Origin of the sequence: Litorihabitans aurantiacus (assembly GCF_030161595.1) — a bacterium.
Classification (GTDB): domain Bacteria; phylum Actinomycetota; class Actinomycetes; order Actinomycetales; family Beutenbergiaceae; genus Litorihabitans; species Litorihabitans aurantiacus.
The window spans coordinates 1,322,561-1,553,246 of the sequence record NZ_BSUM01000001.1 but is presented as its reverse complement, the minus strand read 5'-3'; the positions used below and the strand labels follow the sequence as shown (position 1 = coordinate 1,553,246).

Genomic DNA, 230,686 nt, shown 5'->3' with positions numbered 1-230,686 from the left:
CCGACCCGCCAGGTCAGGTGGTGCGGGTGGTCCGGGGTCACTCCTCCACCGTAGGCACGGCGACGGCGGGTGCCTAGGACGGCGTCGTCGTCCTCGGTCCGGGAACGGACGAGCCCGCCCGGATCAGGACCTCGCGGTCCCGGCCCGGGCGGGCTCGTGGTGGTGACGACTCAGACGTCGTAGTAGAGCTCGAACTCGTGCGGCGTCGGACGCAGCTGCACCGGCTGGACCTCGTTCGTGCGCTTGTAGTCGATCCACGTCTCGATGAGGTCGGGCGTGAACACGTCGCCCTCGGTGAGGTACTCGTGGTCGGCCTCGAGACGGTCGAGGACGGCGGGCAGCGAGGCGGGCACCTGCGCGATGGCGGCGTGCTCCTCGGGCGGCAGCTCATACAGGTCCTTGTCGACCGGCTCCGGCGGCTCGATGCGCTTCTTGATGCCGTCGATACCGGCCATCAGCATCGCGGAGAACGCGAGGTAAGGGTTCGACGACGGGTCCGGCACGCGGAACTCGACGCGCTTCGCCTTCGGCGACGACCCGGTGATCGGGATGCGGATGCAGGCCGAACGGTTGCGCGCCGAGTAGACCAGGTTGACCGGGGCCTCGAAGCCGGGCACCAGGCGACGGTAGGAGTTCACCGACGGGTTCGTGAAGGCGAGCAGCGACGGCGCGTGGTGCAGCAGACCACCGATGTACCAGCGCGCGAGGTCGGACAGGCCGCCGTAGCCGGACTCGTCGTGGAAGAGCGGCTTGCCGTCCTTCCAGAGGCTCTGGTGGGAGTGCATGCCCGAGCCGTTGTCGCCGAACAGCGGCTTCGGCATGAAGGTCGCGGTCTTGCCGGCGTTGTAGGCCACGTTCTTGATGATGTACTTGAACTTCATCAGGTCGTCGGCCGCCGAGCGCAGCGTGTTGAACTTGTAGTTGATCTCCTGCTGACCGGCGGTGCCCACCTCGTGGTGCGCGCGCTCGACCTCGAGGCCGACCTGCTGCAGCAGCGTGACCATCTCGTCGCGCAGGTCCGCGAACTTGTCGCTCGGGGACAGCGGGAAGTAGCCGCCCTTGAACCGCGTCTTGTAGCCGAGGTTGCCGCCCTCCTCCTCGCGCCCGGTGTTCCACGCGGCCTCGACGGAGTCGATGCTGTAGAAGCTGCCCTGGGGAGCGGTGGTGTAGCGGATGTCGTCGAAGAGGTAGAACTCGGCCTCGGGGCCGAAGAACACCGTGTCGGCGATGCCGGTCGACTTGAGGTACGCCTCCGCCTTGCTGGCGATCTGGCGCGGGTCGCGCGAGTACGGCTCGTCGGTGAACGGGTTGACGACCGAGAAGTAGACCACGAGGGTCTTCGCGGCACGGAACGGGTCGATGAACGCGCTCGTGACGTCGGGGATGAGCTTCATGTCCGACTCGTGGATGGCCTGGAAGCCGCGGATCGAGGACCCGTCGAACATCAGGCCCTCGGAGAAGGCGTCGTCGTTGAAGGCCTCGACCGGGATGTTGAAGTGCTGCTGCACACCAGGCAGGTCGATGAAGCGGACGTCGATGAACTTGACGTCCTGCTCCCGCGTGAAGGCGATGGCCTCCTCGGCAGAACTGAACATGGGGCTCCTTCGTGGGTTGGTCCCGGGGTCGTGGAGAACGGTAGGCCGCGGCCGTGACGGCGCCGTGACCCTCGTGTGTCCGTCAGGTTACGCAGGACGCTCCGACGCCGGGTGTGCTTCTCGCCCCGCGAGAAACGCAGCGGCCGCGCCGGTGGTCGTCCACAGGCGAAGGCTCCGGCCTCGCCGCCTACGATCGTGGGGTGAGCAAGGCGCGCGAGACCTCGGACAGCACCCCGTCGACGGGGAGTCTCACCTCGGCCGCCGCCTGCTGGCCCTGGTGGTCGACTGGGCCCTCGCCTCCGCCATCAGCGCCGGCTTCTTCTCCTACGACGCGCTGGCCACCCTCGGTGTCTTCGCCGCGATGACCCTCCTGCTGGTGGTCACCGTGGGTGCGACGATCGGCCACCGCCTGCTGGGCCTGCGGGTCTACCGCATCGTCGACGGCGGAACACCGCCGCGGCCGCTGCAGGCGCTGGTGCGGACGCTGCTGATGTGTCTCGTGCTCCCCGCCGCGGTCTCGGGTTCCGACGGTCGTGGCCTGCACGACATCGCGGCCGGCACCCGGATCGACCGCTGGCGCGCCGCCTGACCGGTGCCGGTGACGAGAACGGGCGCCGACCAGGATCTGGTCGGCGCCCGTTCTCGGTCCGCTCACGGCGGCTCGTCAGCGGCCGCGCATGCCCTTGCGGTCGGGGCGCATGCGGGTCGGGTCGACCCCCTTGGGGATCGGCATCCGCACGCCGCCCAGCGCCTTGAGGCGCTTGGTGATCTCGGCGACCTCGGCCGGGGTCAGGCGGTTCTTGTGCTTCTTGACCGCGGCGGCGACCTTCGGCAGCGGGACCTGACCCTCCTCGCGCCCGGTCTGCATCAGGTGGATCGGGACGTCGGGCACCAGGCGCCCGGCCCGCTTGCGCTCACCCTCGAGCAGCCGCTGCTGGATGCCGCGAGACCCGCCGTCGGCGACGAAGACGACACCCGGGCGGCCGATGGCGCGGAAGACCATGGCCTGCGAGCGGCCGTCGACGGCGACGGGCTGCTCCTCGATGTTCCAGCCGCGGCGGATCGTCCCCAGCGCGGCCGAGACAGCACCGGGCTGACCCTCGAGGCTCGAGTAGGCGGCGCGCTCGGCGCGCCGTGAGAGGAAGATCGTGGCCGCGAGGATGCCGACGGGGACACCCACGAACAGGCCGTACGGACCCTGGTTGAAGATCGCCCCGACGGCGAAGCCCAGGCCCGCGGCGATGACGAGGATCGCCAGCATGATCCACGGGACCGTCGGATCGGCCTTCCGGGTCATCTGGAAGACGTCCCACACCTGGTGGTACCACCGGCGCTTGCGGACCTTGGACTTCTTGGGCTTGGTGGGCTCGGCGGAGCCGGAGGATGAACGGGCCATGATGCGCCGATCCTACCGGGGGCCGCCGACCTGTGGACGACCAGCGGCAGCGGGGCGGATCACGGTGTGATGGTCGGGTGAGAGCTCTCCGACACCGCCTCGCGGATCGTGGCCGGGCCGCACCCGCGCGCCTCGGGCTGCGGACCGGCGGGACCTACCGCGGGCGTACGACGGCGCGCACGGCCGCGGGTGCGCTCGTCGCCGTCCGTCCACTGCCGGAGGGCGCGGGGGACCGGCGCCGCACGGTGCATCGGGTCGAGGCGCTGACCGGCCGGACGCACCCGGGCCTCGAACGCGTCCACGGCCTCCACGACGTCGACGGGAGTGGCGTCGTCGTGACCGACCTCGCCGTCGGGCCCACGCTGGGCGAGCTGGTCCGGAGTGCCGACGGCCTCGACGCCGCGGCCTCGCTGAGGGTCCTGCACGACGTCGCCAGCGCACTCGCGGCCCTGCACCGCTGGGGTGTGGTCCACGGCCGGCTCGACGCCGAGCACGTCGTGCTCCGACCCGACGGCGCGGTCCTCGTCGATCTCGTCGCCACCGACGGCTCCGCCGGCGGATCGCGTACCTGCGCGCCCGAGCGCCGGCGCACGCCCGCACGGGACGAGGTCCGACCGACCGCGGCGAGCGACGTGTGGGAGCTCGCGACCCTGGTGGCCGACGTGATGGCGCACGAATCGGGCGTCGAGGGGTACGAGCTCGCACCCGAGGTCCGCGAGATCCTGGAGGCGGCGTGCCGGTCCGATCCCGCTCGGCGCCCGACGGCGACCAGGCTCGCCGAGGTGGTGGCCGCCTCGCCCGGGAGCCTCGTGTCTCGCGCGTCCGACAACGGGCCGACGTGGGGTACGCCCCCGCGCGACGTGCTCGGGGTGACCGACGCGGTGGCCGACGCCGAGCGCGCCGTCGTCCTCGAGGCGCCGACGGCGGTGCACCGGGCACCCCGGGTCCGACGACGCCGGGCACGGGCACGACGGGCCCTGGCGGTTTCGACGGCGGTCGCCGCGTTGGGTGTCGCCGCGGTGACCACCGTGACCTCGGTAGCTCCACCCGGCGCGCGCGAGCCCGGGGGAACGGCGGTGGCTCCGAGCACCGATCGGTCCGTCGCCGCGGCGTTCGAGCGCCGCGACCGCGCGCTCGAGTCTCGGAGCGTCGCGCTGCTGAGCGCCGCCGTCGTCCCGGGAGGTGCGGCGTGGCGCAGGGACACCGCGCTGCTGCGCGAGCTGGTCCGCGAGGACGTCCGCATCTCGGGTCTGCACACGGGAGTGGAGGTCGTCCGCGAGAACGGAGCGGACGGGACGACCGGGTCGGCGCCGGGGGAGGTCGACGCCGGAGGCGACCTCACGGTGGTCGTCACGCAGGCCGCGCACCGGCGCAGCGGTCCGGGGCTGCACGGTGCCACCGCCGTCGTCGGCCCGCGGCCTCCCGCCTGCCTCCGGGTCGTCGCCGTTCCCGCCGCGGCGACGACCCTGCTGAGGGACTGGGAGGCGTGCGGCTGAGCGCGGTCAGCCGCGCAGGATCTGCTCCGCCGCCGGCGCGAGGCGCGGGTGGTCGAACGCGAAACCGTCGGCCAGCAGCGCCGCGGGCAGCGCACGCTGGGACGCCAGCAGGTCGGAGGAGAACTCGCCGAGCGCGATCCGCAGCGCGAGCGCGGGAACGGGGAGGGTGGCGGGCCGGGACAGCGCCCGCGCGAGCACCCGCACCAGCTCGGCGTTGCGCAGGGGCTCGGGTGCGGTGAGGTTCACGGGACCGGTCAGGTCGCCCTCGACGAGGTGGACGAGCGCCCGGACCTCGTCGGCCAGCGAGATCCACGGCCACCACTGCCGGCCGTGCCCGATCGGGCCGGCGACGCCGAGCTTCAGCAGGGGGAGCAGCCGGGCGAGCGCACCGCCGTCGCGCGACAGGACGATCCCGGTCCGCGCGGTCGCGACGGCGACACCGGCCTCGCGCGCCGGTTCCGCAGCCGCCTCCCAGGCGCGGCAGAGGTCGGCGAGGAAGCCCTCGCCCGGGTCGGAGCCCTCGGTGAGCTCGGCGTCGCCGCGGTCGCCGTAGTAGCCGACGGCCGAGGCCGTCACCAGTCGGGGGACGCCGCCGACCTCGGCCACCCGGCGCGCCAGCAGCGACGTGGTGGCGGTGCGCGAGCGCAGGAGCTCGCGCTTGCGCGCGTCCGTCCACCGCTTGTCACCGACCCCGGCGCCCGAGAGCACGACGGCGACGCCGACGCCGTCCAGCGCCTCGGGCGGAAGGACGCCGTCGGTCGGCGACCAGGTGACCTCGGCGGGACCGGTGGCCTCGCGACGCACGAGGTGGCGCACCGCGTGGCCGCGGGCCGTCAGAGCCGTCGTGAGAGCGGAACCGATCAGCCCGGACCCACCGGCCAGGAGGACGGTGGTTCCGGGCTGATCGTCGCTCATCGCGTCTCTCGTCTCGCCGGGGCGGCGTGCGTCAGAGGCCCAGGTCGGCCTCGAACGCACCCTCCTCGAGGCGGCGCTTGACCGCGCTGAGGTAGCGGCCGGCGTCCGCGCCGTCGACCAGGCGGTGGTCGTAGGAGATCGCCAGGTAGACCATCGAGCGGATCGCGATCGCGTCGCCCTCCGGGCCGGAGACGACCACCGGGCGCTTGACGATCGTGCCGACGCCGAGGATCGCGACGTTCGGCACCGGGACGATCGGGGTGTCGAACAGGGCGCCCGCGCTGCCGGTGTTCGTCAGCGTGAACGTGCCGCCGCTCAGCTCGTCCGGGCCGACCTTGTTGTCGCGCGTGCGCGCGGCGAGGTCGTTGATGCCGCCGGCGAAGCCCGCGATGTCCAGGTCGCCCGCGTCCTTGATGACGGGGGTGAGGAGGCCGCGCGGGGTGTCGACGGCGATCGCCAGGTTCTCCCCGGCGGGGTAGACGATCTGGTCGTCCTCGATGCGCGCGTTCAGCTTCGGGAACTGCTGCAGCGCCTCGACGGCGGCCTTCGCGAAGAACGGCAGGTAGGTCAGCTTCTGACCGGTGGACGCCTGGAACTCGTCCTTCTTCGCCGCGCGGAGCTTCGCGACCTTCGTCACGTCGACCTCGACGACGGTCGTCAGCTGCGCCATCGTCTGCAGCGCCTCGACCATGCGGACCGAGATGACCTTGCGCAGGCGCGACATCTTCTCGGTGGTGCCGCGGAGCTCGGACACCTCGTGCGGGGCCGCCGGGGCGGACTGCTGGGCGGCGGGCTCGGAGGCCGGGGCCGCGGCGGGCTTGGCAGCCTCGAGCACGTCCTGCTTGCGGATCCGGCCGCCGACGCCGGAGCCGGAGACGGACGAGAGGTCCACGGCGTGCTCGGCGGCCAGCTTGCGCACCAGCGGCGTCACGTAGATGCCGGACGTGTCGGGGAGCGAGGCGCTCTCCTCCTTGGGGGCGTCCTCCTTGGGAGCGTCCTCCTTGGGGGCCTCGGCCTTGGGCTCCTCCGCCTTTGGCTCCTCCTTCGGGGCCTCCTGCTTGGGGGCCTCGGTCTTCGGAGCCTCCTCCTGCGCGGGAGCCTCGGGCGCGTCGTCGCTCGAGCCGCCAGCCGCGGCGGCGTCGCCGACGATCGCGACGACGGTGCCGACCTCGACCGTCTCGTCCTCCGCGACCTTGATCTCCAGGACCGTGCCGGCCACGGGGAGGGGACCTCGGTGTCGACCTTGTCGGTGGAGACCTCGAGCAGGGCCTCGTCGACCTCGACCGTGTCACCGACCTCCTTGAGCCAGCGCGTCACGGTGCCCTCGGTCACGCTCTCGCCCAGCGCGGGCAGGGTGATCTCGGTACCCTCGCCGCCGCCGGAGCCGGTACCCGCGGAGGGCTTCTCGGCCAGCGCGGGCTCGGTGTCCTCGGAGCTGTCGGGGTCGGCCTGCTCGGGGTCGGAGTCCGCGCCCGAGGAGGCGGGCTGCGCCTCGTCCGCCTCGATGGAGTCCTTCGCCGCGTCGTCGGAGAACGCCGGGGCGTCGCTGCCGCCGTCCGCGCTGCTGTCGCCGTCGCTGTCGTCGCCACCGCCGGAACCGTCACCGATGACCGCGAGCTCCGCGCCGACCTCGACCGTCTCGTCCTCGTCGACGAGGATCTTCTCGACCACACCGGCGACCGGCGAGGGGACCTCGGTGTCGACCTTGTCGGTGGAGACCTCGAGCAGCGGCTCGTCGACCTCGACGCTCTCGCCCACGGCCTTGAGCCACCGCGTCACGGTGCCCTCCGTGACGCTCTCGCCGAGGGCGGGCATCTTCACTGACTCGGACATGGTGTCTCCTTCATTCGGTTCTGCGCTGGTGCGTCGAGCGGAGTCGGGGGTCAGGGCCCGATCACCGCACGCGCCGGCCAGCGCCGCGCAGCGATGGTCGAGGCTCGCGGTCGAGCACCGGTCGGGTTCTATCTTGTCATCGCCGCGGACCGCGGCGTGAACCGGGAGCGGTCAGCGGACCTCGCCGGTGGCCGCGACGTTCTCGAGGTAGGTCAGCAGCGTGCGCACCCCGGCGCCCGTCCCGCCCTTGCCGGTGTAGCCCCAGGGCTTGCCCTCGTTGAAGGAGGGGCCCGCGATGTCGAGGTGCGCCCACGGCGTCGAGCCCGTGAACTCCTTGAGGAACACCGCGGCGGTGAGCATGCCGCCGAACTTCCCGCCGATGTTGGCGAGATCGGCGATCGGGGAGTCGAGACCCTCGCGCAGCTCCTCCGGGAGCGGCATGGCCCACGAGGCCTCGCCCGCCTCGCCCGCGGCCGCGACGACGGCGTCGCGCACGCCGTCGTCGCCCATGACGCCCGTGGTGCGCGCGCCGAGCGCGACCATCTGCGCACCCGTGAGCGTGGCGATGTCGATGACCGCGTCGGGCTCGAGCGCGACGGCGTCCACCAGCGCGTCCGCCATGACCAGGCGACCCTCGGCGTCCGTGTTGAGGATCTCGACAGTCTTACCGCCGCGCATCGTGACGACGTCGCTGGGGCGCTGAGCCGTCCCCGACGGCATGTTCTCCGCCAGGGCCAGGAAGCCCGTCACCCGCACGGGCAGGCCGAGCTCGGCGACCGCGAGCACCGTGTGCAGCACGGACGCGGCGCCGGCCATGTCGCTCTTCATCGTGATCATCGACGTCGGCGGCTTGAGCGAGAGGCCGCCCGAGTCGAAGGTGATGCCCTTGCCGACCAGCGCCACGTGCGCCTTGGCGCGGGCGGGGGAGTAGGACAGCGTGACGAGCCGGGGCTCGTTCACCGACCCCTGGCCGACGCCGACGATCCCGCCGTAGCCGCCCGCGCGCAGCGCGGCCATGTCGGCCACGCTCACCTTGACCTTCGCGGACCCGACGGCGGTGCGCGCCTCGTCCGCGAAAACGGCCGGGGTGAGGTCGGAGGGCGAGGCGTTGACGAGGTCGCGCACCGACGTGACCGCGCGGGCGACGACGCCCGCACGCTCGAGGCCGGCCCTCACGTCCTTGCTGCGGCTCTTCGACGTGACCACGCTGATGGTCTGCTCCGGCTTCGAGGCCGGACGCTCGCGGTAGCGCGTGAAGGCGTAGGCGCCCAGCAGCGCGCCCTCGTAGGCGGCCGCGACGGCGGTCGCGTCCTCCGACGGCGGCACGACGGCGACACGTGCGTGGCGGGAGGCGGCGCGCACGGCGGCGCCCGCGGCCCGGCGGACGAACTCGGCCGTGGGCTCGTGGTCGGCGTCGCCGCCAACTCCGGTGAGCACGACGGCGGAGGCCCGCAGCAGCGGGGAGGCGGGGATGAGCGTGACCTCGTCGGCGCGGCCGGTGAGCCCGAGCGCGGCGACGGCGTCGAGCAGCTCGTCGGTCAGCGCGTCCGAGGCCTCCGCGAGGATCCGAGCCGTCCCGGGTTCCCCGCCGCCGCCGGCGAGGAAGACGACGAGGGCGTCGGTGTCGATGGTCTCGAGCTGGCGGGAGGCGATCACGGGAGTGGACGGCATACCTCGATGGTAGTCGGGGGGACGCGCCCGGGCGGCAGTATCCTGACGCCGTGGGAGTCGTGCTCGTCGTCGTCGGGGTCCTGGCGACCGCGCTCACGGTCTGCTCGATCGTCCGTGCCGCCCGGAACGCACCGGTCACCGGCGGTCAGATCCCGTGGATGATCGTCGTCGAGGCCGCCCTCGTGGTGCAGGCCGGGGTGATCGGCGTCCTGCAGGCGCGCGGTCACCCGGTGGCCGACGCGGTGCTCCTGTGGGGCTACGTCGTCACATCCCTGCTGATGCTCCCCGTGGCGTTCGGGTGGGCGTTCGTCGAGCGCACGCGCTGGAGCTCCGTGGTGCTGGCGATCGCCGCCGCGGTGGTCGTGGTGCTGCAGGTGAGGCTCTGGCAGCTGTGGCAGTGACCGGGTCCGGTCCGGGACCTGCCCGTCGAGGACGTCGAGGAGACGAATGAACGAGCCCGCACGGCCCGACGTCGAGGGACCGCACGACGGCGCCGACCCCCGCCCCCGCGCCTACGGCGCCGGCCGCGCGCTCGTGGCGGTCTACGGCGTCCTGGCCCTGGCGGCCACGGCGCGCTCGCTCTACCAGCTGGGGACGAAGGCGGGCGAGGCGCCGGTTCCTTATGCGCTCTCGGCCCTCGCGGCGGTCGTCTACGTCGTCGCGACGATCGCCCTCGCGCACAACGGCACCCGCATGCGCAGGGTCGCGTGGGTGTGCGTCGTCGTCGAGCTCGTCGGCGTCGTGTCGGTCGGCCTGTGGTCCTACCTCGAACCCTCCGCCTTCCCCGAGGCCACCGTCTGGTCGCACCTCGGTCAGGGGTACGGCTTCGTCCCCGCGGTTCTGCCCGTCCTGGGTCTCGTGTGGCTGTGGCGCTCGGACCCGGGCCGCCGGGCCAGGGCCGAGATCGGCACCCGGACCGCCCGTAGCGCGTCCTAGCGCCGCCCCGCACCCCACCGTTCCGCCGATCACGAGAAGCGAGTCACCCGTGCCCAGCCAGCACAGCCTCTACGACCTCCTCTACCGGACCGTCCTGGTCCGCACGGACGCCGAGCGCGCGCACCACGCTGCCGCGCTCGCGATCGAGGCGGCCGGCCGGTTCGCGCCGACCCGCGCCCTCCTCGGTGCGACCCTCGGGCGGACGGCCGCCGCGTCCGAGGCGCCCGGGGCCGCTGCACCGCTCACCGTGTTCGGCCGCCACCTCACCGGTCCGCTCGGCACGGCCGCCGGCTTCGACAAGGACGCCCGCATGGTGCTCGGCCTCGTGGCGCTGGGGTTCTCCCACGTCGAGATCGGCACCGTGACGGCGCAGGCGCAGCCGGGCAACGACCGCCCCCGGCTCTTCCGGGTCGTCGCCGAGCGTGCGCTGCGCAACCGCATGGGGTTCAACAACGCCGGGTGCGACGCCGTCGCGCTCCGGCTGGCCCGGCTGCGCCGCACGCGGGCGGGTGCCGCCGCCGTCGTCGGGGTCAACATCGGCAAGACCAAGGTGACGCCGGCGGACGACGCCGCGGCGGACTACGCGCGCAGCGCGCGCACGCTCGCCCCGTACGCCGACTACCTGGTCGTCAACGTCTCCAGCCCGAACACCCCCGGTCTGCGCGACCTGCAGGCGACGTCGGCGCTGCGACCGATCCTCCAGGGCGTGCAGGAGGCGGCGGACGCCGCGTCGCACCGCCGCGTCCCCGTGCTGGTCAAGATCGCGCCGGACCTGTCCGACGACGGCGTGCGCGACGTCGTCGCGCTCGTGACGGAGCTGGACCTCGCCGGCGTGGTCGCGACCAACACCACGATCCGCCACGACCACGGGGACGGCGGGGTCTCCGGGGCGCCGCTGCGAATGCGCGCCCGCGAGGTCGTGGCGCTCGTGCGGGCGGAGCTGGGGCGGGAGAAGGTCGTGATCGGGGTCGGCGGCGTCGAGGACGCGGCCGACGTCGCGGCGATGCGGGCGGCCGGCGCGGACCTGGTGCAGGCCTACAGCGCGTTCGTCTACCGCGGTCCGGCGTGGCCCGGGCGGGTCAACCGTGCCGCGCGAGCGGGGTTCAGCCGGGCAGCTGCCCGCGCTTGACCTGCGGCTTCGGCATCCGCGTCACGCGCATCTGGAACGAGCGGAGCACGGCGTACATGATGCTGCCGCGCTGCACCTTGTCCTCGCCGAAGGACTCGCGAAGGCGCTTGCGCACGCGGCGGGCCATGAGGACGGAGTCGAGCACCGCGACGGCCACCAGGCCGTACAGGCCGAGGATCAGCGGCAGGGCGAACTCGGGGCGCTGACCGACGACGAACGTGGCGACCACGAACACGAACGCGACCGGGAGGAAGAACTCGCCGAGCGACCAGCGCGCGTCGACGTAGTCGCGGATGTAGCGACGCTGCGGGCCCTTGTGCTGCAGGGGAGGTAGCGGTCGTCACCCGTGACCATCGCGGCGTTCATCTGCGCACGCGACTCGGCGTTCTTCCTGCGCTGCTCGCTGCGCGCGACCTTGGGGTCGTTGTGCACGAGCGGACGGCGGTTCCTCGCCTCCGCCTCGCGACGCTTCGGGGTCGGACGACCCTTGCCCGCGGCCGCGTCCATCGCGGCGTCGAGGGAGCCGACCTTGTCGGCTCCGGTGGTGGAACCGGGGGCGGGCTGGGAGTCCTTCTTGCGTCCGAACACCCCTCGAGGATAGTCGAGCGGCCGGTAGGTTCTTGTCCGTGCCTGCCACCGAGATCCAGCCGCTGCCCCTGCCCGACGCGCTCGTCGCCGAGCTCCGCGACGCGACGGCGGCGGCCTTCCCCGCCGTCGTGGCCGACCTGGAGGACCTGGTCCGCATTCCGTCGGTGTCGGCGCCGGCGTTCGACCAGACCCACGTCGAGGCCAGCGCGGCCGCCGTCGCCGACCTCCTGCGCGGTGTCGGGCTCGAGCCCGAGATCCTCCGCGTGCCCGGCGGTGCGCCGGCGGTGGTGGCCCACCACGACGCGGGGGAGGGTGCCGCGCACGTCGTGCTCTACGCGCACCACGACGTGCAGCCGCCGGGCGAGGGCTGGAGCAGCCCCGCGTTCGAACCGACCCGGGTGGGCGAGCGGCTCGTGGGCCGCGGTGCCGCTGACGACAAGGCCGGGGTGATGGCGCACGTCGGTGCGCTGCGCGTGCTGCGCGAGCGGTTCGGGCAGGACCTGCCCGTGAGCGTCACCGTCTTCGTCGAGGGCGAGGAGGAGATCGGCTCCCCGACCTTCGCCCCGTTCCTGGCGGCGCACGGGCACCGCGTCGCCGGCGACGTCATCGTCGTGGCCGACTCCGCGAACTGGAAGGTGGGCACGCCGGCGCTGACGACGTCGCTGCGCGGTCTCGTCGACCTCGTGGTGCGGGTCGACGTGCTCGACCACCCGGTGCACTCGGGCATGTTCGGCGGGCCGGTCCTCGACGCGCTGACGCTGCTCGCGCGCCTGGTCGCGACCCTGCACGACGAGGACGGCGCGGTCGCCGTCGCCGGGCTCACCCACGGCACCGCCGCGGCCCTGGACTACCCCGAGGAGATGTACCGCGCGGAGGCGGGTGTGCTCGACGGCGTCGTGCTCGCCGGGCGCGGCACGGTGCAGGACCGGCTCTGGGCCCAGCCCGCGATCGCCGTGATCGGCATCGACGCGCCGAGCGTCGAGCACGCCTCGAACACGCTCGCGGCGACGGCGTCCGCCAAGATCAGCCTCCGGCTCGCCCCCGGTCAGGACCCGCTGGCGGCGCAGGAGGCGCTCACGCAGCACCTCACCGACCACGCCCCCTTCGGTGCCCGCGTGATCATCGATCCGGGGAGCGCGGTCGCCCGTTCCTCGCGCCGGCCGACAGCCCGGCCATGCGGGCGGCCCGCAGCGCGTTCGCGACGGCGTGGGGCGCCGCCCCCGTCGACGTCGGCATGGGTGGGTCGATCCCCTTCATCGCCGACCTGCTCGAGCTCGCCCCCGCGGCGGAGATCCTCATCACCGGCGTCGAGGACCCCGACTCTCGCGCGCACAGCTCCGACGAGTCGGTCCACCTCGGCGAGCTGGAGAAGGCCGTGCTCGCGGAGGTCCTGCTGCTCGCCTCGTTGCGACGCTGACCCACCCGTGCGCGTCCTGCTGACGGCGGGCCACCTCGGCGAGCTGCCCGGGCACGAGGTCGCCGCGGCGCTCGCGCGCGGCTGGGCAGCCCTCGCCCCCGAGGCCGATCTCGTGCACCTGCCGACCTCCGACGGCGATCGCGGCCTGCTGGACGCGGTGGAGGCCGCGCTCGGCGGGCGTCGCGAGGTCGTGACGGTGCCCGCGGGTGACGGAGCGTCCGGCGCGCGGCAGGTGCCCGCCGTCGTGCTGCACTCCGGGGGTACGGCCTGGATCGCGACGGCTGACGTGCTCGGCCGCGGGCGGGACGCGACGCGGACCTCGGCGCGCTCGGGGTCCTCGGCCGGCGTCGGCGCCCTCGTCGCCGCCGCTCGGGACGCGGGAGCCCGGCGGGTGGTGCTGGGCGCCGGCACACCCGCGACCCTGGACGCGGGGACGGGAATGCTGCGCGCGCTGGCCGGACGTGCCGCTTCGCCGTTCGACCCCGACCAGTCCGCGGAGGGTGTTGCGGCCGTCGTCGAGGAGGCCCGACGGCGGTGCACCGGCCTCGAGATCGTGCTCACCGCACCCGAGCTCGTCGCGGCCCGGGGTCTGCGCGGTGCCGCCGCAGCCCTGACGCCCGTGCTCGGGGCGCAGGAGAGTCAGGCGCTCGACACCCGCATCGCCCCGCTCGTGCGCGCGTTCGAGCGGCTCGTCCCCGTGCGGCGCGACCTGCTGGTGGGCGCCGCCGGAGGCTCGGATGGTGCGGCCGGTGCGCAGGCCGACGCCGCGGCGACCGGCGGCACCGGCGGGGGCCTCGGGCTCGCGGTCCTGGCGCTCGGCGGCCGCGTCCTGCCGGGGCCGGCCCTGCTCGCGGCCGAGACCGGGCTGTCACGTCTTTCCGCGGAGCGCGACCTCGTCGTCGTCGTCACGGAGCGGCTCGACCCGGTCGAGGCCGACCGGGGGATCACCGCCGCCGTCGCCGCGGCGGCCGCCGCGCACGGTGTCGCGGTCCTCGCGCTGGCTCCGCACGTGCAGCTCGAGCGGCGCACGGCGGCGTCGGCGGGCATCAGCGCGACGGCACGGCTCGAGGTGGAGTCCGGCGCCGGGCCCGAGGACGTCGCGCGCGCCGTCGACCGCCACGCGCGCGCCTGGCGGTGGTGAGCGCCCGTTCGTGACGGGGTGCGGTGGTGGAGGAGGCCGTGCGCGGATGGTGAACACCGCACCGGGTGGGGCCGCCGCGTCGCGGCGCGGGCGTACGATCGAACGGTGATGCGCGGCTCGTCGGCCGCGCCCCGCCAGCCGAGGAGACACCATGACCGAGACCGTCGCCACGAGCGCCGCCAAGGGCACCGAGGCCACCACGACCTCGATCGCGCCCGACCCCACGCACGAGGTCGGTCTGACCGACGTCGCCGCCGCCAAGGTCCGTTCGCTGCTGGACCAGGAGGGTCGCGACGACCTGCGCCTGCGCGTGGCCGTGCAGCCCGGTGGCTGCTCCGGCCTCATCTACCAGCTCTACTTCGACGAGCGCCTGCTTGAGGGTGACGCGACGCGGGACTTCGACGGCGTCGAGGTCGTCGTCGACCGCATGAGCGTGCCCTACCTCGCCGGGGCGACGATCGACTTCGCCGACACGATCGCGAAGCAGGGCTTCACCATCGACAACCCCAACGCGGGCGGTTCGTGCGCCTGCGGCGACTCGTTCCACTGAGCCGCGCCGACCGCTCCCGCCCGTGACGTCCAGGTGGCGTCCAGGCGGGAGCGGTAGAGATGTGCCCGCGACCACCCGGTTCGCGACGACCGAGGAGAACACTTGCGCCTGCGTCTGCCAGCCCTGACCGCCACCGCGCTCGCCGCAGCACTGCTGCTGGGAGCGTGCGGATCCGACGACGGAGGCGGCGGTGGTGAGGCGTCCGGCGGGGACTCGGTCGGCTTCACCGCATCCGGTGAGTTCGGCGAGAAGCCGACGCTCGAGTTCACGTCCGACGAGCCCTCCGACGAGCTCGAGGTCGAGGTCGTCTCCGAGGGGGACGGCGCCGAGGTCGCCGGCACCGACACGGTCGAGGCGCACTACCTCGGCCAGGTCTTCGGGACCGAGACGGTTTTCGACAACTCCTACGACCGGGGTGCCCCGACCTCCTTCCCGCTGACCGGTGTGATCCCGGGGTGGACGCAGGGGCTGACGGGCCAGAAGGTCGGCTCGCGCGTGCTGCTCTCGATCCCCAGCGAGCTCGGCTACCCGAACGGCCAGGGCGAGGACATCAAGGCCGGCGACACGATCGTCTTCGTCGTCGACATCGTCGACGCCGACGCGGGTCCGGACCCCGACGGTGTGGGGCAGGCCGACGCCGAGCCGACCGGCGCGGAGGTCCCCGTCACGGTCGAGGGCGACCTCGGCGCCCCGATCACGGGCGTCACCGTGACGGAGGGCGCCACGCCGCCCACGGAGGAGTCGACGACCGTGCTGGCCACCGGGACGGGCGAGCCGCTCGCCGCTGGCGACAGCGTCGACCTCCAGTACTTCCTGACGACCTGGGACAACGCCGAGACGGAGACCACCTGGCCGCCCGACGGCGTCGGCGTCCAGCGCGTCACGCTCGACGAGGCGGCCCCGCCGTTCAACGCCCTCATCGGCACCCCGGCGGGCTCTCGGGTGCTCATCCAGGTCCCGGGTGACGAGGCGATGGGCGCCCCCGCCCTCGCCGTCGTGCTCGACATCGTGGCGGAGTGATCGCACCCCGCCGCAGCACCTCGTTCTGACGACCGCGTCCCCCGGCGTCGCCTCCTGGAGGCGGTGCCGGGGGACGCGCCGCATGATGCCGGTCCGCGGCGGGATCCGGGCCCGCTCCGGGCTAAAGTGACGGGGTGTCGACATCGCCTTCCCCCGCACCAGGAAGCTCGCCGTCACGGCGGCTGCCGTCGTAGCGGCGACCGCGCTCGCGGGCTGCTCCGAGGCCGCCCAGCGCGGTTTCCTCCCCGAACAGGCGCCCGGCGCCACCAACCACACCGACATGATCATCTCGTTGTGGAACAACTCGTGGATCGCGGCGCTCGCCGTCGGCGTCCTCGTGTGGGGTCTGCTCCTGTGGTGCGTCGTGGTCTACCGCCGCCGCAAGAACGACAACGAGCTCCCCGTGCAGCTCCGGTACCACGTGCCGCTCGAGCTCATGTACACGTTCGTGCCGATCGTGATGGTGGGCGTGCTGTTCGCCTACACCTCGCGCTCGATGGGCGAGATCCTCGACACCTCGGCCGAGCCCGACGTGAACATCGAGGTCGTCGGCAAGCGGTGGAGCTGGGACTTCAACTACACCGACAGCGACGTGCACTTCTCCGGCGTGCAGGCCCAGCTCGACGACGGCGCCGAGGGCAAGCCCGAGACGTTCCCGACGCTCTACCTGCCCCAGGGCCAGAACGTCGAGATCTCGCTGCGCACGCGCGACGTCAACCACGCGTTCTGGATCCCCGGCTTCCTCATGAAGCTCGACATGATCAGCGGCCGCACCAACACGTTCCAGATCGTCCCCGAGAAGACCGGCGTCTACGAGGGCAAGTGCGCCGAGCTCTGCGGCGAGTACCACGCCTCCATGCTGTTCAACGTGGAGGTCCTCCCGGTCGAGGAGTACGAGGAGAAGATGGACGAGCTCGCCGAGCAGGGCTTCACCGGCGTGCGCGGTCCCGAGTTCGACGTCCAGCAGTTCACCGGCAACAACGACGGCGAGCAGCACCAGGAAGGCAGCGGCAACTGATGGCCATCGACGAGGTCGTGCAGAACGACTCCGCACCGCGTCAGCCCGAGGACCGCGTCCCGGGCCTCGCCCCCGACGTCAGCGCCGCGGCAACGCGATCGTGAAGTGGATGACGTCCACCGACCACAAGACGATCGGGTACATGTACCTGACCACGTCGTTCCTGTTCTTCTGCATCGGCGGCGTCCTCGCGCTCGCGATCCGTGCCGAGCTGTTCGAGCCGGGGCGTCAGCTGTTCACGAGCGCCGAGCAGTACAACCAGTTCTTCACGATGCACGGCGGCATCATGCTGCTGCTCTTCGCGACACCGCTGTTCGCGGGCTTCGCGAACGTGATGGTCCCGCTGCAGATCGGTGCGCCGGACGTCGCGTTCCCGCGGATGAACATGTTCGCGTACTACCTGTACCTGTTCGGCGGCCTCATCGCCGTCGGTGGGTTCCTGACGCCGGAGGGACCGGCCGGCTTCGGGTGGACGTCCTACGTCCCGCTCGCCTCCGAGACGTTCTCGCCCGGTCTGGGTGCGGACCTCTGGCTCGTCGGGTTCGGCCTGACCGGCTTCTCGACGATCTTCGGTGCCGTCAACTTCATCACCACGATCATCTGCATGCGCGCCCCCGGCATGACGATGTTCCGGATGCCGATCTTCACCTGGAACATCCTCATCACCGCGGTGCTCGCGCTGATGGCGTTCCCGATCCTCACGGCCGCCTACTTCGGCCTCATCGCCGACCGCCGCCTCGACGCGATGATCTTCGACCCGGCACTCGGCGGGCCGATCCTGTGGCAGCACCTGTTCTGGTTCTTCGGCCACCCCGAGGTCTACATCATCGCGCTGCCGTTCTTCGGCATCGTCTCGGAGATCTTCCCGGTCTTCAGCCGCAAGCCGATCTTCGGCTACAAGACGCTCGTGCTGGCGACGCTCTCGATCGCTGCGCTGTCCGTGACCGTGTGGGCGCACCACATGTACACGACCGGCGCCGTCATGCTGTCGTTCTTCGCCCTGATGACGATGCTCATCGCGGTGCCGACAGGCGTGAAGTTCTTCAACTGGATCGGCACGATGTGGCGCGGCAAGCTCACGTTCGAGACGCCGATGCTCTGGTCGATCGGGTTCCTGGCGACCTTCCTGTTCGGCGGTCTCACCGGTGTGATCCTCAGCGTGCCGACGCTGGACTTCCAGCTGCACGACACGTACTTCGTCGTCGCACACTTCCACTACGTCGTCTTCGGCACGGTCGTGTTCGCGATGTTCGCCGGCTTCTACTTCTGGTGGCCGAAGTTCACCGGGAAGATGCTGAACGAGCGTCTCGGCAAGGTCCACTTCTGGTTGACGTTCGTCGGCTTCCACACCACCTTCCTCATCCAGCACTGGATCGGCGCGAAGGTGATGCCGCGGCGCTACATCGACTACCTGCCCGAGGACGGCGTGACGCTCTGGAACCAGATCTCCACCGTCGGCGCGTTCATCCTCGCCGCTGCGACCCTGCCGTTCCTCTGGAACGTCATCCGCACCTGGCGCACCGCGCCCCAGGTCGAGGTCGACGACCCGTGGGGCTACGGCCGCTCGCTCGAGTGGGCCACGTCGTGCCCGCCCCCGCGCCACAACTTCAGCTCCATCCCGCGCATCCGCTCGGAGTCGCCGGCGTTCGACCTGCACCACCCCGAGGTCGCCGCCATGGACCACGTCGAGACCGACAAGGGCTTCCTCGACCAGGTCTACGGCAACGCCGACATGCAGGGCTCCATCCAGGAGCGCACCTCGAAGGAACACTCATGAGCACGCAGCAGACCGCCGGACCGGACCGCACGGTGGAGCCCTCCTCCCGCACGCGCCCGCCGATGTACATCGAGACCGTCGTCTTCGGCGCCGGTGTCCCGGTGTTCCTCGCACTCGCGATCGTGTACGGGTTCCTCACCGAGTTCACGGAGTTCGTCGGCTTCATCGGCCTCCTGCTGCTGGCAGGGCTGGCCGGCCTGGTGGCGTTCTTCCTCTTCATCACCGGGCGCACGATCGACGCGCGCCCCGAGGACGACCCGCTCGGCACCATCGAGTCGGCTGCGGGTGAGTACGGCGAGTTCTCCCCGCACTCCTGGTGGCCCTTCGTGCTCGCGATCGGCGCCGCGATCATCTTCTTCGGCGTCGCCGTGGGCTGGTGGGTGTGCGTCGTCGGTGTGATCGTCGGCAGCATCGGCCTCGTGGGCCTCATCTTCGAGTTCTCGCGGGGGCAGCACGCGCACTGAGCGACGCGTGAGGCCGCTGACGGCTGCGAGTGACGGGCGGGTGCTTCGGCACCCGCCCGTCGTCGTCTCCGGCTGAGCCGGAGGGGAGACGCCGACGGGGGCGCCACGCCGGTGCGTGGCGCCCCCGTCGGGCGTGGGTTGAGCGGTCGCTCAGGCGGGCACGATGAGGCCGCCGGCGCCGGCCGTGGTGGCGCGGGCGAGGCGCGCGGCGACGTCGTTCCAGTTCACGATGTTCCAGAACGCGGCGACGTAGTCGGCGCGCACGTTCAGGTAGTCGAGGTAGTAGGCGTGCTCCCACACGTCGAGCATGAGGAGCGGGACGAGGCCGAGGGCGAGGTTGCCCTGCTGGTCGTACAGCTGCACGACGACGGGGCGGGCACCGATCGTGTCCCAGGCCAGCACGGCCCAGCCGGACCCCTGCACGCCGGCGGCGACGGCCGAGAAGTGCTTCTTGAACGCCTCGACGCCGCCGAAGTGGTCCTCGAGGGCCGCGAGGAGCTCGCCGGCGGGCTCGCCCCCTCGGGGGAGAGGTTCTCCCAGAAGACCGTGTGGTTGACGTGGCCACCGAGGTTGAAGGCCAGGTTCTTGGAGTGGAGGTTCACGGCGGCGAGGTCGCCGGACTCGCGAGCCTCGGCCAGCTTCTCGAGCGCGGTGTTGGCGCCCGTCACGTAGGCCTGGTGGTGCTTGTCGTGGTGGAGCTGCATGATCTTGCCGGAGATGTGGGGCTCCAGCGCCGCGTAGTCGTAGGGCAGCTCGGGGAGTGTGTAGCCGGTCATCGAGATTCCTCTCCATCGTGGCGGCCGCACCCGCGTGGTGCGAACGCTCGTACCTCTATTGCAACAGAAACGGCCCCGCTCGCGTTCCGCGAGCAGGGCCGTTTCCCGGCATCTGGTCCCGGGTCGGTCACCCGGGATCGAGCACGTGCGTCAGCCGCGCGTGCTCGCGTTGGTCAGGAGCGCCTCGTTCGAGTCGCCCTGGGCGATCTCGGCGTGCTCGCCGTGGCCGTGAGCCTCCTCGAGCTCGCTCGGGGTGACGGGCTCGACGCGATCGGCGAAGAAGAAGTTCGACACCTTGGAGCGTCGCACCGCGGCCTTGTACCCGGGGCGGCTGACGCCGCGCCCGTTCTCGGCGGGCCCGACCTCGAGGGGGCGCACCGGCTCGTGGCCCACGAGCAGCCAGCGCTCGTGGTCCGTGAGGGGCTGGTGCACCTCGATGTACTCACCCGAGGCGAACCGGACCACACGGCCCGTCTCGTGACCGTGCAGGACGAGCTCGCGGTCCCGGCGCTGCAGCGCGAGGCACATGCGCTTCGTGACGATGAAGCCGATGACCGGCCCGGCGAAGAACAGGACGCGGAACACCCAGGTGATGGCGTTGATCGAGAGCCCGAAGTGGGTCGCGATGATGTCGTTCGACCCGGCCAGGACCAGGATGATGAACGCGGTCAGGACGGCGACGCCGACACCCGTGCGCGTCGGGACGTTCCGCGGGCGGTCGAGCAGGTGGTGCTCGCGCTTGTCACCGGTGGCCCAGGCCTCGATGAACGGGTAGACCGCGAGGATCGTGAACAGCAGGCCGGGGATCACCACGGCCGGGATGAGGACGTTCAGCGAGATCGTGTACCCGCCCCAGACCCACTCGGTCTGACCCGGCATCAGCCGGAGCGAGCCCTCGAGGAACAGCATGTACCAGTCGGGCTGAGCGCCCGCGCCGACGGGCGAGGGGTCGTAGGGGCCGTAGACCCACACGCTGTTGATCGCGAGCGTGGCGCCCATGATGGCCAGCACGCCGAACACCACGAAGAAGAAGCCGCCGGCCTTGGCCACGTACACGGGGAACAGCGGGTAGCCGACCACGTTGCGGTTCGTGCGGCCCGGGCCGGGGTACTGCGTGTGCTTGTGCGCCACGATCAGCACCAGGTGGACAGCGATGAGCGCCAGGATCAGCGCGGGCACCAGCAGGATGTGCGCCGTGAACAGGCGGGGGATGATCTCGGTGCCGGGGAACTCGCCGCCGAAGATCATGTACGACATGTACGAGCCGATGACCGGGATCGACTTCACCACACCGTCGGTGATGCGCAGGCCGTTGCCCGACAGGACGTCGTCGGGGAGCGAGTAGCCGGTGAAGCCGGCGAGCAGGCCGAGGATCATCAGCGTGAAGCCGACGACCCAGTTGAGCTCGCGGGGCTTACGGAAGGCGCCGGTGAAGAAGACGCGCATCATGTGCGTCACGATCGAGGCCATGAACAGCAGCGCCGCCCAGTGGTGGATCTGCCGCATGAGCAGACCGCCGCGCACGTGGAAGGACATGTTCAGGGTCGAGGCGAACGCCTCCGACATCTCCACGCCGCGCATCGCGACCGGGAAGGCGTCGTCCGGGTAGTGCACCTCGGTCATGCTCGGCACGAAGAACATCGTGAGGAACGTGCCGGTCAGGAGCAGGACGACGAAGCTGTACAGGGCGATCTCACCCAGGAGGAACGACCAGTGGTCGGGGAAGACCTTCCGGGCGAACTCCTTGACCATCTTGCCCGCGCCGACGCGGGAGTCGAAGAAGTCGGCCGTCCCGGCCGCCGCCTTCGTCAGGGGGTGGTGGTGCTCAATGGACCTTCTCCTCGTCGGAGACCGGGAGGTCGCCGTAGCGCTCACGCTCCCAGGTGGAGGGGCCGACCATCTCGTGGAAGTCGCTCTGCGCGACGAGGTAGCCCTCGTCGTCCACGGTGATGGGCAGCTGGGGGAGAGCACGCTTGGCGGGACCGAAGACGACCTTGGCGCCGTCGGAGACGTCGAACGTGGACTGGTGGCACGGGCACAGGATGTGGTGGGTCTGCTGCTCGTACAGCGCCACCGGACAACCGACGTGCGTGCAGACCTTGGAGTAGGCCACGATGCCGTCCCACGACCAGCCGGCCCGATCGGGCGCCTCGGTGAGGTCGCCCGGGGCCATCCGGACCATGAGGACGACGGCCTTGGCCTTCTCCTCCAGCATGTGCTCGGCGTTCATCAGGCCGTCGGGGATGACGTGCCAGACGGAACCGATGGTGACCTGCTCGGGGCGGATCAGCGCGCCGTCGGGGTCGCGCGCCAGGCGGACGCCGGGACCCCAGACGGTGTGACGGAACTTGCTGACGTTCCAGTCGCCGCCGAGGTTGCCCACCATGGGGACCACGAAGGCGAGCGGCGCGACGGCGACGGCGGAGACGAGCGCACCCTTGAGCAGGGGGCGCCGGGCGATGCGCGAGTCGTCGGCACCCGCCTGGAGAGCCTCGACGGCGGCGGCGCGGGTGGCGTCGTCACCGCGCTGCGGGTGGCGCTCGTCGACCTGCTCGACGTCGGACATCAGGGCCTTGGCCCAGTGCACGGCCGCGACGCCGATACCGAGCATGCCGATGCCGAGGCCCAGGCCGATGCTCAGCGTCGAGGCGCGGACGCTGCCGAGCGAGGCACCGACGGGGAAGACGAAGTAGCCGACGATGCCGGCGACCGAGGCGACGAGCGACAGCACGAAGATGAGCGTGACCTGGCGCTCGACTCGCTTGGCGCCGTCCTCGGAGTGGTCCGAGAGGCGGTGCTTGTGCTCGGGGAGGCCGGGGTTGACGAACCGGTCGACCGTGCCCTCGCCGACGGAGAGGGCGTCGTTCTCGTGGACCTCGTCGGGATCGCCGACGTTGTCCCGCTTGCTGACGTCGCTCATGAGGACTTGGCTCCGATCCACACCGAGGCGCCGATCAGGACACCCATGCCGATGATCCACACCCACATGCCCTCGGACACGGGTCCGATCGAGCCGAGGTTGGCGCCACCGGGGGAGGAGTCGCCGGCGCGCTGCTCCATCAGGTAGGCGATCACGTCCCGCTTGGCCTCAGGGGTGATGTTCTCCTCGTTGAACACCGGCATCGACTGCGGGCCGGTCAGCATCGCCTCGTAGATCTCGGTCGGCGTGGAGTTGAACAGCGACGGCGCGTACTTGCCCTCGCTGAGCGCACCGCCGGCGCCGACGGCGTTGTGGCACATCGCGCAGTTGGTGCGGAAGACGAGCATGCCGTTGGCCGCGTCGCCCTGGGCGGGGTCGACCTGCTCGGAGTCGGGGATGGCCGGGCCGGGGCCCAGGGTCGCGACGTAGGCGGCGAGCTGCGCGGTCTGCTCGGCGTCGAACTGGACGCCCTTCTCGGGGGCCTGCGGCGCGTTGGCGGCCATCGGCATGCGGCCGGTGCTCACCTGGAAGTGTACCGAGGCGGCACCGACGCCGATCAGCGAGGGCGACGCCGTCGCGCCCTCGGCCGACGGGCCGTGGCAGCTGGCGCAGTTCGCCGCGAACAGCTTCTCGCCGTTCTCGACGTCGTCGGTGGACGCCGCATCGGCGACCGCGGCCTGCGGGGCGGCGACGGCGTAGAGGCCGCCGACGGCCAGGAGCGCGAGCAGCATCAGGACGACGGGTGCGAACCGGTGGCGTCGCGCGGAGGCGAGGGCCTTCACCACGGGGTGTCCTCGTTTCTGTGTGGGGCGGGCGGTGCGGGGTGGAGCGGTGCGGTGGCCATCGGCGGCTACCGAAGGAAGTAGATGACGAAGAAGAGCGCCACCCAGATCACGTCGACGAAGTGCCAGTAGTACGAGACCACGTGGGCCCGGACCTCCTCGCGGTGACCGAACCGCCCGGCCACGAAGGACGAGCCGAGGACGAAGAGGAAGGCGATGAGACCACCCACCACGTGGAGACCGTGAAAACCGGTGGTGAGGTAGAAGACGCTGCCGAACGAGGACGTCGAGATCATCAGGCCGTGCTCCACGAGCTCGGCGTACTCCGTGACCTGACCGCCGATGAAGACGGCGCCCATGATGAACGTCAGCGTGAACCACTCCTGCAGGCCCCACTGGCGCAGGTTCCACAGGCTGCCGGTGCGCCGGGCCTGGTGCCGCTGCGCCGCGATGACGCCGAACTGGCACGTGAAGGAGCTCAGGATCAGGATCGTGGTGTTGACGGTCGCGAACGGCAGGTTCAGCAGGTCGGTCGACGCCGCCCACTCGCCGGGGTCGGAGACGCTGCGGTGCGTGAAGTAGATCGCGAACAGTCCCGCGAAGAACATGAGCTCGCTCGAGAGCCACACGATCGTGCCGACCTGCGTCAGGTTCGGGCGGTCGACACTCACGTGGGCGCTGGGCGCGGTGGTGGCATGGCTGGACACCCCTCCATTATGACGAACGGTCGGCTCCCCGACCTACTCCGACGCGTCGTGGCGGCGCGATCGTGCGGGAAAGCGCGGGGTGCTCCGGTGCGCGCGGCGTGCCGTGCGCACCTGTTCTGACGGCCCCCCGCCACGTGTAAGAAAACGGCCGCTCCGGGTGCGGCGGGCGGTGCGGTGGGTGGTCCGCCAGGCGGCCAGGTCCGCGCGTGGCGGGCGGTCCCGGGGAGCGGCGCGCGAGCGTGCCGCACTAGCATCGGGGCATGAGCGTCGAGCAGACCGCCCGCAGCGCCCGCGTGGTGCTCTACAGCGACGACGCGGCCACGCGAGCCGCCGTCCGGCGTGCCGTGGGGCGGCGGGCCTCGCGCGACACCCCGACCGTCACGTGGGTGGAGGTGGCCACACCCGACGCCATGACCGCCGAGGTCGCCGCCGGCGGCGTCGACCTGCTCGTGCTCGACGGCGAGACCGCCAAGGTGGGTGGGTTCGGACTCGCTCGCGAGGTCAAGGACAGCCACTACGACGCCCCGCCGGTGCTGCTCCTCGTGGCCCGGCCCCAGGACGCCTGGATCGCCGCGTGGTCGCAGGCGGACGCGACGGTGCCGCACCCGCTGCGACCGATCGAGGTCGCCGAGGCCGTCGCGGCGCTCCTGCGCGCTCGCGTGGCTCCCGCGGCCGCGAGCCCCTCGGCATGACGGCCTGGTCGGAGCTGCTCGGCCGACTCGTCTCCGGCGGCGACCTCAGCGCCGCCCAGGCGCGCGGGGCGATGGAACAGGTCATGGCGGGCGACGTCACGCCGGTCGCCCTGGCCGGTCTGCTGGTCGCGCTGGCGGCCAAGGGCGAGACCGTCGAGGAGCTGGGCGGATTCGCCGACGCCATGGTCTCGGCCGCCGTACCGCTGCCCGTGCAGGGGCGCACGGTCGACATCGTCGGGACCGGTGGCGATCGCCACCGCTCCGTGAACATCTCCACGATGGCCGCTCTCGTGGCCGCCGGCACCGGTCTGCGCGTGGTCAAGCACGGCAACCGCGCGGCGTCGTCCGCCTCGGGTGCGGCCGACGTCCTCGAGGCGCTCGGCGTCCGGCTCGACGCCGCCCCCGCGCGCGTCGCGGACCTCGCGCACGAGGTCGGCATCACGTTCGCGTTCGCCCAGGTGTTCCACCCCTCGATGCGCCACGCCGGTCCGGCGCGGCGTGAGCTCGGCATCCCGACGGTCTTCAACGTCCTGGGGCCGCTCACGAACCCGGCCCGCCCGGCGGCGGGGGCGATCGGCGTCGCGAACGCCCGGATGGCGCCCCTGATGGCCGGAGTCTTCGCCGAGCGAGGCTCGAGCGTGCTGCTCTACCGCTCCGGTGACGGGCTCGACGAGTGGGCGACGACGGCGCCCGCGCGGATCTGGGAGGTCTCGGGCGGGCGCGTGGTCGAGCACGAGATCGACGCGGTGACGGCCTTCGGGATGCCGCGCGCGACGCTCGAGGACCTCCGCGGCGCCGACGCCGCCTTCAACGCGGACGTGGTGCGCCGGGTCCTGGCGGGTGAGCGGGGACCGGTCCGCGACGCCGTCGTGCTCGGCGCGGCCTCCGCCGTCGTCGCCGACGGCACGCGCACGGGCGACGGCGAGCTGGTCGAGCGGATGCGCGAGGGGATCGCGATCGCGCAGGAGTCGATCGACTCCGGTGCCGCGGCGGGGGCGCTCGAGCGGTGGGTCACCGCGAGCGCGGCGTCCCCGGTCGGCTGAGACGACGACCGGGCGGCGACGACCGGGCGGATCAGTCCTCGGCGCCGATCGAGAACGCCTGGGCGAGGTCGTGCTCGGAGTACGTGCGGAACGCGATGTACGTGCGGGTGCCGACGACGCCGGGCACCTTGCCGATCCGGTCGGCGATGACCTCGGCGAGGTCCTCGTGGCGACGGACGCGGACCATCGCGACCAGGTCGGTGTCGCCGGTCACGGAGTAGACCTCCGTGACGCCGTCGATCGCCGCGACCTCCTCGCAGACCTCGGGGATGCGGGCGACGTCGGCGTCGACGAGGGCGATGGCGGTGATCATGCGCCCAGCCTACGCAGCGGCGGACTCGGCGTCTCGGCCGTCGCCGTCCCTGTCGGGGGACGGCGCGGCACCGAGGCGGGCGGCGAGGTCGCTGAGGGCGTGGTCGGCCCCGCGCACGGGCCGAGCCAGCGCCGGACCGTCGGACAGCGCGATCAGGCGCACGCCGGGCTGCTCCCACCAGCGCGCGAGCAGCTCCGTCTCCTCCACGAGCGCGGCGCCCGCCCAGGTCGTGGGCTCGGGGACGTCCTCCGCCGTCGGGATCATCGCCGCGACGAGCGTCAGGACGTCGGCGGCGCGCCGGGTCACCGCGCTGGCGGCGAGCCGCCCGTGACGGGCCACCACGACCTCCCAGCCCGCCGGTGTCGGACGTGCGGCGACGAGCTCGCGCGGGCGTGACGTCCGCAGCCGCTGGGCGCGCTGGGCTCCGCGCAGGAGCGCCTGCACGCGGTCCCGCTCGCGCGCGGCCTCCTCGTAGCGCTGCTGCGCGCTGAGCTCGGCGATGCGGCGGGCCGCGTGGTTCAGGAGGCCGGTGCCGTCGCCGTCGCAGAACGCGGCGAAAGCCGACACGGTGCCGGCGTACGCCTGCGGGGTGGTACCCCCGATGCACGGGGCGGCGCACCGCCCCAGATCGGCCAGCGCGCAGGCCGACGCGCCGGCGGCGGGCCGGGCGGGGAGGCGGGCCGTGCAGGCGCGCAGGCCGAAGGTCCCCTGGATCGCCTCCAGCGCGAGCACCGCCTGGGCGCGGTTGCGGAACGGTCCCAGCACCCCGCTCGTCTGGGTCAGCGGCACGGTGCGGACGATCGAGGCCCGCGGGAAGGCCTCGTCCGTGAGGCGGATCCAGGGCTCGGTCGACGGCGACCGGGAGCGCCGGTTGTACGGGGGCCGGTGCTGGGCGATCAGTCGCAGCTCGCGGATCGACGCCTCCAGCGGCGTCGCGCAGACGATCGGGTGCACGCGGGCGGCGACGGTCACCATCTCCGTCATCCGGCGACGCTTCTCGGAGGCGGTGAAGTAGCTCCGCACGCGGGTGCGCAGGTCCGTGGCCGTCCCGACGTAGAGGATGCGGCCGGCCCCGTCGAGGAACTGGTAGACGCCCGGTGCGCTCGGGAGTCCGTCCGCGAGCGTGACCTTCCGCCGCCGTGCCTCGGGCACGGGGTCGGAGGCCGTGACCAGATCCTCCAGGTGGGTCACGCCCAGGGGTGCGAGCCGTCCGAGCAGCCCGTGCAGCACGTCGACCGTGGCCCGGGCGTCCGTCAGCGCCCGGTGGTCGGGGACCACGCCGGCCGCGAACAGGCGCGCGAGGCTCCCGAGCTTGTGGTTGGGGGCCTCGTCACGTGTCACGACGCGCCGAGCGAGCGCGACCGTGTCGACCACGGGTGGCGCGGGCCAGGTGGCACCCATGCGCTCGAACCCCGCGCGCAGGAACCCGACGTCGAACCGGGCGTTGTGCGCGACGAGGACGGCACCGCGCGCGAACTCGCCGAACGTGACGAGCGCGTCCTCCTGACCGGGGGCGTCCACCACCATGGCGTCGGTGATCCCGGTCAGCACCGTGATCTGCGGCGGGATCGCGCGGCCCGGGTTGACGAGCGTGCCGAGCTCACCCAGGACCACGCCGCCGCGCACCCGCACCGCACCGATCTCGGTGATCCGGTCCGCGTGCGGCGATCCGCCGGTGGTCTCGAGGTCCACCACCACGAACTCGACCTCGTGCAGCGGCAGGCCGTCGGCGAGCAGCGAGGGCTGCAGCGCGAGCTGCGGGGCGGGAGCGGTGGTCACGGGCCGACCCTAGGTCCGGGCACCGACATCGACCCGGCGGCGCTCCGGAGGCCGGACGCTGGACGCCCGTTCACCGACCGGCGCCCGGGACCGGCCGGAACGTGCTCAGGACCGCGAGGCGGCCGCGTCGCGGTACAGCTCCTCCAGCGTGCCGGCGAGGTCGCGCAGGACGGCCGAGCGCTTCACCTTCATCGACGGCGTGAGGTAGTCGTTCGCGATCGTGAAGTCGGTCTCGAGGATGCGGAACTCGCGGATCGACTCCGCACGCGAGACGTGGGAGTTCGCGCGGTCGACGGCGCTGCCGACCGCGGCGCGCACGTCGGGGTCGGTCACGGCCTGGGCCAGGGTCATCTCGTCCTTGCCCTGGGCGGCGAGCCACCCGGGGAGCATCTCGGAGTCGATCGTGACGAGCGCCGCGATGAAGGGGCGGCCCTCACCCACGACGAGGCACTGGCTGACCAGCGGGTGGGCCCGGATCGCGTCCTCGAGCTGCGCCGGGGCGACGTTCTTGCCGCCCGCGGTCACGATGATCTCCTTCTTGCGACCGGTGATGCGGGCGTAGCCGTCCGCGTCGAGCTCGCCGAGGTCGCCCGTGTGGAACCACCCGTCGACCACGGCCTCCGCCGTCGCGGCCTCGTTGTTGTGGTAGCCGCGGAAGACGGCGACACCGCGGGCGAGGATCTCGCCGTCGGGCGCGATCCGCAGCTGGTTGCCGCGCAGCGGCGGGCCCACGGTCCCGATCTTGACCTTCGAGGGCACGTTGACCGAGAGCGGCGCGGTGGTCTCGGTCAGCCCGTAGCCCTCGAGCACGGTGAGGCCGACGCCACGGAAGAAGTGGCCGAGACGCTCGCCGAGCGGACCGCCGCCGGAGACGGCGTACGTGAGCCGGCCACCCATGACGGACTGGATCTTGGAGAGCACGAGCTTGTGGGCGAGCCGGTAGCGCAGGTTCAGCAGGGCGCCCGGTCGTCCGCCGTCGTCCTGCGCCCGCGACCACGCGCCGGCCGTTCCCGCCGCCCACGCGAAGATCTTGCCCTTGCCACCGGCGATCGCCTTCTGCTCGGCCGAGTTGTAGACCTTCTCGAAGACGCGCGGCACCGCGAGGATGAGGGTCGGCCGGTAGGTCCCGAGGTCCGTCACGATGCCGGAGGGGTCGGGGGTGTGACCCAGCGGGATGCGGCCGGCGAGCGCGAGGATCTCCACGAAGCGGGCGAAGACGTGCGCCAGCGGCATGAACAGCAGCGTCGAGGCCCCCTCCTGGTGGACGATCTCGCTGAGGTCCTCCACGGCGCTGCGCGCCAGCAGCACGAAGTTGCCGTGCGTGAGCTCCGCGCCCTTGGGACGGCCGGTGGTGCCCGAGGTGTAGATGATGGTCGCGAGGTCGGCGAGGCCGACGGCGGCCGAGGCGTCGCGGACGCGCTCGGGGTCGACGTCGGTCCCGGAGGCCGTCACGGTCGCGAGGTCACCGGCGTCGATCTGCCACACGACGCGCAGGTCGGGTGCCTCCGCGCGGGCCGCCTCGACCACCTCGGCGTGGGCGGGGGTCTCGACGATCACGGCGACGGCGCCCGAGTCGGAGAGGATCCACGCCGCCTGCGACACGGACGAGGTCTCGTAGACCGGGACCGGGACGGCCCCGGCGTACCAGATGGCGACGTCCGCCAGCGTCCACTCGTAGCGCGTGCGCGACATGATCCCGACGCGCTCGCCGGGGACGACGCCCTGCGCGAGGAGACCGCGCGCGAGGGCGATCGCCTGGTCGCGGAACTCCGCCACGCTCACGCTGCGCCACCCCGCGCCGTCGGGCACGCGGTACAGCTCCGCCGCGGGGGTGCGCTCGTGGTGGTCCTCGAGCAGGTCGGTGATGCTGAACGTCGCGGGGACGTCCGGGGCGGGGGAGAGTCGCGTCGTGTCCATCGTGGCTCCTTTGTCCGATGTAGCAGCATCGAGGCGGTGTCTCACCTTACGCAATCCGCGTGCTCTCGTGCCCGTCGTGCTCCGCCACCGCCGGTCATGGGTCAGGATGGGGCGGGTGGCGCACGACGCCGAGCGCCCCTGGACACGGACGAAGGAGACTGGCCCATGCACGCCGTCGGGATCGACATCGGTGGGACGAAGATCGCGGCGGGGGTGGTGGACGACGCGGGGACGCTGCTCGCCACGACGCGCCGCGACACGAGCCCCGAGGAGCCGCACGCGATCGAGGACGCCGTCGTCGACGCCGTGGCGGAGCTCCGGGCGTCCTTCGAGGTCTCCGCCGTCGGGGTCGCCGCCGCCGGCTTCGTCGACCCCGGCCGGGCGAAGGTGCTGTTCGCCGCCAACCTCGCCTGGCGCGACTACCCGCTGCGGGACGTCCTGCGCGAGCGGCTCGGCCTCGACGTCGTCGTCGAGAACGACGCCAACGCGGCGGGCTGGGCGGAGTTCCGCTTCGGTGCGGGGCGCGACGTGCAGGACATGGTCATGCTGACGGTCGGGACGGGCCTGGGCGGCGCCGTCGTCATCGGTGGCCGGCTGGTGCGCGGTGCGGCGGGTGCGGGCGGCGAGGTCGGCCACATGCGCCTGGTGCCGGCGGGTCGCGCGTGCGGCTGCGGCCACGACGGCTGCTGGGAGACGTACGCCTCGGGCTCCGCCCTCGTGCGCGAGACGCGCGCCGCGCTGGCCACCGACCCCGAGCGCGCGCGCACGCTGCTCGACCTCGCGGGTGGGAAGGCCAAGCACGTCACGGGCCCGCACGTGACGCAGGCGGCGCGCGCGGGCGACCCGCTCGCCGTCGAGATGCTCGCGGACCTCGGGACCTGGCTGGGCAGCGGCATGGCCGCGCTCTCGGCGCTGCTCGATCCCACGACCTACGTGATCGGCGGCGGAGTGGGGGCGGCGGGCGACATGCTGCTCGGACCGGCGCGGGCCACTCTCGAGGAGCAGCTCTTCGCGCGGGCGCAGCGCCCGCTGCCGCAGGTCGTGCTCGCGACCCTGGGCAACGACGCCGGGATCGTCGGCGCGGCCGACCTGGCGCGCGTCGTGCTCGACTGAGGCCGGCCGCTCAGACGGTGGCGCCGTCGCCGTCGTCGTCGTCCCGGTGGCTCGGGAGCCTCGCGAACACGGTGACGCAGCCGGCGAGGAAGATCACCAGGCACGTCGCGACGTACCAGGGGGCGCCTGCCGGAACGCGACGACGGCGAGCACGAGCAGGAGCGGACCCGTCACGATCGCGGTCCACGCCAGCCGGGTGGAGCGCCGCACCGGCGGGTGGTCCGCCTCGGGCGCCTCGAAGGCGTCGTCGTCGTCATCGTCGCTGACGGGGGCGGGGGAGTAGTCACGCGGACCCTGCGCGGCGCCGACGACCGGGGTGTCGGAGACGAGGTAGGTGCGGCGCGGCGGCGTCAGGTCCTGCGTGAGCGTGCGCCACTCGGCGTCCCAGTCGCGCTCCCGCCCCGAGGGCTCCGCGGCTTCGGCCGACCCGTCGTGCGGCCCGTCGTCCGTGGGGCCGTCCGGCTCGTCGCCTCGTCGCTCGCGGTCGGTCATGACACGACTCTAGGCACGTCCGCCCCCTAGAGTGATCCCCGGTGCGTCGAGTCCGGCCGGCACCGCGTGCTGCCCGGGGCGGCCGCGCACGCCGGGGCTCGGACGTGCGCCGCCGCCGTCGACGAAGGGCCTCAGGAGTGTTCTACCGGTTCATGAAGGCCACGCTCGGCACGGTGCTGCGCGTGGCCTACCAGCCCTGGATCCGGGGTTCGGAGAACCTGCCCGCGAGCGGCGGAGCCATCCTGGCCAGCAACCACCTGGCGGTCATCGACTCCTTCTTCCTGCCGCTGATGATGCCGCGCGAGATCGTGTTCCTCGGCAAGTCCGACTACGTCGAGGGCCGGGGCCTGCGCGGACGCTTCGTGGCGTGGTTCATGCGCGGCGTCGGCCTCATCCCGGTGGACCGCGCCGGCGGGCGCGCCAGCGAGGCCGCGCTGAACGCGGGGCTCGCCCGGCTCTCGGACGGCGGCCTGTTCGGCATCTACCCCGAGGGCACCCGCAGCCCCGACGGGCGTCTCTACCGCGGCAAGACCGGGGTCGCGCGCCTGGCGCTGGAGTCGGGTGCGCCCGTGGTCCCGGTCGCGATGATCGGCACCAACATCGCGCAGCCCATCGGCAAGCGGATCCCGCGGCTCAAGCGCATCGGAGTCGTCATGGGGGAGCCCATGGACTTCTCCCGCTACCGCGGCATGGAGAACGACCGGTTCGTGCTGCGTTCCATCACCGACGAGATCATGTACGAGATCATGCGGCTCTCGGGCCAGGAGTACGTCGACATGTACGCCGCGACGGCGAAGGCGCGCATCGCGGCCGGCAAGACGACCGACACCGCGAGCGACGCCCCCGGCGGGCGCGTCGCACCGGAGACCGACGTCCCCAGCGCCCCCGCACCCCCGACCACCGGCGATCCCGGTTCCAGTGACAGCACCCCCACGGAAGGTCCAGCATGACCGTCAAGCGCGTCGCCCTGCTCACCGCGGGCGGCTTCGCCCCCTGCCTCTCCTCCGCCGTCGGCGGCCTCATCGAGCGCTACACCGCGCTCGCGCCCGAGGTGGAGATCATCGCCTACTCCTACGGCTACCACGGCCTCCTCACGGGGACGAAGGTGGTCGTCGACGACGCCGCGCGCGCGAACGCCGGCCTGCTGCACTCGTTCGGCGGCAGCCCCATCGGCAACAGCCGCGTCAAGCTCACCAACGCCAAGAACCTCGTGCAGCGCGGGCTGGTCGCCGAGGGTGAGAACCCCCTGGCCAAGGCCGCTGAGCAGCTCCAGGCCGACGGCGTCGACGTGCTGCACACGATCGGCGGCGACGACACGAACACCACGGCCGCCGACCTCGCGGCCTACCTGCAGGAGCACGACTACGGCCTCACGGTGGTCGGCCTGCCCAAGACGATCGACAACGACATCGTCCCGATCCGGCAGAGCCTCGGCGCCAACACGGCCGCCGAGGAGGCCAGCCGGTTCGCGCAGAACATCATCGGCGAGCACCGCTCCAACCCCCGCATGCTCATCGTCCACGAGGTGATGGGTCGCCACTGCGGCTGGCTCACGGCCGAGGCCGCCCGCCGCTACCACGGCTGGGTCGAGGGCCAGCCGTCGTGGAACCCGAGCATCGGTCTGAGCAAGGAGCGCTGGGACGTCCACGCCGTCTTCCTGCCCGAGCTCGCGATCGACCTCGAGGCCGAGGCCGCGCGCCTCAAGGCGATCATGGACGAGCAGGGCAACGTCAACATCTTCCTCAGCGAGGGTGCCGGCGTGCCCGAGATCATCGCGGAGCTCGAGGGACGAGGTGAGGAGGTCAAGCGCGACCCGTTCGGTCACGTGCAGCTCGACACGATCAACCCGGGTGCCTGGTTCGCCAAGCAGTTCGCCGGCCTCGTCGGCGCCGAGAAGGTCATGGTGCAGAAGAGCGGCTACTTCTCCCGCTCGGCGGCCGCGAGCGAGGAGGACCTCGCGCTCATCGCCTCCATGGTGGAGCTCGCGGTCGACTCGGCTCTCGCCGGCGTCTCCGGCGTGATCGGGCACGACGAGGAGCGCGGCGACGAGCTGCGCGCCGTGGAGTTCCCGCGCATCGGTGGCGGTAAGGCGTTCGACGTCACGGTGCCGTGGTTCGGCGAGCTGATGGCCTCGATCGGGCAGGACGTCGTGGCGGCCCCCGAGGGCGCCGCGCACTGACGCCCGCCCCCACCCCCGCCCGACGGCGGGAGGTCGCCACCGCGGCGACCTCCCGCCGTCGTGCGTCCCGGGCCGCTCCGCGCCGCGTGCGGGCGTCCAGACTCTGGTGCCGCACCCGGGCAGCGGTCACCGGCACCTAGACTCATTCGTCGTGAGCACGACCGCAGACCCCGCCGTCATCGCCGGACTGGACGCCTGGCGCGCCCTCGACGTCGAGCAGCAGCCGACCTGGCCGGACTCTCGCGCGCTGTCCGCCGTCAGCGACCAGCTCGCCGCCGCGCCGCCGCTGGTGTTCGCCGGAGAGGCCGACGCGATGCGCGAGAAGCTGGCGCTCGCCCAGCGCGGCGAGGCCTTCCTGCTCCAGGGCGGCGACTGCGCCGAGTCCTTCGCCGAGGCCGACGCCGACCGCATCCGCAACAAGATCAAGACGATCCTGCAGATGTCGATCGTGCTGACCTACGGCGCCAGCATGCCCGTGGTGAAGATGGGGCGGATCGCCGGGCAGTACGCCAAGCCGCGCAGCAGCGACGTCGAGACGCGCGACGGCGTGACGCTCCCGGCCTACCGCGGCGACATCGTCAACGGCCACGCGTTCACCCCGGAGTCGCGGGTCCCGGACCCGCAGCGACTGATGAAGGCGTACACGACGTCAGCCTCCACGCTCAACCTCACCCGTGCCTTCACGATGGGCGGGTTCGCGGACCTGCGCCGTGTGCACGAGTGGAACCGCGGTTTCACCGTGACGCCCGCCTACCGCTCCTACGAGGGGCTCGCCGGCGAGATCGACCGCGCGATCAAGTTCATGGCCGCCGCCGGCGCCGACTTCGACGCGCTGAGGACCGTCGACTTCTACTCCGGTCACGAGGGTCTGCTGCTCGACTACGAGCGGCCCCTGACGCGGATCGACTCCCGGACCGGCCTGCCCTACGACTGCTCGGCGCACTTCCTGTGGATCGGGGAGCGCACGCGGAAGATCGACGGCGCGCACGTCGAGTTCTTCTCCCGCGTCAGCAACCCCATCGGCGTCAAGCTCGGCCCGAACACCACGGGCGAGGACGCGATCGCGCTGATGGACAAGCTCAATCCCGACGGCGTCCCGGGCCGCCTCACCTTCATCACCCGCATGGGTGCCGGGCGGATCCGCGAGGCGCTGCCCTCGATCGTCGAGAAGGTCACTGCGGACGGCCGTCCCGTGCTGTGGGTCTGCGACCCCATGCACGGCAACACCATCACCGCCTCCAACGGCTACAAGACCCGCCGGTTCGCCGACGTGATCGACGAGGTCCGCGGGTTCTTCGAGGTCCACCAGGCGCTCGGCACGGTCCCGGGAGGGGTCCACGTCGAGCTCACCGGTGACGACGTCACCGAGGTCCTGGGCGGCTCGGAGGAGATCGACGACGTCGGCCTCGAGGCGCGCTACGAGACGCTCGTGGACCCGCGCCTGAACCACGCCCAGTCCCTCGAGATGGCCTTCCTCGTGGCCGAGATGCTGCGGGAGCGGTCGGCGGGCTGAGCCCCCGACGCTCCGAGGCCCCGGGTCGGACGGACGCGCGGTTCAGACGACCGTCAGGGTGATGACGGTGCCGCGGCGGCGCATCTCGCCCGCGGCGACGTCCTGCTGGCGCACCGTCCCGAAGAACCCGCCGAGCACGTTGTTCTCCTCGACGGTGAAGCCCGCGTCCTCGAGGATCCGCGTGGCCTCGCCGATCTGACGGCCCTGCACGTCAGGCACCTCGAACAGCTCAGGGCCGAGCGAGACCTCGAGGGCGGCCGGATCGCCCTGACGCGCCTCCTGCCCGCCCGCGGGCGTGACCGAGACGACCGAGCCCGCCGGGACGTCGTCGGAGTAGACCTCCGTGACGGTGATGGCCTCGAGCGGGATGTCGAGCAGGTTCACGAGGTCGTTCTGCACGACCTCGGCCTGCTTGCCGCCGTAGTTCTCGGGGATGCGCACCACCCGGGGACCGGTCGAGACCGTCAGCCGGACCGGGGTGTCGTGCGCGACCACCTGACCGGAGGCGGGGTCGCTGGCGACCACGACGCCCTCGGGGATCGTGCGGTCCTCCGTCTCCTCGACGTCCGGCGCCGCCGTCAGGCCCGCCTCGGTGATGGCTGCCTCGGCCTCCTCGCGCGTCAGGTCGGTGAACGCGGGGACCTCGAGCATCTCGACCCCGAGCGAGACGACGACGGCGACGTCGCTGCCGCGCGCGAGACTCGTCCCGGCGGCGGGATCGGTCTCCAGGACGGTGCCCGCCGGTGCGTCGTCGTCGAAGCGCTCGGACGTGGTGACCCGCAGCTCCAGGTCCGTCAGGCTGCGTTCAGCCGCGGCGCGCTGCGCGCCCGTGACGTCGGGGACGGTCACCGGGCTCCCCGGGCCGAGCAGGAAGTACCAGGCAGCCGCGCCCCCGGCGAGCAGGAGCACGAGCAGGACGACGAGCCAGCCGAGCCCCCGCCGGCGGCGACGCCGCGGTGCGGGGACGGCCACCGTGTCGGTGGCCTCGCCGTCGGGCACCGGACGGGTGGGGGAGCGGACGGCCCCGACGGGGAGGGCGATCGTGCCGGTCCCCGGGCCTCGGTCCAGCGCGCGGGTCAGCGCGGGGTCGTCACCGTCCGGGGAGCCGGACGCGTCGGCGTCCTGCGGCGCGTCCAGGTCGGCGAGCTCGTGCTCGAGCGCCTCGATGGGCACGAGCAGCTCGGGTCGTCCCTCGACGTCGGCACGCAGCGAGCGGGCGCGGGAGTCGAGACCGGCCAGCGTGCGGCGCACCAGCGTCAGCGCGATCGCCGCGTCCGCCGGACGGCGGGCGGTGTCCCGCGAGGTCAGGGTCGCCACCAGCTCGTCGACCTCCATCGGCAGCCACGGCACGACGTCCGACGGCGGTGGCACGTCCTCGTGCACGTGCCGGTACGCGACCTGGATCGGCGTGGTCCCGGTGAAGGGCGGTACGCCCGTGAGCATCTCGTAGAGCACGACGCCGACCGCGTAGACGTCGGCGGCCGCCGTCGCCTCGCCCGAGCTGACGATCTCGGGGAGAGGTAGGCCACCGTGCCGAGCAGGGTCCCGGTGGTGGCGACCGTCGCCTCGCTGACCGCACGGGCGAGCCCGAAGTCCGCGACCTTGATGCGACCGTCGAGCGCCAGCAGGACGTTCTCGGGCTTGACGTCGCGGTGCACGAGACCGGCGCGGTGCGCGGCGGCGAGCGCGTCGAGGACGGCGATGGTGATCTCGAGCGACCGGCCGAGCCTGAGCGACCCGTGACCGGCGATCTCGGCGCGGAGCGTGTGGCCGGCGACGAACTCCATCGTGAGGTAGTTGGTCTCGCCGTCGACGCCCTGGTCGAGCACGGCGACGATGCCGGGGTGCGCGAGGCGGGCGGCGGCCCGTGCCTCGCGCCGGAAGCGCGCCACGACGTCGGCGCCGTCGGCGAGGTGAGGGTGGACCACCTTCAGCGCGACGTGGCGGTCCAGGCGCCGGTCGCTGGCGAGGTAGACCGTGGCCATCCCGCCCCGGGCGATCCGGCGCAGGACGTCGTAGCGCCCGTCGACCGTGCGGCCGACGAGCGGATCGGAGGTCACGGCGCTCATCGCCGCCAACCTACCCGCGGGCGGTGCCCCGATCGGGGAGCGCCGCGCTGCGGCGTTAGGCTCGTGCGGTGGAACGAGACGCGAGCGCACAGGACTTCGAGGGGCTCGTCCCCGCTTGGCTGCACCTGCCGGACGTGGCGGCGAGGATCGGCGTCGCGGACCGCCAGGTCCGCTCGATGGTCCGCGAGGGCCGGCTGCTCGCCTTCCGCGTGGGCGACAACCGCGCGCTCGCCGTCCCCGCCGACTTCCTCGTGCCGGACCCGGACCGTCCCGGGCTCGACCACGTGCTCCCGGCGCTCCGCGGCAGCCTCACGCAGCTGGCGGACGCGGGCTACGACGACGTCGAGACGCTCCGCTGGTTGTTCACGCCCGAGGAGTCCCTGGAGCAGGCGCCGATCGAGGCGCTGCGCGCCGGGCGCGTGACGACGGTGCGCCGCGCCGCGCAGGGCCTGGCGTTCTGACGAGGTCCTGACGGGGCCGGCGGCTGCGCCGCGGCGGCCGTCCCGGCTCAGGAGGACCGATCGACCGCGGCCGCCAGGAGCGCCCGCAGCACGCCGAGGTCGCCCGCGCCGCTCGGGGGCCGGGCCAGATCGTCCTCGGCCGCGGCCACCAGGTCCGCGATCCGCCGCTCGACCTCGGCCAGCGCCCCGGTGCGCTCGAGGATCCCGCGCAGCGTGGCGATGTCGTCCGGGTCGAGGTCCGTCCTCCCCAGGTTCTCGCGCAGCGTCGCGCGGTCCTGCGGCTGGGCGCGGGCGTCGGCGAGCGCGACGAGGACGGTGCGCTTGCCCTCGCGGAGGTCGTCCCCGGCGGGCTTGCCGGTGACCGCCGGGTCACCGAACACCCCCAGGACGTCGTCGCGCAGCTGGAACGCCGTGCCCACGGCACGACCGATGCGGCCCAGCCAGGCGAGCGCGTCGTCGTCGGCCCCGGCCAGCACGCCGCCGAGGTGCAGCGGCAGCTCCACCGAGTAGCGCGCCGACTTGGCGTGGATCACGCGCTCCGCTCGCTCGAGGTCGACGCCGTCGCCCGGGTCCGTGGGCCACGGCGCGTGCGAGGCGAGCAGGTCGAGGTACTGCCCGACGGCGACCTCGCTCGCCATCGCGGAGTAGGTCGCCAGCGCGGCGCGCGCCGTGTCGCGCTCCAGCGGCAGCACCGCGGCGTGGAGCACCGAGGCGCTCATCGTGAGCAGCAGGTCGCCCACGAGCAGCGCCCCGGACGAGCCGAAGTGCTCCCGGGCGCGGGTGGCGGTGCCGTCCTTCGACGCGGGGAAGTGCTCGGCCTCGAGGAAGCGGTGCGCCGAGGCGGCGCCGCGGCGGGTGTCGGAGGCGTCCATGAGGTCGTCGTGGACGAGCGCCGCGGCCTGGAACAGCTCGAGCGCAGCGGCCGCGCCGAGCACCCCGGGGACGTCGATCGCGCTCGGGCCGTCCGTGGCGTCGCCGGAGCGGGGGGCGAGTGCGGCGGCCGCCGCGAGGCACAGGCGGGCCCGAAGACGCTTCCCACCCGTGGCGGCGCGGCGCGCGACCTCGACGACGGCCGCACCCTCTCCTCCGGCGGCCGCGACCTCCGTCCGCGCCGTCCCGAAGGCGCTCTCGACGGCGTCGTCGACCGCCCGGCGCACGTCGTGCTGGAGATCTGGCGTCGCGGTGGTCGGCGTGCGCGTCATGTCTCGAGCGTAGGTCAGCGGGGTGTTCGCGCCGTCGTGCGCTGTCCCCAGCCGGTCTCGGCGCGGCCGACATCCCCCGGCCCTCCCGCCGGTCCGCGCACGTCAGGGATTCGCGGTGCGATGGGTCGGTGCCGGGGGAACCGGCGCCCCACGGCAACCGGAGGTCCACATGTCAGCGCAACCCGTCCCACCAGCGGCCGCCCCCGAGCCGCCCCTGGTCCGTGTGAGCGAGGGCCGCGAGGTTCTCGCCTACGTGCCGCACGCGCTGGGGTTCACCCCCGAGACCTCGCTCGTGGCCGTGTCGCTGCGCCCACCGCGCGGGCGCATCGGGCTGGTCGCGCGGGTCGATCTGGACGACCTCACCGGACCGCAGGGGCGGTCGGTCGCGCACGGTCTCGCCCGTCACCTGGACGACGACGGCGCCGCGGGGCTCTTCGTCGTCGTGTACGTCCCGGGCTCGCTCGCCCGCGCCCGGCACCTGGCTGCGGTGCGGCGGGCGGTCGACGCCCTCGAGGCCGCGGCCGACGTGCCGGTGCGGGACGCGTTCGTGGTCGCGCAGGACGGCTACGCCTCCCTGCGGTGCCGGGACGAGCGGTGCTGCCCGGCGCGGGGGCGTCCGCTGTCCGACCTCACCGCGACGCAGATCGGCGCGGCGATGATCATGGCGGGGTCGGCGCCCGTCGCCCGGCGGGAGGACCTCCGGATCGGGGTGTCGCAGGACGCGGCGGCCCGCGCCGCTTTCGACCGCGCGGTCCGCGCCGAGCGGGTGCGGCGCGTCCGCGCGCGGGGGACGGCCCGCGAGCCCGGGTGGCGGCGCGACCGCGCGCGCACGTGCCTGGAGGTCCTGGACGCCGGCACCGGTCCCGACCGGGGACCGAGCCCGGAGGAGCTGGGTCGGTTGTCCGAGGCGCTGAGCGACCTGCTGCTGCGCGACCTGGTCGTCGCCGCCGTGCTGACCGGGCACCGGCCCGACCTCAGCGGTGCCTCCACGACCCACCGGGTGCGCGACGACCTCGAGGAGGCGGTCGGCCGCATGTTCGACCCCGGCGGGCCCCCGCCGGACCGTGACCGCACCGACGCCGCCCGCGCCGTCGTCGCGGCCGCCGCACGGCTGGCGAGCGACCGCCCGCGCGCGCGACTGCTGGGCGTGCTCGCGTGGATCTCCTGGTGGTGCGGCGACGGCGCGCAGGCGCAGGTGATGACGCGGGACGCCCTCGCGCTCGACGACTCCGAGCGCCTCGCGCTGCTGACGAGCGCGGCGCTCGAGCGCGGCGTCGCGCCGGCGTGGGTCGGTGGCCGTCCCCAGCCGCGCCGCTGAGCCTCGTCGCGGAGCGGTGCGGGAGCGCCGACCCCTCGCGCCGTCGCCGTCATGCACTAACCTCCAACAGGAACCTGTCCGGCCCGCCGTCGGACCGGACGTCAGCCGAGGAGGCAGCACGTGACGATCGTCGTGGGGTACCTGGCCACCGCCGAGGGGAGGCCGCGCTCGACGCCGCGATGACCGAGGCCACCCGTCGGTCCTCGCGCCTGCTGGTGCTGGTCTCGCAGCGGCGCGGTGAGGACACCGCGGTGCTCGAGGCGAAGCTCGACGGCGTGCGGTCGCGACTGGACGAGGCCGGTCTCGGCTACGAGGTCCGGCAGGTCGACCGCGGTCGCGACGTCGCCGACGACCTCATCGACGCCGCCGAGGCGAGCGACGCCGAGCTGATCGTGATCGGGCTGCGGCGCCGCTCGCCCGTCGGCAAGCTGATCCTGGGCTCGAACGCGCAGCGCATCCTGCTGGACGCGCCCACCCCCGTCCTGGCCGTCAAGTCGGCCTGAGCCACCCGAACCACCCTCGAGGAGAGCACCACCCGTGAGCACGCTTCCCCCGGCCTGTCCTTCACCCGCGAGCACGAGTGGGTGCGTGTCGAGGAGGACGCCGTCGTCGTCGGCATCACGACCTACGCGGCCGAGCAGCTGGGGGACGTCGTCTTCGTGGCGCTCCCCGAGGTCGGTTCCGAGATCGCCGTCGGCGACGTGTGCGGCGAGGTCGAGTCGCACAAGTCGGTCTCCGAGCTCTTCGCCCCCGTGGCCGGTGAGGTCGTTGCCGTCAACGAGACGCTCGAGTCCGAGCCCGACCTGGCGGGCAGCGACCCCTTCGGCGCCGGGTGGCTGTTCCGGGTCCGCACCGACGTCGAGGAGCTCTCGCACCTCCTGGACGGCGAGGACTACCAGGCTCACGTCGACGCGCTGAGCTGAGGCCTCGCGCCGTACGAGCGCCGGTCGACGCCGCCGTGGGAGGGTGGGCGAGCGGGCAGAAAATTTTCCCCCGGGACGGGAACAACCCGGTGGGGAGCTGCGTTGGACGTAGTGGTTGACGGAAGCTGGCCGGTGGTGTGCCCTCACATCGCCGCGAGATCCCGTCAGTCGCACGTCCTCACCGAGGCGACGGACCGCAGCGTCCGCGCCCAGCTTCCTGCCGAAAGGTTCTCCGTGTCGGTCAGCACTCCCACCGCGACCTCTCCGTCCGCCTCGACCACCGCGTCGAAGCCCGCCCGTCGCTCGGGCGGATCGCGCGCCAAGGCAGCGCCGGCCGTCGAGAGCGGTGCGGACGCCGTCGACGAGCAGACGGACGCGCCGGCCGCCCGCAAGCCCGCGCGTCGGACGGCCGCCGCGTCGAAGACCGCGAAGGCGGCGCCCGCGAAGCGTGCGTCAGGCGCCAAGGCACCCGCCAAGGGCGGGTCGCGCGCCAAGGCCGCGGCGAACGTCGTCGACGAGGTCGAGGAGACCGAGGAGTTCGAGGAGACCACGACCGAGGGCGCCGAGTCCGAGGGCGACGCGAAGGCGGAGGGCTCCGGCGAGAAGTCGGACGAGGAGGCCAGCGGCTTCGTCTTCTCCGACGCCGACGACGACGACGCCCCGGCGCAGCAGGTCGTGACGGCCGGCGCCACCGCCGACCCCGTCAAGGACTACCTCAAGCAGATCGGCAAGGTCGCGCTCCTGAACGCCGAGCAGGAGGTCGACCTGGCCAAGCGCATCGAGGCCGGTCTCTTCGCCGACGAGAAGCTCGCCGAGGGCGGGCAGATGGAGTTCAGCGCCCGCCGCGAGCTGGAGTGGATCGCGGGCGACGGTCGTCGCGCGAAGAACCACCTCCTCGAGGCCAACCTGCGTCTCGTCGTCTCCCTCGCCAAGCGGTACACCGGCCGCGGCATGCTGTTCCTGGACCTCATCCAGGAGGGCAACCTCGGACTCATCCGCGCGGTCGAGAAGTTCGACTACACCAAGGGCTACAAGTTCTCGACCTACGCCACGTGGTGGATCCGCCAGGCGATCACGCGCGCCATGGCCGACCAGGCCCGCACGATCCGCATCCCCGTGCACATGGTCGAGGTCATCAACAAGCTCGCGCGCGTCCAGCGCCAGATGCTCCAGGACCTGGGCCGCGAGCCCACGCCCGAGGAGCTCGCCAAGGAGCTGGACATGACGCCCGAGAAGGTCGTCGAGGTCCAGAAGTACGGTCGCGAGCCCATCTCGCTGCACACGCCGCTCGGTGAGGACGGTGACAGCGAGTTCGGTGACCTCATCGAGGACTCCGAGGCCGTCGTGCCCGCCGACGCGGTGAGCTTCACGCTCCTGCAGGAGCAGCTGCACGCCGTCCTGGACACGCTCTCGGAGCGCGAGTCCGGCGTCGTGTCGATGCGGTTCGGCCTCACCGACGGGCAGCCCAAGACGCTCGACGAGATCGGGAAGGTCTACGGCGTCACGCGCGAGCGGATCCGCCAGATCGAGTCCAAGACGATGTCGAAGCTGCGCCACCCCTCGCGCTCGCAGGTGCTGCGCGACTACCTCGACTGACAGCCGGGGCCCGGCACCGGGCCCCGCACCGCACGACCGCCTCGGCGCTCGTCGGGACCGCCGCTCAGCGTCGGCCCCGACGGGCGCCGTCGCCGCGTTGCGACCCGGTGCGCCCACCTGCGCCGCGACGGCGAGCCGCAGCCCCCCGCGTCCCCGCCTTGCCCGATGCCGCCGCGCGGCGGCTCGCGCCGCTGCCTTGGCACGGTCCGTCGGCCGCTCCGGGGGCGCCTCGTCGCGTCGTCCGCGACTCGACGTCGCGCTGCGCCCGCGCACGACACCGATGAGGTCGTCGACGTCGTCGGGAGCCCGGCCGTCCACCGGGATCCACGCCAGGGCGACCCGGGAGCGCGGGACGGTCGACGCGCCGTCGTGCAGGGGCACCGTCACGACATCGCGGCGGTGGTGGAGCCGGGCGATCGACGCCGGGACGACGAGCACACCGGCCTCGGCCGCGACGAGCTCGACCGCGTCGGCGGCCGTCGCCGGCGCGATCCCCGTGAACGACTCGCCCGGGTGGTCGTGCCAGGCCAGCACGTCGTCGTCGGGCACCAGGACGGTGACCTCCGCCAGGTCCTCGGGCGCCAGGTGCTCGGCCAGGCTCAGCTCCGACTCGCGGGACACGACGGCGACCGTCTCCTCCTCCCACAGCGGGATGGTGGCGAGCACGTCCGCCGACGCGCCCGCGAGGGGCAGGCGCAGGAAGGCCGCGTCGCCGTCGCCCGCCACGAGGTCGGCGGCCACGGTGCCGGCGGCCACCACGCGGAGCTCGATCGCCCGTGGGTAGCGCTCCTGCCAGGTGCGCAGCCACCGCCCGGGGCTGACGCCGGGAACGGCCAGGAGACGGAAGGGGTCGGTGGCGCTCACCGCGTCAGCGTAGTTCGCCGCGTCACCTATCGTGGCGGGGTGACCCGTCAGGTGCAGACCATGAAGCCCGCCACCGCCGCCCGCAAGCTGGAGGTGTACCTCCCGGCGACCCCGCCGTCCTTCCAGGAGGGGAGCGTGACCCGGGAGGAGCTCGCCGCGCTGCAGGCCGAGCCGCCGTCGTGGCTGCAGGAGCTGCGCCGGGACGGGCCCCACCCGCGCTCCGTGGTCGCGGCTCGCCTGCGCGTCTCGATCGGCGGCCTGGCGCGAGGTGGTGTGACGGAGGCGCTCACGACGGCGGACATCGCCGCGCTCCAGGACGATCCACCCGCCTGGCTGCGCCAGGAGCGGGCCACGTACGCGGAGGTCCGCCGCGAGGAGGCGCGTCTCGCGCAGGCGCGCGCCGAAGAAGCGGCCGCGGCGGGGGACTGACCACATCCGTCGGACGCACGAACGCCCGGCCACGCGATGCGTGGCCGGGCGTTCGCAGGTCGGGGCGGGTCGCCCTCCGCGTCAGCGGACGTCGGGGGCGGCCGTGTGCAGACGGTCGGACTCGTCGAGGATCTCGAGCGCGATGTCGCTCATGGCCGGGGTCAGCGCCCGGCCGTGGTGGGCGCAGAAGTAGAGCTGACCGGACTCGAGCGTCACGCGGACGTAGGCCTGCGCGCCGCACCGGTCGCACCGGTCGGAGGCGGTGAGCTGGTCGGCAGTCGTGGTAGTCACGCATCCATGTAACCACCCCGGACCCGCGGACACCCGTGCCGGGGTCGTGGGTTCGCTCACCGCGTAGGAGGTCCGGGGCGTCCCGGCCCGTCCTGGCGGGGGATGTCGTACCCCCGACCTAGCATGGGCGGGTGCCAGCCACGACCGAGAACTCCTACACCGCGCGACACCTCTCCGTCCTGGAGGGGCTCGAGGCGGTCCGCAAGCGCCCGGGCATGTACATCGGCTCCACCGACTCGCGCGGTCTCATGCACTGCGTGTGGGAGATCATCGACAACGCGGTCGACGAGGCGCTGGCGGGGCACGGCGATCGCATCGAGGTGGTGCTGCACGCCGACTCCTCGGTCGAGGTGCGCGACCAGGCCCGGGGCATCCCGGTCGACACGGTCGAGAAGCTCGGCCTGTCGGGTGTCGAGGTCGTCTTCACCAAGCTGCACGCCGGCGGCAAGTTCGGCGGCGGGTCCTACGGGTCCTCCGGGGGCCTGCACGGTGTCGGCGCGTCCGTCGTCAACGCGCTCTCCTCGCGCCTCGACGTCGAGGTCGACCGCGGCGGCAGGACGCACCGGATGACCTTCCGCCGGGGTGAGCCCGGCACGTTCGCCGACAGCCCTGACGGGCCGCACCCGGACGCCGACTTCAGCCCGTTCACGGACACCTCCGATCTCGCGGTGGTCGGCAAGGTCGCTCGCGGTCGGACGGGTACGCGCATCCGCTACTGGGCCGACCGCCAGATCTTCCCCAAGACCGCGACCTTCTCCTACGACGAGCTCGTCACGCGCGCGCGGCAGACCTCCTTCCTCGTCCCCGGCCTGACCCTCGTCATCCGCGACGAGCGCGGGCTGCCCGGGACCCCGGGGGCCGACGGTCCCGTGGAGGAGGTCTTCCGGCACGACGGCGGGACCGCCGACTTCGTCGACTTCCTCGGGCAGGACTCACCCGTCACCGACACCTGGCTGCTGCGGGGTAGCGGGGACTTCACCGAGACGATCCAGCAGCTCGACGCCCAGGGGCACCTCGTCCCGGCCGAGGTGACGCGCACCTGCGAGGTCGACGTCGCGCTGCGCTGGGGCATCGGGTACGAGACGGAGATGCGCTCGTTCGTCAACATCATCGCGACGCCGAAGGGTGGCACCCACCTCACCGGTTTCGAGCAGTCGCTGCTCAAGGTCGTGCGCAAGCAGATCGAGGTGAACGCGCGCCGACTCAAGCTGACGGGCAAGAACGGCAAGGAGCGCATCGAGAAGGACGACGTGGTGGCGGGGCTGACCGCCGTCGTGACCGTCAGGCTCCCGGAGCCGCAGTTCGAGGGGCAGACCAAGGAGGTGCTCGGGACGGCCCCGGTGCGCGCCGTCGTCGCGAAGGTGGTGGAGAAGGAGCTCACCGCGATCCTGACGAGCAGCGCGCGCGCCGAGAAGGCCCAGTCCGGCGTGCTGCTGGAGAAGGTCGTCGGCGAGATGCGCGCCCGCGTCTCGGCGCGCACGCAGAAGGAGATCTCCCGCCGCAAGAACGCGCTCGAGTCCTCGTCGCTGCCGGACAAGCTGGCCGACTGCCGCTCGGACGACGTCGGCAGCTCGGAGCTGTTCATCGTCGAGGGTGACAGCGCGCTCGGCACCGCGAAGGCGGCGCGGGACTCCAACTACCAGGCGCTGCTCCCGATCCGCGGCAAGATCCTCAACGTCCAGAAGGCCTCGCTGTCGGACATGCTGGCCAACGCGGAGTGCGCCGCGATCATCCAGGTGATCGGGGCGGGATCGGGGCGGTCCTTCGACCTCGAGGCGGCGCGCTACGGCCGCATCGTGCTGATGACCGACGCCGACGTCGACGGCGCCCACATCCGCACCCTGCTGCTGACACTGTTCTTCCGCTACATGCGGCCGCTGGTGGAGGACGGTCGGGTGTTCGCCGCCGTCCCGCCCCTGCACCGCATCGAGACGCTCGGGTCCGGCGGGAAGCCGGGGCGCTCACCTACACCTACTCCGAGGCGGAGCTCGCCCAGCACCTCAAGCGCCTCGACCGGTCCGGCAAGCGCTACAAGGAGCCCATCCAGCGCTACAAGGGTCTGGGCGAGATGGACGCCGACCAGCTCGCGGAGACGACGATGGACCCGCGCCACCGCACGCTGCGGCGCGTGACCATGGGCGACGCGGCCCGGGCGGAGGAGATCTTCGACCTCCTCATGGGCAACGAGGTCGCCCCGCGCAAGGACTTCATCGTCGCCGGGGCCTCGGAGCTCGACCGCGAGCGGATCGACGCCTGAGCAGGCGTGACGTTCGCCTCGCCGGTCCCGCTGCGTCGTCGGCGCGGCTGCACGCTCGCGTAGGCTCACGCGCATGACGACGCCCGAGTCCGCCCCGCGGACGCTGCTGGAGCGGGTGTCGCCCCCGGAGGTGGCGCAGCGGCCCGCCGCGCGTGACGGCCTCGAGTGGCGCCCCCTCTCGGCCGCCGACCTGCCGGCTCTCGAGCGGCTCGTCGCGGCGTGCGAACGCATCGACGACCCGCCCTACCGCACCACCGCCGCCGAGCTCTCGGAGACGCTGTTCGAGGGCGAATCGCGTGATCCCGGCCGCAACACCATCACCGCGGTGGCGCCGGACGGCAGCCTCGTGGCCTACGGCCGGGTGCGCGTCCTGCCGGGCGACGAGGGCATGGTGCGCGCGTTCCTCGGTGGCGGGGTGCACCCCGACCGTCGTCGGCAGGGCCTGGGCCGCGAGATCCTGCGCTGGCAGACCGACCGCGCCCGTCAGATGCTCGCGGACGCCGGCCGCGACACCCCGCTGCGCATCGCGACGTACGTCGACGACGGCATGACGGACCACGCCCAGCTGCTCGCCGGCGCCGGCTTCGCGCCGCTGCGCTACTACACCGACATGCGCCGTGACCTCGCGCTGCCGGTCCCGGCTCCGACCGCGCTGGAGGGGTCGCTCGTCGTCGAACCCTGGACGGCGGAGCTGGACGAGTCCATCCGCGTGGCGCACAACGAGGCGTTCGCCGACCACTGGGGCTCGGAGCCGCAGACCCCGGAGACCTGGCGGGAGGGGACGCCCACTTCGCTCCGGAGTGGAGCTTCATCGTGATGGACCGCTCGAGCGACCGCGTGCGGATCGCCGGGTACCTGATCTCGGGGCGGTACGAGCAGGACTGGGACGCGCTCGGGTACACGGTCGGGTACACCGACCTCCTCGGCGTACGGAAGGAGTGGCGCGGTCGACGGGTGGCGACGGCGCTGCTCGGCGCGGCGATGAGGGCGTACGCCGCGAGCGGGATCCAGTACGCCGGGCTCGGCGTCGACACGGACAACCCGACGGGTGCGTTCGGGCTGTACGAGCGGCTGGGCTACGAGGCCACGCGGGGCTCGGCCCTCTACACGATCGAGCTCTGACGGGCGAGCGGCACCGCTCGCCGTCGGCGATCCTCTCGGGGAGGGTCGGGAAAACTCTCGTCAGCCGATGCCGAGGATCGGCAGCGGGAGCGCGCGGCCCGAGCCGTCGCGGCGGTCGTCGAGGTCCGGCAGGTCCACCGGGGCGCCGGAGGCGGCCACCGCGCGGGGGGTCCAGGACCCCACCCACGCCAGCGTCAGCGCGTCCTCGCCGCGCACGAACCGCTGCGCCCGCACCCCGCCCGTCGCGCGACCCTTCGCGGGGTAGACGGCGAACGGCGTCACCTTCGCGCTGCCGGTCTCGGTCCCCGGCAGCGCGTCGCGCGAGCCCGCGACCGTCACGACGACCGCGTCCTCCACCCGCCCCGGAGCGATCACGCCGAGGTGGATGACCTCGTCGCCGGTGTCGATGCGCACACCGGCCATCCCGCCCGCCGAGCGTCCCTGCGGGCGCACCGTCGCGGCGGGGAACCGCAGCAGCTGCGCGGCCGACGTGACGAGCACCAGCTCGTCGTCGTCCTGCGCGGGCGCGGCACCCACGACCGTGTCGCCCGGCCGCAGGCTGACGCACTCCCACGCCTCGCCCCGCACCGGGCGGTCCGACGGCGCGACGCGCTTGATCGAGCCCATCGCCGTCGCTATCGCGAGGACCGGGGCGTCGGCGTCGATGGCGGTGACGGCGACGACGCGCTCGTCCCGCTCCAGCACGAGCAGCTCCGAGACCGGCACGCCACCGGCGAGGCTCGGGGCGGCGTCCGTCGCGGGGAGCGTCGGGACGTCGAGCACGGAGAGCTCCACGATGCGACCCGTCGAGGTGACGGCTCCGATCGTGGCGCGCGCCGTCGTCGCCGTGACCGAGCGCAGCGCGTCGTGCGCGGCGCGCGAACCGGTCCGCACCGGTGCGGTCTCGCCGGACGTGCGCGCCAGCAGCCCCGTGACCGAGAGCATCACGTGGCACGGGGTGTCCGGCACCTCGAGCGGGACGGCGGTGCCGCCGACGCGGCGCGAGGCCGGCTGCGCGGAGACCGTGCCGCCGCCCGAGGCCAGCAGCACCGTGCGGCGCGGGGTGCCGTGGGTGGCGGCCACCTGGGCCAGCTCGTCGGAGACGACCTCCCGCAGCACGGAGTCGTCGCCCTCGCCGGTGCCGAGGATGCGCTCGAGCTCGGCGATCTGCTCCAGCAGCGAGGTCCGCTCGCCCTCGAGCTCGATGGTCGAGAACTTCGTCAGGCGCCGCAGCTGCAGCTCGAGGATGTACTCCGCCTGCGGCCGCGAGAGGTCGAAGACCGTCTCGAGCCGGTCGCGCGCCGCCGCGGCGTCGTCGCTGCTGCGGATGACGGCGATGACCTCGTCGATGTCGGCGATCGCGACGAGCAGGCCCTCCACCAGGTGGAGCCGGGCCCGCCGCTTGCCGAGACGGTGCTCGGTGCGCCGGCGCACGACCTGCAGCCGGTGCGCGATGTACACCTGCAGCAGCTCGCGCAGCCCGAGCGTGCGCGGCTGGCCGTCCACGAGCGCGACGTTGTTGATGCCGAAGGAGTCCTCCAGCGGCGTGTAGCGGAACAGCTGCTCGAGCACGGCCTCGGGGTTGAAGCCGGTCTTCACCTCCACGACCAGGCGCGTGCCGTTGTTGCGGTCGGACAGGTCGATGACGTCCGCGACGCCCTGGACCTTCTTGGCCTTGACCGCGTCGACGATCTTCGACTTCGCCTTCTCGGGCCCCACGAGGTAGGGCAGCTCGGTGACGACGATGCCCTTCTTGCGCGCCGTGAGATTCTCGATCCGCGTGGTGGCGCGGGTGCGGAACATCCCGCGGCCCGTGGCGTAGGCCTCCTTGATCCCGTCGAGCCCGATGATCTTGCCGCCCCCGGGCAGGTCGGGGCCGGGGACGAAGCGCATGAGCGTCTCGAGGTCGGCCGCCGGGTCCTCGATGAGGTGCCGCGCGGCCGCGACCACCTCCACGAGGTTGTGCGGCGCCATGTTCGTGGCCATGCCGACGGCGATCCCCGAGGCGCCGTTGACGAGCAGGTTGGGCATCGCGGAGGGCAGCACGGAGGGCTGCTGGAACTGGTTGTCGTAGTTGGGGACCATGTCGACGACGTCCTCGTCGATCCCCGCCGTCATCAGGAGCGCGGGCGGTGCGAGTCGGGCCTCGGTGTACCGCGAGGCGGCGGGGCCGTTGTCCAGCGAGCCGAAGTTGCCGTGACCGTCCACGAGCGGAACGCGCAGCGAGAACGGCTGCGCCATGCGCACCATCGCGTCGTAGATGGGGGAGTCGCCGTGGGGGTGGAGCTTGCCCATCACCTCCCCGACGACGCGGGCGGACTTCACGTGCCCGCGGTCGGGGCGCAGCCCCATCTGGTCCATCTGGAACAGGATCCGTCGCTGCACCGGCTTGAGCCCGTCGCGCGCGTCGGGCAGCGCCCGGGCGTAGATGACCGAGTAGGCGTACTCGAGGAAGGAGTCCTGCATCTCCGTGGTGACGTCGATGTCGACGACGGCGCCGACACCCCCGTCGTCAGCCGGGGTCGCGGAAGCACGTGCCATGGGCCCATCATCCCAGGTCGCGGGGGCGCGGCCCCGACGCCTCGCCGGGCGAGGGGCCGGCGTCGGCCTGGCCTCGCGGGCGGCCGGGCCGGCATCGGGCCGGGCGGCTAGGGTGGCGGCATGGTCGCTCGGCACGGCTCCTACCCGGAGCACTGGGAGGCGGACGTCCTCCTGCGCGACGGCGCGACCGTGCGGGTGCGGCCCATCCGGACGGAGGACGCCGAGGCGCTGCAGGCCTTCCACGTCGCCCAGAGCGAGCAGTCCACCTACTTCCGCTTCTTCGCCCCGCTGCGGCGCCTGTCCGACCGCGACCTCACGCGCCTGGTGACGGTCGACCACAGCGACCGCGTCGCCCTGGTGGTGCTCCAGGGGAGGCGATCGTCGGGGTGGCGCGGTACGACCGCGTCGAGCCCGACCGTGCCGAGGTCGCTTTCAACGTCGCCGACACGCTGCAGGGGCGTGGCCTCGGGTCCGTCCTGCTGGAGCACCTCAGCGCCGCGGCGCGCGAGCGCGGCGTGCGCACGTTCGTCGCCGACGTCCTGCCGGGCAACGCGCGCATGATTCGCGTCTTCACCGACGCCGGCTACGAGGTCGCCCAGCGCTACGAGGACGGCGTCATCAGCCTCGAGTTCCACATCACGGCCACCCAGGCCTCGCGCGACGTGGTCGAGAGCCGCGAGCAGCGCACGGACTCGGACTCGATGCGCAGCCTGCTCTCGCCGGAGGGCGTGGTCGTCGTGGCCGGCGGCGTCGAGGCCGAGCTGGCCCTCGACGTCGCGACCCACCTCACCGTCCCCGACGGCGTCGCGGTCACGCTGGTGGGCGGCGCGCTCGCCGATCTCGGGACGACGGAGGGGACCCTCGCCGTCGCCGACCTCGCCGCGGCACGGGCGGCCGGTGCCCGGGCGCAGCTCGCCGTCGTCTCCGGTGCGCCGGCCGAGGTGATCTCGTGGCTCGACGACCTGGCCGCGCTCGGCGTGCGGGGCGTCGTGGTCCTCTCGGGCCGGTTCGACGACGAGGCGGGCACCAGCCAGCGCGACCTGCTCGCCGCCGTGCGCGAGCGCGGGATGCGACTCGTGGGTCCGCGATCCTTCGGCGTCATGACCGAGGTCGGCGGTCAGCGCCTCGCGGCCCTGCTGTGGCCGCAGGAGGTGCCGCTGGGGCCCACCGCGCTGTTCTGCCAGTCGCCGGCGGCCGCGCAGCAGCTCATGACCCTGGTGCGCGCGAGCGGCGTCGGCGTCGACACGTTCGTGACCGCCGGCCACCGGGCGGACGTCTCGGGCAACGACCTGCTGCAGTACGTCACCGACGACCCCCACGTCCGCGCCGTCGGGATGTACCTGGAGTCGCTCGGCAACCCTCGCAAGTTCGCCCGCGTCGCGCGGCGCGTCTCGGCGCGCATCCCCGTGGTGGCGGTGGTGGGCGCGAGCTACGGCGTCGCCGGTCCCGACGGCGACGCGCTGGGCCGCGCCGTCGTCGAGGAGACCATGCTCGCCGCCGGCGTCCTCGTGGCCGACTCCATGCGGTCGATGCTGGGTGCGACCCAGCTGCTCGCCCACGCCCCGCTGCCGCGCGGCAACCGGATCGCGGTCCTGTCCAGCTCGGTCTCGCTCGCGGACCTCGCGGCCGCGCACGTGCAGGCGATGGACCGCGACCCCGAGGTCCGCATCGCGCCGCGGGCGCCGGACCTCGTGGCGGCGGCCACGGCGCTGGCGGGCGACCCCGGCTGGGACACCGCGCTCGTGCTGTACCAGCCACCCCTGCGTGAGCGCGACCCCGCGGTCATGGCCGCGCTCGCCGCGCTGGCGGACACGGGCCGCACGGTGCTCGCCGTCGTGCTCGGCGTCACCGGGGTGGACCCCGAGCTGACCGCGCCGTCCGGCGCCGTCGTCCCGGCCTACGAGAGCGTGGAGGAGGCCGTCGCGGCGCTCACCCTCGCGGCGACCTACGCACACTGGCGGCGCGCCGACCACGGCGCGCTGGTCAGCCCGGACGACGTCGACCCCCGGCGCGCGCGGACGATCGTCGACGACGTGCTCGGCGCGATCGCGCCCGGCGAGGAGGTCGCGCTGACCGCCGCGCAGGCGCGCGACCTGCTCGGCTGCTTCGGCGTCGAGGTCCTGCCGACCCGCGAGGTGCGCTCGGCCCCGGCCGCGCTCGTCGCCGCGCGCGAGCTCGGGTGGCCCGTCGCGGTCAAGAGCACGGTGGGACGGCTGCGGCACCGCGCCGACCTGGGCGGTGTGCGCCTGGACATCTCGGGCCCGATCGACCTCGTCGAGGCCGTGCGCCAGGTGCGCGGCCGCCAGAGCGAGGACGCCGCCGTCGAGATCCAGCACATGGCGCCCCTCGGGGTCGCGTGCGTGGTGCGCGCGTGGGAGGACACGCTGCTCGGCCCGGTGCTCTCGCTCGGCCTTTCCGGTGACGCCTCGGAGCTGCTCGGGGACGCGACCTACGCCGTCCCGCCCCTGCGCACCGGGGACGTGCACCGCCTCGTCACCTCGCTCCGTGCCGCCCCGCGACTGTTCGCCCCCCAGCAGGACGGACGCGTGCCCGACGTCGCGGCGCTCGAGGACCTCCTGGCCCGCGTCGCGGCCCTGGTCGAGGCGATCCCGTCGCTGCGGCGGCTGGACCTGCTGCCCGTGCTGGTCTCGCCGTCGGGCGCCGTCGCGCTGCGCGCCGAGGTCGTGCTCGCCGCCACCGTCCGGCCGGACGGGTCGCGGCGCGCGCTGCGCGGCTGAGGGTCGGTGGATCGACCTGCGCCACCCGCCCCGGCGGTGGGAGGATGACCGGGTGCGTCAGACCTCACCCCACTCCGACCTGCTCGACGACATCCGCCGCTCCGGCTACTACCCCGAGCTCGTGGCCGACGTCATCGACCTCGCCCTCGCCGGTGAGGAGGTCGTCGCGCACCTGCTCCAGCCCGAGACCACGTTCGACGACGCCGAGGTGCGCCGTCACCTCACGGCGCTCGTGCTCACCCCGCGCCGGCTGCTCGTGGCCCACGTGGACGACCAGGTCGTCGACGGCGCGCTGACGGCCCTCGCGAGCACCGAGGCCGTCCCGCTGCGCGAGCTCCGCTCGGTCGTCCTCACGCAGGGCTTCACCGACCCGGCCGCGCACGGCGGTTCGCGGCGCCGCGACCTCACCATGTCGCTGGGCTGGGGCGCGGTGCAGCGCCTCGATCTCGAGCCCGCGGGCTGCGCCGACCCGAGCTGCGAGGCCGACCACGGCCTCACCGGGGCGGCCACGCCCGACGACCTCGTGGTGCGTGTCAGCGCGGAGGCCGAGGGCGAGGCCGCGCTCGCCGTCGCCGTCACCTTCGCCCGCTCGCTCTCGGCAGCGACGTCGCGCGCGTGAGCGGGGACGGCCGCCTCCCGCAGCCGCCCGCCGACCTGCGCCTGCCGCGCACCGACAGGCGGCTCGCGGGCGTCCTGCCCGACGTGGCGCGCGCGTTCGGTGTCACCGACGTGCCCGACGTCGGCGCCGGCCTGGCGCTGGACGGCGTGGAGCGGGTGTGCGTCCTCCTGGTCGACGGGCTCGGCGACGCCGCCCTGCGCGCCCGCACCGGGCACGCCCCGACCCTGCGCCGGCTCGTGGCCGACTCCGAGCCGGTCGACGCCGGGTACCCCACGACCACCGCCGCGTCCCTGGCCTCCTTCGGCACGGGGCTGGGGCCCGGACGCACGGGGATGCTCGGCTACGCGGTGCGCGACCCCCGCACGAGCCTCGACGCGCCGGGCCTGGTCAACCTCGTCTCGTGGACCGCGCAGCGCGTCGTGGGCGGCGGCCCGGGGCCGGGTCCCGCCGCCGAGCCGCCCGACCCGCGCGCCTGGCAGCCGCACCCCACCGTGTTCGAGCGTCTGGTGGCCGCGGGCCACGAGGTCACGAGCATCGGCCCGACGCGCTTCGCGGGCTCCGGCCTGACCACGGCGGGTCTGCGCGGGGCCACCTACCGCGGCGCCGAGAGCCTCGACGCCCGCGTCGACGCGACCCTGGCGGCGCTGCGCCGACCGGGGGTGGCCTACCTGTACTGGGGCGAGCTGGACAAGGTCGGGCACCACGAGGGCTGGTCGTCCCCGGCGTGGGCGGAGGAGCTCGGGGAGCTCGACCACGCCCTGACCCGGCTCCTGCGGCGCCTGCCGCGCGGGACCGCCGTCGTGGTCACCGCCGACCACGGCATGGTCGACGTCACGGGGCGCACCGACGTCGCGGCCGTCCCGGCCCTGGCGCGCGACGTCGCCCTCGTGGCGGGGGAGCCGCGCGCGTGCCACGTGCACCTGGAGGCGGGGGCGGACGGTGACGCCGCGGCCGCCCGCTGGCGGGACGTCCTCGGGGAGGACGCCTGGGTGCTGCAGCGGGGCGAGGCGCTGGGCCTGGGCCTCTTCGGCGACGTCGAGGACGCGCGCCTGCCGATGATCGGCGACCTGGTGGTCGCGGCGCGCGGCACGCACGCCGTCGTCGACTCCCGGACGCAGTCGGCGGCCTCGATCGCGCTGGTCGGGATGCACGGCTCGCTGACGCCCGCGGAGCTCGAGGTGCCGGCGATCCTCGCGATCGCCTAGGCGGTCCCCGCCCAGGCGCGCGGTGGTGTCAGTCCTGCTTGGCGCCGAACACGATCTCGTCCCACGACGGGATCGACGTCCGCCGGCCGCGGCCGCGCCCGCGGGCCGGTGCGCGTGGGGCAGGGGCGGCCTCGGCGCCGGTTGCGTCGTCGGTGTCCTCGGTGCCGGGCGCGTCGTCCGCGCCGGCCGGCTGCGCCGACTCGTCCTCGGCCTGCTGGCGGAAGCGCAGCACGGGTGCGACGGGGAAGAGCGCGTCGTCCACGACGCCGGAGCGCGACGACGTCCCACCGGCCCCGCTCGCGGCGGCGGGTGCGTCGTCGGTCCGGTCCGCTTCGTCCGCCGGGTCGGAGTCGCCCCCGGGCTCCTGCCGGGTCCGACGGCGCAGGCCGCGGCGGCCGCGCGTGGCGTCGAGCCGGTCGAGGAGCGCCTCGGTCGCGGCGGGGGAGTCCTCGTCGGGAGCGGTGGCGGGGGCCTCGTCGACGTCGGTCTCCTCGGCGGCCTCGGCCGGAGCGTCGGAGTGCGCCGCCTCGGCCGTGCGGTTGCCGTCGGCACCCTCGGAGTCCCGCGGGGCCCGCTCCCCGTCGAGGTCGCGCGAGTCGAGGATGACGACGTCGGGGGCGCGGCGACCGTCGCCCTCGTGCTCGACGTCGAACGGACGACGCTGGGCGGGACGGCGGGACCCGGTCAGCTCGGTCTCCGACAGCCACCGGCTCTCGTCGTCGAGCGCGACCAGCGAGCGCGTGGTGAGGTCGACCTGCCAGCGGGCGACCCTGAGGGCGCCGCCGGCCTCGAAGGCCACGGTCACCTCCCACGCCTCGCCGGGGCTGCGCACCGCGTCCCAGGCGGCCTCCTGCGAGACGCCGCGGGCGGCCAGACGGTCCACGACGAGGTCGCCCAGCGTCGGGGCGCCGACCTCGCGCCCGATGGGCAGCGCGCGCGTCTGCTCGGCGATCCACGACCGCTCGGCCTGCACCGGTCCCTCGTACCGCCGCACGGACTCCAGCGGCAGACCACCCTCGTCGGCGACCTCCTGCACGCTGGCCCCGGCCCGGATGCGTGCCTGGATGTCGCGGGGGCGCAGCGTGGACGTCTCGTGGGCGCGCAGCGCCTCGAGTCGCGGACGATCCCGCCGGACCGCGGAGCGCAGCGACTCGTCGATGACGAGTCGGTAGCGCTCACCGCCGGGTCCGCGCAGGATCAGGTGCTCGCCGTCGGCGTGCAGCGTGTCGAGCTCGAGCTCCACCATGGGTGCCTCCTTCGGGGGCCAGCGTGCCACCGCCCGGGCACGAACCGCCGCATCTGGGTCGGAGTGGCGCTCATCTACGCTGGAGCGTGTGACCTCCACCCCTCCGACCACCGCTCCCGACGTCGCGATCCCCGGTCGGGAGGTCGTCGCGGAGCTCCGTCGCACGTGCGAGGCGCTCGCGCAGCGCGCCGGCGATCTCGTGCTGCAGATGCGCCGCGAGGCGGTCGACGTCGCGGCCACCAAGTCGTCGCTGACCGACGTCGTGACCCGCGCGGACCTCGCGAGCGAGAAGCTGCTCACGGAGCTGATCGAGGAGCTCCGGCCGCAGGACGGCGTCCTGGGGGAGGAGGGGGCGCGCCGGGTAGGGCAGAGCGGGCTGACCTGGGTGCTCGACCCGATCGACGGCACGGTCAACTACCTCTACGGCCGCGCCGACTACGCCGTCAGCGTCGCCGTCGTGGCGGGCGACCCGGCCGACATGACGGCGTGGCGCCCGGTCGCGGGCGCCGTCCACGCCCCGGTCCACCACCGGACCTTCTCCGCCGGCCTCGGCCTCGGCGCCTCCGACGGCGACCGTGAGCTCCGCGTCCCGCCCGCCCCCGAGCTCGCGCAGGCCCTGGTGGGGACGGGCTTCTCCTACGACGCGGCGGTCCGCGCCTGGCAGGGCCGGGTGCTCGCCGACGTCCTGCCCCGGGTCCGCGACGTCCGCCGCGCGGGGGCCGGGGCGCTCGACGCGTGCGCCGTGGCCGCGGGGGAGCTGGACGCGCACGTCGAGCGAGGCCTGCAGCCGTGGGACGTGGCGGCCGCCGAGCTGATCGTGACGGAGGCGGGTGGGGCGGTCCGCCACGACCGCCAGGACGACGGGAGCATCGTGACGGTGATCACATCTCGCGACCTCCTCGGACCGCTCGGCGACCTCTTCGCGCACGCCTCCCGCGACGTCTGACGCGGGGCCGTCCGGCTCCGTGACCGGCGAGTTCGTGATCGGCGTCGCACCGGGAACAAACGGCCCTGGACCATCGTTGTCCGGCGTGGCAGCCCGGTGGGGGAGAGATCCCGTCCGGACGGCCTGCCCACGTGTCCCGACGCCAGGCGTCTGGCGCGTGCATCGCACCGCGTGATGGTGCACAATCAGCGCGCCCGACCGACCGGCACCCTGGTGCCCGACCGGTCGCGGCGTGTTGAGCAGGACGACTGATGCAGCGCTCGGCGGTCCCCCGTCGCCGAGCAGACCGACGGAGTGTGACGCCCGACATGGCGACCGATTACGACGCCCCCCGCAAGACCGAGGAAGAGCTCAAGGAAGACTCGATCGAGGAGCTCAAGGCTCGTCGCAACGAGAAGAGCTCGGGAACCGTTGACGAGGACGAGACCGAAGCGGCGGAAGGGTTCGAGCTGCCCGGTGCCGACCTCTCCGGCGAGGAGTTCACGGTCCGTGTCCTCCCGCGCCAGGCGGACGAGTTCACGTGCACGCGCTGCTTCCTCGTGCACCACCGCAGCCAGCTGGCCATGACCGACGAGGTCGGTCCGGTCTGCTCGGAGTGCGCCGCCTGAGGTGCACCACCGCGCTGCGTGACGTCGGCCCCGTGCCGACACCCTCCACGAGACCCCGTCGGTTCGCCGCCGGGGTCTCGTCGTACCCGGGGTGAGCTCGGGTCAGCTCGGCGGAGGTCGCCGGCGCGACCGGGGGGCTCTCAGGCCGTCGGCGGCCGGACCGAGACGAGCGCGGCCGCCAGCTGCGCGGGTCGCCGGGTCGAGACCAGCCAGTACGGCGTGGGGTCGCCGGGATCGGTGACCTCCACGCGGACCGCGGTCGGGATCCAGCCGCGGTGGGCCAGGTAGGCACGCGCGTCCGAGCGCGGGCCGAGCGCGGCGGCGCTGCCGTCCCGGTCGAGCTCGAGGACCTCGCCGATGTGCCAGGCCTCGAGGAAGGCGCGACCCGCGCGCAGGCCCGGGTCGGCGCCGTCGGTCACGACCACGCGGTCCGCGGTGCGGGCGAGCACGATGGCGATCGTGGAGGTGACGGCCGCGAGCACCGCGAGCGCCGCGACGTCGGACAGCGGGAAGACGGCCGCGCCGGCGAACAGTCCGCCACCGGGGGCCAGGAACCACGCCCCGACCGAGGGCCACTGCCGCTCGAGGAAGACCTCGCGCGAGTCGACGGAGGCGGGCATGGCACTAGCCTGCCACGGTCCCGACGTCGGCCCCGCGCCGGGCCCGACGCGCCGGAGCCGTGGGTAGAGTGCTGGCGTGAGCACTTCCGAGGTCGACGCCGTCACCGCGCGTCCCGCGTCCCTCGGTGCACCCGACGCTCCGGCCGGCCGTGATCCGCGCGCGGACGTGACCCACGTCGACGTCCCGCTGACCCTCCTCGACCCGCGCCTCCCGGTGCCCGCGTACGCCCACGACGGCGACGCCGGTGCGGACCTCAGCGCGCGCGTCGACGTCGAGCTGGGCCCGGGGGAGCGCGCCCTCGTGCCGACCGGTGTCGCGATCGCCCTGCCCCTGGGCTGGGTCGGTCTGGTGCACCCCCGGTCCGGGCTCGCGGCCCGGTCCGGCGTGACGGTGCTGAACGCGCCGGGGACGATCGACGCGGGCTACCGCGGCGAGGTCGCCGTCATCCTGCTCAACACCGATCGGACCCGGTCCGTCACGATCTCGCGCGGTGACCGCATCGCCCAGCTCGTGGTGCAGCGGGTCGCGACCGCACGGTTCGACGTCGTCGACCAGCTGCCGAACGCGGCACGGGGCGATGGCGGCTTCGGTTCCACAGGCGGGCACGCGTCCGCGGGGAAGGACATCTGATGGCATGGTTCGGTCGCCGACGCCGCGACGAGGTCGAGCAGGCGCAGGAGGCGGGTGCCGATCCTGCGGAGACGACGGAGGTCGGTCCCACCGGCGCCGCGGTCGAGTCCGAGGTCGAGCAGCCGGGTGGCGCCGCCGCGACCGCCGAGGCCACGGAGGGCTCTGACGACGCCGTCGCCGCACCCCCGGCGCTCGATCCCGACCGCGGTCCGTGGGACGTCGCTGACGCGGAGGAGCGCCTCGGTCAGGTCGACCTCGGCGCGCTGCGCATCCCGGGGCGCCAGGGCATGGCGCTGCGGATGGAGCTCGACCGCGCCACCCGCCGCGTGATCGCCGCGAACATCACGATCGGTCAGTCCAACCTCCAGGTCCAGGCGTTCTCAGCACCCCGCACGGCGGGGATCTGGGACGACATCCGCGCGCAGATCACCGACTCGATCGGCAAACAGGGTGGCCAGGTCACCGAGACGACGGGGCCGTTCGGGCGCGAGCTGCTCGCCCTGCTCCCGGTCAAGGACGCGCAGGGCAACGTCGGGCGGCGCCCGGCCCGGTTCCTCGGGGTCGACGGTCCCCGGTGGTTCCTGCGGGGAGTCCTGACCGGCGCCGCCGTCGCCGACAAGGCCGCGGCCCGCGACATGGAGCAGTACTTCTCGGAGATCGTGGTCGTGCGCGGGACCGAGGCGCGTCCCCCGAGCGAGCTGCTCGCGCTGACCATGCCGGGCCGCCCGGACGCCGCGCCCCAGCCGCCGGCCGCCCCGAACCTCCTCGAGCGCGGACCCGAGATCTCCGAGGTGCGGTGACCTCCGTGGTCCGCACCCGGCTGCTCGCCACCACGCAGGAGATCCTCGCGGGGGAGCAGCGCGCCTGGGCGGCGCGCTACGACGTCGCCCCGATCTCGTCGCTGGTGCCGCGCTCCCGCGCGCGCGTCGCCGGCGTGCTGCGCAGCGTCACCTACGCCCCGGCCGGTGCGGTGACCGCGCTGCGCGCGGAGCTCTACGACGGGACGGGCAGCATCGACCTCGTCTGGACCGGTCGCCGGGACGTCCCCGGCATCGTCGCCGGCCGCCGCCTCCTGGCGACCGGGACCGTCGCCCGGAGCGAACCCGGCCGCAGCCGGCCCGCGATCCACAACCCCGTCTACGACCTGCTGCCCGCGGGTGAGGAGCACGCGTGACCGACCCCATCCCGCCCGCGCAGCCCGTCCAGCCACGTCCCGCGGACCAGGACCCTCCTCCGGCCGGGTCGACGACGAGCGGTGCCCGCCCCTCGGGCGTCCGCGCGCTCGGCGGTGAGGACTTCTCCGTCGCCGACGCCGTCGGCGGCTGGCGCGGGCTCGTGGAGTCGGTCGCCCCGGGCCTGGTGTTCGTCGTCGTCTTCGTCATCACGAACGAGATCACCCCGCCCGTCGTCGCCTCGCTCGCGGTGGCGGCGATCGCCGTCGTCGCCCGCCTGGTGCGGCGGAGCCCGGTGACGTACGCGCTCGGGGGCGTACTCGGCGTCGTCATCGGCGCGGTGTGGGCCTGGCGCTCGGGCGAGGCGAGCAACTACTACGCGTGGGGGCTGTGGACCAACGGGGCGTTCGCGCTCGCGACCCTCGTCAGCCTGCTGCTGCGCCGCCCCCTCGTGGGGCTCGTGGTGTCCTCGCTGGGGCTGGACCCCGGCCTCGCCAAGCCCGGGGCCGAGGGTCGCGTCCTCGACACGTCCTGGCGGCAGGACCCCGTCCGGATGCGCCGCTACACCTGGGCGACGATGCTGTGGTGCGGTGCGTTCCTCCTGCGGCTCGCCGTCCAGCTCCCGCTCTTCCTGGCCGGGGAGGTGCCGTGGTTGGGCACCGCCCGCCTCGTCATGGGTCTGCCGCTGTGGGCGCTGGTGCTGTGGATCACGTGGCTGCTGGTGCGTCCAGCAGCTCCTGCAGCGCGCGAGCCGGAGACGTCTCCGGGGCGCTGAGCACGCCGTCGTCGGGCGGGGTCGCGATCACGAACACCAGCTGGTCGCCGCCCTCGAGCGTGTCGTCCGGGCTCGGCGGGATCGCCCGACCCGAGCGCAGGATCGTGGCGAGGACGACGTCGGTGGGCCACGGGACCTCCGCGACGCGGGAGCCCACGAGCGGTGCGTCCTGCGCGAGGGTCACCTCGTACATCCCGGCGCCGGACGCCTGCAGCTCGAAGAGCTTCACGACGTCGCCGACGCTGACCGCCTCCTCGACCAGGGCGGTCATGATGCGGGGGTGGAGACCGGGACGTCCACACCCCACGTCTCGTCGAACATCCACTCGTTCTTGGGGTTGTTGACCCTGGCGACGGTGCGCGGGACGGCGAACTCCGTGCGCGCGATGAGCGAGAGCACGAGGTTGACCTTGTCGTCGCCCGTGGCCGCGACCACGACGTCGCACGTCTCGAGGTGGGCCTGCTCGAGGATGCTCATCTCGCACGCGTCGCCCAGCAGCCACTCCGCGTCCGCGACGCTGGCGACGCGCATCGCGGCGGGTGCGCGGTCCACGAGGGTGACCTCGTGCCCGTGCCCGAGCAGCTCGCGCGCGATCGAGCGACCGACGCTCCCGGCGCCGGCGATGACGACCCTCACGACTCCTCCTTGACCGGCGGGGTGGCGAGCACCCGCTGCACCGTGTTGGCGCGCTCGGGCTCGCACAGGACGTGCACGACGTCGTTCTCCTGCACCACGTGGTCGGGGCGGACGAGCTCGCCCGCCCCCCACCGGGTGAGGAATGCGACCCTGGCACCGGCCGCGCGCTCGAGCTGCGCCAGCGGGCGGCCGATCCACGCGCGGTGGACCGTCATCTCCTGGACCGTGACCCTGCCCGAGGCGTCGGTGAACTCGGTGAGCTCGCGCGCCGGGAGCAGCCGACGCATCATCTGGTCGGCCGTCCAGCGCACCGTCGCCACCGTGGGGATGCCGAGGCGGGAGTAGATCGCGGCGCGCCCGGCGTCGTAGATGCGGGCGACGACGTTGTCCACGCCGAACGTCTCGCGCACCACGCGTGCCGCGAGGATGTTGGAGTTGTCACCGTTGGAGACGGCGGCGAACGCGTAGGCCTCCTCGATGCCGGCCTGCGTGAGCGCGTCCCGGTCGAAGCCGAGCCCGGTGACCCGGCGACCGGAGAAGTCCGGCCCGAACCGGCGGAAGGCCTCGGGGTTGGAGTCGATCACCGCGACCGAGTGGCCCTGCTTCTCGAGCGTCTCGGCGAGGGTCACCCCGACCCGTCCGGCGCCCATGATCACGACGTGCACGCGGCTGACGGTACACGCGCCTAGGCTGTGCGCCGTGCCCGGAATCCTGGACGGCGCCAAGCGACTTCTCGTCGGCAAGCCCGTCGCGAGCGACAAGCTCGGCCACACGCTGCTCCCCAAGCGCATCGCGCTGCCCGTCTTCGCCTCCGACGCCCTCTCCTCGGTCGCCTACGCGCCGGACGAGATCCTCCTGACGCTCTCGATCGCGGGGATGGCCTCGTACGCGCTGTCGCCCTGGATCGGGCTCGCCGTCGTCGTCGTGATGCTCACGGTGGTGGCCTCCTACCGCCAGACCGTGCACGCCTACCCCTCGGGCGGTGGCGACTACGAGGTGGCCACCGCCAACCTCGGCCGCAACGCCGGCATCGGCGTTGCCAGCGCGCTCCTGGTCGACTACGTCCTCACGGTCGCGGTGTCGATCTCGACGGCGTCGCAGTACCTCGGCGCGATCGTCCACGCCGCGCGGGGGTACGAGGCCGCGATCGCCGTCGGCGGCATCGCGCTCCTGACGGTGGTGAACCTGCGCGGCGTGCGCGAGTCGGGTACCGCATTCGCGGTACCCGTCTACCTCTTCATGGGGGCCATCGGCCTCATGGCGCTGTTCGGCACGGTGCAGGCGTTCACCGGAACGCTGCAGCCCGCCGAGAGCGCGGCCTTCGAGCTCGTCGCGGAGCCGGGCTTCGAGGAGGGGCTCGTCGGCCTCGGGGGAGCGATGCTGCTGGCCCGGGCCTTCTCCTCGGGGTGCGCGGCGCTGACCGGTGTCGAGGCGATCAGCAACGGGGTGCCCGCGTTCAAGGAGCCGAAGTCGCGCAACGCCGCCACCACGCTGCTGCTGCTCGGCCTCGTGTCGGTGACCATGATCGGCGCGATCCTCTACCTCGCCCGGGCCACCGGCGTGCACTACGCCGAGGACCCCCACGCGCAGATGAGCTACCCGGACGGCACGCCGCTGCCGGTCGGGTACCAGCAGGACCCCGTCATCGGCCAGATCGCGCGCACCGTCTTCGCCGACGTGCCGCCGCTGTTCTACCTGGTCACCGCCGTGACCGGACTGATCCTCGTGCTGGCCGCCAACACCGCCTTCAACGGGTTCCCGGTGCTCGGCTCGATCCTGGCGCGCGACGGTCTGCTCCCGCGCCAGCTGCACACGCGCGGCGACCGGCTCGCGTTCTCCAACGGCATCGTGGCGCTGGCCGTCGCGGCGAGCGTGCTGGTGTGGGCGTTCGACGCGTCCGTCACCCGCCTCATCCAGCTCTACATCGTCGGCGTCTTCATCAGCTTCGTGATGAGCCAGCTCGGCATGGTGCGGCACTGGACCCGCGCGCTGCGGACCGAGGTCGACGCTCGGGCGCGCGCCGCCATGGTGCGCTCGCGCGCCGTCAACGCCTTCGGCCTGGGCCTGACCTCGCTCGTCCTGCTCATCGTGCTCGTCACCAAGTTCACGCGCGGCGCCTGGATCACGCTGCTGCTCATGGCGGTCCTGTTCGTCACGATGCGCAGCATCGCGAAGCACTACGACCGGGTGCGGCGCGAGCTGGCGCTGGAGGACGTCGGCGCGTCGCGCGCGCTGCCCTCCCGCGTGCAGGCCGTGGTGCTCGTCTCCCGGGTGCACAAGCCCACGATGCGTGCGGTCGCCTACGCCCGGGCGACCCGACCGTCCTCGCTCGAGGCGATCACGGTGGGGGTGGAGGCCGAGGAGGTCGAGGCGCTGCGCCGGGACTGGGCCGCGGCCGGTGTGCCCGTCCCGCTGACCGTGATCGACTCCCCGTACCGCGAGATCACCCGACCCGTGGTGGACTACGTGCAGTCGCTGCGCCGCGACTCGCCCCGCGACCTCGTGGTCGTCTACGTGCCCGAGTACGTGGTGGGGCACTGGTGGCAGCAGTTCCTGCACAACCAGAGCGCGCTGCGGCTCAAGAGCCGGCTGCTGTTCTCCCCGGGCGTGGTCGTGGCCTCCGTGCCCTGGCAGCTCGACTCGGCGCAGGGCGGCAGCGGCGTGAGCCGGTGGGACGAACCCGCCGTGCCGTGGACGACGACGAAGGACGACACCGCGTGACCCCCGAGGGACCCCTCAGCAGCACCAGCGCCACCACCGCCTCCGCCGATGCGGGCTCCGCCGGCCCGGGCACCGTGCTGCGCGACGTCGTCGTCGGCGCGCCGGCCCACGGCGGCCACGCCGTCGCGCGCCCGGGTGGCCGCGTCGTCTTCGTGCGGCACGCGGTGCCGGGTGAGGTCGTCGACGTCATGCTGACCGAGGCCGCACCCGGCGCGCGGTTCTGGCGCGGGGACGCCACGCGCGTCGTCGAACGCTCGCCCGACCGCGTGCGCCACGTCTGGCCCGAGGCGGGACCCGGCGGGGTGGGCGGCGGCGAGCTCGGCCACCTCGCGCTGCCCGCGCAGCGTGCCTGGAAGGCCGCGGTCCTTGACGACACGCTGCGACGGATCGGGAAGCTCGACCTGCCCGACGTCGAGGTCGAGGCGGTGCCGGGGGAGAGCGACGGTCTCGGCACCCGCACGCGGATCGAGCTCGTGGCCGATGCGCAGGGTCGCCTCGCGATGCACCCGCACCGCAGCCACGACCTCCTCGCGCTGCGCACCATGCCGCTGGCGGTCCCCGAGATCGCCGAGCACGTGCGTCGCAGCCGCGAGGTCGGCACGCGCCTGCGCCCCGGGGCGCGCGTGGAGCTGGTCCGCTCGGCCAGCGGCCTGCTCGTGCTGGTCGACGGCGAGGCGCTCGGATCGACGCGCAAGCACGTGCGTGAGCGGGTGCTCGTCACGCTGCCGGGCGGGGAGCAGAGGCGGTACGAGTATCGCGTCGCCGGCGGCGGCTTCTGGCAGGTCCACCACGGTGCGGCGCGCCTGCTGGTCGAGCGGGTGCTCGCGGCCGCGCAGGTGCAGCCGGGGGAGACGGTGCTGGAGGCCTACTCCGGCGCGGGGCTCCTGACCCTGCCGCTGGCCGACGCCGTCGGGGAGTCCGGGCGCGTCGTCGCGATCGAGGGTGACGCCGGCGCGGTGCGCAACGCGCGCCGCAACGCGCACGCGCACCCCTGGGTCGAGCTGGTCCAGGGCGACGTCGCCACGCACCTGGGCGCGGCGGCCGAGGGCGGGGCCGACGTCGTCGTGCTCGATCCGCCGCGCGCGGGCGCCGGCGCGGAGGTGCTCGGGGCGGTCGCCGCGGCGCGCCCGCGGCGCGTCGTGCACGTGGCCTGCGACCCGGCCGCGCTGGCGCGCGACCTGGCCCTCCTGGTGGAGCGCGGCTACCGCGTCACGAGCGTGACCGGCTACGACCTCTTCCCGCACACGCACCACGTCGAGGCGATCGCGGTCCTGGAGCCGCGCTAAGATATCTTGACGTCGAGATACCTGCGATCCGTCGCCGTCGCGCGACACGAAGGAGACCCCATGACCACCGTGGACAGTTTTGGAGCCAAGGGGACCCTGGAGGTCGCGGGCTCGTCCTACGAGATCTTCCGCCTGAACGCCGTCGAGGGCGCGTCGAAGCTGCCCTACAGCCTGAAGGTGCTGGCCGAGAACCTGCTGCGCACCGAGGACGGCGCGAACATCACGGCCGATCACATCCGCGCGATCGCGGCCTGGGACCCGGACGCGCAGCCCGACACCGAGATCCAGTTCACGCCCGCCCGCGTGATCATGCAGGACTTCACCGGCGTGCCGTGCGTCGTCGACCTCGCCACGATGCGCGAGGCCGTCGCCGACCTCGGTGGCGACCCCACGCGCATCAACCCGCTCGCGCCGGCCGAGATGGTCATCGACCACTCGGTCCAGATCGACGTCGCGGGCCGCCGGGACGCCGCCGAGCGCAACGTCGAGCTCGAGTACGAGCGCAACCACGAGCGCTACCAGTTCCTGCGCTGGGGCCAGACGGCGTTCGACGACTTCAAGGTCGTCCCGCCCGGCACCGGCATCGTGCACCAGGTCAACATCGAGTACCTGGCGCGCGTGGTCATGACGCGCGAGGTTGACGGCGTGAACCGCGCTTATCCGGACACCTGCGTCGGCACCGACTCGCACACCACGATGGTCAACGGCCTGGGTGTGTTGGGCTGGGGCGTCGGGGGCATCGAGGCCGAGGCCGCGATGCTCGGCCAGCCGGTCTCGATGCTCATCCCGCGCGTGGTCGGCTTCAAGCTGTCCGGCGCGATCCCCTCGGGCGTGACGGCGACCGACGTCGTGCTGACGATCACCGAGATGCTGCGCGCCCACGGCGTGGTCGGCAAGTTCGTCGAGTTCTACGGCGCCGGCGTCGCGGCCGTGCCGCTGGCCAACCGCGCCACCATCGGCAACATGAGCCCCGAGTTCGGCTCGACCGCCGCGATGTTCCCGATCGACGGCGTGACCGTCGACTACCTGCGCCTGACCGGCCGCAGCGAGGAGCAGCTCGCCCTGGTCGAGGCCTACGCCAAGGAGCAGGGCATGTGGCTCGACCCGGAGGCGGCCGACTACGTCGAGCCCGTGTTCTCCGAGTACCTCGAGCTCGACCTGTCCACCGTGGTCCCCTCGATCGCCGGCCCGAAGCGCCCCCAGGACCGCATCGAGCTCAGCCACGCCAAGACGCAGTTCGCGCGCGACCTGCCGACCTACGCGCCCGACGTCGTCAACGCTATCGACCAGGCCGAGATGGAGTCCTTCCCGGCCTCCGACGCCCCGGCGATCGGTGAGCGCACCGTCTCGACCCACCCGGTCACGACGGCGGACGGCGAGCAGTTCGAGCTGTTCCACGGCGCCGTCGCGATCGCCTCGATCACCTCGTGCACGAACACGTCCAACCCGTCGGTGATGCTCGCGGCCGCGCTGCTCGCGAAGAACGCCGTCGAGCGCGGCCTCGAGGCCAAGCCGTGGGTCAAGACGTCGATGGCGCCGGGCTCGCAGGTCGTGACGAACTACTACGAGAAGGCCGGCCTGTGGCCGTTCCTGGAGAAGCTCGGCTTCCACCTCGTGGGCTACGGCTGCGCCACCTGCATCGGCAACTCGGGTCCGCTGGACCCGGCCGTGTCGGAGGTCGTCAACCACGAGGACCTCGCCGTCGTGTCGGTCCTCTCGGGCAACCGGAACTTCGAGGGCCGGATCAACCCCGACATCAAGATGAACTACCTGGCCTCGCCGCCGCTGGTCATCGCGTACGCGCTCGCCGGGACGATGGACTTCGACTTCGAGTCCGAGCCGCTGGGCCGCGACGCGGACGGTCACCCGATCTTCCTGCGCGACATCTGGCCGAGCCCGGAGGACGTGCAGGCGACGATCGACTCCTCGATCAACCGCGAGATGTTCACCTCCGACTACGCCGACGTCTTCACGGGCGACGAGCGCTGGCGCGGACTGGACACGCCCGACGGCGACACGTTCGCGTGGGACGCCGAGTCGACCTACGTGCGCAAGCCCCCGTACTTCGAGGGCATGCCCGCACAGCCGACGCCCGTCACCGACATCTCGGGTGCGCGCGTGCTCGCGACGCTGGGCGACTCGGTCACGACCGACCACATCAGCCCCGCGGGCGCGATCAAGGTCGACAGCCCGGCCGGCCGCTACCTCGCCGAGCACGGCGTCGAGCGCCGTGACTTCAACTCCTACGGCTCGCGCCGCGGGAACCACGAGGTCATGATCCGCGGCACGTTCGCGAACATCCGTCTGCGCAACCAGCTGCTCGCGGACCGCAACGAGGGCCGCGGCGTCGAGGGTGGCTTCACGATCAACCACCTCACGGGCGAGCAGACGTCGATCTACGACGCGTCGGTCGCCTACGCGGAGGCGGGCATCCCGCTCGTCATCCTCGGCGGCAAGGAGTACGGCTCCGGCTCGTCGCGCGACTGGGCGGCCAAGGGCACCGCGTTGCTCGGCGTGCGCGCCGTGATCACGGAGAGCTTCGAGCGCATCCACCGCTCCAACCTCATCGGCATGGGCGTGGTCCCGCTGCAGTTCCCGGCGGGCGAGTCGCGCGAGTCGCTCGGCCTGGACGGTACCGAGACGTTCGACATCGCCGGCATCACGCAGCTGAACGAGGGCACGACGCCGAAGACGCTCGCGGTGACCGCGACGAAGGGTGACGGCACCGTGGTGACGTTCGACGCCGTCGTGCGCATCGACACCCCCGGTGAGGCGGACTACTACCGCAACGGCGGGATCCTGCAGTACGTGCTGCGCTCGCTCGTGGCCGCCTGAGTCCAGCCTGACCACGACGGCGCCCGCCGGTCCCTCGCGGACCGGCGGGCGCCGTCGTTCGTGCACGCCCGCACACCCGGTCCGACCGGTCCACCGGTGCTGATCCTGCTCGGCCCACCCCTCGATACCGAGAATGCACCTCGCTGCTGTATCGCGCGGAAAGAGCAGCGTGACGCATGGTCGATGGAGATCGGCGGCCTCGGCCGCCGCCCATCATGCGTGGTGCTGCGGAATCGCGCCGTTAGAGCGGCCAGGAGCATTCTCGATCCGGCGGTCGGGGCCACGCCTCTTGTCGAGAACGCGCCTGGCTGCTGTTTCGCGCTCGTCGAGCAGCCAGGAGCGTTGTCGATCGGATGAGGGCGCCAAGCGTCTTGCTGAGAACGCCCCTCGCTGCTCAAACCCGCCGGTCGAGCAGCAGGGAGCGTTCTCGAGCTCCGGCGGCGGTCGGTGAGCAGGATGCGCGCGGGTGGGCGGCGTGTGCCAGGGTGTTCCGGTGCCCGCCCTCGCCCCCGCCAGTCCCGTCGCGATCCTCGGGACGGGGGCCCACCGGCCCGGCGTCGTCGTCACCTCCGACGAGCTCGACGCCGCGCACGGCCGCCGGCCCGGTGAGAGCCGGGCGCGCTCCGGCGTCGAGGTCCGGCGCTGGGCCCGTTCCGAGGAGACCTCCTCCTCATGGCGGCCTCGGCGCTCACTAGGGCGCTCGAGGCGGCAGGACTGAACGCCGTCGACCTCGACGCCGTCGTCGTCTGCGCCGTCGCGCCTGAGCAGCCGATGCCCACCACGGCCGTGCTGACGCTCGTGCACCTCGGGATCGACGGCGGGCGGTGCGACGCGTTCGACGTCAACGCCTCGTGCACCGGCTTCCTCACCGGGATGCGGATCGCGCAGGACGCGATCGACGCCGGGCGGTGGGAGCGCGTCGCCGTCGTCGCGAGCGAGATCGCGTCCAAGGGTCTCGACCACGGCCACACCGAGGCGAGCGCGCTGTTCGGTGACGGCGCGGCAGCCGCCGTCCTGGGCCGCAGCGACGGTCACGACGGGTCGGCGATCCTCGCCGCCTGCTCCGCCGTCTGGCCCGCCGCCGCGCAGGCGTGCCGCATCGAGGCGGGCGGGACGCGCTGGAACGCCGCGACGCCGCCCCCGAGCGACCACCCCGGTGCGCACCTGTTCCAGATGGACGGCGCATCGCTGCTGCGCCAGGTCGCGCGCCACCTGCCCGGCTTCCTCCGCGATCTCGAGGCCCGCTCCGGCGTCGCCCTCGCGGACGTCGACGTCGTCGTGCCGCACCAGGCCAGCGGCGTCGGGCTGCGTTACCTGCGCTCGTTCGCGCGCCCCGAGAGCGTCGTCGACATCCTCGCCGAGCACGGCAACCAGGTCTCCGCCTCGATCCCGACGGCGCTCGACGTCGCCATCCGCACCGGGCGCCTGCGGCGCGGCGACACCGCGCTGCTGCTCGGCACGGGTGCGGGCCTCACGCTCGCCGCGACGCTGCTGCGGTACTGACCGTGCGCGTCGACCTCCTGACCTGCGGCTGGACCACCCACCCCGGCGCGGTGGCCCGGCGCGGGGGAGGCCTGCGATCCGTCCGGTTCCCGGCGCTCGTGGCCGCCGTCCACCACCCGACCGGCGTCATCCTGTACGACACGGGCTACGCGCCGCGCGTGCAGCGCGCGGTCGGCCGAGGCGTCGACCGCGTCTACGGCGGCCTGCTGCCGGTGCACGTGACGCCGCAGGAGACCGCGCTCGCCCAGCTCGCGGCGCTCGGCGTGGCGGCGGTCGACGTCACCACCATCGTGCTCTCGCACCTGCACGCCGACCACCTCGGCGGCCTGCACGACTTCCCGGCGGCGCGGATCGTGCTCGACCCGGCGGCGGTGACGGCGATGCGCACCGCGCGAGGCCTGGACCGGCTCAGCCGCGGCTGGCTGCCCGCGCTCCTGCCCGAGGACGTCACCGACCGTGTTCTCGACCCGGCGGATCTCCCGCGGGCCGACGTCGACCTCCGCCCGGTCACCGCGCACGCGCGGGTGCTGACCCCGGAGGCCGACGTCGCCGTCGTGCCGCTGCCCGGGCACAGCGACGAGCACCTCGGCCTGCTCGTGCGCACCGGCGGCACCGACCTGCTGCTGCTCGGCGACGCCGTCTGGCACACCCGCGCGGTGACGCACGGCGAGCTGCCGCACCCGGTCGTCAGCCTCATCACGCGCGACTGGGCGGGCTACCGCCGCACGGTCGCGGACCTCGCGCGGCTGCACCGCGCTCGCCCCGACCTCGTGCTCGTGCCGTCGCACGACACCGACGCGATCGCTGCCGCGCGTGCGAGGCTGGAGGGCGACCCCGCCACCATCGACCCGGGAGACCACCCGTGAGACCCGCCCGCCCCTCACCCGTCCGTGCGCGCGTCGTCGCGGTAGCGATCGCGGGGCTGACGACGACGTCGGTGCTCGCCGCGTGCTCCTCGCCCGACGACCTGGCGCAGGAGTTCTCCGTCGAGGCGGCGCTCGCCCAGGTCCCGGCGGCCACGCCCCGCGAGGGGCTCCTCGTGCGCGCCGCCGACATGCGGGCGGCCTCGGAGGCGGCCGGTGTCGAGCACCCGTCCGACGGCTCGCGGGAGAGCTGGGGCAACTGGTCCATCCGGATGTCCGGGGTGTCGCAGGACGGCGAGGAGGCACCGGTCGTCGTCTCGATGCCGCCCACCCTGAACCTCGACCGCGCCGCGCCCGAGGACTTCGCAGAAGTCCTGGGCTTGTCGATCCAGGATGCCGACCGCGTGGTCGATGCGACCGCCGGCGCGTCGCGATTCGCGGTGCTCGCGGGGGACGTCGTCGCGGACCTGCTCAGCGACGACCTCGTGGAGGTGGCGGACGGTGTGCGCAGCGACCGCGACGCACCCGACCTCCAGGTGGATCTCGCGAACGCGAGCGCCGTGGACCCGACGGGTGCGCCCGTCCGGGTCGCGGCGCAGGACGGTCGCATCGCGATCGGCAGCACGACGGCGCTGCTCTCCGCCTGGCTGGCCGGTGGGGACACGCTGGCCGACGACGACGCGCTCGGCCCGCTGGCCCGCGCGCTCGACGACGCCGACGTGGTCTCGGCGGTGCTGATGCCCGTGACGCCCTCGGACGATCCGGTCGCGGATGCGGCGGGCGCCGGCCGCGTCGCCCCGCCGGACCAGGTCGAGCAGCTGCGTGACCGCCTCGACCCGCTCATCCCGGCCGACCCGTTCCTCGCGGTCGGCGTCGGCTGGTCGGCGCCCGACGGCGAGCCCCGCGTCCACGTCTCCTACGCCTTCGGCGAGGACGCCCACGCCCAGGACGCCGAGGGCGTGCTGCGCGAGGCCTACGGCGACGGCGTCAGCGCTGTCGACGGCCGGCCGTTCAGCGACCGCCTCACGGTCGAGGACGTGACGGTCGACGGCGCCGTCGTGACGCTCGAGCTCACGCCGGAGCCGGGATCCGTCGGGTTCCTCGAGCAGGCCCTGCAGCGTCGCGACGTCCTGTTCGTCTCACGCGCCTGAACCGGCAGGGGCCGAGGCGATCGCGGCCGTGACGATTTCGGCGGTCGCGGCCACAGGGTCGTAGCGCGCGACGGCGGCGGCCAGCTCGCGCAGCCGCGTGCGGTCACCGCCGAGCACGGCGCGCAGCTCCCGCGCCGTCGCGGGGTGGTCCAGCGGGCGCCGCGCCCGCCGGCCCGAACCGGCCGCGACGATGCGCGCCGCCATGTCGAACTGGTCGAAGTCGCGCGGGTGCACGAGCGCCGGGACGCCCGCGCGGATCGCGCTGTAGCTGACTCCGGCGCCCCCGTGGTGCACGACGGCGTCGAACCTCGCCATCACCTCGTCGTAGGGCAGGTGGTCGACGACGACGACGCGGCCCGCGCCGCGACCGTCGCGCTCCTCGTCGTCCGTGGTGGGGCCGACGTCGTCGCCCACGCGCCCCAGCGACACCACGAACGTGTGGCTGGGCACCGCCGCCGCGAGGGCGCGGACCTGGGTGACGAGGTCGCGGCGGGCCCAGTCGAGGTGGGTCCCGACCGTCACCAGCACGAGCGGTCCGTCCGGGAGCAGATGTGGGCGCAGCGCGTCGCCACCCCCGGCCAGCAGCCGCTCCGGCGTCGCCGTCACGGGCCCGATCATCCGGAACGCCGCAGGCCAGTCCCGCGGCAGCTCGAGCTCGAGCGCCCCGAGCCCAAGGATCGCCGTGGGGGAGTACGCGGCCTCGGAGCCGTCGGCGCGGTAGACGCCGGTGCCCGCCCGCGCGAAGGCTCGCCGCAGCGCGAGCTGCATCCCGCGCTTGGCGACGCGCGTGGCCATCCGACCCGCGGCGTCGCGCACGCGGTGCCAGGGCTGCGTGGCGGGGCCCCACCCGCCGCAGTACGACGGCGTCCCGGTGCGCGTCTCGAGCGCGCACGGCGACGGCGTCGTCGTGATCCACGGCAGGCCGGCGGCCTGCGCGGCGTACCCCGCGACCGGCGCCGCGAAGTCGGCCACGACCGCGTCGAACGAGCCGGCGGCGAGGACGGCGTCGAGCTCGGCCCGGGCGCGCGGCAGGAGCGCGAGGTTGGCGCGCAGCTGGCGCGTGAGCAGGAGCGGGTTGCTGCGCACGGGGCCCGGGGTCTGGGCGATCGCGTCGAACGCGTCCGGGTCGTCGGCCAGCAGCGGGTGCGCGCGCAGCCCGAGCCCGCGCACGAGCGGCACCTTGGTCGCGCCCGTGGCCACCTCGACGTCGAACCCGCGCTCGCGCAGGCCGAGGCCGAGCGTCAGCAGCGGGTTGAGGTGGCCGGCGAAGGGCGGTGCGGCCAGCAGGAGGCGGGGGCGCGGCGACGCCGCGCCGGCCGACGTCGACGACGCGTCCGTCACGGGGCACCGCCGGTGGGCGTGGTGGCCGCCGGCCCGACGAGCGCGAGCACGGCCGTGACGGCCGCGGCCGAGGTCGCCGCATCGAGATGCCCGCCGGGCACGAGGGCGTCGGCGCGCGTGCGGTGGCCGAGCGCGCTGATCCGGTCGCGTTCGCCCCGCACCCGGTGCACGTGCCAGGGACCCTCGGTGGGCGGCAGCGCGCCCACCGGCCCGATCCCTACGACGTCGATCCGTAGTCCCGGCGGCACCCGGACCGCCGCCGTCGCGCTCCAGATCATCCGCGCACCCGCACTCGCGCACAGGAGCAGCAGCCGCTCGTCTGTCGTGGTCAGCAGCGGCTGGAGGTGGTGCGCGACGGCGTCGCCGAACCGGCTCCCGGGGCGCGCGGCCAGGCCCTGCACGGTGTTGCGGACCGACGCGGTACCGAGCCGCTCGCCGCGCCATGGCCGCTCCGCCGCCCGCTGCGTCCACGGGAAACCCGCGCGCACCGGGGCGTACCCCTGGGCCGCGAGCGCGTCGAGCACGCGGTGCTGCGCGGGTGAGAGCCGCTGGTGGCGCCACGACGACTGCCCCGTCAGCCACGCCACGCGGGCGGGCACGCGGTCCCGGGCGAGCGTGGGGGAGTCCGCGTGGGGCCGCAGCCACCTCATCGCCCGTGTCCGATGCGTGCCCGGGAGCGGCGGACGGGACCGGCGGCCCGACCCACGCCCACGCGCACGAGGCGCCCGCGCCAGCGCACCGTGCGCACCCCGATCGCGGCGACGGCGTGAGCGGGCGCGAGCAGGAGCGCGAGCGTCTCGAGGACGAGGGTGCGAGCAGGGGAGGTGTGCACCGCGCCGTCGGGCACGAGTCGGCGGCGCAGCGCGCGCGTGCCGGCCGACTGACCACCCAGCAGCGCCAGGACCGCCGCCGGCCACGCGCCCCCGGCGCCGACGGCGGCGGCGAGCGTGATCAGCGGCAGCGCGGCGGGCACCAGGACGAGCAGGACGAAGCGAGGCGAGAGGTCGCGCCGCACGACCTCGTGGGCGAACATCATCCAGCGCCGCATCAGCCGTGCGTAGGCGGCGGCCGAGTCGACCGTCGTGGCGAGGACGACCGGTTCGGCGAGCTGCGCGATCGGCAGTCCGTGGCGCCGGAAGGCGAGCGCGATCGCGTAGTCGTCGCACGTCGCGTCGAGCAGGCGCTCGAGCCCGCCGATCGCGGCCAGGTGACGCCGGCGTGTGGCCAGCACCATCCCGTTGACGCTGATCGGCGGACCGGACGCGGCGAGCGCGAGGTAGGTCGGCAGCGCCGAGGAGTTCACGAAGGCCGCCACGAGCGTCGACCACCGCCCACCCTCGGCGGAGTACACGGGGATCCCCGTCACGAGCGCTGCGCCGTCGCCACCCGCGCCGTCGCCGTCCGCGCCCAGCCCTCCGACGAGCCGCGCGAGCCCGCCCGCGGGGAGCACGGCGTCGTCGTCGAGCATCACCACGACGTCGTCGCTGCCGGCCGCCGCTAGCGCGAGCTTGTGCGTCTTGGGGTTGGTGCCGGGGGCGGGCGGCGGGCAGGCGACGACGGCGACGTGGGCGCGCCCGTCCGCCGCGTGATCGGCGGCGGCGATGCCGGCGGGGTCGTCGTCGTCCACGAGCAGCCGCACGCGCGCGGGGGCGAGCGCCTCGGCCTGCAGCGCCAGGCGCCCGGGCAGGAGCGGGTCGCCCGAGCGCACCGGGACCAGGACGTCGGCGCGTGCGAGGTCGTCGGCGGGAGCCGCCGGTCGCGGTGCGTCCACGAGACGCTGCGCCAGCGCCGTGCGGACGACGGCGAGGACCGCGATCGCGCCCAGCCCGACGAGGGTGCCCGCACGCGCGAGCCCGCGCCTCTCAGGCATTCGTGCCCGCTCGCTGCGCGGACCAGTCGGCCACGAGCCGGTCGACCCCGAGCTCGAGCGGGACGGCGGGGGTTCCGAGGTCGCGCAGCGTCGTGGTCACGTCGAACGTGCGCGAGCGCGACAGCGCGCTGACGCCGAAGGTCGTGAGCGGCGGTTCGCGGTGGTCGAGCAGGTGCGCGCAGACCCACTCGCCGGCGCGCGCGGCGGTGTGCGCGAGCGACGGCGGGACGCGCCGCAGCCGCGGGGTGAGCCCGACGCGCGCGAGCAGCGCCAGGGCGAACGGGTAGAGCTCGACCGGCTGCGCGTTCGTGAGGTTGTAGACCCCGTGCGTGCGGCGCTCGACGGCGCGCACGAGGTACTCCGCGACGGTGCCGACGTCGGTGAGGTCGACGCGCACTCGGGGCCCGTCACGGGGCTCGAGCACCGGGAGCAGCCCCTTGTCGGCGAGCCGCAGGATACGGGGGAGTAGCACGGTGTCGCCCTCGCCGATCACGGCGCGCGGTCGCAGGATTGCCGCCGGGCCGTCGTAGTCCGCCACGAGGCGCTCCGCGACGGCCTTGCTGCGCGAGTAGGCGTTGAGCTGCTGCGCGTCCGGCGTGACGGGGGAGCGCTCGGTGAGGTCGAGCTGGTCGGACTCGCGGTAGAGGACCGAGGTGCTGGAGACGTGGACGACGGGCAGCCGGCCCCGGTCGCGCGCCCAGGCGAGCAGGTGCCGGGTGCCGCGGACGTTCGCCGCCACGAAGTCCCGCGGGCGGGCAAAGGGTGAGGCGAGCGCGGCGGCGTGGATGACGGCGTCGACGTCGCCCGGCACCGCGTCCCGCGCCAGCGGCTGCGCCAGGTCGTGCCGCACGTAGTGCTCGACGGCGCCCGCCGGCCGCGCCGCCCGGCCGAGGCCGACCACCTGCCAGCCGCGCTCGTGGGCGGCGGCGACGGTGCGGAGCCCGACGAACCCGTTGGACCCGGTGATCAGCACGCGCATGCGCTCCACCCTAGGCGGGCTGTCGTCCGGACTCACGGGCCAGCGCCGTGGTGGCCGTTGTGTCGGTAGCCTGACAGCCGTAGCCCGAGCGACGGTGTTCGGGGCGAGGGGGCAGCTATGACAACCGTTGTTCGACGACCCATCCTCGGGGCAACCCGACGGCGACGTCACGCGCTCGTCGAGGCCGATCCCCGTGCCTGAGAACGTGCTGACGCTGAGCGGGATCTCGCACTCCTATCGACGACGTCCGGTCCTAGCCGGCCTTGATCTCGACGTCGGTCCCGGAATCACGGCTCTGCTCGGCGTCAACGGAGCGGGCAAGTCCACCCTGTTCAGGATTGCCGCGGGTGCGCTTCGTCCGGATCAGGGCGAGGTGCGGATCAGCGGGTCGGCGATCAACTCGCGGCGGGAGCGTGGCCGAGCGCTCCGACACCTGGCACTCATGCCGCAGTCCTCGTCGTTCCCGGGTAATCTGACCGCCCGCGAGATCGTGCGGTACGTGGCTTGGATGCGCGGAGCGAAGTCCCGTGACTGCCGCGATCTCGCCGAAGCGGCTCTCCACCGTGTTGGTCTGGCCGAAGAGGCTGACACGCCGTTCCGACGGTTGTCCGGCGGGATGCGGCGGCGCGTGGCGCTGGCTCAGGCGGTCTCGACCTCGCCCGATCTTCTCCTGCTGGACGAGCCCTGCACAGGGCTCGATCCGGCGCAGCGCCACACGATGGTCGATCTGGTTCGCGGCCTGGGTGGGGCGGTGGTCCTCAGCTCGCACGTGATGGAGGACGTCCGCGACCTCGCGGACCGCGTCATCGTCCTGCACGACCGGTTGATCCGGTTCGACGGGAGCGTCGCGGATCTCGAGGCACGCGCGCCACGAGGATCGTCGAGAGCGGCCGAGGCCGGTTTCCTCGGCGTCATCCAGACCGGATCCTCGTGACTGCGCTGGCCATTCGCGCGCGCCGGTCGACGGGCGTCCTGGCGGCCCCCGTCCTCGTCGTGATGGCGCTCGCGGTCGTGTTCAGCCGGGGTGGCTGGTCGTGGGAGAGCGCACGCGCCGTCAACTGGTCCGTCGGGAGTGTCGTTCTCCTCGCCCCGGCCGCTGCAGGTGTCGCCGCATTCCATACCTGGCGTTTCGGCTCGGGGTCCGCGGGAGACCTGGCGGCCACGACAGTCCGAGGGGCTGGGTGGGCCGGGCTCGGGGTCGTGACGGTGTGGCTCTCCGCCTGCGCCGCGTGGGGAGTGGGGGTCGTTGCCGCGCTTGCCGTCACCTCTCGCAACGTCGCACCGCTCAGCATCGACCCGACCATGCTCATGCGGGGACTCACAGTCCTGCTGGCGGCCACCTGGGTCGGTGCCGCAGTCGCCACCCGGTGGCGCTCGGTCGCGGCTGCCCCGGTCGTGGCGCTCGGGATCTACCTGTTACCCATCGTCCTCGGTCCGGTCGGGCTGCGGGACGTCTTCGTCGCAGGGGCGCCACCGGCACGCTCGCGGGAACTGAGCCACGGACCGCCGTCGTCCTCAGCCATGTCGCGGTTCATTTCGCGGTCGCAGCTCTGGGCTGGTGGGTGGTCCGCCTCGGTAGTCGACCACGATCGGCGCCCGCATCCGTCGTCTCCTCGCTCTCGCCCTGGTCGTCGCTGCTGCCATCGGCGCCTATCTCGCGACGTCGCCTGTTCGTGCCCCTCTGACGGTTCTCAACGAACCTCCTGCCTGCCAGACGAGACGAGACGGCGCCGTCACCGTCTGTGGCCCCGACCAGCTCGCCGTGCTCCACCGGATCGCCGCCGATGACCTCGCGGACGGCTCGTCGTTAGTCTCTGAGCGCGGCCCGACGCCATCAGCCCGTTACGAGGACGGTGGTAACGGCCGGCGTGTCGACGAACGCTCGGGCATCCTCGCCATCACCACGGAGCGTATTTCCCGAGGTCATCTCGATAGAAGCGATGTGGTCTCCGCCCTCGTCACGCCGACGGCTTGTGCGCTTCTCTACGACGACGTTCCGCCAGAGCGTTATCTCCTGGGCCAGGCGCATCTTGCCGCCTGGGTTGACGACGTCCTTCAGGGTCTGTCTACCGACGCGTCGGATGACGCGCTCGCAACCTCGACGCTGGACGCACTACGTTCCTGCACGCCCGAGACACTCCCAGCGTGGGACTACGGCGAGCGCTCGTGATCCTCGTTGTCTTGCGCGCGCACCGCGGGCCTGCTTTCGTTCTGACGTGTCTCCTCGCACTGGTGCTCGGCCTGATGCTCGGAGGGCGGACCGCGGCGACCCCCTGACCGAGTTCGAGGTCCCGGTGAACCTCCTGATCGTCGTCGGCCTTGCCACATTCAGCACTCTCCCGCTGCTCGATCCGGTGCCTGATCTCACTCTCTCGCTCGCGAGGGGGCCAGTCACCCGGGTCGCGGTCCTGGCGATCGTCGCTGTGTGCTTCGTCGTCGTCTGGGTGTCGATCGCCGTCCCAGGCCCGTCACTCCGGGCGGAGAGCCTCATCGCGGCCGCACTCCTTGCTTCCGTCGCACCATCCGTGATCGTGATGCGGTCCGCCGGGTGGGTGGGCCCCTTCGCGCTGGGAATCACCCTCGTCTTCGTCGACGGCGCTCCTGACAGTCCCGTCGCCCGTGCCGCGGAGATGTGTGACACCCGACTGGTCGTGGGCGCGTGCGTCGCGATTCTCGTCGCGTCGGGTGTCCTACTCCGTCGTGTCGATCAGTCGCGCGACGACACAGCCGCTTGAGGTGTCGACCCACCATCCGCGAGCTCCGTCAGCGCCTCGTGCGCCCAGCCGGCGTTCGCGTCGTCGTCGCTGGCCATGACCACCACCGCGCTGGCCATCGCGACCGCCCACGCCGCCGCGCGCTCCCACCGCCCGGGATCGGCCGCGGGGCGAAGCGCGTCGTAGGTGTCGGTGAACGCCACGCGCCCGACGGCGTCCAGGTGCAGCCAGGCGGCCGCGAGGTCGCACGAGTGGTCGCCCGCGCTGAGGTCGCCGAAGTCGATGAGCGCCGCGAGCCGGTCGGGCCGCCGTCGCACGAGCACGTTGCCCGGGTGGGGGTCGCCGTGGACCCAGACGGGCGGGCCCGCCCACGCCGGTGCCGCGACGCCCGCGCGCCAGATCTCGCGCACCCGCGCCCACTCGGCACCGGTGAGACGCGGGGCGACGGCGCTGTCGCGGTCCGCCAGCGGCACGGCGCGCACCGGGTTATGCGGCGCGCCGGCGGGGGCCGGGACGTGCAGCGCCGCCAGTGCCGTGGCCAGGTCGGCGGCCCACGCCGTGCGCGAGGCGCGCGGCGCGTCGGCCGCCCGCTCGCCGTCGATCCACGGCACGACGCTCCAGGGCCGCTCGAACGCGGCGCTCGGCGTCCCGGTCCGCACCGGGACCGGCACCGCGACGGGCAGGAGCGGCGCGATCTCGGGCAGCCAGCGCTGCTCGTGCCCCAGCAGCGCGACGGCGACGGCCCGGCGCGGCAGCCGCACGGCGAGCTCGTCGCCCAGGCGCACGGTCACGTTGTCCCAGCCGTCGACGGAGGGTGCCAGCGGCAGCTCGGCCAGGTCCGGGTGCTGCTCGCGCAGCAGGAGACGCACCAGGTCGAGGTCGATCACGACGTCGGCCCCCGGCTTCACAGCTCGACCTCGCGCGACCGGTCCCACGGCACGGTCCACGCGAGCGAGTCCAGCACGGCGTCGAGCACGAACGCGGTGAAGCCCCAGACCAGGCGGTGCTCGACCTGGAAGCCCGGCCCGCGGTGGACGGCGCCCGTGCCGCCCCGCGTGTGCCGGAACGCGACCGTGACGCGTGCGGCCGGGTCGAGCAGGTCGCGGACCGGGACGCGGAACGCCTCGGCGGTCTCGACGCCGTCGGGCACGAGGGGCGACGGCGCGCGCCACCACCCGAGAACGGGCGTCACCACGTTGCCGCTCACCACGACCGGGACGTCGGCCAGCGCGCCGAGCACCTCGACGCCGCCAGGCTCGAGACCCGTCTCCTCGACCGCCTCGCGCACGGCCGCCTGCGCGGGGCTCTCGCCCGGGTCGAGCCCGCCGCCCGGGAAGGCGATCTGACCGGGGTGGTGCCGCAGCGCGTCGCTGCGGCGCGTGAGCAGGAGGTCGACGTCGTCCGGGGCGGGCACCCGCGCGGCGGCCGGGGAGCCCGCGCCGTCAGCGAGACCGAACAGGAGCAGCACCGCCGAGCGCCGCGGTGGGGAGGCGGTCACCGCGGCGCGCCCGAGCGGTGAGCTCCAGGCCCGGCGACCCTGCGCGACGTCGAGCAGGTCGGCCCGCGCGTCGCGCCGCCCGCCGCTCACGCCGCACCCCCGCGGCGCTGCGCGCGCCCGCGCGGTCGCCAGTCCCGCGCCTCCGGCAGCCGCCATCCCAGGCGGTAGGACACGAGGCACAGCGTGCCGCCGACGACGGCGGCGAGCAGCGTCGTCAGCCCCTGGTACTCGCTCGAGGTCATCCAGTCGGCCAGGACGACGACGCCCGCGGCCGCCGTCGCGCACGTGGCGTACAGGGTGTTGCCGCCGAAGACGATCGGGGTGCGGTGCAGGAGCACGTCGCGCACCATCCCGCCGCCGACGGCGGTGATCGTGCCGAGCATGAGCGCCGGCAGCCAGTGCAGCCCGGCGGTGATCGCGCGCTGCGCGCCGACGGCGCCCCACGTGCCGAGCGCGATGGCGTCCAGGACGCGCGCCCCGCGCCGCCACCAGCGGCCCTCGACGTGCACGAGGTAGGCGAGCACCGCCGTCGCGAGCGCGACGCTGAGGTAGGACAGGTCGGTCAGCGCGACGGGTGTGCCCCGCTGCAGCAGCGTGTCGCGGATCATCCCGCCGCCCAGGCCGGCGGCGACGCCGAGCACGAGGAAGCCGACGAGGTCGAACTTCTTCTCGCGCGCCAGGAGCGCGGCGAGCACGACGTTGGCCGCGACGCCCAGCAGGTCGAGCACGCGGACGAGCTCCACGCTCGCGGAGGCGACCGTGGCGCCCCCGCTCGCGAGCAGGTCCGGTGTCACCACCCGGCGGGGAGGGGGCGGCCCTCCTCGTAGCCCGCGGCCGACTGCACACCGACGACGGCGCGCTCGTGCAGCTCCGCCAGGCTGCGCGCCCCGGCGTAGGTGCAGGCCGAGCGCAGCCCGGCGGTGATGGAGTCCAACAGGTCCTCGACCCCGGGCCGCTGCGGGTCCAGGAACATCTTCGAGGAGGAGATGCCCTCCTCGTACAGCGCCTTGCGGGCGCGGTCGAAGGCCGAGCCGCCGCGGGTGCGGGCCGCCACGGCGCGGGCCGAGGCCATGCCGAAGCTCTCCTTGTACAGGCGCCCGTCGCTGCTCGTGTGCAGGTCGCCCGGCGACTCGTGCGTGCCCGCGAACCACGAGCCGACCATCACCTGGGAGGCGCCGGCCGCCAGCGCGAGGGCGACGTCGCGCGGGTGGCGGACCCCGCCGTCGGCCCAGACGTGGGCGCCGAGCTCGCGCGCCCGCGCCGCGCACTCGAGCACCGCCGAGAACTGCGGCCGGCCCACGCCCGTCATCATGCGCGTGGTGCACATCGCGCCCGGACCGACGCCCACCTTGACGATGTCGGCGCCGGCGGCGACGAGGTCGCTCACGCCGTCGGCCGTGACGACGTTCCCGGCCACCACGACGGCGTCGGTCGAGACCTGGCGCACGGCGCGCAGCGCGTCGATCATCTTCGACTGGTGGCCGTGCGCGGTGTCCACCACCAGGACGTCGACGCCCGCGTCCAGCAGGGCGGACGCGTTCGCGCCGACGTCCCCGTTGATGCCGATCGCGGCGGCGACCCGCAGCCGGCCCTCGCCGTCGAGCGCGGGGGTGTAGATGGAGGAGCGCAGCGCCCCGGTCTGCGTCAGGACGCCCAGGAGCGTGCCGTCGGCGCGCACGACGGGGGCGACGCGGCGGCGCGCGTGGTGCAGCGCGTCGAAGGCGGCCACGACGGCGTCCTCACCCGTGAGCGTCTCCTCGCGGATCACGGTGGGCGTGGCCGCCATGACCTCGGTGACGAGGGTGAACTGGTCGACGCCGGCGCAGTCGGCCGGGGTCACGACGCCGACCGGCCGGTCCTCCTCGAGCACGACGGCGATGCCGTGCGCGCGCTTGGCCATGAGAGCGAGCGCGTCGTGCACGGTCGCGTCACCCGTCACGTGGACCGGCGTCTCCACGACGGTGTGGCGGGACTTGACCCACGCCGTCGTCTCCGCGACCAGGGCGGTGGGGGTGTCCTGCGGCAGGACGGCGAGGCCGCCGCGCCGCGCCAGCGTCTCCGCCATCCGGCGCCCGCTGACGGCCGTCATGTTGGCGGCGACGATCGGGAGCGTCGCCCCCGTGCCGTCGGTGGTCGTGAGGTCGACGTCGAAGCGGCTCGCGACGTCGGAGGCGGACGGGACGAGGAACACGTCCCCGTAGGTGAGGTCGGCCGTCGGGCTCTGACCGGGGAGGAAACGCATGCCCTCAGGGTAGGTGAGATACCCCACGCGCGAGGTGTCACCGCGTCATCTAGGTAAGGCTATCCTCGCTGAGGTTCACCTTCCCGAACGGAGACATCATGCGCCTCTCGCGCCCCCTCGCGGCCACCGCCGTCCTCGCGCTGTCCGTCACGCTCGCCGCGTGCTCGACCGACGGCGGCTCCGCCGACAACGCTGCCGAGACCGGGGGCGAGGGCACCTCGGCCGGCCACGCCGGTGCCTTCCCCCTGACGATCGAGCACATGTTCGGCGAGACCGTCATCGAGTCCAAGCCCGAGACCGTCGTCACCGTCGACTGGGCCAACCAGGAGGCCGCGCTCGCGCTCGGCGTCGTGCCGGCCGGCATGCCGAAGGTCACGTGGGGCGACGACGACGAGAACGGGATCCTGCCCTGGGTCGAGGACTCGCTGGCCGACCTGGGCGCCGAGACGCCCGTCCTGTTCGACGAGGCGTCCGGCTACGACTTCGCCGCCATCGAGCAGCTCGACCCCGACGTCATCCTCGCCGCGTACTCCGGCATGGACCAGGAGGACTACGACCTGCTCAGCCAGATCGCGCCCGTCGTCGCCCCGCCCGAGATGGCGTGGGGGACCACGTGGCAGGAGCTGACGATCGTCAACGGCACCGCGCTCGGTCTCCAGACCGAGGCCGAGGACCTCGTCGCGGACCTCGAGGGTCAGCTGGGTGAGGTCACGGCCGAGCACCCGGAGATCGAGGGTCTCGCGACGATCTTCAGCTCGCCCGACCCCAACGACCTCAGCAGCATCGGGTTCTACACGCTGAACGACCCGCGCACGCTCTTCCTCAACGAGCTCGGCTTCAGCGCCGCCGGCGTGGTGGACGAGGCGTCGGCGGGCTCGGAGGAGTTCTGGGCGACGTACAGCTCCGAGGAGGTCGACCGCTTCGCCGACGTCGACGTCATCGTCGGGTACGGCGGTGACACGACCGTCGCCGACCTGCAGGCGGACCCGCTGTGGTCCCGCATCCCCGCCGTCGCCAGCGGCGCCGTCGCGGTCCTGCCGTCCGACGCCCCGCTCGCCGCGGTCGCGAACCCCTCCCCGCTGTCGATCCCCTCGGACTACACCGCCGAGCTCGTCGAGATGCTGTCGCAGGCCGCCCGAGCGGCTGCGTGACCCAGACCGCACCCGTTCCCACCCTCCGACCGGCGCGCCCGTCGCGGGCTCGCCGGTCGGTCGGCGCGCGCCTGCTCTGGCTCGTGGTGGGTGTGGCCGCGCTCGTCCTGGCCGCGCTCGCGTCGGTGACGTTCGGTGCGCTGAACGTGGGGTGGGACGACATCGTCGCCGGTCTGGCAGGGACGACGGACACGACGGCGCAGGCCGCCGTCGCCGCCCGCGTGCCGCGCACGCTGCTCGCCCTGCTCGCCGGGGCCGCGCTCGCCGTCTCCGGCGTCGCGCTCCAGGGCGTGACGCGCAACCCGCTCGCCGACCCGCAGATCCTCGGGCTCAACTCCGGGGCCTCGCTCGCCGTCGTGGTCGGGATCGTGGTCTTCGGCATAACCTCGACGCTCGCCTACATCTGGGTCGCGATGGTCGGGGCCGCGCTGACGGCGCTGTTCGTCTACTCGGTCGGGTCGCTCGGCCGCGGTGGGGCGACGCCGCTCAAGCTCGCCCTCGCGGGCGCCGCGACCGCCGTCGCCCTCTCCTCGCTCGTCAGCGCGCTGCTCCTGCCGCGCGCGCAGGCGCTGGACGTGTTCCGGTTCTGGCAGATCGGGGGCGTGGGCGGCGCGACCTTCCCCAAGCTCAGCCTCGTCGTGCCGTTCATGATCGCCGGGCTGCTCATCGTCTGGTTCTCGGCCCGCGGCCTCAACTCCCTCGCGCTCGGTGACGAGCTCGCCGCCGGCCTCGGGGAGAACGTGCTGCGCTCGCGCCTGGTCGCCGCCGTCGGCGGTGTCGTGCTGTGCGCCGCCGCGACCGCGGTGTGCGGGCCGATCGGATTCGTCGGCCTCGTGGTGCCGCACGCGTGCCGCCTCCTGGTCGGTGTCGACCACCGGTGGCTCGTGCCCGTCAGCGCCGTCGCCGGGGCGCTCCTGCTCACCGTCGCCGACATCCTCGGCCGCATCGTCGCGCGCCCCGAGCAGGTCGACGTCGGCATCGTCACCGCGCTCCTGGGAGCGCCCTTCTTCATCTGGATCGTGCGCCGGCAGCGCGTGAGGGACCTGTGAGCGCTCGTGAGGTCACCGGCGCCGTCGCGCCCGCGGCGGCCTCCGCCCCGTCCGGCGAGGCCCGGCCGAGCGCGGTCGCGCTCGTCGCGGCAGCGCGCCGCGGTCGCGCCCGACGCCGTCGCGCCGTCACCGCCGCGCTGCTGCTGGCGGTCGTGCTCGCCTACGTCGGCGCGCTGACGCTCGGGGAGTCGATCCACAGCCCCGCCGAGGTGGTCCGCGTGGCGCTCGGCATGGACTCCGACGCCTCGTTCACGATCGGCGTGCTGCGCCTCCCGCGCGCCTCGACCGCCGTGCTCACGGGGCTCGCGTTCGGCGCGGCCGGCACGGCGTTCCAGACGCTGCTGCGCAACCCGCTGGCGAGCCCCGACGTCATCGGCATCAGCTCGGGAGCGAGCGCGGCGGCCGTCGTCGGCATCGTGCTGCTCGGGTTCGGCTCGACGGCTGTCTCGGTCGTCGCGATGGTCGCGGCGCTGGTGACGGCGCTGGTCATCTACGCGCTTGCCAACCGCGGGGGCGTGGCGGGGTCGCGGCTGATCCTCATCGGCATCGGCGTGGCCGCGATGCTCAACAGCGTCGTGGCCTACGCGCTCTCGCGCGCCGCCCAGTGGGACCTGCAGATCGCGACGCGGTGGCTCACGGGCAACCTCAACGGCAGCTCGTGGAGCGCGCTGCTGCCGCTCGCCGTCGTCACGCTCGCGGCCCTGCCGCTCCTGCTGTGGTGCGCGCGCGACCTCGAGGCGATGCGGCTGGGGGAGGAGACCGCGACGGCGCTCGGGGTGCGCGTGGGGCGCACGCGGCTCCTGCTGGTGGTCGCCGCCGTCGCGCTCCTGGCGTTCGCGACGGCGGCCGCCGGGCCGATCTCGTTCGTCGCCTTCCTCGCCGGGCCGATCGCGGCCCGCATCCTGGGGCCGGTCGGCTCACCCGTGCTGGCCGGTGGCCTGGTCGGCGCGCTGCTCGTGCTCGTGGCCGACTTCCTCGCCCAGTTCGCGTTCGGCACCCGGTTCCCCGTCGGGGTCGTGACCGGTGTGCTGGGCGCGCCCTACCTGGTCTATCTGCTCGTGCGGACCAACCGCACCGGAGGTTCTCTGTGACGACCGCCCACACCCTCGCCACCACGGAGCTGGGACTCGCCTACGGGGACCGCGACGTCGTCGCCGGCCTCGACCTCGAGGTGCCCGCGGGGCGCATCACGGTCGTCGTCGGGCCGAACGCGTGCGGGAAGTCCACCGTCCTCAAGGCGATGGCGCGACTCCTGCCGCCGCGGCGCGGGGCCGTGCTGCTCGACGGCAGCGCGATCCACCGGCTGCCGACCAAGGCGGTGGCCCGCACGCTCGGGCTGCTGCCGCAGCAGCCGATCGCGCCGGAGGGCATCACCGTCGCGGATCTCGTCGGGCGCGGCCGGCACCCCCACCACGGCGTGCTGACGCGCTGGAGCGCGGACGACGACGTCGCCGTCGCCCACGCGCTCGAGGTGACGGGGACGGCCGAGCTCGCCGACCGCTCGGTCGACGAGCTCTCCGGCGGCCAGCGGCAGCGGGTGTGGATCGCGATGGCGCTGGCGCAGGAGACGGACCTGCTGCTCCTGGACGAGCCGACGACGTTCCTGGACGTCACGCACCAGGTCGAGGTGCTCGACCTGCTGACCGACCTCAACCGCACGCGCGGCACGACAATCGTGATCGTGCTGCACGACCTCAACCTCGCCGCGCGCTACGCCGACCACCTGGTGGCGCTGCGGGACGGGGAGCTGTGCGCCGTCGGGGATCCGGGCGAGGTGCTCACCAGCGAGCTGGTGGAGCGGGTGTTCGGCCTGGCGAACGTGGTGATCCCCGACCCGACGACGGGCAAGCCGATGGTGCTTCCGCTCGGCCGCCACCACGTCACCTCCCCTAGTCCCTACGGGAGGCTGGCGACCCCGCGCTCGTGGAACCGGGCACCCGTGACGCGCTCGGCGTAGCCCGTGCGGTCCAGGTACGGCGTGATCCCCCCAGGTGGAACGGCCACCCGGCACCGAGGATCATCGCCGTGTCGATCTGGCTCGCCGTCTCCACCACGCCCTCGTCGAGCATGAGGCGGATCTCGCGGGTGAGGGCGGTCAGGACGTCGTCCAGCACCCCGGCCTCGTCCAGCGGTGCGTCACCGGCACCCGTGCGCGCGGCGTCGAACACCTCCTGCACCTGCGGCAGCACGCGGCGCGGACGCCCCGGCGCCTCCGGCGGCCCGACCAGCGCGATCGGCTCCGCCACGATCGCCTCGAGCCCGGGGAGTGCGGGAACGCGTCGCCGAGCTCCTCGCGCAGCGAGGTCAGCACGTGCAGCCCGACGGCGGGGCCCACCAGGTCGAAGAGCGCGAACGGCGGCATCGGCAGGCCGAGCACGTCACACGCGCGGTCCGCCACGGCCACCGGCGTGCCCCGCTCGACGGCGCCGACGATCCGGCCCATGAGCAGCACGAGCAGCCGGTTCACCACGAAGCCCGGCCGGTCGGCCGAGGCGACCGCGCTCTTGCCGAGCGCCTTCGTGACCGCGAACCCGGTCGCGTAGGTCGCGTCGTCGGTCCGCTCGGCGCGGATGACCTCCACGAGCGGCATCGCGGCCACCGGGTTGAAGAAGTGCAGGCCGACGACGCGCTCGGGGTGGCGCAGGTCGGCGGCCATCGCCGTCACCGACAGCGCCGAGGTGTTGGTCGCGAGCACGCACTCGTCGCCGACCACGTCCTCCAGCTCGGCGAAGACGCGCTTCTTCAGGTCGAGCCGCTCGGTCACCGCCTCGATCACGAGGTCGCATCCGGCGAGGTCCCCCAGATCGGTCGTCGCGCTGACGCTGCCGATGACGCGCGCCGCGGCGTCGGGCGTCAGCCGCCCGCGCCGCACCGCCTTGTCGACCTCCGCGGCCACGTGCGCGAGCCCCGCGGCGACGCGCTCGTCGTCGAGGTCTCGCATCACGACCGGCACCTTGAGGCGGCGCGCGACGAGCAGCGCGATCTGCGCCGCCATCAGCCCCGCGCCCACGATCCCGACCCGGCGGACCTTGCGCGCCAGCACCGGATCGGGTGCGCCGGCGGGCCGCTTGGCCCCGGTCACGAGCCCGAACGCGTACACGCTCGCGCGCATCTCCTCGCTCATGATCAGGTCGGCCAGCGCCTCGTCCTCAGCCTCGAAGGCATCCTCGCGCGTCGCCGTCCGGGCCTGCGCCATGAGCGCGAGAGCGCGGTGCGGCGCGGGCCGAGAGGTGCCGACGACGGCGTCGAGCTGCTCGCGCGCCGCGCCCACCACAGCGTCCCACTCGGCGGCGGACTCAAGCTCGCGCCGCTCTACGACGACGTCGCCGCGCAGCACGGCGGCCGCCCACGCGATCGACTGCTCGAGGAAGTCGGCGGGATCCAGCACGCGGTCCACGAGGTCGAGCACGGCGGCCTCGTGCGCGCTCAGCGGCTTGTTCGCGGCCGGGCGGCGCAGCACGACGTCGACCGCCGCCTCGATCCCGATGAGGCGCGGGAGCAGATAGGCGCCGCCCCACCCCGGCACGAGGCCGAGCGAGGTCTCGGGCAACCCGAGCGCGTGCACGCTGCCCGAGACGGTCCGGTAGGTGCAGTTCAGCGCGAGCTCGAGGCCGCCCCCGAGCGCGACGCCGTTGACGAACGCGAACGACGGCACGCCGAGGTCGGACAGCAGCGTGTACGCCTCGTGCCCGCCCCGGCCGAGCTCGAGCGCCTGCTCGCGCGTGGCGACGCGGCTCACGCCCTTGAGGTCGGCACCGGCCGCGAGCACATAGGGCTTGCCGGTCACGGCGACGGCGGCGATCTCGCCCGCCGCGGCACGCTCGGCCAGCGCGCGCAGCACCGTGGTCAGCTCGGCGATCGTCTCGCTGCCCAGCGTGCTGGGGACGCGGTGGTCGGCGCCGTTGTCGAGGGTGATCAGCGCGAGCGTGCCGCCACCGCGGTGCGCGGTGGCGCTGGGCAGCTCGACGTCGCGGACCAGGACGCGGGTGGTGCTCATCGGTCGGTCTCCGATCCGGTCGTGTACTGCGCGTGGTGGGGGTTCTCCCAGATCACGGTCCCGCCCTGCCCGAGGCCGACGCACATGGTCGTCATGCCGTAGCGCAGGCCCGGGTCGGCCTCGAAGCGGCGCGCGAGCTGCACCATGAGGCGCACCCCGGACGCGGCCAGCGGGTGGCCCATCGCGATCGCGCCGCCGTCGGGGTTCACGGAGGTCGCGTCGTCGGGGATGCCGAGCTCGTCCAGCAGCGCGAGCACCTGGACGGCGAACGCCTCGTTGACCTCGATCGCGTCGATGTCGCCGATCTCGAGGCCCGCCAGGTGGAGCGCCCGGTGGGTGGCGGGCACCGGGCCCACACCCATGACGGCCGGGTCGACACCGGCATAGGCGTAGCTGACCATCCGCATCCGCGGCGCCAGCCCCAGGGTGGCGGCGACGTCCTCGGCGGCCAGCACGCACGCCGTCGCCCCGTCCGTCAGGGGTGAGGACGTGGCCGCCGTGACCCGCCCGCCGGAGCGGAACGGCGTCGGCAGGTCGGCGATGTCGGCGAGCGTCGTGCCGGGGCGGGGCGGCTCGTCCGCGGTCGCGAGACCCCAGCCGCGCTCGGGGTCGCGCACCGCGACGGGAACGATGTCCGAGTCGATGCGTCCCGCCACGCGGGCGGCCTCGTAGCGCGCCTGGCTCGCGACGCCGTAGGCGTCGGCCCGCTCGCGCGTCAGGGCGGGGAAGCGGTCGTGCAGGTTCTCGGCGGTCGCGCCCATGACGAGCGCGTCGCCGTCGACGATCTTCTCGGCCACGAACCGGGGGTTGGGGTCGGCGCCCGCTCCGAGCGGGTGGCGCCCCATGTGCTCCACGCCGCCGGCGATGGCGACGTCGACCGAGCCGACCGCGATCTGCGAGGCGACCTGCGTGGTGGCGGTCATCGCCCCGGCGCACATGCGGTCGATCGCGTAGCCGGGGACCTGCTGCGGAAGACCGGTGAGCAGCGCGACGGTGCGTCCGAGCGTCAGCCCCTGGTCGCCCACCTGCGAGGTGGCCGCGAGCGCGACCTCGCCCACGAGGTGCGCCGGGAGGTCGGGGTTGCGCCGCAGCAGCTCGCGCACGACGACGACGGCGAGGTCGTCCGCGCGGGTGTGGGCGTACAGCCCGTCGGGCCGGGCGCGGCCGAACGGGGTGCGCGCCCCGTCGAGGAAGACCACGCGGCGGCCGAGCATGCCGCGGGGGTGGGGGAGCGGTGGGTCACGGATACCTCCGGGTGGACCGGCGCGCGCGGCGCGCGGCTCGACGGCTGTGTCGGGTCCGACCCTACCGGACTACCTGAGACTCGGCGTCCCCGGAACTTCGGGTGGCGTCACGGGACGTCGGGCACCGCCGACGGGTCGCTGATCGCCCCCGCGAGCACGGGCGCGACGAGCGCGGCCTGCCAGGGGCGGGCGCCGCCGTCGCGCAGCCGCTGCGCCACCGCGGCGGGAGTCGGCGACGGCGGGTCCCACGCGAGCCGCCGCTGCAGGTCGGGGGCGAGGAGGTTCTCCTGGGGCGTGCTCTGGTCGATCGCCAGCAGCCGCATGGTCGCGCGGACCGCGCGCAGCCGCTCGGCCGCCTCCGGGAAGCGGTCGGACCAGCCGCGCGGCGCGGGCATCGTGTCGCCGCCGGGGGCGCGGCGGGGCGGCAGGTCGCCGTCGGCCATCTCGTGAACGCGCGCGACGGCGCCCCACCACCGGTCGAGACGGCGCCGGGTCCCGCGCCCGCTGAACTCGGGCAGGTCGGACATCGCGCCGCGCGTGCGCGGCAGCGCGAGCGCGGCCGCGACGATCGCGCGGTCGGGCAGCACCCGGCCCGGGGCGATGTCGCGCTCGCGCGCGGTCTCGTCGCGCTCGTGCCACATCTCGCGCACGACGGCGAGGCGCCGCGCGTCCTTCACCGCCGGGATGCCGGTGGTCCGGCGCCAGGGGTCGACGCGCGGCGGCGGGGGCGGTGCCACGCGGACCGCCTCGAACTCCTGCGCGGCCCAGTCGTCCTTGCCCTGGCGGACCAGATCGGCGGCCAGGGCGTCGCGCAGCTCCACCAGCACCTCGACGTCGAGCGCGGCGTAGCGCAGCCACTCCGGGGGCAGGGGGCGCGTGGACCAGTCCGCGGCGGAGTGCTCCTTCGCGAGGCTGTATCCCAGCTCGCTCGCGACGATCGCGCCGAGCCCGACGCGGTCGCGCCCGAGCAGCCGGCCGGCCAGCTCGGTGTCGAACAGCGCGTCGGGTCGCATCCCGACCTCGGCGAGGCACGCGAGGTCCTGGTTCGCGGCGTGCAGCACCCACTCGACACCGCGCAGCGCCGCGTCGACGCCGGAGAGGTCGGGCAGGGCGATCGGGTCGATCAGCGCGGTGCCGGCGCCCTCGCGCCGGACCTGCACGAGGTAGGCCCGCTGGCCGTACCGGAATCCTGAGGCACGCTCGGCGTCGACGGCCACGGGTCCGGTTCCCGCCGCGAGCGCGGCGACGTAGTCGGCCAGGGCCTCCGGCGTCGTGAGGACCTCGGGGACGCCGTCGCGCGGCTCGACGAGGGGGACGGGCTCGGTGACGGGAGCGGATGCGTCGGCTGCATCTCCGGTGGCGGACGGGTGCTGCTCGGGCAAGGGTGGGTTCAGCTCCTCGGGCGGCGCGGGGTCAGCGCCGTGACGTTCTCGGGCAGCGGCGGCAGACCGCCCGCCCAGGCGGTGGCGGCGACCCACGCGCGCAGGTGCGGGCCGAGGTCGCCGGCGGACGGGGTCCAGGACGCGCGGATCTCGATCTCCACCTCGCCGCTGCGGACCTCGAGGCCGCCGAAGGTCTCCGACACCACGCGCGTCACCGTCCCGGACCGGGAGTGGTGCTCGGCGCCGGCGTCGGTCAGGGAGTCGGTCAGCCAGGACCAGCCGACCTCGCCCAGCAGCGGGTCGGCGCCGAGCTCGGGCTCGAGCTGGGCGCGCATGAGGACGACGATCCGGAACGTCCCGTTCCACGCGTCCTGACCCTCGGGGTCGTGCAGCACGACGAAGCGGCCGTTGGCGACCATGTCGTCGGGGTCGCCGGTCGGGTTGACCTCGGCGGTCAGCGCGAGCGCCCACGGGGCGATCCGGGTGGGCGGCGGCACCTCCTCGAGGTGCACCTCCGGGCGGAAGGTGTGCCCGCGCAGGCTCAGGAGCGCCGCCTCGAACTCCTGCGGCATCGGGGGTGTCTCCATCTCCGGCACGGCCCCAGGCTAGGTGCTGCGGTGGGCGGGAGCGCCGAGGCCACGCCGTAAACTCCCGCGGGAGTTCCGAGTCGATATCGAGTGAGAGGTCGTCGCCACCGTGCCCCGACGTCAGCCCGCCCCCGTCCACGCCTCCGGTGGGGGAGCCGACGCTCCCGTGCGTCCGATCGTCCTGGGCGGCGACATCGGCGCCTACGCGACGGCGCGGGCGTTCCACGAGGCCTTCGGCGTCCGGACCGTCGTGGTCGCCGGCGCCGCGACCTGGCCGGTGCGCGACTCGCGCATCGTCGACCTGCGCGTCCACGGCGGCGACGGCGCGATGACGGCGGCGTCGCTGGCGCCGGTGCTGCGCGCGATCGTCGCCGAGGCGCCGGGCCACCGGCACCTCCTCCTGGCGAGTGCCGACTGGCTGGTCGGCGAGGCCGTCGCGCTGCGCGCGGAGCTGCCCGACGTCGTCGTGCCCTACCCGGACACGGCCGTCGTCGAGCGGGTGGGGGACAAGGGTGCGGTTGCGGCGGCGTGCGAGCGCCTGGGTATCCCGCACCCCCGCACCCACGTCGCCCATCTCCGCGGGCGTGGGCAGGCACCCGTGGTCGCCGACCCGCCGCTCCCGGCGGTCGTCAAGTTCGCCTCCACGGCGCAGGCGCACGACGTCGAGTACGCCGGCCGCGCCAAGGTCCACCGCGTGAGCACGCTGCAGGAGCTGGACGACCTGCTCGCCCGTATCGCGGCCACCCCGTTCGAGGGCGACGTGCTGGTCCAGGAGGAGCTGCCGGGCGGCGACACGTCGATGGCCGCGGTCAACGTGATGGTCGACCCCGACGGCGCGGTCACCTTCGCCCAGCTCGGACGCGTGCTGCTGGAGGAGCACACGCCGAGCGCGCTCGGGAACTCCGTCGCGCAGATCACGGCCGACGCGTCGAGGGACGCGGTCGCTCGCGAGGCGATCGACGGGGTGCTGCGGCTCCTGACCGACCTGGAGTGGCGGGGGTTCGCCAACGTCGACCTCATGCGCGGCGCCGACGGGACCTACCGGGTGCTGGAGGTCAATCCCCGGGTCGGTCGCAGCGGGTACGCGCCGACGGCGTCCGGCTACAACGTGGCACGCATGTACGTCGACAGCTGGGTCGAGCGCCTCGCCGCGCCCGCCGACCCGGTCCTGGCGACGCGCGAGCACCTGTTCGTGCTGGTGCCGCTGGCGATCGTGCGCCGCTACGCGCCCGCCGCCCGGGCGCGGATCCGCGAGCTGCGCCGTCGCGGTGCCGTCACGAACCCCCTGCTGTACCGCGCCGAGCGCCACCCGCGGCGCTGGCTGTTCATCGCCGTCGCGATGGTGAACCAGGTGCGCAAGTTCCGCCGGTACCACCCGGGCGCCTGAGTACCCGGGAGGTGGGGTCAGGTGCCGAGCGTCGAGGTGCCCGAGTAGAAGTGGAGCACCGGGACGCCGAGCGTCTCCTGCGCCTTGTCGGCCCAGCTGGTGTGGAACGTGTCCTCCACCGGCCGCGGCTGCGTGACGGCGACGACCTGGACGACCTCGCCCGCGGTCAGCTCGGCCTTCATCGCCTCGATCGGGTCGTCCGCCACCGTGGCCGAGGAGACGACGGCGCCGGCCGCCTCGAGCACGCCGACCGAGGCGCCCAGCGCCTGGGTGGCGTCGGTGCGCGCCGCCCGCTCGTCCTCGCGCCCGCCCGTCAGGTCCTCCCAGGCCTCCTTGAGGTCCAGGAGCCACAGGTTGTTCAGGAACGCCGTCACCACGCCGTGCTCGGCCTCGGTCGGGACGAGCACGGAGTAGACGAGGTCGGTGTCGGGCGCGGCGAGGCCGAGGATCTGCTCGACGTCGACGGGCAGCAGCGCGTCCTCGGTCAGGACGATGACGGTCTGGGGCACGGAGCGGCTCCTCGTTCAGGGCGGGGCGACCCCGCCGGTTCGGCCACGTCAGCCTAGTGCGGGGAGGTGCTCACGGGGCGTGCGGAGGAACCGGGGTGCGAGCGGGCACCCGTAGGCTTGCGGTCGTGCCGCTCGTCGCCCTCACCGACCGTTCGCCGCAGACCTCACCCGAGCAGCTGCTCGCCGGGCTGGTCCCGCCGCCGCAGTTCGCGGGGGCGAGCTTCGACACCTACGTGCCCGACGGCGCGCACCCCTCCCAGGCGCGCGCGCAGGAGCTCCTGCGCGACCTCGGCACACGTCTGGTCCGCCCCGCGCGCAAGGGGCTGTTCCGACGGTCGACCCCGCCCCCGAGCGTCTACCTCGACGGCGGCTACGGCGTCGGGAAGACCCACCTGCTCGCCTCGCTCGCGCACGCCGTCGGGCCGGAGCGCTCCGCCTACGGCACGTTCGTGGAGTACACCCACCTCGTCGGAGCGCTCGGCTTCGCTGCGTGCGTGCGCGAGCTCTCCACCCGGGCGCTGGTGGCGATCGACGAGTTCGAGCTCGACGACCCGGGCGACACCGTGCTGATGTCGCGCCTGCTGCGCGAGCTCGCCGACGCCGGGGTCAGCCTCGTGGCCACGTCCAACACCCTCCCGGAGGCGCTGGGGGAGGGGCGGTTCGCCGCCGAGGACTTCCTGCGCGAGATCCAGGCGCTCGCCTCCCGCTTCGAGGTGGTGCGGATCGACGGCGAGGACTACCGCCAGCGGACGGGTCGGCCGCAGAGTGCAGCGCTGCCGGACGAGGAGGTCCGCGCGCTCGCGGAGCGTGCCTCCGACGGCGGGGCGAGCGTGGCGCTGGACGACTTCGCCGACCTGGTCGCGCACCTGTCCCGCATCCACCCCTCGCGCTACGGCGCCCTGGTCGACGGCGTCGACGCGCTCGGCCTCACCGGTGTGCGCCAGATCGACGACGACATGGTGGGGCTGCGCCTGGTGGTGCTGATCGACCGCCTCTACGACCGGGGCGTGCCGGTGCGGCTCGGCAGCACGGGCGTGGCGGACCTCGTGAGCGAGCGGATGCTCAGCAAGGGGTACCGCAAGAAGTACTTCCGCGCGCTGTCGCGCCTCGGTGCGCTCGCCGGTCTCGACCTCCCCGGCGCTCCGGCGCCGGTCGCGGGCGACGCGGCGAGCACCCTGCCTCAGGCCTGATCGGCGACGGCGCCGCTCGCGCCGTCGGCGAGGAGGCGGCGCCGCAGGCGGTCGGCAGCGGCGTCGAGGTCGTCGCCGTCGGCCTCCGCCGCGTCGAGGCGTTCGAAGTCCTCGGGGCCGCTCGAGGCGAACACGTGCAGGTGCAGGTGGGGGACGCCGTAGCCCTGCACCACCAGGCCGGAACGCTCGCCGCCGAACTCCGCGAGCTGCGCCCGCCCCACGGTGCGCGCGCTCGCCACGAGGTGGTTCATGAGGTCGTCGGGGGCGTCGAGCCAGTGGTCGACGGGTGTGCGCGGGACGATCAGGATGTGACCCGGCGTGATCGGGGTGATCGTCAGGAAGCCCACGCAGACGGGGTCGCTCCAGACGAACCGGCCGGGGATCTCGCGGGCGATGATGCGTTCGAAGAGGGTCGGCACGGTTCGAACCTACCGCGCCGTGATCGGGCCGGCCGGGCTAGGGTGTGTCCCAGGTCACGGCACGGGCGCCGGGCCGCGGGACGGACGAGATCGACGGGGCGGTGACGGCGTGGGGCAGCTGCGCAGGGTGGCGACGGGCGTGGCGATCGGGGTGCTCGCGGCGGTGTCGACGGCGGTGGTCGGTGGTGGAGCGGCGGCGTCCCCGTTCGTCGTGACGCACGACGGCTCACGCGCGGCCTCCGCGCCGATGCACGACCTGATGGACGTCGAGGAGGGCGCCGTCGAGGTCGCGCAGTGGTGGGCGCCGGCCGTGGTGCACGTGACGGCGCCACCCCCGCCCGTGCCCGACGACGTGGCCGCCTACCGCGCCCAGCTGGCGGCCGACGGCGTGGTGGTCTCGGAGGAGGGATGGGTGCACCCGCTCGCCAACGGGCGATTCACCTCGCCGTTCGGCATGCGGGCCGCGATCCCCGGGGTCACCTCGGCGGGTCTGCACAACGGCATCGACATCGCCGCCCCGCTCGGGTACCCGATCCGCTCGGCCGCGGCGGGCACCGTGGTCTTCACGGGGCTCGGCTACACCTGGGGGAACTCCGGGTACCTGGTCGCCGTCGACCACGGCGACGGCGTGGTCACCACCTACAACCACATGGCGGCCGACGGCGTGCTCGTCGAGGCGGGTGACGTGGTGCGCGAGGGTCAGATCATCGCCGTCGTCGGCAACGAGGGGCGCTCCAGCGGCCCGCACCTGCACTTCACCGTCCGGATCGACCGCGAACCGGTCGACCCGGTGCCCTACCTGCTCTCGCGAGGGATCGACCTGCGGGCCGGTACGGCCGTGACCCCGGTGCCGCTCGCGCAGGACTGGCTGGCGGCGCAGGATCTGCTGCGCGAACGGCGGGCAGGGGTGTCTCCTGCGCCGACGCAGCCCGCGCCGGTCGACGGGGGCGACCCGGCCGGCGAGTCGACGCCGGACCCCGCGCCTGAGCCATCCACGCCGTCGGCGCCGTCGCCGGACCCGACGACCCCCGCGCCGTCGCCGGATCCGACGACTCCTGCGCCGTCGCCGGATCCGACGACTCCTGCGCCGTCGCCGGACCCGACGACTCCCGCGCCGTCGCCGGACCCGACGACTCCCGCGCCGTCGCCGGACCCGACGACTCCCGCGCCGTCGCCCGACCCGACGACTCCCGCGCCGTCGCCCGATCCGAGCGCGCCACCGACGACGCCCTCCCCGTCGCCCACGGGTGGCCCGACGCCGACACCGCCCCCGGAGTCGTAGGGGCGAGCGTCCCAGTGGGCGGGTGCCGTTTGCCAAAGTAAGGTGACCCTTGGTGAGATGAGGCTTGCCTCATCCACCACCTCTGGAGCTCGCCATGTCCCGCCGGTCCCTGACCGCCCGCCTGTTCACCACGGCCACCGCCGGTCTCGCCGCACTCGCGCTCACCGCGTGCGGCTCCAGCGGCGCCGACACGTCCGACCCCGCGGACACGACGGCCGCGTCGTCGGACGCCGCCGCCGGTGCCGACGACGGCGCGGGCGCCACGACGGTCACGATCACCGACAACCACGGTGAGGTCGAGGTCCCCGTCGCGCCCGAGCGCGTCGTCGCGCTCGACAACCACGTCTTCGAGACGCTGGACGCCTGGGACGTGCCGCTGGTCGCCGCCCCGAAGACGATCATGGGCGACGTGTGGCCCGCCTACACGGACGACGCCCAGGTGCTCGACGTCGGCAGCCACCGCGAGCCGAACCTCGAGGCGATCATCGAGGCGCAGCCCGACCTCATCATCGGCGGCTACCGCTTCAGCGACTCCTACGACGACATCAAGGCCCAGAACCCCGGCGCCGTGATCATCGAGCTGAACCCCCGCGACGGCGAGGACCCGCAGGCGGAGATGATCCGCCAGGTCGAGATCCTCGGCCAGATCTTCGAGCGCGAGGACGAGGCGGCCGCGATCGTGGCCGACTACGAGACCTCGATCGAGACCGCGGCCGACGCCTACAACGGCACCGACACCGTCATCGGCCTCATCACCTCCGGCGGCGAGATCGCCTACAGCGCCCCGGTCACCGGCCGCAGCATCGGTGTGCTCTTCCCGACGCTCGGTCTGACCCCCGCGATCGAGCAGGCGGCCGAGGACACCTCCCACGGCGACGACATCAGCGTCGAGGCCATCGCGGCCGCGAACCCCGACTGGCTGGTCGTGCTGGACCGCGACGGCTCGGGCGTCGGCGAGGGCGAGTACACCTCGGCCCAGGACCTCATCACGGGGTCGGAGGCGCTCGCCGGTGTCACCGCCGTCGCGCAGGACCAGGTGGTCTACCTCGACCCCGACTTCTACCTGACCGAGGACATCCAGGCCTACACCGCGCTCTACGAGCAGATCGGCGAGGCCTTCGCGGCCGCGCGCTGAGCGCACCACCCCCGCGCACCCCGCAGTGACCACCACGCTCATCGGCGTCCGGGACGGCGCGGCCACGTGGCCGCGCCGTCTCGCGCTACCTGCCGCCGCCGTCGTGACCCTGGGTCTCGTCGTCGCCTCGCTGTTCGTGGGCGTCTACGACGTCCTCGGGGCGGACGACGGCGCCGAGATGTTCTTCATCACCCGCGTCCCGCGCACGCTCGCCCTCGTGCTCGCCGGGAGTGCGATGGCGATGAGCGGACTCGTGATGCAGCTCCTGACGCAGAACAAGTTCGTCGAGCCGACCACCAGCGGCACGAGCGAGTGGGCGGCGCTCGGCCTGCTGCTCTCGCTCATCCTGCTCCCGACGGCGGGTCTGACGACCCGTATGGTGATCGCCAGCGCCTTCGCGTTCGTGGGCGCGATGGTGTTCATGCTGATCCTGCGGCGCGTGGCGGTGCGGCAGACGCTCGTGGTCCCCATCGTCGGGATCATGCTGGGCGCCGTGGTCAGCGCGGCCGCGACACTGATCGCGGTGCAGACCAACTACCTCCAGCTGCTCGGCACGTGGTTCATGGGCAGCTTCACCAGCGTCGTCCGCGGCCGCTACGAGGTGCTGTGGATCGTCGCAGTCATCGTGGTGGTGGTCATGGTCGTCGCGGACCGCTTCACCGTCGCCGGACTGGGCAAGGACGTGGCCACGAGCGTCGGGCTCCGCTACGAGCGCGTGGTGCTGCTCGGCACGGCGCTGGTCGCCGTCGCGACCGGCGTGACCACCGTCGTCGTCGGATTCCTCCCGTTCATCGGCCTCGTGGTGCCCAACATGGTCTCGCTGCTGCGCGGCGACGACCTGCGCTCGAACCTGCCGTGGGTCTGCCTCGGCGGCGTCGCGCTCGTGATCGTGTGCGACATCGTCGGCCGGACGGTGAGGATGCCGTTCGAGGTGCCGGCGTCGATGATCCTGGGGATCCTCGGCGCCGCCGTGTTCGTCGCGCTCGTGGTGCGGACGCGCCGTGGCTGAGCGCACGACCGTCGGGGCCGGCCGGACGGTGCGAGCGGGCGTCGGGCGGGGCGACGGTGGTGCCGTCGCGACCACCGCTGCAACCTCGTGGCGCCGGTGGGCGCCGTTCGCCGGCGCCGCCGCCCTGACGCTGCTGTTCGCCGCCGGGGTGCTGCTGTACGACAACAGGCTCCCCGTCGGGTCGGAGGGGTGGCGCACGATCGTCGGGATGCGGCTGACCTCGGTCGGCACGATCGTCGTGGTGGCGTTCTGCCAGGGCGTCGGCACCCTGGTCTTCCACACCGCGACGTCGAACAGGATCCTGACGCCGTCGATCCTGGGGTTCGACGCGCTCTACCGCGTCATCCAGACGGCCCTGGTGTTCGTCTTCGGGGCCGGGGCGATCGCCGCCACCGACGGGCTGCCCAAGATCGCGCTGCAGAGCCTGCTCATGGTTGCCGTCGCGACGGCGCTGTACGGCTGGCTGTTCTCGGGCAGGCGCGCGAACCTGCACGTGCTGCTGCTCGTGGGCGTGGTGCTGGGCATGGCCTTCGGCTCCCTGTCGACCTTCATGCAGCGCCTGCTGACGCCGAGCGAGTTCGACATCCTCTCGGCGCGGCTCTTCGGCAACATCAGCGCCTCGAACGTGAGCTACCTGCCCTGGGCCGCGGGCGTGTGCGTGGTCGTGGGTGCCGTCCTGTGGCGCCGTCGGCACGTGCTCGACGTCGTCGCGCTGGGCCGGGAGACGGCGACCAACCTCGGTGTGAACCACCGCCGCGAGGTGCTGCTGGCGCTGATCCTGGTCGCCGTCCTCATCTCGGTCTCGACCTCGCTGGTGGGCCCCATGACGTTCTTCGGCTTCGTCGTCGCGACCCTCACCTACCAGCTCGTCGCCACCAGCCGCCACGCGCTCATGCTCCCCGGGGTGGCGTTGCTGGCCACCGCCGTGCTGCTCGGGGCGTACTTCGTGCTGCGCCACGTCTTCTACGCCGGCGGGATGATCTCCGTGATCATCGAGCTGGTCGGCGGCCTGGTGTTCCTGATCCACCTCCTGCGAAAGGGGCTGCGGTGATCACCCTCACCGACGTCTGCAAGAGCTACGGCGACACGCGTGCGCTCGGTCCCGTCGACCTCGAGATCCCGCGCGGCGGCATCACCGCGCTGGTCGGACCCAACGGTGCCGGCAAGTCGACGATGCTGACCATCGTGGGCCGACTCCTGGGGGCCGACCGCGGGCGCGTGGAGGTGGGTGGGCTCGACGTCGCCCGCGCCCGCTCGCGCGATCTCGCCACCGTGCTGTCCGTGCTGCGGCAGGAGAACCACTTCGTCACGCGGCTGACGGTGCGTCAGCTGGTCTCGATGGGCCGATTCCCGCACTCGCAGGGGCGGATGACGGCGCACGACGTCGCGCAGGTCGAGGACGCCCTCGCCTTCCTCGACGTCACCGCGCTGGCCGACCGGTTCCTGGACGAGCTGTCGGGCGGTCAGCGCCAGCGCGCGTACGTCGCCATGGTGCTGGCGCAGGACACGGACTACGTGCTGCTCGACGAACCCCTGAACAACCTCGACATGGCGCACGCCGTCGCGATGATGGGTCACCTGCGCCGTGCGGCGGACGAGCTGGGGCGCACGATCGTGATCGTGGTGCACGACGTCAACTTCGCCGCCGCCTACGCCGACCGCATCGTCGCGATGGCCGACGGCGAGATCAGCCACGTCGGGACGCCCGAGCAGATCATGGTGCCGGAGATCCTCAGCGAGGTCTTCGCGACGCCGGTCGACGTGCTGCACCACGACGGCCGGCCGCTCGCGGTGTACTACCGCTGAGCGACCGGCCGTCGTGGATCGTCGTCGGGGATCGCCGTCGCGCCGGTCGTCGGCTGCGCGGGACGAGCGGGTGCTTCAGCCGGTGCGCGTGTCGAACCGGTGGAGGAAGGCGGCGATGGCGTCGCGGTTGATGGGTTCGAGCGGTCGGTAGAGGGCGGTGCCGTCGTTGCCGGTCCAGCCGGTGGTGATGCCGGTGCGGGCGGCCCAGGCGATCTCGGTGGCGTACTGGTCGGTGGGGGCGACGTCGGTGAACGGCGTCGTGGTCACGGGTGCGTCCTCGGCGTCGGCGAGGCGGTAGAGGAAGGCGGCCATCGCGTCGCGGGCGATGGGCTCGAGCGGTCGGAACGTGCGGGTGCCGTCGCTCTCCTGCCAGCCGGTGGAGATGCCCTGCTGGTGGAGCCAGAGGATCTCGTCGTAGAACTGGTCGCTCTCGGCCACGTCGGCGAACGGTGAGGTCGCGGGTCGGGTGACCTCGGGGCTGCCGGCCAGTCGGTGCAGGAAGGCCGCCATGGCGTCGCGGTTGAGGTGCGTGAGCGGTCGGAAGGTGCGGGTGCCGTCGGGCTCGTCCCATCCGGTGGTGATGCCGCGCTGCGCGAGCCAGGCGATGTCGGCGGCGAACTGCTGGTCCGGGGCGACGTCGGCGAACGGCGTCGCGACCTCGCCCTCGGGAAGCACCGTCACGGCGCCCGGAGCACCCAGCGGCTCATCGATCCCCGGAGCCCGACCGATCGCCTGGTCCGCGGCGGTGAACTGCGTGAGCGTCAGCGACGACCCCCGTTCCAGGACCGCTCGGCCATCGCCCGGAAAGGCCCTCGAATGCCGGTCGTGACCTGGTCCTGGGTCTGGGCGGCCGGGATGTCCGACCAGATGGCGAAGGTCGCACCGCGCAGCGTCTCGTCGTAGGGCGCGGGGATCGTCTGGCGGACGCCGCCCGGGAGCCCGGTGAAGTCGCCGGGGCGCCAGTCGACGCTCCAGATCTCGCGGGCGCTCGGCGGCTGCGCGTACCCACCGGGGAAGCCGAGCACGTAGTAGAAGAGCCCGTCGTTGAAGTTGACCACGGCGTGACCGGCCTCGAGCGCGACCGCCAGCGGCCGCATCCCCCGCTGTAGTTCGTCCACCAGTTGACCTGGATGTCCTGGTCCAGCTCGACGACGTTCCCGCGGAACATCCCGTCGTTCCAGACGCGGCTGACCATGCCGTCCTCGCGCAGGCGAGCGGCGATCGTGTTGGCGAAGTCCGTCATCACGTCGAAGGCGTTCGCCTCGGGCCCGAAGCGCTCCTGCGCGGCCGCCTCGAGGGTGGGGTACTTCTCGATCGCGGTGAAGTCGACGAACTCGTCGGCGCCGATGTTCCAGACCGTGGCGTCGGGAAAGAGGTCGACGTACTCGTCCACGAGGTCGAGCGCCAGGTCCATGGCGGCGTCCTGGGTGATGTCCAGTGCACCCTTGACTCGGACGCCGTCGGCGTCCAGCAGCTGCAGGTCCGGGAACTGCGTCAGGACCTGCTCGAGGTGGCCCGGCATCCCGAGGGAGGGGATCACGTCGATGTGCAGGCTCTCCGCGACGGCGAGGATCTCGCGGACCTCGTCCTTGGTCAGGTGCTCCGCGGAGACGATCTGCGGGTGGCGCTCGGACTCGACGCGGAAGCCCTCGTTCTCCGAGAAGTGGAACTGGAACGTGTTCACGCCGACGTACGCGGCGTCCCTCAGCTCCGCGATGATCCAGTCCTTCGTGAAGTACTTGCGGCCCGCGTCCAGGTGCAGCGCCCGTTCGGGAACGGCGGGGGAGCCGCTCGCCGTCGCCGCTGGGACGGCGCCCGAGGCCGCGAGGTTCTGGACGATCTGGCGCGTGCCGCGGAACACGCCCTCGGCGCTCTCGCCGAGGACCTCCACACCCTCACCGACCTCGATCTCGTAGCCCTCGGGGCTGTCGGTGTCGCCGACGTCGCCGATGCGCAGCACGATGTCGGAGGGCAGGATCTGCGCCTCGTCACCGAGGACGATCTCGACCGCCTCGCTCCCGCCGACCGCAGCCAGCTCGCTGCTGAGTCTCTCGGCCTCGACCACGAGGAGCTCGTCCGCGTCCCGGTCGAGGAACACGCGCGTGGCCTCGTCGGGGAGCCACGCCGGCCCGTCGTCCAGCGTCAGCCGCTCCGGTCGCGGCAGCCCGACCCAGTCGTCGACGACCGGCGCCGACGAGAAGATCACCGCCCGGTCGATCTGCCCGCCGAGCCCGCCGGCGGCGGGATTCTTCCGGCCGGGGTAGGAGATCGTCACGGTGTGCTCCCCCTCGGGGAGGTCACCCGTGTCCGCGACGACCTGGCCGTGGGTCATCGTCCCGGCGTACCCGTCGAACTCCCCGACGTCGACGCCGTCGACCTCCACCTCGGCGATCCCGTGGTTCGGGTGCGCAGCGCCGTAGACCATGGCCCGCGTGCCCGTGAAGGTCAGGGTCGCGCTCTGGTTCGTGGTGCCGTTCGTGTAGGTCTCGGTGCCGCCGTACCAGTTCGCCTGGTCGAGCCCGGAGCCGTCCGTCCACGCCCCCTCGTAGGCGAAGCGGGCGGAACCCGTCAGGGTGCGGTCGTCGACGGTGCGCTCGAACGGCGCCGCGGTCGCCGGAGCGGTGGCGAGCGCCGCAGCTCCCGCCACCAGCGTCGAGCCGACCAGCAGCCCGGTGACGACGGGTACGAGCCGTCGTGGTGTCGTCGTCCTCATGGTCATCCCCTCACGGCGGCGGGTGCGTCGCGGCACCCGCCGCCGTCGTCGTGGTGTGGTGGAGCCCTGCCGGTCGGTGGTCTCGGCGCGTCAGGAGGCGCGCACGTCGAACCGGTGGAGGAAGGCGGCGATGGCGTCGCGGTTGATGGGTTCGAGCGGTCGGTAGAGGGCGGTGCCGTCGTTGCCGGTCCAGCCGGTGGTGATGCCGGTGCGGGCGGCCCAGGCGATCTCGGTGGCGTACTGGTCGGTGGGGGCGACGTCGGTGAACGGCGTCGTGGTCACGGGTGCGTCCTCGGCGTCGGCGAGGCGGTAGAGGAAGGCGGCCATCGCGTCGCGGGCGATGGGCTCGAGCGGTCGGAACGTGCGGGTGCCGTCGGCCTCCTGCCAGCCGGTGGAGATGCCCTGCTGGTGGAGCCAGAGGATCTCGTCGTAGAACTGGTCGCTCTCGGCCACGTCGGCGAACGGTGAGGTCGCGGGTCGGGTGACCTCGGGGCTGCCGGCCAGTCGGTGCAGGAAGGCCGCCATGGCGTCGCGGTTGAGGTGCGTGAGCGGTCGGAAGGTGCGGGTGCCGTCGGGCTCGTCCCATCCGGTGGTGATGCCGCGCTGCGCGAGCCAGGCGATGTCGGCGGCGAACTGCTGGTCCGGGGCGACGTCGGCGAACGGCGTCGTGACCTCGCCCTCGGGCAGGACCGTGACGGTCCCCGGAGCACCCAGCGGCTCGTCGATCCCCGGAGCCCGACCGAGCGCGCGGTCGACCTCGGCGAAGCGCTCGAGCGTCAGCACGGATCCGTCGTTCCACGAGCGCTCCGCCATCGCCCGGAGAGGCTCCCGGATCCCGCGGGAGACCTGCTCCTCGCTCTCCGCCTCGGGTCGGTCCGACCAGATCGCGAACGACACGCCTCGGAGCTGGTCGCTGTAGGGCGACGGCATGATCTGCGGCTTCGCGTCGTCCCGCTGGATCCGGGGGAAGACTCCGGGGCGCCAGTCGGCGTTCCAGATCCTCGCGGCGGTGGGGTACTTGTACTCGGCGGCCTGGTCGAGGACGTAGTAGAAGAAGTCGTCGGAGAAGTTGACCACCGTGGCCCCCGTGCCGAGCACCCGGTCGAGCGTCGCCATCCGACCGTCGTGCTGCGTCCACCAGTTGATCTGGATGTCGTCGTCCAGCTCGACGACAGATCCGCGGAACATCCCGTCGTTCCAGACCCGGGGGACGAGGCCCTCCTGGCGCAGGCGCCCGGCGATGGTGTTGGCGAAGTCGGTGAGCATGTCGAAGCCGTTCGCCCCGGGGCCGAATCGCTCCACCGCGGCGTCGTTCAGGATCGGGTAGTCCTGCATGCGCCAGAACTGGACGAACTCGTCCGCCCCGATGTTCCAGTACTCCGCATCGGGGAAGAGGTCGACGTACTCGTCGACGAGGTCGAGGGCGAGCTCCACCGCCTCGGGCTCGGTGACGTCGAGTGCGCCGCGGACGAGGTCGCCGTTGCGTTCGCGCAGCTGCAGCTCGGGGAACTGCTTCAGGACCTGCTCCAGGTGGCCGGGCATCCCGAGGGAGGGGACGACGTCGATGTGCAGGCTCTTCGCGACGGCGAGGATCTCGCGGACGTCCTCCTTGGTCAGGTGCTCCTCGGAGACCACCTGGGGGTAGCGATCGGACTCGATGCGGAAGCCCTCGTTCTCCGAGAAGTGGAACTGGAAGGTGTTCAGCCCGACGTACGCGGCGTCGTGGAGCTCGTCGATGATCCACTCCTTGGAGTAGAACTTCCGGGCCGCATCGAGGTGGAGCGAGCGCTCGACGACGGCGGGCGTCCCGGAGGCGACGCCCGCCGGCACCCCGTCCGTCGCCGTCAGGTTCTGGACGAGCTGCCGAGTCCCGCGGAACACGCCCTCCGTCGACTCGCCGAGGACGCGGACGCCCGTGCCGACCGTGACGGTGTACGCCTCGGGATCGTCGCTGACCGCCACGTCCCCCACCTGCAGCACGACGTCGGACGGGGTCGCCCGTCCCTCGTCACCGATCACGATCTCGGGGGCCTCCCGGTCCGTGATCTGAGCCATCTCGCTGCTGAGTCGCTCGGCTTCGGCGAGGAGACCGTCGTCGCCCACCTCCGGGATCAGGATCCGCGTCAGATCACCGGGTGACCAGGCCGGGGCGTCCGCGAGGTCGAGCTCCTGAGGATGAGGGATCGCGACCCACGGCGAGTCGACCGGTGCCTCGCCGGTGATCTCGGCGCGGTCGACCTGCCCTCCGAGGCCGCCGGCGGCGGGATTCTTGATCCCGGGGTAGGAGATCGTCACGGTGTGCTCGCCCTGGTCGAGGTCGCCGGTGTCGACGATCGTCTGGCCGTGGGTGATCTGGGTCGCGTAGCCGTCGAAGTCGGCGACCTGCTCGCCGTCGACGGTGATCTCCGCGATCCCGTGGTTCGGGTGTTTCGCGCCCAGGACCACCGCCCGCGTCCCGGTGAAGGTGAGAGTCACGCTCTGACTCGCCGTGCCGTCGGTGTAGGTCTCCGTCCCGGCGTGCCAACCGTCGCCGAGCCCGGATCCGGTGGTCCAGCGACCCTCGTACGCGAATCGGGCCGTACCGGTCAGGGCCCGGTCGTCGATCGTGGTCGTCACCGGAGCGGGGGCCGGGGCCGGAGCCGCGGTCGCCGGTGACATCGACGCCGGGATCGCGGCGAGTGTCACCGACCCCAGCAGAGCTCCGACGACCGCCGGAGCCACTCGTCGTCGTGCAGGTGTGATCGTCATGCCGCCCTCCCTGCGGGGAGCGCGCGTGCACGCCCACCCCGTCGCCCGTCGTGGTGGGTCGAGCATGGCCGAGCTTCGGCGTCAGGTCAATGACTGAATATGGCTGTGCGACGACGAAATGATCACTGTTGCTCACCTCTCACGAGGCGGTTGACAGCACCACCACGCTCCGGGGCGGCAGGACGACCTCGTCGGGCGTGCGGACGGTGCGTCCGCCTCCGTCCCACTCCAGCAGCGAGGCGACGCTCCGGATCGGGACGGTGGTACCGGTCTCCCGGAGGTTGACGACGGTCGTCACTCCGGGGCCGACCGCACCGGCATCGCGTCGGTGCAGTGCGACCCACGCGTCACCGCCCTCCGCATCCGTCCCGACCTCGACGGAGACGTGGTCGCGCCGGTGGGTCTGGAGCGCGGGCTGCGTGCGCCGCAGCGCGATCAGGTCGCGGTGCCAGGCCAGCATCCGGGCGTGCTCGGGCTCGTCCACCTCGTCCCACCGGAGCCGGGAGCGCAGGAAGGTCTCGCGGTCCTGCGGATCCGGAACGACGACGTCCTCGTCCCAGCCGTGCGTCCCGAACTCGCTCGCCCGCCCGCGGGAGACGGCCTCGCCGAGCTCGGGTTCGGGGTGGTCGGTGAAGAACTGGAACGGGCTCGTGGCGGCCCACTCCTCACCCATGAAGATCATGGGGGTGAACGGCGAGAGCAGCACGAGGGCGGCCGCGGCCGCCTGCACGGCGGGTTCGCGCGACGGCGTCCCGTCCCGCCCCCGGGGCGGTCACCGGTCGCGCGGTTGCCGATCTGGTCGTGGTTCGCGGAGAAGACCACGAACGATCGCAGGTCGACGTCGGCCGGGACGGGGGCGCCCCAGGTCTCGCCGCGGAAGGTCGAGAAGGTCCCGGCGTGCACGAAGACGTCCTCGACCGCCGTGGCGAAGGTGGCCGCGTCTCCGAAGTCGACGTAGTAGCCGTGCCGCTCGTGCTCGAGCATCGCGTGCAGGGCGTGGTGCACGTCGTCGTCCCACTGCGCCGTCATCCCCCGACCGCCCTGCGCGGTCGGCGTGACCATGACGACGTCGTTGAGGTCCGACTCGGCCACGAGGAGAGCGGTCGCCCGACCTCGGCCGCGGCGTCCGCGACGGCGTCCGACAGCTCGGCCAGCACGTGGCGCTCGGACGTGTCCACCAGCGCGTGGACGGCGTCCAGCCGGAGGGCGTCCACGTGGAAGTCCCGCAGCCAGCGGAGCGCGTTCTCGATCACGAAGGCCCGGACCTCGGCGCTGCCCGGGGCGTCGAGGTTCACCGCCGACCCCCACGGGGTCTCGTGCGTGTCGGTGAAGTACGGCCCGAACTCGCCGAGGTAGTTGCCGCTCGGGCCGAGGTGGTTGTAGACGACGTCGAGGCACACCCCGAGGCCGCGTGCGTGCGCGGCGTCGACGAAGCGCTGCATCGCCTCAGGACCGCCGTAGGCGTGGTGCACCGCCCACAGCGCCACGCCGTCGTACCCCCAGCCGTGCTCGCCGTTGAAACCTGCCACCGGCATGAGCTCGACCATCTCCACGCCGAGGTCGACGAGGTGGTCGAGCCGGCCGATCGCGCCGTCGAGGTCACCGCTCGGCGTGAACGTGCCGAGGTGGAGCTCGTAGGTCACGGCGCCGCGGGCGTCCACGCCGGCCCAGTCCCGATCCGTCCACGCGAACCGGTCGGTGTCGAACCACCGGCTCGTGCCGTGCACACCCTCGGGCTGCCACGCGCTGCGCGGGTCGGGGCGGGCGGGGCCCCCGTCGAGGTGGAAGGAGTAGTCCTCGCCGTGGGCGAGCCCGGGGCTCTCGAACCAGCCGTCACCGGCGGCCGTCATGGGGACCCTGCCCGCTCGGGTCGCGATCTCGACGTCGTTCGCGGCCGGCGCCCACAGGCGGACCGGACCGGACAGGAGTGCCGGGGGCGAAGCGGGTGCGTCGGTGCTCATCGAGCCTCCTCCAGCAGTGCCACCGGTCCGTGGTGCAGCAGGGCCGCCAGCGGCACACTGCCACCGGGGTGGACGGTGTCGGGGCGTCGGACGTCGACCCAGCCGTGCTCGCTCTCGGGGAGCACCACCTGGTGATCACCCCAGCCGCCGATCGCGGCGAGCGAGGCCCCGAGCCGGGTGACCACGGTGACGAGCGCAGGAGCGCCGTCGAGCGTGCGGGCGTACGCGAGCGCGTGCCCGGACGAGGTCGGCAGTGCCTGGTACCCCGAACGCGGCCCGACGACCGCCTCGGCGTGCCGCCGACGCGCGCGCAGCGTCGTCGCGACGACCTGCAGCTTCTCCTCGCCCAGGTCGTTCGGCGACGCGGTCTCCAGCCGCTCCAGCGTCGCCGCGAGGGCGCGGTGGTCGACGGGGCCGCGGTTGTCGGGGTCCACCAGCGCGATGCGGGTGGTCTCGGTGCCCTGGTAGACGTCCGCCACGCCCGGCAGGGTGAGCTGGAGGAGCACCTGCCCGAGGGTCGCCGCACGGACCGTGCTCGCGGTGCGCTCGACCCACGTCGTCATGAGCTCGACCACCCGCGGGTGCTCGCCCAGCGAGGCGGCGAACGTCACGAGCTCGTCCTCCGCCCGCTCGTTCACGGCCGTCCAGCGCGTCCAGTCCTTCGCCTCGCGAGCGGCCTTGACCAGGTACCGGGTCAGGCGGTCGGCGGCCAGCGGCCCCTCGCTCGTCCAGGTGCCGGCGAGCATCTGCCACAGGAGGTTCTCGGTCCGGCCGTCCAGGCCCACCGGTCGCGTCTCCCGCGTCGCCGTGCGCAGCGCGTCGACGAGCTCGACCCACGCTGTCGCGTGCTCCGACAGGACGCCCTGACGGGCGCGGACGTCGGCCCCGCGCTTGGTGTCGTGCGTGGTGCCGGCAGTCATCGAGGCCGGCTGGCGCTCGGCCTGGTGCGCGGCCCAGGCGTGGAGCGCGTCGGGCCCGAGCGCGAAGGTCGCGGGTGACCCGCCCACCTCGCAGAGGCTGACCAGATGGGTCCAGCGGTAGAACGCGGTGTCCTCCACGCCCTTGGCGGTGACGGCGCCGCACACCTGCTGGAACCGGATGATGATCTCGGCGCGGCGCGCCTCGTGGGTCCGACCGGCGCTGCCCACCTCGCGTCCGAGGACGAGGTCGACCACGACGGCGAGGGTGTCCGCCCGTTCCTCGTCCAGCCGAGCGGCGGCGCGGTGCGCCGCCTCGGTCACCTGGTGGACGCTCGTGCCCGAGGCGTTCTCCCCGGGCACGACGTAGGCGCGGTAGCCCTCGGTCGCGATGACCATCTCCGTGACACAGTCGCGGATCGCACGCCAGGTGTGGTCGCGCAGGCGGATGTCGTCCGCACACACCTCGGCCACCAGCACCGCCAGGCGGTTCACCTCCGCGTGGAGGGACTCCTCGACGATCTGGCGCTTGCTCGCCTCGATCAGGTCCGCGAGGCCCATGGGGTCGTCACCGGTCAGCCGGTGCATCAGGCCGGCCAGCGGAGCCGAGCCGGCGGGGTCGTGCAGCACCTGGTTGATGCGCCACGCCGCGTCGTAGCCGGTCGTGCCCGCCACCGGCCAGTCCGAGGGCAGCTCCTCGGCGGGTTCGAGGATCTTCTCGGCCACGATCCAGGCGCCGTCGGTCGCCTCGTGCAGGGCGCGGAGGTAGCCGCGCGGGTCGGCGAGACCGTCGGGGTGGTCGATGCGGAGGCCGTCGACGTGGCCCGAGCGCACCAGGTCGACGACGACGGCGTGGGTCGCCTGGAACACCTCGGGCCGCTCCACGCGCACCGCCACGAGGGTCCCGACGTCGAAGAAGCGCCGGTAGTTCAGCTCCTCGTCCGCGACGCGCCAGTAGGCGAGGCGGTAGTGCTGCTGCTGCAGCAGCTGCGTCAGGGGGAGCTGCTCGGTGCCGGGGCGGACGGGGAAGACGTGCTCGAAGTAGCGCAGCACGGTCGTGCTCCCCAGACCGGGGAGCTCGGTGGTCTCGAGGGTGATCTCGCCACGCGCGATGATCGAGCCGATCCGGTCGCCGAGGACCGGCATCAGCAGGCTCCCCGCGGCGTCCCACTCCACGTCGAACCAGTCGGCGTAGGGCGAGTCCGCGCCGTCGGCCAGCACCGACCACAGCGCACGGTTGTGCCACGCCGGCGTCGGCACGGCCATGTGGTTCGGCACGATGTCCAGCACCACGCCCATGCCGAGCTCGTGCGCGGCGTCGCACAGCGCCTCGAGCCGCTCGCGCCCACCCATGACGTCGCTGACGCGGTCGTGGTCGACGACGTCGTAGCCGTGCGTCGAGCCCGGCGCGGCCTGCAGCACGGGGGAGAGGTAGAGATCGGTGACGCCGAGGTCGTGCAGGTAGGGCAGCTGCTCCCGGGCGCCGTCGAAGCTGAGGTCGGGCCCGAGCTGCAGGCGGTAGGTGCTGACCGGGGTGCGGCTCACGCGTCCTCACCCCGGGCGGGCTGGGCCTCCGTGACGGTCGACGTCGAGGCGGTCGGGGCCGTCTCGGCCGCGCGCGCGATCTGGCTGCCCGACCCCTGACGCCCGAGGCCCGCGGCGCCGGCGTCCGACGGCGCGCTGGCGAGGCTGCTGGGTCGGGAGAGCACCACGAGGCTGTGGGGGAGACCGTCAGCTCGGTGGCGCCGTCGACCGCCTGACCGACCTCCACCGTGCCGTCGGTGTCGAGCTCGGCGGCCCAGGTGCGGCCGTAGCGCTGGGCGGGCAGCGTGAACGTGACGCCCTCGTGCGCGGCGTTGAAGAGCAGGAGGAAGGAGTCGTCGATGATCGGCTCGCCGCGCTCGTCGGGCTCGGTGATGGCGTCACCGTTCAGGAAGACGGCCAGGGCCCGGGCGTAGCCGGTGTTCCACTCGTCCTGCGTCATGGGGCTGCCGGTGGGCGAGAACCACTGGATGTCCTCGACCTCCTCACCCTCGGCATCGGTGACCCGGCCGCCGAAGAAGCGGCGGCGGCGGAACACGGGGTGCTCGGCGCGCAGCCGGATCGCCCGCTGGGTGAAGTCGAGCAGCGCGGCCTGGTCGGCGTCGAGGTCCCAGTTCATCCACGACAGCTCGTTGTCCTGGCAGTAGACGTTGTTGTTGCCCTGCTGGGTGCGGCCGATCTCGTCGCCGTGGGCGAGCATCGGCACGCCCTGGGACAGCAGGAGCGTCGCGAGGAAGCTGCGCTGGCGGCGGCGGCGCACCTCGAGCACGCCCTCGTCGTCCGTCGGACCCTCCGCCCCGGAGTTCCAGGAACGGTTGTGGGACTCGCCGTCGCGACCGTCCTCGCCGTTGGCGTCGTTGTGCTTGTCGTTGTAGGAGACGAGGTCCGCGAGCGTGAAGCCGTCGTGCGCCGTGATGAAGTTGATCGAGGCGATCGGCTTGCGCCCCGTGTGCTCGTACAGGTCGCTCGAGCCGGTCAGCCGCGACGCGAACTCTCCGAGGGTCGAGGGCTCGCTGCGCCAGAAGTCGCGCACGGTGTCGCGGTAGTCGCCGTTCCACTCCGTCCACAGGGGAGGAAGCCACCGACCTGGTAGCCGCCGTCGCCCAGGTCCCAGGGCTCCGCGATGAGCTTCACCTGCGAGATCACCGGGTCCTGGTGCACGAGGTCGAAGAAGGCCGAGAGCCGGTCGACCTCGTGGAACTGGCGCGCCAGGGTCGCGGCGAGGTCGAAGCGGAACCCGTCCACGTGCATCTCGGTGACCCAGTAGCGCAGCGAGTCCATGATCAGCTGCAGCACGTTCGGCGAGCGCATGAGCAACGAGTTGCCGGTGCCCGTGGTGTCGAAGTAGTGGATCTTGTCGTCGTCGACGAGGCGGTAGTAGGCCGGGTTGTCGATACCGCGGAAGCTGAGGGTCGGGCCCATCTGGTTGCCCTCGGCGGTGTGGTTGTAGACGACGTCGAGGATGACCTCGATGTCGGCCTCGTGCATCGCCTTGACGAGCGACTTGAACTCCTGGACCTGCTGGCCGCGGGTGCCGTAGGCGGCGTAGTCCGCGTGCGGCGCGAAGAAGCCGATCGTGTTGTAGCCCCAGTAGTTGCTCAGGCCCTTGTCCTGCAGGCTCGGGTCGTTGATGAACTGGTGCACCGGCATCAGCTCGATCGCGGTGACGCCGAGGCGGGTGAGGTGGTCGATCATCGCGGGGTGCGCCATGCCCGCGTACGTGCCGCGGATGTCCTCGGGGATGGCCGGGTGCGTCATCGTCATGCCCTTGACGTGCGCCTCGTAGATCACGCTGCGGTGGTACTCGTGCGCCGGCGGGTGGTCGTGGCCCCAGTCGAAGAAGGGGTTGTGGACCACCGAGGTGAGGTTGTGTCCGAAGGAGTCGTCGTCGTTGAGCTCGGAGTCGGGGCCGGGCGGGTTGCCGAACCGGTAGGAGTAGAGCGACTCGTCGCCGTCGAGCGCGCCGTCGAACGCCTTGGCGTAGGGGTCGATGAGGAACTTCGCGGGGTTGCACCACAGACCCTGCTCGGGGTCGAACGGGCCGTGGACGCGGTAGCCGTAGCGCTGGCCGGGGCCGACCGAGGGCAGGTAGACGTGCCAGACGTGCGCGTCGACCTCCTCGACCTCGATGCGCTGCTCGGCACCGTCGTCCCCGACGAGGCAGAGCTCGACGCGCTCGGCCACGGAGGAGAAGAGGGCGAAGTTCGTCCCGGTGCCGTCGTACGTGGCTCCGAGGGGGTAGGGGTGACCCGGCCAGATCTGCATGGGGCAACCCTGGCACAGGGGTGCGACTTCGCTTCCGAATCGTTGCGGCGACGTGGCGTGCGTCACGTCCGAGTCAGGTCGGACGACCGATCCGGATCGGTCCGCGCCACGGGGTGTCGACCGGTTCGCCCTTCTGGGTCACCACGATCTCGCCGTCGCACACCAACCTCTCCGCGACCTCCCGCACGAGCGGCATCAGCGAGCGCCAGCGCTCGCCGTCGACCACGCGCGCGACGTCGCTGGGGCACGTCGTGCGAGGAGCGCGCGCATCGGCGAGTGTCCGGATGGCGGCCTCGATGCGCGGGACGTGCTCGCCGTCGTCCGCGACGGGGACCCACCACTCCCGCCCGCGCTCGCCGAGGGCGACCTTGGCCGCCTGCACGCGCGGCCGGATCGGCGTCGGGTCCTGCCCCGCGCGCCTCGCGGCGCCGATGTCGCGCCGGGCCGACATCAGTGCGCGGCGCAGCTCGGCGGCCAGGTCGTCGGGGACGTGCGGGTCGGTGGCGCGCCAGCGGCGGCCGTCGATCACGACGTGGTGGCCGTCCGGCGTCGGCGTCGCGCGCCGGCCCGCGGCGTCGTCGCCCGCCCCGTCGTCGTCGACCACCCCGTCCTCACTCACCAGGCCGCGCGGTCGTAGTCCTTGAGGAAGCAGCCGAACAGCAGCTCGCCGTCCTCGCCGCGCACGATCGGGTCGTAGACGCGCGCCGCGCCGTCGACCAGGTCCAGGGGGCGTGGAAGCCCTCCTGCGCGAGGCGGATCTTGGTGGTGTGCGGGCGCTCGTCCGTGATCCACCCGGTGTCCACGCTGGTCATGTAGATGCCGTGCTCGGCGAGCTCGCCCGCACTCGTGCGCGTGAGCATGTTGACCGCGGCCTTGGCCATGTTCGTGTGCGGGTGGCCGGGGCCCTTGTAGCCGCGGTTGAACACGCCCTCCATCGCCGAGACGTTGACGACGTAGGCGCGGCCCGTGGCGGTCGCCGACATCGCGGCGCGCAGACGCGAGAGCAGGATGAACGGCGCGGTGGAGTTGCACAGCTGCACCTCGAGCAGCTCCATCGGGTCGACGTGCTCGACCGTGGCGACCCAGCTGTTGTGGTCGACCTCGTCCGGCAGGAGGCCGCCGGCGTCGATCGCCGTGCCGGCCAGGTGCCGCTCGAGCGACGCGCTCGCGGCCACGAGCGCCTCGCGCGCGACGCCGCCGGGGGCGAGCGAGGTGCTCGGCAGGTCCGTCACCGAACCGGCCAGCATGGCGGGGTGCGCGGCGCTGGTCCGGCCGAACGTGATGGTCGGGACGTCGGGGTCGCCCGGCAGCTCGCGCAGCTCGGCCTCGGCCAGGGCCGAGTAGGCGCCGGGGAGCGTCGCACCGTCTGCGCGGCGTTGTTGACGAGGATGTCCAGCGGTCCGCGCGCGGCGACCTCGTCGGCCAGCGCGACGACCTGGGCCGGGTCGCGCAGGTCGATCCCGACGATCGTGAGGCGGTGCAGCCAGTCCGCGCTGTCCTCCATCGCGGCGAACCGGCGGGCGGCGTCGCGCGGGAAGCGCGTGGTGATGGTGAGGTCGGCGCCGTCGCGCAGCAGCCGCAGCGCGATGTACATGCCGATCTTGGCGCGGCCGCCCGTGAGCAGCGCACGGCGGCCGGTGAGGTCGGTGCGGGCCTCGCGCTTGGCGTGGTTGAGCACGGCGCACTCCGGGCAGAGCTGGTGGTAGAACCAGTCGACCTGCGTGAAGTCCTTCTTGCAGACGTAGCAGGGCTGCGGCTGCAGCAGCGTGCCGGCGACGGCGCGGTCGGCCACCGCCGAGGAGGGCAGCAGGCCCTGGGTCTCGTCGTCGATGCGGCCCGGGCTGCCGGTCGCCGTGGCGGCGATGATCGCCGCGTCGTGCGCGAGCTCCTCGCGCCGCTTCTCATCGCGACGGAACTTCTTCGCCAGCTTGTACAGGCCCGAGGTCGCCCGGCGCGCGGCGACCATGTCGGGGTGGCCGGTCTCCAGGCGCGTGACCTGCTCGGCCACCCGCAGGAAGACGGCCATGTCGCCCGGGTCGACGCCGGGTCCGAAGGCGGTCGCGGCGTCCGTGGGGAAAGGGTCCTGCGGCATCGCGTCGGGTGCGGCCGAGGGCGCGGGGGCGGGTGAGGACGAGGGGTGGCTCATGGTGATCCCGGGGGAGAGGCGGGGCCAGGTCGCATCCGCCGCTGATCGGGGGCCGTGGCCGCAGGCACTCTACCGGGCGGGGGACGACGGGCGGACACCGGGCAGACTCGTGGAGTGCCCGACCCGATCGCCGCCCTGCTCGCCGCGCCGCCCGACCTCCCCGTCGCCGCGGTCCTGCCGCACGTGGCGACGGCGCTGCGGGAGCGGGGCGTCGCCGTCGTGCACGCACCGCCCGGGACGGGCAAGACCACCCTGGTGCCGCCGCTGGTGGCGCACGGTCGCGCGGGCCGCGTGGTCGTCACGCAGCCGAGGCGCCTGGCCGCACGAGCGGCGGCCCGGCGGCTGGCGACGCTCCTGGGCGAGGAGGTCGGGGGCACCGTCGGGTGGTCGGTGCGCGGCGAGCGGCGCACGAGCGCGGCCACCCGCGTCGAGTTCGTCACCACGGGGGTGCTGCTGCGCCGCCTGCAGAGCGACCCCGAGCTCGTGGGGACGGACGCCGTCGTGCTCGACGAGGTCCACGAGCGCGCGATCGACGCCGATCTGCTCCAGGCGATGCTGCACGAGGTGCGCCAGACGCTGCGGCCCGACCTCGCCGTCGTCGCGATGTCCGCCACGCTCGAGTCCGAGCGCCTCGCGACGCTCTGGGGCGACGACGTCGGACCGGCGCCCGAGATCACCTCGCCCGGCGGTCTGCACCCGGTGGCGGAGGTCTGGTGCCCGCCGGCGCGGCCGGTGGTGCGCACGGACGATCGCGGCACGACGCGCGCCTGGCTCGACCACGTCGCCGCCACCGCCCGGCGCGCGGTCGTCGAGCGCACCGGCGACGTGCTCGTGTTCGTCCCCGGGGTCGGCGAGGTGGAGCGGGTGGTCCGGTTGCTGGCGGGGGTGTCCGACGGCGGCGGCCCGCTCGAGGTCCTACGCCTGCACGGGAGGCTCGAGGCGGGGGAGCAGGATCGCGCCCTGCGACCGGGCCGGACGCGCCGCGTCATCGTCTCGACGGCGGTCGCCGAGTCCTCCGTCACCGTGCCCGGGGTGCGGGTCGTGGTGGACGCGGGGCTGGCGCGCGAGTCGCGCACCGACCCCGCGCGCGGGCTGGCGGGTCTCGTGACCGTCGCCGTCAGCCGCGACGGCGCGACGCAGCGGGCGGGGCGCGCGGGCCGCGAGGGGCCGGGCGTCGTCTACCGGCTGTGGACCCAGGGCGACCACGCCCGCCTCGCACCGCACCGGCTGCCCGAGATCGCGACCGGTGACCTGACCGAGCTCGCGCTCGCGGCGGCTTCCTGGTCGCGCGACGGCGTGGCGGGGCTCGCGCTCCTGGACCCGCCACCCGCGCCGGCGCTCGAGGCGGCGACCGTCACGCTGCGCGCCCTCGGTGCGCTGGATACGGACGGGCTCGTGACGCCACGGGGGCGCCTCATCGCCGACGTCCCGGTGCACCCGCGTCTCGCGCGGGCGCTGCTCGACGGCGCGGCGGCGGTGGGCGCGCGCGTCGCGGCCGAGGTGGTGGCGTTGCTCGGCGAGGAGGTGCGGGTGCCCGACGCCGACCTGACGGCGGCGCTGCGCGCGCTCCGGCGCTCGGGCGGCGGGGGTGGTGGCGTCGGTGCGGGGGAGTGGCGACGCGCCGTCGACCGGCTGACCGCGATCGCGCGGTCGCTCGGCCTGCCCGAGCGCGGGTCCGTGGTCGGCGCGACTGCGGACGACGCCGTCGCGCACGTCGTGGCGCTGGCGCACCCCGACCGCCTCGCACGCTCCCGCGGCGACGGCGCGACCTACCTCCTGGCGGGCGGGACCGGCGCGGTGCTGCCCGAGAACTCACCGCTGCGCGGGGCACCGTGGCTCGCTGTCGCGGACGTGACGCGGACGCCGGGGCGGCGCGACGCCGTCGTGCGCGCGGCCGTGCCGCTGGACGAGGAGGCCGCGGTGGCGGCGGCGCCGGCGCTGATCGCCACGCGCGACGAGGTGGAGTTCGACGGCGGTCGGCTGAGGGCGCGCAGCGTCGAGCGGCTCGGGGCGATCGAGCTGCGCTCGCGGGTGATCGGGTCGCCGGAGCAGGGTGCGGTGATCGCCGCGCTGCAGCGCGTGCTCCGGCGCGACGGGCTCGACGCGCTGGCGTGGTCGGCGGGCGCGAGCGCGCTCCGGGCTCGCCTCGCATTCCTGCACGAGCAGCTCGGCGAGCCGTGGCCGGCGGTGGACGACGCCTCCCTGCTGGATCACCTGGAGACCTTCCTCGCCGGGCGGCGGGTGCGGTCGCTGGCCGATCTGCGACGGCTCGACATGACGGCCGCGCTGCGCCAGCTGCTGCCGTGGCCGGCGGCGGCCCGGCTGGACGAGCTGGCCCCGGAGCGCATGTCGCTGCCGTCGGGCCGGCAGGTGCCGCTCGACTACACCGGCGCGGCGCCGGTCGCAGCGGTGAAGGTGCAGGACGCGTTCGGGCTGCGCGAGACGCCGCGGCTCGCGGACGGGGGCGTCGCCGTCGTCATGCACCTGCTCTCACCCGCCGGTCGGCCGGCCGCCGTCACCGCCGACATGGCGTCGTTCTGGGCCAACGGCTACGCCGCGGTGCGCTCGGACCTGCGCGGGCGGTACCCGAAGCACGCCTGGCCCGAGGTGCCGTAGGCGGCGGCCCGGGTGTCCGCCGCCGCTGCAGCTGCCGGACCCGCCGCACCCGCCACCCCCGCCGAGGAAGACGCAACGGTCGCGAGGAAGGACGTGTGCGGTCCTTCGTCGCGACCGTTCGTCCTTCCTCACGGGAGTGCGGGAGGCGAGGAGGTCGGGCTGCGGGCGTGCGGGTGTGCGAGCCGGATCACGTCGCGCTCGTCGCCACCAGCTCGACCACGGCGCTCGCGACGGCGTCGTCACCGCCGTCGACGTCGACGACGTGGTCCGCCAGCGCGATCGCGTTCGGGTCGTCCAGCCACTCGGCCAGGAAGTCGTGACCGTCGCTCATCCAGGTCGTCCCCTTGTCCGCGAGGCAGCGGCGGCGCAGCTCGGTCAGCGCGACGGCCCGATCGTGTGAGGGAAGCAGGCGCACGACGAGGTGGGGCGCGAGGACGCGGTGGAGGTCGCGGCGCAGGAGGGGACTCGTGACGGTGGTGTGACCGGCCCCCAGGGCGACGACGGCGCCGGGGTGGTCCTGGAGGACTCGTACGACGGCGTGGACCCGCGCCTCCTCCCACGCGACCTCCGCGGGGACCCGACCGACGTCGCCGATGGTCGTGCGCAGCCGCTCCAGCGACCAGCCGACCTCGGCGTACAGCGGCTCCGCCACCTCGTCGAGGTCGACGAACGGACGGTCCAGCAGCGCCGCGGCGTGCTCGCCGACGGTGCTCTTGCCGGCACCTGCAGGCCCGGTCAGCACGAGAGTGCTCTTCACCGACGTCCTTCCCGGTTCGGGGGTTCGATCTGCCGTCCGGGCGATCATCGCGTGTCCGATCACCGCAGATCCACGGCCGGGGGCCGACCGGGAACGACGAAGGCCCCGGACCAGTGGTCCGGGGCCTTCGTGCTGGTGGGCGATACTGGGATCGAACCAGTGACCTCTTCCGTGTCAGGGAAGCGCGCTACCGCTGCGCCAATCGCCCGGGTGTGCGAGGTGGGTACGGGATTCGAACCCGTGTATACGGCTTTGCAGGCCGCTGCCTCGCCTCTCGGCCAACCCACCGTGGACGGATCCCCTGGTGGGGAAGCCCTCCCTGGGTCCTTCCGAGCGGATGACGGGACTCGAACCCGCGACCCTCACCTTGGCAAGGTGATGCTCTACCAACTGAGCCACATCCGCGTGCTCCGGGCCTGACCTTCGCGGGCTTCCCCGCCTCGGCGCTCCCCGGTGCGGAGTAGACATTAGCCCAGCATTTCCCGGACTGCCAAATCGGCGTCATTCCGCGGATCGTGCGGTCACCCGTGCGAGCGGTCCGTCCGGCGGCGTCGCCGCGGTGGCAGGATCGCGCCATGACGACGATCGCGTGGTTCGACGGCGGCCTGGTGGATCCTCGGGGGCGGCACCTGAGCGTGCTGGACCACGGCTTCGTGGTGGGTGACGGCGTCTTCGAGACCTGCGAGCTGCTCGAGGGCGTCCCGTTCGCCCTCACACGTCACCTCGACCGTCTGCGCACCTCCGCCCTCGGCCTCGGGATCGCAGCGCCGGACGACGCCGAGGTGCGCGCCGCCGTCGGCGTCGTCGCGGATGCCTGGAACGACGCCGAGCCCGGCGTGGTCGCGCGGCTGCGGATCACCTGGACCGGGGGCCTCGGGCCGCTCGGCTCCGACCGCGGCGACGGCCCCGGCACCCTCGTGGTCGCGGCCTCCGCAGCCCCGCAGCACGGCGACGCGCGGGTCCACGTCGTGCCGTGGGCCCGCAACGAGCGCGGCGCGCTGGCTGGTCTCAAGACCACCTCCTACGGCGAGAACGCCCGTGCCCTCGCCCGCGCGCGGGCCCACGGCGCCGGCGAGGCGATCTTCGGCAACACGCGCGGCGAGCTGTGCGAGGGCACGGGGACGAACGTCTTCCTCGAGGACGCGGCCGGTCTGCTGACCCCGCCGCTCGACTCCGGCGCGCTGGCCGGTGTGACGAGGGCGCTCGTGCTGCGGTGGGCCGCCGAGGCGGGCATCCCGGTGCGCGAGGAGACCGTGCCGCTCGCGGCGATCCACGAGGCGGACCACGTGGCGCTGACGTCGTCGACGCGGGGGATCGCACCCGTCGTCGCCGTCGACGGCGTGGCCAAGGAGCCCGGTCCGCTCACGCTCGCGATGGGGCGCCTCTTCCCGGTGAAGCAGCGCGAGAACCTCGACCCCTGAGCCCGCCGCCGGGCGTGACGGCGATCCTCTCGGGGAGGGTCGGCAATCCTCTCGGGGAGGGTCCGGAAAGGTCTCGCGAGGGGTGTGGTGGCGCCGATTCGGCAGCGCGCCGCATCTCGGCTACTATCGTCAGGCCGCACGGTGCACCCGCCGTGCTCGGGCGATTAGCTCAGCGGTAGAGCGCCTCGTTCACACCGAGGAGGTCACTGGTTCGAGACCAGTATCGCCCACCGACGCGTTCGGCCCCGGACCCCACGGTCCGGGGCCGTTCGTCGTTCCTGCCCGACACCGGCAAGGTCCCGGGCGGTCGGCGCGGCACTCGCAGTAGAGTCCAGGGGTTCCGTCCGCTCGTCGTCAGGAGTTCCGCTGTGCCCGAGATCCACCTCACCCTCGACGGCGTCACCACCGCGATCGAGGCGGGCACGACGGCATGGGCGCTGCTGGGCAAGGAGCGCACCGTCGTCGCGGTGCGGGTCGACGGCGAGCTGCGCGACCTGGACCGCGAGCTGCCCGCGGACGCCGTCGTCGAGCGCGTCACGATCGACTCGCACGACGGCCTCGACATCCTGCGCCACTCCGCCGCGCACGTCCTCGCGCAGGCGGTCCAGCAGGTGAACCCCGAGGCGAAGCTCGGCATCGGCCCGCCGATCACCGACGGCTTCTACTACGACTTCGACGTCGCCACGCCGTTCACCCCCGAACAGCTCACCGAGCTGGACAAGGTGATGGGCCGCATCATCAAGGAGGGCCAGACCTTCCGCCGCCGCGTCGTCACCGAGGACGAGGCGCGCGCCGAGCTCGCGCACGAGCCCTACAAGCTCGAGCTGATCGGGCTCAAGAGCGCGGTCGCCGGCGACGGCGACCAGGTCGGGGAGGGCGCGAGCGTCGAGGTCGGCGCCGGCGAGCTGACCATCTACGACAACGTGCGTGGCGCCGGTCGCGAGAGCGAGACCGTCGTCTGGAAGGACCTCTGCCGCGGACCGCACCTGCCCAGCACGCGCCTCATCGGCAACGGGGTGCAGCTCATGCGCAGCGCCGCGGCCTACTGGCGCGGGAGCGAGAAGAACCCCCAGCTCCAGCGCGTCTACGGGACCGCGTGGCCGAGCAAGGACGAGCTGCGCGCCCACCTCGAGCGGCTGGCCGAGGCCGAGCGCCGCGACCACCGCCGCCTCGGCACCGAGCTCGACCTGTTCTCGTTCCCGGACGAGATCGGATCCGGCCTCGCGGTCTTCCACCCGCGCGGCGGTGTCGTGCGCATGGTGATGGAGGAGTACGCGCGCAAGCGCCACATCGAGGCGGGCTACGAGTTCGTCTACTCCCCGCACGCGACCAAGGGGAAGCTGTTCGAGCTCTCGGGCCACCTGGACTGGTACGCCGACGGCATGTACCCGCCGATGCAGCTCGACGCCGAGTACCACGCGGACGGCACGCTGCGGCGCGAGGGCCAGGACTACTACCTCAAGCCCATGAACTGCCCGATGCACAACCTGATCTTCGACTCGCGCGGTCGCTCCTACCGCGAGCTGCCGCTGCGCCTGTTCGAGTTCGGGACGGTCTACCGCTACGAGAAGTCCGGCGTGGTGCACGGCCTCACCCGCGCGCGCGGCTTCACGCAGGACGACGCGCACATCTACACCACCCGCGAGGACATGCGGGCCGAGCTCGCGAGCCTGCTGACCTTCGTGCTCGACCTGCTGAAGGACTACGGCCTCGAGGACTTCTACCTCGAGCTCTCCACGCGCAACCCCGAGAAGTCGGTGGGCGACGACGCGACGTGGGAGGAGGCGACCCAGACGCTGAGGGAGGTCGCCGAGGCCTCCGGTCTCGAGCTCGTGCCCGACCCGGGCGGCGCCGCGTTCTACGGTCCGAAGATCTCGGTCCAGGCGAAGGACGCGATCGGCCGCACCTGGCAGATGTCGACCATCCAGCTCGACTTCAACCTGCCGGAGCGGTTCGACCTCACCTACCAGGCGGCGGACGGCTCGCGTCAGCGTCCGGTCATGATCCACCGAGCCCTGTTCGGGTCGATCGAGCGGTTCTTCGCCGTGCTGCTCGAGCACTACGCGGGGGCGTTCCCGGCGTGGCTCGCCCCCGTGCAGGTGCTCGCCGTCCCGGTCGCCGAGCCGTTCAACGACTACCTGCACGACGTCGCGACGCAGCTGCGGGCGGCGGGCGTCCGGGTCGAGGTGGACACCTCCGACGACCGCTTCAACAAGAAGATCCGCAACGCCACGAAGCAGAAGGTGCCGTTCGTGCTCATCGCCGGCGGGGAGGACGCCGAGGCCGGTGCCGTCTCCTTCCGCTACCGCGACGGCACGCAGCGCAACGGCGTCCCGGTCGCCGAGGCGATCGAACTCGTGCGCGCGGCGATCGACACGCGCGTCCAGGTCTGATCCGTGGCTGACGCAGGCGGGGCGGACGGCACCGGCGGTGCTGGCAGCACTGGCCATGAGTCGTCGGGCGACCTCGCGGGGACGCCCGACGCGTTCCAGCGCCTGTGGACGCCGCACCGGATGGTCTACATCGACGGTGCGGACAAGCCGACCGGCGACGGCGAGCACGAGTGCCCGTTCTGCCGGGTGCCGCACCGGTCCGACTCCGACGGCCTCGTCGTCGCGCGCGGTGAGACCGCCTACGTCGTGCTCAACCTCTACCCCTACAACCCGGGCCACCTCATGGTGGTGCCCTACCGGCACGTGGCGCTCTACCCCGATCTGACGACGGCGGAGGTCGCCGAGATCGGCGCCCTCACCCAGGGCGCCATGCGGGTCCTGCGCGCGACGTCGGGTCCGGCGGGCTTCAACCTGGGGATCAACCAGGGCGAGGTCGGGGGAGCGGGTATCGCCGCGCACCTCCACCAGCACGTGGTGCCCCGGTGGCGGGGTGACGCCAACTTCATGCCGATCGTGGCCGGGACCAAGCCGCTGCCGCAGCTGCTCGGCGCGACCCGGGAGACGCTGGCCGCGGCGTGGGTCGAGCGCAGCGGCACCGCCGCCCGTGCCACGACGGCGGAGGCGACCGACCCGACCGGCTTGACCGACCCGACCCCCGCTGCTCCCACGGACCCCGAGGCCTGATGCTCAAGCACCTGCGCGCCGTCGTCGGCCGGATCCTTCGCGCTCCCGCCGCGCTGCTCCTGCGCCTCGGGGTCACCCCCGACGTCGTCACGATCGTCGGCACCCTCGGCGCCATGGCCGGGTCGCTCGGCCTGATCGCGCGCGGCCAGCTCTTCGCGGGGACGATGGTCATCACGTTCTTCGTGCTCTTCGACGTGCTCGACGGCACGATGGCGCGCCTGGCCGGCACCACGGGGCCGTGGGGTGCGTTCCTCGACTCCGTGCTCGACCGGTTCGCCGACGGCGCGCTGTTCGCGGCCCTCACGATCCACCTCGCCGCCACGGGGGAGCGGGTCGGCGCGGCCGCGGCGCTGGCGTGCCTCGTGCTCGGCAGCATCGTGCCGTACGCCCGGGCCAAGGCGGAGTCGCTGGGACGCACCGCGACCGTCGGCATCGCCGAGCGCGGCGACCGCCTCCTCATCGCGCTCGTGGCCACGGGCCTGGTGGGCCTCGGGCTGCCGGTGGCGGTGCTCGTCGTCGTCCTCGTGGTGCTGGCGGTGCTGAGCCTGACGACGTCGATCCACCGGATGCTGCACGTGCGGCGGCAGATCCTCGCCGACGCGTCCTCGACGGCGCCCGCCCCGGGGGCCGCCCCGTGAGGCGCCCGACCACCACCGACCTGTACGTCCTCGCGTGGCGCCACGTCCGGCGCCTGCCCGACGCACCGGTGCGCGGCCTCGCCCACCTCGTCGCCGACCTCGTGTGGCTCGGGAGGAGTGGCGGCGTGCGGCAGCTCGAGCGCAACCTCCGCCGGCTGCGCCCCGATCTGGACGAGCGGGCGCTGCGCCGCACCTCCCGGGCCGGGATGCGCTCCTACCTGCGCTACTTCGTGGAGGCGTTCCAGCTCCCGGGCTGGAGCCACGAGCAGATCGACGCGCGTGTCCGCGCGGTCGGCGTCGCACCGGTGCGCGACGCCGTCGCACGCGGCGAGAGCCCTGTCCTCGCGCTCGGCCACGCCGGCAACTGGGACCTCGCCGGGGCGTGGGCCTCCCGCGCGCTCGCGCCCGTGCTCACGGTCGCCGAGAAGCTGCCCGACGGCCTGTACGAGGAGTTCGTCTCCTTCCGCGCCTCGCTCGGCATCGAGATCGTCCCGCTCGAGGGCGGCAGCACCTTCCGCCGCCTCACCCGCATGGCGCGCACGCACCCGCAGATCGTGCCGCTGCTCGCCGATCGCGACCTGACGGCACACGGCGTCGAGGTCGACCTGCTCGGCTCGCCTGCGCGCGTCGCCGCCGGTCCGGCCTCGCTCGCGCTCGTGGGCGGACACCCGCTCGTCCCGGTCGCGATCACCTACGAGCGCCTGCGCGGTGCGGACCGCCGGCGGGCGGGGACCCCGTGGGGCCTGGTCATCGAGTTCGCGCCGTTCGTCGCCACGGCCGACGACGACGGCGCGCGCCGCGGCGTCGCCGACGTCACCCAGGACTGGGTCACCGCCCTGTTCGAGCGCGTCGCGCGGTCGCCGCAGGACTGGCACATGCTGCAGAAGGTCTACCTCGCCGACCTCGACCCGGCGCGGTTGCGGTCCGTGCCGACGGCGGGGGAGTGACGCCGGTGCGCATCGGCATCGTCTGCCCGTACTCGCTCGACGCGCCGGGCGGGGTGCAGGTCCACGTCACCGACCTCGCGAAGCGACTCCTCGACCAGGGGCACCACGTCCGCGTGCTCGCCCCGGCCGACGACGGCACACCCGTCCCCGACTTCGTGGAGGCCACCGGCCGGAGCCTCGCGGTCCGCTACAACGGCTCCGTCGCCCGGCTGTCGTTCGGTCCCGTCACCGCGGTGCGCGTGCGCTCCTGGCTCGAGGCCGGCGACTTCGACGTCCTCCACATCCACGAGCCGCTCGTGCCGAGCACCGGACTCATCGCGCTGTGGCAGGCCGAGGTCCCGGTCGTGGCGACCTTCCACACGGCGAACGACCGCTCGCGCGCGATGCAGGTGGCCTACCCGATGCTGCGGCCGACGCTCGAGCGGATCGCCGCCCGCATCGCGGTCTCGGAGGAGGCCCGGCGGACGGTGGTGGAGCACATGGGTGGCGACGCCGTCGTCATCCCGAACGGGGTGGAGCTGAGCCAGTTCCGCGCGTCGGAGCCTCGCGCGGCGTGGACCGGGACCCCGGAGCGGCCCACGCTCGCGTTCCTCGGCCGGACCGACGAGCCGCGCAAGGGTCTCGACGTGCTGCTCGCGGCCGTCCCCGCCCTGGTGGCCGCGGTGCCCGGGATCCGCGTGCTGGTGGCGGGCCGCGGCGACCTCGCCCGGGCCAGGGCCGTGGCGGAGGCGCACCCCGGCGTGCTTGAGCTGCTCGGCGAGATCACCGAGGAGGACAAGGCCGCGCTCCTGCGGTCGGTCGACCTATACGTCGCGCCGCAGACGGGGGCGAGAGCTTCGGCATCGTGCTGGTCGAGGCGATGGCCGCCGGCGCCGCCGTCGTGGCGAGCAACCTCGCGGCCTTCCGCCGCGTCCTGGACGAGGGCGCGCGGGCACCCTGTTCGCCGTCGGGGACCCGGACGCCCTCGCCGCGGCCGTCCTGGGCGCGCTCGGAGATCCCGGCGCGACGGCGCGCACGCGGGACCACGCCACGGCCTGGTGCGCGCAGTACGACTGGGAGGTCGTGACGGCGCAGGTGCTGACGGTCTACCAGCTCGCCACGGGCGAGGGAGAGCAGGAGGCGTCGTGACCACCGAGATCGTGCTCGCCGTCGTGGTCGTGGTGGGGCTGCTGGTGTGGCTCGCGCTCGCGAAGGCCAACCGGCTCGACCTGCTGCACCAGAAGGTCACGCGCACGGCCGCCACGCTGGACGCGCAGCTGCTGCGCCGAGCCGGGCAGGCCGCCGAGCTCGCCGCGTCCGGCCGGCTCGACCCCGCCTCCTCGCTCGTGCTCGCCGGCGCCGCCGACGCGTGCCTCGCGAGCGGGCAGGAGCTCGAGCTCACCGGAGGGACGGACAGCACCGGGGACGGCACCGGAGATGGCGAGGGGCGCGGCGACGCGCGCACGGACCCGGACGCCGACCGCCGTCGACCCGGCCGCGTCACGCTGACCGCCGAGCGCGAGATCGTCGAGAGCGACCTCTCCCGCGTGCTGCGCCAGGCGCTCGAGGGACCCCTGGCCGAGGGTGCGGCGACAGCGCCGGTGGTGCGCGACGTCGTCGCCACGGCCGGCCGGGTCGAGCTGGCACGCCGCTTCCACAACGACGCCGTCGCCCAGTCGGTGCGCATCCGGGCCCAGGCGCTCGTGCGGCTGCTGCGGCTGGCCGGGCGTGCCGACCTCCCGCGGTCGTTCGAGATGGACGACACCGCACCGCGTCTGCGACCTCCCCACCACTAGGATCGGCCGCATGTCGAGTGGCTACCCCGGACCGTCGTCGAACCCCTACCCGGCGCCCTCGCGGCCGGCGTCCGGCGGTCCGCAGGGGCAGGCCCCCCACCAGGGCGGCGGCTACCCCGCACCGACTCGGCCCGGCGGCTACGGAACCCCGGGTACGTCCGGCCCGACCGGCTACGGCCACCCCGGTGCGGCCCCGCACGGAGTCCAGGACGCGGCCCCCGGCGCCTACGGGCCCGGCGGCCAGCAGCCGCAAATCTGGCACGGCGGTCGTCGCTCGGCCGCCATGGGTCCGGGCACGATCGTGGCCCTGTGCGTCGTCGGGTTCGCCGGCCTGTGGGGGCTGTGGATCGCGCTCAGCCAGGTCGGGCCCGCCCCGGCCGCCATCGGGTTCATCGCCGCGCTGATCCCGCTCGCCGTCGTGCTGGCCACGGTCATGTGGCTCGACCGCTGGGAGCCGGAGCCGAAGGTGATGCTCCTCATCGCGTTCCTCTGGGGCGCCGGGGTCTCCGTGGTCATCTCGTTCTACGGGAACACCGCCGTCGCCCTGGCCTACTACGACGCGACCGGGGACGCCGCTCAGGCGGACATCATCGGCGCCGTCGTCTCGGCCCCGATCGTCGAGGAGGTCACGAAGGGCCTCGGCGTCCTGCTGATCTTCCTGCTGCGCCGCAAGCACTTCGACGGCGTGGTCGACGGCATCGTCTACGCGGCCGTCGTGGCGGCCGGGTTCGCCTTCACCGAGAACATCATCTACTTCGGCCGCGCGATCGAGATCCTGCCCTCCATCTTCTTCACGCGCGGCGTGATGTCGCCGTTCGCCCACATCCTGTTCACCGCCTCGATCGGCATCGCGCTCGGCATCGCCTCCCGGCACCGCAACCGGTACGCCGCGTGGTGGCTGTTCCCGATCGGCCTCGTGGCCGCGATGGGCCTGCACGCGCTCTGGAACGCCTCCGCGAGCCTCGGCGCCGTGACGGGGAGCGAGAACGCCTTCCTGCTGGTCTACGGTCTGGTCCAGATCCCGCTGTTCGTCGCCGCGATCGTGCTCGCGTTCTGGTTGCGGCGGCAGGAGAGCGCGGCGATCCGGGCACGGCTGACCGAGTACGCGGGCGCCGGCTGGTTCGCGTCGCACGAGATCGACATGGTGGCCTCCCTGCGCACCCGGGCGCAGGCGCGCGCCTGGGCGGCCCGCCTCGGTCCGGGGGCGGGCGCCGCGATGAAGCGGTTCCAGAAGGACGCGACGTCGCTGGCCTACATGCGTCAGCGCGCGGTCAGCGGGCGGGCCGACCTCCGCACCCACTCGAGCACCGAGGCCGAGCTCCTGGCCGCGATCTCGGCCGACCGGCGCGCGTTCCAGGTCGCCGCGCCCCAGGCGTTCCGCTGAGCTCCCCGGCTGCCGACGACGGCGACGAGGCCGTCGACTCCTTCCTGCCCGGCGAGGGCTGGGAGGTCGGGGCCGACGGCGTCCCGTTCCGTCACGCGGCCCGGGTGCTGCTGCTCGACGCGTCGGGTCGGATCCTGCTCGTGCGGGCGCACGACGCCGATGACCCCTCACGCACCTGGTGGTTCACGGTCGGTGGCGGACTCGAGCCGGGGGAGGGCGAGCGCGAGGCGGCCGCCCGGGAGGTGCTCGAGGAGACGGGGCTGCGCATCGCGCCCGACGACCTCGTGGGCCCGGTCGCCCGCCGCACGGCCGTCTTCGACTTCGTGGCCCGCCACGTGCGCCAGCACGAGGTGTTCTTCGCGTGCGTGCTGCGGCACGAGGGCGACGAGGCGGATCTCGACACGGCCGGCTGGACCGCGATCGAGCGCTCGTTCGTCGACGAGCTGGCGTGGTGGGACCCCGAGGCCCTGCGCGATCTCGACGTCGAGGTGTTCCCCGCGGAGCTCCCCGACCTGGTGGCCGAGGTGGTCGCCGCGCTGCCCGGGGAGGGCGGGTCGTGGACCGGGGCGGTCCGCGACCTGACCCCGTCCTGACCGGTCCGTGACCGTCCGCCGGTAGGATCGCTGGCGTCGCGCGGCCTGGCGCCGCGCGTGCGCACGTCGAGCAACGGGAAGCGGGAACCATGTCGGGTCACTCCAAGTGGGCCACCACGAAGCACCAGAAGGCCGCCAAGGACGCCAAGCGGGGCAAGCTCTTCGCGAAGCTGATCAAGAACATCGAGGTCGCGGCCCGCACGGGCGGCGGCGACCCGGCCGGCAACCCGACGCTCTACGACGCCATCCAGAAGGCCAAGAAGACGTCGGTCCCGAACGACAACATCGACCGCGCGGTGAAGCGCGGCAGCGGCCAGGAGGCCGGGGGCGCCCAGTACGACACGATCATGTACGAGGGCTACGGCCCCGGCGGCGTCGCGGTCCTGGTCGAGTGCCTCACCGACAACCGCAACCGCGCCGCGGCCGACGTCCGCCTCGCCTTCAGCCGCAACGGCGGCTCGATGGCCGACCCCGGCAGCGTCTCCTACCTGTTCTCGCGGCGTGGCGTCGTCGTCGTGCCCAAGGCCGACGGCCTGACCGAGGACGACGTGCTCGTGGCCGTCCTGGACGCGGGCGCGGAGGAGGTCAACGACCTCGGCGAGGCGTTCGAGGTGCTGAGCGCCGCGAGCGACTTCGTGGCCGTCCGCAAGGCCGTCCAGGAGGCGGGGCTCGACTACGACTCCGCCGAGGCGCAGTTCCTGCCGTCGGTCGAGGTCGAGGTCGACGTCGAGGGGGCGCGCAAGATGCTGCGCCTGGTCGATGCCCTGGAGGACTCCGACGACGTGCAGAACGTCTTCGCCAACTTCGACGCCTCCGACGAGGTCATGGCGGCGCTCGACGCCGAGGACTGAGCCCGCGTGTCGGGCCGGCGCCCGGTGCCGGGTCGCGTGCGAGAGTGGCCGGTGTGAACCAGTCGACCACCCGCCCGCGCGGGTCCCGGAACGCCGCCGGCGGCGCCCGGACCTCGCGCGGGGCCGGACGATCCTCGGCGTCGACCCCGGCCTCACGCGCTGCGGCCTCGGCGCCGTGACCGCGACGGCGGGTCGCGTCGTCCGGATCGTCGACGTCGGACTGGCGACCACCTCGCCGGACCAGGCGCTCGAGCAGCGGCTGCTCGAGATCGCCACACGCCTCGAGGAGTGGATCGACCGGCTGCAGCCCGACGCCGTCGCGGTCGAGCGGGTCTTCGCGCAGTCCAACGTCTCCACCGTCACGGGGACGGCGCAGGTCGCCGGCCTCGCCATGGTCGCCGCCGCCCGCCGCGGCATCCCGGTCGAGCTCCACACCCCCAGCGAGGTCAAGGCGGCGATCACGGGGAACGGCCGCGCCGAGAAGGAGCAGGTCACCACGATGGTGACCCGCATCCTCGGGCTCGCCGCCCCGCCGCGGCCGGCCGACGCGGCCGACGCCCTCGCCCTCGCGATCTGCCACGCGTGGCGGACGCCCGCGGGCGCGGCGCAGGCGACATCGGTCCGGGCCGCCCGGGGCGGCACGGGTGACGCCGCACCCGCCGGCGGGACCGGCGCGACCGGCGGCCCCACCGCCGCCCAGCAGCTGTGGCTCGAGGCGGAGCGCCGCTCCCGCCGGACGGCGCGGCGCGTCGCCCCGGTGCGCGGCCCCGTCGGACGCTAGTCTTCGTTCGTACACGTGTTCGCTCCGCCGCGCGGCGGCGGGTCCCGGCCGACCTCGGCGCGGGCGGAAGGAGCTGTCGATGATCGCACTGGTGCGGGGCGAGGTCTGCTCGATCGGGCTGGACCACGCCGTCGTGATCGCCGGGGGAGTGGGCTACCGCGTGCTGGCGACGCCGGCGACCCTCGCGGGCCTGCGCCTCGGCGTGGAGGGCACGCTGCACACGACGCTCGTGGTGCGGGAGGACTCCCAGACCCTGTTCGGGTTCGCCGAGACCGACGAGCGGGACATCTTCGACGTGCTGATGACCGTCAGCGGCGTCGGCCCCCGACTGGCGCTGGCCGCCCTCGCCGTCCACACGCCCGACGGGCTCCGCCGCGCCGTCGCCGGTGAGGACCTGGCCGCCCTGCAGCGGGTGCCGGGCATCGGCCGGAAGGGCGCGCAGCGCATGGTGCTCGAGCTGGCGGGGAAGCTCGGCGTCGCGGTCGGGTCGGTCGAGGCGCCGGCGCCGGCGGCACCCACCGGGGCCGGGCCCGACGTCGTGGAGGCCCTGGTCGGTCTCGGGTGGAACGCGCGGGCCGCGGACGCCGCCGTCGCGGCCGTCCTGGAGCGGGGCGAGGCGCCCGACGGCGACGCCGCCGCCGTGCTGCGCGCGGCCCTGCGCGAGCTCGCGGGTGTGCCCCGTGGCTGAGGACGGCGGCGCGGCGGTGACGGCCGCCGAGGCGGACGAGATCGAGCGCGCCGCCGAGGCGGCGCTCCGCCCGCGCCGGCTGGCGGAGTTCGTCGGGCAGCGGGTGGTGCGCGACCAGCTCTCGCTCGTGCTCGAGGCCGCCGTCGCCCGCCACCGGCCTCCCGACCACGTGCTGCTGGCCGGGCCCCCGGGCCTGGGCAAGACGACGCTCGCGATGATCGTCGCGAGCGAGGTCGGTGCCGCGCTGCGCCTCACCTCGGGGCCCGCGATCACGCACGCGGGCGACCTCGCCGCGATCCTGTCCGCGCTTCAGGAGAACGACGTCCTGTTCATCGACGAGATCCACCGTCTCGCGAGGCCGGCCGAGGAGATGCTGTACCTCGCGATGGAGGACTTCCGCGTCGACGTCGTGGTGGGCAAGGGTGCGGGGGCGACGGCGATCCCGCTCTCGCTGCCGCCGTTCACCGTCGTCGGGGCGACCACCCGCGCCGGTCTCCTGCCGGCGCCGCTGCGCGACCGGTTCGGCTTCACCGGTCACATGGACTTCTACGAGACCGGCGACCTCGAGCGCGTGCTGCACCGCTCGGCGCGCCTGCTCGGCATCGAGCTCGACGCCGAGGCCGCCCACGAGATCGCGAGCCGGTCGCGCGGCACGCCGCGCATCGCGAACCGCCTGCTGCGCCGCGTGCAGGACTGGGCGCAGGTCCGGGGGACCGGGGTGGCCGACACCGCGGCGGCGGCGGCCGCCCTGGAGGTGTTCGAGGTGGACCCCCGCGGTCTCGACCGACTCGACCGAGCCGTGCTGCGCAGCCTGTGCACCCGGTTCGGCGGCGGTCCCGTGGGTCTCACGTCCATCGCGATGGCGATCGGTGAGGAGCCGGAGACCGTCGAGACCGTCGCGGAGCCGTTCCTGCTGCGCGAGGGGTTCCTCACGCGGACGCCGCGAGGCAGGGTGGCGACGGCGGCGGCCTGGGCGCACCTCGGGCTCACGGCTCCCGAGGGCGGTCCCTCGCGCCTGTTCGACTGACGTCGCCGCCCAGCGGTTGCCCCAGGCCGTTCGCGCCGGGCCCGCCGGTGCGTGCACGCGTGTGCGGCGCGTCACCTAGACTCGTGCGCGGTCCGCTCCCGACGAAAGTGCTCTCCCCATCATGTTTGCAGAAGGCGGCAGCTCGAACGTGCTGCTCATCGGTCTCCTCGTCCTGGCGGTCGGAGGCATGTTCCTCCTCAGCCGGCGCAACCGGAAGCAGCAGGGTTCGGTGAACGACTTCCGCGCCACCCTGGCCCCCGGCGCCGAGGTGATGACCGCCTCCGGCCAGCTCGGTGTGGTGGTGGACCGGACGGGTGACGCCGTGACGATCGAGTCCTCGGGCACCCGGACCACCTGGGTGATAGCCGCGATCCAGCAGGTGCCGCCGCAGTTCTCGGCCGCGGCGGACGCCGCCTTCGGCCGCGCGGTCCCCGACGAGACGCCGGCTCCCGAGGGAGACCCCGTCGACGCCGACGTCGTCGCCCCCGACGACGCCTCCTCGCTCACGTCCGACGGTCCGGTCACGGACGACCGCACCGAGCGGGACCGGCCCGGTCCCGACGTCGACGGCGGCCCCACGTCTCCCGACCAGCGGCCCTGACGCCCCACCCGACTCGCCGGTCCGCGTGCGGTGCCGGCCCGCTCGACTGAAAGAAGACCCCGGTGGCTCGACGCAGCTCCATCGCACGACCGCTCTACCTGCTCCTGCTCGTCCTGGTCGCGGTGTACGGCACCGTCGGCTTCGGCGCCTTCACGGGTGACGCCGAGGAGGAGGGCGGCGCGTCGTTCACGCCGAACCTGGCCCTGGACCTCGAGGGCGGCACGCAGCTGATCCTGACGCCGCGCTCGAACGACGGCCAGCAGATCACCTCGGACGACATCGACCAGGCGATCGCGATCATCCGCCAGCGTGTGGACGGTTCCGGCGTGGCCGAGGCCGAGATCACCAGCCAGGGCGGGAGCAACATCGTCGTCGCCATCCCGGGCGAGGTCGACGAGCAGACGGTCGCCCTCATCACCGCCTCCGCCCAGATGCGCATGCGGCCGGTGCTGCAGGTGGTCAACCCCGGCACGATCGACCCGGCGGCAGCGCAGGCCGCGGCCGAGGCGGCGGCGGGTGACCTCGGAGCGATCGACCCCGGTGCGATCGACCCCGGTGCGATCGATCCGGGCGCCATCGACCCCGGGACCACCGACGGCGGTGCCACCGAGCCGCCGGCGACCGACGGCGAGGGCGCGAGCGGTGAGGGCGAGGCCGGGGACACCGGCGCCGACGGCGTGATGCCCCTCGAGGCGGCACCGGCGCCGTCGCCCACCGAGGACGGGACCGAGCCGACCGAGGGTTCCACCGAGCCGACCGAGGGTTCGACCGAGCCGACGGATGGTGCGACCGAGCCCACCGAGGCACCGACGCCCCCCACCACCGAGGAGATCGAGGCGGCGGCGCTCGCCGCGGCCGACGTCGACGGCGACGGTCAGCTCTCCTCGGAGCCCGCGGGCACGCCCACCAGCGCGGGCGACCTGCTGTGGCTGACCGAGCAGGTCTCCTACGACCTCTACACCCTGGACTGCACGCTCCCCGAGAACCGTGCGGGCGGCAGCGACGACTCGACCGAGCAGCCGCTCGTCGCGTGCGCGCCCGACGGCAGCGCCAAGTACGCGCTCGGCCCGGCGGAGCTCACGGGCGCCGACCTCACCAGCGCGCAGATGGCGTTCGAGGTCTCCTCCACGGGCGCGGCCACGAACCGCCCCATCGTGCAGATGAACTTCACCTCCGCGGGTGGCGACAAGTTCGGCGAGGTCACCACGCGCCTGTCCACCAGCACGCCGCCGCAGAACCAGTTCGCGATCGTGCTGGACGGCCTCGTGATCTCGGCGCCGTCCGTCACGACGCCGATCCCCAACGGCGAGGCGCAGATCAGCGGGCCGTCGGCCGCGCCGTTCACCCGCGACGAGGCGACGACGCTCGCCAACCAGCTCAACTTCGGCTCGCTGCCGCTGACGTTCGAGGTGCAGTCGCAGGAGCAGATCAGCGCGACCCTCGGTACCGAGCAGCTCGAGCGGGGGATGCTCGCCGGGATCATCGGCCTGATCCTGGTCCTCGGTTACTCGTTCCTGACCTACCGGGGCCTCGGCATCGTGACGGTCGCGAGCCTCGTGGTCGCGGGAGCGCTGACCTACGGGCTGATCCTGCTGCTGTCCTGGTGGCAGGGGTACCGCCTCTCGCTCCCCGGTGTCACGGGTCTGATCATCGCCATCGGCGTCACGGCGGACTCCTTCATCGTCTACTTCGAGCGCATCCGCGACGAGGTGCGCGAGGGCCGGACGCTCCAGGCCGCCGTGGACCACGGCTGGATCCGTGCGCGCCGCACGATCCTCGCCTCGGACGCCGTCAACGTCCTCGCGGCCGTGATCCTGTACTTCATCGCGGTGGGCGGTGTGCGCGGCTTCGCGTTCACGCTCGGACTCACGACCGTGATCGACCTGCTCGTGGTCATCCTCTTCACCCACCCGCTCATGAAGCTCCTGGTGCGGACGAGGTTCTTCGGGGAGGGGCACCGCTGGTCGGGGCTCGACCCGGTGCACCTCGGTGCCTCGGTGGCCGCCTACGCCGGACGCGGTCGCGCGCGGACGGCGGCCGAGCGCGCCGCCCTGTCCGAGCGGGCCGACACCCGCACCATCGCGCAGCGCAAGGCCGACGAGGCCCGCGCACGGGCGGAGGCGGAGCGTTCCGAGGACGACGCGCGCGACGCCGACGCCGTGTCGGTCACCACCGGTGACCGGTCCACCAGTGCCACCGACGCCACCGACACCACCGAGGAGAACCGCTGATGGCCGGCCAGTTCGCCCGCCTGGGCAACGACCTCTACACGGGCAAGCGCAGCTACGACATCGTCGGGAAGCGTCGTGTGTGGTTCATCGCCGCGGCGGTCCTCGTGATCGTCTCCGGTCTGCTCCTGGCCGTGCGCGGCCTGAACGTCGGCATCGAGTTCCGGGGTGGGTCGGAGTTCACCGTCTCGGGTGCGGCGACGACGTCGTCCGACCCCGCGAACGAGGTGCTGGGCGAGATCGGCACCGACCAGGTGGCTCGCGTCTCCGTCGTCGGCGGCGACAGCGTCCGCATCCAGACCGATCAGCTCACCCAGGAGCAGACGGACCAGGTCGCCGCCTCGCTCGCCGAGGTCTACGAGGTCGAGCGCAACGCCGTGACATCCTCCTTCATCGGCCCGACCTGGGGTGCCGACATCACCGCGAAGGCGCTGCAGGGCCTGGTGATCTTCATCGTGCTCGTCGCGCTGGTGATGGCGCTGTACTTCCGGACCTGGAGCATGGCGGCGGCCGCACTGATCGCGCTGATCCACGACCTGATCGTGACCGTGGGCCTCTACGCGGGCATCGGGTTCGAGGTCACGCCGGCCAGCGTGATCGGTCTGCTGACGATCCTCGGCTACTCGCTCTACGACACGGTCGTGGTCTTCGACAAGGTCCGTGAGAACACCGCGAACGTGCTCGAGCAGACGCGCGTCACGTACGAGGAGGCCTCGAACCTCGCGGTGAACCAGACCATCGTCCGCTCGATCAACACCTCGGTCGTCGGCGTCCTCCCCGTCGCCTCGATCCTCTTCGTCGGGGCGTTCCTGCTCGGCGCCGGCACCCTGCGCGACATCGCGCTCTCGCTGTTCATCGGCATGATCGTCTCGACCGCGTCCTCGATCTTCCTGGCCACGCCGCTGGAGGCCGCGCTGCGCATGCGGCGCTCGGTCTACCGCGAGCACAGCGCGAAGGTGCTCGCGCTGCGGGCCGAGGTCGGCGAGACCGAGACCGTGGTCACCAGTGCCGACGTCCGTCCCGAGACCGACCGCGTCGCGGCCACCGTGCCCGGCGTCCACCTCGGCACGCAGTCCCAGCCGCGCCGGAAGCGCTGACGCCCGACGGCACCCGACGCCGCCCGCACCCGCTCCGGGTGCGGGCGGCGTCGTTCCACGTCCGGGGCAGCACCTAGGATGGGCCAATGGTCGACGAGGGGCGCCAGGATCAGCGCGGTCGCGGCACGGCGGGAGCCGTGCAGCCCGTCGTGCCGCGCTCCCGGATGCGCACCACGCTGGTGCGCCTCGGGTCCCGCGGGCACCAGACGCCACCCGCCATCGAGCCCCTGCTGCGCGTCGTCCGCGCGAACCACCCGCGCGTGGACCTCGGCCTCATCGAGCGCGCCTACCGCGTCGCCGAGAAGGCCCACGAGGGTCAGCTGCGCAAGAGCGGCGACCCCTACATCACCCACCCGGTCGCGGTCGCGACGATCCTGGCCGAGCTCGGCCTGACACCGCCCACGCTGGCCGCCGCACTGCTCCACGACACGGTCGAGGACACCGACTACTCGCTCGAGACGCTGCGCAAGGAGTTCGGCGACGAGATCGCCGGCATGGTCGACGGCGTCACCAAGCTCGACAAGGTGACGTTCGGCGAGGCGGCGCAGGCCGAGACGGTCCGCAAGATGGTCGTCGCCATGGCGCGCGACATCCGCGTGCTCGTGATCAAGCTCGCCGACCGGCTCCACAACGCCCGCACCTGGAAGTTCGTCTCCTCCGGCTCCGCCGAGAGGAAGGCGCGCGAGACCCTCGAGATCTACGCGCCCCTCGCGCACCGCCTCGGCATGAACACCATCAAGTGGGAGCTCGAGGACCTCTCCTTCGCGACGCTCTACCCGAAGGTGTACGACGAGATCGTTCGTCTCGTCACGGAGCGGGCGCCGGCGCGCGAGGAGTACCTGACCGTCGTGCGCGGCAGCGTGGTGGAGGACCTGCGCGCCGCGCGCATCCGGGCGACCGTGACCGGTCGCCCGAAGCACTACTACTCGATCTACCAGAAGATGATCGTGCGCGGCCGCGACTTCGCGGACATCTACGACCTCGTCGGGGTGCGGGTGCTGGTCGACTCGGTCCGGGACTGCTACGCGGCGCTCGGCGCGCTGCACGCGCGGTGGAACCCCGTGCCGGGGCGGTTCAAGGACTACATCGCGATGCCGAAGTTCAACATGTACCAGTCGCTGCACACGACGGTCATCGGCCCCGGCGGCAAGCCCGTCGAGATCCAGATCCGCAGCCACGACATGCACCGCCGCGCGGAGTACGGCGTGGCGGCGCACTGGAAGTACAAGGAGCAGCCCGGCGCGTCGGGCGGATCCACCGCGGCCTCGGGCGAGATGCCCTGGCTCAAGCAGCTCGTGGACTGGCAGCGGGAGACCTCCGACCCGGGGAGTTCCTCGACTCGCTGCGCTACGAGATGTCGGGCAACGACGTCTACGTCTTCACGCCCAAGGGCGACGTCATGTCCCTGCCGAACGGGGCGACCGCCGTCGACTTCGCCTACGCCGTGCACACGGAAGTCGGGCACCGCACGGTGGGGGCGAAGGTCAACGGCCGTCTCGTGCCGCTCGAGTCGGTGCTCGACAACGGCGACACCGTGGAGGTCTTCACCTCCCGCGCCGAGGGCGCCGGTCCCAGCCGGGACTGGCTCTCGTTCGTCACCTCGCCCCGCGCCCGCAACAAGATCCGCGCCTGGTTCACGCGCGAGCGTCGGGACGAGGCGATCGAGGAGGGCAAGACCGCGATCGCCAAGGTGATGCGCAAGCAGAACCTCCCGCTCCAGCGCCTGCTCACCCACGACTCGCTCACGGCGCTCGCCTCCGACATGCGCTACGCGGACGTCACGGCCCTCTACGCGGCCGTGGGGGAACACCACGTCTCGGCGGCCAACGTGGTCTCCCGCCTGGTGGCCGGTCTCGGCGGTGAGGAGGGGACGACAGAGGACCTCGCCGAGGTCACGCACCCGGGTGCGACCCAGATCGCGCGCACGCGCAGCGGCGGGGGCGGCGTCGTCGTCGCCGGGATGGACGACGTCTGGACCAAGCTCGCCAAGTGCTGCACGCCCGTGCCCGGCGATCCCGTGGTCGGCTTCGTCACGCGCGGCCAGGGCGTCTCGGTGCACCGCGCCGACTGCCCCAACCTCGAGGCGCTCCAGGGGAGTCGGAGCGCTTCGTCACGGTCTCGTGGTCGCCCGACGCCCAGAGCGTCTTCCTCGTCCAGATCCAGGTCGAGGCGCTCGACCGCTCACGCCTGCTCTCGGACGTCACGCGCGTCCTTTCGGACAACCACGTCAACATCCTCTCGGCGAGCGTCTCCACCTCGCGCGACCGTCTGGCCGTGAGCAAGTTCGTCTTCGAGATGGGGGACACGGCGCACCTGGGCCACGTGCTGCGCGCCGTGCGCGAGATCGACGGCGTCTTCGACGTCTACCGCGTCACCGGCGTCCGGCCTGATGCGGCACCGGTGCCGTCGGGTCGCGCGGAGCTCAACGCCAAGGGCTGAGACCCGCGGCGGGCGCGAGGGCGTCGACGACGGCGAGCGCGCGTCGTCCCCGCGCCCGAGCGGCCGACAGGAGACGCCCGCGCACGGCGTCCGGCCGCACGTGCTCGAGCACGGCCCGCAGCGACTCGCGTGCGAGGCGGGCGCCGTCGTCGTCCCCCGAGTCCTCGAGCGCGCTGACCTCGCGGGCGAGGTCGCACGCGGTGGTGAGCAGCGACGTCGTCGGGACCCCGCCGATCGCGTCGACGTCGAGACCGCTGGTGCGGGCGCAGCGGTAGCGCACGACGCCGAAGCGCGCCCGCAGCGGCCGCGGGACGTGGACGTCGAGCACGTCCGGCGGTGGCCCGCCCAGGTGGATCCAGGCGGCGGCACGCAGGGCGATGACGCCGCCGTCGGCGGGGAGGACCTCGAGCCGGGGCCGGTGAGCAGCGTCGGCACCCCGCAGGCCACCACTGCGCTGCGCGCCCGGTCCGCCGGCGTCACGACGACGTCGGACGGTACCCGGCCGTGCCACAGCCAGTCCCCGGCGCCCGCGAGGGCCGTGAGGACGACGCCGTCGATCTCCTGCGGCGTCCGGACGACGCGGGCCGGTCGGACGCTCCAGGGGGTCGGCATGCGTCGATCATGCCGGTCCCGACCACCTGCGGCGGTGCGGCTGTGGACGGGCGATGCTCTCGGGCTGCCGTGATCGGAGAGGAGCGGGCCCGGGAACGAGGAACGGGACCGACCGCCGGCGTCGCGCGCCGTCGATCGGTCCCGTTCCGGTGGGGTCGTGCGATCCCCGGTGATGTCAGTCCTGGGACTGCTGCACCGCCGCGAGCCACTGGCGACGCGTGGCCAGCGCCGCCTCGGCGTCCTTGATCTTCTTGGCGTTGCCCGCGGAGCGCGCCTTCTCGAGGTCGGCCTCCAGCGCGGTGATCGAGTCGAGCAGCTGCGCCGTCGCGCCCTCGACGCGCGCCTTCATCTCCGGGTCGGTCCGACGCATCTCCGCCTGCTCGGCGTCACGGATCGCCTGCTCGACGGCGCGCAGCCGCGCCTCGGTGCGCTGCATCTCGGCGCGCGGCACCTTGCCGGCCTCGTCCCACGCGTCCTGGATGGGACGGATGTCGCGGCGCGCGGCCGCGAGGTCGGTGATCGGCAGCAGGGCCTCGGCGCGCTCGAGCAGACCCAGCTTGACCTGCAGGTTGCCCTCGAACTCGGCGTCGATCGCGGCGTTCATCTGCGTGCGGGCACCGAAGAAGGTGTCCTGCGCGGCCTTGAACCGGGCCCACAGCGCGTCGTCGTCCTTGCGACGGCCCCGGGGAGCCGCCCGCCAGGAGTCCATCAGCGCACGGAAGCGCGAGCCGGTCGGCCCCCAGTCCGTGGAGTCGGCGAGCGCCTCGGCCTGGACCACCAGCTCCTCCTTCACACCCTTCGCGTCGCTGTTGCGGCGGTCGAGGTCGGAGAAGTGGGCGCGGCGGGCCTTGTCGAAGCTCGTGCGGGCGTGCGAGAAGCGCTTCCACAGCGCGTCCTCGGTCGGTCGGTCGATGCGGACGCCAGTGCGCTGCGCCTGCTTCCACTCCTCCAGCAGCGCGGTGACCTTCGCGGTCGCGTCGCGCCACTGCACCCGGGCCGGGTCGGTCGCGGCGACGGCCTCGACCTGCTCGACGATCGCCGTGCGGTCGGTGACCGCCTGCGCGCGGGCGGCCTCGCGCTCGCGGCGCGCCTGGGCCTGCAGCTCGTCGGCCTGGGCGCCCAGCACGCCGAGGCGGGCACGCAGCGCGGGCAGGTCGCCGACGGCGGCCGGCTCGGTGAGCTGCTCCGTGAGCGAGGTCAGGGTCGAGGTCGCCTCCTTCGCGCTCAGCGTCGGCAGGCGGGTCTCGAGCAGCGCGACCTGGGCCTTGAGGTCGAGGTAGCGACGCACGTACAGGCCGAGAGCCTCCTGCTGGTCACCGCCCGCGAACTGACCGACGACGCGCTCGTCCTCGCCGTCGCGCACCGTCACGGTGCCGTCCTCGGCCACGGTGCCGAAGGCCGAGGCTGCCTCGATGTCGGCCTTCTCGTCGGCGGGGGTGGGGGCGGCGACCGCGGCGGGGGCCGGGGTCGTGCGCGCTGACGTCGTGCCGGCGCCGGGCCGCGGAGCCGGTCGCGGTCCGGGGCGCGGGGTGGGCCGCGGCGTCGGGCGGGGAGCGGGTGTGGCCGTCTCGACCGGCGCCGCCTCCACGGGCGCAGCATCCTCACGCGTCACCGCGTCCGTGGACGCCGCAGCCTCGTCGGCGGTCGGCACGTCCTCGGCGGTGGCAGCCTCCTCGACGGGCGCGGCCACCTCCTCGACTACGGCGGCGTCCTCGGCAGCGACGACGTCACCTTCGGCCGGGGCCTCGTCGGGTGCGGGGGTCTGGTCCGCCGTCAGGGTCTCGTCGACCGTGGGCGCGGTGTCCGCGACGGACTCGACCTCGACCGTGGACTCCTCGGCGGGCGGGATCTCGAGCGTGGAGACGTCCTCGGCTGCAACCTCATCGACGCCGTCGCGCTCGACGAGCTCCTCGGTGAGCGAGAGCCCGGTCTCGGGCGCGGGCGGGATCTCCTCCGCCGTCGTCACCTCCTGCGGACCGTCCTCGCCGGGTTCCGGCTCGAGCTCGGGCGCCTGTTCCTCCGTGGCGGCCACGGAGGTGTCGATGTCGGCAGCGGTCTGCTCGGTCACCTCCGCGGGGGCGTCCGTGGCGTGCTGCTGCTCGTCGGTGGGTTCGGGTGTGCTAGTCACGAGATGACCGCTTTCTCGATGATGACGTCCGTCGCCGGGCGTCCGTTCGTGGCGCCTGTGTCGTTGCCTGCGGCTCCGACCGACTGGAGTACGTCCAGTCCCTGCACCACCGTACCGAACACCGTGTAGCCCCCGGCGGCGTCGTCCGGGAGCGGGACGTCGGCGAAGACCAGGAAGAACTGGCTTCCCATGCCCTCGCCGTCGCCCGGCGGCCGTGCCATGGCGAGCGTGCCCGCGGGGTACACGCCGTCGGTGGGGGCGTTCTCGATGGGGCCGAAGGAGTAGCCCGGGCCGCCCATCCCGCTGGCGGTCGGGTCGCCGCACTGAAGGAGCGAGTCCGGCAGGAGGCGGTGGCACGCGGTGCCGTCGTAGAAGCCGTCGCCCACGAGCCGCTCGAAGGAGGCGACCGCCTGGGGCGCCGCCGCGTCGTCGAGCTCGACGACGACGTCGCCGGCGCTGGTCTCCAGCGTGACCGTGGCGGCGGTGGCCTCGCTCGCGGCGGGCGGCGCGTCGTAGAGCTCGGGGTCCGTGGTGGGCAGGGGCTCGCTCAGGGGCGTTGGCGCATCGGTCGTCGGGGTGGCGCCGTCGAGCGCGGTGTCACCCGAGCCATCGCCGTCGGCGCTGTCGTTCGTCAGGAGGAACGCCGCCGCACCGGTCGCGATCACGAGCCCGGCCACGAGTGCCGCTGCCACGATGCTGCGCTCGCGCCGCACCTTGGCGGCCCGTTCGAAGCGCGCCCTCGCCTTCTCCTGGCGCCGTCGCTCGGCCTCGCGTGCCTGCCTGCTGACCATCGGTCCTCCCGTGACGTGCCGGTGCCCTGCTCGTGACGTGTGCGTGCGGCGTCGGCAGCCGTGCCGACCCGCGTTCCAGCATAGGTGGCGGGGACGGGCGCGGCCGGTGCGTCTGGGAGGATCGGGGCATGCCCCGACCGACCCCCCTGTCCGGCTTCCCCGAGTGGTTGCCCGCGCAGCGCATCATCGAGCAGCGCGCGATCGAGATCCTGACCCGCACGTTCGAGCTGCACGGCTTCGCCTCGGTCGCCACCCGCGCCGTCGAGCCGCTGGACCAGCTCCTGCGCAAGGGCGAGACCTCCAAGGAGGTCTACGTGCTGCGGCGCCTGCACGCCGACCCCGAGCAGGCTTCGGGCGACGGCGATCTCGGGCTGCACTTCGACCTCACCGTGCCGTTCGCGCGCTACGTGCTCGAGAACGCCGGGCACCTGAGCTTCCCGTTCAAGCGCTACCAGATCCAGCCGGTCTGGCGCGGTGAGCGCCCCCAGGACGGGCGGTTCCGCGAGTTCTGGCAGGCGGACATCGACGTCGTGGGCGAGGGCAGCCTGCCCGACCACCTCGAGATCGACGTCCCGCTGATCGCGGCCGAGGCGCTCACGGCGCTGTCCGAGATCGGGCTCCCGCCTGTTCGGGTGCTCGTGAACGACCGCCGCGTCGCGGAGTCCTTCTACCGCGGTGTCGGCCTGGAGGCCGTCGACGAGGTGCTGCGCTGCGTGGACAAGCTGGCCAAGATCGGGCGCGACGGCGTCGCGGCCCTCCTGCGCGACGAGCTGGGGGCGAGCGAGGCCCAGGTGGCCGCGACGCTCGACCTGGCGGAGCTCTCGGGCGGCGTCGACGTCGTGGAGCGGGTGCGTGTGCTGGCGATCGGCGCCGGTGTCGGGCGGGCGGACCCGCAGCACCTCGCGGACCTCGAGACGGGCCTCTCGGCGCTCGAGCGGCTCCTGCGGGAGGCGCAGGTGCGCGCGCCGGGTGTCGTCGTCGCCGACATGTCGATCGCGCGCGGGCTCGACTACTACACGGGTGCCGTCTACGAGACGGTGCTCGTGGGGCACGAGAAGCTCGGCTCGATCTGCTCCGGTGGCCGCTACGACTCGCTCGCCTCCGACGGCGCGCGAACCTACCCCGGTGTCGGGATCTCGATCGGGCTGTCGCGCGTGCTCTCCCGCCTGTTCTCCGCCGGTCTCGTCACGGCCAGCCGCAGCGTGCCGACGGCGGTGCTCGTCGCCGTCGCCGACGAGGAGTCGCGCTCGCGCTCGAACCAGGTGGCGGCCCAGCTGCGCGCCCGCGGTGTCCCGTGCGACGTCGCGCCCGCCGCGGCGAAGTTCGGCAAGCAGATCCGCTACGCCGACCGGCGCGGAATCCCGTACGTGTGGTTCCCGGGCGCGCCCGGCGAGGCCGATGCGGTCAAGGACATCCGCAGCGGCGACCAGGTCGAGGCGGACGCGACGGTGTGGGCGCCCCCGGCGGCGGACTGGTTCCCGCGCGCCGTCGTGACCGCCTCCGACTGAGCCCGCCGCACCGGTCGAGAACGTCCTGCGCCGCGCGAACGGGTGTCTCCGCGCGGCCCAGGACGTTCTCGGCCCGGGTTCGGGGCCCCACCCCACCGACCGATAACGGCAGCGGCCGCGGTCCCGATCGGGACCGCGGCCGCTGCCGTTCGTCGTCAGACGTGGTGGGGCTCAGTGCGCGTAGGTGCGCGGGCGGCGCGCCGGGCGGTCGCCGTCGTGACGGTCGCGGGGGCCGCGCGCGGGCGGACCCGAGTCCGCCTTGATGCGGAGCTGACGACCGGCGATCTTCGCGGCGCCGATGCGACGCTCGCTGTCGGAGTCCAGCCCCAGCGGGATCTCGACCAGGGAGAACGACGGGAAGATGTCGATCTTGCCGATCTCGGCGCCGCGCAGGCCGCCCTCGCCGGTGATGGCGCCGACGATGCCCTGGGGCGTCACGCCGTCGCGGTGGCCCACGGCGATGCGGTAACGGTTGCCGTCGCTGCTGCCGCCCGGGCGACCGCCGCGCTCGCGACCACCACGGTCGCCGCGCTGCCCACCCCGCTCGAAGCGGTCGCCGCGGTCACGACCGCCACGCTCGCCGTCGCGCTCGAAACGGTTCTCGCGGCCGTGGTCGGCCAGCTGGACCTCGGCCTCGACCGGTCCGCCGGTGTCGCCGACCGACAGCGCGAGGAGCGCCGCCGCGAGGTCGAGGACGTCGGTGCCGGTCTGCGCCGCGTGCTGCTCGAGACGCTCGCGGTGCACGGACAGGCGACCCTGCGCGAGACGCTCCTCCGCCTTCGCGACGGAGCTGCCGACGCGGTGCGCGACGACGTCGAGACGCGTGGGCAGCACGGCCTCGGTGAGGCGCGAGCCCGTGACGCGCTCGATGGTGCGCAGGCGCGGCTTCTCCTTCGGCGTGAGGAAGGTCAGCGCCCTGCCGGTGCGGCCGGCGCGGCCGGTGCGGCCGATGCGGTGCACGTAGGTCTCGACCTCGCGCGGCACGTCGAAGTTCACCACCAGGCCGATGCGGTCGACGTCGAGCCCGCGCGCCGCGACGTCGGTCGCGACGAGGACGTCGACGGAGCCGCCGCGGAGGCGGTCGATGATCTTCTCGCGGTCGCGCTGGGCGACGTCGCCGCTGATCGAGGCGGCGCTGACGCCCGTGGCGGCCAACGCGGCGCCGACCTCCTCGGCCGTCTCGCGGGTGCGGACGAAGACGATCGCGGCGTCGACGTCGCTGGTGGCCAGGATGCGCGCGAGCGCCTCGGCCTTGTTGCGGTAGGGGACGATCGCGTAGGTCTGCTCGACCGACGTGATCGTGGAGGACTGGCGCGCCACGGTGATCTCGACCGGGTTGGTCAGGTGCGTGTCGGCCACGCGACGGATCGCGGGCGGCATCGTCGCGGAGAACAGCGCGACCTGCTTGGTGGCGGGCGTGCTCGCGAGGATCGTCTCGACGTCCTCGGCGAAGCCCATGCGGAGCATCTCGTCGGCCTCGTCGAGGACGACGAACGCGAGCTCCTCCATCTTCAGCGCCTTGCGCTCGATCATGTCGATGACGCGACCGGGCGTCCCGACGACGACCTGCGCGCCGCGCTCGAGGCCGCGCAGCTGCGGCACGAAGGAGGCGCCGCCGTAGATCGGCAGGACCGAGACGCGGCTCGTGGCCGGGACGAAGGAGGCGATCGCGTCGCTCACCTGGATCGCGAGCTCGCGCGTGGGGGTGAGGACGACCGCCTGGACGACGCGCTTGTCGGGGTCGATCGCGGCCAGCAGGGGAGGCCGAACGCGGCGGTCTTGCCGGTTCCGGTCTGCGCGACGCCGATGATGTCGCTGCCGCCGAGCAGGACCGGGATGGCCTGCTGCTGGATCGCGGTGGGGGTGGTGAAGCCGAGGTTCTCGACGGCGGCCAGGAGGTCCGCGGGCATGCCGAGGTCGGCGAAGGTGAGGTCAGACACGGGTGAGGAACCCTTCACGAGGGGACGATGCGGAGATACGACCGGTGTCTGCCGGTCAACCCGCGTCTCGTGCCCGTCGTCTCGCCGCCGCGCTCTGCGACGTGCGTGGTCACCATCGCGCTCGCGAGCACGTGCCGGTGATCTTGTCTGGGGCCCTGTGGCGGGATGCGCACTCCAAGGACGCCGATCACTCTACCGCGCGGTCCGCCGCGACGCCCGGTGGCCGCGGGTGAGGTGTCTCACCCGTCGATCACGGGGCGAGCACCGGCGAGGATGGACCCGTGGCTCCCTCCCGTCGCAGCGCCGTCCCCTCGTTCTCGGTGATGGACGTGCTCGCGCGCGCCGACGCGCTGCGGGCGCAGGGCCGCTCGGTGCTGACGCTGTGCGTGGGGGAGCCGGGCGGGGGAGCGCCGGCACCGGTGCGCGCGGCGGCCGTCGCCGCGCTCGCCGGGGACCTCGGCTACACGCAGGTGCAGGGGCTGCCCGCGCTGCGCGAGGCGGTCGCCGGGCACTGCGCGGCGCGCTACGGCGTCGCGGTGGACCCGGCGCGCATCCTCATGACGACCGGTGCCTCCGGTGCGGTGCTGGCCGCCGTCGTCGCGGCGTTCGACGCGGGGGACCGGGTCGCGGTGGCCTCGCCCGGGTACCCGGCCTACCGCAACGCGCTGGCGGCCCTGGGCTGCGAGGTGGTCGACGTCGCGGCGGGTCCGGACGCGCGGTACGCGCTCACGCTCGAGGCGCTGCGCGAGACGCACGCTCGGGGTCCGCTCGCCGGCGTGGTCATCGCCAGTCCGTCCAACCCGACGGGCACGCTGACGACCGAGCTGCCGGCGATCCTCGCGTGGTGCCGCGAGCAGGGCGTGCGGTGCGTCAGCGACGAGATCTACCACGGCATCGTCTACGACGGCGCGGTCGCCGCGACGGCGGCCGGCGACCCCGCGGCCCTCACGATCGGCTCCTTCTCCAAGTACTGGGGGATGACCGGGTGGCGGCTCGGCTGGCTGGTCATGCCGCCCGACCTCGCGCGCGCCACGGCCGACATCGCGGGCAACCTCGCGCTCTGCGCCCCGGTGCCCGCCCAGCACGCAGCGCTCGCGGCGTTCGACCCCGCCTCCTACGTGGAGTGCGACGCGCGGGTCGCCGCGCTCGCCGGCACCCGTGAGGTGCTGCTCGCGGCGGCGCCGTCGCTCGGTTTCACCCGCGTCGCCCCGGTCGACGGCGCGTTCTACCTCTGGGCGGAGATCGGCGCCGCGGGGCTGGACTCGCCGACCTGGTGCGAGCGGCTGCTCGCCGACACCGGCGTCGCGCTCGCGCCCGGGACGGACTTCGACCTCGTCGACGGCGAGCGCTGGGTCCGGCTGTCGTTCTCGCCCGGGCGCGAGGTCGTCGCGGCGGCGTGCGAGCGGATCGCGGAGTGGAACTACCATCGACGGTGACCTGTCCGCCCTCGCGCCCGCGAGCGGCTGCGGGTCGGCTGGACCCTCAGCGCCCCCACCCCTCGGAAGGACCCTTCCCGTGCTCCGCACCCACCACGCCGGCGACCTGCGCGCCTCCGACATCGGCACCACCGTCACCCTGACCGGGTGGGTGGATCGCCGTCGCGATCACGGCGGTGTGGCCTTCCTCGACCTGCGCGACGCCTCCGGCATCGCCCAGGTCGTCGTGCGCGACGAGGAGGTGGCCCACCCGCTGCGCGCCGAGTGGGTGCTGCAGGTGACGGGCGAGGTCTCGCGCCGCCCCGAGGGCAACGCGAACGCGAACCTCGCCACCGGCGAGATCGAGATCGTGGCGAGCGACGTCGTCGTGCTCAACTCGGCCGCGCCGCTCCCGTTCCAGGTCTCCACGGCGCTCGAGACGAGCGACGGCGGCGGGGACAACGCGGCCGGTGAGGAGGCGCGCCTGAAGTACCGCTACCTCGACCTGCGCCGGCCGGCGCCGTCGCAGGCGCTGCGGCTGCGCGCGAAGGTCAACGCCGCGGCGCGACGCGTGCTCGACGGCGAGGGTTTCGTCGAGGTCGAGACGCCGACGCTGACGCACTCCACGCCCGAGGGGGCGCGCGACTTCGTGGTGCCCGCGCGCCTGTCGCCCGGCTCCTGGTACGCCCTCCCGCAGAGCCCGCAGCTGTTCAAGCAGCTGCTCATGGTGGCCGGGATGGAGAAGTACTACCAGATCGCCCGCTGCTACCGGGACGAGGACTTCCGCGCCGACCGCCAGCCCGAGTTCACGCAGCTCGACGTCGAGGCGTCGTTCGTGGACCAGGAGGACGTGATCGCGCTCGGCGAGAAGATCCTGGTGGAGCTGTGGGACCTCATCGGGGTGCAGATCCCGACGCCGATCGAGCGGATCACCTTTGCCGACGCGATGCGTCTGTACGGCTCGGACAAGCCGGACCTCCGCTTCGGCAACCCGATCGTGGAGCTGACGGAGTACTTCGCCGACACGACGTTCCGGGTGTTCCAGGCTCCGTACGTCGGCGCCGTCGTGATGGCCGGCGGTGCCTCGCAGCCCCGCCGCCAGTTCGACGCGTGGCAGGAGTGGGCCAAGCAGCGCGGCGCGCGCGGCCTCGCGTACGTCACGCTCGGCGAGGACGGCACGCTCGGCGGGCCGGTCGCCAAGAACCTGTCCGACACCGAGCGCGAGGGTCTGGCCGCCGCGACCGGTGCGCAGACGGGCGACGCGATCTTCTTCGCCGCCGGCGGCCAGACGGCGTCGCAGACCCTGCTCGGCGCTGCGCGCCTGGAGATCGCCAAGCGCACCGGCGCCATCGACGAGTCCGCCTGGTCGTTCGTGTGGGTCGTGGACGCGCCGCTGTTCAAGCCCACCGGCGAGGACGACGACGTCGCGGTCGGCGAGGGTGCGTGGACGGCCGTGCACCACGCCTTCACCTCGCCCAACCCCGACTGGATCGACCGCTTCGAGGACAGCCCCGGCGAGGCGCTCGCCTACGCCTACGACATCGTCTGCAACGGCAACGAGATCGGTGGCGGGTCGATCCGTATCCACCGCCGCGACGTGCAGGAGCGCGTCTTCAAGGTGATGGGGATCGACGGCGAGCAGGCCCAGGAGCAGTTCGGGTTCTTCCTCGACGCGTTCGGCTACGGCACGCCCCCGCACGGTGGTATCGCATTCGGCTGGGACCGCATCGTGGCGCTCATGACGCGGTCGGCCTCGATCCGCGAGGTCATCGCGTTCCCGAAGTCGGGCGGCGGCTACGACCCGCTGACCGGCGCGCCGGCCCCGATCACGCCGGCGCAGCGCGCCGAGGCGGGCGTCGACTTCGTGCCGGAGAACGACGAGGACGGGGCAGCCACCGGGACCACGGCGCCGTGAGCGCGGGGCCGCTGCCGGCCCCGCTCCCGCAGGTGCTCGAGACCGACCTCCTGATCCTCGCCGAGCGCGAGGACTGGGCGCACGGCCGCGCCGCGAGCACGGCGGGGGCCGCGCTGCTCGCCCGCACCACGCCGCAGGGCGAGGTGCTGATGGCGCGGGGTGCGGCCGTCGAGGTCGAGGACCTGCTCGACGCCGAGGCGCGGCTGCGTCGGCGCAGCGGGGCGGAGCCGGCGCTCTGGCTGAGCGCACCCCGCGACGTCGTGGTGCCCGCCCGGGTGCTCGACGCACTCGGGCTCGTGCCGTTCTCGCAGTGGGACTGGATGGCCCTGGAGGCCGCCGACGCGCTCGGCGGGGCCGACCTCCCGGGCGGTACGTCGATCCGCGCCGTCGACGTCTCCTCGGAGGCCGAGGTCGCCGTGGTTCGCGAGGTCCTCCGTCGCACGAACCCGCGCTCGACGGCGGATCCGCTCGCCGCGCCCGAGGTCGCCTGGGCGGGGGCGTACGACGGCGACGCGCTGGTCGGCGTCTTTGGCGCGCGCGGGGAGCAGGGGCACGGCGAAGGCGCGTCGTGGCACCTGCACGGTCTCGGGGTGCTCGCGGAGAAGCGCGGTCGTGGCCTGGGCCGGGCGCTCACGGCTCACCTGGCGGCGGTCGGTCTCGCGGCCGGTGCCGACTGGATCTCGCTCGGGCTGTACGCCGAGAACGACGCCGCGCGCCGGCTCTACCGCCGCCTCGGCTTCACCACGCGCGCGGAGATGAGCTCGTACGGTCCGGCGAGCGCGACGCGCCCGCTGCGCTGACGCGCTGGCGCGCTGGCACGCCCCACGACCCTCGCTCACAGCGGCTGAGTCTCGCTCACAGCGGCTGCTGGCTGCCGCCCCCGCTAGCGATCTGTATCTGTGCAGGTCAGGGCCCTGTGCCCAAGGCCGTTGACGCCACCAGCCGCTGTCCGCGAGACACAGCCGCTCACAGCGAGGGCCCGGGCGCCGCAGCCAGCGCTGCGCCGAGACCCTGGGCGGCGGCGCAGGGGTCGAGGGCCAGCTCGGCAGGTGTCCGCTGGGAGCGGCTGGCGCCGGTCCCACCCACCGCCTCCCAGTGTTGCCGCAGGTCAGCGCCGGTCTGCTGCGCCGCCGCGACGTAACGGACGGGTGTCAGCCGCTCACAGCGGACACCCCTGTCGCGCCGGCCCGACCTGGGCGTTCCGCGCCCACCCGGCCCCGGTGCGGCGGTGACTCAGTGCTGCAGCGACAGTCGCCGTGCGATCGGCCGGAGCCAGCGCGGCGCCCACCAGTTCGCGTCGCCGAGCACCGTCATGGTCGCGGGCACGAGCAGCATCCGCACGAGCGTGGCGTCGAGTGCGACGGCGAGCGCGAGCGCGAACCCGGCCTGCTTGATCGGCAGCAGGCTCGAGGTGGCGAACCCGGCGAACACCACGATGATGACCAGCGCGGCCGAGGTGATGATGCGGCCCGAGCGCTGCAGCCCGAGCCGGACGGCGTCGTCGTTGGAGGCCCCGCCGTCGTAGAGCTCCTTCACGCGCGAGAGCAGGAACACCTCGTAGTCCATCGCGAGCCCGAACCCGAACGCCACCACGACGGCGACGATGTAGCTCTCGACACCGCCGACCGACTCGAACCGCAGCAGTCCCGAGAGGTGCCCCTCCTGGAAGACCCAGGTCGTCACGCCGAGCGACGCCGCGATGGACAGCAGGTTGGTCACCAGCGCCTTGAGCGGCACCAGCACCGATCCGGTCATGAGGAACAGCAGCACGAACGTCGCCGCGATCACGAGCCCGGCGGCGACGGGGAGCCCGTCGATCAGCGACTGCCCGAAGTCGACCTGCCCGGCCGCCTGCCCGCCGACCAGCAGCGACGGGTCGAGCGCGCGGGCGTCGTTCACGACGGCGACGGCCTCGGCGCCGCCGGCGTCCTCGACGTCGAGCCGCAGCCCCAGCAGCACCTGCCCGTCTCCGAGGTCGGCGGCGGGGTCGACGGACGCGACGCCGTCGAGCGCGGCCAGCTGCTCGGTGGTCGTCGCGAGCGCGGCTTCGTCGGGGGCGTCCGTGGCGACGACGAACACGTCCGCGCCGCCGACGGCCGGGAACTCCTCACCGAGCGTCTCGAGGTAGCGCTGCTGCTCGGAGCCGCGCGGGAGCATGTCGATCCCGGAGTTGCGCAGCTGCAGCCCCAGCAGCGGTGAGGCCATCACCACCAGCGCTGCGATCGCGCCGAGCATCGTCAGGAGCGGCCGCTTCTGCACCAGCGACGTCAGCCGGGAGAACACCCCGATGTCCGGCGCGACGTCGCCGAGCTTCCCGACGACGGCGCGCAGCCCCGGCACCCGGCTCAGGATCGAAGGGCGCAGGAACCGGCGCCCGCTGAGCATGAGGAGCGCCGGGACCAGCGTGAGCGCGGTCGCCAGGGCGAGGACGACCACGAGCGCCCCGGCGACGCCGAGGGCCTTCAGCAGATCGGCCGGGAAGGCGGCGAGCCCGAGCACGGAGATCGCGATCGTCAGGGCCGAGAAGAAGACGGTGCGCCCCGCCGTCGCCACGGTGGTCTCGACGGCCTGGACCACGAGCGGGTCGCGACGCCGCCCGCCGCGCCGCCGGCGGCCCACCGGGATGCCGGCGGTCTCCATCCGCTCGACCTCGTCGACCAGCCGCCGCAGCTCCTCGCGGAACCGCGAGACCACCAGCAGCCCGTAGTCGATGGAGAGGCCGAGGCCGAGCACCGTCACGACGTTGATGACGACGGAGTCGAGCTCCATCACGTAGCTGAGCGCCATGATCGCGCCGAGGCCGCTGAGGATCGAGGCGATCGCGCCGACGATCGGCATCCCGGCGGCGAGCGCGCCGCCGAACACGACGACCATCACGAGGAGCGCGATCGGGAGCGCGACGAGCTCGCCGCGGATGAGGTCGCGCTCCATCTGGTGGTTGACGGCCGAGACGATGATCGAGGTGTTGGACACGGTGGCGCTGCCGGCCGCGCCGTCGGCGGTGACGTCCTGCGCGAGGGTCCGCAGGCGATCCTCGACGGCGTCCTCCGCGTCCGCCAGCGAGTCGCCCGCCAGACCGGGCTCGAGCGTCACACGCAGCACGAAGGCGTCACCCTGCGTGGAGACGAGGACGGCGAGGGCCGGGTCCGCCGTCGGGTCCGGGGCGAGCAGCGGGTCGACGACCTGCGCGACGCCGTCGATCGCGGCGAGATCCTCGCGCGCGGGGGCGAGGACGGCCTCGAGATCGGCGCGGGTCCCCGCGTCCGCGAGGTCGACGTCGTCGACCAGGATCGTGGTGCTGGCGCCGTCACCGGCGTCCGCCAGGAGCTCCTGCACCTGCATCGACTGGCTGCCGGGGACGCCGGGGTCGCCGGTCTCGAGCTTGGCGAACAGGGGGTCGCCGAGCACCGGGGTCATGGCCGCACCGCCCGCACCGATCGCCAGGAGGATCCACAGGACGAGGAGGGAACGGGGCCGGCGGGTCACCGTGCGGCCGAGACGCGCGAACACCCCCACACTCTCCCACGTAGGCTCGAGCGGTGGATCTGTTCGAGGCGGCCGGGCGCGAGAGCTCCGGCACCCCCGCCGTGCGGGCCGACGCGCCGCTCGCCGTCCGGATGCGGCCGGCGAGCATCGACGAGGTCGTGGGTCAGGAGCACCTGCTGCGCCCCGGGTCGCCGCTGCGCCGGCTGGTCGCCCCGCAGGCCGGGTCGGTGCCTCCGTCGTCCGTGGTGCTGTGGGGCCCTCCCGGGACCGGTAAGACGACCCTGGCCTACCTCATGGCCGCCGCCGCGGACCGCACGTTCGTCGAGCTCTCCGCCGTCACCGCCGGGGTGAAGGACGTGCGCGCGGTCATCGAGGATGCGCGGCGTCGCCTGTCCGGCGGCGGCCAGGAGACCGTCCTGTTCGTCGACGAGGTCCACCGGTTCTCCAAGACCCAGCAGGACGCGTTGCTGCCCAGCGTCGAGAACCGCCTCGTGACGCTCGTGGCCGCGACCACGGAGAACCCGTCGTTCTCGGTCATCTCGCCGCTGCTGTCGCGCTCGCTCCTGCTCACGCTGCACCCGCTCGAGCCCGACGACGTCGCCGCGCTCGTGCAGCGCGCCCTCACCGACGCGCGGGGCCTGGACGGCGCGTTCACCCTCGCCGACGACGCCGCGGCGCACCTGCTGCGCCTCGTCGGCCCGGACGCGCGCAAGGCGCTCACCGTCCTCGAGGCGGCCGCGGGGACCGCGCAGGAGGTGGGGGAGAGCGTCATCTCGCTGGCGTCGGTGGAACGCGCTGTCGACATCGCCGCGGTGCGCTACGACCGCGACGGCGACCAGCACTACGACGTCGCGAGCGCGTTCATCAAGTCGATGCGGGGCAGCGACGTCGATGCGGCGCTGCACTACCTCGCGCGGATGCTGCACGCGGGGGAGGACCCGCGCTTCGTCGCGCGACGGATCGTGATCGCCGCGAGCGAGGAGGTCGGGATGGCCGACCCGAGCGCGCTCGCGACGGCGGTCGCCGCCTTCCAGGCCGTCAGCTTCATCGGGATGCCCGAGGCGCGCATCGTGCTCGCGCAGGCCGTGGTGCACATCGCGACGGCACCGAAGTCGAACGCCTCCTACGCGGCGATCAACGCGGCGATGGCCGACGTCACCGCCGGGCGCGGCGGAGCCGTGCCGATGCACCTGCGCGACGCCCACTACTCGGGTGCCAAGAAGATCGGCCACGGGCAGGACTACGTCTACGCGCACGACGCGCCGCACGGCGTCGCCGCCCAGACCTACGCGCCGCAGGGCCTGGAGGACGCGCGCTACTACGAGCCGACCGGGCGGGGCTTCGAGTCGCAGGTCGGACCGCGGCTGGCGCGCATCCGGGAGATCCTCGACTCCTGAGGCGGGAGTGAGGTCCGCTGCGATCGGGTATGGTTGAGCGGTTGCCTGCCGGGTCACCGGCACGGCTCCCTGGGGCCCTAGCCACCTCGCCGCACCGCCCGCTCGTCCAACCGAGCCGGACGGATCGCGGTATCGGTCGGTCCCACTCCGCCGCGGCGTCCGTGCTCGGCGGTGTGACAACGAGACAGGAAGTAGTGAACGTGGCATCCAACCGCGCCCGCAACCAGGTGCGCCTCTCGCGCGCCCTCGGCATCCCGCTGACCCCGAAGGCCGCCCGCGCCTTCGAGAAGCGCCCCTACCCGCCCGGCGAGCACGGTCGTGCCCGCAAGCGCCAGGAGAGCGACTACGCCGTCCGCCTCAAGGAGAAGCAGCGTCTGCGTGCGCAGTACGGCATCCGTGAGGCCCAGTTCCGCAACACGTTCGACGAGGCGCGCAAGCACCCGGGTCTGACCGGTGACACGTTCGTGGAGCTCCTCGAGCAGCGCCTCGACGCGCTCGTGCTGCGCTCGGGCTTCGCCCGCACCATCGCGCAGGCCCGCCAGGCCGTCGTGCACCGTCACATCCTCGTGGACGGCAAGCTCGTCGACCGTCCCTCGTTCCGCGTGAAGCCGGGCCAGACCATCCAGGTCAAGCCCAAGTCGCAGACGATGACGCCGTTCCAGGTCGCCGCCGCCGGCGCGCACCGCGACGTGCTGCCCCAGCTGCCGGGCTACCTCGAGGTCTCCCTCGAGAAGCTGCGCGCCACGCTGACCCGTGCGCCCAAGCGCGCCGAGGTCCCCGTGACCGCCGACGTCCAGCTGATCGTCGAGCTCTACGCCCGCTGATCCACCGCCGCTGCGTCGCAGCGGCACCAGAGCAGTCACGTGTGCCCCGGTCGCGGCCGGGGCACACGTGTCTGCAGCGGGTAGTCTCGCCCTGGCCGCCTCGCACCAGGTACGGCGCGGCCCGCACCATGACTGCACCCCGATCCCCGAGCCCCTGAGGTGGAACGTGTCGGTATCTCTCGGTGACATCGCCGGCCTCGTGGCCGCCGTCGCGTTCGTCGCGCTGGTGATCGCGATCGCCGTGCCCCTGCTCAAGCTCGGCTCGGTCCTCGAGGAGACCCGCACGTCGGTCTCCCGCTTCACGCAGGCCACGCTGCCCGTGATCGACGAGGCCGCCCAGACCGTCCGCGGCGCCAACGCCCAGCTGGCGAAGGTCGACACCGTGACCACCTCGGCCGCCGAGATCGGCACCAACGTCTCGGCGCTGACGACGCTCGTGTCCGCGACGGTCGCCCGACCCTGATCAAGGCGGCCTCCTTCAGCTACGCGGTGCGTGCCGTCGTCGCCCGCCGCCGCGGGAAGAGCTCGTGAAGGTCGTCTGGGCCGTCGGGGGAGCGGCGCTCGCCGTCGGCGTGCTCGTGGCCCTCGGTCGTGCCCGCTCGGCCGCCGACGCCGTCGCCCGCACCGCCACGCCCGCCGGGCTCGTGGACGCGCTGAATCGCGGCGTCGACGAGCTGCGCGCCGTCGGCACGGAGATCGCGACGGCGATGCGCGAGCAGGAGCAGCGCCTCTCGGACGACCTGCTGGCCGCGCCCGACGACGTCGCCGACGCCCGCTCCCTGCGCGCCGGCCGCCGCGCCCGCCGCGCCGCGGCCGACACCGACCCGTGGGACGTCGACGACGAGTTCTGAGCTCGACCCGCCCCACCGGCACCGCAGCACCCGCCGCACCCCCGACCCGCCGCAGCCCGGGCCCCACGGCCCGAGGCGCCCGTCACCGAGGATCCCGATGCGCACCGCCGACATCCGTCGCCGCTACCTCAGCTACTTCGAGGCGAACGACCACACCGTGGTCCCCAGCGCCTCGCTGATCTCGCCCGACCCCTCGATCCTCTTCACGATCGCCGGGATGGTCCCCTTCATCCCCTACATCGTCGGGACGGAGCCGGCTCCGTACCCGCGCGCCGTCAGCGTGCAGAAGTGCATCCGCACCAACGACATCGACAACGTCGGTCGCACCACGCGCCACGGCACGTTCTTCCAGATGATGGGGAACTTCTCCTTCGGCGACTACTTCAAGGACGGCGCCGTCGAGCTCGCCTGGGAGTTCCTCACCGGCCGAGAGGACGAGGGAAAGCTCGCCTTCGACGGGTCCCGGATGTGGGTCACCATCTGGGAGGAGGACGACGTCGCGGCCGCCGCTCTGGTGCGCGTCGGCGTCAACCCCGACCAGATCGTACGGCTGCCGCGCGAGGAGAACTTCTGGGACACGGGTCAGCCCGGCCCCGCCGGCCCCTGCGCCGAGTTCCACTACGACCGCGGCCCCGAGTTCGGTCCGGACGCCGTCGGCGGCACGGTCGACCCCGGCGGCGACCGCTACCTCGAGATCTGGAACCTCGTCTTCGACCAGTTCCTGCGCGGTGAGGGCACCGGCAAGAACTACCCGCTGCTCAAGGAGCTCGACGCCAAGGCGATCGACACCGGCGCGGGGCTCGAGCGCATCGCCTTCCTCAAGCAGGGGAAGGCGAACATGTACGAGATCGACGAGGTCCACCCCGTCATCGCGAAGGCCGAGGAGCTCTCGGGCCGCACGTACGGCGCCGGCGGGAACGACGGTGAGGACGACGTGCGGATGCGCGTCGTCGCCGACCACGTCCGCTCCGCCCTCATGCTCGTGGCCGACGGCGTCCGGCCCGCCAACGAGGGCCGCGGCTACGTGCTGCGCCGCCTGCTGCGCCGCGCCGTCCGCGCGATGCGCCTCCTCGGCGTGACCGAGCCGTCGCTGCCGCACCTGCTCCCCGTGTCGAAGGACGCGATGAAGGAGTCCTACCCCGAGCTCGAGGCGGACTTCGAGCGCATCGCGGCGATCGTCTACGGCGAGGAGGACGCGTTCCGGCGCACGCTCGAGGCCGGGACGTCGATCCTCGACGCCGCGGTGACGCGCGTGCGCGGGGCGGGCGGCACCGTGCTGGGTGGCGAGGACGCGTTCAAGCTGCACGACACCTACGGGTTCCCGATCGACCTCACGGTCGAGATGGCGGCCGAGCAGGGCGTGCGCATCGACACCGAGGCGTTCCGCTCGCTGATGGCCGAGCAGAAGCAGCGCGCCCGCGCCGACGCGCTCGCGAAGAAGACCGGTCACGTCGACACCTCGGTATACACCTCGCTCGCGGGCGACCTCGCCCAGCCCGTGCAGTTCCTGGGTTACACCGACACCACGGCGCAGGTGCGCGTCGTCGGGCTCCTCGCGGGCGGCCAGAGCGTGCCGCACGCGGTCGCACCCGCCGACGTCGAGGTCATCCTCGACCGCACGCCGTTCTACGCCGAGGCCGGCGGTCAGCTCGCCGACCAGGGGCAGATCGTGCTCGACGGCGGCGGCGTCGTCGAGGTGGACGACGTCCAGGCCCCGATCAAGGGCCTCAGCGTCCACCGCGGCCGCCTCGTGGAGGGCGAGATCGCGCTCGACGGCGGCGGCGTCGCCACCATCGACACCCAGCGCCGGCGCGCGATCGCCCGGGCGCACACCGCCACGCACCTCGTGCACAAGGCGCTGCGCGAGACGCTGGGCGACGGCGCGACCCAGGCCGGGAGCGAGAACGCCCCGCACCGCCTGCGCTTCGACTTCCGCGCCGGGGCGCAGCCGCCGGCGGGCTCGCTCGCGGAGATCTCCGAGCGCGTCAACACGCGCGCCGCCGAGGACCTCGACGTGAACGACCAGGTCATGGGGATCGACGACGCGCGCGCCCTCGGCGCGATGGCCCTGTTCGGCGAGAAGTACGGCGACCGGGTCCGCGTCGTCTCGATCGGCGGCGACTGGTCGCGCGAGCTGTGCGCCGGCACCCACGTGCTCTCCACGGGCCACCTCGGCCCGATCACGCTGCTCGGCGAGGCGTCCATCGGTTCCGGTGTTCGCCGCGTCGACGCCCTCGTCGGTGACGCCGCGACGCGCTTCCACGCGAAGGAGCAGGTCCTCGTCTCGCAGCTGTCCTCGATGGTCGGCGTGCGCAGCGACGAGCTGCCCGACCGCATCTCGGGGCTGCTCGCCCGCCTCAAGGACGCCGAGAAGGAGGTCGCGCAGCTCCGTCAGGCGCAGCTGCTCGCCGCCGCGGGCTCCCTCGTGGCGGGGGCGCGCGACGTCGACGGCGTGCGGGTGCTGACCCACGACCTCGGCGAGGTCGCGGGCGCGGACGACGTCCGCACGCTGGCCCTCGACCTGCGCGACCGGCTCGGCGCCGGCCCCGCGGTGGTCGTCGTGGGCGGGCAGGCGAAGGGACGCGCCGCCGTCGTGGTCGCCACGACGCCGGACGCGCGTGACCGCGGTGTCCGCGCGGGGGAGCTCGTGCGCGCGCTGGCCGGTCAGCTGGGCGGCAAGGGCGGCGGTCGCGACGACGTCGCGCAGGGTGGCGGGACCGACGTCGCCGCGCTCGCGGGGGCGCTCGCGGGGGTCGACGACGTCGTGCGCCGCGCGGTCGACGGGGGCGGGCCTAGCGTGCGGCGCGGGGTCCGCGTGGCGGTCGACGTCGGGAGCGTCCGCGTCGGCGTCGCGCGCTGCGACCCGGACGGGATCCTGGCGACGCCGGTCGAGACCGTCCGCCGCACCCGCGACGACGACGGGACGGCGCACATCGCCGCGATCGTCGCCGAGCTCGAGGCGTTCGAGGTCGTCGTGGGGCTCCCGCGGTCCCTGGACGGCCGCAACCGTCAGGCCGCTTCTCTGGCGCGGTCGTATGCTGGCATCCTCGCCCGCCTGGTGTCGCCCGTGCCCGTGCGCATGGTCGACGAACGCTTCACCTCGGCCACGGCCCACCAGGCCATGACCGCGTCAGGACTGCCAGGGCGCTCCCAGCGTGCCGTGGTAGACCAGGTGGCTGCAGTGATCGTGCTGCAGCACGCGCTCGACATCGAGCGCAGCACTGGCCGTGAACCCGGCCAGCTCGTACAGCCCCGGGGGACTAGCCGTGGAGGACACGACACGTGACTGATCTGTTCGGTGACGAGAAGGCACCCGCGCCCGGGGAGTCGCAGGAGGGCCGCCGTGCTCGGCGCGCCCCCGCGCCCCGGCCCGGCGGCGGCAACCGGCGCCGCCGCTCGCTCGCGAGCTTCCTCGTGATGGTCGTGATCCTCGGTGGGCTCACCATCCTCGCGGTGCGGGTGATCCCGCCGCTGTTCGAGTCGGTGGCCGACCCGAGCCCGTCGCAGACCGACTACCCCGGCCCCGGCCAGGGGTCGGTCGTGGTCGACATCCCCGAGGGGTCCTCGGGCGCGGCGATCGGTCAGATCCTGCAGCAGGCCGGCGTGGTGGCCACGGTCGACGCGTTCACGTCGGCGCACACCGCGAACGCGAACGCGAACTCCATCCAGCCGGGGGCGTACGACCTGCCGATGGAGATGCGGGCCTCGGACGCGGTCAACGCGCTGCTGGACCCAAACCGGCGGGCGGACACCCGAATCACCATCCCCGAGGGGTGGCGCTCGGACCAGGTGTACCAGCGGATCGCCGAGTCGCTCGGGGTCGAGCTGTCCGAGGTGGAGGCCGCGGCGCAGGACTACGCGGCTCTCGGTCTCGAGGGTCCTCCAAACACGAACCCCGAGGCGCTCGATCCGATGGAGGGTTTCCTCTACCCGAGCACCTACGTGGTGCCGCCGGGCGGAGGACCGGCCGACCTGCTCAAGCAGATGTACGACCGCAGCATCGCGGAGCTCGACGCGCTCGCCGTCGCCCCCGAGGACCGCCTCCGCGTCCTCACCGAGGCGTCCATCGCCGCCCGTGAGGTGCCGGCGGAGAGCTACGGCCAGGTCACCCGCGTCATCGAGAACCGTCTGCTGCCCGAGAACGTCGGCGACTTCCCGACGCTGGGGATGGACTCGACGCTGCGCTACTCGTGGGATCGGCAGAATCCCGGCGTGCAGCTGCCCGGCGACGAGCACAACACGAACCCCGATCCGTACAACACCCGCCTGAACCCCGGTCTACCGCCGTCGCCCATCGGCGCGGTCGACAACGTCGCCATGGCGGCAGCCGTCGATCCCGAGGAGGGGCCGTGGTTGTACTTCGTCACGGTGAACCTCTGCTCCGAGGAGACGAAGTTCACGGATTCGGGGAGGAGTTCGCCCAGATCCGGGCGGAGTTCCAGGCGTGGTACCAGGAGTACGCCGCGAACGGGAGCCAGTGCTGAGCGCACGTCGCGCAGCCGTCATCGGTCAGCCGGTCGGCCACAGCCTCTCACCGGTCCTGCACCGCGCCGCCTACGCGGCGCTCGGGCTGCCCCACACCTACGACGCGATCGAGGTCGCGGCGGGTGAGGCGGGCGCGATGCTCGACCGTCTCGACGGCGACTGGCTCGGTCTGTCCGTCACGATGCCGCACAAGCACGACGTGCTGGCGCTGGCCGACACCGCCGATCCGCTCGCGCAGGTCGTCGGCGCCGCCAACACCGTGCTCGTGACCGGCTCCTCCGGCCGGCGGGTGCTGGTCGCGGCGAACACCGACGTCCACGGCGCGGCGCAGGCGCTGCGGGAGGCCCGCTCGGGCGCGGCGCCCTCCGCCGCTCCGGCGCGCTCCGCCGTCGTTCTCGGTGCGGGTGGGACGGCGGCGGCCGCGCTCGCGGCGCTGGCCGAGCTCGGCGTCACCGATCCCGTGGTGTGCGTGCGGTCGCAGGCGCGCGCCGCGGGTCTGCTGCAGGCCGCGCACCGCATGGGCATGGACGTGACGCTGCGCCGCTTCGACGCCGCCGCGCCCCTGATCGCGGACGCCGACCTCGTGGTGCAGACCGCCGTCGCCGGCGCCGCCGATCCGATCGCCGCCGACCTGACGGCGCTGCTCGACGGCCGCCCCCTCCGCCCCGGGCAGACCCTGCTCGACGCGATCTACGACCCCTGGCCGACCGCGCTGGCCGCGGCCTGGTCGGGTGCCGGGGGAGCGGTGGCGCCCGGCTGGCTCATGCTGCTGCACCAGGCGGCCGAGCAGGTGCGCCTCATGACGGGGAGTGCGGCGCCCGTCGACGCGATGCGTGCCGCGCTCGCCGGGGCGCTCGAGGACTGAGTGCCGCGTCGTCCCCAGGGCGACGGCGAGGCGCGCGCCCCGGTTCGGGTCTGGGGGATCATGAGCCGCGATGGACGATCCGAACCCGCTGTGGGCGACACTGACGGCGATCGCGCCGTGGGTCGCCGTCGCGGCCGGGACGGTTCTCGGGGCGCTGACGGCGCCGTGGCTCGCCGGGCTCGTGCCGTCGGACCTGCGAGCATCCACCGACCGACCCGACGGCGAAGTCGCCCCTCGAGTGCGCCACCCCGCGTGGTTCCTGCGACGACCGGCCGTCGCGGTGGCGGGCGGCCTCGCCGCCGTGGTCGCCCAGCGACACCTCGTGGCGAGCGACGATCCACTCCTCTGGCCGGCGGCGCTCGTGCTGCTGCTGGCCGCGACCGGCGCCTGCCTGGTCGACGCCGCCGGGCACCGCCTGCCCGACGTGCTCGTGCTGCGCGGGTGGGCGCTGGGTGCGCTCGCCGCACTGGCAGCCGCGCCGTGGGCCGGGTGGGGCCGTGTGATCGTGGCGCTCGGCGTCTCCGCGGGCGTGTGGCTGCTGCTGACGCTCGCCACGCTCGCCGCCCCGCGAGCCCTGGGCTACGGCGACGTCAAGCTCGCCGGTCTGCTCGCGCTCCTGCTGGCGCTGGTCGAGCCGGGCGCCGTCCTGACCGGGTTCGTCGCCGCCGTCGTGCTCGGGGGAGTCGCCGCGCTCGTGCTGCTGCTGACGCGGCGGGCGAGCGCCGGGACGCACCTGGCCTTCGGTCCGTGGCTGCTGGCGGGCGCCGCCGTCGCCGTCCTCACCCACGGCCTTCCCACCCCTGAACGCTCGCCGGCCGCCCCGCCACGACGTGGGAGAATCGCCGCCATGCTCAGATGGTTGACGGCCGGGGAGTCCCACGGTCCCGCGCTCGTGGCGATGCTCGAGGGCATGCCCGCCGGGGTCGAGGTCACGACGAGCGAGATCGCCGCCGCGCTGGCGCGCCGGCGGCTCGGCTACGGCCGCGGCGCCCGCATGAAGTTCGAGCAGGACGAGGTCAGCGTCCTCGGCGGCGTGCGCCACGGCCTCACCCAGGGCGGACCGATCGCCGTCGAGATCGGCAACACCGAGTGGCCCAAGTGGGAGCAGGTCATGGCGGCCGATCCGGTCGACCCCGCCGTCCTCACCGGAGCCCGCGGCGCCGCGCTGACGCGGCCGCGCCCCGGCCACGCCGATCTCGTGGGCATGACCAAGTACGCCTTCGACGAGGCGCGCCCCGTGCTCGAGCGCGCCAGCGCGCGGGAGACCGCGGCGCGCGTGGCGCTCGGCGTCGTCGCCGCGAAGTTCCTCGAGCAGGTCGCGGGCGTGCGGCTCGTGTCGCACGTCGTGGCGATCGGCGAGGCCGAGGTGCCCGAGGGCACCGAGCTCCCCACGCCCGACGACGTCGACCACCTCGACGCCGACCCCGTGCGCTGCTGGGACGCCGCGTCCTCGGCCGCGATGGTCGCCGAGATCGACCAGTGCCACAAGGACGGCGACACGCTCGGCGGCGTCGTCGAGGTGCTGGCCTACGGCCTCCCGCCGGGCCTGGGCTCCTACGTGCAGTCCGACCGCCGGCTCGACGCGCGCCTCGCGGGCGTGCTCATGGGCATCCAGGCGATGAAGGGCGTCGAGGTCGGTGACGGCTTCCGCACCGCCCGCCGCCGCGGGTCGCAGGCGCACGACGAGATCGAGCGCGGCGAGCGTGGCGACGGAAGCACCGTCCAGCGCCGCACGAACCGCGCCGGCGGCGTCGAGGGCGGCATGACCAACGGCGAGGTGCTGCGCGTCCGGGCCGCCATGAAGCCGATCTCCACCGTGCCGCGCGCGCTCGACACGATCGACACGACCACCGGCGACGCCGCCAAGGCCATCCACCAGCGCAGCGACGTCTGCGCGGTGCCGCCCGCCGCCGTCGTGGCCGAGGCGATGGTCGCGCTCGTGCTCGCGCAGGCGCTGCTCGAGAAGGTCGGCGGGGACAGCGCGGCCGAGTCGCGGCGCAACCTGCAGGCCTACCTCGACGCCGTGCCCACCACCCAGCGGTGAGCCAGCGGTGAACCCGGCACGGCCGCTGTGAGCCTGCCGTGACGTCGCCGGAGCCCGCACGGGTGCCCGTGCTCGTGCTCGTCGGCCCGCCCGGGGCGGGGACGTCGACCGTCGGCGCCGAGATCGCGGCGCGGCGGGGCGCTCTCGCCATCGACACGGAGCGCCGCGCCGCGCGCGAGCTGGGGTTCGACGACGTCGCGGCCGCCTTCGTGGGCGTCGGCGAGGACGTGTTCGCGGAGCGTGAGCGGGTGTGCGCGCTCGCCGCGCTCGAGGAGGCGGCGCAGGAGAACGGCGCCGTCGTCGTGCTCGGGGCGAGCGTGACCGACGCGCGCGTGCGGGAGCGGCTGCGCCCCGCCGTCGTGATCCAGCTGACCGCGAGCCTCGCGCACGCCGCACCGCGGCTCGGCTTCGCCACCGCGCGGCCGGTGTTCCTCGGGAACCCGCGCGCGCTGTGGAGCCGGCTCGTGCAGGAACGACAGACCCACTACGACGCCGCGAGCCGCGCGAGCGTCGACACCGACGACCGCACGATCGCCGAGGTGGCTGACGCCGTCGAGGCCGCGCTGGAGGAGATCGCATGACCCGCATCACCGTGACCGCCGAGCGGACCTACGACGTCGTCGTCGGGAGCGGACTGCTCGGTGAGCTCGCACCGCTGCTGGGCGAAGGGGTGCAGCGCGTGCTCGTGCTCGCGCCGCGCGCCCTGGCGGCGACGGCGGACGCGGTGCGCGAGGACCTCCTCGCCTCCGGCTACGAGGCGTACGTGGGCGAGGTGCCCGACGCCGAGGAGGCCAAGACCGGTCAGGTCGCCGCGTTCTGCTGGGGGATCCTCGGGCAGGCCGGATTCACGCGGTCCGACGCGATCGTCGGCCTCGGCGGTGGGGCGACCACCGACCTGGCGGGGTTCGTCGCGGCGACGTGGCTGCGCGGCGTCAAGGTTGTGCAGGTGCCGACCACGCTGCTGGCGATGGTGGACGCCGCCGTCGGGGGCAAGACGGGGATCAACACCGCCGAGGGCAAGAACCTCGTCGGGGCGTTCCACTCGCCCGTCGGCGTCCTGGCGGACCTCGCCACCCTGGAGACGCTGCCGCGCCACGACCTGGTCGCCGGTCTGGCCGAGGTGGTCAAGTGCGGGTTCATCGCGGACCCGGCGATCCTCGACCTGATCGAGGCAAACCCGGAGGCCGCCTCCGATCCCGCCTCGGACGTGCTGCGCGAGCTCGTCGAGCGGGCGGTGCGGGTCAAGGCCGAGGTGGTCTCGGCCGACCTGCGCGAGGCCGACCTGCGCGAGATCCTCAACTACGGCCACACGCTCGGGCACGCGATCGAGCACGTGGAGCGCTACTCGTGGCGGCACGGGGCGGCGGTGTCGGTCGGGATGGTCTACGCGGCCGAGCTCGCCCGGCTCGCGGGGCGGTTGTCCGACGACGTCGTGGACCGCCACCGCAGCATCCTGACGATGCTCGGGCTGCCGACCACCTACCGCGACGACGTGTGGCCCGGGCTGCTGGACGCGATGCGACGCGACAAGAAGACGCGGGGCGACCTGCTGCGCTTCGTGGTGCTCGAGGGCGTCGGGCGGCCGGTGCGGCTCGAGGGGCCGGACCCGTCGCTGCTGCTCGCCGCGTACGCCGAGGTGGGGGAGAAGCGGCGCGGGAGCGCGATCTCGCTCGGCTGACTCCGGCGGCCCCGGAAGTCTCTCGCGGGTGCCCCGGAAGTGCCTCGCGGGTGCCCCACAAGTACCTCGCGAGTACCCCAGAAGTGGCTCGCGATCAGGTGGGGAGCGTGGGGGCGAGGGCGAGGATGTCGGCCAGGGAGTCGACCTGATCGGGGGCTTGTCCTCGCGGTAGCGCAGCACTCGCGCGAAGCGCAGGGCCACCCCTCCGGGGTAGCGCGGGGACACCTGAACGCCGTCGAACGCGATCTCGACGACGAGCGGTGGTTCCACGAACACCGCGGCCCGGGTGCGGCGCACCTCGCGCGAGAGCAGCTCCTGCGTCTGCCACGTCAGCAGCGCGTCGGTGAGCCCCTTGAACGTCTTGCCCAGCATGACGAGCTCACCGCTCGCGGGGTCGCGCGCCGCCAGGTGCAGGTTCGACAGCCACCCCTGCCGCCGCCCCGACCCCCACTCCGCACCGATGACCGCGAGGTCGAACGTGTGGCGAGGCTTGACCTTGATCCAGCCCGCGTCGCGCCGCCCGGCGGCGTACGGCGCGTCCGGCTTCTTCACCACGACGCCCTCCCAACCCCCGGCGACGGCGTCCTCGAAGACGGCGGTCACCTGCTCCGGTGTCTCCACGCGGTGCCGAGCGACACCGAGGCCGGCCGGGAGCAGCCGCTCGAGCACCGCCATGCGCTGGCGGAGCGGTTCGTCCAGGAGGTCGCGGCCGCCGGCGTGCAGCACGTCGAAGACGACGAGCGTCAGCGGCGTGCGCACCCGCGCCGTCGCCGGGTCCGTGCTGCTCGCGGTGCGCGAGGCGATGATCTGGAACGGCAACGGGCTGCCGTCCTCGCGCAGCCCCACCACCTCGCCGTCGAGCACCAGCGCCCGCTCGGGCAGCGCACGGACCTCCTCGACGATATCGGGCAGTCGGTCGGTGATCTCGTCCAGGCTGCGGGTCCAGATGCGCACGACGTCCTCGCCGTCCTCGGCGCGCCAGCGGTGGATCTGCACCCGGATGCCGTCGATCTTGACGTCGACGACGGCCGGCAGCCCCGCCTTCGCGGCCGCCGCCTCGGGGTCCGGCGCCGACGCGGCGAGCATCGGCTCGACGGGGACACCCAGGTGCAGCCCGACGGCCTCGAGCGCCGCCGATCCACCCGTGGCCGCGAGCGCGGTGGCGCCCGGCGTCGACCCCAGGAGCATGGCGGCCCGCTGCACCGCGGCGAGCGGCACGTCGAACGCGGTCGCGGCCGCGTCCTGGACCAGTGCGGCCGAGGCGCCCTGGCGAAGCTCCCCGTGGACGAGTGCGGCGAGGAACCGCTGCTCGTCCGCGGTGGCCCGCGCGAACAGGTCCGTGACCGCCTGGGTCCGGCGCGCGGCCGACCCCTCGCCCAGCTCGGCACCGATGCGCTCGAACCGGGCGTCGACGTCGGCGATCTCGAGGGTGGCCTCCGACGCGGGCGGCGGGAGCTGGTGCAGACCCGCCGCGCCTACCCCGGTGCGCCGCTGCCGCAGTCCGCCGGAGAGGTAGGTCGCCACCAGCGGGAGCTCCGCCGCGTCGGCCTCGCCCAGCAGCTTCGCCAGGAGCGCACGCTTGGCCAGGCGCGACCGCGTCGCGGCGACGGCGGACGAGGTCCGGACGAGGATCTCCAGCAGCATGCTCCCATCGTGCCGCCGACCCCTGACATCTCCATCGAGCAGAGATCAGTGACAAGGGCTTGATGGTTGGTGATCAGCCCAGTACGGTTGATCCATGTTCGTCCTGACCATCGACCAGCGCGCCAGCAGACGCGGTGCGGACCTCGTGCCGGATCTGCTCACCGACCTCGACGCCACGCTCGGCCACGACGACGTCGTGCTGCCGTTCGTGCGAACGGTGGGCGACGAGGTGCAGGGCGTCCTGGGTTCGCCCGACGCCGTCGTGACGCTGGTGCTGGACGTGGTGCGGCGCGGTGGCTGGAGCACCGGTGTCGGTGTCGGGGAGGTGCACCCCGGGGAGACGGCGCCCGCGAGCACCGGCAGCGCGTTCGTGCACGCGCGAGAGGCGGTCGAGCGCGCCAAGGGTCGCACCCTCGCGAACGCGCTCGCCGTGCACGGCGACGACGCCCCCGCGGCCGCACGGGTGGAGGCGGTGCTGCAGCTGCTGGCGTCGGTCGTGCGGCGGCGCACCCCGGCGCAGTGGCGGGCGCTGGACCTGCTCGGTCGCCCGGACGCGACCGGCGTCCGCGTCGCGCGCGAGCTCGGCGTCACACCGCAGAACGTCTCCCAGCTCCGGCGCGACGCGCTGGGCCAGGAGGAGGCGGGGGTGCGCGAGGTGGCGGTCCACCTCCTGTCGGTGGCCGCTGGCAGGATCGAGTCATGACCCCCGTGATCGTCGTCGCCACGCTCGCCCTCGCGGCGCTCGGCGGCACCCTGCTGGTCCCGTTCGTCCTCGGCGCCGCGAGTCGTGGTGCCTCGGCGGCGCGCGCGGTGTCGCTCGCGAGCGTCCAGGCCGTCCTGCGCGGCGGTCTGGTGATCGGGCTGCTCGAGCGGATCGCGACGGCGGGGTGCGTCCTGGCCGGTCAGCCCGAGGGCATCGCCGTCGTGGTCGCGATCAAGGGCCTCGGGCGCTACCCCGAGCTGCGCGACCCCGTGTCGGCCGCGGGCGCGAGCGCGCCGGGCGAGACGGGTGGGCCGGGTCAGCAGAACCCCCGGGCCTCCGCGCTGGGCGCGGCGGTCTCGGAGCGCTTCATCATCGGCACGCTGACGTCGCTGATCTGGGCGGTCGCGGTCGGCGCGGTGGGGCGCTGGCTGCTCGGGGTCGTCTGACGCAGCGGTGGTCGGGACGCCCGACGGCCGTCAGGAGGCGGCGAGCGCGTCGTCGAGGTCGGTGTGGCGGAAGCGGTAGCCGCTGGCGAGCAGCACCTCGGGCTGCACCCAGCGGCTCTTGAGGACCAGCTCGGACTCCTGCCGCAGCACCAGCATCCCGATCTCGAGCAGCCAGCGCGGGGCGGCCAGCCCGAACGGGGCGCGCACCCGCCGCCGCAGCGCGGCCATCATCTCGCGGTTGGTGCTCGCCTCCGGGGTCGCGAGATTGACGGGGCCCGCAATGCCGGGGTCGTCACGAACGTGCCGGACCGCGCCGACGACGTCGTCGAGGTGGATCCAGCTGAACCGCTGCCCGCCGCGGGGGCGGCGGCGGGGCGGGGCGGGGGAGGGCTCGGTGGCCTGCGGCCCGATGCCGCGGTAGCGGTCGTGGCGGAACCACCGGCCGTCGAGCTGGGGCCCGGCGAGCCCGAGTCGCGCGGCCGGCAGCAGCAGCCCGAGCGCCCCGCCGTGCCCGAGCACGATCGCCATCCGCAGCGCCACCCGGCGCGTGCCGGGCAGGTCGCCCTCCAGGAACGCGCGCTCCCAGCCCCGCGCGACGTCCACCGAGAACCCGGAGCCGAGCTCGCCGTCGTGCTCGGACTGGGGTTGGTCCATCGCGTCGCGGTAGATCGTCCCGGTGCTGGCGTTGAGCCAGAGCGCCGGGGGACGTGACGCGCGCGCGACGGCGCGGTGCAGCTGACGGGTCGTGTCGATCCGCGAGGACCAGATGGCCCGTCGGTTGGCGTCGGTGTAGCGGCACCCCACCGAGCGCCCGGCCAGGTTGAGCAGCAGCGCGGCACCGTCCACGGCGTGCTCGACGGCGCCCGCATCGTCCCAGCGCACGCTCGCCCCGGACCCGCGCCCCACGGTGACGACGTCGTAGCCGTCCTCTCGCAGCGCGGCCACGAGCGCCGTCCCGATGAAGCCGGAGGCCCCGGCGACGACGGCGCGCGGCCGGGCGGCGGACGTCGCGTCCGGGGTCTCGTCGGCGGTCGTGTCGGTCGTCATACCAACGACCCTAGGCGCGAGCGCGGCCCGGGCCGGGGGACGAAGGTCCCCCGACCCGGGCCGCGGGTGGCGTGGCGGCGGCGCCGCCACCGAGTCAGACCGAGGCGCGCAGCTGCCGTCGGCGCCACACGGCCAGGCCCGTGCCGCCGACCAGCAGCGCCGCCGCGATCAGCGAGTACCCGGCGACGTCGGCCCCGGTGAGGCTGAGCGGAGGGCCGGGACGTCCGCCCGTGCCCGCGCCGGCGCCGTCGGTGGGCACGTCGGTCGGTGCGTCCGACGGGACAGGGCCGCCGGTGGGCACCTCGGTCGGAACCGGGGTCGTCGGGGCGTCGGTCGCGGTCGGGCTGACGACGAGATCGGCTGCCAGCACCGTGCCGGTCTGCGCACCCGTGACGGCGACGCGGTAGGTGCCCGGCTCCGCCGGGGCCGTGAACGGGACGCTCGCGCCGCCGTCGAGTACGTCGACCGGCACCTCGGCGACCGCCGCGTCGGCCAGCGTGGTGGTGGCCTGCCAGTCGGCCGCCAGCCCAGTGACCTGCGCCGTCACGCTCGCCCCGGGCGCCACGGTCGGGGACGAGAGCGTCAGCGTCGCGTCCGCGCTGAGCGCGGCCACGTCCGCGTCCAGCTCGAGGGTGCGCGCGGAGGTGAAGAAGAGGTCCGTCTGGTCGGTGAGCCCGAGGACGTTCGCGGCGCCGGGGCCGTAGCCGGCGATGCGCACCTGCGCACCGGTGTGCTGCATCGACTCACCGAGCTCGGAGGTGCCGTAGGAGACGATCATCCCCACGCCCTCCTGCGTCAGCAGGTGCACCGACGGGCCGGGAGGGGTGGATCCGACGATCTGGCTCGTGTGGGCGTGGTCGGCGGTCACGACGACGAGGGTCTCGCCGTCCTGGCGCGCGAAGTCGAGCGCGACCTGCACGGCCTCGTCGAGGTCGACCGTCTCACCGATCTGACCGCACGCGTCGGCCGCGTGGTCGCGCTTGTCGATGCTGGCGCCCTCGACCTGGAGGAAGAAGCCGTCGGAGCTGTCGAGGAGCTCGATGGCCTTCGACGTGAGGGAGCCCAGCGAGAGGTCGCTGTCCAGGCGCTCGGGGTTCTCGGTGCACGTGACCGGGTCGAGGTCGCCGCCGCCGATCGTGGCCTCGGGGCCGGTGTAGCGCACCGGGAAGTTGCCGGGGGTGAACAGGCCGAGGACCGGCCGCGTCGCGTCGGCCGCGGTCACGGCGTCGAGTCCGGCGACGTCGCCCACGACCTGGTAGCCGCGCTCGCGCGCCTGGTCGCGCAGGGTGGCGCCGGCCCAGGGGCCGCCCGTCGCGACCTGGTCGAAGGTCTCCGCGCCGCCCCCGAGCGTCACGTCCGGGCGGACGTTCAGCAGCTGCTCGCTGATCGAGCCGAGGCCGCCCTCCTCGAGCGACTGGCCCGCGCACGCGGCCATGTCCTCGGGGCCGTAGCAGGAGCGTGCACCGACGTGAGAGACCTGGGCTCCGGAGGTGGCGTCCTGGATCTCGGACGTCGTCACGTTGCCGGTGCGCAGGCCGTTCGCGCGGGCGAGCTCGAGCAGCGTCGGCTGCGGGGCACCCTCGACGTCGACCGAGAGGCGGCCGTTGACGGTCTTGGTACCGGTCGACCACGCACTCGCCGTCGAGGCGGACTCCGAGGCGTAGTTCGGCAGGCCGTCGGCCGTCAGGGCCCAGGTCGTGTACTGGCCGGTCAGCGGCAGCGCGTCGATCCCCGCGAGCGTGCCGGCGGCGCCCTCGGCGTAGTTGCGGGCCACCGTGATCTCCGAGTCGCCCATCCCGTCGCCGATGAGCAGGATGACGTTCGTGGCCGGTCCTTCGACCAGCGCGTCTCGCACCGCCTGGGTCTGGTCGCCGTCGAGCCGCGCGGCGCCGCCGTGGTCGGTGGGGTCCGCCCACGCCGCGGCCGGGACGGCGAGCGCCGCTCCGGCGAGGAGGGCGATAGCGGCGGCGCGCCGCCTACTGGTGGAGGACATCGGTGCTCCCTGCGCTCGGTGGTGGCCGCCGTGCGACGGCACCGCCAGCGAACCAGTCGCGGGTGGCGGCGGGGTGGCCACCGGGTGACGCGGGGGTGAGCAGCCGGGTGCGCGGGGGCGACGTCACGATCCTCGACGCGAGACGGGCCCCGCCCTACCGTGGATCGTCGGCACACGAGGAGGACGAGTCAGATGGCACGACGCCGCAGGTTCCGCCCCAGCAGGTCCCAGGTCGCGCAGACGCGCACGGCGCTGGAGGAGGCTCGCGAGGGCCGTGAGGGCTCGGGCGCGATCGACCGTGTGATCCGCACGATCATGGCGGTCGGGATCGACGGCGCGGGACCCGTGCGCGGGGCGCGCGCCACGGCCGAGCGCGCCCTGCGGGCGGAGGGCGGCGACGTCGAGCGGGCAGTGCGCCGGGTGGTGCGCACCCACACGCGCGGCGGCGCGGTCGGTGGCGTCGTGACCGGCGTCGGCGGATTCACCACGATGGCGGTCGCGCTCCCGGTCAACCTGCTGGAGTTCTACGTGCAGGCCACCCGCATGGTCGCGGCGATCGCGTCGCTGCGCGGCCACGACGTCGACGACCCCCACGTCCGCACGGCGGTGATGCTGACGCTGGTCGGCTCTGACGCGAACGACGTCCTGGAGAAGGCCGGGATGGCGACGGGTACCGGCCGCGTGGCGTCGTTCGCGCTGAAGCGGCTGCCGGCGTCGTCCCTCATGGTCGTGAACAAGGCCATCGGGTTCCGCCTGCTGCGCGGCGTGGGGGAGCGATTCCTCACGCGGCTCGGCCGCGGGGTGCCCCTGATCGGCGGCCTCCTGGGCGGCGCGCTCGACGCCGTCATGATGCGCCGCATCGCCGCGCACGCCCGCAAGCAGCTGCCCGCCTGAGGACGGCCCGACGGCCCGACGGCCCGACCCACCGTCTCGGGAACGTTCGCACGCCCGGGTGATCGAGCGAGTACCCGACAGCGTCGGGGACGCCACGCGCCAGTTTCACGCGTGCGTCAACAGGCGGTCGACGACCTGCGCGACGTGGGCACGTGCGGGGGCGGGTAGACCGGAGACGGGGTGGGGGAGGCTGTCGGGGCCGACCAGGCCGAGGTGTTCGGCGGCCGCAGTGATGACGCGGTAGCTGCCGTACCGCGCGAACGCGTCCCAGAGGGGTTGCAGTCGGGTGGACTGCGCGCGGGCGTCATCAGCGTCGCCGCTGAGTGCCGCGCGCGCCAGCGAGAGGGCTGCGGCGGGGAAGGTCCCGCCGATGACGGAGTACCAGGCGTCGCAGCCCGCGAGCAGTCCGGTCGCGGCTGAGGCGTCACCGGAGATGCCGATCGTCACGGATCCGGGGATGACACCGCGGATCGTCCTCACCCGGTCGGCGGCTTCCTCACCGTGGGAGGGGAGCGGAGGAATCTTGATCGACGTGATGTTGGTGAGGCCACCGATGCTGGCGTAGAGGTCGTCGCTGAAGGTCACGTGGGTGGTGCCCGGATTGTCGTAGACCACCACAGGCACCGAGACCGCGGAGGCGATGGTCTCGAACAGCGCGTAGACCTCCGCATCGGTGAGCGCCTGGTAGGTCACAGGCGCCAGCAGGAGTGCGCGGGCGCCGGCCGCCTGGGCGTCGTCGGCGTACCGCAGGGCGACGGACGTCCGCAGCGCGCCGATGCCGACCATCACCGGTACGGGCCCTGCGTGCTCGACGGCGAGCTGCGTGACTCGCCGTCGCTCGGCCCGATCGAGGTACATGTAGGAGCCGGTCGACCCTAGCGCGGTGATCGAGTCGACACCGGCGACGCGCAGACGATCGATGAGACCGATGAAGGCGCGCTCGTCGAGGGCGTCGTCGCGCAGCGGGGTCAGGGGAAGGCGCTGAGGCCGGTGAACATCGACGGGTCTCCCGGGAGTCAGGGGCCGCGAGATGCAGCCACCGGACGATCGAAGCATGGGGCCGGCGCCGGTCGCACAACCTGCCGCGGGCACCGCGGTACCCACGTCCGGCTCCCGCCGGCGTTCCTCGACGACCGCCCACCTAGGCTGGGACGATGCTCGCCCGCACCCGGTCGCTCCTGCTGTCCAGCCACCCCGGACCGACCGCGACGGTCACGGTCCTGGCGGTGGTGCTGGGCGTCGGGACCGGCCTGCCGGCGTGGCGCGTGGTCGTGCTGGGGCTGGCGTTCCTGGCCGGCCAGCTCTCGATCGGGTTCTCCAACGACTGGCTCGACGCCGCGCGCGACCGGGCGGTCCACCGCAGCGACAAGCCGGTCGCCCGGGGTGATCTGCCGGTCGGCGTGGTGCGCGGTGCCGCGTGGGTCACGGCGGCCCTCACGGTGCCGCTCTCGTTCGCGCTCGGGTGGCGGGCCGCGGTCGCCCACCTCGTGCTGGTCGCCTCGGGCTGGGCCTACAACGTCGCGCTGAAGCGCACCGCGTTCTCGGTGGCGCCGTTCGTGCTGAGCTTCGGGCTGCTGCCCGCCGTCGTCACGCTGTCGGCCGTGCCGCCCGCCACGACCGCGTGGTGGGCCCTGGCGGTGGGGGCGGTCTTCGGCGTCGCCATCCACTTCACCAACGTGCTGCCCGACCTGGACGACGACGCGAGGACCGGTGTCGACGGACTGCCGCACCGCCTGGGGCGCGTGGTCTCCGGGGTCGTCGCGTTCGCGGCGCTGGCGGTCGCCGCGGCGCTGACGACGCTCGGCCCGGTGCTGGCGGGTCAGATCGGGCGGCCCGGTGTGCTCGGTGTCGTCGGCCTGGTCGTGTGCGTGGCGATCGCGGTCGTCGGTGTCGTGCGGGTGGTGCGCCGGCCGCCGGACAGGCTGCTGTTCCAGCTGATCATCGTGGCCTCGCTGGTGGTCGCGGCGCAGCTCGCGCTGTCGGGGACGTCGCTGGCCGTCTGAGGATCGCGCTCAGCGCATGTGGCGCATCGCGTAGACCGACGCGAGCCCGCGGCGCAGCGGGGTGCGCAGCGCGGCGGTCAGCGCGGAGTCGCGCACGACGGCGCGCGTACCGGAGACTGGTCGGCCCAGCGACATGTTGAGCTCGGCCTGGCGGGCCGCCCAGCGGGCGCGACGGCGTCGGTCGACGTCGTACGCGGCCAGGGCACGAGCGGTGCCGGCGGCGTCGGTGCGCCCCTGCACGGCCGCGACGAGGACCGGGGCCAGGCGCGCGCCGTCGAGCCAGCCCAGGTTCATCCCCTGGCCGCCGATGGGGGAGATCTCGTGCGCCGCGTCCCCCAGCAGCACGACGCGACCAGCCACCGTGCGGGGCGCGAGCCGGCGCCGCACGGCGAACGCGCTGAGCATCGACGTGGTCGCGGGGTCGACCGCCTCCCCGGTGCGCTCGCGCACCAGCGCGGCGAGCAGCTCCGGTGAGGCCTCGAGGTGGGGGCCGGCCGCCGGCCCCGTGTGCACGACCCAGCGCCGCACGCCGCCCGGCAGCGGGAAGGACTCCACGACGCCGCCGGGCTCGAGGTGGATGACCGCGTCGTCTCCCGCGCCGGTCGAGTCGGCGACGTCGCCCATGAGGTAGGTGTCGGCGTAGGTGTGGACGGGCGCCTCGATGCCGACGAGGTCGCGCACCGCGCTCCGGGCGCCGTCGGCCGCGACGACGAACCGTGCCGTCTCGACCACCGGTGCCGCGGAGCCGCCGTCGCGCGACCGGCGCTCGCCCGCCACCCTCACCCCCGAGCGCGTCGGCTCCACCGCGACCACGGCCGTGCCGAACGCGACGACCCCGGGGTGGCCGCGCCGCACGTGAGCGCGCAGCAGGTGCTCGGTGCGCGACTGCGGCAGCGTGGCCACGTACGGGAACCGGCGCGAGACGCCGTCGAACGGCACGACGCCCAGGACGCCGGCGCGCGTGCGCGCGACTCCGTGGCGCACGTGCACCGCCTCGGACGCGATCGTGCGCGCGAGCACGGGGTCGAGGACCTCCAGCGCCGGCGCGTGCAGCCCGATGGCGCGCGAGTGGCCCGCGCCCTCGTCTCCCGCCTCGGGTGCGTCCCGGCGCTCCCACACCGCGACGTCGAGTCCGGCGGCGAGGAGCCGGTCGGCCAGCGCGAGCCCGACGGCGCCGCCACCGACCACGAGGACGTCACGCACGCGCGTCGTCACCGCCGCTCGGCTCACGTGCGTCCAGAACGGCGCGCCCGTCCAGCACGGCCAGCACGCGGAACGGGGCGCGCTCGACGCGCCACCCGGCGGGTAGCACCGCCGCCAGCTCGCGCGCCGTGTAGGAGCGCCGGATCGAGATCAGCCCGTCGTCGCGCACGAACGGTGCCGACGCGCGTCCGGCCCGCACGAGCGGCAGCGTCGCGACCCAGTAGGCCGCGTACGCCCGGCGGCTCCGGGCGATGTCGCCGTGCACCACGAGTCGGCGCGCCAGCACCGCGCTGTCGGCCAGGAGGCCGTCGCGCGCGGCGGGGTCGAGGTGGTGCAGCACGTGGTTGGAGATCACGACGTCGAACCGGGCACCCCGCGCCACGAGATCGCCGCTGTGCGCGCGCTCGAAGGTGAGATCCGGGAGCGCCGGCCGGCTCGTGGCGTACGCGATCGCCCGGGCGTCGGGGTCGATGCCGGTGACCTCCAGGCGCAGCCCGTCGCGCGCGGCCCACCGGGCGAGGGACCGGGCGACGTCGCCGCCGCCCGAGCCGACGTCCAGCAGCGTCGTGACCGTGTCGGCGCTCAGCAGCGGCCGGATCCGGCGCACGTAGACGCGCCGCCACCCCGCCAGCACGCGGTTGATCACGACGAACGCGCGGTAGGTCCGGCGCAGCCCCTCGGCGTCGCACGCCGGGTCGTCCATCAGCTCGACGGCCGCGACGTCTCGCCGCTCGAGCCCGTGCGGCGATCGGGAGGTGCGGGCGACGGGGCGCACGCCTCTCACGCAGGGTTCTCGCGCAGCGTCAGCAGCGCCGACTCGACCGTCAGCCCCGGGCCGAACGCCATCGCGCACACGCGCTCGCCGTCGGCGGCTCGATCGGTGCCACCCGCGTCCTCGCCCGCGAGGAGCCGCTGCAGGATGAACAGGACGGTCGCGCTCGACATGTTCCCGAACTCGCGCAGGACGGCGCGCGAGGGTGCCATCTGCTCGGCGTCGAGGTCGAGGGCCGCGGCGACCTTGTCGAGCACGGAGCGCCCGCCCGGGTGGACGGCCCAGCGCTCGATCACCGCGTGGGCGTCGGCGACCTCGGTGCCCGCCGTCGCGAGCAGGCCGTCCAGCGCACCGCGGATGTGCTCGTGGATGATGCCGGGCACGTACCGCGAGAGCACCATCTCGAACCCGTGGTCGCCGATGGTCCACGCCATGTCCTGCTCGCCCACCGGGGTCAGGGTGGTGCGCAGCTCGTCGATGTCGAGCACCCGGTGCCCAGCGGGCGCGGGTCGCGCCGTGACGACGGCGGCGGCGGCGCCGTCGGCGAACACCGAGGCGGCGACGATCGCGTCCGGGTCGTCGGAGGCGTCCAGGTGCAGCGAGCACAGCTCGGCGCACACCACGAGCACGACGGCGCCGGGGTCCTCCGCGCAGATCGACCGCGCGGCGGCGAGGGCCGGGAAGGCCGCGTAGCACCCCATGTACCCGATGTGCAGGCGTCGGGTCGTGGGGGCGAGACCGAGGTCGCGCACGAGGACGTAGTCCGGCCCGGGCGCGAAGAAGCCGGTGCACGAGGCGGTGACGACGTGGGTCACGTCGGCCAGGTCGAGGTCGCCGGAGGCGGCGAGCGCCTCGCGCGCGGCCGCGAGCAGCAGCGGCGGGAGCGCTGCGGCGTAGGCGGCGTTGCGGGCCCCGGTGCCGGGCCGCAGGACGGCGTCCGTGGCCGGGTCCCGCAGGAGCGGGGGCGAGGCGGGGTCCGCCTCACGCACGGCCGTGTCGAGGTCGGTGACGACGGTGTGGCGGGTGTCGATGGCCGAGGCGTCGAAGGCGGAGGCGATGAGCCGTCGGGCCAGCCGGCTGCGGCCCGGCTGCGCGGCGAGCAGATCGCGCATCGCGTGCTGGGCCAGGACGGTGGGCGGGACCGCGGTGGCCACCGAACGGATGCTGACAGCCATGGCCCCACCCTAGGCGCGCTGTCGCCACTCACCGAGAACCGCCGCTGCCGGTGCCGGCCGACGAACCTGTGCATCGCATTCCGCGGCCGCGCGCCTAGCGTGGAGGAGCACCGGCCGTCAGCACCCGTCCGGCCCAGCCCACCGTCAGGAGCACGCTCGTGAGCAGATCCACCACCGCCCCGTCCGCGACCGGTGGCGAGCGCGCCGCGGTGGCGCGGCACGACGTCGTCGTCGTGGGCGGCGGCAACGCCGGCCTCTCGCTGGCGGGCAAGCTGCTGCGCGAGGGTGCGCGCGACGTCGCCGTCGTCGAACCCGCCCGCGTGCACCACTACCGCCCGATGCTGTCCTACGTCGCGGGCGGCCAGGCGGAGCTCGCGGAGCTCCAGCACGCGCAGGACGAGGTGGGTCCCTCCGGCGCTCGGCGGTACGCGGGCGCCGTCGTCGCGGTGGACCCCCGACGCTCGACCGTGACGCTGGCGGACGGGCGCGAGCTTGGCTACGGCGACCTCGCGCTCTGCCCGGGGTCGGATGTGGACTGGGACGCGATCCCGGGGTCGCGCGAGGCGGTGGCGACCCCGGCGGCGTCGACGAGCTACCTGCCGGAGCACGCCGTCGACGTCTGGCCGATGCTGACGGGCGTGCGGGCCGGGCGGGTCGTGGTCGTCGTCGACGACCGGCACGTGCCGTGCGCGCCCGTGATCCTCAAGCCGCTGGTGATGGCGCTGGAGCACTGGCGCGCGACCGGGGTGCGCGGCGCGATCGACGTCGAGGTGCTGCTGGCGTCCGAGACGTTCGTCCCGCTGCCCCGCGCGGAGGCGGAGCTGCGCGCGATGCTCGAGGAGCAGGGTGTCGCCCTGCGGACCGGCGTTCGCGTATCGGCGGTCGAGCCGCGCGACGGCGACGGCGACGGCGGCACGGTCGTCACGGTCGACGGCGTCCGCACGCCCTACGACGCGCTCCTGCTCGCACCGCCGCACCGCGCGCCCGCGTGGGTCGCCGCGAGCGGGCTGACGACGAGCGAGGGCGGTTTCGTCGTCGTCGACCCCGATACGCTGCAGGTGCCGGGACACCCGCGGATCTGGGCGCTCGGCGACGTGGCGGACCTGGACGCGCTGCCCTCGGGCGGCGCCCTGCGCCAGCAGGTCCCGGTCGTCGCGCACAACATCGCCGCCCGCCGCACCGGGCGCGCGATGCGGATCTACGACGGCTACTCGATCGCACCCGTGACCACCCGGGCGCACCGGCTCCTGCTGGCGGAGTTCGACCGCGACGGCCGCGAGGAGCCGACGATCCCGGTCGGGGACCTCGTGCGGCCCCGCGCCGCGTCATGGTTCTTCGACCGGTACGTCGAGCCGGTCGTCTACCTGCGTCGCCTGCTGCGCGGCAAGGTCGGCTGAGGCTCAGGACGCCCCGCGCGAGACCAGCGTGCCGGGCGCCGGATCGAGCGGCGCGAGGATGTCGGACACCGTGACGAGCGTGTAGCCCTCGGCCTCGAGCGCGTCGATCAGGCCCGGCGCCGCCTCGATCGTGCTCGGGTGGATGTCGTGCATGAGGATGATGGACCCGGCCTCGACGCCCGCCAGCGCGGTGTCGGTCGTGACCGCCGCATCGCGGTTCGACCAGTCCTCGGTGTCGACGTCCCACGTCACCACCACCATGCCGGACTCGGCCACGACGGCGTCGTCCTGAGCGCCGTACGGCGGCCGCACCAGCGTCGGCGTCACGCCGGTCGCGGACTCGATCGCGGCGGTCGTGTCGGCGATCTCCGCCGCCCGCTCGGTCGGGTCGAGGTTGGTGAGGTCGCGGTGGGAGAACGTGTGGTTGGCGATCTCGTGGCCCTCCTGCGCGATCCGGGCGGCCACCCCCGGGTGGCTCTCGACGGAGGAGCCCAGCAGGAAGAAGGTGGCGGGCACGCCGCGCTCCGCGAGCACATCCAGGAGCTGGGGCGTCAGGCTCGCGGAGGGCCCGTCGTCGTAGGTGAGGGCGACGCACGCGACCTGCGCGCAGTCCACGTCGGACGACGGCGGGTCATCGGTCGGCGAGGCCGACGGCGGGGGCGTCGACTCCTGCGGCGGCGAGGTCGGTGCGACCTGCCCGGTGTCGTAGGGCTGCGGATCGGCGACGGCGGCGGCCGCGCGCCGCCCGGCGTCGGACAGCAGCTCGCCGGCCGGAATGCGGACGGTGAGCGAACCCGCCGCGGCGGCGGTCAGAGCGCCGGCGGGGAGCTCGGCGACCGGATCGCCGTCGGTGAACGTGATGGAGGTGAGCTGACGCGTGGGCTCGTCGTCCGGCGCCCAGGGGCCCAGCTCACGTGCCTCGAGGTCCGCCATCACGAGGTCACCGAACTCGGTGAAGGCCTCCGGAGTCGCGAAGAGGTCTGCCGAGTCGAGCAGGTCGCCGCCGTCGACCCACCACGTCCGGGCGTTCGCGGTCCCCGTGTCCTCGGAGAACTGGTAGGTCGTCATGCGCACGCCGAGCACGTCGGGTGCGGACCCGACCAGGGCCGGACGGACGTTGAGGTCGGGGAGGTTCTCGACGTCGCCCGCCTCGACGGCCGACTCGGCGACCGGGAGGTAGGCCTCCCGCGCCTGCGACGCGTAGTCCGCCAGGGCGGCCGACAGGTCCTCGGCCCCGGGCACGACCGCGTGCTGCGTGTAGATCCGCAGGTCCTCGTCCGTCTCCGACACGAGCTCGAGGCCGGGCACGAGCTCGTCCGAGAGGGACGGCGCGGCGATCCGCTCGATCGGCTGCCCCGGGGAGGAGGTCGGCGTCGGGGACGTCGGTGGTGGCCCCGAGTCCTCCTCCGGCGGCGGGGCCGCCGGCGTGCACGCGGTGAGTGCCAGCGCCGTGGCGCACGCGATCGACAGGTTCCTGAGACGCCCCCTCATGGGCCACCACCCTGCCAGGCGTGGGGCAGGCGCGGGTCACCGAGTTCGCGGACCCGACCCATCCGGAACCGCGGACGGTTCCGAACCCCTCGTGAGGCCCCGACCGGGGCAGGCAACGAGACGTACGAAGGAGCTCCCCGTGGAGATGTGGAACGCACTCATCGAAGGCCCGCTCGTCCAGGGCCCGCTGGTCGACATCGGCGGCATCCTGAACTTCCTGCAGATCGGTCAGTTCCAGTAGATCGACGCCGAGCGACCGAGCAGTGAGCGCCGGACCAACCGGCGCACCATCGTGACTCGAGGCCCCGCCCCCTCAAGGGCGGGGCCTCGTCCGTGAAGAGAGTGACGCGTGACGACCAACGATCAGACGCCCCTGACCGAGACCGCCCCCGACGACCGCCTCACCCTCACCCCCGCGCAGCGCGGGCTCTGGTACGCCCAGGATCTCGACCCCGACAACCCGACCTACCAGATCGGCCAGTACCTCGACGTCGCCGGCGATCTCGACCCGCGGCTGCTGAGCATCGCGGTCACCAAGACCGTCCGCGACATCGACTCCCTCAGCATGCGCTTCCGCTCCGACGCGGACGGACCGTACGCGGTGCTGCGCCGCCCCGAGCCCACCGACGACCTGCTCGAGGTCGTCGACCTGCGCGACGTCGACGCCGACGTCGCACGGGAGCGTGCCCGGGCGCGGATGGACGAGGAGATGGCCACGCCGCGCGACCTCGCCGGCGAGGAGCTCTTCGGCGCCGTCCTGTTCCGTCTCGCGGGTGGCCGCTCGCTGCTGTTCCAGCGCGTGCACCACGTCGCCCTCGACGGGTACTCGGCCGTCATCGCGCTGCACTACCTCGCCCGCGTGTACACCGAGCTGGCGAAGCGGGCGCCGTCCGGGCCGCTCCTGCGACTCCTCACCGGCCGCGTCGCGCGCACCGCCGCGCGCACGGCCTCGCCGTTCCCCTCCCACACCGAGCTGCTCGGGGCGCTCGAGGAGTACCGCTCCTCCGACGAGCACGCGCAGGACGAGGCGTTCTGGCGGGAGGCGTTCGACCGCGAGTCGACGGTCGAGGGGCTCGAGGGCACGACCGGGCGTCCCGCCTCGCGCGTCGTCCGGGTCGACGTCCCGCTCACGAAGGCGCTGGCACGGCCGCTCGCCGACATGGGCCGCGACCTGCCGAAGACCGTGGTGGGTGTCGTCGCGCTCTACCTCGCCCGGATCACCGGGCAGGACTCCGTCTCGCTCGGGCTGCCGGTGACGGCGCGCCGCGGGAAGGTCGCGAAGGCCACGCCGTCGATGCTCTCCAGCATCCTCCCGATGCACCTCGACGTCCCCGGTTCGGCGACGATCGCCGAGACCGTCGCGCACGCCGGCGACGTCGTGCGCGCCGTCGTGAAGCACCAGCGCTTCCGCACGGACGACCTCCCGACGGCACCGGCGCAGCCCGGACCCTCGGTCAACCTGCTCCCGGTCATCGACCAGCTCACGCTCGGCGAGGCGACCGGTGAGGTCCGCATCCTCTCCACCGGTCCCGTCCACGACCTGTCGGTCGTCGTCTCGGGCCTGGACAGCGGTGCCGCCACGGCCACGCTCGCACTCGAGGGCGACGCCGCGCTGCACACCACCGCCACCCTGACCGAGCACGCCGAGCGACTCGTCGGCCTGCTCGGCCAGGCGCTGGCGGACGCCGACATGCCCGTGACCAGCGCCCGGCTCGTGTCGGAGGACGAGGTCGCCCCGCTGATCGCCCAGGGTGCCGGTCCCGAGCGGCAGATCAGCGAGGAGACGGTGCTCGACGCCTTCTCCGAGCAGGCCGCCGAGCGGCCCGACGACCTCGCCGTCGTCGCCCCCGACGGCACCTGGACCCTCGCCGAGCTGGACCTCGCGTCCACGCGCCTCGCGCACCACCTGCTCGCGCAGGGCGTCACGGCGGGGGAGTCCGTCGCCGTCCGGATCGAGCGCAGCCGGTACCTGCCGATGATCGTGCTCGCCCTGCTCAAGGCGGGCGCGGTGTACGTCCCGCTCGACCCCGAGTACCCGATCGAGCGCGTCACCGGGATGATCGAGGACGCGGCACCCGTCCTGCTCCTGACCAGCCACCGCCAGGCGGGGCGCGACCGCGACGCGGGGGCGACGTGGACCACCCCGTCGCTGGCGATCGACGCCGACACCGCGACGGCCTGGCGCCGCGCCAGCGACGACGCCACCACGCTGCCGTCGGTGCCGAGCACCGAGCTCGGCTACGTGGTCTTCACCTCGGGCAGCACGGGCCGTCCCAAGGGCGTCGGGGTCGAGCGCGTGGCGCTGCGCAACCTGTTCCAGCACCATCGCGCCGAGCTGTTCGAGCCGGCCGCCGAGCGCCTCGGTCGCCCCGTGCGCGTCGCGCACACCGCGGGCCTGTCGTTCGACGCCGCGTGGGACCCGCTGCTGTGGCTGTTCGCCGGTCACGAGCTGCACATGATCGACGACGACGTGCGGCGCGACCCGCAGCGCCTGGCGGACCACCTCGCCGAGGCCGGCATCGACTCGATCGAGACGACGCCGTCGTTCGCCCAGGCGCTCCTGTCCACCGGCCTCTTCGAGGGCGAGCGCCACCCCACGGTCGTGGCCCTCGGCGGCGAGGAGGTCGGCCCCGGGCTGTGGGACGCGTTCGCCGCGCACGAGGACGTCCACGCCGTGAACTTCTACGGTCCGACCGAGGTCACGGTCGACTCCCTGATCGCCACGATCGACGCGGGCGACCCCCACCTGGGGTCCTCGGTGCGCAACAGCCGGCACTACGTGCTGGACGCCGCGCTGCACCCGGTCCCCGACCGCGCCGTCGGCGAGCTCTACCTCGCGGGCGTGAACGTGGCGCGCGGCTACGTCGGGCAGCCCGGCCTGAGCGCCGAGCGTTTCGTCGCCGACCCGTTCGCCGACGACGGCTCCCGGATGTACCGCACCGGGGACGTCGTGCGACGCCGTCACGACGGGTCGCTGCGCTTCCTCGGCCGCATCGACGACCAGGTGAAGATCCGTGGCTACCGCGTGGAGCTGAGCGAGATCGAGAGCGCCATGCGCCGCCACGGCGACGTCTCCGGCGCCGCCGCGATCGTCCAGGGCGAGGGCGCCGCGGCGCGCGTCGTCGGGTACGTCACGGGGGAGGGTGGCGACGGCCTCGGCACCCGCGTGCGGGACGCGCTGCGCGCCGACCTGCCGGACTACATGGTCCCCAGCAGCATCCTCACGCTCTCGAGCCTGCCGCTCACGCCGAACGGCAAGCTGGACCGGCGCGCGCTGCCCGCCCCGGAGGCCACCGTGGCCGACGCCTCCCAGCAGCCGCGCACCGCGGCCGAGCGCACCGTCGCCGCGGCCTTCGCCGAGGTCCTCGAGATCGGCTCGATCGGGATCGAGGAGGACTTCTTCGCCGCGGGCGGTCACTCCCTCCTGGCGACGCGGCTGGCCGCCGTGCTCTCGGACCGGCTCGAGACCACCGTCACGGTCCGTGCCGTCTTCCAGCGCCCGACCGTCGCGCTGCTCGCGGGGGCGGTCGGTGACACCGCGACCGACGACGAGACCGCCGGCGACACCCCCGGCACCCGAGGCTCGGCACGGGGACCGCGACTCGCCCCGACGCCCCGCCCCGAACGCCTGCCCGTCTCGCACTCGCAGCGCCGGCTCTGGTTCCTCAACCGGCTCGAGCCCGGGTCCGCCGCCTACAACATCCCGGTCGTGCTGCACCTGGACGGCGAGCTCGACGTGGCCGCGCTGCGGGCCGCCCTGGGCGACGTCGCGGAGCGCCACGAGCCGCTGCGCACCGTCGTGCCCTACGACGGCGGGGAGCCGGTCCAGGTGGTCCTGCGTGCCGGGCCCGTCTCCCTGACCGCCGTCGACGTTCCCGCCGAGCGGCTCGACGCCGTCGTGGAGCAGGAGGCCCTGCGGCCCTTCGACGTCACGACCCAGGCCCCGCTGCGCGCCGTGCTGCTGCGCACCGCGCCGACCCGGCACGCCCTCGTGGTGGTCATGCACCACATCGCCGCCGACGGGTGGTCCCTCGCACCGTTCGCGCACGACCTCTCGCGCGCCTACGAGGCGCGGATCGACGGACGAGAGCCCGAGCTCGCGCCCCTGCCCGTGACGTACGCGGACTGGACGCTGTGGCAGCGCGAGGTCCTCGGCGACCCCGAGGACCCGACCAGCGCGCTGGCCGAGCAGGTCGAGCACTGGCGGCGGACGCTCGCGGGCGCGCCCGACGAGATCAGCCTCCCGCGCGACCGCGCCCGGGGGACGGCCGACGCCGCCGATCCCGCCCAGCGGGGCGTCGGCGAGGTGCCGCTCGTCCTCGACCCCGAGCGCCACGCCGCGCTGCGCGCCCTCGCCGCCGAGCACCGTACGAGCCTGTTCATCGTGCTGCACGCCGCGCTGACCGTCGCTCTCGAGCAGCAGGGCGCCGGGGAGGACGTCGTGGTCGGCACCCCGGTCGCGGGGCGCACCGACCCGCGCCTCGACGAGCTCGTCGGCTTCTTCGTCACGACCGTGGTGCTGCGCACCTCGCTCGCGCAGGACCCGACGCTCGCGGAGGTGCTGCGACGGGTGCGCGAGGGCAACACCGAGGCGTACGCCCACCAGGACGTGCCCTTCGACCTGCTCGTCGACGCGCTTCGCCCGCCGCGCGTGCCCGACCGCCACCCCCTGTTCCAGGTCCTGCTGACGCTGCAGAGCAACGCGCCCGCCGAGCTCGACCTCGCCGGGCTGCGGGTGACGGTCCCGGGCCAGGTGACCAGCGCCGGCGTCAAGACCGACCTGCTGGTCGACTTCGCCACGCCCGACGGCGAGGACGGCCCCCTCGTGGGCGCCCTCGGCTACGACCGCGCGCTCTTCGACTCCTCCACGGCGCAGCGGCTGGGCGACGCGCTCGACCGAGTGCTGGACGCGTTCGTGAGCGGTGCGGACCGCCGCCTGTCCGACCTGCCCGTCGTCGACGACGCGACCGCCGCACGCCTGGTGGAGCACGAGGAGGGGCGCACCCTGCCGGTGTCCGACGGCGTGCTGGGCCGGCTGGCGGCCACCGCGGCCGAGCACGGCGACCGGCCCGCGCTCGTCGGGGTCGACCGCTCCCTGACGTTCGCCGAGCTCCAGGACCGGGTGGAGACCGCGGCCGTCGCCCTCGTGCGCCTCGGGACGGCGCCGGGCGACCGGGTCGCCGTCGCGCTCCCGCGCACCGCCGACGCCGTCGTGACCGTGCTGGCGGCGCTGCGCGCCGGCGCCGTCGCCGTCCCGCTCGACGTCGCTCACCCCGACGAGCGTCTGACGACCGTCCTGACCGACGCCGCACCGACCGTGCTGCTGGTCGACGACGTCGCGCGCGGGGAGCGGCTGGCGCGGGCGCTCGAGGACGCGGGCGCGTCCGTGCCCCACCTGCGCACGGCCGACGGCCTCGTGAGCGGGGACTCGACCGAGGACGCGAACGAGACCGAGCCGCCGGCGCTCCCTGCGCTTCCGGCGCTCGACGACGTGGCCTACCTCGTCCACACGTCCGGCACCACGGGGCGCCCCAAGGGCGTGCAGGTGCCGCACCGCGCGCTGGCCTCCGTGCTGGCGCAGCACGAGGACGTCCTGGTCGGGCCGCTGCGCGACGCCGTCGCGGCCGACTCCGGCCGGCTGCCCCGCATGCTGCACCTGTCGGGCCTGGCCTTCGACGCGGCGTGGGACCCGATCCTGTGGCTCGTCTCCGGCACCACGCTCCACGTCGCCGACGAGACGACGCAGAGCGACGCCGAGGCGGTCGTGCGCGCAGTGGCCGAGCTCGGCGTCGACGTCCTGGAGACCACGCCGTCCTACGCCCAGCAGCTCGTGACGCTCGGCCTGCTCGAGGGGGCCGCGGACCGCACGGTGCCGCTGCTGGTCGCCGTCGGCGGCGAGGCCGTGCCGGCTGCGCTGTGGGACCGCCTCGCCGACGCCCCGGGCGTGGCGGGTTGGAACCTCTACGGTCCGAGCGAGTTCACCGTGGACTCGGTGCTCGCACCGATCACCCCGGGGCGGGTCACGATCGGCCGACCGGTCGCGAACGTCACCGCCCGCGTCCTGGACCGCGCGCTGCGGCCCGTCCCCGAGGGGGTCGAGGGCGAGCTGTACCTGGCCGGCCTCTCCGAGGCCCACGGGTACCGGGGCCGCGCCGCCGAGACGGCCGCGCGCTTCGTGGCCGACCCGCGCGGCGACGGCACGCGGATGTACCGCACCGGCGACGTCGTGCGCCGCCGCGCGAGCGGTGAGCTCGAGTACGTGCGCCGCGACGACGACCAGATCAAGCTGCGCGGCTACCGCATCGAGGTCGCCGACGTCGAGCGCACCCTCGAGCGCGCCGACGACGTCGCCACCGCGATCGTGCGCGTCGTCACGCCCGGCGGCCCCGAGACCGCGCGCCTGGCTGCGTGGCTGGTGGGCCGGGGCGAGCCGGACGGTCTCGACCTCGACGCCGTGCGCGCCTCCGCCGCGGCGGCGCTGCCGGAGTACATGGTCCCGACGGCGCTGGCGCAGATCGCGTCGGTGCCCCTCACGCCCAACGGCAAGGTCGACGTCGACGCGCTGCCGGAGCCCGGCGCGCGCACGAGCGCGCGGGCGCCGGAGACCGACGACGAGCGCGCGCTGTGCGCGATCGTCGGGGACGTCGTCGGGGCGGACGAGGTCGGTCTCGACGACGACTTCTTCGCCCTCGGCGGACACTCGCTCCTCGCCGTCGCCCTCGTGGCACGCATCCGGGAGGAGCTCGGCGCCGACCTGCCCCTGCGCACGGTCTTCGACGCCCCGACGCCGGGTGCGCTGCTCGAGCACGTCCGCGGCGCGGGGCCCGACGACACCGGCGATGCCAGCACGCGTGCCGCGCGGAAGGAGTCGCAGGACCGGCCGCGGCTGCGGGCGTGGGTCGCGGAGAACCCGCGCGCCGGTGACGACGACCTCCCGCTGACCGCGGGCCAGCAGCGCCTGCGCTTCCTCAACCGGCTCGACCCCAGCTCCTCGGAGTACTCGGTCGTCCTGCAGGTCGAGCTCCGCGGCGGTCTGGACACCGCAGCGCTGGCCGGTGCCGTCGACGACCTGGTGGCCCGCCACGAGGTCCTGCGCACCACCTACCCCGAGGTCGACGGCGCGGCGGTCGCCCGCATCGAACCGGCACCGACGGGTCTGGCCGGCTCCGACGCCGTGGACCTCACCGCCGGCTTCGACCTGGGCACGGAGATCCCGATCCGCGCCGCGGTCGTGGCGACCGGTGACGACACGTGGCGGCTCGACCTGGTCATCCACCACATCGCCACCGACGGTGCGTCGCTGACCCCGCTGGTGGGCGACCTGGCCGCCGCCTACACCGCGCGGCTGGGCGGCGGACCGGCCGCGCTGCGACCGCTCGCCGTGCAGGTGACCGACGTCGCGCGGCATCGCGAGGCGACGGCCACCGGGTCGGCCGAGCAGGACCTGGCGGTGTGGACGGACGCGCTGGACGGTGTGCCGACCGAGCTCGACCTGCCCGCCGACGGCACCCGGCCCGACACCGCGTCGCAGCCCGCGCGGCTGCTCGAGTTCGAGATCCCGTCCGACGTCGCGGCGAGCCTGACCACGGCGGCCGGGCGTCGCTCCGCGAGCGCGTTCCACGCGTGGCTCGGTGCGCTGGCCGGGTACCTTCAGCGGATCGGTTCGGGCGACGACATCGTGATCGGGTCGCCCTCGGCGGGCCGCACCGACCCCGACCTCGCCGACCTCGTGGGCTTCTTCGTGAACACGCTGCCGCTCCGGCTGGACCTGCGGCCCACCGATCGTGCCCACGGGGCCTCTGCCACCCACCCGACGCTGCTCGACGCCATCGACCTGGCGCGCGCGGCGACGCTGACCGCGGTGGAGCACGAGGACGTCCCGTTCGAGCGCATCGTCGAGGCCCTGGCCCCGGAGCGCCGGCTCGGGCGGCACCCGCTGTTCCAGACCATGCTGTCGCTGGAGGAGCCCACCGGGCTCCAGCTCGACCTGCCCGGCGTCACCACGCGTGCTGTCCCGCCGGAGTCCACCGGGGCGGCGAAGGTCGACCTGTCGTTCACCCTGCGTCCGCGCGGCCGCGGCGCGAGTGCGACCGGTGGCGCCGTCAGCGCCGACAGCGCGGTGGACGGCGTGCTGGAGTACAACGCCGCGCTGTTCAGCGACGAGGCGGCCCGCGGGCTCGTCGACCGCTGGCTCGCCTTCCTGGGCGCGGTCGCCGAGGCCCCCGACACCGCCCTGCGCGACGTCGTGATCCCCGGCGTCCCCACCGCTCTGGCCGCGTGGCCCGCCGGGGAGCACGAGGCCCGGACCGTCCTGGACGTCCTCGCGGACTCCGTGGCCCGGGACGCCTCACCGGTCGCGGTCACCGGGCCCGCGGTGGCCCCGGGGCAGCCGTCCCGCCTGACGCGCGGCGAGCTCGACGCGCGCGTGACGGCGCTCGCCTCGGCGCTCCGGGCGCGCGGGGTGGCGTGCGGCGACGTCGTCGCGCTGCGCCTGCCGCGGTCGGTCGACACGGTGGCGGCGCTGCTCGGGGTGTGGCGCGCCGGGGCTGTCGTCGCCCCGATCGACGACGCGCTGCCCGCCGAGCGGGTGGCACGTATGCTCACGACGGCGGGCGCCCGGCTGCTCGTGCACGCCGACGAGGCGGCACCCGGCGACGGGCTCGGCGACGTCTCGCACGAGGCGGCCGCCGACGCGGGGCTGGAGCCGGACGCCGTCGTCGCCCTCACCGACCTCGTCGGTGACGGGGGAGCGGGCGGTGTCGCGGAGGCCGCGGACGACACCGGGGCCGCGGTGACGCCGGATCTCGACGACCCGGCGTACCTCGTGTTCACCTCCGGCACGACCGGTGAGCCGAAGGCCGTCCAGGTGCCGCACCGCGCGCTGGCGCACCTGCTCGCCTCGCACCGGGCCACGCTGCTGCCCGACCCCGAGCTCCGCCGCGTGCGGATGGCGCACACCACCGGGGTCGGCTTCGACGCCGCGATGGACCCCGTGCTGTGGCTCGCCGCCGGTCACGAGCTGCTCGTGGTGGCCGACGACGTGCGCCGCGACCCCGAGGCGCTCGTGCGCCTGTTCGCGGAGCGAGGCGTCGCGGCGTGGGAGACCACGCCGGGCTACGTCGCCGCGCTGGTGGCGCAGACGTCGTTCGCCGACGTGCTCGACTCCCGTCCCGCGGACGCGCCGTTCACGCTCCTGCTGGGCGGCGAGGCGATCGACGGCGGGCTGTGGGACTGGCTGCGCGAGCGCACGGGCGTCGAGGCCTGGAACCTGTACGGCCCGACGGAGGTGGGTGTCGACTCGCTCGTCGCGCGCGTGGCGGACACGGACGCGCCCGTGCTGGGGGCCACGACGCCGGGGACGCGGGGCTACGTGCTGGACGCCTCGCTGCGGCCCACCGTGCCGGGCGGTGTCGGTGAGCTGTGGCTCGCGGGTGAGCAGCTCGCTCACGGGTACGCCGGTCGCCCCGGGGCGAGCGCGGAGCGGTTCGTCGCCGACCCGTTCGCCGCCGACGGGAGCCGGATGTACCGCACGGGCGACCTCGTCGCCGTGCGGCCCGCCCGCGAGGGCGACGCCGGACCCGCCCACGGCCGCGTGGTGTCCCTCGGCCGCAGCGACGACCAGGTCAAGATCCGCGGCCACCGCGTCGAGCCGGGTGAGGTGGAGGCGCTGCTGCGCCGGTCCGACGGCGTGGAGCGGGCCGTGGTGCGACCGGTCGACACCGGGCGTGCGACGGCCCTCGGGGCGTGGGTGGTCGCCTCCGGCGACGCAGAGCCCGAGAACCTCACCGCCGCCCTGCTCGCCGACCTGCGCTCGCGCGTGCCGGACTACATGGTCCCGGTCGCCGTGCGCGTGATCGACGAGGTCCCGCTGACCCGCAACGGCAAGGTCGACGCGGCCGCTCTGCCCGAGCTGGAGCACGCGGGGGCGGCCGGTGGCCGGGCCCCGGAGGGCGACGCCGAGCGCGCCGTCGCCGCGGCGTTCGCCCGGGTGCTCGGCCTGGGCGAGGGGAGTCGGCGGTCTCGGCGGAGGACTCCTTCTTCGAGCTCGGCGGCCACTCGTTCGTGGCCCAGCCGACCGTCGCGGCGGTCAACGAGGCGCTGGGCAGCGACCTGCCGGTGCAGGCGCTCTTCCGGGCGCCGACCGTGGCCGCGCTGGCCGCGCTCGCGTCCGCCGGCGAGGGGGCCGGTTCGACCGTGGCGGACAGCCTGCGCACGATCCTGCCCCTGCGCGAGCAGGGCACGGGCGCACCGCTGTTCGCCGTCCACCCCGCGAGCGGTCTGAGCTGGAAGTACGCCGTGCTGCTGCAGCACCTGTCCTCGCGGCGGCCGCTGCTCGGTCTGCAGATGCCGGGCATCGCGCCCGACCAGCCCGAGCCGCCCACGGCCGGGACCATCGAGGAGCTGCTCGACAGCTACGTCGGGGCGATGCGCGAGGTCCAGCCCCACGGGCCGTACCACCTGATGGGGTGGTCGTTCGGCGGCCGGCTCGCGCAGCACCTGGCGGCACGGCTGCGCAGCAGCGGTGAGGAGGTCGCCCTCCTCGTGGTGCTGGACGCCTACCCCACGCGGGAGTCGGCGCTGGCCGGCGTCGCCGGCGGTGACGCCATGTGGCGCGGGCTGCTGGACGCCAACGGGATCGCGGCGCCGGCCGACGTCGAGCTCGACGTCGACGCGGTCCGCCGTCTGCTGGCGGAGGTCGACAACCCGCTCGCCGACGTTCCCGTCACTGCGGTGGAGCGCATGGTGCGCCGCTTCGTGCGGCTCGGGGAGCTGCTCGACGCGACCCCGGTGCCGACGTTCGACGGTGACCTCCACGTCGTCGAGGCGACGCGCGAGATCCCCGCCGACCGACCCTCGCCCTCGGCGTGGGAGGCCCACGTGAGCGGTGAGGTGACGTCCTCCCGGGTCGGCGTCCGACACAGCGACATGCTGGCCGACGAGGCGATGCCGGAGCTCGCACCCGTGCTCGATGCGCTGCTGGGCCGGGACGAGCCGCGCGCCTGACGGTGTGCCGGCTCCTGTGCCCGGGTCGCATTCGTTCCGAATCGAACAAATGTGGCCCGGGCACCCATCCGATCCCACCCGCGGCGCCGAACCCCTGGTGAGACCTGCTGACGACGTATGGATGAGGACGAGAACATGACGAACCCCTTCGACGACGCCGACGCCCGCTTCCGGGTCCTGGTCAACAGCGTGAACCAGCACTCCCTCTGGCCGGAGTTCGCCGACGTCCCGAACGGATGGGTGGCCGTGTTCGGCCCGGCACCCCGCGAGGAGGCGGTGGAGTACGTGACCGCGCACTGGCACGACATCACGCCGGTCCTGGACCGCGAGCGTGCCGCCTCGTGATCGCCATCCGAGGACTGACCAAGAGCTTCGGCGACTTCCAGGCCCTCGCGGGGATCGACCTCGACGTGCCGGAGGGCACGGTGCAGGGTCTCCTCGGCCCCAACGGGGCGGGCAAGACCACGACCGTCCGCGTGCTGACCACGCTGCTGGAGCCGGACGCCGGCGAGGTGCGGGTCGCGGGGCACGACGTGCGGACCGCCGGTGACGCGGTGCGACGCAACCTCGGTGTCTCCGGGCAGTACGCCGCGGTCGACGACAAGCTCACCGGTTTCGAGAACCTGACGATGGTGGGGGAGCTCTACGGCATGCCTCGGCGCGGTGCGAAGGCACGGGCGCGCGAGCTGCTGCGGGACTTCCGCCTCGAGGACGTCGCGGACTCGCGACGCGCCGGCGACTACTCCGGCGGCATGAAGCGGCGGCTCGACCTCGCCGGTGCGATCGTCGCCCGGCCCCCGGTCGTCATCCTCGACGAGCCCACCACGGGTCTGGACCCGCGCGGGCGCCGCGACACGTGGGACGCGGTGGAGCAGCTCGCCTCCGCCGGCACCACGGTGCTCCTCACGACGCAGTACCTCGAGGAGGCGGACCAGCTGGCCGACCAGATCGCCGTGATCGACGCCGGCGCCGTGATCGCCGAGGGCACCGCCACCGAGCTGAAGGCGCGCGCGGGCGGGGCGTGGGTCGACGTCGTGCTCGCTCCCGGTGTCGACGGCGCGGCCGCCCTCGTGGCGGCGCGCCGCGTCGTGCCTGAGGCCGCGTTCGACGAGCGTGCGCGGCGGCTGACGGCCCCCGCGACGGACGGGAGCGCCGAGCTGCGCGCGCTGCTGGGCGCGCTGGAGGCGGCCGGGACCGCGGTCGCCGAGGCGGCGCTGCGCCAGCCGACGCTGGACGAGGTCTTCCTGCAGCTGACCGGGAGCCCCACCGGGGGCACCGGGTCGGTGCCCGACGAGGGTGACGAGGACGACCCCCACGGCGGCCCCCGGGCCGACGCGGGCGAGGCGGTGGTCGCATGAGCACCGCGACGACCGACCGGTCCACGACCGGCCGTCCCGCCTGCGACGTCGGTACCGGCGCCGCCTCGGGCGAGGTGCGCCCGACCGCCACGAGCAGCCTCGTGCCCGAGCCCCGCGGCGGTGCGTTCGCACCGCTGCTCTCGGCGCTGCGCGACGGCTGGATCGTCGCCCGGCGCAACAACGTCAACGTCCGTCGCACCCCCGGGGCCCTCGTGACCGGGGTCGCGCAGCCGATCATCTTCGTGCTGATCCTGGCGTTCGTGTTCGGCGGTGCGCTGGGCGGGGAGGCCTACCGGGAGTTCCTCATCGCGGGGATCCTCGCGCAGACGCTGACGTTCAACTCCTCCTTCACGGCCGTCTACCTCGCGAAGGACCTGCAGTCCGGCCTCATCGACCGGTTCCGGGCCCTGCCGATGTCACGCGTCGGGGTCATCCTGGGTCGGACCACCTCCGACCTGGTCACGAGCGGCATCTCCATCGCCGTCATCGTGGCGTGCGGGCTCGCCATCGGGTGGCGCGTGCACGCCGGCATCGGTCCGGCGCTGGGCGCCTTCGGTCTGCTGGTCCTGTTCGCGTTCGCGACGTCGTGGATCGGGGCGACGATCGCGCTCACGGCCCGCAGCGTGGAGGTCGCCCAGAGCCTCGGGCTGCTGTGGCTGTTCCCGGTCTGCTTCATCTCCGGGGCCTTCGTCTCCGCCGACACGCTCCCGGGCGTGCTGCGGACGATCGCCGAGTGGAACCCGGTGACCGCCGTGGCCACCGCGGTCCGGCAGGGATTCGGGAACCAGCCGCCTGAGGACTTCGAGGTCGCAGCCGGCTGGGCGGCGCAGCACGCCACGCTCTACGCGTTCCTGTGCTGCATCGCGATCATCGCGATCTTCGCGCCGATCGCCGTGGGGCAGTACCGCCGCATCAGCAAGCGGTGATCACGCTCCTGGACGCGTCCGTGACGGACGTGCTGGAGCGGTGCGCCCGCCTCACGGGGGCCGGCTCGCACCGCAGGAGGCCGCGGCGGCGATGGTCGACGACGTCGACCGCGTCGCCGCCGCACGCCGTCGCCGGCCGGACGACGCCCGGCGCACGCTGGCCGGGCGCGCGGCGCTGCGGCTCCTCGTGCTCACCCGGACGGGACGCCCGCTCGCGGACGCCCCGGAGCTGGTGATCGAGCGCCGGTGCGAGGACTGCGACAGCCCGCACGGTCGGCCGCGGACGGCGGGCCTGTCCCTCAGCACGTCCGGCTCGGGTGAGCGCGTCCTGGTCGCCGTCGGACCCGAGGAGGCATGCGTCGGGGTCGACGTCGAGACGGCGACGCCCGCCGCGCTCGAGCGGTCCCCGGGCCTGGACGAGTTCACGCTGCACCCGCGGGAGCGCGACGCCGTCGCCCGCGCCGCCGATCCCGGGCGCGCCCGGCTGCAGCGCTGGGTGGAGAAGGAGGCGGTGCTCAAGGCCGCCGGCCTGGGTCTGCGGCTGCCACCGCACGAGGTGCTGCTCGCCCCGGCGGACGCGACGACGTCGTCCCACCACCGGAGCGACGGGCAGCTCTCGTGGCGCGCCGTTCTGGCGGCACCCGTGGCCGCCGTGGCGCGGCTCAGCGTCGCCGACCTGCCCGGTGACGGCACCCACCACCGCGCCGTCGCGGCAGTGCGGCCCCACCCCGTCGAGATCGTCGGCCCCGGGGCACTGGGGTCCTGAACGGACCCGGGCGCCCCGGGGTGCCACGGCCCGTTCTCAGCCCTCCGGCTGTGCCGCACCGTCCGACGGCGACGAGCCCGAGGTGCTCGGACCGGTCACGGACGGACGACGGGTCGGACCCGTGACGGAGCCGCCGGCGGTGCCGGGCTCGGCTGCCGAGGACGTGCTCGAGCCCCCGAGCCCCCCGATGAGCTCGAGCAGGTCGACGCCGGTCTGTGCCTTGAGCAGCGCGGCGACCTCCTGGACGCCCGTGGAGACCTGACCGGGCAGGCGCGAGGCACCCTCCTTGTCGATGATCGTGATGCCGTCGATCGCACCGAGGGCATCGGCGTAGGGCTGCGCCATCTTCGGCAGCGCGTCGAGCACCATCTGCAGGCGCGCCGACTCCGGGAACGTCTGGTAGGCGTCGGCCTCGGCCTTGATCGCGGAGGCCCGGGCCTCACCCTGGGCGCGCTCGGCGGACGCCTCGGCCTCACCGCGGGCCTGGATCCCGTCGGCGTCGGCCTTCGCGAGCGCGAGGGCGCCCTCGGCGCGGCGCTGCTGCTCGATGAGCGCCGCCTCGGCGCGCGAGCGGGAGGCGGACGCCTCGGCCTCGGCCTGCGCCGTCGTGCGCTGCGCCTCGGCCTCTGCCTTGCGGATGGCCGTCGTCTTGGCGGCCTCGGCCTCCTGCTCCGCTGCGTACTTGCGGGCGTCGGCCTCCTGGGCGGCCTCGTACTTGCGGGCCTCGGCGGGCTTGCGCACCTCGGTCTGCAGCTCCTGCTCGCGCAGCGCGGCGCGGCGCTGGGCGACCTGCTCCTGCTGGACCAGGACCTCCTGCTGCGCCTCGGCCTCGGCGCGCTCGCGGGCCGCCTCGGCGTCGGCCTGGGCCTGCGCCGTCTCCTGAGCGATGGTCGCGTTGCGCAGCGCGAGCGACTTGTTGGACTCGGCGATCTGGACGGCCGCCTCGTTGCTGCGCTCGGTGCTCTCCTGCTGCGCCTGCGCCTCGGCGATCTCGGCGTCGCGGGCGACGGCGGCGGCGCGCGGGCGCCCGAGGTTGCGGATGTACTCGCCGGTGTCCTCGACGGTCTGGATCTCGAAGTTCTCCAGGATGAGGCCGCGCTCGGCGAGCATCGGGACCGCGATGTCCTTGACCTCCTTGGAGAAGTCCTGACGCTCGTACAGGATCGACTCGACCGTCAGGGTTCCCGCGATGGTGCGGAGCACACCGACGAGCACCTCGGAGGTCTGCTGCTCGATGACCTGCTCCTGGCTGCGTCCGGCGAACCGCTGGGCGGCGGCGCGCACCATGCGCTCGGTCCCGCCCACCTTCACGACGGCGATGGATCGCAGCGTCACGGCGACGCCGGACTTCGTGGTCGCGTCCTCGGCCGCGACCGGGAAGCTCTGCGAGGCGAGCGAGAGCCGCACGACCTGCTCGAAGATCGGCTTGACGAACGTCCCGCCGCCGATCACGACGCGCTGGCCCGACAGGTCGGTCGTCTCGTCACCCGTCTCCGGGTTGATGACCGGCTTGCCGCTCTTGCGGCCGGTGATGATGAGCGCCTCGTCCGGCGTGGCGATCTTGAACCGCACCTTCGCGTAGATCGCTCCGATGACGGCGATGACGACGATCGCGACGACGGCGGCCGCGACGATCAGCACCGAGGAGGGGAAGTCCATGAGGGGTCTCCATTCAGGGCCGGCCCGCGCGCGGCGGGACGGGTCGGTCTGGTGGGCTGCCTCGACTCTAGGCGGGACGGGCCGCGCGTGCGGGGTCGGGGCCCGCCCGGCTGCTGGATGCGACCGGCGGCCGCACGCCTCGGTAGCATCGAGGAGGGGACCCGGGGCCCCACGACCGCACGCTCGGTCAGGCCCCATCGACGGAAGTTCGCGCCGATGGGCCGGCTGAGGAGAGGTGGTGCACGTGGACGTCGTCGTGGACGGGGCGCTCACCGTCGTCGCCGTGGTGCTCCTGGCCGGCATCGTCGCCGGGCTGTGGCGTGCGGTGGCCGGCCCGACCACGGCTGATCGCCTGACGGCGTTCGTCCTGCTCGGCACCACCGGCACCGCCCTGCTGCTCGTGCTCGCCGCCGCCGCGGACCTCCCGCCCCTGCGCGACACCGCGCTGACCGTGGTCGCCCTCGCGACCGTCGTGGTGCTCGTCCTGCGCTCACGCGATCGGCGGGGCGACCGGTGAGCGGTGGGGTCGGGGTCGTGGTCGACGTCGTGGTGGTCGCGCTGCTCGCCGTCGGCACGCTGTTCGTCGTCGTCGGCACGGTGGGGGTGCTGCGGCTGCCCGACCTCGCCACGCGCCTGCACGCCGTCGCGAAGGCCGACAACCTGGGTCTCGGTCTGATCGTGGCCGCGCTCGTGCTGCGCGCCGTCACGGGTGACGAGGGCGGGGGAGTGGCCGCCAAGCTCGTGCTCGTGTGGCTCCTCGCCCTGCTCGCGACGGCGGCCAACGGCCACCTGCTCGCGCGCCGTGACCGTGCCACCGATGCTGACGACGAGCGGCGCGACGGCTCCGACGCATCCGAGGAGGTGGCCCCGTGACCGGCCCCGAGGTCGGCGTGCTCGACGTCGCCCTGCTCGCCGCGGTCCTCCTGGTCGCGGTGGTCGCCGTGCTCGCGCCGCGACGCGCGGCCGCGACCGCGGCGTTCCTCGTGTTCGGGATCGTCGTGGCGGTGCTGTGGGCGCGGCTCGGAGCGCCCGACGTCGCGCTGGCCGAGGCCGCGCTCGGCGGCGGGGTGGCCGGGGCGCTGCTGGTGGACGCCCTGTCCGACCGCCGGCCGCCGCAGCCGCCCTCCACCGGCGCCGGGCGCGCCCGGGTCGCGATGATCGCCCGCCTGGTCGTGGGCGGCCTCGCGGGAGCGGCGACGACCCTCGCGCTGGGCGCCGCCGTCCGACGGCTGCCGTCGGGCCGCAGCCCGCTCGCGGACGAGGCGATCGCCGCCGTGCCCGACTCCGGTGTCGAGCACCCCGTGACCGCGGTGCTGCTCAACTACCGCTCCTACGACACGCTGCTGGAGATCGCCGTGCTCACCGCCGCCGCCCTGGGCGCGGGCGCGCTCGCCCGACGGCGGATCTCCGCCCCTGCCGCTCCCTCGCCCGCCGTGCGGCTGCTGGCCGTGGTGCTGCTGCCCGTGCTCGCGCTGCTCAGCACCTGGCTGCTCGTGGCCGGCACCACGCGTCCGGGCGGCGCGTTCCAGGCCGGGGCCCTGCTGGGTGCCGCGCTCGTTGTCGCCCACCTGGCCGGGGTGCGTGTGGCCGGTCCGCGCGGGCGGGCGGGCACCGTCGCCGTCGTGGGCGGGCTGCTGGCGTTCGTCGCGCTCGCCGCCGCGACCGCCGCGACGGCCGGCGGCTGGCTCGTGCTGCCGCGGTCCGCCGCCGGTGCGCTCATCCTCGCGGTCGAGACCGTGCTCGCCCTCAGCATCGCGGCCGGCCTGGCGGCGATGTTCCTGGCGGCGCGCGCGGACGCCGACGTCGACGCCGAGGAGCAGGGCGCATGAGCCTCGTCGGGCTCACCCTCCTGACCGGGGTGCTGGTCCTGGTGGTCGGTCTGCTCGGGCACCTGCTCGTGCGTGACCACGTGCGCCGGATCGTGGCGCTCAACGTCGCCTCCGGCGGCGTGATGATGGTGCTGCTGGCGCTGGCGCTGCGGGGGACCGGCGCCACCGACGGGGGCGACGCCGTCGACCCCGATGCGGTGCCGCAGGCGCTCGTGCTCACCGGCATCGTGATCATGGCGGCCGTCACGGCCCTGGCCCTCGCGCTGGCGCGGCGCGTCCGCGACGCCGACGAGGAGGACGAGGCCGTCGACGACGACGGTGACGTCACGGACGCGGAGCCGGACGAGCGCGCCGAAGGTGGCGGCCGGGGAGGTGGCGCGTGAGCGAGGTGACCACGGTGCTGCTTCCGCTCCTGGTGCTGCTGCCCGTCGCGGCCGGCGGCGCGCTCGCGGTCGTGCCCGAGCGCGCGAGGGCCGCGGTCGCCGTCGTGGTCGTCGTCGCGACCGCGCTCGCCTCCCTCGTGGTGGCGCTCGACGTCGCGCGCACCGGCACCGCCGAGGTCGTGCTGGCGGGGTGGGACCTCCCGGTCGGACTCGCGCTGCGGGCGGACGCGGTCACGGCCGCGATGCTCGGGCTGACCGCCGTCGTCGCCCCCGCCGTGACGCTGTACGCGACCGGGCACGCGAAGGTCCGCGGTACCGGGGCCTTCTGGCCGTTGTGGCTCCTGCTGCTCGGTGCGCTCAACGGCGTGTGGGTCGCGGGCGACCTGTTCAACGCCTACGTGACGCTCGAGCTGGTGACCGTCGCGGCCGTCTGCCTCGTGGCCCTCGGGGGTCGGGCGCGGCCGGCGCCGCGCTGCGGTACCTGTACGTCGCCGTCGTCGGGTCGCTGCTGTTCCTGCTCGCGGTCGCGCTCGTCTACGGCGAGACCGGCACGCTCGACATCGCCCTCGCGGGTGAGGGGATGGCCGACAGCCCGCTGCTGCCCGTGGTGCTGGTGCTGTGCGCCGTCGGGCTCGGCGCCAAGATCGCGCTCGTGCCGCTCCACTCGTGGCTGCCCGTGGCGCACCCGGCCGCCCCCGCCGCGGTGAGCGCGGTGCTGTCCGCCCTCGTGATCAAGGCGTCGCTCGTGGTGCTGTGGCGCGTGTGGTTCCAGCTCGCCCCCGGCACGCCCGCGGCCGCACGCGTGGGCACGGCCGTGGCCGCGCTCGGGGCCGTCGCCGTCGTGGCGGGCGCCGTGATGGCGCTGCGACGCCGGCGGCTCAAGCAGATCGTCGCCTACTCCACCGTCTCGCAGGTCGGCTACCTCGTGCTGGTGCTCGCGCTCGCCGCCCCGCTCGACGGCGTGCTCGACGACGCCGCGGTCGCCGGGTGGAGCGGCGGCGTCACGATGGCGGTCGCGCACGGGCTGGCCAAGGCCGCGATGTTCCTGGCGGCGGGCACGCTGGCGCTCGCCTACGGCAGCGACCGGCTCGAGGGGCTGCGCGGCGCCGTGACCCGGATGCCGATGACGGTCGCGGCGCTCGCGATCGCCGGTGTCAGCCTCGCGGGTCTGCCACCCACGCTCGGATTCGTGCCCAAGTGGCAGCTTCTGACCTCCGCGGTCGCGTCCGACGAGTGGTGGTGGTTCCTCCCGCTGCTCGTGGGCGGTCTGCTCGCGTTCGCCTACACCGCGGCGATGGTCCGGGCCACGTTCAACGTCCCCGGCGAGCCGGACGTCCCGCGGCCGGCCGTCGCGGTCGGCGGGGTCCTCACTATCGTGCCGTTCGTGCTCGCCCTGCTCGCCCTCGTGCTGGGCCTGGCCGCAGCGCCGCTGGTGGAGGTCCTCGAGGCCGGATTCGTCGGAGGTGCGCAATGACGCCCGACGCCGTCGTGACCGCGAGCCCGATCCCGTACCTCGTGCTGCTCGCCTCGCTGCTGCCCGCGCTCGCGATCTTCCCGCTGCGGGAGGGGCAGGTGCGCACGCGGACCGCGATCAACCTCGGCGGGGCGCTGGTGAAGATCGCGCTCGTGGTCGCGCTGATCCCGCCCGTGGTGAACGGGGAGAAGCAGCGCGCGTCCTTCGAGTGGGTGCCCGGCATCGAGATCGTGCTGGTGACGGACTCGTTCGGCCTGTTCTTCGGGGCGCTCTCGGCGGTGCTCTGGCTGGTGACCACCGTCTACGCCGTGGGCTACCTGGAGGGCTCGCCCAACCGGAGTCGATTCTTCGGCTTCTTCAGCCTCTGCGTCACCGCGACGGCGGGCATCGGTCTCGCGGGCAATCTGCTGACCTTCCTGATCTTCTTCGAGATGCTCACGCTCGTGACCTACCCGCTGGTCGCGCACCGCGGCACCGCCGCGGCCTTCGCGGGGGCGCGCCGCTACCTCGCCTACACCCTCACCGGTGGCGTGGTCCTGCTCGCCGGCGTGGTCTGGCTGACCGCCGAGGTCGGGCCGGTCGAGTTCACCTCGGGCGGCGTCGACGCCGTCGCGCGCCTCGCGCAGGAGGAGCCGGTCACGGTGACCGCGATCGCCGCGATGATGCTCGTGGGCGTCGGCGTGAAGGCGGCGATCCTGCCGCTGCACGGGTGGCTGCCCGCCGCGATGGTCGCGCCGGCTCCGGTGAGCGCGCTGCTGCACGCCGTCGCCGTCGTGAAGGCGGGCGCGTTCGGCGTCGTGCGGGTCGTGCACGACGTGTTCGGCGCCGAGCTGCTCGCGCGCCTCGGGTTGCTGACGGTGCTCGCCGTCACCGCCGCGGTGACGATCCTCTACGGCTCCGTGCGCGCGCTGACGCAGGACGACCTCAAGAAGCGGCTGGCCTACTCCACGGTCTCGCAGCTGTCCTACGTCGCGCTCGGCGCCGCGCTGCTCAGCCCGCTCGCGGTCGCGGGGGCGCTCGTGCACGTGGTGAACCAGGGGGTCATGAAGATCACGCTGTTCTTCTGCGCGGGACTGTTCGCGGAGGAGCTGCGGGTGAGCCGCGTCAGCGAGCTCGCCGGGGTGGGGCGGCGAATGCCGCTCGCGGGGGCGGCCTTCACCGTGGCCGCGCTCGGGATGATCGGGCTGCCGCCGCTGGCCGGGTTCGTCTCGAAGTGGGCGCTCGCCTCGGGTGCGCTCCAGGCCGGCGACGGCTGGGTCGTACCCGTGCTGCTGACCAGCACGGTCCTGAACGCCGCCTACTTCCTGCCGGTCGTCTACCGGATGTGGGCCCTGCCGCCCGCCGACGACGCACCGTGGGCGCAGGAGGACGACGGTGCGCGCCCGCGCGCCCGGCTCGGCGCGCCGCTCGCGCTCGTCGCACCCCCGGTGGTGACGGCGGCGCTCACGATCGCGCTCGGGGTCGCCGCCGGCCTGCCGTACTCGCCGTGGGCGATCGCCCAGGTCATCGCCGGGCAGGTGCTCCCGTGACCGGCCTGCTCCTGACGGCGACGATCGCCGTCCCGCTGCTGCTGGCCGCCGCCATCGGTGCCACCGGGCGTGCGCGTTCGGCGCGCGTGGCCGCGGTGCACGGTGCCCTCGGCAGGTACGCGTGGCTGGGTGCCCTGCCCGCCGGCGCACTCGCGCTGCTGGGGGACGACGGCGAGCACCGCGCCGAGTGGTTCCTGCTCGGGTCGGGAGCGGCGCTCGACGACGTCGGCCGCCCGCTCGTGGGCCTCGCAGCCGCCCTGTACGCCCTCGCCCTCGCGTTCGTGCCGCGCGCGACGACGCGGCGCGGTGAGGTCCTGACCGCGTTCCTGCTGCTGTGCCTGGTCGGCAACGTCGGCGTGTTCGTGGCTTCCGACGTCGTGACCTTCTACCTGTCCTTCACGCTGGTGAGCTTCGTCGGGTACGCCGCCGTCATCCACACCGGCACGACGCTGTCGCGGCGCGCGGGCACCGTCTACCTGGTGCTCGCGGTGCTCGGTGAGGCGGCCGTGCTCGGTGCGCTCCTCCTGGTCGCGTCGGCCGGGGCCGTGCGGGTGGCCGACGTGCCCGCCGCGGTGGCCGGTTCGCCGTCGTCCGGCCTCATCATCGTCCTGCTCGTCGCGGGATTCGGGGTGAAGGCGGGCACGGTCCCGCTGCACGTGTGGCTCCCGCTGGCGCACCCGGCGGCGCCGACCCCGGCGAGCGCGGTCCTCTCCGGCGTCATGCTCAAGGCCGGGCTCGTCGGGTGGCTGCGGTTCCTGCCGCTGGGCGAGGGCGACGGCGAACCCGGCTGGGGCGCGCTGGTGCTGGCGCTCGCGCTCGCCGGCGCGTTCCTCGCGGTGCCGGTCGGGCTGCTCCAGGACGACCCGAAGGTGATCCTCGCGTACAGCAGCATCAGCCAGATGGGGTTCCTCACCGCGCTCGTCGGCTCAGCGCTGCTCGATCCGGGACTCGCGCCCGCGTGCGTGCTCGCGGCGGTCGTGTACGCCGTGCACCACGGGCTCGCCAAGGGGGTGCTGTTCCTCGGGGTGCAGGCGTGGGACGCCGAACGGCTCCCGCGCCGCGCCGTCGCCCTCGTGCTGGGGGTCGCCGGGGCGTCGCTGGCCGGGCTGCCGATGACCGGCGGGTTCGTGGCCAAGTACGTGGCGAAGGAGGCGGTGGGCGACGTCGCCGTCCCGCTCCTGGGTGCGCCGCTGGCGGACGTGCTGCCGCTGGTCGGCCTCGGGTCGACCCTGCTGCTCGTGCGGTTCGCCGTCGTGATGCACCGCCGCGAGCGCGACGTGCGGCCCACGCCGCGCACGCGTGACGCCGCCTGGGCCCTGCTCGGGATCGCCGCCGTCGTCCCGGTGCTCGCGCTCGCCCAGCGGTACGACGACGTCCTGTCCGTTCCCGGTCTGCTCGATTCCGCGGCGCTGGCCGCGCAGGCGTGGCCGGTCGTGCTCGGCCTGGCGCTCGGGGCGGCGGCGGTGCGGGTCGCGCGGCGGCCTCGGTTCGCGGACACGCGCCTGGCGCACCCGCGCGGCGACCTCGTGCCGCCCGGTGACGTCGTGGCGGTGGAGGAGCGGGCCGTGCGCGCCGCCGTGGCCGCCGCGACCCGCGGGTTCGAGCGCGCCGGTGCCTGGCGCGGCAGCGCCGCCGAGCGGGTCGCGGCGTGGCCTCGGCCCAGCGCGGCGCTCGAGCACCTGCAGCGTCGGGTCGGACCGTGGGCGGCCTCGGGTGTCGTGCTGCTCGTGCTCCTCGCAGCGGGTCTCGTGTGGGCGGTGGCGCGGTGACGGAACGGGAGCGGGACGTGGCCGGCGGGCGCGACGATCGTGCGGGCGTCGGTCGGGGCGGCCGTCGGGACGGACGGCGCGCCGGCGCGGGTGCCTGGGCGCGCTCGATCGTGCTCCGGGCGCTGCTGATCGCCCTCGTGTGGGTCGCCGTCACGGAGGCGGACGCCTCCGCGCTCGTCTACGCCGCGCCGGCGATCGCGGTCGGTGTCGGGGTCAGTCTCGTGGTGACGGGTGGGCCAGCCCGCGGCCGCCGCGGCGGGGACGCGGTGCGCGGAACGGCGCGTCGCGCGGCTGCTCTCGCCTCGCTCACCGGCTGGATCCTCGCCCGGTCCGTGGCCGGGGGCGTCGACGTCGCCCGGCGGACGCTCCGGCTGCCGCACGCGGACGTCGACCCGTGCTGGACGACGGTGGAGTGCCGGCTGCCCGCGGGCGCGCCGCGGGTGGTGTTCGCGTTCGTCATGAACCTCATGCCCGGGACCCTGACGGCCACCGTGCGCGACGCCGACGGTGCGGACGACGGGACGGACGACGGCGGGTCCGGCGGCGAGGGTGGACGGGCGGTGCTGGACGTCCACGTCATCAGCCCCGAGCTGGACGTCGCAGGCGCGGCGGTCGAGCTCGAACGGCGGCTGGCCGCGGCGCTTCCCGGCCCGGGGCACCGCGACGCGTCTTGACGAACGGTCGCGTCGTCTCACGATGTAAGAGGAATCGGGCCGCGGTGGATCGACGCCATCCTCGTTCGTAGCCTGCTGGCCGAGGGTGCTGCTGCGGCGGCGTCCCGCCCGCCCGTCCACCTGCCCGCCGGGACACCCGGCAGACCGAGGACCCGATGTCGCTCACCGCACGCCCCGCGCGCCCGAACGCCGCGACGCCCGTGCACGCCCAGACTGCCGAGGCCGTCGCGCTGCGTGACGTGCAGCGCACGTTCACCACCCCCGCCGGGCCGCGCCCCGTGCTGGCCGGCGTGGACCTCGAGATCGCGGCCGGGGAGATCGTCGCGGTGCTCGGCACCTCGGGCTGCGGGAAGTCGACGCTGCTGCGTCAGATCAGCGGGCTCGACCACCCGACCGCGGGGAGATCCTCATCGGGTCGAGCGCCGTGGCCGGCGTCGACCCGCGCACCGCCGTCGCCTTCCAGGAACCGCGCCTGCTGCCGTGGCGCACCCTCGCGCAGAACGTGCGCCTCGGGCTTCCTCGGGGTACGCCCAAGGCCGCCGGTGCCGCTCGCGTGGCGGAGCTCCTGGAGCTGGTGGGCCTCACGGCGTCGGCCGACCTGCGGCCCCGCCAGGTCTCGGGCGGCATGGCCCAGCGCGCCTCGCTCGCGCGCGCCCTCGCCCGCAACCCCGCGGTCCTGCTGCTCGACGAGCCGTTCGGCGCCCTCGACGCGCTCACGCGCCTGAAGATGCAGGACCTCCTGCTCACGATCCACGCCGCCGAGCCGACCACCGTCGTGCTCGTCACGCACGACGTCGACGAGGCGCTCGTGCTCGCCGACCGCATCGTCGTGCTGCGCACGATCGACCCGGCGGCACCCGTCGGAGCCCCGGGGGCGGCGTCGGTCCGCGACGTCATCGACGTCCCGGGTCCGCGCCCCCGCGACCACGCCGACCCCGCGCTCGCGGCGCTGCGCGCCGAGCTGCTCGGCGGCCTCGGGGTCCCGGCGCGCGTCGCCGGCGCGCAGACCGCCGAGTCCGCAGCCGCGGCGCACGACGGCGACGCCCCGACCATCACCCCAGCCACCCCCTCAGCCCCCACCCAGGAGTCCGCATGACGATCCGCCCCTGGCGCGCAGCGACCGCCGCCGTGCGCACCCAGCCCGTGCTCGCCCTGTCGGCGGCCGGTCTCGCCGCGGCTCTCGCCCTGACCGGCTGCGTCGCCGGGGAGGGCGGCGCCGCCGACCCCGGTGGGGCCGCGACAGGCGAGACCGACGGCTGGAGCGACGACACGCTCGCGATCGACTTCGCGACGTACAACCCGCTCAGCCTGGTCATCAAGGACCAGGGGTGGCTCGAGGCGACGCTCGGCGACGACGTCGAGGTCACCTGGGTGCAGTCGGCGGGGTCGAACAAGGCTAACGAGGCGCTGCGCGCGGGCGTCGTCGACGTTGGCTCGACAGCGGGCTCGGCGGCTCTGCTCGCGCGGTCGAACGGGTCGCCCATCCACTCGATCTACGTCTACTCGCAGCCGGAGTGGGCCGCCATCGTCGTGCCCGAGGGCTCCGCGATCACGTCGGTCGCCGACCTCGCCGGGACCTCCGTCGCCGCGACCAAGGGCACCGACCCGTACTTCTTCCTGCTGCAGGCGCTCGACGAGGCCGGGCTCGGCCTGGAGGACGTCGAGGTCCAGAACCTCCAGCACGCTGACGGGAAGGCCGCGCTCGAGAGCGGCGCCGTCGACGCGTGGGCCGGCCTCGACCCCCTCATGGCCACCAGCGAGATCGAGGCGGGCTCGACGCTGCTGTACCGCAACGTCGACTTCAACACCTACGGCCTGCTGAACGCCACCGAGAGCTTCCTGAGCGAGAGCCCCGACCTCGCCCAGGTCGTCGTGGACGCCTACGCGAAGGCCCGCGAGTGGGTCGCGGCGAACCCGGACGAGGCCGTCGCGATCCTCGCCGAGGCCGCCGGCATCGACGGGGCGATCGCGGAGAAGGTCCTCACCGAGCGCACCGCCGTCGACATCGACCCCGTTCCGGGCGAGGCGCAGCGCACCGTGCTCGAGGTGGTCGGCCCGTTCTTCGTCGACGGCGGCGACGTCGCCGACCAGAGCCAGATCGACGCGGCGCTGGCGGAGCTGCTCGAGCCGACCTACGCCGAGGCGGCCGACCCCGCCACGATCGCCGACTGACGTCGGGCCCGCCCGCCACCTCCGCAGCACCGACCGATCCACGAGGAGCCGTCTTGACCGCGACCAGCACCGGGGCACCCCCGGAGGCAGCGCACGCGACCGCCGGCGACGGCGCGCCGCACGACACCGCCTCGGGACCGGTGAGCAGCGGCCGGGGTGGCCGCCGCGGTCCGAACGGCCGCCGCGGAGTGGCTGACGCCTCCGCGGCGGCGGGGGCGGCGGGTCCCGCTGGCGCCGGGTCGCCGTCGGCGCGATCCTCCCGCTCCTCGTGCTCGCGGCGTGGACCTTCGTCACCGAGACCGGCCGCGTCCCGGCCTACCGCCTGCCGTCCCCGGCCTCGGTCTGGACCGCCGCCGTCGACCTCGCGCAGCGCGGTCTGCTGGGGCAGTACGTGGCGATCTCGACCCAGCGCGTGATCATCGGCTTCGTGATCGGCGCCGTGGTCGGCCTGGTGCTCGGCGCCGTCGTCGGGCTCTCGCCGCGCGTGCGGGGGCTGCTCGCGCCCTCCTTCGACGGTCTGCGCGCCGTTCCGTCGCTCGCCTGGGTCCCGCTGCTCGTGCTGTGGGTGGGCATCAACGAGGACAGCAAGATCATTCTCATCGCGATCGGGGCGTTCTTCCCCGTGTACACGACGGTCGCGGGCGCGCTGCGCCACGTGGACCCGCACCTGGTCGAGGCCGGCCGCGCCTACGGGCTGACCGGGCCGCGGCTGCTGGCACGCGTCCAGCTGCCCGCCGTCGTCCCCTCGGTCGTCTCGGGCCTGCGGCTGGCGCTGGCCCAGTCGTGGCTGTTCCTCGTGGCGGCGGAGCTGCTGAACTCCTCGATGGGCCTGGGGTTCCTGCTGGTCGACTCGGGCCAGAACGGCCGCGTGGACCGGATGATCCTCTCGATCGTGCTGCTCGCGCTGCTCGGGGGTCTGACCAACGCGCTCGTCGGGCTCGCCGAGAAGCACCTGCTGCGGCGGTGGTCGTGACCGACGTGCCGCAGTCCGCCATCTCCGCCCTCCAGACCGAGTACCGCACCTACCCGGCTCCCGCCGCCTTCGCCGCGAGCGCCAACGTCGACGCCGCCGAGCACGCGCGGCTGCTCGCCGAGGGGAGCGCGACCCGGTCGCGTTCTGGGAGCGCGCGGCCCACCGGCTGCGCTGGGACACCCCGTGGCACACCGCCCACACCTGGTCCCCGGCCGTCCCGGTCGAGGGCGGGGCCGACGGCGAGCTGACCGTCCCCGAGGCGCGCTGGTTCGTCGGCGGCCGGCTCAACGTCGCGGTCAACTGCGTGGACCGGCACGTGCAGGAGGGCCGCGGCGACAAGGTCGCGATCCACGCCGAGGGGGAGCGCGGCGAGGCCCGCTCGCTCACCTACGCACAGCTGCAGCGGGAGGTCTCGCGCGCCGCGCACGCGCTGACCGCGCTGGGCGTCGGGAAGGGCGACCGCGTCGTCGTCTACCTCCCGGTGATCGTGGAGACGATCGTGGTGACCCTGGCGATCGCGCGCATCGGCGCGATCCACTCGCTCGTGTTCGGCGGGTTCTCCGCCGAGGCCGTGCGGTTCCGTGTCGAGGACACCGGTGCCAAGGTGCTCGTCACGAGCGACGGCCAGTTCCGCCGCGGCGCCGCCGTCGAGGTCAAGTCGACCGCCGACGACGCCGTCGCGGGGCTGGACCACGTCGAGCACGTGCTCGTGGTGCGGCGCACCGGGCAGGACGTGCCGTGGACCCCCGGCCGGGACGTGTGGTGGCACGACGTCGTGGACACCGCCGACCCCGTCCACGAGGCGGAGTCGTTCGACTCCGAGACACCGCTGTTCATCATCTACACCTCCGGCACCACGGGGCGGCCGAAGGGACTGCTGCACACCAGTGGCGGATACCTCACGCAGGCGGCGTGGACGCACTGGGCGCACTTCGACGCGAAGCCCGACGACGTGCACTGGTGCACCGCCGACCTCGCCTGGGTCACGGCGCACACGTACGAGATCTACGGTCCGCTCGCGAACGGGCTCACCCAGGTGATCTACGAGGGCACGCCCGACACCCCGCGGCGCACCCGGCACCTCGAGATCATCGAGCGCTACGGCGTCACGACCTACTACACGGCGCCCACGCTGATCCGCACGCTGATGACGTGGTTCCCGGACGGCGTGCCGCCCGAGCACGACCTGTCCAGCATCCGCCTCCTCGGCACGGTCGGCGAGGCGATCAACCCCGAGGCCTGGGTCTGGTTCCGCGAGCAGATCGGCGCCGGGAGCGCCCCCGTGGTGGACACGTGGTGGCAGTCGGAGACCGGTGCGGCGATGATCGCACCGCTCCCGGGGTCCAGCACGCTCAAGCCCGGGTCGGCCACGCGGGCCACGCCGGGCATCTCGGTCAAGGTCGTGGACCCCGAGGGCAAGGAGGTGGCCCGCGGCGCGGGCGGCCGCCTCGTCGTCGACCGCCCCTGGCCCGGGATGGCGCGGACCGTGTGGGGCGATCCGCAGCGCTACCTCGACTCCTACTGGCGCGCGTACGCCGGTGCAGGCGAGGACGGCCAGGGGTACTTCCTCGCGGGCGACGGCGCGACCGCCGACGCCGACGGCGACGTCTGGCTGCTGGGGCGGCTCGACGACGTCGTCAACGTCTCCGGCCACCGGCTCTCGACCATCGAGGTCGAGTCGGCGCTGGTGGCGCACCCGGCCGTGGGCGAGGCGGGGGTGGCCGGCGTGGCCGACCCCGTGACCGGGCAGGCGATCACGGCGTTCGTCATCCCGTCGCGACCGCCGGCAGACCCCGCCGACACGGCGGGCTGGCGCGCCGCGTCGGCCGCCGCGCAGGAGGAGCTGCGGGCGCACGTCGCGACGGCGATCGGTCCCGTCGCGAAGCCGCGCCGCGTCGTCCTCGTCCCCGACCTGCCGCGCACGCGGTCGGGCAAGATCATGCGGCGGCTGCTCGCCCAGGTGCACGACCGCGAGACACTGGGGGACGCGACGTCGCTGCAGAACGCGCACGTGCTCGACCAGATCCACCACCTGCTGCACGGCGACGCGAGCGTCCCCGTGCCGCAGCCGGCGCCGGGCGCACCGGCCCGTCCGACCGAGGCGACGAAGGAGCCATCCCGATGACCGACCGCCCCTGGGGCTTCCGCACGCGGGCGCTGCACGCCGGGGGAGTCCCCGACTCCGCCACCGGTGCCCGCGCCGTCCCGATCTACCAGACGACGTCCTTCGTCTTCTCCGGCACCGACGACGCCGCGAACCTGTTCGCGCTGCAGAAGTACGGCAACATCTACTCGCGCCTCGGCAACCCCACCGTGGCGGCGTTCGAGGAGCGCATCGCCTCGCTCGAGGGCGGTATCGGGGCGGTCGCGACGGCGTCCGGCATGTCCGCGGAGTTCATCACGTTCGCCGCGCTCGTGGGCGCCGGGGACCACGTGGTCGCCTCCGCCCAGCTCTACGGCGGCACGGTCACGCAGCTGGACGTGACGCTGCGCCGGTTCGGCGTCGAGACCACGTTCGTGGCCGGCACCGACCCGGCCAACTACGCCGCGGCGATCCGGCCGGAGACCAAGGTGCTCTACACCGAGGTCGTGGCCAACCCGTCCGGCGAGATCGCCGACCTGGCCGGCCTCGCGGAGGTCGCGCACGCCGCGGGGATCCCGCTCGTGGTCGACTCCACGCTCACCACGCCCTACCTCGTGCGCCCGATCGAGCACGGCGCCGACATCGTCATCCACTCGGCCACGAAGTTCCTCGGCGGGCACGGCACCACGCTGGGCGGCGTCGTGGTGGAGAGCGGGCGGTTCAACTGGGGCAACGGGAAGTTCCCGCAGATGACCGAGCCCGTGGCCTCCTACGGCGGCGTGCAGTGGTGGGGCAACTTCGGCGAGTACGGCTTTCTGACCAAGCTGCGCTCGGAGCAGCTGCGCGACATCGGCCCCTCGCTCTCGCCGCAGTCGGCCTTCACGCTGCTGCAGGGCGTGGAGACGCTGCCGCAGCGCCTGGACGCGCACCTGGCGAACGCCCGCGCCGTGGCGGAGTGGCTCGAGGCGGACCCGCGCGTCACGTACGTGAACTGGGCCGGACTCCCCGGCCACGTCCACCACGACCGGGCGCAGCGCTACCTGCCGCAGGGGCCGGGGGCGGTCTTCGCCTTCGGCGTGGCTGCGACGGACGACGTCGACGGCCGCACCGCAGGACGGCGCTTCATCGAGGCGCTGCAGCTCGCGAGCCACCTCGCCAACGTGGGGGACTCCCGCACGCTCGTCATCCACCCCGCCTCGACGACGCACGCGCAGCTCTCGGCCGAGCAGCTCGCCGCGGGCGGCATCACGGAGGACCTCGTGCGCATCAGCGTCGGTCTGGAGGACGTCGAGGACATCCTGTGGGACCTCGACCAGGCGCTCACGGCGGCGACCGCCGTCGACGAGACGACGTCGCCGTCGAGCCCGGCGGAGGTGTCCGCATGACCGCCGCCACGCGCACCTGGATCGGCCCGAGCGCCCCGGAGCGGCTCGCGCTGCTGCGCCGCACGCGGTCCGTCGCGATCGTGGGTGCCTCGGCCAACACCGCGCGCGCGAGCTTCTTCGTGGCGACGTACCTCCTGTCGAGCTCGCCCTACGACGTCTACTTCGTCAACCCGCGCGCGTCCGAGATCCTCGGCCACCCTGTCTACCCCTCGCTCGCCGACCTCCCGGTCGTGCCGGACCTCGTCGACGTCTTCCGGCGCCACGACGACCTCCCGGGGGTGCTGGAGGAGACGCTCGAGGTCGGGGCGAAGGCCCTGTGGCTGCAGCTCGGCTCGTGGCACGAGGACGTCGCGCGCCGCGGTCAGGAGGCGGGGCTCGACGTCGTGATGGACCGCTGCCTGAAGATCGAGCACGCGCGCTTCCACGGCGGGCTGCACCTGGCCGGCTTCGACACCGGCGTGATCAGCTCCCGGCGCGCGCCCGGCTAGCCGACGGGGACGGGCCCGGGGTCGGGCTCCTGGTCGGGCCCTGGTCCTGGTCCGGGGCCGGAGCAGTCGCCGGGCCGGTGCCGGGGGCGCCACCGGGGTGGGTCACCGCGGTGCGCGGGATCCGCAGGGTGAAGGCCGCACCCGGACCCGTGCGCTCGGCGACGGTCACGTCCCCGCCGTGCGCCCGCGCGACGTCGCGGGCGATCGCGAGCCCGAGACCCATGCCGGGGGTCGCCGTGCGCCGCGCGGAGACCGACCGGAAGCCGCGCTGGAACAGCTGGGGGAGGTCCTGCGGGTCGATGCCGGGTCCGTCGTCCACGACGTCGATCCGCACGTCCTCGCCCGAGGCGGTCACGACCACGCGGGCGCGCCCGCCCGCGGGGGTGTACTTGAGGGCGTTCGAGACGAGGTTCTCGAGCGCCTGCCGCAGCCGGAGCGGGTCGAACGTCCCGGCGACGTGGTCGTGCACGGACTCCAGCACGAGCGCGACCTCACGGCCGGCGGCCTTGGGTCCGAACGAGGCGACGGTCTGGCGGGCGACGTCCAGGACGTCCCCGGGTTCCGGGCACAGCCGCGCGTGCGCCTCGACCCCGGCCTGCAGGAGGTGCTGCACCAGCGTGCTCAGGTGCGTGGCGTTGCGGTGGATGACCTCGACCGGCCGGGCGAGCCCGAGCGCCTCCAGGTCCGCGGTGTCCTGGAGCATCTCCGCGAATCCGATGATCGAGGTCAGCGGGGTGCGCAGCTCGTGCGTGAAGGTCAGCAGCATCTCCTCCCGCGTGGTCACCGCGTTCGCGAGGTCCGTGACGTCGTGCGCCGCCATCACCCATCCCGCGGGGCCGGCGGCGTCCACGAGGCGGGTGCCCGTGAACTCCACGGCGCGCTGGTCCCCGGGCGGGCCGAGGAAGTACAGCTCGCCCTCGACGGCCTCGCCGCGCATCATCCGCTCCACCGGCTGCGCACCCGGGACGACGGGCGTGCGGCGGTCGGAGCGGTACATGTGCTGGGCGCCGGGTCGCTCGAAGTCGTACCCCGAGCGCTCGGCGAGCCGCGCCATCGCGCGGTTGCGCACGGAGACACCGCCGTCGGCGTCGTAGACCGTGAGCCCCGACTCGATCGCGTCGGCGACGAGCTGTGGTGGCGGCTCCGCGGCCTCGTCGGCCCGGCCGTGGCGTGCTCCCCGGGTTCGCAGGAAGGTCATCGTGATCACGGTGACGGCCGCGGTGTCGGTCAGCAGCGCGCCCACCAGGGCGTCGGCGGGTGCGCCCGCCACCACCGCGCTGCCGATCGTCAGGGCCGGCGGGAGGGCGACGGCGAGGAGGAACGGACCGAGGCGACCGCCCGCGGTGTGGGCGAGCACGAGTGCGGGCAGCAGGACCAGGCCGGACGCGAGCGGCCCCGGAGGGACCAGGGCCACGTCGACGACGGCGACGGTCGCCACCTGCAGGGTCACGACGCTCGCGACCGCGCCCGCCCCCGTGGGACGGCGCACGGTGGCGGTGACCGCGACGGACGCGAGGGCCAGCACGACGACGAGGCCGACGACGCCCGGGTGCACCGAGGACCCGCCGGCGCGGAGCCCGGCCCCCACGCCCACCACGACCACCAGGGCGAGGACGAAGGGCAGCTGGTGGAGCAGGAGCGCCCGTCGGCGCACGGGGCGAGCCGCGCCCCCGGCGGTCGGTCGGGACGACGGGGCGGTCGGCGATGACGTCACACTCGTCACCGTAGGTCGGCCCGCGCCGGGCGCCGCGCAGGGAGTGCTGTGAGGTCCCCGACACGACGCGATGCCGTAAAGTGTCGGCGGCACGCCCGACACCGCCGGCCCGCCCGCGCACGCCTCGTGCCCGGTCGCCGCGGCCGCCGTCGGGACCAGACCTGAACCGGGGCCCGCGCCCCACGATCCGGAGGATGCGCTGTGGCCAGCACGAACGACCTGAAGAACGGCATGGTTCTCAACCTCGAGAACCAGCTCTGGAGCGTCGTGGAGTTCCAGCACGTCAAGCCCGGCAAGGGCCCGGCCTTCGTGCGCACCAAGCTCAAGCACGTCCTGTCCGGCAAGGTCGTGGACAAGACGTTCAACGCGGGCCTCAAGGTCGAGACGGCCAACGTCGACAAGCGCGACATGCAGTACCTGTACAAGGACGGCGAGTCCTTCGTGTTCATGGACTCGAGCGACTACGAGCAGATCTTCGTGACCGAGGCCACCGTCGGCGAGGCTGCGCGCTTCCTCCTGGAGAACACCGAGGTCATCGTCGCGCTGCACGAGGGCAACCCGCTCTACGTCGAGCTGCCCGCCTCGATCGTGTTCGAGGTCACCTACACCGAGCCGGGCCTCCAGGGCGACCGCTCGAACGCGGGCACCAAGTCCGCCACCATCGACACGGGCACGGAGATCCAGGTGCCGCTGTTCGTCGAGATCGGCACCAAGGTCAAGGTCGACACCCGCACGGGTGCCTACCTCGGCCGCGCCTGAGCACCGGCTCGGACACCCGCACCCGTGCCCGACCGCAGCAAGGACCGCCGGCGAGCGCTGGACCTCCTCTTCGAGGCGGACCAGCGCCGCCGCGCCGGTGACGGCGTCGCCATGATCGACCTCCTCGCGCAGCGCATGGCGGACCCCAGCGGCCTCAAGCCGATGCGCACCTACGCCGCCGAGATCGTCGAGGGCGTCGCCGAGCACCTCGCGCGCATCGACGAGCTGCTCGAGTCCTACTCCCACTCCTGGACGCTGGAGCGGATGCCCGCCGTCGACCTCGCGCTCCTGCGGATCGGCGCGTGGGAGCTGCTGTACAACGACGACGTGCCCGACGCCGTCGCCGTCGAGCAGGCCGTGGACCTCGCGGCCGAGCTCTCGACCGACGAGTCGCCCGCCTTCGTCAACGGCCTGCTGGGCCAGCTCCAGCGCCACGCGCCCGCCCTGCGGGACGCGACCGCAGCACCCGAGGTGCCGCAGTAGCCTGGACGCACCACCACCAACTCCACCTTTAAGCCCGTCCCGTGAGGCGGGGAAGGAGGCAGCCGTGCCCGACCTGAACACGACCCGTGTGGTGCTCGAGACCGACGAGATCTCGCGCGCCCTCACCCGCATCGCCCACGAGATCCTCGAGCGCAACCGCGGCAGCGCCGACCTGGTGCTCCTGGGGATCCCGCGCCGCGGCGTCCCGCTCGCCGCCCGCCTCGCGGAGCGCATCGCCCGCGCGGAGGGCGACGGCGAGCGCCCGGCCGTCCCGGTCGGCGAGATCGACATCACGCTCTACCGCGACGACATCCGCCGCCGCCCGACGCGCGGTCTCACCCCCACGCGGCTGCCCGAGGGCGGCATCGACGAGAAGAACGTCGTGCTGGTCGACGACGTGCTCTACTCCGGCCGCTCGGTGCGCGCCGCGCTCGACGCGCTGGCCGACCTCGGCCGCCCCCGGACCGTGCAGCTCGCCGCCCTCGTGGACCGCGGGCACCGGCAGCTGCCGATCCGCGCGGACTACGTCGGCAAGAACCTGCCGACGGCCACGAGCGAGCGCGTCGGGGTCCAGCTCGTCGAGGTGGACGGGCAGGACGCGGTGACGATCAGCGACGCCGTCGCGACGGACTCCGCCACCGACGCCAGGAGGGCGACCCGCTGATGCGCCACCTGCTCAGCACCGCCGATCTGTCGCGGGCCGACGCCGTCGCCCTCCTCGACACCGCCGAGGCGATGGCGCAGACCCAGTCGCGCACGATCAAGAAGCTGCCCGCGCTGCGCGGCCTGACGATCGTCAACCTGTTCTTCGAGGACTCCACGCGCACCCGGATCTCGTTCGAGGCCGCGGCCAAGCGGCTCTCGGCCGACGTCATCAACTTCTCGGCCAAGGGTTCGAGCGTGTCCAAGGGCGAGTCGCTCAAGGACACCGCGCAGACGCTGCGCGCGATCGGGGCCGACGCCGTCGTGGTGCGCCACCCCGCCTCCGGCGCCCCGCACCGGCTGGCCCACGCGGGGTGGATCGACACCCCCGTGGTGAACGCGGGCGACGGGATGCACCAGCACCCCACGCAGGCGCTGCTGGACGCGTTCACGCTGCGCCGCCACCTCTCGGGCGGCGAGGGCGACCTCGCGGGCCGGCACGTCGTGGTCGTCGGTGACGTGCTCCACTCGCGCGTCGCCCGCAGCAACGTCGACCTGCTCGCCACGCTCGGCGCGCGCGTCACGCTCGTGGCGCCGCCCACGCTGCTGCCGATCGGCGTCGGCGCCTGGCGGTGCGAGGTCTCGAGCGACCTCGACGCGGCCCTGGTGGGCGACGTCCAGGGCGAGGTCGACGCCGTCATGATGCTGCGCGTGCAGCGCGAGCGCATGACGAGCGGGTTCTTCCCCTCCGAGCGCGAGTACGCGCGCCGCTACGGCCTCGACGCCGCGCGCGTGGACCGCCTCCCGCCGCACGCCCTCGTGCTGCACCCCGGACCCATGAACCGCGGTCTGGAGATCTCCGCCGAGGCCGCCGACTCGCCCCGCTCCACGGTCGTGGAGCAGGTCGCGAACGGCGTCTCCGTCCGCATGGCCGTCCTGTACACGCTGCTCGCGGGTGACCTCGCGGGCGAAGGAGTTGCCTGATGTCCGGTCACCTCATCCGTTCCGCCTCACCGCTCGGCGGCGAGCGCACCGACCTCCTCGTGCGCGACGGCGTGATCGTCGCGCTGGGCGCCGACGCCGCCGCGCAGGCGGGCTCGGGCGACGTGCGCGTCGACGCCGACGGCCTCGTCGCCCTCCCGGGTCTGGTCGACCTCCACACCCACCTGCGCGAGCCCGGCCGCGAGGACACGGAGACGGTCGAGTCCGGCACGCGGGCCGCCGCGGCCGGCGGGTTCACCGCCGTGCACGCCATGGCCAACACCGCGCCGGTGGCCGACACCGCCGGGGTCGTGGAGCAGGTCTGGCGCCTGGGCCGCGACGCGGGATGGGCCGACGTCCGCCCCGTCGGGGCCGTGACGGTCGGGCTCGCGGGCGAGCGCCTGGCCGAGCTCGGAGCGATGGCTACCTCGGCCGCCGCCGTGCGGGTCTTCTCCGACGACGGCAAGTGCGTCTGGGACCCGGTCCTCATGCGCCGCGCCCTGGAGTACACCCGGGCGTTCGACGGCGTCGTCGCGCAGCACGCCCAGGAGCCGCGCCTGACGGTGGACGCCCAGATGCACGAGGGCGTCGTGTCGGCCGAGATCGGGTTGACCGGCTGGCCCGCCGTGGCGGAGGAGGCGATCATCGCGCGCGACGTGCTGCTCGCCGAGCACGTCGGCGGCCGGCTGCACGTGCAGCACCTCTCGACCGCCGGGAGCGTCGAGATCATCCGGTGGGCCAAGGCCCGCGGGATCGCCGTCACGGCCGAGGCGACGCCGCACCACCTGCTCCTGACCGACGAGACGGCGCGCACCTACGACCCCGTCTACAAGGTGAACCCGCCGCTGCGGACCGCCGAGGACGTCGAGGCCGTCCGCGCCGGACTCGCGGACGGGACGATCGACGTCGTGGCCACCGACCACGCCCCGCACGCCGTGCAGGACAAGGACTGCGAGTGGGCCGCCGCGGCGTTCGGCATGACCGGTCTGGAGACCTGCCTGTCCGTCGTGCAGCAGGTCATGGTCGAGGACGGTGCGTTCACCTGGGCCGATGTCGCGCGCGTGCTCTCGCACACCCCCGCGCGGATCGGTCGCGTCACCGACCACGGGCGACCGATCGCCGTCGGCGAGCCCGCGAACCTCGTGCTGATCGATCCGGCCGCCCGCCGCACGGTCGACCCTCGCGTGCAGGAGACCGCGAGCCGCAACTCGCCGTTCGCGGGCCGCGAGCTCCCCGGGCAGGTGCGGTGGACCTTCCTGCGCGGGCGCGCCACGATCGCCGACGGCGTCGCCGTCCCGCACGCCGATGCCACCGGGGCCCGCGCGTGAGCCGGCCGGTCGCCGTCGCGCTCCTGGCGCTCATCGGCCTCGCCCTCCTGGGCCTCATGTGGCTCGGCTGGCGCGCCCGCGCCCGCCGCACCGCGGGCGTGGCCGCGCCCGCCGTCGAACCCGCCGCCGCCCCGACGCTCGTGGTCGAGGGCGTCTACGTCTCCTCCACGACGGCGGGGGAGTGGCTCGACCGCATCGCGGCCGACGGTCTCGGCGTCCGCTCGGCGGTCCGCGTCGAGGTCGCGCCCGACGGCGTGTGGCTGCGGCGCCGCGGCGCGCCCGACGTCGCCATCCCCACCGCCGACCTGCGCGGCGCCCGGCGCGAGAACGGCATCGCCGGCAAGGTGCCCGGCCGCCAGGGCCTCGTCGTCATCCGCTGGCAGCGCGGCGACCGCGCTCTCGACACCGGCATCCGCACCCGCTACGCGGCCGACCGCGATCCGCTGATCGCCGCCGTCGACGCGATCACCCCCGCCCCCACGGGCCCCGACGTGAAGGAAACCGCATGACCGGATCTGACCTCGCCCTCCTCGTGCTCGAGGACGGCACGCACGCCGAGGGCCGCGCCTGGGGAGCGCGCGGGCAGACGCTCGGCGAGATCGTGTTCTCCACCGGGATGACCGGGTACCAGGAGACGATCACCGACCCGAGCTACCACCGCCAGATCGTCGTGATGACGGCGCCGCACGTGGGCAACACCGGCGTCAACACCGACGACCCCGAGAGCCGCCAGATCTGGGTGGCCGGATACGTGGTGCGCGACCCCGCGCGCACGCCGTCGAGCTGGCGCTCGACCGCGACGCTGGACGACGAGCTCGAGCGGCAGGGCGTCGTCGGCATCAGCGAGGTCGACACGCGCCGGCTCACCCGGCACCTGCGCTCGGCCGGTTCGATGCGCGCCGGGATCTTCTCCGGTGACGCGCTCCCGGCGCGGCCCGGGCAGGCCGGGATCGAGGAGCTCGCCGAGCGCGTGCGCAGTGCGCCGCGGATGGCCGGGTCCGACCTCGCCCGTGAGGTGACGACGCCCGAGACCTACGTGGTCGAGCCCATCGGCGACTTCTCGGAGCCCGTGGGCACCGTCGTCGCCGTCGACCTCGGGATCAAGACGATGACGCCGGTGCGGCTGGCCGAGCGCGGGCTGCGCGTGGTCGTCGTGCCGACGGGCGGGACCTACGCGGACATCGCGGCGCACCGGCCCGACGGCGTCTTCTTCTCCAACGGTCCCGGCGACCCCGAGGCCGCCGAGGCCGAGGTCGCGCTGCTGCGCGAGGTGCTGGACGCGCGCGTGCCCTACTTCGGCATCTGCTTCGGCAACCAGATCCTCGGCCGCGCGCTGGGCCTGGGGACCTACAAGCTGACGTTCGGGCACCGCGGGATCAATCAGCCCGTGCAGGACGTGCGGACCGGCAAGGTGGAGATCACCTCCCAGAACCACGGCTTCGCGGTCGACGCCCCGCTGGGTGAGGAGTTCACCACGCCCCACGACGGCGGCCGGTACGGCCGCGCGATCGTCTCCCACGTCGGTCTCAACGACCAGGTCGTCGAGGGGCTCGAGTGCCTCGACGTGCCGGCCTTCTCGGTGCAGTACCACCCCGAGGCCGCCGCGGGCCCGCACGACGCCGCCTATCTCTTCGACCGCTTCCTCGACCTCATCACCCGCTCCCGCACCGCCGGCACGAACGCCAAGGAGAACGCCTGATGCCCCGCCGTACGGACCTGCGCTCGGTCCTCGTCATCGGGTCCGGCCCGATCGTCATCGGCCAGGCCGCCGAGTTCGACTACTCGGGCACCCAGGCGTGCCGCGTGCTGCGCGAGGAGGGCCTGCGCGTCATCCTCGTGAACTCCAACCCGGCCACGATCATGACCGACCCGGAGTTCGCCGACGCCACCTACGTCGAGCCCATCACCCCCGAGGTGGTGGCGAGCATCATCGCGAAGGAGAAGCCCGACGCGCTGCTGCCGACGCTCGGCGGCCAGACGGCGCTCAACACGGCCATCGCGCTGGACGAGGCCGGGGTGCTGGCGGAGCACGGCGTCGAGCTCATCGGGGCGAACATCGCCTCGATCCACCTGGCGGAGGACCGCCAGCAGTTCAAGGGCGTGGTGGAGCGGTGCGGCGCCGAGTCGGCGCGCAGCTCGATCTGCCACACCATGGACGAGGTGCTCGCGGCGGCCGACGACCTGGGCTACCCGATGGTCGTGCGCCCCTCGTTCACGATGGGCGGGCTCGGCTCGGGCATCGCCTACGACGAGGCCGAGCTGCGCCAGATCGCCGGCGCCGGCCTGCACTACTCGCCGACCACCGAGGTGCTCCTGGAGGAGTCGATCCTCGGCTGGAAGGAGTACGAGCTCGAGCTGATGCGCGACCGCGCCGACAACGTCGTGGTCGTGTGCTCGATCGAGAACCTCGACCCGGTCGGCGTGCACACGGGTGACTCCATCACCGTCGCGCCCGCCATGACCCTGACCGACCGCGAGTACCAGAAGCTGCGCGACGTCGGCATCGCCATCATCCGCGAGGTCGGCGTGGACACCGGCGGCTGCAACGTGCAGTTCGCGGTCCACCCCGAGACCGGTCGTGTCGTCGTCATCGAGATGAACCCGCGCGTCTCGCGCTCCTCCGCGCTCGCCTCGAAGGCGACCGGGTTCCCGATCGCGAAGATCGCCGCGCGCCTCGCGGTCGGCTACACGCTGGACGAGATCCCCAACGACATCACCGGCTCGACCCCGGCCAGCTTCGAGCCCACGCTCGACTACGTCGTGGTCAAGGTCCCGCGGTTCGCGTTCGAGAAGTTCCCCGCGGCCGACGCCCGCCTGACGACCACCATGAAGTCGGTCGGCGAGGCGATGGCCATGGGCCGCAACTTCACCGAGGCGCTGAACAAGGCGCTGCGCTCGATCGACACGCCCGGCGCCGGGCTGCACTGGCGCGGTCCGGTGCCGGACGAGGCGGCCACGGCGGCGCTCCTGGACGCCGCGCGCGTCGCGACGTCCGACCGCCTCGTGCAGGTGCAGCAGGCGATCCGCGGCGGGGCGAGCGTCGAGCAGCTCTTCGAGGCGACCGCGATCGACCCGTGGTTCCTGGACCAGCTCCTGCTGCTGCAGGAGGTCGCCGACGAGCTGGCCGCCGCGCCCGCCCTGGGCGCCGACGTGCTGCGGCGCGCCAAGCGCCACGGCTTCTCCGACGCCCAGATCGCCGAGATCCGCGGCCTGGCCGAGGAGACCGTGCGCGAGGTGCGGCACGCCTACGGCCTGCGCCCCGTGTACAAGACCGTGGACACCTGCGCCGCGGAGTTCGAGGCGCGCACGCCCTACCACTACTCCTCCTACGACACCGAGACCGAGGTGCAGCCGCGGACGCGTCCGGCCGTGCTGATCCTCGGCTCCGGCCCCAACCGCATCGGTCAGGGCATCGAGTTCGACTACTCGTGCGTGCACGCGGCCCTCGCGCTCAAGGGCACGTACGAGACCGTGATGATCAACTGCAACCCCGAGACGGTCTCGACGGACTACGACACGGCCGACCGGCTGTACTTCGAGCCGCTGACGTTCGAGGACGTGCTGGAGATCTACGAGGCCGAGCTCGCCGTCGGACCCGTCGCGGGCGTGATCGTGCAGCTCGGCGGTCAGACGCCGCTCGCGCTGGCCGACCGCCTCGCGAAGGCGGGGCTGCCGATCTGGGGCACGCCGCCCGAGGCGATCGACGCCGCCGAGGACCGCGGCGTCTTCGGCGGCGTGCTGGTCGCCGCCGGGCTCCCCGCGCCGGCGTTCGGCACCGCGACGTCGCTGCCGCAGGCGCTCGAGGTCGCCGACGGCGTGGGTTACCCCGTGCTCGTGCGCCCGAGCTACGTGCTCGGTGGCCGCGGCATGGAGATCGTCTACGACGCCGAGCAGCTGACCGACTACGTGCGCCGCTCCACGCCCGTGGAGGGTGAGGGCGCGCAGGTGTTCGCCGCCCCCGTGCTCATCGACCGCTTCCTCGACGAGGCGATCGAGATCGACGTCGACGCGCTCTACGACGGCACCGAGCTCTACCTCGGCGGGATCATGGAGCACATCGAGGAGGCCGGGATCCACTCGGGCGACTCCGCGTGCGTGCTCCCCTCGGTGACGCTCTCGCGCCGTGAGATCGACCGCATCCGCACCTCCACCGAGGCGATCGCGCACGGCGTGGGCGTGCGCGGACTGCTCAACGTGCAGTACGCGCTGTCCTCCGACGTGCTCTACGTCCTCGAGGCCAACCCCCGCGCGTCGCGCACCGTGCCGTTCGTGGCGAAGGCGACCGGGGTGCCGCTCGCGCAGGCCGCCGCGCGCGTGATGTCGGGCGAGAGCATCGCGCAGCTGCGCGCGGACGGTTCGCTGCCGGAACTCGACGGCGCCCGCGTGCCCGCCGACTCGCCGGTCGCGGTCAAGGAGGCCGTGCTGCCGTTCAAGCGGTTCCGGACGGCGGGCGGCGACGTCGTCGACACCGTGCTCGGCCCGGAGATGCGCTCGACGGGCGAGGTCATGGGCTTCGACGTCGACGTGCCGCTCGCGTTCGCGAAGTCGCAGGCCGCGGCCTACGGCGGGCTGCCGACGTCGGGCCGGGTGTTCGTCTCGGTCGCCGACCGCGACAAGCGCTCGATCGTGTTCCCGGTGGCGCGCCTGGTGGAGCTCGGCTTCGAGATCCTCGCGACCGCCGGCACGGCCGACGTGCTGCGCCGCTACGGCATCGAGACCACCCTGGTGCGCAAGGCCTCCGACGGCCCCGGGCCCGACGGCGAGCGCACCGTGCTCGACAAGATCCTCGCCGGCGAGATCGACATGGTCGTGAACACCCCCAACGGCCAGGGTGCCCGCGCGGACGGCTACGACATCCGTACGGCGACGACCGCCGTCGACAAGCCGATCGTCACCACGATCCAGCAGTTCGCGGTCGCGGTGCTCGGCATCGAGGCGATCCGCCGCGGACCGTTCGGCGTGCGCTCGCTGCAGGAGTTCAACACCGAGCGCGCCGAGAGCCTCGCGGCGAGCGCGTCGGTCCCGGCGTGAGCAGCGGCACCGCGGACGCCGCCCCGGCGAGTCGGACACCGTCGCGCCCGTTCGGCGATCGCCTGGCGGAGGCGATCGACGCACGCGGCCGCCTCGCCGTCGGCATCGACCCCCACGCGGCGCTGCTGGCGGCGTGGGGGCTGCGCGACGACGTCGCGGGACTGCGCGAGTTCGCGCTCCGCAGCGTGGAGGCCCTGGCACCCCACGCGGGTGTCATCAAGCCGCAGGCGGCGTTCTTCGAGCGCCACGGGTCCGCCGGTCTCGCGGTGCTGGAGGAGGTCGTGTCGGCCGTGCGCGCCGCCGGGGGCCTGAGCATCGTCGACGCCAAGCGCGGCGACATCGGCTCCACGATGCAGGGCTACGCGGACGCCTACCTGCGCGAGGGCTCGCCGCTGGCCGGCGACGCCGTGACGCTCTCGACCTACCTCGGCACCTCCTCGCTCGCCCCGGCGTTCGCGACCGCCGCCGCGAACGGTCGCGGCGTGTTCGTCCTGTGCCTCACCTCCAACCCCGAGGGCGCACAGGTGCAGCACGCGCGCGAGGCCGACGGCACGAGCGTCGCCGCCCGCGTCGCGCGCACGGCCGCGCAGCACAACGCCGCCGAGGTCGCGGCCGGCGCCGCGATGGGGAGCGTGGGCCTCGTCGTCGGGGCGACCGTGGGTGGCGCCGCGAGCGAGCTCGGCGTCGACCTCGAGGCGGTGGCCGGTCCGCTGCTCGTCCCCGGCTTCGGCGCGCAGGGCGGGACCGCGGCGGACGTGCGCGCCGTCGTCGGTGGCGCCTTCCCGTTCTGCCTGCCCTCGACCTCGCGCGGCGTGCTCGGCGCGGGCCCCGACGGCGGCGCGCTCGCCGCCGCGGCGCAGCGCGCCCGTCGCGAGATCGAGGAGGGCGGGTCGTGAGCGGCCCCGGCGGCGACGCGGCGGGTGCCGCGGGTCCGCTCGACCACCTGGACCCCGCCGAGCTCGATCCCCGCGGCCTCTCCCTGGGGATCGAGGGCACGTGGAACGCTCGGGACGCCGCCACGCTCACCGGTCTTCGACCCGGCGTCCTGCTGCGCACCGCGGCGCTGGTGGGTCTGACGGAGACCGGGCGCGACCGGCTCGTGGAGCTCGGCGTGACCGACGTCGTCGACCTGCGCAGCGACCTCGAGGCCGAGAACCAGGGCGGCGACGCCGTCCCGCCCGGCGTCACGGTGCACCGCCTCCCGATCACTCCCGGGGGTGCCCTGGCGGGCCAGATCGCCGGCCGGGGGAGCGACCCCGCAGCCATGGCGCGCTTCGTGGAGCTCGTCCAGCGGCCGGGGTTCGCCCACGACCTCATGGCGGAGGTCTACCGCGAGATCGTCACGGCGCCCGACGCCGTCGCCCAGCTCGGGCGGGCCCTGACGGTCCTCGCGCGGGCCGAGGGCGGCGTCGTCGTGCACTGCTCGGCGGGGAAGGACCGCACCGGTGTGCTCGTGGCCCTCGCCGCGCTGCTGGCGGGAGCGGACACCGCGGCGGTCGAGGCCGACTTCGCCTACTCGACCCACGCGGCCGCCGCCCAGCGCGCCGTCGTCCCCGCCGTTCCGGGGATCGACCCGGAGCTCCTCGCACCGATCTTCGGCGTCGACGTCGACTCGCTGCGCGGCGCGCTCGCGGACGTCATCGAGCGTCACGGCGATCTCGTGGCGTTCGCCCGGGACGCGGGCCTGGAGGCCGACGACCTCGAGCGGCTGCGGTCGCGGCTCGCGCCGTGATCGGGCCGCACCGGCGGCTCGCGCTGCCTCGGTGCGTCGCCGGTGTGGTGAGGCCCACGGCCGGGGCACCTGCGTTGCCCGCCGCGACCCGGTCCGACTAGGTTGCAGTAGCACCCCGTCCAGCAGTCAGGAGAACTCCCGGTGGCACTTCCCGAACTGACGCCGCAGCAGCGCGCCGACGCGCTCGCGAAGGCCGCGCAGGCCCGAGCCACCCGAGCCGAGGTCAAGAACCGGCTGAAGTACTCCGGGGCCTCGCTCTCCAGCGTGCTGGAGGCCGCCGAGAACGAGGACGCGATCGGCAAGCTCAAGGTGAGCGCGCTCCTGGAGGCGCTCCCTGGCGTCGGGCCGGTGCGCGCCCGGCAGATCATGGCGGAGATCGGCATCGCCGAGACCCGCCGCGTGCGCGGTCTCGGCCCGCACCAGCGTGACGCCCTCGTCTCCCGGTTCGGCTGAGGTGGCAGCCGAGGTGTCACAGCCGACCACCGCCGCCGGCACCGGCATCCCGCGCCTGACCGTCCTGGCGGGGCCGACCGCCGTCGGCAAGGGCACCGTCTCCGCCGACATCCGGGCCCGCTACCCCCACATCTGGCTCTCCGTCTCCGCGACCACGCGCGCCCCGCGCCCGGGCGAGGTCGACGGCGTGCACTACCTCTTCGTGGACGAGGCCGAGTTCGACGCGATGATCGAGCGTGGCGACCTGCTGGAGTGGGCGGTCGTCCACGGCCGGCACCGCTACGGCACGCCGCGCGGACCGGTCGAGGAGCAGCTCGCAGCCGGCGTCCCCGCTCTCCTGGAGATCGACCTGCAGGGTGCGCGGCAGGTGCGCGAAACCATGCCGGGCTCGCGGTTCGTGTTCCTCGCGCCGCCGACCTGGGAGGACCTGGTGCAGCGCCTCGTCGGTCGCGGCACCGAGTCGGAGGAGGAGCGCGAGCGGCGCCTCGCGACGGCGCGCGTCGAGCTCGCCGCCGAGCGCGAGTTCGACCACGTGGTCGTCAACGACACGGTGGCCCGCGCCACCGACGAGCTCGCGTCGCTGATGCAGCCCTGACCTGCCGCCCGATCCGCAGCCCCGCTGCTAGGGTGGGAGGCTGTCACCCCCGCTGGAAGGATCCACCCATGTCCGGAACCATCGCCGAGCCCGAGGGCATCACCGACCCGCCCATCGACGAGCTGCTCGAGGTCGCCGACTCCAAGTACGCCCTGGTGCTGTACTCCTCCAAGCGCGCCCGTCAGATCAACGCCTACTACGCGCAGCTCCACGAGGGCCTGCTCGAGTACGTCGGCCCGCTGGTGGAGACCCGCCCGCAGGAGAAGCCCCTGTCCATCGCGATGCGCGAGATCAACAAGGGTCTGCTCTCCTACTCCTCCGACGAGGAGTAGGACCCTGCGCGTCCTGCTCGGTGTCAGCGGGGGCATCGCCGTCTACAAGGCGGTGCACCTGCTGCGGCTGCTGGCCGAGGCCGGGCACGACGTGCACGTGGTCCCCACGGACTCCGCGCTGGAGTTCGTGGGCCGTCCCACGTGGGAGGGCCTCGCGGGTCACCGCGTGAGCACCGACGTGTGGACGAACGCCGCCGAGGTGGAGCACGTCCACCTCGGCCGGAGCGTCGAGCTCGCCGTGATCGCGCCGGCGACCGCCGATCTGCTCTCCCGCCTCGCCCACGGGCGGGCGGACGACCTCCTCACCGCCACGATGCTGACGGTCACCTGCCCCGTGCTGGTGGCCCCGGCGATGCACACCGAGATGTGGCTGCACCCCGCTACGCAGGCCAACGTCGCCCTGCTGCGCGAGAGGGGCGTGCACGTGCTCGACCCCGACTCGGGCCGGCTGGCCGGTGCCGACTCCGGGCCGGGTCGCCTGCCCGAACCCGGCGCCATCGCCACCGCCGCGCTGGCGCTCGTCGGGCACGGGGTCGACGACGGTGCCGGGACGGCCGCGGATCTCGCCGGTGTGCGCGCCGTCGTCAGCGCCGGCGGAACCCGCGAGCCCCTCGACCCGGTCCGCTTCCTGGGCAACCGGTCCTCCGGTCGGCAGGGCCTGGCGGTCGCGGACGCCCTGGCGGCGCGCGGCGCGGACGTCACGCTGGTGGCGGCCCACGTCGAGATCCCGCTCGACGGCGTCGCGCACCAGGTCGTGCGGGTCGGCACCGCGCTCGAGCTCGCCCGCGTCATGACCGAGCGGTCCGCGGACGCCGACGTCGTGGTGATGGCCGCCGCCGTCGCCGACTACCGGCCCGCCAGCGCCGGGACGGCCAAGCTGAAGAAGACCGGGGACGACCTCACGCTCACGCTCGTGGAGAACCCCGACGTGCTCGCCGGGCTGGTCGCCACGCGCCGACCCGGTCAGACGATCGTCGGGTTCGCGGCCGAGACGGGTGATGCGCACCAGGACGCCGCCGCCCACGGCCGGGACAAGGCAATCCGGAAGGGTGCCGACCTCCTCGCCGTCAACGTCGTGGGGGAGCACGAGGGCTTCGGTGACGTCCCCAACGCCGTCGTGGTGCTCGATGCGAGCGGCGCCGAGGTGGGCCGGGCGCAGGGTTCGAAGGCCGACGTCGCGCACGGCCTGGTCGACCTCATCGTGGGACGTCTGCACAGCTGAAAGTCGCTGTCGGAGGGCTCGACTACCCTCGGGAGACGTGACCACCCTGCGCAGCTTCACCTCCGAGTCCGTCACCGAGGGCCACCCCGACAAGGTGAGCGACCTCGTCTCCGACTCCATCCTCGACGCACTGCTGACGGCCGACCCGCGAGCCCGCGTCGCCGTCGAGACCCTCGTGACCACCGGGCTGGTGCACGTGGCGGGCGAGATCAAGACCACCGGCTACGTCGAGATGCCCGCGCTGGTGCGCCAGGTCATCTCCGGTATCGGCTACACCTCCTCGGAGGTCGGGTTCGACGGCTCCTCGTGCGGCGTCTCGCTCTCGATCGGGCAGCAGTCGCCCGAGATCGAGCAGGGCCTCACCGACTCGCTCGAGGTGCGCGACGGCGTCGCGATCGACCCCTACGACGCGCAGGGCGCGGGCGACCAGGGCCTGATGTTCGGCTACGCGAGCGACGAGACGCCGACGCTCATGCCGCTCCCGGTGCACCTCGCCCACCGCCTGTCGGAGCGACTGACGCACGTGCGCAAGGAGGGTGTCGTCGCCGGGCTGCGGCCGGACGGCAAGACGCAGGTGACGGTGGACTACGACGGCGACCGTCCGGTCGCGGTCTCCACGGTCGTCATCTCGGCGCAGCACTCCCCGGACCTCGGTGAGGACGAGCTCGCCGCGGCGCTGCGGAAGCACGTGCTGGAGCCGGTCCTGGCGGAGCACGCGCCCGCGGGGCTCGGGGTCGAGGGGCTGCGGCTGCTCGTGAACCCGACCGGCGCGTTCACGCTCGGCGGGCCGATGGGGGACGCGGGCCTGACGGGCCGTAAGATCATCGTCGACACCTACGGCGGCATGGCGCGGCACGGCGGCGGCGCCTTCTCGGGCAAGGACCCCTCGAAGGTGGACCGCTCGGCCGCCTACGCGATGCGCTGGGTCGCCAAGAACGTCGTGGCGGCCGGGCTGGCGCGGCGCTGCGAGGTCCAGGTCGCCTACGCGATCGGACGCGCGCACCCCGTGGGCGTGTACGTGGAGACGTTCGGCACCGAGGCCGAGGGCGTGACGAGCGAGGCGATCGGCGACGCGATCTCCGCCGTGTTCGACCTGCGGCCGGCGGCGATCATCGACGCGCTCGACCTCCTGCGCCCGATCTACGCCCTCACCTCGAACTACGGCCACTTCGGGCGCGAGCTGCCCGAGTTCACCTGGGAGCGCACGGACCGCGCGGACGCGCTGCGCGCCGCCGTCGCCGGGCGCTCCTGACACCCCGACGCCCGCGCCGGTCCGGGAGCCCGAGGTGACGGACGACGACGGCGGGGCCCTCTTCGCCGCGCCGGCGGCCCCGGAGCCGAACGGGTCGGAGGCGGGCACGGCATCGACGCGACGATCGGGATCGCGAGCCGTCGTTCCGACCCGGCGGGAGCTCGCCGTCCCGGCCACGGCCGTCGCCGAGGTGGTGGTCGACGTCCCGCTGCCGCACCTCGACCGCCCGTTCGACTACCTCGTACCCGACGAGCTCCCGGGTGCCGCGGGACCCGAGGACGTCGCCGTCGGCACGCGCGTGAAGGTCCGGTTCGCGGGGCGTGAGCGGGACGGATGGGTCGTCGGTGTCCGTCCCGTCACCGACGAGGACGCCGGGCGGCGGCTGGCCCCCTGCGGCGTCTCGTCTCGCCCGTGGTCACCCTCACGCCGGCGGTGCTCGGCCTCGCTCGCGCTGTCGCCGGGCGGTACGCCGGCACGCTGACCGACGTGCTGCGGTTCGCTGTCCCGCCGCGCCACGCGCGCGCCGAGGCCGGGGTGCTGACGGCGCTGGCCAAGAACGAGCCGAGCGGTGTCGCGACGAGCGGTGAGGCCGGGGGCGCGGACGTGGCGCCGGCCGACGGCCGCACCGCCGGGCCGGTTGACGGCCGCACCGCTGCGCCGGTTGACGGTCCGGGCGCGACCGTCGCGGAGGGCGGTGTCGGCGCCGCGGCGCCGTCGGACGGGCCGTGGTCCGACGTGCCCGGGGGTCGGCCCTCCTGCGACGCCTGCGCGCCGGCGAGGCGCCGCGCGCCGTCTGGAACGTCGTCGGCGGCCCGGCGACGTGGCGCGCCGGGCTGCTCGCGGCGGTCCGCGCGACGCGGTCCGCGGGGCGGGGCGTGCTCGTCGTCGTCCCCGACCTGCGCGACGTCGACGCGATCGCCGCGCACCTGGCGCAGGAGCTGGGGGAGGAAGTCGTGCGTCTCGTCGCGTCCGACGGCCCCTCGGTGCGGGCCCGCGCGCACCTGCGCGCGCTGACGGGGCTGGCGCGCGTCGTCGTCGGCACGCGGTCGGCCGCCTGGGCGCCCGTGGTCGACCTCGGTCTGGTGGTGTGCTGGGACGACGGTGACGACTCGCTGCTGGAACAGCGCTCGCCCTACCCGCACGCGGCCCAGGTGCTGGCGATGCGCGCGGAACCCGAGCGTGCCGCCGTGCTGCTGGCGTCGCCGTCGCGCTCCGTGTGGGCGCAGCACCTGGTCGAGACCGGCTGGGCAGTCTCGCTGCGGGCCGAGAGGACCCGCGTGCGCACGCTCGCCCCGCGGGTCGCGGCGCCCGACGCCGAGGACCTGGCCCGCTCCGGACCCGGCGGTCACGCGCGCATCCCGACCCCGGTGTGGGAGGCGGTGCGGCAGGGGTTGACGACGGGTCCCGTCCTCGTGCAGACGCCGCGGGCGGGCTACGTGCCCCACCTCGCCTGCAGCCGGTGCCGGACGCCCGCGCGCTGCGCCGCGTGCGGCGGGACGCTCGCGATGGCCGCCTCGGGACCGCCGACGTGCGGGACGTGCGGCACGTCCGCCGACCCGTGGCGCTGCCCGGAGTGCGGCGGCGGGGGCTGCGCGCGATGCGGGTCGGGTCGGTCCGCACCGCCGAGGAGCTGGGGCGGGCGTTCCCGCAGACCCCGGTGACGGCGAGCGAGTCGGGCCACGGCGTCGTCGACCGCGTCGACGACGCGCCGCGGATCGTCGTGGCGACCCCGGGCGCCGAACCGGAGGCCGAGGGCGGCTACGCGTGCGTCGTCCTGCTCGACGGCGCGCTCGCCACCTCGCTGCCCGGGATGGCCGGGAGCGAGGAGGCGCTGCGGCGCTGGCTCGCCGCGGCGTGGCTGGCGCGCGGGGCGGCGGACGGCGGCCGCGTCGTCGCCGTCGGGGGCGGGACGCCGGTGGTGACCGCCGCCCTCGTGCGGTGGGACCCCGTGACCTTCGCCCAGCGCGAGCTGGCCGAGCGCGCCGAGCTGCGGTTCCCGCCGTCGGCCCGCGTGGTGACGGTCACCGGTGCGCTGGCGGCCGTGACCGACCTGCGGGACGAGGTCGTCGCCGCGACGGAGCCGGGCCACGGGTCGGGTCGCGGGTCGGGTGATGGCCCGGACGGCGCCGGCGCCACGGGTGGCGGCACGAGCGCCTGGGAGGTGCTCGGCCCGTTCCCGGTGGCGGCGGGCGAGGTGACGGGCGACGACGACGTCGTCGACCCCTCCCGCCTCGTGCTGCGGGCACCGCTGGCCCGGGGCGCCGCGCTGGCTCGTGGGGTCAAGGGTGCCCTCGGCGTGCGCAGCGCGCACAAGCGGTCCGGTGCGCTGCGCGTGGTGGTCGACCCGCGCGACCTCTGAGGACGTTCCGCTCGCGCCAGGCCCGCCCCCGCGGCGGACGACGCCCCGAGGGGCGCTCAGCCGGCGTAGGTGATCTCGACCCGGCGGTTGGCGGCGAGCGTCGCCGCGTCCTCGGGGTTCTCGGTGACGGCGGGGCGGGTGTCGGCGTAGCCCGTCGCCCGCAGGACGAGATCGGGGCGGGCGGCCGCGACGACGGCCGCCACGGCGTCGGCCCGGTTCTGCGAGAGCTGCTGATTCTCGACCGCCCCGACGATGACGTCGGTGTGGCCCGAGACCTCGACCTCGGCCCCCTCCGGGACGTCCGCGACGAGCTGCCCGATCCGGTCCGCGGCCGGCTGACCGACGTCCCAGAGGTCCGGTGCGAACAGGATGTCGGAGGCCAGCGTGATGGTGGTGGCACCCGCCTGGGTCGAGGTCGTCTCCAGGGTCGACACGCCGTCGATCGTGTACGTCCGCACGGAGGCGTCGATGCTCTGCTGGGTGAAGACCCGCGTGGACTGCTGCAGCTGCGCCTCGCTCGGTACCGGCGGCTGCTGCGGAGGTGCGGCAGTGCTGCGCCAGGCGGGGTCGGTGGCGGCACCCGCGGGCGCGGCCGTCAGCACCGCTCCCGCGGCGAGCGCGGCGGTGAGGACGGTGGCGGCCGCGGCGCGGGCGACGGGCCTCGCCGCGCGGCTGGTCGCGGTCACCGCTGCACCTCGACCTCGAGGATCGGGTGGCCCGGCGCGATCTGGACGCTGAGGGTGTCGGTGCCCTCCGGGGGTGCGGCGAAGTAGCCCCACCACATGACCGTCTGACCGTCGGCGGCCTCGACACCGAGGTTGTCGACGCTCCACCCCTGGTCCGCGGAACGCCCGATGACCTGGTACTGGGTGAGGTTCGGCCGGTCGGTCAGGAGCGGCGCGACGCTGCCGGAGCCCCCGTTCATCTCGAACAGCGACCAGGTCTCGCCGGCGGTGCCCGCCGGGACGTTCGGCATGTAGTACAGCTCCATCAGCAGGACGTCGTCCTGCACCTCGAGACGGTGGACGCCGATGGTCACGCCGCTGTCGCCGGGCGCGCCGTCCGGGACGCCCCCGACCTGGTACGGGCCGGCGACGAGGTCGGCGGGATCGAGAGTCTCGACGGGCGGGGGAGCTGCGTCACCGCTGTCGGTGTCGCTGCCGCTGTCCTCGGTGCCGGACCCCGTGCCGGACCCCGTGCCCGTCGCGCTACCGGACTCGGTGCCGCTGTCGGGGCGGTCGCCGAACTAGGCGGTGTCCGGGGTGCAGGCTGTCAGCGCGAGGGCGGCCACCAGTCCCCAGGGGGCGAGGCGTCGGATCGTCGTGGTCATGGTCGTCCCATCTCTCTCGTTCGACTGCTGTCACATCGTTCGTCGCGCCCGGGGGCGGGAAAGTTTCACGACCTCCGCACGGGCGTCCTCACCCCGTCACCGTGAGCACGTGCACGTCCCGCAGCTCGGTGCCCGCGGCGTCGCGGGCGGTGAGGACCACCCGCGCGCTGCCGGCGCTCGTGGGGGTCAGCGTGACCTCGGCGGCATCGGAGACGTACTCGCCGGTGGGGAGCGTCCAGACCCAGCTGTCCGCGCCGTCGACGCGCGCGGTCAGCGTCACCGTCTCGCCCACCGCGATCCGTGACGGTCCCTCGACGGCGACACCCGCCGTCGACGTCGACGACCGTGGGCCGGGACCATCCGCGACGAGGGCGCCCCCGACGCCGCCCACCACCGTCGCGACGGCGAGGAGGAGCGCGAGGAGCCCGCGGCGGGCGCGTCGTGGCCGCGGTGCGGTGGTCGTGCTGCCGACCGGGCCGGGCGAGCGCGTCGACGGCGGGGCGAGCGCGCGTTCGACGTCGGCCAGCCAGGCCCGCGCATCCGGGTGCCGCCGTGTCGGATCCTCGGCGAGGCTGCGACGCAGGGCGGCCTCGAGCTCCGCGGGAACCGCCGAGCCGCGGGCCAACCAGGTCACGAAGGTCGAGGCGGCCCACAGGTCGGCGCGGTGGTCGACGGTGCCGGGGGAGCGCTGCTCGGGCGGCCGGAATCCCGCCGTCCCTCCCGCGACGGTGAGGCCGGAGCTGACGGCCAGGTCCTTGCACAGCCCGAGGTCCGCCAGGACGAGGCGTTCGTCGGCGCGCACGAGAGGAGGGCCCGGCGTCGTCCCCGCGAGCCGCGAGGTGGTGACGGTGCGTGGACCATCGGGTGCGGCGCCGTCGCCCCGCTCGAGCCCGGGGACGGACGTCACGAGGACGTTGTCGGGGCTGAGGTCGCGGTGCACGAGCCCGGCGGCGTGCACGGCCGAGAGCGCGGCGGCGAGCGCCCGCGCGACCGCGAGGAGGTCGCCGGGGCTCGCGACCCACCCGGTCTCGCGCAGGCGGGCGACCCGCGCTGCGAGCGTGCCGCGGTCGGCGAGCTCGAGCACCAGGTACGGCTGCTGCCGGTCCGTCTCGCCGATGTCGTGGACGGTGACGACGTGCGGGCTGTCCACTCGTCGGAGGCTGCGCCCCTCCGCGATGAACCGCTCGCGGACGTCCGGGTTGAGGCTGTGGTTCTCGGCCAGCACCTTGACGACGACCTCGTCCTCCAACCGGTCGTCGAGCGCCCGGTGGACGGTCGCGAAGGATCCGACGCCCAGGACCTCGCGCAGCTCGTAACGGCCGGCGACGGTCCGGGGGCGGGTCACGCGAGATCCCCGATCGACGTCGCCACCATCGCGCGACCGCGGGCGATCTGCCCCTTGACGGTGCCCACCGGCCGCCCGAGCCGCCGGGCGATCTCCGCGTAGTCGACGCCCTCGAGGTCGCGGAGCCGGACCGGCTCCCGGTAGTG

At 74.0% G+C, this 230,686-nt stretch carries 189 protein-coding genes, 4 tRNA genes and 17 pseudogenes (2 of these 210 cut by a window edge); 135 read left to right on the top strand and 75 right to left on the bottom strand.

Annotation, left to right across the window (positions count from 1 at the left end):
- A pseudogene (locus QQK22_RS18660) lies at positions 1-41 on the bottom strand (trehalase-like domain-containing protein) (its annotated part extends 340 nt beyond the left edge of the window); the annotation flags it as partial.
- Between the two features lie 129 nt (positions 42-170).
- Positions 171-1,595, bottom strand: a complete 1,425-nt coding sequence (gene glnA, locus QQK22_RS07230) for a type I glutamate--ammonia ligase (protein WP_284250316.1) — start codon at positions 1,593-1,595, stop codon at positions 171-173.
- Here glnA and QQK22_RS07225 point away from each other — a divergent pair.
- On the top strand, positions 1,489-2,184 hold the full coding sequence (locus QQK22_RS07225; protein ID WP_348525530.1) for an RDD family protein: 696 nt from the start codon (positions 1,489-1,491) through the stop codon (positions 2,182-2,184). The genes glnA and QQK22_RS07225 overlap by 107 nt on opposite strands.
- 75 nt (positions 2,185-2,259) lie before the next feature.
- Here QQK22_RS07225 and QQK22_RS07220 read toward each other — a convergent pair whose 3' ends face one another.
- Positions 2,260-2,991 (bottom strand): DUF4191 domain-containing protein, encoded by a 732-nt coding sequence (locus QQK22_RS07220; protein ID WP_284250314.1) that lies wholly within the window; start codon positions 2,989-2,991, stop codon positions 2,260-2,262.
- A 77-nt stretch (positions 2,992-3,068) separates the two neighbouring features.
- Between QQK22_RS07220 and QQK22_RS07215 the strand changes: the two genes are divergently transcribed.
- Positions 3,069-4,487 carry a protein kinase gene (locus QQK22_RS07215; RefSeq protein WP_284250313.1) on the top strand — a complete coding sequence of 473 codons (1,419 nt, stop codon included), beginning with the start codon at positions 3,069-3,071 and terminating at the stop codon, positions 4,485-4,487.
- A gap of 6 nt (positions 4,488-4,493) precedes the next feature.
- On the opposite strand, the gene QQK22_RS07210 is transcribed toward QQK22_RS07215, so the two are convergent.
- The 3 genes and pseudogenes from QQK22_RS07210 to QQK22_RS07200 form a co-directional block, all read right to left on the bottom strand.
- Positions 4,494-5,402, bottom strand: a complete 909-nt coding sequence (locus tag QQK22_RS07210; RefSeq protein ID WP_284250312.1) for a TIGR01777 family oxidoreductase — start codon at positions 5,400-5,402, stop codon at positions 4,494-4,496.
- Between the two features lie 31 nt (positions 5,403-5,433).
- Positions 5,434-7,235, bottom strand: a pseudogene (sucB, locus tag QQK22_RS07205) (2-oxoglutarate dehydrogenase, E2 component, dihydrolipoamide succinyltransferase).
- 171 nt (positions 7,236-7,406) lie between these two features.
- The gene (locus QQK22_RS07200) at positions 7,407-8,906 is read right to left on the bottom strand and encodes a leucyl aminopeptidase (RefSeq protein WP_284250311.1); all 1,500 of its coding nucleotides are present in this window, start codon (positions 8,904-8,906) and stop codon (positions 7,407-7,409) included.
- 50 nt (positions 8,907-8,956) lie between these two features.
- On the opposite strand from QQK22_RS07200, the gene QQK22_RS07195 reads away from it, so the two are divergent.
- Genes QQK22_RS07195 through QQK22_RS07185 form a run of 3 tightly spaced genes read left to right on the top strand, consistent with a single transcriptional unit; the run spans position 8,957 to position 10,971 of the window.
- On the top strand, positions 8,957-9,307 hold the full coding sequence (locus QQK22_RS07195) for a hypothetical protein (RefSeq protein WP_284250310.1): 351 nt from the start codon (positions 8,957-8,959) through the stop codon (positions 9,305-9,307).
- Between the two features lie 46 nt (positions 9,308-9,353).
- A complete protein-coding gene (locus QQK22_RS07190; protein WP_284250309.1) occupies positions 9,354-9,842 on the top strand; it encodes a hypothetical protein in 489 nt (162 codons plus the stop codon).
- 49 nt (positions 9,843-9,891) lie between these two features.
- A complete protein-coding gene (locus QQK22_RS07185; protein ID WP_284250308.1) occupies positions 9,892-10,971 on the top strand; it encodes a quinone-dependent dihydroorotate dehydrogenase in 1,080 nt (359 codons plus the stop codon).
- Here QQK22_RS07185 and QQK22_RS07180 read toward each other — a convergent pair.
- Positions 10,946-11,478 (bottom strand): annotated as a pseudogene (locus tag QQK22_RS07180) (DUF3043 domain-containing protein). The gene QQK22_RS07185 and the pseudogene QQK22_RS07180 sit on opposite strands and share 26 nt — an antisense overlap.
- Before the next feature lie 119 nt (positions 11,479-11,597).
- Here QQK22_RS07180 and QQK22_RS18655 point away from each other — a divergent pair.
- From QQK22_RS18655 to QQK22_RS07150, 7 genes and pseudogenes are all read left to right on the top strand, one after another.
- Positions 11,598-12,976, top strand: a pseudogene (locus QQK22_RS18655) (dipeptidase).
- A 7-nt stretch (positions 12,977-12,983) separates the two neighbouring features.
- Positions 12,984-14,117, top strand: a complete 1,134-nt coding sequence (locus tag QQK22_RS18650; RefSeq protein ID WP_348525529.1) for a glycerate kinase — start codon at positions 12,984-12,986, stop codon at positions 14,115-14,117.
- A 151-nt stretch (positions 14,118-14,268) separates the two neighbouring features.
- Positions 14,269-14,667: a HesB/IscA family protein gene (locus tag QQK22_RS07170; RefSeq protein ID WP_284250306.1), complete on the top strand. Its 399-nt coding sequence runs from the start codon at positions 14,269-14,271 to the stop codon at positions 14,665-14,667.
- A 102-nt stretch (positions 14,668-14,769) separates the two neighbouring features.
- Positions 14,770-15,687, top strand: a complete 918-nt coding sequence (locus tag QQK22_RS18645; protein ID WP_348525528.1) for an FKBP-type peptidyl-prolyl cis-trans isomerase — start codon at positions 14,770-14,772, stop codon at positions 15,685-15,687.
- 142 nt (positions 15,688-15,829) lie between these two features.
- Positions 15,830-16,705 carry an aa3-type cytochrome oxidase subunit II gene (gene ctaC, locus QQK22_RS07160; protein WP_431310185.1) on the top strand — a complete coding sequence of 292 codons (876 nt, stop codon included), beginning with the start codon at positions 15,830-15,832 and terminating at the stop codon, positions 16,703-16,705.
- Between the two features lie 97 nt (positions 16,706-16,802).
- Entirely contained in the window at positions 16,803-18,482 is a 1,680-nt protein-coding gene (gene ctaD / locus QQK22_RS07155; RefSeq protein WP_284252617.1) for an aa3-type cytochrome oxidase subunit I, read from the top strand.
- Positions 18,479-18,946, top strand: coding sequence for a cytochrome c oxidase subunit 4 (locus QQK22_RS07150; RefSeq protein ID WP_348525527.1), 468 nt, complete (start codon positions 18,479-18,481; stop codon positions 18,944-18,946). The genes ctaD and QQK22_RS07150 overlap by 4 nt, the downstream gene beginning before the upstream one ends.
- Positions 18,947-19,096: 150 nt before the next feature.
- Here QQK22_RS07150 and QQK22_RS07145 read toward each other — a convergent pair.
- The 5 genes and pseudogenes from QQK22_RS07145 to ctaE all read right to left on the bottom strand — a co-directional run bounded on the left by QQK22_RS07145 (position 19,097) and on the right by ctaE (position 24,131).
- Positions 19,097-19,722, bottom strand: a pseudogene (locus QQK22_RS07145) (superoxide dismutase).
- 150 nt (positions 19,723-19,872) lie between these two features.
- Positions 19,873-21,597 (bottom strand): cytochrome bc1 complex cytochrome b subunit, encoded by a 1,725-nt coding sequence (gene qcrB, locus QQK22_RS07140; protein WP_431310144.1) that lies wholly within the window; start codon positions 21,595-21,597, stop codon positions 19,873-19,875.
- On the bottom strand, positions 21,548-22,642 hold the full coding sequence (gene qcrA, locus QQK22_RS07135; protein WP_284250304.1) for a cytochrome bc1 complex Rieske iron-sulfur subunit: 1,095 nt from the start codon (positions 22,640-22,642) through the stop codon (positions 21,548-21,550). Before qcrA ends, qcrB begins: the two co-directional genes overlap by 50 nt.
- Complete coding sequence (gene qcrC, locus QQK22_RS07130) at positions 22,639-23,424, bottom strand: cytochrome bc1 complex diheme cytochrome c subunit (RefSeq protein WP_284252611.1); 786 nt, start codon at positions 23,422-23,424, stop codon at positions 22,639-22,641. Before qcrC ends, qcrA begins: the two co-directional genes overlap by 4 nt.
- A 68-nt stretch (positions 23,425-23,492) precedes the next feature.
- Positions 23,493-24,131 carry an aa3-type cytochrome oxidase subunit III gene (gene ctaE / locus QQK22_RS07125; protein ID WP_284250303.1) on the bottom strand — a complete coding sequence of 213 codons (639 nt, stop codon included), beginning with the start codon at positions 24,129-24,131 and terminating at the stop codon, positions 23,493-23,495.
- A 260-nt stretch (positions 24,132-24,391) separates the two neighbouring features.
- On the opposite strand from ctaE, the gene QQK22_RS07120 reads away from it, so the two are divergent.
- A complete protein-coding gene (locus tag QQK22_RS07120; protein ID WP_284250302.1) occupies positions 24,392-24,823 on the top strand; it encodes a response regulator transcription factor in 432 nt (143 codons plus the stop codon).
- A complete protein-coding gene (trpD, locus tag QQK22_RS07115; RefSeq protein WP_284250301.1) occupies positions 24,820-25,866 on the top strand; it encodes an anthranilate phosphoribosyltransferase in 1,047 nt (348 codons plus the stop codon). The genes QQK22_RS07120 and trpD overlap by 4 nt, the downstream gene beginning before the upstream one ends.
- Positions 25,867-25,897: 31 nt before the next feature.
- Here trpD and QQK22_RS07110 read toward each other — a convergent pair whose 3' ends face one another.
- The 3 genes from QQK22_RS07110 to QQK22_RS07100 all read right to left on the bottom strand — a co-directional run bounded on the left by QQK22_RS07110 (position 25,898) and on the right by QQK22_RS07100 (position 29,875).
- On the bottom strand, positions 25,898-26,179 hold the full coding sequence (locus tag QQK22_RS07110) for an Lrp/AsnC family transcriptional regulator (RefSeq protein WP_284250300.1): 282 nt from the start codon (positions 26,177-26,179) through the stop codon (positions 25,898-25,900).
- 9 nt (positions 26,180-26,188) lie between these two features.
- Complete coding sequence (locus QQK22_RS07105) at positions 26,189-27,958, bottom strand: DEDD exonuclease domain-containing protein (protein ID WP_284250299.1); 1,770 nt, start codon at positions 27,956-27,958, stop codon at positions 26,189-26,191.
- Between the two features lie 105 nt (positions 27,959-28,063).
- On the bottom strand, positions 28,064-29,875 hold the full coding sequence (locus QQK22_RS07100; protein WP_284250298.1) for an AMP-dependent synthetase/ligase: 1,812 nt from the start codon (positions 29,873-29,875) through the stop codon (positions 28,064-28,066).
- Between the two features lie 165 nt (positions 29,876-30,040).
- Here QQK22_RS07100 and QQK22_RS07095 point away from each other — a divergent pair, with 165 nt between their 5' ends.
- On the top strand, positions 30,041-30,988 hold the full coding sequence (locus QQK22_RS07095) for an ROK family glucokinase (RefSeq protein ID WP_284250297.1): 948 nt from the start codon (positions 30,041-30,043) through the stop codon (positions 30,986-30,988).
- Between the two features lie 93 nt (positions 30,989-31,081).
- Here QQK22_RS07095 and QQK22_RS07090 read toward each other — a convergent pair whose 3' ends face one another.
- On the bottom strand, positions 31,082-31,480 hold the full coding sequence (locus tag QQK22_RS07090; RefSeq protein WP_284250296.1) for a hypothetical protein: 399 nt from the start codon (positions 31,478-31,480) through the stop codon (positions 31,082-31,084).
- 152 nt (positions 31,481-31,632) lie between these two features.
- Here QQK22_RS07090 and QQK22_RS07085 point away from each other — a divergent pair, with 152 nt between their 5' ends.
- The 3 genes from QQK22_RS07085 (at position 31,633) to QQK22_RS07075 (ending at position 35,172) form a co-directional block, all read left to right on the top strand.
- Positions 31,633-32,430, top strand: a complete 798-nt coding sequence (locus QQK22_RS07085) for a lysophospholipid acyltransferase family protein (RefSeq protein WP_284250295.1) — start codon at positions 31,633-31,635, stop codon at positions 32,428-32,430.
- Positions 32,427-33,659, top strand: coding sequence for a pyrophosphate--fructose-6-phosphate 1-phosphotransferase (locus tag QQK22_RS07080; protein ID WP_284250294.1), 1,233 nt, complete (start codon positions 32,427-32,429; stop codon positions 33,657-33,659). Before QQK22_RS07085 ends, QQK22_RS07080 begins: the two co-directional genes overlap by 4 nt.
- A 151-nt stretch (positions 33,660-33,810) precedes the next feature.
- A complete protein-coding gene (locus QQK22_RS07075) occupies positions 33,811-35,172 on the top strand; it encodes a class II 3-deoxy-7-phosphoheptulonate synthase (RefSeq protein ID WP_284250293.1) in 1,362 nt (453 codons plus the stop codon).
- A 42-nt stretch (positions 35,173-35,214) separates the two neighbouring features.
- Here QQK22_RS07075 and QQK22_RS07070 read toward each other — a convergent pair whose 3' ends face one another.
- A complete protein-coding gene (locus tag QQK22_RS07070) occupies positions 35,215-36,507 on the bottom strand; it encodes a Stk1 family PASTA domain-containing Ser/Thr kinase (RefSeq protein WP_284252610.1) in 1,293 nt (430 codons plus the stop codon).
- Positions 36,477-37,241 carry a protein kinase domain-containing protein gene (locus QQK22_RS07065; RefSeq protein WP_284250292.1) on the bottom strand — a complete coding sequence of 255 codons (765 nt, stop codon included), beginning with the start codon at positions 37,239-37,241 and terminating at the stop codon, positions 36,477-36,479. Before QQK22_RS07065 ends, QQK22_RS07070 begins: the two co-directional genes overlap by 31 nt.
- Positions 37,242-37,309: 68 nt before the next feature.
- On the opposite strand from QQK22_RS07065, the gene QQK22_RS07060 reads away from it, so the two are divergent.
- Entirely contained in the window at positions 37,310-37,702 is a 393-nt protein-coding gene (locus QQK22_RS07060) for an Rv2175c family DNA-binding protein (protein ID WP_284250291.1), read from the top strand.
- A 47-nt stretch (positions 37,703-37,749) separates the two neighbouring features.
- On the opposite strand, the gene QQK22_RS07055 is transcribed toward QQK22_RS07060, so the two are convergent.
- On the bottom strand, positions 37,750-38,904 hold the full coding sequence (locus QQK22_RS07055) for a polyprenyl synthetase family protein (protein ID WP_284250290.1): 1,155 nt from the start codon (positions 38,902-38,904) through the stop codon (positions 37,750-37,752).
- 169 nt (positions 38,905-39,073) lie between these two features.
- On the opposite strand from QQK22_RS07055, the gene QQK22_RS07050 reads away from it, so the two are divergent.
- From QQK22_RS07050 to QQK22_RS19235, 5 genes are all read left to right on the top strand, one after another.
- Entirely contained in the window at positions 39,074-40,222 is a 1,149-nt protein-coding gene (locus QQK22_RS07050) for a DUF4192 domain-containing protein (RefSeq protein ID WP_284250289.1), read from the top strand.
- Positions 40,223-40,401: 179 nt separating this feature from the next.
- Positions 40,402-40,725, top strand: a complete 324-nt coding sequence (locus QQK22_RS07045) for a universal stress protein (RefSeq protein WP_348525526.1) — start codon at positions 40,402-40,404, stop codon at positions 40,723-40,725.
- Positions 40,726-40,779: 54 nt separating this feature from the next.
- Positions 40,780-41,145, top strand: a complete 366-nt coding sequence (gene gcvH, locus QQK22_RS07040) for a glycine cleavage system protein GcvH (RefSeq protein ID WP_284252608.1) — start codon at positions 40,780-40,782, stop codon at positions 41,143-41,145.
- Positions 41,146-41,277: 132 nt separating this feature from the next.
- Positions 41,278-42,741 (top strand): RNA polymerase sigma factor, encoded by a 1,464-nt coding sequence (locus tag QQK22_RS07035; RefSeq protein WP_431310143.1) that lies wholly within the window; start codon positions 41,278-41,280, stop codon positions 42,739-42,741.
- A 369-nt stretch (positions 42,742-43,110) separates the two neighbouring features.
- On the top strand, positions 43,111-44,034 hold the full coding sequence (locus tag QQK22_RS19235) for a DUF5997 family protein (RefSeq protein WP_431310142.1): 924 nt from the start codon (positions 43,111-43,113) through the stop codon (positions 44,032-44,034).
- An 81-nt stretch (positions 44,035-44,115) separates the two neighbouring features.
- Here the strand turns inward: QQK22_RS19235 and QQK22_RS07025 are convergent, their stop codons facing one another.
- A complete protein-coding gene (locus QQK22_RS07025) occupies positions 44,116-44,325 on the bottom strand; it encodes a DUF7455 domain-containing protein (RefSeq protein WP_284250287.1) in 210 nt (69 codons plus the stop codon).
- Between the two features lie 131 nt (positions 44,326-44,456).
- Between QQK22_RS07025 and QQK22_RS07020 the strand changes: the two are divergent.
- From QQK22_RS07020 to QQK22_RS07010, 3 genes and pseudogenes are all read left to right on the top strand, one after another.
- A pseudogene (locus QQK22_RS07020) lies at positions 44,457-46,582 on the top strand (DNA gyrase/topoisomerase IV subunit B).
- Positions 46,583-46,655: 73 nt separating this feature from the next.
- Positions 46,656-47,399, top strand: coding sequence for a GNAT family N-acetyltransferase (locus tag QQK22_RS07015; protein ID WP_284250286.1), 744 nt, complete (start codon positions 46,656-46,658; stop codon positions 47,397-47,399).
- Positions 47,399-47,704 carry a GNAT family N-acetyltransferase gene (locus QQK22_RS07010; protein WP_284250285.1) on the top strand — a complete coding sequence of 102 codons (306 nt, stop codon included), beginning with the start codon at positions 47,399-47,401 and terminating at the stop codon, positions 47,702-47,704. The genes QQK22_RS07015 and QQK22_RS07010 overlap by 1 nt, the downstream gene beginning before the upstream one ends.
- A gap of 60 nt (positions 47,705-47,764) precedes the next feature.
- Here QQK22_RS07010 and QQK22_RS07005 read toward each other — a convergent pair whose 3' ends face one another.
- Entirely contained in the window at positions 47,765-50,245 is a 2,481-nt protein-coding gene (locus QQK22_RS07005) for a DNA gyrase/topoisomerase IV subunit A (RefSeq protein ID WP_284250284.1), read from the bottom strand.
- Here QQK22_RS07005 and QQK22_RS07000 point away from each other — a divergent pair.
- Genes QQK22_RS07000 through QQK22_RS06990 form a run of 3 tightly spaced genes read left to right on the top strand, consistent with a single transcriptional unit; the run spans position 50,239 to position 54,807 of the window.
- Positions 50,239-52,983: a GNAT family N-acetyltransferase gene (locus tag QQK22_RS07000; protein WP_348525524.1), complete on the top strand. Its 2,745-nt coding sequence runs from the start codon at positions 50,239-50,241 to the stop codon at positions 52,981-52,983. The two genes, QQK22_RS07005 and QQK22_RS07000, sit on opposite strands and share 7 nt — an antisense overlap.
- 52 nt (positions 52,984-53,035) lie before the next feature.
- A complete protein-coding gene (locus tag QQK22_RS06995; protein ID WP_284250282.1) occupies positions 53,036-53,602 on the top strand; it encodes a DUF5998 family protein in 567 nt (188 codons plus the stop codon).
- Positions 53,599-54,807: an alkaline phosphatase family protein gene (locus QQK22_RS06990; RefSeq protein ID WP_284250281.1), complete on the top strand. Its 1,209-nt coding sequence runs from the start codon at positions 53,599-53,601 to the stop codon at positions 54,805-54,807. The genes QQK22_RS06995 and QQK22_RS06990 overlap by 4 nt, the downstream gene beginning before the upstream one ends.
- 28 nt (positions 54,808-54,835) lie before the next feature.
- Here QQK22_RS06990 and sepH read toward each other — a convergent pair whose 3' ends face one another.
- Positions 54,836-56,053: a septation protein SepH gene (gene sepH / locus QQK22_RS06985; protein ID WP_284250280.1), complete on the bottom strand. Its 1,218-nt coding sequence runs from the start codon at positions 56,051-56,053 to the stop codon at positions 54,836-54,838.
- Positions 56,054-56,141: 88 nt separating this feature from the next.
- On the opposite strand from sepH, the gene QQK22_RS06980 reads away from it, so the two are divergent.
- Both QQK22_RS06980 and QQK22_RS06975 read left to right on the top strand, forming a co-directional pair.
- Positions 56,142-56,999, top strand: coding sequence for an inositol monophosphatase family protein (locus tag QQK22_RS06980; RefSeq protein WP_284250279.1), 858 nt, complete (start codon positions 56,142-56,144; stop codon positions 56,997-56,999).
- A gap of 308 nt (positions 57,000-57,307) precedes the next feature.
- On the top strand, positions 57,308-57,607 hold the full coding sequence (locus QQK22_RS06975; RefSeq protein WP_284250278.1) for a DUF4193 domain-containing protein: 300 nt from the start codon (positions 57,308-57,310) through the stop codon (positions 57,605-57,607).
- 140 nt (positions 57,608-57,747) lie between these two features.
- On the opposite strand, the gene QQK22_RS06970 is transcribed toward QQK22_RS06975, so the two are convergent.
- The gene (locus QQK22_RS06970) at positions 57,748-58,227 is read right to left on the bottom strand and encodes a DUF3093 domain-containing protein (RefSeq protein ID WP_284250277.1); all 480 of its coding nucleotides are present in this window, start codon (positions 58,225-58,227) and stop codon (positions 57,748-57,750) included.
- Positions 58,228-58,303: 76 nt separating this feature from the next.
- On the opposite strand from QQK22_RS06970, the gene dut reads away from it, so the two are divergent.
- Genes dut through QQK22_RS06950 form a run of 4 tightly spaced genes read left to right on the top strand, consistent with a single transcriptional unit; the run spans position 58,304 to position 60,805 of the window.
- On the top strand, positions 58,304-58,858 hold the full coding sequence (gene dut / locus QQK22_RS06965; protein WP_431310141.1) for a dUTP diphosphatase: 555 nt from the start codon (positions 58,304-58,306) through the stop codon (positions 58,856-58,858).
- Positions 58,858-59,658, top strand: a complete 801-nt coding sequence (locus tag QQK22_RS06960) for a DUF3710 domain-containing protein (RefSeq protein WP_284250276.1) — start codon at positions 58,858-58,860, stop codon at positions 59,656-59,658. The genes dut and QQK22_RS06960 overlap by 1 nt, the downstream gene beginning before the upstream one ends.
- Positions 59,655-60,032 (top strand): OB-fold nucleic acid binding domain-containing protein, encoded by a 378-nt coding sequence (locus QQK22_RS06955; protein WP_284250275.1) that lies wholly within the window; start codon positions 59,655-59,657, stop codon positions 60,030-60,032. The genes QQK22_RS06960 and QQK22_RS06955 overlap by 4 nt, the downstream gene beginning before the upstream one ends.
- A complete protein-coding gene (locus QQK22_RS06950; protein ID WP_284250274.1) occupies positions 60,029-60,805 on the top strand; it encodes a DUF3159 domain-containing protein in 777 nt (258 codons plus the stop codon). Before QQK22_RS06955 ends, QQK22_RS06950 begins: the two co-directional genes overlap by 4 nt.
- Here QQK22_RS06950 and QQK22_RS06945 read toward each other — a convergent pair.
- Positions 60,738-61,441 (bottom strand): annotated as a pseudogene (locus QQK22_RS06945) (potassium channel family protein). The gene QQK22_RS06950 and the pseudogene QQK22_RS06945 sit on opposite strands and share 68 nt — an antisense overlap.
- Positions 61,438-62,091: a potassium channel family protein gene (locus QQK22_RS06940; RefSeq protein WP_348525634.1), complete on the bottom strand. Its 654-nt coding sequence runs from the start codon at positions 62,089-62,091 to the stop codon at positions 61,438-61,440. The pseudogene QQK22_RS06945 and the gene QQK22_RS06940 overlap by 4 nt, the downstream one beginning before the upstream one ends.
- A gap of 49 nt (positions 62,092-62,140) precedes the next feature.
- Between QQK22_RS06940 and QQK22_RS06935 the strand changes: the two genes are divergently transcribed.
- From QQK22_RS06935 to QQK22_RS06900, 8 genes are all read left to right on the top strand, one after another.
- Positions 62,141-64,162, top strand: coding sequence for an APC family permease (locus tag QQK22_RS06935; RefSeq protein ID WP_284250272.1), 2,022 nt, complete (start codon positions 62,141-62,143; stop codon positions 64,160-64,162).
- Complete coding sequence (locus QQK22_RS06930; RefSeq protein WP_284250271.1) at positions 64,159-65,448, top strand: class I SAM-dependent RNA methyltransferase; 1,290 nt, start codon at positions 64,159-64,161, stop codon at positions 65,446-65,448. The genes QQK22_RS06935 and QQK22_RS06930 overlap by 4 nt, the downstream gene beginning before the upstream one ends.
- A 60-nt stretch (positions 65,449-65,508) precedes the next feature.
- Positions 65,509-68,283, top strand: a complete 2,775-nt coding sequence (acnA, locus tag QQK22_RS06925; RefSeq protein WP_284250270.1) for an aconitate hydratase AcnA — start codon at positions 65,509-65,511, stop codon at positions 68,281-68,283.
- 96 nt (positions 68,284-68,379) lie between these two features.
- Positions 68,380-68,640, top strand: a complete 261-nt coding sequence (locus QQK22_RS06920; protein ID WP_284250269.1) for a hypothetical protein — start codon at positions 68,380-68,382, stop codon at positions 68,638-68,640.
- 136 nt (positions 68,641-68,776) lie between these two features.
- Entirely contained in the window at positions 68,777-69,001 is a 225-nt protein-coding gene (locus tag QQK22_RS06915; protein ID WP_284250268.1) for a hypothetical protein, read from the top strand.
- Positions 68,956-69,786 (top strand): 3-oxoacyl-ACP synthase III family protein, encoded by an 831-nt coding sequence (locus QQK22_RS06910; protein ID WP_284250267.1) that lies wholly within the window; start codon positions 68,956-68,958, stop codon positions 69,784-69,786. The genes QQK22_RS06915 and QQK22_RS06910 overlap by 46 nt, the downstream gene beginning before the upstream one ends.
- Positions 69,787-69,788: 2 nt before the next feature.
- On the top strand, positions 69,789-70,652 hold the full coding sequence (locus QQK22_RS06905) for an MBL fold metallo-hydrolase (protein ID WP_284250266.1): 864 nt from the start codon (positions 69,789-69,791) through the stop codon (positions 70,650-70,652).
- Positions 70,649-71,800, top strand: a complete 1,152-nt coding sequence (locus tag QQK22_RS06900; protein ID WP_284250265.1) for a hypothetical protein — start codon at positions 70,649-70,651, stop codon at positions 71,798-71,800. Before QQK22_RS06905 ends, QQK22_RS06900 begins: the two co-directional genes overlap by 4 nt.
- Here QQK22_RS06900 and QQK22_RS06895 read toward each other — a convergent pair.
- From QQK22_RS06895 to QQK22_RS06880, 4 genes are read right to left on the bottom strand one after another with little or no spacing between them, the layout of a single operon-like run.
- Entirely contained in the window at positions 71,789-73,141 is a 1,353-nt protein-coding gene (locus QQK22_RS06895) for a glycosyltransferase (protein WP_284250264.1), read from the bottom strand. The genes QQK22_RS06900 and QQK22_RS06895 overlap by 12 nt on opposite strands.
- Positions 73,138-73,791 (bottom strand): hypothetical protein, encoded by a 654-nt coding sequence (locus tag QQK22_RS06890; protein ID WP_284250263.1) that lies wholly within the window; start codon positions 73,789-73,791, stop codon positions 73,138-73,140. Before QQK22_RS06890 ends, QQK22_RS06895 begins: the two co-directional genes overlap by 4 nt.
- Positions 73,788-75,011, bottom strand: coding sequence for a glycosyltransferase (locus QQK22_RS06885; RefSeq protein ID WP_284250262.1), 1,224 nt, complete (start codon positions 75,009-75,011; stop codon positions 73,788-73,790). The genes QQK22_RS06890 and QQK22_RS06885 overlap by 4 nt, the downstream gene beginning before the upstream one ends.
- Positions 75,004-75,990, bottom strand: coding sequence for an NAD-dependent epimerase/dehydratase family protein (locus QQK22_RS06880; protein ID WP_284250261.1), 987 nt, complete (start codon positions 75,988-75,990; stop codon positions 75,004-75,006). Before QQK22_RS06880 ends, QQK22_RS06885 begins: the two co-directional genes overlap by 8 nt.
- Before the next feature lie 205 nt (positions 75,991-76,195).
- Between QQK22_RS06880 and QQK22_RS06875 the strand changes: the two genes are divergently transcribed.
- The 3 genes from QQK22_RS06875 to QQK22_RS06865 all read left to right on the top strand — a co-directional run bounded on the left by QQK22_RS06875 (position 76,196) and on the right by QQK22_RS06865 (position 78,725).
- Positions 76,196-76,924, top strand: a complete 729-nt coding sequence (locus QQK22_RS06875; RefSeq protein WP_284250260.1) for an ABC transporter ATP-binding protein — start codon at positions 76,196-76,198, stop codon at positions 76,922-76,924.
- A gap of 828 nt (positions 76,925-77,752) precedes the next feature.
- A complete protein-coding gene (locus QQK22_RS06870) occupies positions 77,753-78,160 on the top strand; it encodes a hypothetical protein (protein ID WP_284250259.1) in 408 nt (135 codons plus the stop codon).
- A 124-nt stretch (positions 78,161-78,284) separates the two neighbouring features.
- The gene (locus QQK22_RS06865; RefSeq protein WP_284250258.1) at positions 78,285-78,725 is read left to right on the top strand and encodes a hypothetical protein; all 441 of its coding nucleotides are present in this window, start codon (positions 78,285-78,287) and stop codon (positions 78,723-78,725) included.
- Here the strand turns inward: QQK22_RS06865 and QQK22_RS06860 are convergent.
- Genes QQK22_RS06860 through QQK22_RS06845 form a run of 4 tightly spaced genes read right to left on the bottom strand, consistent with a single transcriptional unit; the run spans position 78,698 to position 82,444 of the window.
- Positions 78,698-79,612 carry an aminoglycoside phosphotransferase family protein gene (locus tag QQK22_RS06860; RefSeq protein ID WP_284250257.1) on the bottom strand — a complete coding sequence of 305 codons (915 nt, stop codon included), beginning with the start codon at positions 79,610-79,612 and terminating at the stop codon, positions 78,698-78,700. The two genes, QQK22_RS06865 and QQK22_RS06860, sit on opposite strands and share 28 nt — an antisense overlap.
- Positions 79,609-80,292, bottom strand: a complete 684-nt coding sequence (locus QQK22_RS06855) for an NUDIX hydrolase (protein ID WP_284250256.1) — start codon at positions 80,290-80,292, stop codon at positions 79,609-79,611. The genes QQK22_RS06860 and QQK22_RS06855 overlap by 4 nt, the downstream gene beginning before the upstream one ends.
- Positions 80,289-80,999 carry a trimeric intracellular cation channel family protein gene (locus QQK22_RS06850; protein ID WP_284250255.1) on the bottom strand — a complete coding sequence of 237 codons (711 nt, stop codon included), beginning with the start codon at positions 80,997-80,999 and terminating at the stop codon, positions 80,289-80,291. Before QQK22_RS06850 ends, QQK22_RS06855 begins: the two co-directional genes overlap by 4 nt.
- Complete coding sequence (locus QQK22_RS06845; protein ID WP_284250254.1) at positions 80,993-82,444, bottom strand: GuaB1 family IMP dehydrogenase-related protein; 1,452 nt, start codon at positions 82,442-82,444, stop codon at positions 80,993-80,995. The genes QQK22_RS06850 and QQK22_RS06845 overlap by 7 nt, the downstream gene beginning before the upstream one ends.
- A gap of 98 nt (positions 82,445-82,542) precedes the next feature.
- Between QQK22_RS06845 and QQK22_RS06840 the strand changes: the two genes are divergently transcribed.
- The 4 genes from QQK22_RS06840 to QQK22_RS06825 are packed head-to-tail and all read left to right on the top strand — an operon-like array spanning position 82,543 to position 86,601.
- Positions 82,543-83,595, top strand: a complete 1,053-nt coding sequence (locus QQK22_RS06840; RefSeq protein ID WP_284250253.1) for an ABC transporter substrate-binding protein — start codon at positions 82,543-82,545, stop codon at positions 83,593-83,595.
- Entirely contained in the window at positions 83,592-84,644 is a 1,053-nt protein-coding gene (locus QQK22_RS06835) for a FecCD family ABC transporter permease (protein WP_284250252.1), read from the top strand. Before QQK22_RS06840 ends, QQK22_RS06835 begins: the two co-directional genes overlap by 4 nt.
- The gene (locus tag QQK22_RS06830; RefSeq protein ID WP_284250251.1) at positions 84,641-85,735 is read left to right on the top strand and encodes a FecCD family ABC transporter permease; all 1,095 of its coding nucleotides are present in this window, start codon (positions 84,641-84,643) and stop codon (positions 85,733-85,735) included. The genes QQK22_RS06835 and QQK22_RS06830 overlap by 4 nt, the downstream gene beginning before the upstream one ends.
- Entirely contained in the window at positions 85,732-86,601 is an 870-nt protein-coding gene (locus QQK22_RS06825; RefSeq protein WP_284250250.1) for an ABC transporter ATP-binding protein, read from the top strand. Before QQK22_RS06830 ends, QQK22_RS06825 begins: the two co-directional genes overlap by 4 nt.
- Here QQK22_RS06825 and QQK22_RS06820 read toward each other — a convergent pair.
- The 4 genes and pseudogenes from QQK22_RS06820 to QQK22_RS06805 all read right to left on the bottom strand — a co-directional run bounded on the left by QQK22_RS06820 (position 86,541) and on the right by QQK22_RS06805 (position 91,854).
- Positions 86,541-88,641, bottom strand: a pseudogene (locus QQK22_RS06820) (3-hydroxyacyl-CoA dehydrogenase NAD-binding domain-containing protein). The gene QQK22_RS06825 and the pseudogene QQK22_RS06820 sit on opposite strands and share 61 nt — an antisense overlap.
- Entirely contained in the window at positions 88,638-89,855 is a 1,218-nt protein-coding gene (locus QQK22_RS06815; RefSeq protein ID WP_284250249.1) for a thiolase family protein, read from the bottom strand. The pseudogene QQK22_RS06820 and the gene QQK22_RS06815 overlap by 4 nt, the downstream one beginning before the upstream one ends.
- A 137-nt stretch (positions 89,856-89,992) precedes the next feature.
- The gene (locus QQK22_RS06810; RefSeq protein WP_284250248.1) at positions 89,993-91,267 is read right to left on the bottom strand and encodes an HRDC domain-containing protein; all 1,275 of its coding nucleotides are present in this window, start codon (positions 91,265-91,267) and stop codon (positions 89,993-89,995) included.
- Between the two features lie 8 nt (positions 91,268-91,275).
- A complete protein-coding gene (locus QQK22_RS06805; protein WP_284252602.1) occupies positions 91,276-91,854 on the bottom strand; it encodes a DUF3000 domain-containing protein in 579 nt (192 codons plus the stop codon).
- 166 nt (positions 91,855-92,020) lie between these two features.
- Between QQK22_RS06805 and QQK22_RS06800 the strand changes: the two genes are divergently transcribed.
- The gene (locus QQK22_RS06800) at positions 92,021-93,241 is read left to right on the top strand and encodes a carboxylate--amine ligase (protein ID WP_284250247.1); all 1,221 of its coding nucleotides are present in this window, start codon (positions 92,021-92,023) and stop codon (positions 93,239-93,241) included.
- A gap of 17 nt (positions 93,242-93,258) precedes the next feature.
- On the opposite strand, the gene QQK22_RS06795 is transcribed toward QQK22_RS06800, so the two are convergent.
- Positions 93,259-93,750 carry a hypothetical protein gene (locus tag QQK22_RS06795; RefSeq protein WP_284250246.1) on the bottom strand — a complete coding sequence of 164 codons (492 nt, stop codon included), beginning with the start codon at positions 93,748-93,750 and terminating at the stop codon, positions 93,259-93,261.
- A 125-nt stretch (positions 93,751-93,875) separates the two neighbouring features.
- Between QQK22_RS06795 and zapE the strand changes: the two genes are divergently transcribed.
- Positions 93,876-94,940 carry a cell division protein ZapE gene (gene zapE, locus QQK22_RS06790; RefSeq protein WP_284250245.1) on the top strand — a complete coding sequence of 355 codons (1,065 nt, stop codon included), beginning with the start codon at positions 93,876-93,878 and terminating at the stop codon, positions 94,938-94,940.
- On the opposite strand, the gene QQK22_RS06785 is transcribed toward zapE, so the two are convergent.
- Positions 94,931-95,359, bottom strand: coding sequence for an HIT family protein (locus QQK22_RS06785; RefSeq protein WP_284250244.1), 429 nt, complete (start codon positions 95,357-95,359; stop codon positions 94,931-94,933). The genes zapE and QQK22_RS06785 overlap by 10 nt on opposite strands.
- A gap of 109 nt (positions 95,360-95,468) precedes the next feature.
- Between QQK22_RS06785 and QQK22_RS06780 the strand changes: the two genes are divergently transcribed.
- The 5 genes from QQK22_RS06780 to QQK22_RS06760 all read left to right on the top strand — a co-directional run bounded on the left by QQK22_RS06780 (position 95,469) and on the right by QQK22_RS06760 (position 100,591).
- Positions 95,469-96,641: a M23 family metallopeptidase gene (locus QQK22_RS06780; RefSeq protein WP_284250243.1), complete on the top strand. Its 1,173-nt coding sequence runs from the start codon at positions 95,469-95,471 to the stop codon at positions 96,639-96,641.
- Positions 96,642-96,735: 94 nt separating this feature from the next.
- On the top strand, positions 96,736-97,776 hold the full coding sequence (locus tag QQK22_RS06775) for a siderophore ABC transporter substrate-binding protein (protein WP_284250242.1): 1,041 nt from the start codon (positions 96,736-96,738) through the stop codon (positions 97,774-97,776).
- 25 nt (positions 97,777-97,801) lie between these two features.
- Positions 97,802-98,785, top strand: coding sequence for an ABC transporter permease (locus QQK22_RS06770; RefSeq protein ID WP_431310140.1), 984 nt, complete (start codon positions 97,802-97,804; stop codon positions 98,783-98,785).
- Positions 98,778-99,836 (top strand): iron chelate uptake ABC transporter family permease subunit, encoded by a 1,059-nt coding sequence (locus tag QQK22_RS06765; protein WP_284250241.1) that lies wholly within the window; start codon positions 98,778-98,780, stop codon positions 99,834-99,836. Before QQK22_RS06770 ends, QQK22_RS06765 begins: the two co-directional genes overlap by 8 nt.
- Entirely contained in the window at positions 99,833-100,591 is a 759-nt protein-coding gene (locus QQK22_RS06760; protein ID WP_284250240.1) for an iron ABC transporter ATP-binding protein, read from the top strand. The genes QQK22_RS06765 and QQK22_RS06760 overlap by 4 nt, the downstream gene beginning before the upstream one ends.
- 75 nt (positions 100,592-100,666) lie before the next feature.
- Here QQK22_RS06760 and QQK22_RS06755 read toward each other — a convergent pair whose 3' ends face one another.
- The 12 genes and pseudogenes from QQK22_RS06755 to QQK22_RS06710 all read right to left on the bottom strand — a co-directional run bounded on the left by QQK22_RS06755 (position 100,667) and on the right by QQK22_RS06710 (position 114,883).
- The gene (locus QQK22_RS06755; RefSeq protein WP_284250239.1) at positions 100,667-101,272 is read right to left on the bottom strand and encodes an S-layer homology domain-containing protein; all 606 of its coding nucleotides are present in this window, start codon (positions 101,270-101,272) and stop codon (positions 100,667-100,669) included.
- A gap of 22 nt (positions 101,273-101,294) precedes the next feature.
- A complete protein-coding gene (locus tag QQK22_RS06750; protein ID WP_284250238.1) occupies positions 101,295-103,304 on the bottom strand; it encodes a family 20 glycosylhydrolase in 2,010 nt (669 codons plus the stop codon).
- A 90-nt stretch (positions 103,305-103,394) separates the two neighbouring features.
- Positions 103,395-106,052: a family 20 glycosylhydrolase gene (locus tag QQK22_RS06745; RefSeq protein ID WP_284250237.1), complete on the bottom strand. Its 2,658-nt coding sequence runs from the start codon at positions 106,050-106,052 to the stop codon at positions 103,395-103,397.
- A 139-nt stretch (positions 106,053-106,191) separates the two neighbouring features.
- Positions 106,192-106,782, bottom strand: a complete 591-nt coding sequence (locus QQK22_RS18640; RefSeq protein ID WP_348525523.1) for an alpha-amylase family protein — start codon at positions 106,780-106,782, stop codon at positions 106,192-106,194.
- Positions 106,731-107,114 (bottom strand): hypothetical protein, encoded by a 384-nt coding sequence (locus QQK22_RS18635; RefSeq protein WP_348525522.1) that lies wholly within the window; start codon positions 107,112-107,114, stop codon positions 106,731-106,733. Before QQK22_RS18635 ends, QQK22_RS18640 begins: the two co-directional genes overlap by 52 nt.
- Entirely contained in the window at positions 107,078-108,013 is a 936-nt protein-coding gene (locus QQK22_RS18630) for an alpha-amylase family glycosyl hydrolase (protein WP_348525521.1), read from the bottom strand. Before QQK22_RS18630 ends, QQK22_RS18635 begins: the two co-directional genes overlap by 37 nt.
- Positions 108,010-110,475 (bottom strand): malto-oligosyltrehalose synthase, encoded by a 2,466-nt coding sequence (treY, locus tag QQK22_RS06735; RefSeq protein ID WP_284250236.1) that lies wholly within the window; start codon positions 110,473-110,475, stop codon positions 108,010-108,012. The genes QQK22_RS18630 and treY overlap by 4 nt, the downstream gene beginning before the upstream one ends.
- Positions 110,472-110,639, bottom strand: a complete 168-nt coding sequence (locus QQK22_RS06730) for a hypothetical protein (RefSeq protein WP_284250235.1) — start codon at positions 110,637-110,639, stop codon at positions 110,472-110,474. The genes treY and QQK22_RS06730 overlap by 4 nt, the downstream gene beginning before the upstream one ends.
- Positions 110,622-112,737 (bottom strand): annotated as a pseudogene (glgX, locus tag QQK22_RS06725) (glycogen debranching protein GlgX); the annotation flags it as partial. The gene QQK22_RS06730 and the pseudogene glgX, both read right to left, overlap by 18 nt.
- A gap of 73 nt (positions 112,738-112,810) precedes the next feature.
- Entirely contained in the window at positions 112,811-113,356 is a 546-nt protein-coding gene (locus tag QQK22_RS06720) for a DUF3253 domain-containing protein (RefSeq protein WP_284250234.1), read from the bottom strand.
- Complete coding sequence (locus tag QQK22_RS06715; RefSeq protein WP_284250233.1) at positions 113,349-113,984, bottom strand: SDR family oxidoreductase; 636 nt, start codon at positions 113,982-113,984, stop codon at positions 113,349-113,351. The genes QQK22_RS06720 and QQK22_RS06715 overlap by 8 nt, the downstream gene beginning before the upstream one ends.
- Complete coding sequence (locus QQK22_RS06710) at positions 113,966-114,883, bottom strand: SDR family NAD(P)-dependent oxidoreductase (protein WP_284250232.1); 918 nt, start codon at positions 114,881-114,883, stop codon at positions 113,966-113,968. The genes QQK22_RS06715 and QQK22_RS06710 overlap by 19 nt, the downstream gene beginning before the upstream one ends.
- Positions 114,884-114,997: 114 nt before the next feature.
- Between QQK22_RS06710 and hrpB the strand changes: the two genes are divergently transcribed.
- The gene (hrpB, locus tag QQK22_RS06705) at positions 114,998-117,499 is read left to right on the top strand and encodes an ATP-dependent helicase HrpB (RefSeq protein WP_284250231.1); all 2,502 of its coding nucleotides are present in this window, start codon (positions 114,998-115,000) and stop codon (positions 117,497-117,499) included.
- A gap of 187 nt (positions 117,500-117,686) precedes the next feature.
- Here the strand turns inward: hrpB and QQK22_RS06700 are convergent, their stop codons facing one another.
- The 4 genes from QQK22_RS06700 to QQK22_RS06685 all read right to left on the bottom strand — a co-directional run bounded on the left by QQK22_RS06700 (position 117,687) and on the right by QQK22_RS06685 (position 118,661).
- Entirely contained in the window at positions 117,687-118,256 is a 570-nt protein-coding gene (locus tag QQK22_RS06700) for a shikimate kinase (RefSeq protein WP_284250230.1), read from the bottom strand.
- 133 nt (positions 118,257-118,389) lie between these two features.
- Positions 118,390-118,464 (bottom strand) — tRNA-Val (locus QQK22_RS06695).
- A gap of 9 nt (positions 118,465-118,473) precedes the next feature.
- Positions 118,474-118,544, bottom strand: a tRNA-Cys gene (locus QQK22_RS06690).
- Positions 118,545-118,588: 44 nt separating this feature from the next.
- Positions 118,589-118,661, bottom strand: a tRNA-Gly gene (locus tag QQK22_RS06685).
- A gap of 170 nt (positions 118,662-118,831) precedes the next feature.
- On the opposite strand from QQK22_RS06685, the gene QQK22_RS06680 reads away from it, so the two are divergent.
- The 17 genes and pseudogenes from QQK22_RS06680 (at position 118,832) to QQK22_RS06600 (ending at position 137,803) form a co-directional block, all read left to right on the top strand.
- On the top strand, positions 118,832-119,677 hold the full coding sequence (locus QQK22_RS06680; protein ID WP_284250229.1) for an aminotransferase class IV: 846 nt from the start codon (positions 118,832-118,834) through the stop codon (positions 119,675-119,677).
- A 158-nt stretch (positions 119,678-119,835) separates the two neighbouring features.
- A tRNA-Val gene (locus tag QQK22_RS06675) sits at positions 119,836-119,907 on the top strand.
- 138 nt (positions 119,908-120,045) lie between these two features.
- A complete protein-coding gene (thrS, locus tag QQK22_RS06670) occupies positions 120,046-122,070 on the top strand; it encodes a threonine--tRNA ligase (RefSeq protein WP_284250228.1) in 2,025 nt (674 codons plus the stop codon).
- A 3-nt stretch (positions 122,071-122,073) separates the two neighbouring features.
- Positions 122,074-122,754 carry an HIT family protein gene (locus QQK22_RS06665; RefSeq protein WP_348525520.1) on the top strand — a complete coding sequence of 227 codons (681 nt, stop codon included), beginning with the start codon at positions 122,074-122,076 and terminating at the stop codon, positions 122,752-122,754.
- Positions 122,754-123,392: a phosphatidylinositol phosphate synthase gene (pgsA, locus tag QQK22_RS06660; RefSeq protein WP_284250227.1), complete on the top strand. Its 639-nt coding sequence runs from the start codon at positions 122,754-122,756 to the stop codon at positions 123,390-123,392. Before QQK22_RS06665 ends, pgsA begins: the two co-directional genes overlap by 1 nt.
- Positions 123,389-124,339: a phosphatidylinositol mannoside acyltransferase gene (locus tag QQK22_RS06655; RefSeq protein ID WP_284250226.1), complete on the top strand. Its 951-nt coding sequence runs from the start codon at positions 123,389-123,391 to the stop codon at positions 124,337-124,339. Before pgsA ends, QQK22_RS06655 begins: the two co-directional genes overlap by 4 nt.
- 5 nt (positions 124,340-124,344) lie before the next feature.
- A complete protein-coding gene (locus QQK22_RS19230) occupies positions 124,345-126,114 on the top strand; it encodes a glycosyltransferase family 4 protein (protein ID WP_284250225.1) in 1,770 nt (589 codons plus the stop codon).
- 10 nt (positions 126,115-126,124) lie between these two features.
- Positions 126,125-127,498, top strand: a complete 1,374-nt coding sequence (locus tag QQK22_RS06645) for a PrsW family glutamic-type intramembrane protease (protein ID WP_284250224.1) — start codon at positions 126,125-126,127, stop codon at positions 127,496-127,498.
- Positions 127,495-128,091, top strand: a complete 597-nt coding sequence (locus QQK22_RS06640; RefSeq protein ID WP_348525632.1) for an NUDIX hydrolase — start codon at positions 127,495-127,497, stop codon at positions 128,089-128,091. Before QQK22_RS06645 ends, QQK22_RS06640 begins: the two co-directional genes overlap by 4 nt.
- Before the next feature lie 89 nt (positions 128,092-128,180).
- The gene (locus QQK22_RS06635; protein WP_284250223.1) at positions 128,181-128,942 is read left to right on the top strand and encodes a YebC/PmpR family DNA-binding transcriptional regulator; all 762 of its coding nucleotides are present in this window, start codon (positions 128,181-128,183) and stop codon (positions 128,940-128,942) included.
- 175 nt (positions 128,943-129,117) lie between these two features.
- The gene (ruvC, locus tag QQK22_RS06630; RefSeq protein ID WP_431310139.1) at positions 129,118-129,723 is read left to right on the top strand and encodes a crossover junction endodeoxyribonuclease RuvC; all 606 of its coding nucleotides are present in this window, start codon (positions 129,118-129,120) and stop codon (positions 129,721-129,723) included.
- A 79-nt stretch (positions 129,724-129,802) separates the two neighbouring features.
- Positions 129,803-130,411 carry a Holliday junction branch migration protein RuvA gene (gene ruvA / locus QQK22_RS06625; RefSeq protein WP_284250222.1) on the top strand — a complete coding sequence of 203 codons (609 nt, stop codon included), beginning with the start codon at positions 129,803-129,805 and terminating at the stop codon, positions 130,409-130,411.
- Positions 130,404-131,438, top strand: a complete 1,035-nt coding sequence (gene ruvB, locus QQK22_RS06620; RefSeq protein ID WP_284250221.1) for a Holliday junction branch migration DNA helicase RuvB — start codon at positions 130,404-130,406, stop codon at positions 131,436-131,438. Before ruvA ends, ruvB begins: the two co-directional genes overlap by 8 nt.
- Before the next feature lie 121 nt (positions 131,439-131,559).
- Positions 131,560-132,039, top strand: a complete 480-nt coding sequence (locus QQK22_RS06615; protein WP_284250220.1) for a preprotein translocase subunit YajC — start codon at positions 131,560-131,562, stop codon at positions 132,037-132,039.
- A gap of 62 nt (positions 132,040-132,101) precedes the next feature.
- A complete protein-coding gene (gene secD, locus QQK22_RS06610) occupies positions 132,102-134,270 on the top strand; it encodes a protein translocase subunit SecD (protein ID WP_284250219.1) in 2,169 nt (722 codons plus the stop codon).
- Positions 134,270-135,364, top strand: a complete 1,095-nt coding sequence (secF, locus tag QQK22_RS06605) for a protein translocase subunit SecF (protein ID WP_284250218.1) — start codon at positions 134,270-134,272, stop codon at positions 135,362-135,364. Before secD ends, secF begins: the two co-directional genes overlap by 1 nt.
- A 164-nt stretch (positions 135,365-135,528) precedes the next feature.
- A pseudogene (locus QQK22_RS06600) lies at positions 135,529-137,803 on the top strand (RelA/SpoT family protein).
- Here QQK22_RS06600 and QQK22_RS06595 read toward each other — a convergent pair.
- The 3 genes from QQK22_RS06595 to QQK22_RS06585 all read right to left on the bottom strand — a co-directional run bounded on the left by QQK22_RS06595 (position 137,787) and on the right by QQK22_RS06585 (position 141,334).
- Positions 137,787-138,314, bottom strand: coding sequence for a hypothetical protein (locus tag QQK22_RS06595; RefSeq protein WP_284250217.1), 528 nt, complete (start codon positions 138,312-138,314; stop codon positions 137,787-137,789). The pseudogene QQK22_RS06600 and the gene QQK22_RS06595 sit on opposite strands and share 17 nt — an antisense overlap.
- Before the next feature lie 276 nt (positions 138,315-138,590).
- Positions 138,591-140,543 carry a DUF349 domain-containing protein gene (locus QQK22_RS06590; RefSeq protein ID WP_284250216.1) on the bottom strand — a complete coding sequence of 651 codons (1,953 nt, stop codon included), beginning with the start codon at positions 140,541-140,543 and terminating at the stop codon, positions 138,591-138,593.
- Positions 140,540-141,334 (bottom strand): peptidylprolyl isomerase, encoded by a 795-nt coding sequence (locus QQK22_RS06585; protein WP_284250215.1) that lies wholly within the window; start codon positions 141,332-141,334, stop codon positions 140,540-140,542. The genes QQK22_RS06590 and QQK22_RS06585 overlap by 4 nt, the downstream gene beginning before the upstream one ends.
- Positions 141,335-141,462: 128 nt before the next feature.
- Between QQK22_RS06585 and hisS the strand changes: the two genes are divergently transcribed.
- On the top strand, positions 141,463-142,842 hold the full coding sequence (gene hisS / locus QQK22_RS06580) for a histidine--tRNA ligase (protein WP_284250214.1): 1,380 nt from the start codon (positions 141,463-141,465) through the stop codon (positions 142,840-142,842).
- Positions 142,843-143,013: 171 nt separating this feature from the next.
- Here the strand turns inward: hisS and QQK22_RS06575 are convergent, their stop codons facing one another.
- Together QQK22_RS06575 and QQK22_RS18615 are read right to left on the bottom strand one after the other, a co-directional pair.
- Positions 143,014-144,222 carry a helicase-related protein gene (locus QQK22_RS06575; RefSeq protein WP_348525631.1) on the bottom strand — a complete coding sequence of 403 codons (1,209 nt, stop codon included), beginning with the start codon at positions 144,220-144,222 and terminating at the stop codon, positions 143,014-143,016.
- A gap of 42 nt (positions 144,223-144,264) precedes the next feature.
- Positions 144,265-144,752, bottom strand: a pseudogene (locus QQK22_RS18615) (DEAD/DEAH box helicase); the annotation flags it as partial.
- Positions 144,753-145,063: 311 nt separating this feature from the next.
- Between QQK22_RS18615 and QQK22_RS06570 the strand changes: the two are divergent.
- The 3 genes from QQK22_RS06570 (at position 145,064) to QQK22_RS06560 (ending at position 148,912) form a co-directional block, all read left to right on the top strand.
- Complete coding sequence (locus tag QQK22_RS06570) at positions 145,064-146,218, top strand: pyridoxal phosphate-dependent aminotransferase (RefSeq protein ID WP_284250213.1); 1,155 nt, start codon at positions 145,064-145,066, stop codon at positions 146,216-146,218.
- Positions 146,219-146,297: 79 nt separating this feature from the next.
- The gene (gene aspS, locus QQK22_RS06565) at positions 146,298-148,112 is read left to right on the top strand and encodes an aspartate--tRNA ligase (RefSeq protein WP_284250212.1); all 1,815 of its coding nucleotides are present in this window, start codon (positions 146,298-146,300) and stop codon (positions 148,110-148,112) included.
- The gene (locus QQK22_RS06560; RefSeq protein ID WP_284250211.1) at positions 148,109-148,912 is read left to right on the top strand and encodes a GNAT family N-acetyltransferase; all 804 of its coding nucleotides are present in this window, start codon (positions 148,109-148,111) and stop codon (positions 148,910-148,912) included. Before aspS ends, QQK22_RS06560 begins: the two co-directional genes overlap by 4 nt.
- A 433-nt stretch (positions 148,913-149,345) precedes the next feature.
- Here the strand turns inward: QQK22_RS06560 and QQK22_RS06555 are convergent, their stop codons facing one another.
- Positions 149,346-151,622 carry an MMPL family transporter gene (locus QQK22_RS06555; RefSeq protein ID WP_284250210.1) on the bottom strand — a complete coding sequence of 759 codons (2,277 nt, stop codon included), beginning with the start codon at positions 151,620-151,622 and terminating at the stop codon, positions 149,346-149,348.
- 29 nt (positions 151,623-151,651) lie between these two features.
- Here QQK22_RS06555 and QQK22_RS06550 point away from each other — a divergent pair, with 29 nt between their 5' ends.
- From QQK22_RS06550 to aroB, 11 genes and pseudogenes are all read left to right on the top strand, one after another.
- Positions 151,652-152,995: a replication-associated recombination protein A gene (locus QQK22_RS06550; RefSeq protein WP_284250209.1), complete on the top strand. Its 1,344-nt coding sequence runs from the start codon at positions 151,652-151,654 to the stop codon at positions 152,993-152,995.
- Positions 152,996-153,195: 200 nt separating this feature from the next.
- Positions 153,196-153,819: a 30S ribosomal protein S4 gene (rpsD, locus tag QQK22_RS06545; RefSeq protein WP_284250208.1), complete on the top strand. Its 624-nt coding sequence runs from the start codon at positions 153,196-153,198 to the stop codon at positions 153,817-153,819.
- A 166-nt stretch (positions 153,820-153,985) separates the two neighbouring features.
- Positions 153,986-154,282 carry a DUF948 domain-containing protein gene (locus QQK22_RS06540; protein ID WP_348525519.1) on the top strand — a complete coding sequence of 99 codons (297 nt, stop codon included), beginning with the start codon at positions 153,986-153,988 and terminating at the stop codon, positions 154,280-154,282.
- A gap of 64 nt (positions 154,283-154,346) precedes the next feature.
- Positions 154,347-154,670 carry a hypothetical protein gene (locus QQK22_RS06535; protein ID WP_284250207.1) on the top strand — a complete coding sequence of 108 codons (324 nt, stop codon included), beginning with the start codon at positions 154,347-154,349 and terminating at the stop codon, positions 154,668-154,670.
- A 97-nt stretch (positions 154,671-154,767) separates the two neighbouring features.
- Positions 154,768-157,446 (top strand): annotated as a pseudogene (gene alaS / locus QQK22_RS06530) (alanine--tRNA ligase); the annotation flags it as partial.
- Positions 157,435-157,956: a Holliday junction resolvase RuvX gene (gene ruvX / locus QQK22_RS06525; protein ID WP_284252592.1), complete on the top strand. Its 522-nt coding sequence runs from the start codon at positions 157,435-157,437 to the stop codon at positions 157,954-157,956. The pseudogene alaS and the gene ruvX, both read left to right, overlap by 12 nt.
- A complete protein-coding gene (locus tag QQK22_RS06520) occupies positions 157,953-159,281 on the top strand; it encodes an endolytic transglycosylase MltG (RefSeq protein WP_284250206.1) in 1,329 nt (442 codons plus the stop codon). The genes ruvX and QQK22_RS06520 overlap by 4 nt, the downstream gene beginning before the upstream one ends.
- Positions 159,175-160,020, top strand: a complete 846-nt coding sequence (locus QQK22_RS06515) for a shikimate dehydrogenase (RefSeq protein WP_284252590.1) — start codon at positions 159,175-159,177, stop codon at positions 160,018-160,020. Before QQK22_RS06520 ends, QQK22_RS06515 begins: the two co-directional genes overlap by 107 nt.
- 847 nt (positions 160,021-160,867) lie before the next feature.
- Entirely contained in the window at positions 160,868-162,064 is a 1,197-nt protein-coding gene (gene aroC, locus QQK22_RS06510; RefSeq protein ID WP_284252588.1) for a chorismate synthase, read from the top strand.
- Positions 162,065-162,102: 38 nt separating this feature from the next.
- Positions 162,103-162,645, top strand: coding sequence for a shikimate kinase (locus QQK22_RS06505; RefSeq protein WP_284250205.1), 543 nt, complete (start codon positions 162,103-162,105; stop codon positions 162,643-162,645).
- Entirely contained in the window at positions 162,642-163,742 is a 1,101-nt protein-coding gene (gene aroB / locus QQK22_RS06500; RefSeq protein WP_284250204.1) for a 3-dehydroquinate synthase, read from the top strand. Before QQK22_RS06505 ends, aroB begins: the two co-directional genes overlap by 4 nt.
- Before the next feature lie 210 nt (positions 163,743-163,952).
- Here aroB and QQK22_RS06495 read toward each other — a convergent pair.
- Positions 163,953-165,386 (bottom strand): annotated as a pseudogene (locus tag QQK22_RS06495) (ATP-dependent DNA ligase); the annotation flags it as partial.
- A 94-nt stretch (positions 165,387-165,480) separates the two neighbouring features.
- Between QQK22_RS06495 and QQK22_RS06490 the strand changes: the two are divergent.
- Positions 165,481-166,089: a hypothetical protein gene (locus QQK22_RS06490; protein WP_284250203.1), complete on the top strand. Its 609-nt coding sequence runs from the start codon at positions 165,481-165,483 to the stop codon at positions 166,087-166,089.
- Positions 166,086-166,535: a hypothetical protein gene (locus tag QQK22_RS06485; protein ID WP_284250202.1), complete on the top strand. Its 450-nt coding sequence runs from the start codon at positions 166,086-166,088 to the stop codon at positions 166,533-166,535. Before QQK22_RS06490 ends, QQK22_RS06485 begins: the two co-directional genes overlap by 4 nt.
- 30 nt (positions 166,536-166,565) lie before the next feature.
- Here the strand turns inward: QQK22_RS06485 and QQK22_RS06480 are convergent, their stop codons facing one another.
- Both QQK22_RS06480 and phoA read right to left on the bottom strand, forming a co-directional pair.
- On the bottom strand, positions 166,566-167,582 hold the full coding sequence (locus QQK22_RS06480) for an epimerase (RefSeq protein ID WP_284250201.1): 1,017 nt from the start codon (positions 167,580-167,582) through the stop codon (positions 166,566-166,568).
- Positions 167,583-167,676: 94 nt separating this feature from the next.
- Positions 167,677-169,575 (bottom strand): alkaline phosphatase, encoded by a 1,899-nt coding sequence (gene phoA, locus QQK22_RS06475; protein ID WP_284250200.1) that lies wholly within the window; start codon positions 169,573-169,575, stop codon positions 167,677-167,679.
- Positions 169,576-169,767: 192 nt separating this feature from the next.
- On the opposite strand from phoA, the gene QQK22_RS06470 reads away from it, so the two are divergent.
- Positions 169,768-170,469, top strand: a complete 702-nt coding sequence (locus tag QQK22_RS06470) for an EcsC family protein (protein ID WP_284250199.1) — start codon at positions 169,768-169,770, stop codon at positions 170,467-170,469.
- A gap of 105 nt (positions 170,470-170,574) precedes the next feature.
- Here QQK22_RS06470 and QQK22_RS06465 read toward each other — a convergent pair whose 3' ends face one another.
- Positions 170,575-171,525 (bottom strand): dihydrodipicolinate synthase family protein, encoded by a 951-nt coding sequence (locus QQK22_RS06465; RefSeq protein WP_348525518.1) that lies wholly within the window; start codon positions 171,523-171,525, stop codon positions 170,575-170,577.
- A 98-nt stretch (positions 171,526-171,623) separates the two neighbouring features.
- On the opposite strand from QQK22_RS06465, the gene QQK22_RS06460 reads away from it, so the two are divergent.
- Positions 171,624-172,472 (top strand): UbiA family prenyltransferase, encoded by an 849-nt coding sequence (locus tag QQK22_RS06460; RefSeq protein WP_284250198.1) that lies wholly within the window; start codon positions 171,624-171,626, stop codon positions 172,470-172,472.
- Between the two features lie 9 nt (positions 172,473-172,481).
- Here the strand turns inward: QQK22_RS06460 and QQK22_RS06455 are convergent, their stop codons facing one another.
- Genes QQK22_RS06455 through QQK22_RS06445 form a run of 3 tightly spaced genes read right to left on the bottom strand, consistent with a single transcriptional unit; the run spans position 172,482 to position 175,622 of the window.
- The gene (locus tag QQK22_RS06455) at positions 172,482-173,675 is read right to left on the bottom strand and encodes an FAD-dependent oxidoreductase (RefSeq protein ID WP_284250197.1); all 1,194 of its coding nucleotides are present in this window, start codon (positions 173,673-173,675) and stop codon (positions 172,482-172,484) included.
- The gene (locus tag QQK22_RS06450; protein WP_284250196.1) at positions 173,668-174,459 is read right to left on the bottom strand and encodes a class I SAM-dependent methyltransferase; all 792 of its coding nucleotides are present in this window, start codon (positions 174,457-174,459) and stop codon (positions 173,668-173,670) included. Before QQK22_RS06450 ends, QQK22_RS06455 begins: the two co-directional genes overlap by 8 nt.
- A complete protein-coding gene (locus tag QQK22_RS06445) occupies positions 174,456-175,622 on the bottom strand; it encodes a type III polyketide synthase (protein WP_284250195.1) in 1,167 nt (388 codons plus the stop codon). Before QQK22_RS06445 ends, QQK22_RS06450 begins: the two co-directional genes overlap by 4 nt.
- A 158-nt stretch (positions 175,623-175,780) precedes the next feature.
- Between QQK22_RS06445 and QQK22_RS06440 the strand changes: the two genes are divergently transcribed.
- Positions 175,781-177,019, top strand: a complete 1,239-nt coding sequence (locus tag QQK22_RS06440; protein WP_284250194.1) for an NAD(P)/FAD-dependent oxidoreductase — start codon at positions 175,781-175,783, stop codon at positions 177,017-177,019.
- A gap of 3 nt (positions 177,020-177,022) precedes the next feature.
- Here QQK22_RS06440 and QQK22_RS06435 read toward each other — a convergent pair whose 3' ends face one another.
- Complete coding sequence (locus QQK22_RS06435; RefSeq protein ID WP_284250193.1) at positions 177,023-178,510, bottom strand: polysaccharide deacetylase family protein; 1,488 nt, start codon at positions 178,508-178,510, stop codon at positions 177,023-177,025.
- A 349-nt stretch (positions 178,511-178,859) separates the two neighbouring features.
- On the opposite strand from QQK22_RS06435, the pseudogene QQK22_RS06430 reads away from it, so the two are divergent.
- The 7 genes and pseudogenes from QQK22_RS06430 to QQK22_RS06405 all read left to right on the top strand — a co-directional run.
- A pseudogene (locus QQK22_RS06430) lies at positions 178,860-188,354 on the top strand (non-ribosomal peptide synthetase); the annotation flags it as partial.
- Positions 188,255-188,614 (top strand): annotated as a pseudogene (locus tag QQK22_RS18610) (hypothetical protein); the annotation flags it as partial. The pseudogenes QQK22_RS06430 and QQK22_RS18610, both read left to right, overlap by 100 nt.
- A 90-nt stretch (positions 188,615-188,704) precedes the next feature.
- A complete protein-coding gene (locus QQK22_RS06425) occupies positions 188,705-189,514 on the top strand; it encodes an alpha/beta fold hydrolase (RefSeq protein ID WP_284252586.1) in 810 nt (269 codons plus the stop codon).
- 135 nt (positions 189,515-189,649) lie between these two features.
- Positions 189,650-189,859, top strand: coding sequence for an MbtH family protein (locus QQK22_RS06420; protein WP_284250192.1), 210 nt, complete (start codon positions 189,650-189,652; stop codon positions 189,857-189,859).
- Entirely contained in the window at positions 189,856-190,872 is a 1,017-nt protein-coding gene (locus QQK22_RS06415; RefSeq protein ID WP_284250191.1) for an ABC transporter ATP-binding protein, read from the top strand. Before QQK22_RS06420 ends, QQK22_RS06415 begins: the two co-directional genes overlap by 4 nt.
- Complete coding sequence (locus tag QQK22_RS06410; RefSeq protein ID WP_284250190.1) at positions 190,869-191,798, top strand: ABC transporter permease; 930 nt, start codon at positions 190,869-190,871, stop codon at positions 191,796-191,798. Before QQK22_RS06415 ends, QQK22_RS06410 begins: the two co-directional genes overlap by 4 nt.
- Positions 191,799-191,838: 40 nt before the next feature.
- Positions 191,839-192,564: a 4'-phosphopantetheinyl transferase family protein gene (locus QQK22_RS06405; protein ID WP_284250189.1), complete on the top strand. Its 726-nt coding sequence runs from the start codon at positions 191,839-191,841 to the stop codon at positions 192,562-192,564.
- Positions 192,565-192,600: 36 nt separating this feature from the next.
- Here the strand turns inward: QQK22_RS06405 and QQK22_RS06400 are convergent, their stop codons facing one another.
- The gene (locus QQK22_RS06400; RefSeq protein WP_284250188.1) at positions 192,601-194,223 is read right to left on the bottom strand and encodes an SPFH domain-containing protein; all 1,623 of its coding nucleotides are present in this window, start codon (positions 194,221-194,223) and stop codon (positions 192,601-192,603) included.
- A gap of 238 nt (positions 194,224-194,461) precedes the next feature.
- Here QQK22_RS06400 and QQK22_RS06395 point away from each other — a divergent pair, with 238 nt between their 5' ends.
- The 14 genes and pseudogenes from QQK22_RS06395 to QQK22_RS06330 all read left to right on the top strand — a co-directional run bounded on the left by QQK22_RS06395 (position 194,462) and on the right by QQK22_RS06330 (position 208,982).
- Positions 194,462-194,740, top strand: a complete 279-nt coding sequence (locus QQK22_RS06395; RefSeq protein WP_284250187.1) for an MrpF/PhaF family protein — start codon at positions 194,462-194,464, stop codon at positions 194,738-194,740.
- Complete coding sequence (locus QQK22_RS06390) at positions 194,737-195,096, top strand: monovalent cation/H(+) antiporter subunit G (protein WP_284250186.1); 360 nt, start codon at positions 194,737-194,739, stop codon at positions 195,094-195,096. The genes QQK22_RS06395 and QQK22_RS06390 overlap by 4 nt, the downstream gene beginning before the upstream one ends.
- Positions 195,093-196,052 (top strand): hydrogenase subunit MbhD domain-containing protein, encoded by a 960-nt coding sequence (locus QQK22_RS06385; RefSeq protein WP_284250185.1) that lies wholly within the window; start codon positions 195,093-195,095, stop codon positions 196,050-196,052. Before QQK22_RS06390 ends, QQK22_RS06385 begins: the two co-directional genes overlap by 4 nt.
- Entirely contained in the window at positions 196,049-196,435 is a 387-nt protein-coding gene (locus QQK22_RS06380) for an NADH-quinone oxidoreductase subunit K (RefSeq protein ID WP_284250184.1), read from the top strand. Before QQK22_RS06385 ends, QQK22_RS06380 begins: the two co-directional genes overlap by 4 nt.
- Complete coding sequence (locus QQK22_RS06375) at positions 196,371-197,909, top strand: complex I subunit 5 family protein (protein WP_348525517.1); 1,539 nt, start codon at positions 196,371-196,373, stop codon at positions 197,907-197,909. The genes QQK22_RS06380 and QQK22_RS06375 overlap by 65 nt, the downstream gene beginning before the upstream one ends.
- Positions 197,906-199,438, top strand: a complete 1,533-nt coding sequence (locus QQK22_RS06370; protein WP_284250182.1) for a complex I subunit 5 family protein — start codon at positions 197,906-197,908, stop codon at positions 199,436-199,438. The genes QQK22_RS06375 and QQK22_RS06370 overlap by 4 nt, the downstream gene beginning before the upstream one ends.
- Complete coding sequence (locus tag QQK22_RS06365; RefSeq protein WP_284250181.1) at positions 199,435-201,207, top strand: complex I subunit 5 family protein; 1,773 nt, start codon at positions 199,435-199,437, stop codon at positions 201,205-201,207. Before QQK22_RS06370 ends, QQK22_RS06365 begins: the two co-directional genes overlap by 4 nt.
- Positions 201,208-201,224: 17 nt before the next feature.
- Positions 201,225-201,881, top strand: a complete 657-nt coding sequence (locus QQK22_RS06360; RefSeq protein ID WP_284250180.1) for a Na+/H+ antiporter subunit E — start codon at positions 201,225-201,227, stop codon at positions 201,879-201,881.
- 155 nt (positions 201,882-202,036) lie between these two features.
- Positions 202,037-202,977, top strand: a pseudogene (locus tag QQK22_RS06355) (ABC transporter ATP-binding protein).
- Positions 202,974-204,053 carry an aliphatic sulfonate ABC transporter substrate-binding protein gene (locus QQK22_RS06350; RefSeq protein WP_284250179.1) on the top strand — a complete coding sequence of 360 codons (1,080 nt, stop codon included), beginning with the start codon at positions 202,974-202,976 and terminating at the stop codon, positions 204,051-204,053. Before QQK22_RS06355 ends, QQK22_RS06350 begins: the two are co-directional and overlap by 4 nt.
- A 268-nt stretch (positions 204,054-204,321) precedes the next feature.
- Positions 204,322-205,026 carry an ABC transporter permease gene (locus tag QQK22_RS06345; RefSeq protein ID WP_431310138.1) on the top strand — a complete coding sequence of 235 codons (705 nt, stop codon included), beginning with the start codon at positions 204,322-204,324 and terminating at the stop codon, positions 205,024-205,026.
- 136 nt (positions 205,027-205,162) lie between these two features.
- A pseudogene (gene acs, locus QQK22_RS06340) lies at positions 205,163-207,151 on the top strand (acetate--CoA ligase); the annotation flags it as partial.
- Entirely contained in the window at positions 207,148-208,494 is a 1,347-nt protein-coding gene (locus QQK22_RS06335; RefSeq protein WP_284250178.1) for an O-acetylhomoserine aminocarboxypropyltransferase/cysteine synthase family protein, read from the top strand. The pseudogene acs and the gene QQK22_RS06335, both read left to right, overlap by 4 nt.
- On the top strand, positions 208,491-208,982 hold the full coding sequence (locus tag QQK22_RS06330) for a CoA-binding protein (protein WP_284250177.1): 492 nt from the start codon (positions 208,491-208,493) through the stop codon (positions 208,980-208,982). The genes QQK22_RS06335 and QQK22_RS06330 overlap by 4 nt, the downstream gene beginning before the upstream one ends.
- Here QQK22_RS06330 and QQK22_RS06325 read toward each other — a convergent pair.
- Complete coding sequence (locus QQK22_RS06325; protein WP_284250176.1) at positions 208,957-210,696, bottom strand: sensor histidine kinase; 1,740 nt, start codon at positions 210,694-210,696, stop codon at positions 208,957-208,959. The genes QQK22_RS06330 and QQK22_RS06325 overlap by 26 nt on opposite strands.
- A 201-nt stretch (positions 210,697-210,897) precedes the next feature.
- On the opposite strand from QQK22_RS06325, the gene efp reads away from it, so the two are divergent.
- The 18 genes from efp (at position 210,898) to QQK22_RS06235 (ending at position 227,865) form a co-directional block, all read left to right on the top strand.
- Positions 210,898-211,455, top strand: a complete 558-nt coding sequence (gene efp, locus QQK22_RS06320) for an elongation factor P (protein ID WP_284250175.1) — start codon at positions 210,898-210,900, stop codon at positions 211,453-211,455.
- Between the two features lie 24 nt (positions 211,456-211,479).
- Complete coding sequence (nusB, locus tag QQK22_RS06315) at positions 211,480-211,938, top strand: transcription antitermination factor NusB (protein WP_284250174.1); 459 nt, start codon at positions 211,480-211,482, stop codon at positions 211,936-211,938.
- A gap of 64 nt (positions 211,939-212,002) precedes the next feature.
- Complete coding sequence (pyrR, locus tag QQK22_RS06310) at positions 212,003-212,602, top strand: bifunctional pyr operon transcriptional regulator/uracil phosphoribosyltransferase PyrR (protein ID WP_284250173.1); 600 nt, start codon at positions 212,003-212,005, stop codon at positions 212,600-212,602.
- The gene (locus tag QQK22_RS06305) at positions 212,602-213,564 is read left to right on the top strand and encodes an aspartate carbamoyltransferase catalytic subunit (protein ID WP_284250172.1); all 963 of its coding nucleotides are present in this window, start codon (positions 212,602-212,604) and stop codon (positions 213,562-213,564) included. The genes pyrR and QQK22_RS06305 overlap by 1 nt, the downstream gene beginning before the upstream one ends.
- Complete coding sequence (locus QQK22_RS06300) at positions 213,564-214,889, top strand: dihydroorotase (protein ID WP_284250171.1); 1,326 nt, start codon at positions 213,564-213,566, stop codon at positions 214,887-214,889. Before QQK22_RS06305 ends, QQK22_RS06300 begins: the two co-directional genes overlap by 1 nt.
- Complete coding sequence (locus tag QQK22_RS06295; protein ID WP_284250170.1) at positions 214,886-215,398, top strand: PH-like domain-containing protein; 513 nt, start codon at positions 214,886-214,888, stop codon at positions 215,396-215,398. The genes QQK22_RS06300 and QQK22_RS06295 overlap by 4 nt, the downstream gene beginning before the upstream one ends.
- The gene (gene carA / locus QQK22_RS06290; RefSeq protein ID WP_284250169.1) at positions 215,395-216,588 is read left to right on the top strand and encodes a glutamine-hydrolyzing carbamoyl-phosphate synthase small subunit; all 1,194 of its coding nucleotides are present in this window, start codon (positions 215,395-215,397) and stop codon (positions 216,586-216,588) included. Before QQK22_RS06295 ends, carA begins: the two co-directional genes overlap by 4 nt.
- Positions 216,588-219,920 (top strand): carbamoyl-phosphate synthase large subunit, encoded by a 3,333-nt coding sequence (gene carB / locus QQK22_RS06285; RefSeq protein WP_284250168.1) that lies wholly within the window; start codon positions 216,588-216,590, stop codon positions 219,918-219,920. Before carA ends, carB begins: the two co-directional genes overlap by 1 nt.
- Positions 219,917-220,816: an orotidine-5'-phosphate decarboxylase gene (pyrF, locus tag QQK22_RS06280; protein WP_284250167.1), complete on the top strand. Its 900-nt coding sequence runs from the start codon at positions 219,917-219,919 to the stop codon at positions 220,814-220,816. Before carB ends, pyrF begins: the two co-directional genes overlap by 4 nt.
- A complete protein-coding gene (locus tag QQK22_RS06275; protein ID WP_284250166.1) occupies positions 220,813-221,652 on the top strand; it encodes a tyrosine-protein phosphatase in 840 nt (279 codons plus the stop codon). Before pyrF ends, QQK22_RS06275 begins: the two co-directional genes overlap by 4 nt.
- Before the next feature lie 141 nt (positions 221,653-221,793).
- A complete protein-coding gene (gene mihF, locus QQK22_RS06270) occupies positions 221,794-222,105 on the top strand; it encodes an integration host factor, actinobacterial type (protein ID WP_284250165.1) in 312 nt (103 codons plus the stop codon).
- A 13-nt stretch (positions 222,106-222,118) separates the two neighbouring features.
- Positions 222,119-222,700 (top strand): guanylate kinase, encoded by a 582-nt coding sequence (gene gmk / locus QQK22_RS06265; RefSeq protein ID WP_284250164.1) that lies wholly within the window; start codon positions 222,119-222,121, stop codon positions 222,698-222,700.
- Between the two features lie 68 nt (positions 222,701-222,768).
- Complete coding sequence (gene rpoZ / locus QQK22_RS06260) at positions 222,769-223,032, top strand: DNA-directed RNA polymerase subunit omega (protein WP_284250163.1); 264 nt, start codon at positions 222,769-222,771, stop codon at positions 223,030-223,032.
- A gap of 4 nt (positions 223,033-223,036) precedes the next feature.
- Positions 223,037-224,254, top strand: a complete 1,218-nt coding sequence (gene coaBC / locus QQK22_RS06255) for a bifunctional phosphopantothenoylcysteine decarboxylase/phosphopantothenate--cysteine ligase CoaBC (protein WP_284252584.1) — start codon at positions 223,037-223,039, stop codon at positions 224,252-224,254.
- Positions 224,255-224,291: 37 nt separating this feature from the next.
- A complete protein-coding gene (gene metK, locus QQK22_RS06250; RefSeq protein WP_284250162.1) occupies positions 224,292-225,506 on the top strand; it encodes a methionine adenosyltransferase in 1,215 nt (404 codons plus the stop codon).
- Positions 225,507-225,540: 34 nt separating this feature from the next.
- Positions 225,541-225,987, top strand: a complete 447-nt coding sequence (locus QQK22_RS06245; protein WP_284250161.1) for a primosomal protein N' family DNA-binding protein — start codon at positions 225,541-225,543, stop codon at positions 225,985-225,987.
- A gap of 244 nt (positions 225,988-226,231) precedes the next feature.
- The gene (locus QQK22_RS06240) at positions 226,232-227,167 is read left to right on the top strand and encodes a hypothetical protein (RefSeq protein ID WP_284250160.1); all 936 of its coding nucleotides are present in this window, start codon (positions 226,232-226,234) and stop codon (positions 227,165-227,167) included.
- Positions 227,104-227,865 carry a hypothetical protein gene (locus tag QQK22_RS06235; protein WP_284250159.1) on the top strand — a complete coding sequence of 254 codons (762 nt, stop codon included), beginning with the start codon at positions 227,104-227,106 and terminating at the stop codon, positions 227,863-227,865. The genes QQK22_RS06240 and QQK22_RS06235 overlap by 64 nt, the downstream gene beginning before the upstream one ends.
- A 56-nt stretch (positions 227,866-227,921) precedes the next feature.
- On the opposite strand, the gene QQK22_RS06230 is transcribed toward QQK22_RS06235, so the two are convergent.
- The 4 genes from QQK22_RS06230 to QQK22_RS06215 form a co-directional block, all read right to left on the bottom strand.
- Positions 227,922-228,551: an OmpA family protein gene (locus QQK22_RS06230; protein ID WP_284250158.1), complete on the bottom strand. Its 630-nt coding sequence runs from the start codon at positions 228,549-228,551 to the stop codon at positions 227,922-227,924.
- Complete coding sequence (locus QQK22_RS06225; protein WP_284250157.1) at positions 228,548-228,904, bottom strand: hypothetical protein; 357 nt, start codon at positions 228,902-228,904, stop codon at positions 228,548-228,550. Before QQK22_RS06225 ends, QQK22_RS06230 begins: the two co-directional genes overlap by 4 nt.
- 379 nt (positions 228,905-229,283) lie before the next feature.
- A complete protein-coding gene (locus QQK22_RS06220; RefSeq protein WP_284250156.1) occupies positions 229,284-230,540 on the bottom strand; it encodes a protein kinase domain-containing protein in 1,257 nt (418 codons plus the stop codon).
- Positions 230,537-230,686 carry the final stretch of an RNA polymerase sigma factor gene (locus tag QQK22_RS06215; protein WP_284250155.1) on the bottom strand. Its footprint extends 516 nt past the window's final position, so the window shows 150 of its 666 coding nt (coding positions 517-666); its start codon lies beyond the right edge, outside the window; its stop codon occupies positions 230,537-230,539. Before QQK22_RS06215 ends, QQK22_RS06220 begins: the two co-directional genes overlap by 4 nt.

What these genes read in the sequence shown, in the direction of transcription:
- QQK22_RS06680 (WP_284250229.1), top strand. Translation starts at nt 118,832, where the DNA reads ATGACGACGATCGCGTGGTTCGACGGCGGCCTGGTGGATCCTCGGGGG.
- QQK22_RS06805 (WP_284252602.1), bottom strand. Translation starts at nt 91,854, where the DNA reads ATGGAGACACCCCCGATGCCGCAGGAGTTCGAGGCGGCGCTCCTGAGC.
- QQK22_RS06410 (WP_284250190.1), top strand. Translation starts at nt 190,869, where the DNA reads ATGAGCACCGCGACGACCGACCGGTCCACGACCGGCCGTCCCGCCTGC.
- QQK22_RS07010 (WP_284250285.1), top strand. Translation starts at nt 47,399, where the DNA reads ATGGACCGCTCGAGCGACCGCGTGCGGATCGCCGGGTACCTGATCTCG.
- QQK22_RS06885 (WP_284250262.1), bottom strand. Translation starts at nt 75,011, where the DNA reads ATGCCTGAGAGGCGCGGGCTCGCGCGTGCGGGCACCCTCGTCGGGCTG.
- QQK22_RS06335 (WP_284250178.1), top strand. Translation starts at nt 207,148, where the DNA reads ATGACCGACCGCCCCTGGGGCTTCCGCACGCGGGCGCTGCACGCCGGG.
- QQK22_RS06775 (WP_284250242.1), top strand. Translation starts at nt 96,736, where the DNA reads ATGTCCCGCCGGTCCCTGACCGCCCGCCTGTTCACCACGGCCACCGCC.
- QQK22_RS06300 (WP_284250171.1), top strand. Translation starts at nt 213,564, where the DNA reads ATGTCCGGTCACCTCATCCGTTCCGCCTCACCGCTCGGCGGCGAGCGC.
- trpD (WP_284250301.1), top strand. Translation starts at nt 24,820, where the DNA reads ATGACGGCCTGGTCGGAGCTGCTCGGCCGACTCGTCTCCGGCGGCGAC.
- QQK22_RS07190 (WP_284250309.1), top strand. Translation starts at nt 9,354, where the DNA reads ATGAACGAGCCCGCACGGCCCGACGTCGAGGGACCGCACGACGGCGCC.
- QQK22_RS18635 (WP_348525522.1), bottom strand. Translation starts at nt 107,114, where the DNA reads ATGGTCACGCCGACCGCGCAGGGCGGTCGGGGGATGACGGCGCAGTGG.
- QQK22_RS06615 (WP_284250220.1), top strand. Translation starts at nt 131,560, where the DNA reads ATGTTTGCAGAAGGCGGCAGCTCGAACGTGCTGCTCATCGGTCTCCTC.
- QQK22_RS06745 (WP_284250237.1), bottom strand. Translation starts at nt 106,052, where the DNA reads ATGACGATCACACCTGCACGACGACGAGTGGCTCCGGCGGTCGTCGGA.
- QQK22_RS07015 (WP_284250286.1), top strand. Translation starts at nt 46,656, where the DNA reads ATGACGACGCCCGAGTCCGCCCCGCGGACGCTGCTGGAGCGGGTGTCG.
- QQK22_RS07220 (WP_284250314.1), bottom strand. Translation starts at nt 2,991, where the DNA reads ATGGCCCGTTCATCCTCCGGCTCCGCCGAGCCCACCAAGCCCAAGAAG.
- pgsA (WP_284250227.1), top strand. Translation starts at nt 122,754, where the DNA reads ATGCTCAAGCACCTGCGCGCCGTCGTCGGCCGGATCCTTCGCGCTCCC.
- QQK22_RS07005 (WP_284250284.1), bottom strand. Translation starts at nt 50,245, where the DNA reads ATGGCACGTGCTTCCGCGACCCCGGCTGACGACGGGGGTGTCGGCGCC.
- QQK22_RS07065 (WP_284250292.1), bottom strand. Translation starts at nt 37,241, where the DNA reads ATGAGCGCCGTGACCTCCGATCCGCTCGTCGGCCGCACGGTCGACGGG.
- hisS (WP_284250214.1), top strand. Translation starts at nt 141,463, where the DNA reads ATGCCCCGACCGACCCCCCTGTCCGGCTTCCCCGAGTGGTTGCCCGCG.
- QQK22_RS07090 (WP_284250296.1), bottom strand. Translation starts at nt 31,480, where the DNA reads ATGACCGACCGCGAGCGACGAGGCGACGAGCCGGACGGCCCCACGGAC.
- QQK22_RS06380 (WP_284250184.1), top strand. Translation starts at nt 196,049, where the DNA reads ATGAGCCTCGTCGGGCTCACCCTCCTGACCGGGGTGCTGGTCCTGGTG.
- QQK22_RS06445 (WP_284250195.1), bottom strand. Translation starts at nt 175,622, where the DNA reads ATGGCTGTCAGCATCCGTTCGGTGGCCACCGCGGTCCCGCCCACCGTC.
- rpoZ (WP_284250163.1), top strand. Translation starts at nt 222,769, where the DNA reads ATGTCCGGAACCATCGCCGAGCCCGAGGGCATCACCGACCCGCCCATC.
- phoA (WP_284250200.1), bottom strand. Translation starts at nt 169,575, where the DNA reads ATGTCCTCCACCAGTAGGCGGCGCGCCGCCGCTATCGCCCTCCTCGCC.
- QQK22_RS06420 (WP_284250192.1), top strand. Translation starts at nt 189,650, where the DNA reads ATGACGAACCCCTTCGACGACGCCGACGCCCGCTTCCGGGTCCTGGTC.
- QQK22_RS06465 (WP_348525518.1), bottom strand. Translation starts at nt 171,525, where the DNA reads ATGCTTCGATCGTCCGGTGGCTGCATCTCGCGGCCCCTGACTCCCGGG.
- QQK22_RS06235 (WP_284250159.1), top strand. Translation starts at nt 227,104, where the DNA reads ATGCGGGTCGGGTCGGTCCGCACCGCCGAGGAGCTGGGGCGGGCGTTC.
- QQK22_RS07210 (WP_284250312.1), bottom strand. Translation starts at nt 5,402, where the DNA reads ATGAGCGACGATCAGCCCGGAACCACCGTCCTCCTGGCCGGTGGGTCC.
- QQK22_RS07100 (WP_284250298.1), bottom strand. Translation starts at nt 29,875, where the DNA reads ATGGACACGACGCGACTCTCCCCCGCCCCGGACGTCCCCGCGACGTTC.
- QQK22_RS06485 (WP_284250202.1), top strand. Translation starts at nt 166,086, where the DNA reads ATGACCCCCGTGATCGTCGTCGCCACGCTCGCCCTCGCGGCGCTCGGC.
- carA (WP_284250169.1), top strand. Translation starts at nt 215,395, where the DNA reads ATGACCGGATCTGACCTCGCCCTCCTCGTGCTCGAGGACGGCACGCAC.
- QQK22_RS06460 (WP_284250198.1), top strand. Translation starts at nt 171,624, where the DNA reads ATGCTCGCCCGCACCCGGTCGCTCCTGCTGTCCAGCCACCCCGGACCG.
- QQK22_RS06970 (WP_284250277.1), bottom strand. Translation starts at nt 58,227, where the DNA reads ATGCCCGCCTCCGTCGACTCGCGCGAGGTCTTCCTCGAGCGGCAGTGG.
- QQK22_RS06940 (WP_348525634.1), bottom strand. Translation starts at nt 62,091, where the DNA reads ATGGGCGCCGGACGGGTCGGGGTGACCCTCGCCGAGACGCTCGAGAAG.
- glnA (WP_284250316.1), bottom strand. Translation starts at nt 1,595, where the DNA reads ATGTTCAGTTCTGCCGAGGAGGCCATCGCCTTCACGCGGGAGCAGGAC.
- QQK22_RS06575 (WP_348525631.1), bottom strand. Translation starts at nt 144,222, where the DNA reads ATGCCGCCCGCGATCCGTCGCGTGGCCGACACGCACCTGACCAACCCG.
- QQK22_RS07200 (WP_284250311.1), bottom strand. Translation starts at nt 8,906, where the DNA reads ATGCCGTCCACTCCCGTGATCGCCTCCCGCCAGCTCGAGACCATCGAC.
- acnA (WP_284250270.1), top strand. Translation starts at nt 65,509, where the DNA reads ATGACCACCGTGGACAGTTTTGGAGCCAAGGGGACCCTGGAGGTCGCG.
- QQK22_RS06960 (WP_284250276.1), top strand. Translation starts at nt 58,858, where the DNA reads ATGGCATGGTTCGGTCGCCGACGCCGCGACGAGGTCGAGCAGGCGCAG.
- QQK22_RS07085 (WP_284250295.1), top strand. Translation starts at nt 31,633, where the DNA reads ATGAAGGCCACGCTCGGCACGGTGCTGCGCGTGGCCTACCAGCCCTGG.
- QQK22_RS06305 (WP_284250172.1), top strand. Translation starts at nt 212,602, where the DNA reads ATGCGCCACCTGCTCAGCACCGCCGATCTGTCGCGGGCCGACGCCGTC.
- QQK22_RS06880 (WP_284250261.1), bottom strand. Translation starts at nt 75,990, where the DNA reads ATGCGCGTGCTGATCACCGGGTCCAACGGGTTCGTCGGGCTCCGCACC.
- QQK22_RS06715 (WP_284250233.1), bottom strand. Translation starts at nt 113,984, where the DNA reads ATGCTGGCCGGTTCGGTGACGGACCTGCCGAGCACCTCGCTCGCCCCC.
- QQK22_RS06645 (WP_284250224.1), top strand. Translation starts at nt 126,125, where the DNA reads ATGTCGAGTGGCTACCCCGGACCGTCGTCGAACCCCTACCCGGCGCCC.
- QQK22_RS07095 (WP_284250297.1), top strand. Translation starts at nt 30,041, where the DNA reads ATGCACGCCGTCGGGATCGACATCGGTGGGACGAAGATCGCGGCGGGG.
- QQK22_RS06400 (WP_284250188.1), bottom strand. Translation starts at nt 194,223, where the DNA reads ATGGACTTCCCCTCCTCGGTGCTGATCGTCGCGGCCGCCGTCGTCGCG.
- aroB (WP_284250204.1), top strand. Translation starts at nt 162,642, where the DNA reads ATGACCCGCATCACCGTGACCGCCGAGCGGACCTACGACGTCGTCGTC.
- QQK22_RS07150 (WP_348525527.1), top strand. Translation starts at nt 18,479, where the DNA reads ATGAGCACGCAGCAGACCGCCGGACCGGACCGCACGGTGGAGCCCTCC.
- QQK22_RS06370 (WP_284250182.1), top strand. Translation starts at nt 197,906, where the DNA reads ATGACGCCCGACGCCGTCGTGACCGCGAGCCCGATCCCGTACCTCGTG.
- QQK22_RS07225 (WP_348525530.1), top strand. Translation starts at nt 1,489, where the DNA reads ATGTTGAAGTGCTGCTGCACACCAGGCAGGTCGATGAAGCGGACGTCG.
- secF (WP_284250218.1), top strand. Translation starts at nt 134,270, where the DNA reads ATGGCCGGCCAGTTCGCCCGCCTGGGCAACGACCTCTACACGGGCAAG.
- qcrA (WP_284250304.1), bottom strand. Translation starts at nt 22,642, where the DNA reads ATGAGCGACGTCAGCAAGCGGGACAACGTCGGCGATCCCGACGAGGTC.
- QQK22_RS06910 (WP_284250267.1), top strand. Translation starts at nt 68,956, where the DNA reads ATGGCGGCCTCGGCGCTCACTAGGGCGCTCGAGGCGGCAGGACTGAAC.
- QQK22_RS06890 (WP_284250263.1), bottom strand. Translation starts at nt 73,791, where the DNA reads ATGAGGTGGCTGCGGCCCCACGCGGACTCCCCCACGCTCGCCCGGGAC.
- QQK22_RS06490 (WP_284250203.1), top strand. Translation starts at nt 165,481, where the DNA reads ATGTTCGTCCTGACCATCGACCAGCGCGCCAGCAGACGCGGTGCGGAC.
- sepH (WP_284250280.1), bottom strand. Translation starts at nt 56,053, where the DNA reads ATGGTGGAGCTCGAGCTCGACACGCTGCACGCCGACGGCGAGCACCTG.
- carB (WP_284250168.1), top strand. Translation starts at nt 216,588, where the DNA reads ATGCCCCGCCGTACGGACCTGCGCTCGGTCCTCGTCATCGGGTCCGGC.
- QQK22_RS06840 (WP_284250253.1), top strand. Translation starts at nt 82,543, where the DNA reads ATGCGCCTCTCGCGCCCCCTCGCGGCCACCGCCGTCCTCGCGCTGTCC.
- QQK22_RS06330 (WP_284250177.1), top strand. Translation starts at nt 208,491, where the DNA reads ATGACCGCCGCCACGCGCACCTGGATCGGCCCGAGCGCCCCGGAGCGG.
- QQK22_RS06635 (WP_284250223.1), top strand. Translation starts at nt 128,181, where the DNA reads ATGTCGGGTCACTCCAAGTGGGCCACCACGAAGCACCAGAAGGCCGCC.
- QQK22_RS06480 (WP_284250201.1), bottom strand. Translation starts at nt 167,582, where the DNA reads ATGACGACCGACACGACCGCCGACGAGACCCCGGACGCGACGTCCGCC.
- QQK22_RS07070 (WP_284252610.1), bottom strand. Translation starts at nt 36,507, where the DNA reads ATGGAGGTCGACGAGCTGGTGGCGACCCTGACCTCGCGGGACACCGCC.
- QQK22_RS07055 (WP_284250290.1), bottom strand. Translation starts at nt 38,904, where the DNA reads ATGACGCGCACGCCGACCACCGCGACGCCAGATCTCCAGCACGACGTG.
- QQK22_RS07050 (WP_284250289.1), top strand. Translation starts at nt 39,074, where the DNA reads ATGTCAGCGCAACCCGTCCCACCAGCGGCCGCCCCCGAGCCGCCCCTG.
- QQK22_RS06470 (WP_284250199.1), top strand. Translation starts at nt 169,768, where the DNA reads ATGGCACGACGCCGCAGGTTCCGCCCCAGCAGGTCCCAGGTCGCGCAG.
- QQK22_RS07045 (WP_348525526.1), top strand. Translation starts at nt 40,402, where the DNA reads ATGACCGAGGCCACCCGTCGGTCCTCGCGCCTGCTGGTGCTGGTCTCG.
- QQK22_RS06585 (WP_284250215.1), bottom strand. Translation starts at nt 141,334, where the DNA reads ATGGTCAGCAGGCAGGCACGCGAGGCCGAGCGACGGCGCCAGGAGAAG.
- QQK22_RS06815 (WP_284250249.1), bottom strand. Translation starts at nt 89,855, where the DNA reads ATGCTCGGCCGCCGCGTGGTCTTCCTCGACGGGGCGCGCACCCCGTTC.
- QQK22_RS07080 (WP_284250294.1), top strand. Translation starts at nt 32,427, where the DNA reads ATGACCGTCAAGCGCGTCGCCCTGCTCACCGCGGGCGGCTTCGCCCCC.
- QQK22_RS06845 (WP_284250254.1), bottom strand. Translation starts at nt 82,444, where the DNA reads ATGCGTTTCCTCCCCGGTCAGAGCCCGACGGCCGACCTCACCTACGGG.
- QQK22_RS06975 (WP_284250278.1), top strand. Translation starts at nt 57,308, where the DNA reads ATGGCGACCGATTACGACGCCCCCCGCAAGACCGAGGAAGAGCTCAAG.
- QQK22_RS07120 (WP_284250302.1), top strand. Translation starts at nt 24,392, where the DNA reads ATGAGCGTCGAGCAGACCGCCCGCAGCGCCCGCGTGGTGCTCTACAGC.
- QQK22_RS07110 (WP_284250300.1), bottom strand. Translation starts at nt 26,179, where the DNA reads ATGATCACCGCCATCGCCCTCGTCGACGCCGACGTCGCCCGCATCCCC.
- aroC (WP_284252588.1), top strand. Translation starts at nt 160,868, where the DNA reads ATGCTCAGATGGTTGACGGCCGGGGAGTCCCACGGTCCCGCGCTCGTG.
- QQK22_RS18630 (WP_348525521.1), bottom strand. Translation starts at nt 108,013, where the DNA reads ATGAGCACCGACGCACCCGCTTCGCCCCCGGCACTCCTGTCCGGTCCG.
- QQK22_RS06435 (WP_284250193.1), bottom strand. Translation starts at nt 178,510, where the DNA reads ATGAGGGGGCGTCTCAGGAACCTGTCGATCGCGTGCGCCACGGCGCTG.
- QQK22_RS07170 (WP_284250306.1), top strand. Translation starts at nt 14,269, where the DNA reads ATGACCGAGACCGTCGCCACGAGCGCCGCCAAGGGCACCGAGGCCACC.
- ruvA (WP_284250222.1), top strand. Translation starts at nt 129,803, where the DNA reads ATGATCGCACTGGTGCGGGGCGAGGTCTGCTCGATCGGGCTGGACCAC.
- QQK22_RS06710 (WP_284250232.1), bottom strand. Translation starts at nt 114,883, where the DNA reads ATGAGCCACCCCTCGTCCTCACCCGCCCCCGCGCCCTCGGCCGCACCC.
- QQK22_RS06750 (WP_284250238.1), bottom strand. Translation starts at nt 103,304, where the DNA reads ATGAGGACGACGACACCACGACGGCTCGTACCCGTCGTCACCGGGCTG.
- QQK22_RS06350 (WP_284250179.1), top strand. Translation starts at nt 202,974, where the DNA reads ATGACGATCCGCCCCTGGCGCGCAGCGACCGCCGCCGTGCGCACCCAG.